This is a genomic window from Octadecabacter dasysiphoniae (assembly GCF_021532615.1).
In the GTDB taxonomy this organism is placed as follows: Bacteria; Pseudomonadota; Alphaproteobacteria; order Rhodobacterales; family Rhodobacteraceae; genus Octadecabacter; species Octadecabacter dasysiphoniae.
The window spans coordinates 57,672-264,518 of sequence record NZ_JAKGAQ010000005.1 but is presented as its reverse complement, the minus strand read 5'-3'; the positions used below and the strand labels follow the sequence as shown (position 1 = coordinate 264,518).

Sequence of the window (206,847 nt, the reverse complement as noted above, 5' to 3'; positions counted from 1 at the left end):
GCACCGGAGGACTGGCCATTCGGATCGTCTCTGAATGCCCCGACGATCAGATCATCGAGCCCGTCGCCATTCACATCTCCGGCCCCACTGACAGAGATACCAGAGACCCCCCCGTCATCCTGAGCCACACCATTGATCACAAAGCCACCAAGGCCGTCCTTGATGTCGGACAGCTCAACGGCTGTCCCGTCACTTTTACCAAAGACGACAAAACTCGCACTGGAGGCCTCGCCATTCGGATCGTCTCCACGCGCCCCAACGATCAGATCATCGAGCCCGTCGCCATTCACATCCCCCGCTCCGCTCACCGACAATCCGGCCCCGGCACTCTCTGCCACACCATTGATCACAAAGCCGCCAAGGCCACTCTCGATGTCGGACAGCTCCACGACAGCCCCGTCACTCTTGCCGAAGACCACAAAGCTGGCGCCGGAGAGACTGCCATTCGGATCATCGAGAGGCGCCCCGACGATCAGATCGTCCAAGCCGTCGCCATTCACGTCCCCGGCCCCGCTCACCGACCGGCCGGAATAGTCACTCTCCGCCACACCGTTGATCACAAAGCCGCCAAGGCCGTCCTCGATGTCGGACAGCTGCACGGCTGTTCTATCGCTCTTGCCGAAGACCACAAAACTCGCGCCGGAGTCGTTGCCATTCGGACCATCTCTGAATGCCCCAACGATCAGATCGTCCAAGCCGTCGCCATTCACATCCCCGGCCCCGCTCACCGAGTAGCCGGACCTGTCATCCTCCGACACACCATTGATGACAAAGCCGCCAAGGCCGTTCTCGATGTCGGACAAGTCCACGATCGTTCCGTCACCCTTGCCGAAGACCACAAAACTCGCGCCGGAGTCGTCGCCATTCGTATCGTCACCCGGTGCCCCGACGATCAAATCGTCGAAGCCGTCGCCATTGACATCACCAGCCCCGCTCACTGAAGTGCCCGAGACGTCACCCTCCGCCACACCATTGATCACAAAGCCGCTGGGATCCGTGCTGCTCTCCAACGCAGCGAGTTCGATCGCTTCCGCCACGCCCGTGATCGTGATGGTCACCGTCTCTTCCGTGCCATCCGTCGTTCTGACCGTGAAGCTGTCGGTCACCGTCTCACCCGCGCCTAATGCCTGAATCGCCGCTCGGGTGTTGTCAGCCGTGTACGTCCACACCCCGTCCGCATCGATGTCAAAGCTGCCGTAGGTCCCCGCCGTGCCACTCTGCGCCACAAAGCTCGCCTCACCGGCGTCGACATCCGTCACGCTCAGCACGCCCGTCGCCGTGAGGGTCACGGCTTCATCCTCGGTCACGTCACCCGTCGTGTCGCCCGCAATCACCGCCACATCATCGACCCCGGTGATCGTCACGGTCACGGTCTCAGTCGTGCCATCCAGCGTTGTGACCGTAAAGCTGTCACTTACTGTCTGGCCGTCACCAAGGCTCTGGACCTCCGTCAAAGCGTTGTCTGCCGTGTACGTCCACGCCCCGTCCGCATCGATGTCAAAGTTGCCGTAGCTGCCAACCGTGCCGCTCTGCGCCTCAAAGCGCGACTCGTCCGCGTTCGGGTCCGTCACATCCAGCTGACCAGCGGCGGTGAGCACATCATCCTCGGTCACCGCACCCGTCGTCTCGCCCGTGATCTCCGCTGGGAAATTCTCTAAAGCGTCCAAGCCACCTGTCAAAGCCGCAAGCCCTAGTCCCGTGAACACCGTCAGTCCGGTCGGAACTCCCTCGGCGACCCCAACCCCAACCGCCGCTTGCGCAATCGCCTCCGCGACATCCGCAGGCACCAGAACCGAACCATCCGCCATCACTTGAACGGATTCGGCACCTACCTGCACCTGCGCGCCGTTCTCCAGCGTAATCCGCACCGAACCATCGGCCTGAACATCGACCGATACGACACCATCAATCTCACTCAGTGCTGTCTGCGCCGCAGCCTGTGACGCAAAGGCTGGCAGCACCAAGACCAACCCCGCCAGCGACGCCGGTTTGCCAAAGGTCGCGACGTGACGGCGCACCGCCTCTGACAGAAGCTGACGCCCACGCGCGCGCGGTGTTTCACCTAGCGCATTGTCAAAATTGACGTCTTTCATACCGGTCACCCCTGCGTTCAAATATCATGAGATCAGCCAGCCATGCGGCGCACGAACAGCTGTCACGGCGCACATGCCCGTGATCGAACGCCACAAAACGCAGGTCAGCGGCACGATTGAAATATCGATCCACAGCTTTGGCCAACATCGGCAAACATTTGGCCGAAAAGGACATTGTTGCACCGTGTAGAGTTCGGCTGATTTGTGGAACAAAGCCAAACAGGCGCACGGACACTCCGTGTGGAGCGCCCCTAGTTTCCTAGACGCCCGCCTCGTTCATTTCATAGTTAACCAGCGACAGGGTTCAGTCGAACACGTCCTGTCTAGCGGCGTCATGTGTCAGATATATACGCCACCTGATCGGCGGTCCCTCCGTAGATTGACCGCCTCGCAATGCCGCGTGTCCTTAGAAATTGAAATCATTGACGTCCAGCGTTGCGATATCGATCCCTAGCAACGTGATTGTGTTACCAAGCCCGTCCGCGATGATCCCGTCTGCGTCGACCTGGCTCAGGTGATTGGTTTCCAGATCCGTGAAATCAAGGATCGCAGCGACAGCTGACAGATCGATAACTTCGCCAGATTGCGACACGTTGAAATCCGCGATGGTGTCATCGCCAAAACCGTCTTGGAACACGAAAATGTCGCCACCCGATCCGCCAAACAGGCTATCGTTGCCAAGTCCGCCATCAAGGGTATCTGCGCCGCTTTGGCCTGACAGGCGATCATCGCCGTTCAAACCCGTCAACGTATCATCGCCGCCACTGCCCCACATGTTGTTGCGCGCATTGTCGCCCGTCAGAACATCGCCAAAATCCGATCCCTTAAGGTCTTCAATCGCGAGATAGGTATCACCCGCCGCAAAACCGGTGTTGCCAGACGCATCCAACAGGTTCGCCGTCACACCTGTGGTGGCGTCGCTGTATTCCGCGCGGTCACGGCCCGTGTTGCCGTTCAGAATATCTGCGCCGTCGCCGCCCAACAGCACGTCACTGCTGTAACCGCCGATCAGCTCATCATCGCCATCACCACCAAACAGGCGGTCATTTCCGGTTTGGCCGTTCAGGCGGTCTTCGCCGTCGTTACCCCAAATGGAATCCTTGCCAATGTTTCCCCAGATCGCGTTATCCGCGTCATCGCCCGTCAAAAGATCGTCAAACTCGGACCCTTTGATCTGTTCGATATTGGTGAATGTGTCGCCCGCTGCGATGTCGGTGTTCTGGCTGACGTCCGCAAAGTTCACAGTCAAACCAACTGTCGCATCCGAATAATCAGCGCGGTCATTACCAGTCCCGCCATCCATTACATCCGCACCGGCGCCGCCAAACAGAATGTCGCTGCTGGAACCACCGGACAACGTATCATTCCCGATCCCGCCATAAAGCACATCGTTTCCGCTGCCGCCCGAAATCGTGTCCGTGCCATCAGCACCCTCGATCGTGTCGCGGCCTTTACCGCCCTCAAGATCGTTGGCCACATCGTTGCCGGTAATCGTGTCGTCGCCGTCACCACCAATGGCGTTTTCGATCACCACATCATAGGCAATCGCCACATCATCAACGCTATCAAAGCTCGAAAACGTCGCTTCAACCAGGCTCAGCGTGACAGCATTGGTTTTGGCCGATGCATCAAACGTGTCCACGCCGCCCGCGTCCCAAATGGTATCGATCGTCGTGTTGCGTTTGCCGGTGTAGGTGTCATTGCCCGCAGCGGTGCTCATGTTTGCGCCCCAGCGTTCCTGGATCGCCAGCATATCGAACAATTGCAGCCCGTCGCTGTCTTGGCCGTTGTCTGGATTGTTGGTGTAGGACAGCACCGTGTATTTGTTGCTGTCATATTCCGCCGGAAGCGTCACATCACCGCTGAACGGGTGTTTGCCTGTCAACGCGTGCATGATTTCGTGCAGGATCAGATTGTCCTGCCCCGACGCAAGCGAGATGGCGTTGTCATAGACAACAAAGTTGTCAAAATCGGTCATCGAAACAGCACCGGACCCAGAAATAGAAATGCTGTAACCGTAGCCACCAACACCCGCAGTGTTGCCCGGCAACGATACTTTGCCGACGTTCATTGTGGGGTCGGAACTGCCTGTGATTTCCTGAAAATCGACATTGGCGATGGTTTCGACGTACGCCAGCAGTTCTTCAAACCGCTGTTCTTCAGCCGCCGTGAAATTGGTCCAATCGGAAAACGTGCGCGACGCACCCGTCATATCCGCAGGCTGCGACGTGCCCGCATATTGAAATTCGAAAACATACGCACTGTCTACCGTACTGTCACCATTGAGCGGGTCAGGAACGGTGTAGGATTGGCCCCCCGACGTTGTAATTGTCAGGTCATCAATAATGGCGGCCATAGCGTCGTTTTTCGAAATCATGTCGTGGAGCTCCTGTTTGTCGCGCAGTTCATAGTTAACGAATGTGGTCATATTTCGGCCCGTTTATGATCAGGTCCTTTTCCACGCGAGATTATGGGATCGGGTATAACGCCGACAGGCACCATGGGAATAGTGTTCGTTTATATAGGCGCTTCACCGCGAGGCCCGTCAGACGCCCTGCTGCCCCATTCTCGTCCGAAATGACCCTTTGTGCGCCGCATTCCTGCTGAAGTCCGGCCATTAACCCTGTGCACAATCATCCCCAGAACGACGTATTGGTAACGGAGAGAAAACAATGCATTTTACAAACAACACAGCGACCATCGTGTCCGAAGTCCGCACATTCGTTATGGGCGAACGCAAAAACTGCGTATCTGACCGCGAATGGAAATTCCGCCTAAAGGGTTACGGCTATGATCTGCGCAACACAGAACGCGGCACAGTGCTGACGTCTTTTCCCAAAGGCATCGAAATCTGCACGCTGGACGCCTAATCCGACTTAGGGTGATCCGCAGGCGTTTGCACGAACAACACTGATTGCAGCCATCGGCACGCGATCAGGTCCGATAACGCCCCCTGTCGACACCCATTGCGACCGTTCCGGCACCGTGCAGTCGACCGACAGCACACCGTAAAAGTCGCCGGACTTGCCGCCGCCGTATACAAACACCAGGACACCACCGAAGGTGTCCGGCCCGATCACGCGGCCAGACCAGTCCTGTGTGTACACACCGCCGAGCTCTTCGGTGAAAAACGGATCCAATTCTTGTGCATCTGCCATGACCGCAGCCGTGCAAAACATCGCCGCGACAAGATGCCTGTGCATCCGCACTAGCCCCGCGTGCGCCGGATCGCGTCCTGCCACCCGCTATAACGGCGCGCTTGCGTGTCGCTGTCCATTTTCGGGGTGAATTGACGTTCCAGCGCCCATGTGGCCGCGAACTCGGCCTGCGTCGGATAGACCCCTGCACGCATCCCGGCAAGCCATGCCGCACCCAATGCCGTAGTTTCCAAAACTTTCGGGCGATCCACAGGTGCGCCAATGATGTCGGCCAGAAACTGCATCGCCCAATCAGACGCGGACATGCCGCCGTCAACGCGCAACGTGCCCTCCTCGGCACCCGACCAATCGGCATGCATCGCCTCAAGCAGATCGCGGGTCTGGAACCCGACGCTTTCCAAAGCTGCGCGCGCAAATTCCGCAGGTCCTGCATTGCGCGTCAGCCCGAAAATCGCACCCCGCGCCTCTGCATCCCAATAGGGCGCGCCAAGGCCGGTGAACGCAGGCACCAGATACAATTCAACCGACGGATCAGCCTTTTCGGCCAGCGGATGGGTATCCTGCGCCTTGGCGATAATCCCAAGCCCGTCGCGCAGCCATTGCACCACGGCCCCCGCGATAAAGATTGATCCCTCAAGCGCGTAGGTCGGTTTGCCGTCCAGCTGATAGGCAATCGTGCCCAGCAGCCGGTTCTGTGATGTCACCAGTTCATCGCCCGTGTTCAGCAGCGCAAAACAGCCCGTGCCATAGGTCGATTTCAACATCCCCGGTTCAAAACACGCCTGCCCGATGGTCGCGGCCTGCTGATCGCCCGCCACCCCAAGGATCGGCAATTCAGGGCCAAACATATCTGTGGTGCCAAAGTCGGCGGCGCAATCCAGAACCTGCGGCAACATCGACATCGGAATGCCAAAGCGTTCACAAATCGTCGCGTCCCACGCACCTTCGCGGATGTTATACAGCATCGTGCGCGCTGCATTCGTGGCGTCCGTCACGTGGCCCTTGCCGCCCGTCATCCGCCAGATCAGAAAACTGTCGACCGTGCCAAACGCAAGCTTACCCGCCTCCGCCATTTCTTGCGCGCCGTCCACGGTTTGCAAAATATACCTGACCTTGGTGGCAGAAAAATACGGGTCTGCCAAAAGCCCCGTGCGCTGTGTGATCTCGGCCTCGAACCCTTCCGCCTTCAATTCTTCGCAAAACGCGGCAGTGCGGCGGTCCTGCCAGACGATGGCATTGTGTATCGGCTTGCCTGTCTCGCGGTTCCAGATAATCGTGGTTTCACGCTGGTTGGTGATGCCAATCGCCGCGATATCATCGGCCTTGGCCACCACATCTTTGACAACCGCAACAACGCTGTCCCAAATTTCCTCAACGTCGTGTTCGACCCAGCCCGATTGCGGATAAATCTGGGTGAATTCCTTCTGGGCAACGTGGGCCACAGCCATTTTATCATCAAACAGAATTGCGCGGCTGGATGTGGTGCCTTGATCAATCGCGAGGATATGGGTCATTCTTGGTCTTCCTCTTGTGTCCCCCGAAAACCGGTGGCGACGACAAATTTCTCAGAACTGTCAGACCGCGAACTGGGCGGCTTAACATACTGAACCTTCTTGAAATTCTTCTTCAACATGCGTTGCAAATCAGCCTCGGCACCGCCTGCCAGAACCTTGGCGACAAACGTTCCGCCTTCTTCAAGCACATCAAACGCGAAATAGGCCGCCGCTTCGCACAACGCCATGATGCGGTTGTGATCCGTCTGTTTGTGCCCCGATGCAGACGCGGCCATGTCCGACATCACGACGTCGGCTTGTCCGCCCAACCAGTCCTTCACCTTCAGGTCTGCGTCGTCCTCCATAAAGTCGAGGACATGCAGCTCTGATCCGGGGATCGGTTCCATCTCTTGCAAATCGATGCCCAGGATCGTGCCAATCGCCTTGCCCTTGCGTTCACCCAGCGCGTTCACCTTCGGAACGGCCACCTGAATCCAGCCACCGGGTGCTGCACCAAGATCGACGATGCGTTTGCCCGGCGTGAGGAAATCGAACTTCTCGTTCAGCTCAAGGATTTTATAGGCCGCGCGCCCGCGATACCCGTCTGCCTTGGCCCGCACCACGTACGGATCATTCAGCTGACGTTGCAACCACATGGTTGAACCAATTTTCCGGCCCCGCGCAGATTTGACCTTAACCGTCAAATCACGCTGGCCACGACCACTGGAGTTTTTACCAGCGCGGGATGTGGGCTTTTTTACCATGCCAATCGATTACCTGTCGCATCAACGGTAGTAAAGCGCCCACCGCCCTAACGGTAATACAGGGATTGCCCGTTGTGGAAAATCTGGACCTTCTCGGGCGCGGCGGCCATGCGCACAGTATTGCCGCGCAGATCCGCGTGAATACCTGGCAATTTGCCGATGACCGCATCGTTGTTCCCGACCTTGGCGAAATACAGCAACGTCACTTCGCCCAAGGCTTCGGTGAAATTCACCTTGCCCTCAAACGCGTAATCATCGCCCGTGGTTTCGATCATGTCTTCGGGCCGGATACCGACATTCACCGTAAGGCCCTTATCCGCTGTCTGCGTCGGCACAGCAGATGTAACCAGACCGCCCCCATCAAGTTTGATGGTGGTTTGCGACCCCGTTTCAACGATTTCACCGCTGAACAGGTTCATGGCCGGTGATCCGATAAACTGCGCCACAAATTCGTTTTCAGGACGTTCATACAATTCCAGCGGCGTGCCGACCTGCGCGATGCCTTTGTTGGCCAGCACGACGATACGCGACGCCAGTGTCATGGCTTCAACCTGATCGTGGGTCACGTAGATCATCGTTGAATCCGGCATGGATTCTTTCAGCTGGGCAATCTCGATCCGTGTAGCAACGCGCAACGCCGCATCAAGGTTGGAAAGCGGTTCGTCGAACAAATACACCTTCGGGTCACGCACAATCGAACGGCCAATCGCCACACGCTGGCGTTGCCCACCCGACAGCGCCTTGGGAAGGCGATCCAGGTAGTCATCAAGCTGCAAAATCTTGGCGGCACGATCCACGGCCTCTTTGATTTCAGCGGCGGGCTTTTTGGCCAGCTTCATCGCAAAGCTCATGTTGTCGCGCACGGTCATGTGCGGATAAAGCGCGTAGGATTGAAACACCATGGCAATGCCGCGTTGCGCGGGCGGCACATCATTGACGACCTGCCCGTCAATCTGAAGCTCCCCTCCGGTGATCTTTTCCAGCCCCGCAATCATGCGCAGCAACGTGGATTTGCCACAGCCCGACGGGCCGACAAAAACAATCAGCTCCCCGGTTTTGATGTCGAGGTCGATGTTTTTCAACACATCAACCGACCCGCCATAAGTCTTTGCAACGTCCGTGAGTTTGAGATCAGCCATGTCGTGTCCCTCCCGATTATCTATGAAGTGGTCCGCGAGGCGATGAACACCTCCCACGGGCCCAAGCTTAGTGTGTCGCCCGCCGGTACACCGACCCCGCCGACAGATGCGCCAAGTGCTGTCCAATCTCCCTTTGGCAGCGCAAGGCTTGCGTTTTCATCACCCAGATTAAAGGCACAGAAAATCGCCTGACCGTCGTGGGTGCGCGTGAAATGCACGACGTCGCCTGTGGCTTTGACCCCGTCATGATCGCCCTTCGCAAGGGCCGGATTATCACGGCGCAACGCAATGGCGCGGCGGTAATGGTGGATCAGCGCATCTTCGTCGCCTTCTTGCACCGCAACGCTCATCTGGGTGTGTTCATGGCTGACCGGCAGCCATGGTTTTTCCGCACTGGAAAACCCGCCATTGGCGTTGGATGCTTCCCAAACCATAGGCGTGCGGCATCCATCACGGCCCTTAAATTCGGGCCAGAATTCAATGCCGTAGGGGTCTTGTAGATCATCAAAGGCCACGTCCGCTTCGTGCAGGCCCAGCTCTTCGCCCTGATAAATACAGGCCGATCCGCGCAGACACATCATCAGTGTCGTCATCGCCCGCAGCCCCGCAATCGGGGTTTCCCAACGGGTCGCGTGGCGTTTCACGTCGTGGTTTGAAAATGCCCAACAGGCCCAACCGTCTGCCGCGTGTTTATCGACCTCGCCCATAACGCGCGCGATTTCTGAGGCACTTGGCCGTTCGCTCGTCAGGAATTCGAAGGCATAACACATCTGCATCAAATCATTACCGGCAGTGTATTGGCCCAAAATCTCAAGCCCGCGCTGCGCATCGCCGACCTCACCAACTGCGGCGGCGTTGTAGGGTTCCATCACCGCGCGCAGCTTGCGTAAAAATTCAAGGTTTTCCGGCTGGTTCTTCGAATACTCGTGGATCTGGTGATTATACGGGTTCACGGACGGCGCGATTGTCGAATTGCGCTGGTCTTTCGGCAGTGGTGGATTGTTGCGCAACTGCTTGTCGTGCATGTAAAAATTGATCGTATCCAGACGGAACCCGTCCACACCACGATCCAGCCAGAACCCGGCCACATCCAACAACGCATCCTGCACCGCAGGTTCCCAGAAATTCAAATCCGGCTGTGATGTCAGGAAGTTATGCAGGTAGTATTGCTCCCGCTCCCCGCTCCAACGCCAGGCGGACCCGCCAAAGATCGACAACCAGTTGTTGGGCGGCGTGCCGTCGTCTTTGGCATCGGCCCAGACGTACCAATCCGCCTTGTCATTGGTGCGATCAACGCGGCTTTGTTTGAACCACGGGTGCATGTCGGATGTATGTGACAACACCAGATCGATCATGATCTTCACGCCGTGCTGATGTGCCGTGGCCACCACCGCATCAAAATCGCCCAAGGTGCCAAACATCGGATCAACATCTTTATAATTGCTGATGTCGTAGCCAAAATCCTTCATCGGGGATGTAAAGAATGGCGAAATCCAGATCGCATCCACGCCAAGGCTTGCGATGTAGGGAATGCGCTGCACAATCCCGGCAAGATCACCAACACCGTCGCCATCGCTGTCTTGATAGCTGCGCGGGTAAATCTGATAGATCACGGCACCGCGCCACCAGTCCTTGTCCTTTTCCAGACGCGCATCACCGGTCAATTGTTCCATCTTACTCATCGTGACGTATTCCTATTTAACTGAGCCGGCCAAAAGACCGCGCACCAGATATTTCTGCATTGCAAAGAAGACCAAAAGCGGCACCGCGATCGACACAAAGGCCGACGTCGCCAGAATTTCCCAATCGCCCCCACGTGTGCCGAGCAATTCAACAATCTGCTTGGTCATCACCGTGGTGTTGCCGGAACTGTCGATCAGGAACACAAGCGCAACCAACAGGTCGTTCCACGTCCACAAGAACTGGAAGATCGCAAAAGATGCGAGCGCGGGGAACGACAATGGCAGGATGATCTTGGTGAAAATCTGGAACTCTGTCGCGCCGTCCACACGGGCGTTTTCGATGATGTCGCGCGGCAGACCAACCATGTAGTTGCGCAGCAGATAAATCGCCAACGGCAGGCCGAACCCAGTATGGGCCAACCAGACACCAAAGTACCCCTTGCCCGCGATCTTATCGCCTTCGGACATGCCGAACAGATCACCAAACCAATTTGTGCCAGTCAATCGACTGCCCTCATCCACCGGTCCCATGACACTTGTGAGCAGCTCCATCGCGCCCACATGCAACGATAACAACGGGATCAGCGCCAGTTGCAACGGCACAACCAGCAGGCCAACCACAGTCGCCACCAACAACGCACGCCCCGGAAATTCCATCCACGCCAAAGCATAGGCAGCAAAAGCCGCAATCAGGATCGGGATAATCGTCGCAGGAATAACCACCGTCAGCGTGTTAAAGAACGCCTTACTCATGCCTTCTGAATTCTGCTCGTCCAGCAAAACCTGATGATAATTGTCCAAGGTAAATTCGGGCGGCACGGTCGCGTTTATGAACAATCGCTGGGCGCGCCCTGAAATCTGGTCGTCGTCGCCCTGCCACACATAACGTCCGTCTGCGTTCAGGGTCATGGTTTCACCATCGCCCAGATCGGCCGTATCACCGGGCCCATAGGCATCCAGCGCACGCGAAGACGTGCCCCAGCTGTCGATACCCACTTCTGACAACTCTTCGGTTTCAAACACCGACCCTTCGACAATAAACACCCCTGCCGATGTCTCAATCCGGTTGTCGTCAGGGTCCAACACGCGCAACTGCACGGTCTGTTCTGCGGGGAACATCGCGGACCACCAGCCAGATGCGGTGATTTGTTCGGACGTGCGGAACGACGACACAAACAACCCCAGCGTCGGGAACAACCAAAGCAACGTCAACGCAATCACTGAGATATTCAAAAGCCAGACAACCGTCGGCTTGTTTCCAGCCATACTATCCATGGTATTCTCCTGTCCAGTCGAGGGCCATCAGCGCATCTCCTTACGGGCGTTGTAGACGTTCCAGACCAGGATCGGCGTCACCAGCAACATGATGATCATCGCGCTGGCGGACCCCATGCCCCAATCAAGGGCGCGGAACAGTTTGTCGTACATGTAATTGGCCAGAACCTGTGTTTCCCACTGCCCGTTTGTCATCGCAAACACGATGTCGAACACCTTAAGCGTGGCAATCGTGATCGTCGTCCAGACCACCACAATCGTGCCCATAATCTGCGGGATCTTGATGCGGAAAAAGATCTGGAACGGGTTTGCCCCATCAATGATCGCCGCCTCAATTGTTTCTTCGGGTATACCGCGCAACGCGGCCGACAGGATCACCATGGCGAAACCGGTCTGGATCCAGATCAGCACGGCCATCAGGAAAAACGAATTCCAGAACGGGATCGTCAGCCATTGCTGCGGCTCTGCCCCGCCTGACAGCAGGTACAGATGGTTCAGGATACCGATCTGCGCCACGTCTTCGGGGCGGGCCTCATAGACCAGTTTGAAAATCACCGCCGCACCCACGAACGAAATCGCCATGGGCATGAAGATGATCGATTTTGAAACATTGCCCCAAGACAAGCGGTCCGTCAGCTGTGCCGCCAACAGGCCAAATGCCGTCGCGGACGCAGGCACCACCGTCAACCACAACACGTTGTTGCGCATGGCCTCCCAGAATTTGGGTTCGGCGAACATCTTGCCGTAGTTTTCAAAGCCCACAAAATCGCCGCGTGTCGGGCCGGATGTGCCATCCTGAAAGCTGAGGATCAGCGTCGCGACCACGGGATAGGCCAGATACAGCCCCAGCGCGACAATCGCTGGCCCAAGGAAAATCCAAGGGCGGATCATATTGGCACGGTTGATATTGCGCCCCGCATTGGGGCCTTTCGCGGGATACAGAACCTTATCAAGAAAGACGTTTGCGCCGTAGAAATAACCGACACAGCCCCCCACACCGATAATGATCGTAATCAGACCAAGCACTGCTGGATGCATAATTCCGTCCCCCAAATTTGGCTTAAATTCGACTAAAAGTCAGGTATGGCGGCCCCACGTCTTCGAAGGGCCGCCAAAGTTCGCAAGTGGATTACTTCAAGGCAGTCCAGCTGTCCTGAATGGCTGTGGTTGCGTCTTCGGCGGATGCACCACCGACGAAATCAACCATGCCTGTCCAGAACGTGCCCGCACCGATCGCGCCGGGCATCAGGTCAGATGCGTCGAAACGGAAGGTTGTGGCGTTCTGCAGGATTTCGCCCTGACCGCGCAGCGTGTCGTCCATGTATGTCGCAAGGTTCACACCGGTGTGCGGTGTCAGGAACCCTGTCTGCGCCATCATGATCTCGTGTGCGATTGGCGTCTGAAGGAACTTCATGAATTCCATCGTTGCGTCGTTCGCATCCGTAACAGCCATCAACGTACCACCGCCCAAAACAGGATTGCCGAGGTCTTTGCCAGCAAAGGATGGGAAGTAGAAGAAGTCAGCATCTGTGCCAAGCTCTGTGCCTTCTGGGAAGAACGCTGGCGCAAACGATGCCTGACGGTGCATGTAGCACTGCGCAGGGCTCGAGAACATACCACCGGGGCTGTCGCGGAAATCAGTCGTACCGACAGCACCTGCACCACCGGCAACCATGTCGTCATTCTTGGCGAACATGCCGAATGTTTCGAACGCTTCGATCACCTCAGGAGAGTTGAACGGCAGCTCGTTTGTGACCCACGCATCATATGTCTCGGGTGACTGCGTGCGCAGCATGATATCTTCGACCCAGTCCGTGCCGACCCAGCCTGTTGCCGCGCCAGACCCCATACCGATGCACCACGGTGTTTCGCCGTCTGCGATGATCTGCTCGGACAATGCGATCAGGTCTTCCATTGTTTCTGGCACATCGTAACCAGCATCCTCGAAGTTCTCAGGCACATACCAAACAAGCGATTTGACGTTCACGTTGAAGAAGAAGCCGTAGAATTCGTCATTGCCGTCTGCGTTGGCATATGTGCCCAGATCAACCCAGGATGAACCCGCTGCATAGTTGTCGCCAACCCATGCTGCCGCGTCGTCACCCAGTGGTGTCAAAAGACCTTGGGAGGCGAGGTTCGCCGCCAGACCGGGCTGTGGGAACACCGCAATGTTGGGTGGTGAACCTGCTTCGGCGTCAATCACGATCTGCTGCTCAAAGCCGTCAGATCCTGTGTATGTCGCATCCGCGCCTGTGGCTTCTTCGAAATAGGCCAGCATGGATGTGAAAATTTCTGCTTCAGGGCTCAACCATGGGCCGAACACTGTTACGGTCTGACCGCTCAGGTCAGGGGCGCCAGCCGCATAGGCGTCATACGAATCCCAGCTGAACTCGCCCTCGCCCGGTGCGAATGGCAGGTGGCCGTCAGCCTGCGCCATGCCAGCGCTCAACGCGGCTGCAGCAACACCAATATATAGTGATTTCTTCATTTTAGTCCTCCCAGACGGGACGAATCTACGCCCCCAAGTTTGCAGTTCTTTACCTCGCGCTCCTCTACCAAAGCGCTTTGGATAACTGCACAATGCTGTAAACCCCGACCAGAGTCAATGCACACCCTTGCCCCACGAAATGCTGCACCTGCACAGTAAAATAAAAGCTTTTGGCTTGATTTCTGCCAGCCAACGCGCCAATTATCTCCAAACACAAAATCCAAAGCGGTTTGAAAGTCGAAATGAACCTGAAAGAACTCTCTCGGATATTGGGCCTGTCCCAAACGACCGTCAGCCGCGCGCTGAACGGCTATCCAGAGGTGAACGAAGCCACCCGCGAAAAGGTTCTCGCGGCTGCCGCAAAACATCATTACAGCCCCAACACCCGTGCAAAGGGCCTCGCGACGGGGCGTGCAAATGCCATCGGCCACGTGATCCCGACAGCCAACCGGCACGAAATGGTGAATCCGATCTTTGGTGATTTCATCGCTGGTGCGGGCGAAGTGTATTCACAGCAAGACTTTGAAATGGTGCTGTCAATTGTCGAAGACAGCAAAGAAGAACAGGTCTACCAGAACTACAAGACCCGCGGCACAGTAGACGGCGTGGTATTGCACGGCCCCAAAATGAACGACACGCGCATCGCCATGTTGCAAGACATCGGCCTGCCCTTTGTCGTGCACGGCCGCGCATCCGGCATCACCGCCGATTACAGCTGGCTGGACGTCAACAACACCAGCGCCTTTCACCGCGCAACAGAATTCCTGACCGATCTGGGTCATCGCCGCATCGGGTTGATCAATGGCCTCGAAACCATGGATTTCGCCCACCGACGCCGCCGCGGCTACGAGGCAGGGTTGGCGGCCATCGGCATCCCCATTGATCCATCCCTGATGCGGCAGGACGAAATGACCGAAAGTTTCGGATATACATCGGCGGGCGACATGCTCGATATGGCCAACCCGCCCACGGCATTTCTTGTGTCCTCGATTATCTCTGCGCTCGGTGTGCGGCGCGCCTTGCAGGATCGCGGGCTGCAAATGGGGCGCGATGTGTCCATCGTCACCCATGATGACACGCTCAGCTATCTGGCCAACGGCGCGGATGTGCCCATTTTCACCGCCACCCGGTCCTCGGTGCGCGATGCGGGCCTTATCGTGTCACAAATGCTGATCGCGCAGATCAACGGCGACACGACAGGCCATCAACACAAACTCCTCGAAGCAGAATTGATGGTCGGGCGCTCCACCGGCCCTGCCCCCGCTTCTGCCAAAATGGCCTGACCTAAGGACGACCATGAATTTCACCCGCTCAGACTTTCCCGACGGTTTCTTGTTCGGGACCGCAACATCTGCCTATCAGATCGAAGGCCACAGCTTTGGCGGCGCAGGATCGACCCATTGGGACACCTTCGCCGCAACCCCGGGCAACGTGGTGCGCGCCGAACACGGCCAAATCGCCTGTGATCACTACCACCGCTGGGAAGAAGACCTCGACCTGATCAAAAACGCAGGCTTTGACGCCTACCGCTTTTCCACATCTTGGGCGCGGGTCATGCCCGATGGCGTCACCCCCAACCCCGAAGGCCTCGATTTTTATGACCGGCTGACAGACGGCATGTTGGACCGTGGCCTGAAACCCTGCGCGACGTTGTACCACTGGGAAATGCCGTCCGCCTTGGCAGATCGTGGCGGCTGGACAAACCCGGACGTCGCAAAATGGTTCGGCGATTTCACCCATTGCATCATGGACCGCATCGGTGACCGGATGCATTCCGTCGCCCCGATCAATGAACCATGGTGCGTCGGCTGGCTGTCCCATTTCCTTGGTGCCCACGCGCCCGGACTGCGCGACATCCGCGCAACGGCCCGCGCCATGCACCATATCCTTCTGGCCCACGGCACCGCCATCCAGACCATGCGCGCCCTTGGCATGTCCAACTTGGGCGGTGTCTTTAACTTCGAATGGTCCATGCCCGCCGATGACAGCACAGCCGCAAAAGCCGCCGCAGATTTATATGACGGCTATTACAACCGCTTCTTTATCGATGGCGTGTTCAAAGGCCGCTACCCTGATGCCGTGCTGGATGGGTTTGGGCAGCACCTCCCCTCCGGTTGGGAAAATGACTTCGCCACAATTCAATCACCGCTCGATTGGGTCGGCCTGAACTATTACACCCGCAAACTCATGGCCCCGACAAGCGGCGCATGGCCCGCCCACGCAGAAGCCGAAGGCCCGCTGCCCAAAACCCAAATGGGTTGGGAAATCTACCCGGACGGGTTGTACGAATTCCTCATGCGGACGAAAAACGAATACACAGGTGATTTGACGCTGTTTATCACCGAAAATGGAATGGCAAACGCAGACGTCTTGGCCAACGGCGCGGTCGATGACCCTGAACGCATCGCTTTTCTGAACGCGCATTTTGAGGCCGTCCGCCGCGCCATCGCCGACGGTGCCCCCGTTGACGGCTTTTTCGTTTGGTCCCTGATGGACAATTACGAATGGGCGCTGGGGTATGAAAAACGCTTTGGGTTGGTCCACGTCGATTTCGATACCTTGCAGCGCACACCCAAAGCCTCGTATCACGCGCTCAAATCCGCATTGACCCCGCGTCCATGAACAGAAAGAAATCCATGACCCATCCCGCAAACACGCTGTCCCTCGTTGCTGATATTGGCGGAACCAACACGCGCTGTGCTTTGGCGGATGGAACAACGGTCCTGCCCGACACGGTGCGCCGATATGCCAACACCGACTATTCAGGCCTAGAGGCCGTTTTGCGTCAGTACCTCAGCGATGAAGGCGATGTGGATCCGGCGGCTGCGTGCATTGCAGTGGCAGGCCCTGTGCGCGACGGGCGCGCCACCATGACCAATCTGGATTGGGCCATTGATTGTGACACGCTGGCACGCGCCACCAACGCCGAAACCGTCGCGATTTTGAATGATTTACAGGCTCAGGGCCACGCGCTGAGCTCACTCGAATCCACCTCCCTGCGGACAATCATCTCCGGTCCAACCGACGCCCCCGCAGCGGACGCCGTGCGCCTGGTGGTTGGTGTCGGCACGGGATTTAACGCAGCCCCTGTGTTTGAAACAGCCTCCGGTGAATTCGTCCCCCCCTCCGAAAGCGGGCACGCAAACCTTCCGATCCGGACAGAACAGGAGCTGCGACTTTGTAAATTCGTCTCAACGGCGCACGGATTTCCCGCGGTCGAAGACGTCTTGTCAGGCCGTGGCCTTGAAAGGGTCTATGCGTTTTTGGGTCAGGAAGCAGGTGATCCTAGGGCCGTTGCCGCCAAAGACATCATGGCCGCCTGCGCCAAAGGGGATGATCCCCGCGCATCCGAGGCAGCCGCCTTGTTTAGCCATATCCTCGGAACGGTTTGCGGTAATCTTTCGCTCATTCAGCTGCCCTTCGGGGGGGTCTACCTTGTGGGGGGCGTCGCACGGGCACTGGCACCGTACCTCACCCAATTCGGGTTTGCTGACGCGTTTCGCGACAAAGGGCGTTTTGCCGGATTTATGGCCAATTTTTCAGTTTCCGTTGTCGAAGATGACTACGCGGCCCTGATCGGATCTGCCTCACACATCGAAGCCCTTAAATCCAACTAGTGAAGCTGGCTATGGACGGTCTTCGTTAACTCGTTGAGCGAAAAAGGCTTGGGGAGGAAGACGGAATTCGGAATGCTTTTCTGGTCTTCCCCGAAAGCTTCTTCCGCATAGCCTGACACGAACACAACCTTCGTTTCGGGACGGGTTTGGAGCGCTTCCCGCACCCATGTCGGCCCGTCCTTGCCCGGCATAATGACGTCGGTCAGAAACAAATCCACCTCAAGATCCGGATCGGCCAACATCGCCAATGCGGCTTCTGCACAATCCGCTTCCAGCACTGTGAACCCCCGCAATCTCAGGGCGCGGGACGCGAATGCACGAACCGGCGCTTCGTCTTCCACCAAAAGAACAACCCCGTCACCCGAAACCGGAACAACTGGATCAATCACTTCCTTCACGTCCGAAATTTCAATCGGTGCATCATGGCTCGGGATTAGAATGCTAAAGGTCGTACCGACCCCGATCGTTGAATCGACAAAGATATATCCGCCCGTCTGCTTGATAATTCCGTAGGCCGTCGAAAGGCCCAAACCGGTGCCCTCGCCAGTTTTTTTCGACGTCCAGAAAGGTTCAAAAATCTTGCCGCGTTTGTCTTCGGGGATACCTGTGCCCGTGTCATGAACCCGCAAAACGACGTAGCTTCCCGGTGGTACTGTGACGCGGTCGCGCATCAAACCCTCTGACAGAACCGTATTCTCCGTTTCAATCCGGATACTGCCGCCATCGGGCATCGCATCACGGGCATTCACGACCAAATTCATCAAAACCTGCTCAAGCTGGCGTTTGTCTGCGCGAATGGGGCTTAGTCCGGGGTCATGATCCAGCGTCAGCGTGACCCTTTCACCCACCAAACGATTAAGAAGATGGGTGCTGTCTGACAACGTATTGCGCAAATCCAACACTTCGGGCTGGAGGTTTTGCTTACGCGAATAGGCCAACAATTGCCCGACAAGCGCTGCCGCTCTGTTCGCATTCTGATGGATCTGGACAAGATCGGCATAATCGCCGTCACCTTGATCATGGCGCAGCAATAACAGATCGCAGTGGCCCGATATGGCGGTCAGAAGATTGTTGAAATCATGCGCAACACCGCCAGCCAATTGCCCGATCGCCTGCATTTTCTGGCTTTGAACAAACTGGCGTTGAAGGTTCCTGAATTCGGTTACATCATTCAAAACCGCAATGACATGTGGGGTTGCCGCGTCACCAGCGGGGTTAAGTGACACTTGCAAGAATGTCTCTTTCGCCTCACTGACGGATTCCAGAAATTGCGGGGTCGAAACACCCTTGCCTTCAACAGTCTCAGCCAACCAATCCGCCAAAGGACGTCCCAACCCCTTAAGAAGGTCGCTGATCCGCGTCCCTTGCTCAATCTTATGGTCAAGCAACGTGCGCGCCTCATGGTTTGAGGCCAAAATCTCACCCGTCACCGCCACTTTCAGCAATGGCACCGGAAGTTCCTCAATCGCGTCCCAATCCGTGGCCGTCACCGTCCCTTCCGCGAGGCTATCCCCCGGCAGCAAATAGATTTCGCGCCGCCCACCATGGCTCGGTACTTCTGCGACGAGGCTATCGACCTCACCAGACTCGCAAAGCACTTTATGGACCTGCCCCGATACAATCGGCAGTTCTGCAAATACGCCGCTCAGGTTTTTCGCCCGCCCCCCGAGGAGCCGGCGAAACGCCTCATTCATATAAAGTACAGTTCCCGTCGGACCCGCAGTCAACATCGGCAGGCTTAGCGCATCAGCCGCGCGCGCACCGCCACCCCGATCAGACAAATCCTCAAGCCGCCAAAGATAGGTCACGTCGTCAACGGCATTCACAGACAGGCGAACATGGCCCTTGCGTGTGACGATATCTTCACGCGCACTGCCAAGGGCCTGTGCCTTGCTTTGAAGGCGGTACAAGACCGCGCCGGGGTTGGCGAACAGCTCAGTGAATGCCCGCCCGAGGGATTCAACGCCTCTGTCACGAAACCGATCACTCGCCGCTTCGTTCCGGAATTCGATCCGGCCCTCATAATCCGCCAGAAAACACGGAGAGGCATCATTATCGACTAAAGAAATAAGGGCCTGCGTCGCGAAATTCTGTTTGCGGACCTGCGCGATCTTATATAGCGCGGCAACCAGCGCAAACACCACTAAAGCCGTTCCAAACGCCAAGGCGGACAATTTCAACGTCTGATCGGCAAGAAAAAAGGACCCCAAAATGGCACCGCCACCCGGTATTGCCACCACTGCCAAAGGCAAAGATCGCCGAGATCGACCGTGCGGCGCCATAGACGGTCGAGGATCCCCGCCCAATGTTATCTGGTCGATCTGGTCTGTCACGCCCGCCTCTTTCGCTTTTGATTCGCTGGCGACAGTGAACTTCATAAACCTTAACCGGCGCTTAAATTCGCCTGTTTACACTAAGGAAGACCACCCAAAACGCAACCTCAGGTTGCTGTTAACGGCGTTTCATCACGCAAAGGTAAAAACCATCGCCGCGTGCATGCGGCATTGTCAGGTGTGATGACACCAGATCAAAGGATGAACTACGTTCTATAAACAATTGAACTCGTTCGTTGTTTTCGACCTCAAACACAGAACATGTCGCGTAGGCCAACGTGCCGCCAGCCCGCACAAGATCAACCGCAGACCCCAACACGTCATCCTGCATCGTGGTTAATTCGATCAGCCGTTCAGGCGTTAACGCCCATTTGGCAGCGGGCGTGCGCCGCCATGTGCCGCTCCCCGAACAGGGCGCATCACACAGGACCAAATCAAACGGGTCGCAGGACGCCAGCTGATCGGTCGTGACAGTGGCAATTTCAACACCTGCGCGCTCGGCCCGCGGCGCAAGGTCAACCATACGTCCTGGGTCGATATCATGGGCCGTCACGTCTGCCCCAAACGCGGCCATGGCAAGGGCCTTGCCACCACCCCCGGCGCAAAGGTCCAACACGCGCAGTCCGGCAGTCACTTTCAATGCTTCAATCGCCGCTTGCGACGACGTGTCCTGCAATTCAACAAGCCCGCCCGCATAGGCACGCGATTGCGCAACCCTTCGTTCGTTTTCAATAACATGCAAGGCAGAGCTCACGTTGGCGACAGGCTCTGTCTTGATGCCGTCTTCGGCCAAAATCTCAGCAGCCTTTTCACGCGTCACCTTGCGCAGATTGACACGCAGGAACACCCCCGCACGCGATTGAAGCGCCGTCAAAGCGGCATCCGCGTCCTCACCCAAAGACCCGTCAAAATGCGGCAACAACCATTCCGGTACATCAAGGCGTACGTCGCGCGGGGCATCTTCAATTGCGCGGCCAATTTCATCGGCGTCGCGGGGGCGTGGCGCGTGGCCTTCGCCATTGAACATGGCATCCTGCGACCCATCCGCCTGCGTCGCACCCAGCATGATCCCGCGCCCGGTGGCCGCACCACCACGCCACGCAAACGACGCGCGGCACCGCAAGGCGGAAAACACATGATCACGGATCGCGGCGCGATCCTTAGAACCCGCAAACCGATGCCCACGCCCCCAGCCTGTTAACGCTTTTTCAGGGCTGGCCCCGTCAAGGATCACATCCAGAATTTCAATCGCCGCAGCAATGCGCGCGCCCGGCGTCACCCTACATCACCCTGTAATTCGGGCTTTCGCGGGTGATCTGCACGTCGTGTACATGGCTTTCTTTCAGGCCCGCGCCAGTGATCTTAACGAATTTACAATTCTTGCGCATTTGCGCGACCGTGGCGCACCCCGTATATCCCATGGCCGCGCGCAAACCGCCAACCATCTGGTGCACAACTGCCGCCGCCGACCCCTTATAGGCAACCTGCCCTTCGATGCCTTCGGGCACCAATTTGTCAGACGCTGCATCTTTCTGGAAATAACGGTCGGCAGACCCGCTGGCCATCGCCCCCAGCGATCCCATACCACGGTAGCTTTTGAAGCTACGGCCTTGATACAAAATGACTTCTCCGGGGGATTCATCCGTACCCGCGATCATCGATCCGACCATGGCGCAAGACGCGCCCGCTGCAATCGCCTTCGCAAAATCACCGGAAAACTTGATGCCACCATCCGCAATCACAGGCACATCGCCAGCCGCGTCGGCACAATCTGCAATCGCTGTCAGCTGGGGCACACCAACGCCAGCAACCATGCGCGTGGTGCAAATGGAACCGGGGCCAATCCCGACCTTTACAGCATCCGCGCCCGCGCCAATCAGCGCTTTCGTGGCCTCGCCCGTGGCAACATTGCCCGCAATAATCTGGACGTCGCTGGACAGCTTTTTCGCACGCGCAACCGCTGCAATCACACCCTCCGAATGGCCATGCGCCGTATCGATCACAACGATATCAACGCCCGCATCAATCAGCGCCTCTGTGCGCTCAAACCCTGCATCGCCCACGGACGTGGCGGCGGCCACACGCAACCGGCCAAGATCATCCTTGCACGCAGTCGGGTTCAAAACGGCCTGTTCGGTGTCCTTCAACGTCAAAAGACCCGTCAAAACGCCCTTCCCGTCTGTCACCAGCAGCTTTTCGATGCGGCGCGATTTCATCAGCGAAATCGCCTCGTCGCGGTCCGCAGGTTCGCGCAACACCGCAAGGTCTTCCATGGTCATCATGGTCGATACCGGTTGGTCCTCGGATGTGGCAAAGCGCATGTCGCGATTGGTCACGATGCCCATAACACGGCCCGCGTCATCCACCACCGGAAATCCGGTAAAGTTGTATCGTTCAATCAATGCCTTTGCGTCGGCCAATGTCTGATCTGGCCGCAGGGTCACAGGGTTATAGACAATTCCGCTTTCAAACCGCTTCACGCGGCGCACTTCGCGGGCTTGTTCTTCAACGCTCAGGTTTTTGTGGATCACGCCCATGCCACCGGCCTGCGCCATGGCAATCGCCATGCGCGCCTCTGTGACCGTGTCCATGGCAGAACTGAGCAACGGGATGTTCAGATCAATCAACCGCGTCACCTTGGTGCGCGTATCGGCTGTGCTGGGCAGGACGCTGGACGCACCCGGAACCAGTAGAACATCATCAAATGTGAGGGCCTCGCGAATCTCCATGTGCATCTCCTGAAGCATGGTCTCGTTTGGCATGGTCCTTTCGCATGGATACGGCGTGGGGGAAAGGCTGAATTGGGCAAATCAAACCCGCCTCATGACGCACATGAACATTAAGAGGACGGAATGCGGATGTATCGCCCCCGCAGGGCAGGTATCATCGCGTGACATAACAAGGCTTTGCGCATGACAACCGATCCCCTCGTCGTTTTCACTCCCTCCGGCAAACGCGGACATTTTCCCACCGGCACACCCATCCTGACTGCCGCGCGCCAGCTTGGCGTTGATCTGGATTCTGTCTGCGGCGGGCGCGGCATTTGTTCCAAATGTCAGATCACCCCCGGCTATGGCGAGTTTTCCAAACACGGCGTCACCGCCAAAGACGGCGCGCTGTCAGACTGGAACTCGGTTGAACAACGTTACAAAGACAAACGCGGGTTGATCGACGGGCGCCGTCTTGGCTGTCAGGCCACCGTGCAGGGCGACATCGTCATCGATGTGCCCCCCGAATCCCAAGTCCACCGCCAGGTTGTCCGCAAAGCCGCAAGTGCGCGCGAAATGATCATGGACCCCGCCGTGCGCCCCTACTACGTCGAAGTGGCCGAACCGGACATGCACACGCCCACTGGCGATCTGGAACGACTGGCCCAAGCCCTCAAGGATCAATGGGGCATCGAAGAGGTCGAGGCCGGTATTTCCGTCCTGCGCCGCCTGCAACCGATGCTGCGCAAAGGCAAATGGACAGCCACCGTGGTTCTCCACAAAGGCCACCAGGACAAAGCCCACCGCATCCTCGGCATCGCGCCGGGCTATTTTGACCGCCCGCTCTATGGCCTTGCGATTGATCTTGGCTCAACCACCATCGCCGCCCACCTGACGGATCTGCGCACCGGCGAAGTCGCGGCCTCCTCTGGCATCATGAACCCACAAATCCGCTTCGGCGAAGATTTGATGAGCCGCGTCTCCTATTCCATGATGAACCCCGGCGGCGACGTGGAAATGACAACCGCCGTGCGCACGGCCCTTAACGCGCTGATCGGCACGCTCAAGGCTGAATCCGGCGTCAAACCACAACAGATCATGGAGGCCGTGTTCGTGTGCAATCCCGTGATGCACCACCTGCTGCTCGGGATCGATCCGGTCGAACTCGGCCAAGCGCCCTTTGCGCTCGCCACCTCCGGTTCTCTGTCGCTGCACGCCGCAGACATCGAACTGGACACCATCAACGAAGCCGCGCGCATTTTCATCCTACCTTGCATCGCGGGCCACGTGGGCGCAGATGCGGCGGCCGTCGCCCTGTCAGAAGCACCGAACGAACAAGACGAACTTACCCTTGTGGTGGACGTGGGCACCAACGCTGAAATTCTGCTGGGCAACAAAACCCAAGTGCTGGCCTGTTCGTCCCCCACAGGCCCCGCCTTTGAAGGCGCGCAAATTTCAAGCGGCCAGCGCGCCGCCCCCGGTGCCATCGAACGCATCGAAATTGATCCCGTCACCAAAGAACCGCGCTTTCAGGTCATCGGGATGGGCCTGTGGTCGAATGAGCCCGGGTTTGAGGCTGCGATTGCCGCCACCGGCGTCACGGGCATCTGCGGGTCCGGCATCATCGAAGCAGTCGCAGAAATGCGCATGGCTGGATTGCTCGATTCCAAGGGGCTGATCGGATCGCCCGAACAAACCGGAACACCGCGCTGCATCCTCGAAGGGCGCACGCATTCTTATGTCATCTATGACGGCACCGCCGATGGCGGCCCGCTGATCACTGTGACCCAAACGGACATCCGTGCGATCCAACTGGCGAAATCCGCCCTTTATGCAGGCGCGCGATTGTTGATGGACGAAATGGGCACCGATACCGTGGACCGTGTGGTTCTGGCGGGGGCGTTCGGCGCGCATATCTCACCCAAACACGCGATGGTTTTGGGCATGATACCTGACGTGCCGCTTGATAAGGTAACATCGGCTGGCAACGCGGCTGGTACGGGCGCACGCATGGCGCTGTGCAGCGTCGCCGCGCGCACATCCATCGAAAAGACCGTGCGCGACATCACGAAGGTCGAAACCGCGATTGAACCGAAATTTCAGGAACACTTCGTCAATGCCAACGCGATCCCCCATGCCACCGATCCGTTCACGATTTTGCGCAGCAACACGCCGCTGCCCGACGCGCTGTTTAACACCCAAGGCAGTGATGATGGCGGTGGTCGGCGCAGACGTCGCCGCGCCTGACCGCCCAGACGTTTAGCCATACCAGAACCATACCGGACCCATACCCGACCCATACGCGGATTTTGCGCCATTTTGGATCGGCTAACCGATTGACGCCGCGCCCCCTCGCGCGTATTTCAATGCCATCGCGGGTATGGTGAAAAGGTATCACGAAAGCTTCCCAAGCTTCAGTTACGAGTTCGATTCTCGTTACCCGCTCCACCTCATTTTGATCGCCGGAGTATTCACATGACCAACATCACACGCATCGATTCCGGCCCTCGTATGTCTCAGGCCGTCATCGTCAACGGCATCGCCCACCTCGCCGGACAAGTCGGCGCAGAAGGCGGCACCGTCACTGAACAAACACAGGCCATTCTGGATCAGATCGACGTGCTTTTGGCCAAAGCCGGCACCGACAAGACCAAGCTGATCACAGCCCAAATCTGGTGCGCCAACATGGCCACGGATTTCGCTGATATGAACGCCGTATGGGACGCATGGGTTGCCCCCGGTTGCGCGCCCGCCCGCTGGACTGGTGAAGCCGTCTTGGCCACCCCCGGCTTCAAGGTTGAAATCATCGTCACCGCCGCGCTGTGACCCCCTACATCACACCCCTCGGGCCGGATCACTTGCGCGCCGCAGGCATTCCGGCACCGTGGGCATTCGGCCACCGCGACCGCGTGCGGTTCGGCGAACTCGACGCGCTGAACCACGTCAACAACGTCGTCTATCTGCGCTGGTATGAAACCCTGCGCGTGATCTACATGGAAGACTACGGTGTCTATGAAACTGCAGGGCCAGACCCGAAATTTGTCGTGAAAACAATAGGTTTGGACTATAACGCCGAAGTGCAGCGCGGCGCAGATTACATCAACGTCGCGCGCACGGTGGCCATGCGTAACACTAGTTTTTCGATGGAATACGCGACGTTCGTGAACGGTCAGATCACGACCACAGGCACCGCTGTTGTCGTGTTGTTGAACCAAGACAACACCAAACGGCCCCTGCCCGACGCCATGCGCAATCTGTTCATCAACCGCGACGGCGCTGTACAGGTCTAGACACCGTGACTGCGTAAAAAGTCCACCAATCCGGACGTCGATCCATCCTTGCCGGACGCATCGGCGCCTTCGATGATCGGCTGCAACGCCGTGGCCAATTCCTTGCCCAATTCCACGCCCCACTGGTCATAAGAATTGAGGCCAAGAACAACGCCTTCGACAAAAACGCGATGTTCATACAGTGCGATAATCTGGCCCAGCATATGCGGGTCCAATTTCGGATAGGCAATCGTGACAGACGGGCGGTTTCCGGGGAAAACACGGTGCTTTGCCTGACGCTCAAGCTCGGCACCGTCGAATTTATCCGCAACCTTGCCCCGCGCCTCATCCAGATCACGCCCCTTCATCAAGGCCTCTGATTGGGCCAGACAATTGGCCACCAAAAGCTGATGTTGGTGATGGAGATCATCATCATGGCCACGCGCCGCGACCAGAAATTCGCACGGGATGACCCGTGTGCCTTGGTGGATAAGCTGATAAAACGCATGCTGCCCGTTCGTGCCCGGCTCCCCCCAAACAACGGGGCCGGAATTCACGGCCAAATCTTCGCCGTCCATGCTCACGCCCTTGCCGTTGCTCTCCATCTCAAGCTGTTGAAGATAGGCCGGTAAGCGACTGAGATTGTTGTCATAAGGCAGCACAGCCCGCGTCGCGTGGCCACAAATCTGATTGTGCCAAATACCAACCAAAGCCAGTAACGCCGGAAGGTTCTCATGCCACGCAGCGGCCTGAAAATGGCGGTCCATATCCTGCGCGCCGCGCAAAAACGCCCGAAACGCATCCGGCCCGATGGCGATCATCATCGACAGGCCAATCGGCCCCCACATGGAATAACGCCCCCCGACCCAGTCTTCAAAACCGAATACGCGATCAGGCGCGATGCCGAAATCTGCGGTGCCCTGTTCGGACGTTGAAAGGGCTGCAAACTGCGCTGCCGGATCAGCCACACTTTGGCCCATCCACGCTTTTGCAGTGCGTGCGTTTGTCATCGTTTCAATGGTGGTAAATGTCTTGGATGCAACAATCACCAACGTCGTTTCGGGATCACACCCGCGCAAAACGCCCGCAATATCGGCGGGGTCTACGTTGGACACAAAGTGGCAGCGCGGCCCGTCATGATAGGGCGCAAGCGCCAGAACACCCATTGCAGGGCCAAGGTCAGATCCGCCGATCCCGATGTTCACAACATCCGTAATCTTGCCACCCTGCCCCTGAAACGCACCAGAGCGCACCGCAGCCGCGAAATCATCCATGCGCTCCAGCGTCGCTAAGACGTCAGGCATAACATCCACACCGTCCACAATAACCGGATCACCATCAAGATTGCGCAACGCCGTGTGCAGCACCGCGCGCCCTTCGGTTTCGTTTATCTTTTGCCCCGCAAACATAGCATCGCGTTTGGCGCCAACCCCGGCCTGATCCAACAAAGCAAACAAGGCTTTACGCCCCTCGCTGTCGATGTTCGTCTTCGCATAGTCAAACTGCAAATCACCAAGATTGGCCGAAAAGTCAGCCGCACGATCGGCATCGACCATGGTTTCAAACCGGCGGTCTTTTACTGTTTCATAGTGCGCGCGCAGATCATTCCACATGGCTTATTTCTCCGCCCAATGAACAATTGAACCGGCCAGCACGGCGGCAATGGGTGCGTCTTTGGGCGACAAGGATTTCGCCCGTTCTAACGCTTCGCGCTTTTGCGAACCGGTGATCACGATATGACGCGACATCGCGCCCTTCAACGCCGTGGCCGACAATGACAATCGCGGTTCCAACCCGTCCGGCGGCTGTACGGCGACAAGCGGGTACGGTGTGGTCAATGCGGTTTCAAGCTCATCCGAATTCGGGAAAATGCTGGCTGTGTGCATGTCCGCGCCCATGCCCAAAAGCATGACAGAGATCGGCAAATGCGGTTCAACCAGCTTTGACAGCTGCGCCACGTCCGCACCGGGAACGTCGGCAGACGGCAGGTAGGACACGTAATTTGCGGCCGATGCGGCATCAACCAAAAGACGTTCTTTCACCAACCGCGTGTTTGATCTGTCGTGGTCTTGCGGCACCAGCCTCTCGTCTGTCAACATGACGTGAACGCGCGCCCAATCAATACGTTTGGCACCACACAGAACATCAAATATCGGACCAGGCGTTGTGCCACCAGGCACGGCAAAGGACACGTGGTCATGGCCCAACAAATGCTGTTCCAACTCACCCGCAAGGGTGTTGCCGAGGTCCATCATCATCATTTCGACGTCAGGATATTCGATCAGTTCCATGGGCGTTACTCCTTAATTTCACGCCAGCGGCGCTCTTCTCTGTGCATCAAAGCCATGGCGTCCTCGGGTCCGCCTGACCCTTGATCGTATAGCTTTGGCACGTCGTTCCGCGCCTTCCAGCCTTCGATGATCGGGTCGGTCCAGGCCCAAGCGGCCTCAACCTCGTCGCCGCGCATGAACAACGTCTGATTGCCACGGATCACGTCCATAATCAGGCGTTCATAGGCGTCCGTATCATCCGCGTCAGGGCCAAGCGCTTCGGCAAAGGTCATATCCAGCGGCACATCAATCAGGCGCATCCCACCGGGCCCCGGTTCCTTGATTGTTACCTGCAACTGCATCCCCTCATTGGGTTGCAACTGGATCGCCAGAATATTGCGGTGCCGCTTTTCATCACCGGGAAAGATCGAATGCCCGATGTCCTTGAACACCACCGCGATCTCGGAGGTGCGCGCCTTCAGCTTCTTGCCCGTGCGCAGATAGAACGGCACACCGGCCCACCGCCAATTGGCGATTTCACAGCGCAGTGCGATAAAGCTTTCGGTGAACGATTTGGGGTTCTCGGCATCCTCACGGTAGCTCGGTTCATCCCCGTTCACATCATATTGACCGCGCACGATGTGGTGCGGATCAATGGGTTGTAACGCACGGATAACTTTCAACTTTTCGTCGCGCACGGCATCCGCATCAAACTGCGATGGGGCCTCCATTGCGATCAGGCACAATAGCTGCATCAGGTGATTTTGCACCATGTCCCGCATCGCGCCTGATTTGTCGTAATAGGCCCCGCGCCCACCGACACCGACCGTTTCAGCAACCGTGATCTGGATGTGATCAACGTAGTGATTGTTCCACAGCGGTTCAAATAGCATATTGCCAAACCGCACGGCCATCAGGTTTTGGACCGTTTCTTTGCCCAAGTAGTGGTCAATCCGGTAAATCTGCGTTTCGTCGAAATGCTCGGCCAGCGTATCGTTCAATTCCTGCGCTGACACGAGGTCCCGCCCGAACGGTTTTTCAACGACGACGCGGCTGTCATTGTCCGCAATCTTGAAGGTGTGCAGACGTTCGGCCAGATCGCCGAACAGGCTTGGCGCGACTGAGAAATAAAAGGCATTCACGACCTTAAAGCGGATCAGCTCATGCAGTTCTTTCCAACCCGCTTCGCCCTTTGCGTCGACGCGCAGATAATGAAGTTGCGCGATAAAATCATTCAGACGGCCCGTTTCGGATTTCTCGGCCCCGCCAAATTCGGAGATCGCATCGCGGATCATCTGGCGGTAGCCATCGCTGTCTATGTCTGACCGCGCGGCACCGATAATCCGCGATCCGGCGGGCATTTGCCCTGACAGAAACCTGCGGAACAATCCGGGAAGGATTTTGCGGCGGGCCAGATCACCCGTGCCCCCAAAAATCACCAGATCAAACTCTTCGACTGGAATCACGCGCGAGACCATATGGACCTCCGAAAAAATGAGTTAGCGCTAACGCCGCCTACTTAGCCCTCCCAGATGGGCAAGTCTAGCGCGAAGCCCACCACGTCGACGGTTTCATCCGATCCGGTTTGTGGCGCACGGCCCACCATTGCGCCAACTTGCGAAACCGCGACGTCGCGATGCGATACCACAAAGTGCCTTTGCTGTGATGGTTGAACGGGCACACCCGCATGCAAATCGCGCAATCCGTCTTTATTTTGGCCCAATACCCAAAGCATGCCTCGCAGTTGGCGGACCATTTTTTAACGCCCTTCAGGGTCGACGGGCTGTCTGATCCGACCTTTGGGCCATCTTTCGGCAAGGCCTTTGGTGGGCAGGCATCAGCGCAAATTGTGCAATCTTGGCAATAGGTTGTCAGGCCAAGCTTGTGTATCACATCAATATCCAGCGGCATATCCGTGAAGATTTTCGAAAATCGCACACGCGGGCCAAATTCGGGCGTTAGAACCATCTGGTTGCGCCCGTATTCACCCAAACCCGCCTTGATCGCATAGGGAATGACCAAAGCCGTGTCGTTCATCGATGCAATCGCTTGAAACCCGAGGTTTCGGATATATGCGGCCAGTTGCATCACAATCGCCGCTTCGTGCGAATATTCCCGCCCCGCGGCCGCCCCCGCCAGCGCCGAAGGGTACGTATCCACCAGTGTTTTATCCATCTCATGGCCCATCACGATCACATGGGTCAGCCCGTCCGGCAGATCGTTTGGCACGGGTTTCATTGCCTTGGTGTCGGGGCGGTGGGTGTAATGCCAGCGCGGATCAATATGCGTAATTCCACACAGATCTGCCCCGAAAAACCGCGCCAAGCGTTTGATTTCCTGCGATTCCTTGGCAGCAGTGCCAAGGTCCGCTTTCATCGGCGCGACGGGCGTGTCGTTTTCTATCGCGCCCTGAAACCCCTCGCGCAGGCCTTTGTCTGCGCCGCGGTTTGAAATGATGTCGCTGACCAGCCACGCCGCATTGCGCAGGGCAAAATCGCGTTGGCTGAACCCCTCACCCCGCCTTGGGGCCGCTTCCATGCGGTAGCTGGCAAAAAATCCATCCGTGTGGGGTGATTTGACCGTGTCATCCCACATCGCGCGGGTGAACATATCGTTCATCTGGTCAAAACGGGCGAAGTCATCCGTGATCTCAAACCCTGCCGCGGCATCACTGTCGCACAGATGATCGCGGGTCGTGTTGGCAGGCCATGTCATCGGGTCAACTTACGCTTCAAGCTCGGCATCCCAGTACAGAAAATCCAGCCAACTATCGTGCAAATAGTTCGGCGGGAATTTGCGCCCCATATTCATCAACTGCCCGACGGCAGGTTGGCGCGGCGGTTTTCGCAAAGACATGCCCGACTGCCGCAATGATTTGGACCCTTTGTAAAGGTTGCATCGTGAACAGGCCGCGACGACATTTTCCCACGACGTGATCCCGCCCGCAGCGCGGGGCACCACATGGTCAAACGTCAAATCGCCTGTCGTGCCACAATACTGGCAGGTGAATTCATCGCGCAAAAACAGGTTGAACCGCGTGAACGCAACCTTCTTTTGTGGCTTCACGTAATCCTTCAGCACAACAACGGACGGTATCCGAATTTCCATCGACGGGGATCGCGCAACCTCGTCGTATTCGGCAATTATATCAACACGTTCCAACCATGCCGCTTTGACAGCATCCTGCCAGGGCCACAGCGACAATGGGTAATAAGACAGCGGGCGATAATCCGCGTTCAGCACCAACGCAGGGTGTTGTTTTAGCCCGCCGGGTTGGCGCACAAAATCAGTTCGAAATTCCGCTTCGGACGTTTTGTCGGTTAACACAATCGTTTCCACCCTGCTTGCCGCATCATGGCATCAGAGCGAGAGCCCCGCTCCTGCCGTCCAACTGACTATATCTGGCATCCCAAACCTGACAACCCCCAGATGTAGTTCGCCTCTGACGGCAAGTTTGGGCGTAGAACATGACGTCGGCATGACGATCGCGGCAGCATTCAGGGGCGGCTTTGGCCGTTAGCCAAGCCCCAACCGTTCGCGCATAAACGCCAGCGCGACTGACAATCCGTCTTGCGCGATGCCGTGGCCTGTTCCGTTCTGGATATGGGCATAAACCTCTTTCCAGCCGGCTTCTTGCAACGCTTCAGCGGCTTCGGGCAACGATTGCACCGGCACGACGTCATCTTGATCACCATGGATCAACAGAACGGGCGGCTTGCACACAGCGTCGTCTTTCAGATCCTCGGGGCGCAACAAACGCCCGGAAAATGCAACCAAACCCGCCACGGCATCTTCGCGGCGTGGCAAAACGTGCAGCGCAATCATCGTGCCTTGGCTGAACCCCAGAACCATCACCTGTTCGGGCAGCAAATCCTCGTCCACCATGATCCCGTCGAGATAGGCGTTCAGATCATCCACAGCGCGCGCCATGCCTTCCATGGATTCTTCTTCGCTGGACCCGTCGATCCAAGGGATCGGGAACCACTGAAAGCCCATGGGCGAACCGGCGCAATCTTCGGGCGCGTCGGGCGCGAAAAACGTGGTGTCCGGCAAATGTTCCGCCAACGGATCGGCCAACCCCATAAGGTCAGCACCATTCGCGCCATACCCATGCAGGAACACAACCGCAGACCGCATTTCGCCCGATAGCGCATCGCGCCGCTGTGAATTCAAAGCTCTCGTCATGTTATCCCGTCCCTGTTCTTTGCCACGCGGTAGTACGCCCACAAAAGCCGTGCTGCAACCGACCGCCAAGGCGCCCAATCCTGTGCCATCACCCGAAACGCCTTTTCCTTGGGGCGTTCGGGTAAATCGTACAAAATGCGCGCTGCTTCTTGTAGGGCCAGATCGCCGGGCGCAAAAACATCCGCGCGCCCAAGCGAAAACATCGCGTAAACCTCGGCCGTCCACGGGCCGATACCGGGCACTGCGACAAGTGTCTTGATAACCTGATCGGTGGGTGTGTCGCGCAAAGCGTCAAAATCAATGCCCGCGCTGGCCAGTTCATGGGTATAGCGCGCCTTTTGGCGACTTAGCCCCAACGCGCGCAACTCATCCTGTGTGACCGCAAGACAGGCCTGCGGTGTTACCAATCCCGCGTCTTTCAGGCGTCCGTTAATGGCCGTCGCACTGGCAATGCTGACTTGTTGCCCGACGATGGCCGACAGAAGTTCCGCGAACCCGTCAGGCTTGCGGCGCAAAGGCAATGGCCCCGTCTGCACATAGGCGGCCTTCATGTGCGGGCATATTTCAGACAAGGCGGCCATGCCTTCGTGCACGTCCGAATCTGTGTGAATAATCCGGCCCGTCATTGGGACGCCACCCACAACAAAGCCTCTTGCACCGATGTGACGTGCACGGTGTCGGGCAATTTCGGGCGATCCAGCAGCAACACTGGCAGACCCAACGCGCGCGCGGCGTCCAGTTTCGCCCGCCCGCCCTTGCCGCCTGCATTCTTCACCACCAAATGCGTCACACCGAGCGCTTTGAACAGCGCCTCCTCGCTGGATTGCCTGAACGGAGGCCGCCCGATCACAAACTCCCCGCCCTCAAACGGGAAGGGTTCTGTCGGCGGGTCAATCATACGCGCCAGCACCCGCCGCCCCTCAAGGTTGGCGTAGTCCGGCAAGGTCTGACGCCCCGTCGCCAAAAACACGGTCGCGGTATCCGGGATATGACGCGCCGTGTCTTGTGGTGTGGCGATTGATGTCCAATTGTCCCCTGTTTCAGCCTCCCACTTTGGCCGAACGACGAGCGCGTAAGGCAGGCCAAGGTCCGCACAGACCCGCGCACTGCGGTTGGTAATATGGTGGGCGAACGGATGGGTGGCATCCAGAACGGCGGTGATTTTGTTTTCTGCCAAATAGGTTCGAAAACCATCTTCGCCGCCGAACCCACCAATGCGCGTCGGCACGGGCAGCGGTTCAGGATGGCGCGTCGCCCCCGCCAGCGACGCAACAACCTTAACTGAGGTATCCGTCAGCCCCCACGCAATTCGGCGCGCTTCGCCAGTTCCAGCCAGCAACAAAACGGTCATGATTTCGCCTGCGCGATGATCGTCCCTGCCCGATCAATCATAACGATATCGATCATCGGGGCCGCTGCGCCAAATTGTATTTGCGCTTGGGCCAAAGCCTCCTGGGCGATGCGTTTGGCCAACGGCGGGCCTGCAATCTCGAACGCCTCAAGTGCTGTGTTGGCTTGTGCAATCCGTGGATCACCCGCCCAAGACGCCAACCCCTCAAAATCGACCTGAGACCGCCCAGAATGCAAATCGACGGCACCCTGTGCCAGTTTGGTCAGCTTGCCAATGCCGCCCCCGATGGTCAGCCGTTCAACAGGATGACGCCGCATGTATTTGATCATGCCACCAACGAAATCACCCATATCCAGCATGGCGTGATCCGGCAATCGATAAAGCCCCTGCACCACCTTTTCAGACGTATTGCCCGTGCAGCCCGCCACATGTGTCAGCCCATCGGCGCGCGCAACATCAATCCCACGATGGATAGACGCGATCCATGCAGCACAACTGAACGGGCGCACGATCCCGGTTGTGCCCAGAATGCTTAACCCGCCCTCAATCCCCAACCGCGGATTCCAGGTCTTTTGCGCGATCTCTGCGCCGTTTTCGATGCTTACCGTGATCTGGATGTCGGGGCTTTGGCCAAACTCACCCGCCATTTCAGCCACAACTTCGTCCATCATCGCACGCGGGACCGGATTGATCGCAGGTTCCCCCACACCAATCGGAAGGCCGGCCTTTGTCACACGGCCCACGCCGTCGCCCGCCTTGAACACCACCCCGCCTGTTGAAACCGCAACACGCACCATCACAGTGACACCGTGGGTCACATCCGGATCATCGCCCGCGTCTTTCACGATACCGGCCTCAGCCCAGCCGTCACTGGACCGCGCTTTTACAACGTCAAACTCCGGTGTTTCGCCTTTGGGCAAGGTGATTGACACAGATGCAGGCGTCGCCCCCCACAGCCCGCACAGCGCAGCCTTAGTGGCGGCGGTCGCACAGGCGCCTGTGGTCCAGCCACGGCGCAATTCCCCGGATGGTTTGCGTGTCATTGCCGCGACCTTAACCGCGACCCGCAATGACGCCAATCCACAAATCTTAGTCGTTTGACACCTTTCGCGCCCGCGCATCCTTGGGCATAATGGGGGTATGGATACGCGACTCCCAAATCAGCCCTCGGGGCAACACTGGCCGGTCCTTCAATCCGGTTGGGTCTGGCTGTGCGGCGCTGGCCCCGGTGATCCGGGCCTGTTGACGCTGCACGCCCTGAATGCCCTTCGCCAAGCGGACGTCGTGATTTATGACGCGCTGGTCCAAGAAGCTATCCTTGAATGGGCGCCGCAGGCCGACCACATTTATGCAGGCAAACGCGGTGGTAAACCATCCGCCAAGCAGCGCGACATTTCCTTGCGTCTGGTTGATTTGGCCCGCACGGGTAAGAAAGTCCTGCGTCTTAAGGGCGGTGATCCGTTCGTGTTCGGACGTGGCGGCGAAGAGGCACAGACCCTTGTGCAGCACGGCATCCCGATCCGGATTATTCCGGGCATTTCGGCAGGCATCGGCGGCCTCGCCTATGCAGGTATCCCCGTCACCCACCGCGATGTGAACCAGTCTGTTACGTTCGTGACGGGCCATGATCAATCCGGCAATGCCACGCAAAGCCTTGATTGGGCGGCCATCGCCAAAGGATCCCAAGTTATCGTTATATATATGGGCATGAAACACATCGCCCAGATCACCGCATCCCTATTGGCGGCAGGTCGATCGCGCGCTGAGCCCGTTGCCGTTGTGACAACTGCGACGACCGAACATCAAAAAGTGCTGGAAACAACGCTCGGCACGATTGAAGCGGATATCGCACAGGCTGGTCTTGAACCGCCCGCGATCATCTGTGTCGGTCAGGCTGTGCGGATGCGCGATGTATTGAACTGGCAAGCACAGGCCGAGGGAATCGCACCGGTGAACCTTGATCCGTTGGGCCGCGGTCGCCCTGCCGAATCTGCGTAAATGTCGGGCCTGATCCTTGCGGCCCCATCGTCGGGTGCAGGCAAAACGACCATTACCTTGGGACTGCTACGCGCGCTGAAGAACGCGGGCCATAACGTCCGGTCCGCCAAATCTGGCCCCGACTACATTGATCCACAATTTCACGCCGCCGCCACAGGCCGCCCCTGTTTCAACCTTGATGCATGGGCGATGACGCCTGCGCGGATCCGCGAACTAGCCAGCGGCAAAGGCGATCTGATCATCGAAGGCGCGATGGGACTTTTTGACGGTGCACCGCCGGACGGAAATGGATCGTCGGCTGATCTGGGCCGCATTCTGGGTGTGCCGGTTGTGCTGATCGTTGACGCCAAAGCCATGTCTCAGTCTATTGCCGCGCTTGTTTCTGGGTTCGCGAACCATGATCCAAACGTGCGCATTGTAGGCGTTATCCTGAACCGTGTCGGATCTGATCGTCATACTGCAATGCTTAAGGCGGCGTTGGTCCCGTCGGGCATTCCCGTTCTGGGGGCCATTCCCCGCACCGATGCTTTGTCGCGTCCGTCGCGCCACCTTGGCCTCGTGCAAGCGGGGGAAATGCCAGACCTTGACGATTTCTTAAACACCGCCGCGGAGCTGATCACGAAATCTGTTGATCTGGATGCACTTCGGAATCTGATTGGCGCAGATAACGACGTCGGACAGCATACGTCGGCACCGAGTGATGCGCCCCAAAAGCCGCAGCGCATTGCCATCGCCCGTGATGCTGCCTTTTCGTTCACCTATGCCCATGACCTTGCAGCGTGGGCGCGTTCTGGCGCGACGATCCTGCCATTTTCCCCGCTAGCCAATGATCCGGTGCCCGAGGCGGACCGCGTTATCCTACCCGGTGGCTATCCCGAACTTTACGCCGCGCAACTCGCGTCAAATCAAACCTTCATGCAAAGCCTGAAAAAGATCTCGCAAACGTCTGATATATATGGGGAATGCGGGGGATACATGACGTTAGGCGAAACCCTGATAGACGCTGACGGCACCGCCCATAAAATGGCTGGTCTGTTAGGTTTGACGACCAGTTTTCAGACGCGAAAGCTCCACCTCGGGTATCGCAGGCTTCAAACCTGTACAGGGGCGAAAACATTTGCGGGTCACGAATTCCACTACGCGACAACGCTGGACGCACAAGGCCAACCGTTGTTTGACGTGCAAGACGCAGAAGGCCGCGATCTGGGGCAAACAGGGTTGGTAGAGGGCCGCGTATCTGGATCATTCGCCCACATCATTGATGAGGCCCCTTTTCCCCCCATTGCCAAGGGACGCGTGCAGGCGTAGCCAATCTTCATGACCGATACAACAGCCCCCCTCACAGATGATCGCCGCGCCAAACGTAATGTCGCGGTTCTTGTCATCGCCCAAGCCATTCTCGGCGCGCAAATGCCGATGGTTTTCGTCGTTGGTGGGTTGGCGGGTAAACAGCTCGCGACGAATATCTGTTTTGCGACATTGCCGATCACGATGATTATCCTTGGGTCGGTGACGACAGCGTCTTGGCTGTCGCCCTTGATGCAATCACGTGGCAGGCGGTTGGGGTTTTACATTGGGGCGATTGGGGGTGCCATTGGCGCCGCAATTGCGGCCTATGGTCTTTACATCGGATCGTTCGCTGTTTTGCTGCTGGGGTCTTATTTTACGGGCATTTATATGTCCGCCCAAGGATTCTACCGATTTGCGGCAACGGATACGGCATCCGACAGTTTCAAACCCAAGGCGATTTCTTATGTCATGGCGGGCGGTTTGTTTTCCGCGATCATCGGCCCGCAGATCAATAATCTGGTCGATGGTAGTTTTGTCGTCCCCTTCCTTGGCACCTATTTGGCGATCATCGTTTTAAACCTTGTGGGGATGTTCCTGTTCCTCGCGCTTGATCTGCCAAAGGGCACGCGGTCCGAACCAAAGTTGGACAATCCGCCCGTTTCGCGCAGCCGCGGCGAACTGCTGAAAGACCCCAACATTATCGTCGCGATGATTGTGGGGCTTGTGTCCTATTCGCTGATGAACCTTGTCATGACGTCAACGCCGCTGGCCGTTGTCGGCTGTGGCTATGCTCTTGAAAATGCAAATAATATCGTGTCCGCACACGTGCTGGCGATGTTCGCACCGTCGTTCTTTACGGGTCATTTGATTGTTCGTTTCGGGGTCAAGGCCATTATGGCCACTGGTCTTGCCATCCTGACAATCGCAGGCATCGCAGCGCTGTCTGGTGTCAGCCTTGCGCAGGCAGATCAACCATCGTTGTTTAGCTTTTATGCCGCCCTGATCTTCCTTGGTCTCGGTTGGAATTTCGGTTTTATCGGCGCGACGACGCTGCTGACATCATCGCACGCACCGCACGAACGCGGCGTGGTTCAGGGCCTCAATGATATGATCGTGTTCGGGTCGGTTATGGTGGCGTCCCTCGCATCGGGCGGGTTGATGAACTGTTCTGGCGGATCCCCGATTGAAGGATGGACAGCGGTGAACTTTGCTATGGCGCCGTTCTTGTTACTGGCCTTTGGCGCATTGGTCTGGTTGTCACTACGTCCAAAAACAGCTGCCCCAGTTTAATAACGATCCCGGACCGTGCGCCAAAACAGGCTGAACCGACGCACAATCGGGCTTTCATCAAGCCGCCCGTTTGCCACGCTCATCGGATCACGGGCCGCTGTTTGCAACGTCCGCTGTGCGCGCCACCCCACCCGCAAAACAGATGCAACAGGCGCATCAATGCGGCCCATATCTGAACGCGCGGCGTTAAGATCACGCAACGCGCCGAGGGCTTGCAGACGCACCGCTTCTGGTGTGCCGCCCAGCAACGGGATGCGTCCGCGTGCTTCAAGTTCGGGAATGGCGCGGAACCAATTCGCCACGCCGATCCCGACGCCGTAGCGTTTGACGTTTCGTTCCAGCCCGTCGTTACCATACTGGTCATCAGGTCGGGTGCGACCAACAGCGCCAAGCCGCGTTGCCGTCCACAACAAATCTCCTGATGTTGCGTTCATATACTCTTCGAAGTGGGTTAAATCCTCGAACGCGTCTTTGTAGATATCCCAGCGCCGCGCAGCCACCAGACCACCCAGCAGACGGGCCCCTTCAGGGTCAAGAACCTCGGACAGGGCGGTCGTCACTTCGTGTTTGCGCACGGTCCCTCCCGCGCTGATTTCGTCAAGCGCATCACGCCACCACTGAAGCCGCATTTCCGCGATCATCGGTTCTTCGGTCACCCAAGGCGCGCGCGCAACTTCGACGTTAAAGGCATAGATCGGGAACAAAATGCGCCGCATCTCAACCGGGCAGGACATAACGGCCAAAAACCGGTCTGGATCCCCCTGTTGTACGATTCTAGCGCAGGCTTCAAAGCTCATGATTTGGGTCCGTCGTTGGCCCCGTCGCGCACCAGTTTCCAGCGGATCGCATCCACAAGTGCATCGAAGCTCGCGTCAACGATGTTGGCACTCACACCAACAGTGGACCATGTACGGCCCTGCCCGTCTTCGCTGTCGATGATAACCCGTGTGACAGCCTCGGTGCCGCCATTCGTGATGCGGACTTTAAAATCGGTCAGGCGGATATCATCGACGATATCGCTATACCGCCCGAGGTCTTTCATCAGCGCCTTTGATAGCGCGTTAACAGGACCGCGATCACAGCCATCCGGCCCAAGGCTTTCGGACACTGACAACATCTTTTCACCGTCGACCTTCACGACAACCATCGCTTCGGACAGCGACACCATGTTGTTGTATTTATTGCGCCGTCTTTCGATTGTGACGCGATAGCGCTTTACCTCGAAAAACTCAGGCATAACGCCGAGTTCGCTGCGCGCGAGAACCTCAAAAGAGGCCTGTGCGGTGTCATAGGAATATCCCACGGCCTCACGGTCTTTGACGCGATCAAGGATGCGTTGCAGGGCGGGATCGCCTTTGGGCACATCGATCCCCATGCCTGACAGGCGTTCGCGCAGGTTGGACTGCCCCGCCTGATTGGACATCGGGATAATGCGGGTGTTTCCAACCAAAGCTGGGTCAATGTGTTCGTAGGTTGTCGGGTCTTTGGCGATGGCGCTGGCGTGCAGCCCCGCCTTATGGGCAAACGCCGATGCGCCAACGTAGGCCGCCTGTTTGTGCGGAACACGGTTCAGGATTTCATCCAGCATCCGTGACGCTTTGCGCAATCCGCGCAGCGCATCATGCGTGACGCCGGTTTCAAACTGGCTGGCATAAGGTTCCTTCAGCAGCAGCGTCGGGATCAGCGTCGTCAGATTGGCATTGCCACAGCGTTCCCCCAACCCGTTCAACGTGCCCTGAATTTGGCGCGCGCCTGCTGCGACAGCGACAAGCGAATTGGCGACCGCGTTTTCGGTGTCATTGTGGGTGTGAATGCCCACATGATCGCCCGGAACGCCCGCATCGATTAACGCCTTGGTCGCTTTGCGAACGTCATGAGGCAACGCGCCGCCGTTGGTGTCACACAAGACAACCCAGCGCGCACCAGCGTCATAGGCCGCCTTGGCAGCTTGGATGGTATACTCGGGGTTTGCAGCGTAGCCATCAAAGAAATGTTCCGCGTCAAACAACGCCTCGCGCCCCTGTGAGACGATATGTCTTACGGACGCAGAAATGTTTTCGACGTTTTCATCCAACGAAATACCAAGCGCTGTTCTGACGTGGAAATCATGGGTCTTGCCCACCAGACACACCGCTGGCGTATTGGCATTCATCACCGCCGCCAGCACGTCGTCATTTTCAGCGGATCGGCCTGACCGCTTGGTCATGCCAAAGGCCGTCATCGTGGCGCGGGTTTTTGGCGGAGCATCAAAGAAATCGCTGTCCGTCGGGTTCGCCCCCGGCCAGCCGCCTTCGATGTAATCCACACCAAGCTGGTCCAGCACGGCAGCGACGGCATGTTTCTCATCCGTAGAAAACTGAACACCTTGGGTTTGTTGGCCGTCACGCAGTGTCGTGTCGTAGAGGTAGAGGCGTTCTTTGGTCATGATACGCGCCCCTTTTGGCCAGCTTTGCTGGCCAGCGCCCGGACTTCCCCCATGGGGAGGGCGCTTCGCACCCACCCCGAGGTCCAAGCGCGGTCCTGTATTGGGGGAATTCTCATAGCAGGGCCTCCAGTTTGGCGGGATCGAAATCTGCAGTAGGTTCGGCGTTTGGGCCGGCGGCACCAACCGACAATTTTAAACCACATGCTTCAATTTTTCGCTTCAGCTCATCAGCAGCCGCATAGTCCGCCTCGTCTCGAAGATACTGCCATTTCGATAGCAGCGGAGCGATCGCATCTGCAGTATACGGAAGGTCAGCGATGCTCGACATTTGAATTCCATGTCGGAACCAATCAACATCTTCAGCATCTGGGAAGCCCAGTAATTGCATGGCCGCTTTTAGATCAGATGGCTCAAGCGACATCATTGCGGACAATGCGCCATGCGTATTTAGGTCGTTAACAAGTGAAACAACTACAGCCTTTGGAACCTGTTTCGAAGCGGTCACACCATCGGTTGCACGGAACCATTGCGTCAGGCGAATTTTCGCCTCAACCCGCTTCTTCTCCGTCCAATCCATCGGCTTGCGGTAATGTGTCGACAACATCACGAACCGGATCACTTCGCCCGGTACACCTTGGTCAAGCAAATCGCGCACCGTAAAGAAATTGCCCAAACTCTTGGACATCTTCTTACCCTCGACCTGCAACATCTCGTTGTGCATCCAGACATTCGCAAACCCGTGGCCCGCGCAGGTGCTTTGGGCGATCTCGTTTTCATGGTGCGGGAATTGCAGATCATTTCCGCCGCCGTGGATGTCGAACGCGCCGCCCAATAGATCCAGCGCCATGGCGGAACATTCGATATGCCAGCCTGGGCGGCCACGGCCCCACGGGCTATCCCACCCCGGTTGGTCGTCGCTGCTGGGTTTCCACAACACGAAATCCATCGGGTCTTCTTTGTAGGGCGCAACTTCGACCCGCGCACCAGCGATCATATCATCCACAGACCGCCCCGACAGCGCGCCGTATTCGGTGTAGGATCGCACACGAAACAACGCGTGCCCTTCGGCAGCGTAGGCATGCCCCTTGGCAATCAGATCTTCGATCATGGCAATCATCTGCGCGATGTATTGCGTCGCACGCGGCATTTGCGTCGGTTCCATCGCGCCCACGGCGGCCATATCCTCAAGATACCATGCAATCGTTTCGTCCGACCGCTGGGCAATCAAATCCTCAAGCGTGCCATCCGCCCCAGCCTCTTGGCGGGCCAATGCCGTCGCGTTGATCTTGTCGTCCACGTCGGTGAAATTGCGCACATAGGTCACGTGATCCGCACCGTAGGTGTGGCGCAGCAGGCGAAACAACGTATCAAACACGATCACTGGGCGCGCGTTGCCAAGGTGGGCGCGGTCATAAACCGTCGGCCCACAGACATACATGCGCACGTTGTCGGGATCGATCGGTTCAAAATCCACCTTTTTGCGGACCTTGGTGTTATACAGCTTGATCGCCATGGCATGACCTCTCACGGGGTTGTGCCCGCGGGGGTAGCAAGTTCAGCGAAGGTTAGAAACGTGAAAAAGCAGCCCGCGGAAAATTCAGCAGGAAATAATAATGCAGCAAAGGGTGCAGATGCTTTTCATGGGCCCCCAATAGCGCGGGCTGCGGCGCAAATCAACCATTCTGCGCGTGCTTGTCAAACCACCCCGTGCGGCCGCATAATCTTTGTATGTCGCGTGATCTTGTGAACCAGCTGTGTAAGTCCCTGCCTGCCGCAGAGCGGAGCGACCCTTGGGGCGGCCATGACACATGGAAAATCGCCGGCAAAATGTTCGCCAACATCGGGTCCATGGGCCATGGCATATCTCTCAAGACCGCATCTGTTGAACAGGCCCACCATCTACAAGACATGTTCGGCTGGCCCAAAGCCCCCTACATGCACCGCAGCTGGGTGCAGGTCCCGTTTGAGACGGACGCGGCAGAGCTTCGGTTTCGCATCGAAACGTCCTACGCGATTATCCGCGCGGCCCTGCCCGCCAAAACCCGCAAGACCTTGCCAGATTTCACACCGACCGATCAGTCGTAACTGATGACTTCAATCTCGACGCCGTTTTCTTCTTTGAAATAAAACCGCCGGCCCGGTTCGTAATCTGCGTGGCTGTGGGTTTCGTACCCTTTCGCCTTTACCGCCGTTTCGACAGCGTCCAGATCATCGACCACAACACCGATATGGTTCAATCCCGCCTTTTCGCGGTAACTGGTATGCGCCGCCTCAAGGGGTACACCGTCCGGCCCCGTATACAGCGCGACATAAAATCCTTCCCCGCCAACATGGACAGAACGACCATTCCCCGTCGCGTCACCAGACCAACGCACCTGCCAGTCGAATAGATCGGCCAACACAGCCGCAGTCGCGTCGGGGTCCGTCACGGTGACGTTAACATGTTCAAGATAGGCCATTTGTTTCTCCTTGTGGCGTTGATCCCCTGTTGTATAATTTCTCAAGTGCACTTTAGATCAAGGACTATTTTCATGTCAGGCCTGACCATCGGTGATCTTTCCACCAGAACCGGCCTCGCGGTGTCCGCAATCCGGTTCTATGAAACCCACGGAATCGTCCATCCGGTGCGCAATGCAGGTGGCCATCGCCGCTACGACAAAGCCGATCTGCGGCGGCTGTCGTTTGCCATGATCGCGCAACGCTTGGGGTTTTCACTGGCCGACATCGCAGCCCACATGGCCCATCTGCCAACACACAAGGCGCCCAGCAAAACGGATTGGAGCAAGATTTCAAAGACCATGCGTATCGATATCACCGAACGGATCACACAATTGGAAAAGTTACGCGACCGTTTGGACGGCTGCATCGGGTGTGGGTGCCTCAGCCTCGCGTCCTGTGCGTTGTATAATCCATCCGACACCCTCGGCGCGTTGGGCGCAGGTCCGCGCACTCTTTTGACGGATTGACACGGGGCAATCGCGCAGGTCACGTAGCCTCATGAAATTGTCCCATCGCATCACCCACCTCACCCCCTCCGGCTCCGACGGGTGGGAAGTGTTTTACCGCGCCCGCGCCATGAAGGCCGCTGGTGAAAATGTCCTTGAACTCACCATCGGTGAACACGACATCCGCACCCACGCGAGCATTTTGGCCGCCATGAACGAGAGCGCAAAGGGTGGTCACACCGGATACGCATCTGTTCCCGGAACACCAGAACTGCGCAAAGCCGTAGCAGATCGCATCCAATCCAGAACAGGCGTTGCCACCGTGCCCGAAAACATCCTGATCACACCGGGCGGACAGGCCGCTTTGTTTGCCGCACACAATGCCGTCTGCGACGAAGGCGATACCGCGCTTTATATTGATCCCTATTACGCCACCTACCCCGGCACCATTCGCGGGGTCGGCGCGATCCCCAAAGCGATCCCCGCCTTTCCTGAAAACGGCTTCCAACCGCGCGCCGATGACATCGCGCGCCACGCACAGGGTGCCACCAGCCTGCTGATCAACACCCCGAACAATCCCACGGGCGCGGTCTATTCCAAGGCGACACTCTCAGCGATTGCCGACACCTGCAAAACCCATGATCTTTGGCTGATCAGCGACGAAGTCTATGACACGCAGCTGTGGGACGGCACGCACATCAGCCCGCGCGCGTTGCCCGATATGGCCAACCGCACGTTGGTCATCGGATCCATGTCTAAAAGCCACGCGATGACGGGCAGCCGCGTCGGCTGGGTCTGCGGGCCACAGGACGCCATCGAACATCTTGTCAATCTGGCGACGCATACAACCTACGGCGTGCCCGGATATATACAGGACGCCGCTCATTTTGCGCTGGGCCAAGGCACCCCGCTGGAAGACGAAATCGCCGCCCCCTTTGCACGCCGCCGCCAAATCACAGAGGCATTGCTGGCGACCCAAAACATTGTAAAGGCCAGCCCGACCCAAGGCGCGATGTATGCAATGCTGGATATCCGCGCCACAGGTCTAAGCGGGCTGGACTTCGCCAACGACCTGCTCGATGCCCATGGCATCGCAACCATGCCCGGCGAAAGCTTCGGTCAGGCCGCAGCGGGTCACATCCGCGTTGCGATGACGATTGCAGATGAAGATTACGCCGCTGCCCTTAAAACACTGCTAGGCTTCGCTAACGACAAAGCAGCATAAGCCCGATCCACCCTCCCGTTTCTTTGGTTCTTAAATATTCTGGGGGGTTCGGGGGGCTAGCCCCCCGATGGATCGGATTGGCGCAGCCAATTCGACTTGAAAGGAAACCAGAGATGACAACATTCAGAGAGATGCACAAACCCGGCAACCCCTTCATTCTTGCCAACGCATGGGACGCAGGGTCTGCCAAAATCCTCAAGGCGCTGGGCGCACAAGCCATCGCGACATCCTCTGCGGCACACGCCTTCACATTGGGTCGCCCTGACGGTTTGGGCGTGTCCCGCGATGAGGCTCTGTCCCATGCCATTGATCTGATCGCCGCCACGGGCCTACCCGTCCAAGGAGATTTCGAAAACGGCTGGGGCGATGATCCGGACACGGTTGCAGAAACGGTCACGCTGGCAGGCAAAGCCGGTCTTGCAGGTATTTGTATCGAAGACATCAAACTGCCCAGCCCCGAAGCCTATGATAGAATGTTTGCGATCGAACGCATCAAGGCCGCCGTCGCAGCGGCCCGTGCCCTGCCGCATGATTTTGTCCTGACTGCACGTGCCGATGGGATCATGACTGGCGCGTATGACATCGACGAAGCCATCGCACGCCTCCAAGGGTTTGAGGCCGTGGGCGCGGATTGCCTGTATGCGCCTCTCCCCAAATCCACCGCGGATGTCGCACGCATTTGTGCCTCCGTCACAGCGCCTGTGAACGTCCTCGTGGCGGGCCCGATTTATGCTGCTGAAACGATGGAAAGCTTTGCACGCATGGGCGCTGCGCGCTTGTCGCTTGGCTCAGCGCTTGCGCGGGCGACACACCGCACGTTGCATGATGCCGCCACGCAGATGTTTGCAGCGGGCAGTTTTGCAAACCTCGGGCATTCCATTTCCGGGGATACGATTGACGCGTTGTTGGACTGACCATCCCGAACACGCGGCAGGCCATTGGCGATCAAATCGCATCCACCAAAGAAAATGGCGCGGCAGGCAATTGCCCACCGCGCCACGATCTCGTTTTAGTGGTTCTTAGAAGTCGAACGATACACGCACCGCGGCGGTTGTTGCGTCAACGTCCAAGCCGCCAACATCGTCAAACTCGTGCTGAAGAATTTCACCACCAATGCGCACACGGTCATTGTAGCTATAGTCTAAACCAAGACCATAGACCGCGCCTGTGTCAGTCACGTCCAGACCATCCACATCGACCTCGGCGACGCCAGCTGTGATGTAGGGCATGAACGCACCTGCGTCATAACCCGCACGCAATTTTGCGCGTGCGACGGAAGAAATGGAGTTCGCGCCGTCTTCGACGTCAAAGCCCGAAAATTCCAATTCACCACCCAGTATGAATGATCCAAAATCATAGTCGTAACCGCCGTGGATACCGTAGGTTGCGCCGTCGGCGTCAAATGCAGCCGTTGTGTCGGACACATCCGCATAGCCAAGCGATCCACCTGCATAAAAGCCGGTCCAATCGCTACCTGTGTCAATTATGACAGGTGCCGCCATTGGCGCGGGTGCAGGTGTGATAATGGGTTCGTCGATATTACCGGCAAGTGCAGGACCAGCAGCCAAAGCCAAGGTCAAAAGTGCAGGTGTTGCAAGAAATGTGCGTTTCATTGTCTCCGTCCTTTTTTAATCGTCATTGCCACATGAGAATGCGTTATCTGTTCTGCCCCTCACGTTGCGCCTACAAACGACGCACTGCCCTAACGGTTCCATCTTTATTGAACGAAAACCGCAGTTTGAGCCATTTCCTGCCATCTGATGAGATTGCCTACGCTAAACTCCGCGCAAGGCATCCTTTTCACACAAGCGTGAGTGATCCAGTGCGACGGAAAGAAAACAACACTTTTTCGCGCCGAAACGCCCAAAAACGACCACAGGTCGCAAATGAAATAGAACATCTGGCCCGAATTGATCGAAGATTTGATCATGGAGCCTATTTTTTGAGCATCAAGACCCATCCCGTTCGTGTTCGCCTGACCATTGGCGCACGTCGCGGCCGCGCGGCCAGAGGGCGCCCTATCGATTTGTTTTGAAGTCCCAAATTTCAAATCGAAAGGCACTATTATGAACGACGAATCCCCAATCAAACGCGCTGGCCGATCTGGCGGGCGCAGCGCACGTCATGCGGCCCGCGCAGCCGCCCTGCCCGATAACATGCGCCCGGTGCGCGCTGGCATGACTGGCGGGCGCTACAAACCTCTTAGTGACGCAGAGGTTCAAAAAATTCATCAGGCCGCCCTTACGGCCCTCGAAACGATCGGGTTGGCGGACGCACCTCCAAGCGGGGTTGAGATTTTGACAGGCGCAGGTGCGATTATGGGGGACGATGGCCGCATCCGGTTCCCACGCGCCTTGGTGGAAGACATGCTGGCGGTGTCCTGCAAAGATCTGACCTTGTGCGGACGTAATCCGGCCCACGACCTCGATCTATCGGGCCAGCGGGTGCACTACGGAACAGCGGGCGCTGCGGTAAATATGGTGGACGTTTCCGGCAACAGTTACCGCGACAGCACCCTACAAGATTTGCACGACGCCGCGCGCATTACGGACGTTCTTGACAACGTCCATTTCCTGCAACGCCCGATGGTTGCACGCGATATCCTTGATAACCTCGAAATGGATATAAACACGCTGTATGCGTGCTGTTCGGGCACAACCAAACATGTCGGCACGTCAATTTCCGATCCGTCCCACGTGGGCGACTGCCTTGAATTTCTGTACGCGGCCGCAGGTGGCGAAGCCAAGTTTCGCGCACGCCCCTTCGTGTCCATGTCCAATTGTTTTGTGGTTCCGCCGATGAAATTCGCCACGGAAAGCTGCGAAGCCATGGAAACGGCGATCAAGGGCGGCATGCCGGTTTTGTTGCTATCTGCGGGGATGTCCGGTGCCACCGCGCCATCCACCATCGCGGGTGCGATCGTTCAGGCCGTGGCGGAATGTCTGGCAGGTGTGGTCTATGTCAACGCCATGGCCCCGGGGCATCCGGCGATCTTTGGCACTTGGCCGTTTGATCTGGACCTTCGTACAGGATCGATGACCGTCGGTTCTGGGGAACAATCGCTTTTGTCGGCGGGCTGTGCGCAAATGCATGCGTTCTACGGCGTCCCGGGCGGCGCAACAGGCGGTGCGTGCGATTCAAAAATGCCGGACATGCAGGCCGGTTGGGAACAGATGGGCACCAATGTTCTGGCCGGTGTCGCGGGGTGCAACATGGTCTATGAAGCGGCAGGAATGCACGCGTCCCTCCTCGGATTTTGCCTTGAAAGCTTGATCCTTGGGGATGATTTGATCGGCCAGGCGCTGCGCTGCGTGCGCGGCATCGAAGTAGATGATGAAACGCTTGCTCTCGATCAGATGCGCGAGGTCTGCATGGGCACGCCCGACATTCCTGCGGTTGGCCATTACCTCGGCACCGATCAAACCTTATCGCGGATGCAAAGTGACCGAATTTACCCCAATCTTGGCAACCGGATGAGCCCGAAAGAATGGGTCGAAAAAGACCGCCCCAATCTGGTAGAAAACGCAATCGCCCGCAAAGAGGCAATCTTGGCCACGCGGTCAGCTGCGCGGTTTGATCCCGAATTGGACACCAAGCTGCGCGCGCAGTTCAATATCCATCTGCCTGCCTAAATCGCCTGTTCGGTTGTCGCGTCGGATGTGACAGGTCACACTCTCGCAAACGACGTGACACGGGAATCGATTATGCCAAACAGCGCCCCGCCGCGGGTTTTTGCAATTGGACTGCCGCACAGCGGTGGTGCCGCGGTGGCCGCCCTGTTTGAAGGCAACGGATACGCATGGGCGCACCACAAGGGCGGAAAGCTCGCGCAAAGCATGGCCTACGCGCGCGCGAGCGGAACAGCGCCGCTGTCGCAATGGCTCAAGTTCGTCGGGTTTTCAGGGCTTCACCGCACCAACAAACGCCACCTGCCGCCGCTTGTCATTCAGGACCATCTTGAATTCCTGCTCACGCGGTTTCCTGACGCCTATTTCATTCGGACCCAACGCGATCCCGCCGATTGGATTGCCGCACGGTTCTGGGCAGAAGATGGTGATCACCGTATCGCGGCCGCATGGCACGCAGGTGTATCAGAGGCAGCATTACCCGCCCATTGGATCGACGAAGACGCCGCACATCAAGCCGCCTGTGCTAGGTTGTTCGGGCAAAATCCGCGATATATCGACTTTAACGTCACCTCAGAACCGATTGAAAAACTGATTGATTTCTTATCTGCTGATTTCACCTTAACGAATTCCGCCCCGACACCGGACATGACGGTAAGCGCGGAACAGATAGACGGCGTTGTCAACTTCCTCGGCGCGCAGCCTGCTGCATCATCCCCGCCGCCTGCCGATATGACATTCGCACACGAAGTGGCCGCGTTTGCAGCCGCCAAGACCGGCCACTCCGGCAAAAGAAAAGGGCTGAGCGGTACGGCCGTCACATGGGAACGGGACCGAACGATCACCGATCGTTTCGCCAATCCTGTCGCGTTGCATCAAGCGGCGGCCGATATGCCGTTTCACCTGACCCCCGACAGCAACGGGTTTGAACGCGCACAAGGCACATTGAACGAATTAATGCGCTACGGCGCGCAACCGCCCCTGCATATCGATATGATGGATGCGCGATTTATCGGAACGCCAACGCGGCGCAATCCACCGCACCGCACAGTCGCGTACAACCGTCGTAAAGGTGCCAAAAATCTGACGCTTTGGCCCTTGCCCGGCTACCATACGCTCGCCCCGACAGGCCAAGCAGGCGGCTTTGCACATGACACAATACCGTTCGAAGATAAGGAAGATCGCTGTGTCTGGCTCGGCAATATGACCGGACGCATGTCAGATGTCCTGACACCCGAGGGCCGCCCCCTGCGCGGCGTTTACAACATTCGAGATCAGGCAGAAACCTTGCGCGATGACAGCCCGGATTGGGCCGGCGTCGTGGCGGATTTACTGTGTGTGCCCCGCTACAACATCGTCAAAACCTACCGCGACCACCCTGATTTCGAAGTCGGTTTGGTTCTTCGGGGAAGATGGAAAAGACTTGCACAGACACCCGCCTTCGCGGACCTATGTCACCCCAAACGCCCGCGGACCTGGTTTCATCAGTTCCGGTATATCTTAAGCCTCGCGGGGAATGACACAGGATCGAATTTCCTATCAGCTGCATCATCCAACGCATTGATCCTAAAAGAAGAAGACGGATGGGAGCTGTTTTACACCGACGCATTCAAGCCTTGGGTTCACTACGTGCCACTTATCGAGGGCGCGCAAGATGTCGAAGAAAAACTCGCATGGGCACGCGCGCATCCCGACAAATGCAAAGCCATGGTCACTGCGGCAAAGGCCCTTTTTGATGCCTTTGCAAACCCGAACAACCGCGACGCGATATTGCGCCAAATTACGTCCAAACTGAACGCCGATTTAGGATGAGGGGCGCGATATAGTCCCGCCCCCAATCGCGGCTTTGACACCCGTTGTGCCGGGGGCGCTGGTTGGTAACCCCTTGGCGACGCGCACCGCAAGAAAAGCAAATGCCTGCGCTTCTAACATGTCGCCGTCAAATCCTGCGTCTTCAATCGGGGCGATCGGCACGTCGCAGCATTGTGCAATCATCCGCATCAACGTCGGGTTTCGCCGCCCCCCGCCTGTGACATAGACACTGGCAGGCGGCGTCGGGCACGCACGCACCGCTTGGCCCACTGACGCGGCACATGCCATCGTCAGCGTTGCAACGGCATCTGCATTGGACAAATCCGCGACAGCATCCGACAGAGCGGAAAACGCGTCTCGGTCCAGTGATTTGGGGGGCATGCGAAAGAAATACGGATGTTGGAGAAACGCATCGATGATCCCTTGATCGACGTCGCCCTTGGCTGCCAAAGTACCGTCCATATCATAGGCCTGCCCCAATCGTGCCTGCATCAAATCATTGATCGGTGCATTGGCGGGGCCTGTATCAAAGGCCAGCAGCGCACGGTCGCTTTCGGGGTGCGGCAAACTAGGGTCGATCCACGTCAGGTTCCCGACGCCGCCAAGGTTCAATATGGCGATGGGTGCATCTGCTTTCATTTTCTTGGCCAAAGCGAAGTGGTAAAACGGCGCCAGCGGCGCGCCCTCTCCGCCCATTTGAACGTCTGCTGAACGAAAATCCCACACAACGGGTTTACCCAGAACTTCCGCCAAGACAGCCCCGTCACCGGCCTGATGGGTTCGGGGTTCTCCCAGAAGGCCTTGGGGATCGTGGGCCAAGGTTTGGCCGTGAAACCCGATCAGGTCCGCCTGCGGGAATTGGGACAAAACCTGCGCATGAACGGTTTCGATCAATTCGCTCACCTCGCCCAGATCACCGTCGTGCCACTGGCCCAAAGCGGCGCGCAACACGCCTCGTTGATCGTCGGTATAGGGCAAAAAAGCGACGTCACCGAAGCGCGAAATGGTATGGCCGTCTGTGACGATTTCAGCCGCATCGACGCCATCCAGCGATGTGCCCGACATGGCCCCGACCACCCGCACTTCTTGATCTTTTAACATGCTCTTTCCCTCTGCCTGATCGCGCCATATAGAGTGGTCAAACGCTAGCAGGAACGCACCATGACCTACCATCCAAAATCCGACTTTATTCGTGTGATGATCGAACGCGGCTTTCTAGCCGATTGCACGGACTATCAGGGCTTGGACGAGGCTTTTGCCGCGGGGATTGTTCCCGCCTATATCGGTTTCGATGCGACGGCGAAATCGCTGCATGTGGGGTCCCTGATCCAGATCATGATGTTGCGGTGGTTGCAAAAGACAGGCCACCAGCCGATCACCCTGATGGGGGGCGGCACAACAAAGGTCGGCGACCCGAGCTTTCGCGCAGACGAACGCCCGCTTTTGACGCCCGACATGATCGACAGCAATATCGCGGGCATCAAGCAGGTGTTTTCGAAATACCTGTCTTATGAGGGCGAAACCCCTGCGTTGATGCTGAACAATGCCGAATGGCTGGACGGGTTAAACTACCTCGATTTCTTGCGCGACATCGGTAAGCACTTTTCGGTCAACCGGATGTTGTCCTTTGAATCCGTGAAATCACGACTGGATCGCGAACAAAGCCTGAGCTTTCTTGAGTTCAACTACATGATCCTGCAAGCCTATGATTTCCTTGAGCTTAACCGCCGTTACGGCTGTTTGCTGCAAATGGGTGGTAGTGACCAATGGGGCAATATCGTCAACGGTATCGACCTGACGCGCCGCGTGTTGGATCACGAAATTTACGGCCTGACCTCTCCGTTGTTGACCACCAGCGATGGCAAGAAGATGGGCAAATCCCTGTCCGGTGCGATCTGGCTGAACGACGAAATGCTCAGCTCTTATGAGTTCTGGCAATTCTGGCGCAACACCACGGACGCGGATGTCGGCCGTTTCCTAAAGCTTTACACTGAACTTCCGGTCGAAGAATGTGACCGCCTTGGCGCGCTTGAGGGTGTGGCGATCAACGACGCGAAAATTATCCTCGCCAACGAAGTGACGGCCCTGTGCCACGGTCGCGACGCGGCAGAGGCGGCGGCGGCGACAGCCAAAGAAGTGTTCGAAAAAGGCGGTGTCGGGGATGACCTGCCGACGCTCACACTGGATGCAGCAGACGTTGGCGATGGGATTTCCATCGTGCAGTTGATCGTGAAATCGGGATTGGCCGGGTCGGGCAAGGAAGCAAAGCGGCTGATTTCCGAAGGCGGCGCGAAGATGAATGATGAACACTTGGGTGACGCGGGCCTTATGATCAATGCGGATGACCTAGCCAGCCCGATCAAGCTCAGCGCGGGCAAGAAACGTCATGCTCTCGTCGTTCTAGGTTAACAGCGCCAGCACGCCCCCACCGATCAACGCCAAGACCGATGCTACAAAAGCCGCCGCAAACGGCGTAGGTTTTGGCGCGGGGATGTCCGGCAAGTGCCTCAATCGCTTATTCATCCCTGCATTAACCATGTCTTAGATAAACATGTGGTTAATGCAGCCATGTCTGTGCCGCTTCAACAATCGCCCGCATTTGCCCGCGCCCTGACCGCGTTCGGCGCCGACGTGTCCTGCGACGCACCTGTCGTTCTAAACCGACACATCTGGCCATTGGGCCGTATCGGGTTCACGTCGCGTGGGCCACACGACACGTCAGACCTGCGGGCATTGCGCCGCGACGGCTTGCGCATCTTCAACGCAGAACATGACGCACCGACGCCCTATAAATCCGCCGGATTTCGCCAGATCATCACACCTGCCCACATTGCTGAGTGGGAGTTATGCGCAACGACGGATGAACGCCGTGCCGCCCTGCATCCCAAATGGCGCAATCAACTGCGGCGCGCCGAGGCTGCCAAACTACGTCTACGGGACGTCAATTGGGACGGCATGGACCACCCCTTGTTCCAACATGCAGATACAACCGCGCGGTCCAGACGGTTTCGCCCATTGCCGACCGCCCTGATAGCCACATTTGCGCAACTCAACCCCGAAGATGCGTTAATCTTTGAATCCTACGACAAGGGGCACCTGATCGCTGCTATTCTTGTACTGCGCCACGGCGAAACCGCCACCTTACAAACAGCCTGGACCAGCCCGAACGGGCGGCGCGCCCATGCCCATAATTTACTGCTGTTCCATGCGGCGGACAGGCTTACCCATCTTGGCCACAAGACATTCGATCTTGGTCTTGTCGAAACGGACAATGCCCCGACCCTCGCGCGGTTCAAATTGCGCACCGGTGCGGCCTTGCGCAAACTTGGTGGCACTTGGATCGCCATTCCCGGCCTGTGACCACTTGGCCCTGTGGCCCCTATCGCGTAAGCAAGGCGTACAGCACAGGCACGGACCAACATGAGCGACACAATTCTTTCCCGCTGCGAGGCCAAGGGCCTTCGCCTTACCGATCAACGCCGCACAATTGCAGGCGTTCTTGAGGCGTCCGACGACCATCCCGACGTCGAAGTGCTGTATAACCGCGCCTCTGCCGCGGACCCGCGTATCTCGCTGGCGACCGTGTACCGCACCGTAAAGCTGTTCGAAGAAGCCGGCATTCTGGAGAAACATGATTTTGGCGACGGGCGCGCGCGCTATGAAACCGCGGACCGCGACCATCACGACCACCTGATTGATGTTCAATCGGGAGAAGTGATCGAATTTATCGATGCCGAGATCGAAGCGCTGCAAGAACGTATCGCGGACAAGTTAGGGTATGAGCTAAAGGGCCATCGGCTTGAGCTTTACGGCGTGCCCAAAAAGGAAAACCCTGATGGCTAACCACCGCCCGGTACAGGCCGCATTGATTGACGCGGACAATGTACGCACCAAACCCGCATTGCGCTGCGCTTATGGGGGTTGGCGTCCCTTGGGTGGCGTTGGTCCGATGATCCGCCCCACGAAAACAGCGGTGCGTTGATTTGGAAAACTTGCGCGGTGCGGCCTTTATGACGTTTTCGATGCTCGCCTTCGCGATCGAAGACGTGTTGATCAAAACCCTTGGTGCGCGCATCCCACCCGGTGAAATTATCGCCGTGATCGGCGCCGGTGCTGCTCTGTCGTTTGCCGTGTGGTTCATCGCCAAGGGCCAGCCGGTTTTCGTTCCCGCCCACAAAAGCCCCCAAGTCTGGCGACGTGGGTTTTTTGAGGTCATGGGCACAATGTTGTTTATCACAGCCCTGATGCGGTTGGACGTGACGATGCTGTCGGCGATCATTCAGGCCACCCCTCTCGTGGTGGCCCTGGGCGGCGTCATTTTCCTTGGGCAAACTGTGGGATGGCGGCGTTGGGCCGCCATTCTGGTCGGGTTTGTCGGAGTTTTGCTGATCATCCGACCAGGTGTTGAAGGTTTTTCAGTGGCGGTCCTGATTGGTGTTGGCGGGATGCTGGGCCTTGCGGGGCGTGATCTGTCGACACGTGCAATCACGGTTCCGATTTCGGGTGCGCATTTATCGCTGCATGCCTTTTTGCTGCTGGTCCCCGCGGGCCTTGTTCTGTGCTGGTTCAATGGTGAATCCCTGATCGTACCGAACGCACGTGACAGTGCCGTGTTGGTGGGCTGCGTGATCGTCGCGCTGCTGGCCTATCTGAGTATTGTCGCCGCAACGCGGGCTGGTGATGCCGCGTTCATTTCCATGTTCCGCTACACACGAATGGTCTTTGCATTGATCCTTGGCATGACCGTTCTCGGCGAACGCCCTGACGCAATGACCCTGATCGGCGTGACCATCGTTATCGGCGCAGGTGTCTTTACCCTTCTACGCGAAGCCCGCACCCGCCCCACTTCCCAAGCCACGCCCGACCCGTTATAGGGTGCCATAATATCGAACTGTTTGCGCTAACAAAGCCGAAGGAAAATTCCATGAGCACGATTATCGACATCCACGCCCGCGAAATCCTCGACAGCCGGGGCAACCCCACGGTCGAAGTCGACGTCACATTGGAAGACGGCACATTGGGCCGCGCGGCTGTGCCATCAGGCGCATCAACAGGTGTGCACGAAGCAGTTGAAAAGCGCGACGGCGACAAAGCGCGCTACAAAGGCAAAGGCGTGTTGCAAGCGGTTGAGGCCGTGAACGGCGAAATCGCCGAAACACTGCTTGGCTTTGATGCGACAGAACAGGTTGCCATCGACATGGCGATGATCGAGCTCGACGGGACCGAAAACAAAGGCCGCTTGGGCGCGAACGCAATTCTGGGCGTGTCACTGGCCGTGGCTAAGGCCGCCGCAGATTTCACCGCACAGCCCCTGTTCCGCTACATCGGCGGCACATCCGCCCGCGTCCTGCCCGTCCCAATGATGAACATCATCAACGGCGGTGAGCACGCAGATAACCCCATCGACATTCAAGAATTCATGATCATGCCCGTCAGCGCGACGTCGATCCGCGAAGCCGTGCGCATGGGATCCGAAGTGTTCCACACCCTGAAGGGTGAGTTGACGGCCGCTGGCCTTTCTACCGGAATCGGTGACGAAGGTGGCTTTGCCCCCAACATCAACTCCACCCGCGACGCGCTTGATTTCATTCTGAAATCTATCGAAAAGGCAGGTTACACACCGGGCGAGGACATCTATCTCGCTCTCGATTGTGCGGCGACGGAATACTACAAAGACGGCAAGTACGAGATGAAAGGCGAAGGTAAATCGCTGACGTCGCAAGAAAACGTCGACTACCTCGCTGCACTGGTTGCCGATTACCCGATTATTTCAATCGAAGACGGTATGAGCGAGGATGATTGGGATGGTTGGAACGCCCTGACGGCACGCCTCGGTGACAAGATCCAACTGGTCGGCGATGATTTGTTCGTCACCAACCCTAAGCGTTTGCAAATGGGGATCGATCAGAAATCCGCGAACTCCATGTTGGTGAAGGTCAACCAGATCGGTACGCTTACCGAAACACTGACAGCCGTTGATATGGCGCACCGTGCACGGTTCACCAACGTCATGTCGCACCGGTCCGGCGAAACAGAAGACGCGACAATTGCGGACCTCGCTGTCGCAACAAACTGCGGCCAGATCAAAACAGGGTCACTGGCGCGCTCCGACAGGCTCGCAAAATATAACCAGTTGATCCGCATCGAAGAAATGCTGGAAGAAACAGCCGTTTACGCGGGTCGTTCGATCCTGCGCTAAGCCTTTCAAGTCCATGTTAAGGCCCCTGCCTGTGCGGGGGCCTTTTCTATTGGAACCGCTGCGGGCTGTACGGCGCAATGAGGTCTGCAAGGTCACCCTGCCCCATGATTTGCGCAGCAATCGCCTCACCGGTGATCGCCGCAAGCGTCGCACCGGAATGCATAACGGCCACATGCAACCCGTCCGGCCCAACGGCCCCGATCACCGGCAATCCGTCTTTTGGGACGGGGCGATACGCCAGCGCAACTTGGTCCCACTCAAGATCATCGCCCGCAATGATCGGGTTCAGCCATCCCATCACCCGTTCGCCGATATCACCCGCCGCTTCCGTAACCGTTGACGCATCATCCGCCTGATGGTTTGCAACCGCTGACGCAAGAAATCGCCCGTCTGACAATTGGCGCACTTCGCCGTGGGGTGTGACCATGATCGATGTGATGCGCGCACGACTTGGTTTTGTGGTCACCAAAGCACCGGGGCGGATTAACATCGGCAAGGCGACGCCAACCGACGACAAAATATCAGGCGCACCATTTCCAGCAGCGATGACAACGCGGTCGGCCGTTATCGGCCCCATTGTTGTTTCCACACCTGTCACCACACCGCCATGGGTTGTGACACATCGCACAGCCACACCGCGCACAAAACGCGCGCCCGATGCCTGCAACAATACGTGCGCCAGCCCTGCCACATCCGCACAGCTTTCCGACGTAAAATGCAACACATCGTCCGGCAACCCTTTGATATCGGGGTCAAAATCTTTGACCTGCGCGCGTGTTAGATGCTCAACCGGATAGGCAAGCATTTCAAGGCTGCGCTGCATCTGTTGCAATTCGGTGCCCTGCGCTTCCCACCACAGGGCACCGCACTTACTGATCGGAAGGCCCGCAACCGCGTTGGTCAGCCGATCATACGCCGCGATACTCGCCACGCGCAGGTGATGATGTGCTGTATCTGCGTAAAAGCTGGCATTGATCCAGCCAAACGACGTGTCAGACGCCGCCGGAGTTCCGGCATCAACGACCGTGACGTCAGCCCCTGCCTTGGACAGTTGGAACGCAATCGCTGCCCCGATCACGCCCGACCCCACAACAATAACCTTCATGACGCCCCCTTGGCCTTCCCAAGACAGCAGCCTAACGTGACCACATGACAGCACAAGACATCATCGACACGCTTGGCCTTTCAACCCATCCTGAGGGCGGGTTTTACCGCCAGACCTGGGTGGATCAAGACGCGGAAGGCCGACCTTGCGGCACATGTATCTATTTCCTGCTAAAGAAAGGCGAAGCAAGCCATTGGCACCGCGTCGATGCCGTTGAAATCTGGCACTATTACGCGGGCGCACCGCTGATCTTGGGGCTATCAGAACACGACGCTGGCCCAAAACAAGACATCACATTGGGTCCGAATCTGGCAGCAGGTCAGCGCCCGCAGGCCATCGTGCCCAAAGACTGGTGGCAGGCCGCGCGCACGACCGGGGATTGGACGTTGGTAGGATGCACCGTCAGCCCCGGATTTTCATTCGACGGGTTTGAACTGGCAGCACCAAGCTTCGTTATCCCCTAAAACGAAAAAAGGGGGAACCGAAGTCCCCCCTAAGTCTCGCATCTCAAGCTCATTCTAGTGTACCGCCCGGTATTCTGCCTGCGGCCTGAGCTGCGCCGGAAAGGACCTCGGCCCCCTCGGGTCTCGTGAACGGGGCGGCGCAATCATGCACCGCCCCGTGATCTCTTAGCTACAACCGGATGTCCCGCCGCAGGTGTTGCATTTCATGCAGGTGCCGTTGCGCACCAAGGTAAAGTTGCCGCATTCGCCGCAGGCTTCGCCTTCGTAGCCTTGCATCTTCGCCTTATCGCGGGCCGACAGGCTGTTGACCGTGCCGCTGGAGACTGCTGTCGCTTGCGCCATTCCGCCACCCGCTGCCACTGCGGGCACCAAGGTTTCCAAGGCAGTTGCTGCATCTGTGCCGCCACCAAAGGCCACCGCACCAGCACCACCCTGAAGCACGACCAGATCATTCGGCAGACGCTTGCGCAGGTACCCGGTTGAGCTGATTTGTTTCAGCACATCCAAAGATTTTGACGCTGCTGTCTCGGACATTTCCTGAATGTTGGATACGCCTTCTTCTTCGCCGCGACCAAGGCTGTCAAACGATGCGCCTTCCGGCTTTACGTGCGCCAGATCGGTGCGATCGAGGTAAGATACAGCCAATTCGCGGAAGATATAATCAAGGATCGACGTTGCATTCTTGATGCTGTCGTTGCCCTGAACCATGCCGGCAGGTTCGAATTTGGTGAAGGTAAACGCATCGACGAATTCTTCCAGCGGCACGCCGTATTGCAGACCAACAGACACCGCGATGGCGAAGTTGTTCATCATGGCGCGGAAGCCGGCACCCTCTTTGTGCATGTCGATGAAGATTTCGCCAAGGTTGCCGTCTTCATATTCGCCCGTGCGCAGATAAACCTTGTGGCCACCAACGTTGGCTTTCTGAGTGTAGCCTTTGCGACGCTGAGGCATCTTTTCGCGGTGCGATTTGATGATTTCCTTAACGACGACCTTTTCGATGATCTTTTCGGCGATGACTTGCGCCTTTTCGGTGATGTTGCCGTTTTCAAGAATGTCGGCTGCTTCCTCGTCGTCCTCGATCAGCGCGGCGGCCAATGGCTGGGACAATTTGGACCCATCGCGATACAGCGCGTTGGCTTTGACACCGAGGGACCAAGACAGCTCGTATGCTTTCTGGCAGTCCTCGATTGTGGCGTCGTTGGCCATGTTGATCGTCTTGGAAATTGCACCGGAGATGAACGATTGTGCTGCGGCCATCATATAGATGTGGCTGTTGACGGACAGGTAACGCTTGCCCTTTTTGCCGCATGGGTTGGCGCAATCGAAGACGCTGTAGTGTTCTTCTTTCAGGTGCGGCGCACCTTCCAGCGTCATCGTTCCACAGACGTGGTCGTTGGCAAGGTCTGTGTCTTCCTTTGAAAAGCCCAATGATTTCAACAAATCAAACGTCGGATCGTTCAGCTTGTCGGCTGGAATGCCAAGAACGTCTTTGCAGAAATCCTCGCCCAGCGTCCACTGGTTGAACACGAAACGGATGTCGAAGGCCGAGGGAAGCGCGGCTTCGATCTTGTCGATTTCCGCTTGGCCAAAGCCGTGACCGACCAGCGCAGTGTGGTTGATACCCGGTGCGTTGCCCAAAGTACCGTGACCGACCGCATAGGCCTGAATTTCTTCGGCTTGGGACGTGGAATAACCCAGTTTCGCCAAAGCGGCAGGCACCGACTGGTTGATGATCTTGAAATAACCACCGCCAGCAAGCTTCTTGAACTTCACGAGGGCAAAGTCAGGCTCGATCCCTGTGGTGTCGCAATCCATGACCAGACCAATGGTGCCCGTTGGGGCAATCACAGTAGACTGTGCGTTGCGATAACCGTGCTTTTCACCCAATTTCAGCGCTTCGTCCCATGTGGACATCGCGATGTCGATCAGGCGTGCGTCGGGGCAGTTGGCGTGATCCAGCGGAACAGGCTTAACGTCCAGCTTTTCGTAACCGTCGGATGCGCCGTAGGCTGCGTTGCGGTGATTGCGGATCACCTTGAGCATGTGATCCTTGTTCTTCTTGTAACCCGCAAAGGCGCCAAGCTCACCCGCGATTTCCGCAGAGGTCGCATAGGCAACGCCTGTCATGATCGCGGTTAACGCACCTGCCATGGAACGGCCTTCGTCGCTGTCATAGCCGTAGCCCATGTTCATCAACAGACCGCCAATGTTGGCATAGCCAAGACCCAACGTGCGGAAGTCGTAGGAACGCTGTGCGATTTCTTTGGACGGGAATTGTGCCATCATAACAGACACTTCCAACGTCAAAGTCCACAGACGGGAGGCGTGCATGTAGTCTTCGACCTGGAATTCACCGTCTTTGTAGAACGTCAGCAAGTTCATGGACGCAAGGTTACAGGCCGTGTCGTCAAGGAACATGTATTCGGAACACGGGTTGGATCCGCGGATCGCGCCGTCTTCTGGGCATGTGTGCCATGCGTTTACTGTGTCGTGGTACTGGATGCCCGGATCGGCACAGGCCCATGCCGCGTGACCAACCTGTTCCCAGAGATCGCGCGCTTTGATAACTTTGTGGACTTCACCGTTCTTACGGTTGATCAGCTTCCAATTTGCGTCTTCTTCGACGGCCTTCAAGAAGGCGTCCGTGACACGGATGGAGTTGTTGGAGTTCTGGCCGGACACAGAGTTATACGCCTCAGAATCCCAATCGGTGTCGTATGTCGGGAATTCGATGGCTGTGTGGCCCTGCTTTGCGTAATCCAGAACGCGTTTTACGTAAGTTTCCGGAATGGCGACCTTTTTGGCCTCGCGCACGGCGTCTTTCAGCTGCGGGTTCACCTTGGGGTCATAGGCGTCGGCCTCTGCGCCGTCCCAACCCTTGATCGCCGCAAAGATCAGGTTCAGTTTTTCTTCGTGCATCTTGGAACCGGCTACGATGGACGCAACTTTCTGCTCCTCAAGAACCTTCCAGTTGATGAATTCTTCGATATCGGGGTGGTCCGCATCCACGATCACCATTTTGGCGGCGCGGCGTGTCGTGCCACCGGATTTGATCGCACCAGCAGCGCGATCACCGATTTTCAGGAACCCCATAAGGCCGGAAGATTTACCACCGCCAGACAGCGATTCACCGGCAGCACGCAGAGAAGAGAAGTTCGTGCCCGTACCGGACCCATATTTGAACAAACGCGCCTCGCGGACCCAAAGGTCCATGATGCCGCCTTCGTTCACCAGATCGTCAGCGACGGACTGAATGAAACAGGCGTGTGGCTGTGGGTGCTCATAAGACGACTTGGACGCTGTCAGCTTGCCCGTTTTGTAATCGACATAGTGGTGGCCCTGTGCGGGGCCGTCGATGCCGTAGGCCCAGTGCAGACCTGTGTTGAACCACTGAGGCGAGTTCGGCGCAGCGCGCTGTGTCGCCAACATGTAGCGCATCTCGTCAAAGTATGTGCGCGCATCTTCTTCGGAAGTGAAATAACCACCCTTCCAACCCCAGTATGTCCATGCACCGGCAAGACGGTCGAACACCTGCTTGGCGGATGTCTCTCCGGACATGTCTGCACCTTCAGCGGGAACGGAGCGCCACAGGAATTCCGGGATACCCTTTTCTTCGACTTTCACTGTGGCCGAAGGCACGCCAGCTTTGCGGAAATATTTTTGCGCGATGACGTCAGACGCAACCTGGGACCAGCTTTCGGGGATCTGACAATCTTCGAGCTTGAAGACGATCGTGCCGTCAGGGTTCCTAATCTCGGACGTTGCTGCCTTAAATGGCACCTCTGCGTATGCGTCCTGTCCGGATTTAGTGAAGTTACGTTCAATCTTCATCGTGCTCTCGCCTCTGTCAAAGTGGGGATCGTCGTTGCGATCACCCGTGTCCCTCATTCCGATCCATGGATCGAAAAACCTATCGCGCGGATCAAACGTCAAACGCGGAAAACATAGCGCAATGCCCCCCGATATTGAGGGGGCGCACTCAAGCCTAGGGTGCTGTGCAGCATCTAGTGTCTCGAAACCTGTCCCGCGCTGTTTGCAACACTATATGTTGTGTCGTCTCATCCAGCTCGCACAACATCACTCATCTACACCTAGGGGGTCAACGAAAACTTTACCCTAAATATAGATTAAAGAGTCTTGACCGTTTGTTAACCAAGGGTGCGCCAAAACCACCCCCGATTCTCCCTCAGGCTTGTACACAAAGGTATCCTGTGGGGCGGCGCCAAATCGAAGCGGGAAAAATCGTTTATTTGCCAGAAGACTAGCCCGCAAAGTTCATCAATCACATGAGTTATCCACAGGGCGTGACGCGGTTGTTCACACCCTCGTCAGGTGGGTTGCGCGCCCTACCTAGTGTGTCACTCTGAACACGCACAAAAATCAGGAGCCGCAATGCGCGCCATCGTTCTGACTCTCGGACTCGCGCTTGCGGGATGTAGTGAATTTCCCACATCTCGTGGTGCGCCGGGCATCGGTGAGGTCCAAGGAAGTGCCGCACAGGCCTATTTTACAGGCTATCCAGCGCGTTTGTTCTTTGTCGCAGAGGAATTGTGCAACGGTCCCGGCCAATCCGTCGTCAAACCGAGCCGAAATCAGGTGCGCTGCGAATCTCTTCCTGACCCAGAATCAGCTGCAGCCATAATTTTGCAGTACGGGGGCACAGTCGAAGCCCTGCCCAAACTTGTCATCGCGTTTTCTGGCCGCAACACCGCCGACGGGTATTTGATGACTGTCGACAATTACATCCGCGTCCCGCAGCGGGACGGCGGTGCACAACAGGTGAGGTTCGTTGATCAGCAAGTGACAGACAGTCTGGCTGAACTTCTTGCGACCGCCGGCGGGCGGCCTCTCTGACATCCGAATGAGTGAGAGGTTGGGTTTTTGTAGAAATGGTCGGGGCGAGAAGATTCGAACTTCCGACCCCCTGTACCCAAAACAGGTGCGCTACCAGGCTGCGCCACGCCCCGAACCGAGGCCTCATCTAATCGCAGAACCGCGCGTTGAAAAGGCCTAAATCGTCAAATCGTCGAAATGCACCGACCTTTTAGGGGCAAGGCCAAACACTTGTGTCACCAAAGGCTGCATGTTGCATCTCATCGCCCGCCTCAAGCCCAAGCCGCGCGGCCAGACCACCATTGATCTCAAGAACATATTGGATGTCGGTGCCGCCAAAAATCGGCGTCTCGTCCAGGGGTACGGCCATAGGATGGATTTTCTGGACAATACCCGTGTCGTCCACGAACACCATATCAAGCGGGATCAACGTGTTGCGCATCCAGAAACTGACCCGCTGGGGGCGATCATAGACAAACAGCATACCTTCCATGGTGGCCATCTGTTCAACAAACATCAGCCCCTGTCCGCGCTCGGCATTGTCATCGGCCACGACTACAGTGAATTGTGCGGTGCCAAAGTCCCCACGCACCGACACTGTATCAAGCGAACATTCAGCGCTTGCGGTGGTCGCCGCAGCAACCACCAACGCAAAAACAAGACCTAGTCGCGCGCGACCGCACTTTCCCATGGCAAAACCTCAGCCGCCATAAGCCCGCGTTTACCTTCGATGGCCCGCAGCGCAATGGCTTCACCAGGAAGCAAATCAGCCAGCCCCGCCAGACGCAAGACTTCGACGTGCACAAAGATGTCAGTGGAATCACCAAACACATTGGCAAAGCCGAACCCCTTGGCCTTGTCGAACCATTTGACCCGCGCGGGTTCAATCGGTGCCGCCGCGATGTCTTCGGGATCAAATTCCGCGAAATCCGCCAGCCCTGTTGGTGACGGATGTTCGCTGTGGTGGATATTCAAAACCTCAGATGCCTGAAGCCCTCGGTCCGTTTCAACGACCATGATTTCAATGCCCGTACCATCCGCAACCGAGCTTTGCCCGAAATTGCGCAGTACATTTGCATGCAGCAAAATATCCGGCCCACCATCTGTAGCGACAATGAAGCCGAACCCTTTGCCTGGATCAAACCACTTTACGTGGCCATCCATGACGTATCCGTCCGTTTCTGTATCTTGCATTTTTTTGTCCTCGCCCCCGCGTCCCCAAAGCCACGAGAGGCATATCCCATCCAAGGCGAATTTGGACTGGTATGCGGTCGAATACAAGCGTTCCCAAGCGTCCGTTTTCACGAAGCGTGAAAAATTATGGGTTCAAACGGTCAATTTTCCATGGCTCTGTTCGCCCAGACCGCGACCAACGGAACCTATCGTGCAACCTGAAGTCGCCATCGGCCCAAAACTCGATTTCAACGGGAGAGATTCGGAAACCGCCCCAGAATGGTGGCCGGTCCGGGTTCGTGCCCTTGGCGGCCGTAATTTTGGCAACCTCCGCCACGAGTGCTCCGCGCGATGTCAGCGGTTGGGATTGCCGCGATGCCCACGCGCCCAGTCGGCTCTTGAGGCTGCGAGACTTGAAATAGTCGTCTGCCGCCTGACCGTCTTCGCGCTCGACCGTTCCACGGACTCGGATTTGGCGGCGCAGGGATTTCCAGTGCATCACGAACGCGACCTTTCCTGATGCGGCCAATTCCTGCCCCTTCTGGCTGTCGTAGTTTGTGTAAAAAACGAAAGCATCATCTTCGATGTCTTTCAGCAAAACCATGCGCGCATTCGGCAGCCCGTCCCTGTCGACAGTAGATAGTGCGATCGCATTTGGATCATTGGGCTCTGACTTTTCGGCCTCGGCCAACCATGTCTTTGCCAAAGCAAAGGGATCGTCGCCTGCAAATTTTCCGGTTCGGTCTGCCATGTGTTCGTCCTTTGCCTAATCGTGTGTTGTCCCATAGGTGACCCGCCCCGCGTCAGGGTCAAGGGGCGCATGACACGCCTGCCGCTTGAAGCGTCCGCGCCTATCGCCTAAACCAATCCTATAACAAGCCCGCCAACGCGCGAGGCGGGACATGAGGGAATGATATGTCATCCAATTTGATGCAGGGAAAACGCGGCCTGATTATGGGTCTCGCCAATGATAAATCTATCGCATGGGGAATCGCCAAGGCCTTGGGCGAAGCAGGCGCCGAGCTTGCGTTTTCGTATCAGGGCGACGCGCTGAAAAAGCGGGTCGCACCGCTTGCAGCCTCACTGGGGTCGGACATTGTACTGCCATGTGACGTCAGCGATGAGGCGTCGATTGATGCCTTGTTTGATGGCTTGAAAGAACGCTGGGACAACATTGACTTCGTCGTCCATGCCATTGGGTTTTCGGACAAATCCGAATTGCGGGGTCGTTACGTCGACACATCGCGCGACAACTTTACAATGACGATGGATATTTCGGTTTATTCGTTCACATCGGTCATGCAGCGCGCCGAAAAAATGATGAACGCGGGCGGATCCGCCATTACGCTTACCTACTACGGCGCAGAACGCATCATGCCGCATTATAATGTAATGGGCGTTGCCAAAGCCGCACTTGAGGCATCGGTACGCTACATGGCCGAAGACCTCGGCAAAGACGGCATTCGTGTAAATGCAATTTCTGCGGGTCCGATCAAGACCCTTGCGGCATCTGGCATCGGTGATTTCCGCTACATCCTGAAATGGAACGAATATAACTCCCCCCTGCGCAAAAACGTCACCATCGATGAAGTTGGCGGGTCTGCATTGTATCTGTTGTCAGACCTAAGTGCGGGCGTGACGGGCGAAACCCATCACGTTGATGCGGGCTACCACGTCGTTGGCATGAAGGCCGTTGATGCGCCCGACATGTCCCCCAACAAGGATTAATCCATGATCGAGTCGACCCACATTCTTGCGTTTAACCTCACGCTTATTGCATCGATGTTGGTTCCCGGTCCGGCGTTGCTGTATGCGCTGCGCCAATCCATCGCGGGTGGGTTTGCCATGGGTGCTGCGACAGGATTTGGGCTGGCGACAATGGCGACCTCCTGGACTTTGGCGGCCCTTTTGGGGCTTGAGGCCCTGTTCGTTGCGTTTCCTTATGCATTCGTCGCGCTGAAGGTCATCGGCGCGCTCTATCTGATGTGGATCGCGTTTGGGCTTTGGAGAAACGCCAGCGCGCCCATGTCCACGGAAACATCCCAACACCGACGCGCGTTTGTTGGGGGTTTGCTGATCAATCTTGCGAACCCGAAATCTGTTTTGTTCTCCGCGTCGGTTGTGGTCGTGATTTTCCCGCCCGGCCTGACGGCGGCTGACATCGGACTGATACTTGCCAATAACTTCGCAATTGAGGCTGGCGGATATCTGTGTTTCGCAGCCCTCCTCGCGACACCACCCGCGCGATCGGGTTACCTAAAATTAAAGCCCGTGTTTGAACGTGTCGCCGCGATGGTGCTCGGTTTGCTCGGCCTGCGTCTGCTGTTCAGCCGCTAAAATCCAAGAAGGATCCAACCATGACCGACCGCTTGCCCCACGAAAAAGGCTTCCACATCTCGTGGGATCAGATCCATCGCGATAGCCGTGCATTGGCGTGGCGGTTGGATGGCAAGGGGCCTGATGATGGCGCGTGGCGCGCGGTTGTTGCGATCACACGTGGCGGTATGGCGCCCGCGATGATCGTGTCACGCGAACTGGATGTGCGCACCGTCGATACAATTTCGGTGGTGTCCTATCATTCAGGTGGCGGGGCCGCGGACCAGCGCCGAGAGGCCAAGGTGTTGAAGTCCCCGGACGCCGACATGATGGGCGACGGAACGGGTATTCTGGTCATTGACGATCTGGTCGACAGTGGCAAGACTCTCGAACTGGTGCGCAAGTTGTACCCGAACGCCCATTTCGCGACCGTTTATGCCAAACCCGAAGGCGAACCGCAGGTCGACACCTTCATTACAGGTGTGTCGCAGGACACCTGGATTTTCTTTCCATGGGATATGGCGCTGCAATACGTCGAACCTTACCGCGGCAAGGACTGACATTTCAGTTCCCCGAACCTGGCCCTCCGGGGGGAGTTTAATTGCCTAGATGAAAAAGAACCGCCCCTTCATCTAGGCCAGCAAACTCCCGCCGGAGGCTTCAATCCCAAGAGACATCCATGACCCTAGCCCGCACAGCCACCACGTTTTCGCCCCCCGTCATGGAGGCGCGCCGCTGGCTGGAGGGTGTTGATTTCACAGACCGCCCGTTGATCAATGTCAGCCAAGCCGCCCCCGTGGATCCGCCCCCGCTGGCAATGCGCGAAGCCATGGCAAAGATGATCGTCGATGTGGACGACACCCATCTGTATGGCCCTGTGCTGGGGTTGCCCGAACTGCGCGCGCAGGTCGCAGCGCAATGGTCAAACAGCTACGGCGGAACAATAACGCCCGAAAACGTCGCAATCACATCAGGTTGTAACCAAGCCTTTACCGCCGCGATTTCAACCCTTTGCACAGACGGTGATGAGGTCATTCTGCCGGTGCCCTATTACTTTAATCACCGCATGTGGTTGGACATGGCCGGCGTGAAAACGATCCCCCTGAATCCAGCTAACAGCCTGATCCCGAACGCGGCAGACGCCGCTGATCTGATCACCGACAAGACGCGTGCGATTGTTCTGGTCACACCGAACAACCCCGGCGGTGTGGAATACCCGGCTGAAACCGTTTTGGCCTTCGCGGCCCTCGCGCGATCCAAAGGGATTGCACTGATCATTGATGAAACCTACCGCGATTTTGACAGCCGCACAGGCGCGCCGCACCCTTTGTTCCAAGATCCGGACTGGGATGACACGCTGATCCAGCTCTATTCGTTCTCAAAGGCTTATCGGCTTACGGGCCACCGCGTCGGCGCGATGGTCGCAAGCGTCGCGCGCCTGTCCGAAGTCGAAAAGTTTCTCGATACCGTCACGATTTGCCCCAATCAGCTTGGCCAGCATGCAGCCCTTTGGGGAATGAAACATTTAGGCGATTGGCTCGCTGGCGAGCGGCTGGAGATTTTGGACAGGCGCGCCGCAATTCAGGAACAATTCCCCCGACTTGGCGCAACGGGTTGGGAATTGCAGGGGTGCGGTGCCTATTTCGCCTATATGAAGCACCCGTTTGATATGGCGTCTGATGCACTGGCCCGCGATCTGGTGCAAAAAGTTGGAGTATTGACGCTTCCGGGGACGATGTTCATGCCGGACGGTCAGGGCAAACAGCATCTTCGGGTGGCCTTTGCAAATGTAGATCGGGCCGGGATCACGGCATTGTTTGACCGTCTTGTGGCCTACACCGCGCCCTGAACCACCACATCCGCTTGCACGCCGCCCGCGACCTGCCTAGACAGGTGAAAATGCGAAAATAGGGACGCTGTTACGATGGCCAAAGGCAAGACAAAAAACTTCTTTGTTTGGATCATTATGGGTCTGCTTTTCGTGGGCCTTTTGGGCTTTGGTGCGGGTGGGCTGACGGGCACCGTGCGTTCTGTCGGAACGGTGGGCGAAAAACCGCTTTCGACCCAAGCCTATTTCGAAGAACTCCAAACGCTTATCCGCATCCGCAGCGCACAAGAAGGCCGCCAGTTGTCCTTCCCCGAAGCGGATGCACTGGGCATCCCGATCCGCGCGCTTCAATCCGCGGTGGGCCAACGTGCGTTGGACAACGAAGCCGCCGTTCTGGGCCTGTCTGTTGGCGATGGTGTTGTCAGCGAACAAGTTTTGGCCACGCCCGCCTTTCGCGGTCTGGATGGGTCGTTTGATCGTGAAACCTATCGGCAGGCCTTATCATCAAGCGGGTTGAGCGTGCGGGACTATGAAACCAGCCTGCGCGAAGGTGCGGCGCGCGCACTTGTTCAGGGCGCGGTGTTCACAGGCATTCCCGATCCTGCAACCTACGGCGAAACTGTCGCGAAATTCACCCGCGAAGGGCGCACATTCACATGGGCTCCGCTGACTGCCGCTGATGTTGAAATCATCCTGCCCGAACCATCCGAAGAAGACTTGCAGACCCACTACGATGCGAACCCTGCGATCTACACCAGCCTTGAAACACGCGCGCTACAATATGTCTGGCTGACGCCTGATATGATCCAGGATGATATGCCTGTGGATGAAGTCGCGCTCCGCGAAGAATATGAGGCGCGGATCGAAGAATACGTACAGGCTGAACGCCGCTTGATCGAACGCTTGGTCTTTTCCGATGAAGCGGCCGCACAGGCTGCGATTGAGGCGATTGAGACAGGCGAAACATCCTTCCCCGAACTGGTGGAGGATCGCGGTTTGACGCTTGAAGATGTGGATGGCGGTGACGTCACTGAGGCCCAAATGGGCGACGCTGGCCCCGCAATCTTTGCGCTTGAAACCGGCGGCGTGACAGGCCCTTTTCAAAGCGACCTTGGCCCTGCGCTGTACCGTGTGAATGCCGTTCTGGCTGCGCGCAACACAACATTCGAACAAGCGGCACCAGAACTGCGCGAAGATCAGGCCGCACAGCGCGCGATCCGCCTGATCGAAGATCAGATCGACCCGATCACGAACTTGCTGGCGGGTGGTGCTCTGCTCGAAAACGTGGCGGAGCAGACGGATATGGTGTTGGGCGAAATGGACTGGACGGCCGATATCACCGACGGCATTGCCGCCTATGCTGCCTTCCGTGATGTTGTGGCAAATCAGGACGTGGCAGATTTCCCCGAACTCCAAAGCCTTGACGACGGCGGGCTGTTTGCCGTTCAAATCCTCGAAGTCCGCGCCCCTGCTCTGATCCCGATGGATGATGTGCGCGACGACGTGATTGCCGGTTGGGAAGCACAAGAAACCGCCGCTGCCGTCATGGCCGAAGCCGAGGCAAAACAGGCGCGTCTGAACGAAGGCGTGCAAGACTTCGGGTTTATCGGACTGGATGCTGTGCAGGAAAACGGCCTGACGCGGCGCGGTTTTGTGAACGGCGCGCCGACCAATTTCCTGACCGAAGTGTTCGACATGGACATCGGGGATGTCCGCGTGTTGCCCAACGATGGCGATGCCATCATCGTGCGTTTGGATGACATCACCGGCGCTGACCCCGAGGACGATGTGTTCGCAACCGAAATGGATGCCATTGCCCAATCCGCCGCCGAAGGCATCGCGCAAGACATCTATGAGCTTTACACCCGCACCGTGCAGTTGCGCACGGAGGTGAACATCAACGACGCGGCCATCAATGCCGTGCACGCCAATTTCCGGTAGATCATGACGCCCGATTTCGAAACCTTCCGCACGGCTTATGACGCAGGCGAAAACCAGATCGTCTACACACGACTGACGGCTGATCTGGACACGCCCGTGTCCCTCATGCTCAAGCTGACGGGCGCTGGCAAACATGCGTTTCTGTTGGAATCCGTCACCGGTGGCGAAATTCGCGGGCGGTATTCGATCGTCGGCATGAAACCCGATCTGATCTGGGAATGTCACGGCACGACAAGCCGCATCAACCGCTCTGCGCGCTTTGATGAAGACGCGTTTGAAGACCAATCCGGTGATCCGTTAACCAACCTGCGCGCGCTGATCGCCGAAAGCAAAATTGACCTACCCGTCGATCTTCCGGCCGCAAGCGCGGGCCTGTTCGGCTATCTTGGCTATGACATGATCCGCCTTGTCGAACATTTGCCAAACATCAACCCCGACCCGATCGGCCTGCCCGACGCTGTCATGTTGCGCCCCTCAGTCGTGGCGGTTCTGGACGGCGTGAAGGGAGAGGTTATTTTGGTCGCCCCAGCCTACGCGACATCGGGCCTGTCTGCGAAAGCGGCCTACGCCCAAGCGGCCGAACGTGTGATGGACGCACAACGAACCCTAGAATTGCCTGTTCCAATGGCTGAACGCACCTTGGGTGATGCGGACACGCCCGCCAATCCGGTCAGCAACTTTACAAAATCAGGCTACAAGGAAGCGGTTGAAAAGGCCAAGGACTACATCCGTGCCGGTGACATCTTTCAATGTGTGCCATCACAACGCTGGACACAGACGTTTGCGGAACCGCCCTTTGCGCTGTATCGCAGCCTGCGGCGCACAAACCCGTCACCGTTCATGTTCTATTTCAACTACGGGGATTATCAGGTCATCGGCGCGTCGCCCGAAATCTTGGTCCGTGTGTTCGGATCCGAGGTGACGATCCGCCCCATCGCTGGCACCCGCCCCCGTGGCGCGACGGTCGAAGAAGACAATGCATTCGAGGCTGATTTGATGGCCGACAAGAAAGAACTGGCAGAACACCTGATGCTGCTGGATCTGGGGCGCAACGACACGGGCAAAGTGTCAAAGATCGGCACCGTGCGCCCGACAGAGCAATTCGTTGTCGAACGCTATAGCCATGTGATGCACATCGTGTCCAACGTGGTCGGTGAACTGGCGGAGGGCGAAGATGCGTTATCGGCTTTCTTCGCTGGAATGCCCGCGGGAACCGTATCAGGTGCGCCAAAAGTGCGCGCCATGGAAATCATCGATGAATTGGAACCGGAAAAGCGCGGATTGTACGGCGGTGGCTGCGGTTACTTTTCGGCGAACGGCGATATGGACATGTGCATCGCCCTGCGCACGGCGGTTCTCAAGGGGGATCAGCTGTATGTGCAGGCAGGCGGCGGCGTTGTGTATGACAGCGACCCCGAAGCCGAATACATGGAAACCGTCCACAAATCCGGCGCAATCAGGCGCGCGGCAGCTGATGCGGCCATGTTCCGGACAGGCAATTCATAAAGGCTGTTACTCAGGCGTCAGTTCTAGGGTTTCCAGGACAAACCCCACACGATCCGCGACAGAAACCTGCGGCAGTATGCATGGTTCATATCCCAGATCATCCAGCGCGGCGACCAGTCGGTCGTATTCATCACAGGCTTTGGCAAACCCGTGCTTGCGGTCCTCGTCTTGCTCAAAAATTTCGTGCCAAGGCGGTGCTATGAAAACGGTCTTTGCATAGTGGCGATGCGGGCCCAGCGTGGTGCAGTGGGATGCGCCGCTGGCTGATTGAAGCGCCACGGCAGCATCAACCAAACCCCGATCAAAAAACACCTGCCCTGTCATTCCTTCGGCTTTTTTCAGGTCGGCATGCGCCATTTCAACCGCAGCACGCGCAAAGGCATTCATATCGACCCACGGCAATGTGTGGTCCGCGCCACTGCGCGCGTTCGATATAATCCGCCGCCCGGGTTCCTTGATGGTGCTAAAACCCGCCTTCGCCAACGCTGCAAGCAACGTCGATTTACCACCGCCAGAACATCCCGTGATCAATGTGAACCGATCAGACACGTGGGCACCACCTTTGCATCAAACCTAAAAGAACACTGCGATTACTCGGCCAACAAAACCGCGCTTACGGGAACAACGGCGATCTGATCTTCCTGGTTCGCGGTTCCCCATAAGATCAGCGCGGAAATTGTATCCGGGCGCACACGGCCAATCAGCACAACACCACTTTCTTGGCGCGCACGAAACGCAGCCTGATCAACAAAACGGCGCACGACGCGGGCATCCTGATTGTCGATATCCAGATCACGAAACACCACTGCGGATGGAACCCCTGCTTGCTGTGCGGCGCGCCCGGCCATGTTCAGCCCTTGGCTGGCCGTAATAAAACCCCGCCCCTGATAAGCGAGAATATCCATCGCCTGTTCTGTCACGGCGCGGTCGGCCTGCAAACCACCTGCCCCAATGTCCAAGACCGCGATGGTTTCCGGCAAATTACTAAAGACGCTTTCGAATGTAACCTCAACATCAGACGGCAACGCGCCTTCTGGCACTTTAGCCATCACCACCACCTCAAAACCGTCCGCACGATAAGACGCCATCAGATCAGCGGCATTCGGCAATGCCGGATCAAGCGCGATAGACACTGGGAATGGCAGACCCGCCAAGGCCGCTGCGGCGGCAGACATTGACCCATCATCAATCAAAACAACTGACATCAGCGGCTTGGACCCGAAATCATCCGCATCTGCGGCGTAGTTTTGCAGTGCATTCGCGGCAGGTTGTGCCACGTCATCGCTGGCCTCATCGGTGCCGGGGCGGCGGATTGTTACGCCCGTATCACGTTCAGTCAGCAGTGTGTTCGCACCGCCCAATTGCAAACGCGGTTCTGTCGATGGGACAACGGCCGCCGCGATATCAGCAGTATTCAAGGCCAAATCTTCGGGCGGATCAGCGGGCGCATCAATCGCGGGTGCTTCGTCTTGCACAGTGTCCTGCGCCACCGCTTCGCCGATTGGGTCTGCGTTGGTGTCAATAGATGCATCCGCCCCTAAATCCACGACAAAGAAATCGTCCGTCGGTTCAGGCGTCGTTTGTTCGCCGACCTGTGGTTCATCGTCAACCACCGAAACTTCGGTGTCCGGTACGATCACGATTGTCGGTTGTGCTGGTGTTGTCGAAACCGTCAGATCAGCCTCGTTTTCGGGCGTTTGGGGGGCCAGGGCCTGCGGGTTTGGCAAAACGGGGGCGACGGGTTCAGACACCACATTGGCAGACTGGGGCGCCGGCGGGGCCTCCATCGCGCCTTCAACGCTGGTCACTTCGGGTTCATCAAGCGGATCTGTGTCCGCACGCGGGGCTTGCGCGTCTGCGGTAACCGCAACGGGGGCGGTCGGCTCTGCTTCGACAGCTTCGCCCATTGGCAATGCAGGCGCTTGGGGTTCTTGGATGCTCAGGCTACCTACGGGTGTTGATGGGCCACTGTCTGCAACATCCTCAACCGTTTCAACCGGGTCCACCATCGGCGCTTGCACCAAAGGGGCCTCTGGCGGGGTGACGCCTGCGGGCTGTTCGCTTACCACAGACACCACGCCTAACCCCAGCACGGACACCAATCCGCCCGTTAGCATTCCACCGATCAATCCACGCATACTGCTGCTGCCTTCTTCTCTCATTGTTCCCGCGACCTCTCATGGGTCGATTTGGGACCATTGCGGGCCTTGACGCACCCCCGCGCTCCGGCCCATGTATGACCCTAGTATATATGCGGCACGCCCCTGCGCGGTAGCCCCAAATTAACCTGACTGTATGGCGGCAAAACTATGCTTCTCTTGATCGATAATTACGACAGCTTCACCTACAATCTGGTGCATTACTTTGGTGAGCTTGGCGCAGATGTTGTCGTAAAACGCAACGACGCGATTGATGTACAAGAGGCAATGGGCATGGGGGCATCCGGCATCGTGCTGTCGCCCGGCCCCTGTGATCCGTCGGCCGCTGGGATTTGTCTTGCGCTGACGCAGGCCGCTGCGGAAACGAAAACACCGCTGATGGGCGTCTGCCTTGGCCACCAAACCATAGGTGAGGCGTTTGGCGGCAAAGTCGTGCGCTGCCATGAAATCGTGCACGGGAAAATGGGCACAATGCACCATACGGGCAAATCCCTGTTCGCGGGCCTGCCCTCCCCGTTTGAGGCGACGCGCTATCATTCCCTGACGGTAGAGCGCGCATCCCTACCCGACTGCCTTGAAATCACAGCAGAGCTGGAAGACGGCACGATCATGGGCCTCCAGCACCGTGAATTGCCCATGCACGGCGTGCAGTTCCACCCCGAAAGCATCAAATCAGAACACGGGCATGCAATGCTCGACAATTTCCTCAAGACACTAAAGGTCCCCGCATGAGCGACGCGCTAAAACCCCTTATCCATGCCGCCGCCGAAGGCCCGCTGACCCGCGATCAAGCCCAAGCAGCCTTTGAAATCCTGTTCAAAGGCGATGCGACCCCGTCCCAAATGGGCGGTCTGTTGATGGCCATGCGTACGCGCGGCGAAGTGGTGGATGAATATGCCGCCGCCGCCGCCGTCATGCGCGCCCATTGTTTGCCTGTTAACGCCCCCGCTAGTGCGATGGACATTGTCGGCACGGGGGGCGACGGCAAAGGCACGCTGAACATTTCCACCGCAACGGCGTTTGTCGTCGCGGGCGCGGGCGTCCCTGTGGCCAAGCACGGCAACCGCAATCTGTCGTCACTGTCTGGTGCCGCAGATGCGCTCTCTCAGATGGGCATTGACGTCATGGTCGGCCCTGACGTAGTCGAACGCGGCATCGCTGAGGCTGGCATCGGCTTTATGATGGCCCCCATGCATCATCCGGCGATCAAACACGTGATGCCCACACGCGGTGAACTTGGCACCCGCACGATTTTCAACATTCTTGGCCCACTGACCAACCCGGCAGGCGTCAAACGCCAACTCACAGGCGCATTTTCGCGCGATCTGATCCTGCCAATGGCGCAAACGTTGCAACAACTTGGGTCCGAGGCCGCATGGCTTGTCCACGGCAGCGACGGCACCGATGAGCTTACGATTACGGGCGTATCTTGGGTCGCCGCGATGTCTGGTGACATGATCACACAGCGCGAAGTCCACCCCGAAGACGCGGGCCTGCCCGTCCACCCGTTTGAGGACATCTTGGGCGGATCGCCAGCCGACAACGCCAAAGCCTTTCGCGCCCTTCTGGACGGTGAACACTCCGCCTACCGTGACGCCGTTTTGCTGAACTCCGCCGCTGCATTGCTCGTGGCGGGCAAGGTCGAAGGCCTCAAGGCCGGCGCGCGCATGGCCGCTGACAGCATCGACAGCGGTGCCGCCAAAACCGCCGTGGAAACGCTCGCCAAAATCACCCAAGGCGCGTGAACTCTTCCGGTGATCCCGATTGGGCGGCACAATTTACGTTCACCAAACGGTTCTGGCTGGGCTGCGCAATTCTGTTTATGTCCGCTGTCTTTGCAACGGTGACCGTAATCTCGGCAGGCGACGCACGACGCCTCGCCAGACATAATATCGAAATTCCCGCCACCGTACTGGATCACCGCTTTATTGCGCAAAACTCCGCGCGCGATGGCAAAGGCACCCATTTCATAACCTACTCGTTTACATGGAACAATCAGACGATCGCCAACGAACGCGCCGTGCCCCAAAACTTCCATAACAGCCATCCGGTCGGTCATTCTTGGATGATCCGCATCCACCCTGACGCGCCACGTATTCACGATCTTTATGATGGCCAAACCCGCACAACCGCCTGGGGGCATCTGGCGATCAGTCTCCTCATGGGGCTTTTCGGGCTGTTCTTCGGCCTATCAAACGGCAACCTTGCGGCCCTGCGCGCGCGCATGCGTTCAACCGCACCCTAAACCCTCTTTGGTTTCTAAATATTCCGGGGGAGGCCAAAGGCCGGGGGCAGCGCCCCGTCTTTCTTGCAAAATTCGCAGAATTTTGCGCCCCGCCCGCGGCACGCGCAATTGTCTTCCCCCCGACACAGGACTAAGTTCACCACATGGATATTTTAGACAAGATCAAAGCCTATAAGCTCGACCACATCGCGGCCTGCAAATCTGCGCGGCCCTTCTCTGAAGTTGAGGCCGACGCCCGCACTGCATCGCCGACGCGCGGCTTTGCCGAACGCCTGACCGAAGCCAGCCGCGAAGGCTATGGCCTGATCGCTGAAATCAAAAAGGCCAGCCCCTCCAAAGGTCTGATCCGCGAAGACTTCAATCCCCCCGAACTGGCCCAGGCCTACGCCGCAGGTGGCGCAACCTGCCTCAGCGTTCTGACCGATGCCCCATCATTTCAGGGGGCCGATGAATTCCTGACAGCCGCGCGCGACGCCGTTGATCTGCCCGCACTGCGCAAAGATTTCATGTATGACACTTACCAAGTCGCAGAAGCCCGCGCGCTCGGCGCCGATGCCATCCTGATCATCCTTGCCTCTGTCGAAGACACACAGGCCGCCGAACTCGAAGCCGCGGCAACCGAATGGGGCATGGATGTCCTGCTCGAAGTCCACAACGCCGAAGAACTTGAACGCGCATGTCTGTTGAAATCCCCTCTTATGGGCATCAACAACCGCAACCTTAAGACGTTTGACACAACGCTCGACACGACGCGCACCTTGTCGCGCATGGTGCCGCCGGACCGTTTGATTGTCTGTGAAAGCGGGTTGAACACGTCCGATGACCTCGCGGATATGGCACAATACGGCGCGCGCACGTTCCTGATCGGCGAAAGCCTGATGCGTCAGGATGATGTGGCGGCAGCAACACGCCAATTGCTCTCCAATCCAATGACCATGGGCGGCATGTGATGGGCGACGGCCTTAGCCATTTTGATGACGCAGGTCAGGCGCACATGGTGGATGTGTCCGACAAGGCCGTCACAGCGCGCATTGCCACAGCAGCCGCCTGGATCAAGATGACGCCCGACACACTGGCCCATGTCACCGCTGGCACCGCCAAAAAGGGTGATGTCCTCGGGATTGGACGGATTGCGGGCATCCAAGGGGCTAAAAAGACGTCAGATTTGATACCCCTGTGCCATCCCTTGCCCATTACAAAGGTCGCCGTGGATCTTGTGCCTGATACCGCCCTGCCGGGCGTGCGCATTGAAGCCACGGTCAAAACCACAGGTCAAACAGGTGTTGAGATGGAAGCGTTGACCGCCGCCAGCACCGCCGCGCTCACTGTTTACGACATGCTCAAGGCGGTTCAAAAAGACATGGAAATCGGCGGTCTGCGCGTGACGCTGAAAGATGGCGGTAAATCGGGCCGTTTCGAGGGATGATTTCCGTCGAACAGGCCCAAGCCATGTGTCTGGACTTGGTCAAGACCGGACCAACAGAAATCGTTGCGCTGCAAGACGCGTTAGGGCGGACCCTTGCCAAACCTGTCGCCGCCAAACGCGACCAGCCGCCATTCTCCGCCTCTGCCATGGATGGCTATGCCGTTGGTGATGTGGCCCATAACGATCGATTGATCGTTGTCGGGGAATCCGCGGCAGGACACGGCTGGGACGGTGAATTGCAAGCCGGACAAGCTGTGCGTATTTTCACCGGCGCCCCCGTACCACGCGGCGCAACGCGGGTGGTTATTCAGGAAAACGTCACCCGCCAAGCTGATCATATCACGCTGACAGAGCCCCTATCAGACAACATCAATATACGCCCGCAAGGCGCTGATTTCAAATCAGACTTCACTTTGAATGTGGTGCCAGAATTGACACCCGCACACCTTGCCTTAGTCGCCGCAATGAACCAGCCTCGCGTCACGGTTACGTGCCGTCCCAAGGTTGCGCTGATTTCAAACGGCGACGAATTGATGATGCTCGGCGACGATCCAAAGCCAGAACAGATCATCGCATCCAACGTCTTTGCATTGCAGGCAATGGTGCGCATAGCCGGCGGCGACGTGAACGTCCTGCCCATCGCGCCAGACACTCCAGAGGCCCTTGACCAGACCCTGCAAGATGCGGCCGATTGGGGTGCAGATATCATCGTAACCATCGGCGGCGCGTCTGTCGGGGATCATGATTTGGTCGCCCCAGCCTTGGATCGCTTTGGCGTGACGCGCAGTTTCCATAAAATCGCCATGCGCCCCGGTAAGCCTTTGATGGCGGGGGCCAAAGGTGACACCGCATTTCTTGGCCTGCCCGGAAATCCGGTGTCCGCTGTCGTATGCGGGCACTTGTTCTTGCTGCCAATGGTGCGGCGCGCCTTGGGGCAAACGGACGTCTTGCCGCCTAGCCTGATAGCCCGCTTGACCACGCCCTTGCCCGCTGGCGGACCACGCGCCCACTACATGCGCGCAAAGTTTGATGAAGACGCACAGGGCCGCGTCGTCACCGCCTTTGACAAGCAAGATAGCTCCATGCTGACCGTTCTGGCAGATGCAAACTGCCTGCTGTTGCGCCCGATTGGCGACAGCGCCAAACAGGCAGGTGATCGCGTTACCATCTATCCCGTTTAGGCTATGTTCCCCATTTACCCCTCGGAACATATTGACACAAAACAAGAACACATCTAGAACATCCCTAACGAAAACCGTTGAGGGAGAGGGCTCATGCTCACCAAGAAGCAACTTGATCTGCTGGAATTCATTCACAAACGGGTGCAGCGCGACGGTGTGCCGCCCAGCTTTGATGAAATGAAAGAAGCCCTTGATCTGCGGTCAAAATCCGGCATCCACCGCCTGATCACAGCGCTTGAAGAACGCGGATTCATCCGCCGTCTTGCGCACCGTGCCCGTGCTTTGGAAATCGTGAAATTGCCTGACGCGTTGGAAGCCAAACTTGGCGGCGCCCCTGCCGCATCAGGGTTTAGCCCGCGCGTGATTGACGGGGATCGCCCTGACAGCCGCCCGCCCGCCGCACAAGACCTGTCCACCAGCGGTGCAATTGAGCTGCCCGTCATGGGCCGTATTGCTGCCGGTGTACCCATCGCCGCCATTTCCGAAGTCAGCCACAATGTTACCGTTCCGGCCTCAATGGTTGGTCAGGGCGATCACTACGCGCTCGAGGTGAAAGGCGATTCCATGATCGACGCGGGCATCAATGACGGTGACGTCGTGATCATCCGTGAAAGCCAGACAGCGGACAATGGTGATATCGTCGTGGCCTTGGTCGAAGACGCCGAAGCCACGCTGAAACGCTATCGCCGCAATGGCAGCGCCATCGCACTTGAGGCTGCAAACCCAGCCTATGAAACACGTCTGTTTCGCGATGATCAGGTCAAGGTACAGGGCCGTTTGGTCGGGCTGATCCGGTCTTATTGAATAGTGGTGGCGTTTGCGATTAGGGTCGCAAACGCCCCTTCCCGTCTGCGCACCGCTTCTGTGTTCCACAAACGGTCCCCCGTTCGGTCACGCACACTTTCAAATATCAGCGTTCCGTCTTCAATCCGCCCAGCCAGCGCGCCTGTGGTGCGCAACCGGTTGATATCGTAGACATCGCAGCCTGACAGCGCCCGCATCTCTTGATTGGTGATCACAATATCCGCGCCGCCGCAGCCTGCAAACCCCGCCAGCGCCGTAGCCCCGCGCACATTTGCGATCACGGCACCACCCGCTTCGGCCCAAACGACACGCCCGTTTTCAACCAATCCAGCCCGATGGTATGCAACGTCTTGGGGCACAGGCGCGCCATCATTTTCAAGCCATGTTCCGGCGGCAAAGGATTCCCCGCGCTCTTTTGAAACGTCGCGGCCTGTTTCGGTCAAAAGCCCGATCAACGACCCGGAGTCAGCCACCAACACCGCAGGACGATCGGCCACTTGCCACAATGCAAATCCCGCAATCAAAGGCACAAGGCCAACCCAACGCACGCCGCCGCGCCACACAACGGCAAAAACACCGCCGAGCGCGATAAGCCCCAGCACTTCGGGACCCGGTGTCACAACGTGCCGTAACGCGCCGTCCATATCGGCCACAAAATGGGCAACGGCCAAAATCCAGCGCAGGCCGAGGTCCATGGCCCAAAGGCCCAACATCTGCGCGCCAAGGGGCGCAAGCACCGCCGCCAGAACCGCAGCCGGCATCACAAGGGTTCCCATCAAAGGCACCGAAAGCAAATTCGCGATCAACCCGAACTGGGACACCTGATTGAAATGAAAAGCGGCAAAGGGCGCAGTCGCGAGCCCCGCGACAAGGGATGACATGAACACGGCCCCGACAGGGCGAAGCCAGCGAGGCACCCAAGCAACATCCGCCCCCCGCATCGCCCCAAACACCGCCACAAGGGCCGTTGTTGCGGCGAATGACATCTGGAAACCGGGGCCAAACAACGCCTCAGGGCGCAAAGTCAGAACGATAAGGGCGGCAATAGCGACCGCGCGCAATGTCAAAGCACGACGATCAAACAACACGGCCACCAGCATCACCGCAACCATCACAAAAGCGCGTTCGGTCGAAATTGATCCCCCCGACAGTGCAAGATATCCGGCAGCAACGCACAGCGCCCCGATGGCCGCAATTTTCTTGACGGGCCAGCGCAACGCCGCATAGGGCCACAACGCCAAGCCATATCGAAACGCCGCAAAAACAAAGGCTGCCAAGATGCCCATGTGCATGCCAGAAATCGCCAAAAGATGCGCAAGATTGGACGCACGAAGCGCATCAAGGCTGTCACGTCCCATCGCGGATCTGTCGCCCGTCATAATGGCGGCGGCAAAGGCACCGGATTCACCCGGCAGACGCGATTGCACCCCCGAACTGATCGCAACACGCTGGCGATACACCCACAACCCAGCAGCCCCATCCGCAGCGACAGCCCCCAACACAACCGGATTGCGCGTATACCCGACGGCCCCCAACCCTTCGAACCATGCCATGCGCTGAAAATCAAAACCACCCGGTTCAACGGGACCGGAGGGGGGTGACAAATGCCCTGTCATCAACACAACCTGCCCCGGTTCCGGTGTGATGTAGCCCTGATCGCCATGAAGCGACACGCGCACCGTTGCCGGCGTGCGTTGCCCTTCCATTCGGGCCAGTACCACGCGATCGAGCGTCAGGCGCACTGCGTCAGACTGCGACCGATCAATTTCGATAATCCGTCCTTCGATTGGTCCGTAATACCGAAATCCAAGCACAGGTTCGGCCACCATGTTCGCGCGCACACCAGCCAATCCGAACCCGACCAACACCAGTGATATGGCGACGATCCAGATGCGGATGACATCAGGAAGCCACCTCTGTGCACCAATCCCCAATAGGCCGACACACAAAAGCACCGCGCACAGATCCAAATTCGGTTCTTGATCCAGCGCAAAGTAGATCGAGATGCCAACAGCCAGCAGGACGGGCGCCCAGCCGAACAAATGCCCGCGTTGGGCTGTTACTTGCGCCCAAAGGCCCTGCACTTGCGATCCCGCTCCGCTGTTAGTATTCCCCGCCCAAAGCCGCACACATTCGCATGGCCCGACGCGGGTAATCTTAACGAATTGGTGGTTAGCAAAAGGTTAATTTCCCATGTCCAACACTCCCGTCGTCACCCGTTTCGCCCCATCGCCCACTGGCGCCTTGCACATCGGCAGCGCACGTACTGCGTTGTTTAACTGGCTTTATGCCCGCGCCAACGGCGGCACGTTCCTGTTGCGCATTGAGGACACGGATAAAGCGCGATCTTCGGATGAAAACACACAAGCCATTCTTGACGGGTTAACGTGGCTGGGCCTTGAGTGGGACGGCGCGCCGATTTCACAAGCCGCCAACGCAGATCGTCACGCCGACGTGGCCCATCAAATGCTGGCCGATGGCACTGCCTACAAATGCTTTTCGACCCAGGACGAGATTGAGGCGTTTCGCGAAGACGCGCGTGCCAACAAAACCTCGACGCTGTTCCGCTCACCTTGGCGCGACGTGGCTGAGGCGGATCAGCCTGATTTGCCGTTCGTTGTGCGTGTGAAGGCGCCGCGCGACGGGTCCACGACCCTTACTGACCGCGTACAAGGTGATGTGACGTGGCAGAACGATCAGCTCGATGATATGATCCTACTGCGCAGTGATGGCACACCTGTTTATATGCTCGCGGTGGTGGTGGATGATCACGATATGGGCGTGACCCATGTGGTGCGCGGCGACGATCACCTTGCCAACGCGTTTCGCCAGAACATGATTTATGACGCCATGGGATGGGACAAACCTATCCTCGCCCATATTCCGCTGATTTTCGGCCCCGACGGCAAGAAACTGTCAAAACGTCACGGCGCGACCGGCGCTGCGGAATATCAGGCGATGGGATACCCTGCGGCGGGCATGCGGAATTATCTGACCCGTTTGGGCTGGTCGCACGGCGATGATGAATTTTTCACCGACGCACAGGCGCTTGAATGGTTTGATCTGGACGGGATCGGCAAAAGCCCGGCCCGCTTTGACACCAAAAAACTCGAAAACATTTGCGGCCAACACATTGCCATCACCGATGATGCGGCGCTGCGGCATGAAATTGCGGCATTTCTGACGGCAACCGGTGCGCCTGCCTTAACGTCACACCAAAGTGACGGTTTGTTGGCGGCCATGCCAAGCTTGAAAGAACGTTCAAAGACCTTTCCTGAACTCCTTGAAAAGGCTTACTTTGTTCTCACCTCCCGTCCGATCACGCCGGATGAAAAATCAGTCAAGATGCTGGACGATGTACACAAAAGTATACTGTCAGAATTGACGCCGCAGCTGCAAACTGTTAGCTGGTCGCGAGAAGATCTGGAAGGGATCGTGGGCGCCCTCGCGACAGCCCATGACACCAAACTCGGCAAACTTGCAGGACCGCTTCGGGCGGCTTTGGCGGGGCGCTCGGTGTCTCCATCCGTCTTTGATATGATGCTGGTGCTTGGCCGCGATGAAACAATCGCGCGGATCAACGACGCCGCTGCCTGAACATCGGGCTAAATGCGGGCTGAAACACTTTGGTTACTTTTGACAGGTAACCGACGTCAGACCGGAAAACCGACAACGCGGCGCAGCACTCGCGCACGCGGACCTAGAAAGGGAACGATATGGCTGACACGAAAACTGCGACGCTGACGATTGATGGCAAGAGCTACGAATTGCCGATGCATTCGCCCACCGCGGGACCGGACGTGATCGATATTCGCAAACTCTATGGTCAGGCTGGCGTGTTCACCTACGACCCGGGTTTCACATCCACGGCCGCATGCGATAGCACAATTACGTTTATTGACGGCGACAAGGGTGAACTGCTGCACCGTGGCTATCCGATTGATCAATTGGCGGGCAAATCCCACTATCTTGAGGTCTGTTTTGCCCTTTTGTACGGCGAACTCCCCTCAGCTGAGGAGCTTGAAAAGTTCGAAAACCTCGTGACGAACCACACGATGATTCACGAACAGATGCACAATTTCTTCCGTGGTTTCCGCCGCGATGCGCACCCGATGGCAACAATGGTCGGTGTTGTTGGTGCGATGTCCGCATTTTACCACGATTCAACAGACATCACCGATGCGCACCAGCGCGAAGTGGCGTCGATCCGCCTGATCGCCAAGATGCCGACGATTGCGGCGATGGCGTATAAATATTCCATCGGCCAGCCCTTTGTATACCCACGCAACGATCTGGACTACGCGTCAAACTTCCTAAACATGTGTTTCTCTGTGCCCGCGCAAGATTACCACGTGAACCCGATCCTCGCGCGCGCGATGGACCGTATTTTCACGCTGCATGCGGATCATGAACAAAACGCATCCACATCGACTGTGCGTCTTGCGTCGTCTTCCGGTGCGAACCCGTTTGCCTGTATTGCCGCTGGTATCGCATGTCTTTGGGGCCCTGCCCACGGCGGCGCCAACCAAGCCTGCCTTGAGATGCTGAAAGAAATCGGCAACGTTGATCGCATTCCTGAATTCATCGCCCGTGCGAAAGACAAGAACGACGATTACCGCCTGATGGGTTTTGGCCACCGCGTTTACAAAAACTTCGACCCGCGCGCGACAGTGATGAAACAATCTGCGGATGAGGTTCTTGAACTGCTCGGCGTAGACGACAATCCATTGTTGCAGGTCGCGATGGAGCTTGAGAAACAAGCGCTCGCCGATCCGTATTTCGCTGAGAAAAAGCTGTTCCCGAACGTTGATTTCTATTCCGGCATCATTCTTGAGGCCATGGGATTCCCCACATCCATGTTCACACCGATCTTTGCAATGGCGCGCACCGTGGGCTGGATTTCCCAATGGAAAGAACAGCTTGACGATCCGCAGCTTAAAATTGGTCGGCCACGTCAGCTCTACCAAGGCCCGACATCACGTGACTACGTCAACATCGAAAATCGCTAATTTCGGCTAGACGACACAGAAAAAGGCTTCCAAGATTGATCTTGGGAGCCTTTTTTTAATGCTAAAAACCCAACGCCTGATCCTGCGCGGCCCACGCGCCGATGACCTTGACGATATGTTCGCGCTGTTTTCAGATCCGCGCGTTATGCGGTATTGGTCTACCCCCGTGCACAAAAACCGCGATGTCACCGCCGACATGCTGAAATGGCGGATCAAGAATTGGCCCGACTGGCCCCATTATTTTCAGATCGAACATGAGGGCCGCGTCGTGGGCAGCGCCGGAAATCATCGCAGCACCGAAATAGGGTTCATGCTGTCGCCAGACCACTGGCGCAAGGGCATCATCACAGAGGCGATGAGTGCGATCATTCCACACCTTTGGGACACGACGGATCACGACGAACTGACCGCAGATGCGGACCCCTTGAACGCCGCATCAATCGGTCTTTTGACGTCGCTCGGGTTCGTGGAGACACACCGCGCCAAAAAGACATTTTTCATCAATGGTGTCTGGTCTGACAGCGTTTATTTCTCCCTGCCCAGACCCCTTCAAGTACCCGCAAAATAAAGGCTTTCGGCATACAATTGCATGCGAAAAACCGTTCAAAATGCCGCAGGTGTCGCACCCTAAAAACCCGCCCAAAACCCCCTATTTGTGAATCAACACAGCAAAGGGTCGAAACCAATGAAACAGACATCCGATTTCAACACAAACGAAGCAGAATTCGCGCCAGTGCACCACGTGCCCGCCGATTGGCGCGACCGTTTGGCATTTCGTGTGGTCAAATTGATGCGCACCGTTCCGGACATGTTTTTTGCAAAGCGATATGGCCACCGCGCCGTGGTATTGGAAACCGTCGCCGCTGTGCCAGGAATGGTGGGCGGGCTGTTGCAGCACCTTAAGGCGATCCGCCACATCCGCGACGATCAAGGCTGGATCAAAGAACTGATTGAAGAAGCGGACAATGAACGCATGCACCTCATGACGTTCATCCACATCGCCCAACCCAGCCGGTTTGAACGGTTCTTGATCATGGCCGTGCAGCTTATCTTTTATAACTTCTACTTCTTCTTGTACCTTCTTGCACCGCGCGTCGCGCACCGTCTGGTCGGCTATCTTGAGGAAGAAGCGGTGACCTCCTACACACAATACCTCGCCGAGATCGACGCAGGTAAAATCGAAAATATCGAAGCGCCCGACATCGCCAAAGAATATTGGAACTTGCCCGATGACGCCCGTTTGCGCGATGTTGTGCTTGTCATTCGCGCCGACGAAGCGGCCCACCGCGACACCAATCACACGTTCGCAAATGCCATCGTTGAGCGCTCCGCACCCTAGGTTTCCAAAGCAGAAACAAATTGTTTCTCAATTGCTAAAGACAACCCCGAGCCAAATAGATACAGTTTGTTAAGTATTTGTTTTGTCTCGGGGGAGATTACCATGGAAATTATCTTAGCATTATTGTTCAGCCTCGGCTTGGGCTCATTTTTTAACAGCGACACCGATCAACTGCCGGACGACGCTGAAGAACCTATTGATCCAGACGAACCCGTTGATCCGGTAGATCCCGTTGACCCTATTGATCCGGTGGACCCAGTTGATCCGGTGGACCCAGTTGATCCTGTAGACCCCGTTGATCCAGTTGACCCGATTGACCCAGTCGATCCGGTGGATCCAGTTGATCCGGTTGACCCGACAGACCCAACCATGGGTACAGACGGCGATGACACCGTTGTCCTTGGCAACGGCGCAGACACCTATGATGGCGGCGCGGGCAATGACAGCATCGATGGTGGCGCGGGCTTTGATGTCTTGTCAGGTGGCGATGGCCGTGACGAGATCGAAGGCGGCCTCGGCAAAGATGAGATTTACGGCGGCGACGGTTATGACACCCTGTCAGGTGGCGGCTGGAACGACACGATCTATGGCGGTGACGGCTTTGACGACATCGACGGCGGATCAAGCAACGACATCCTGAACGGCAACAACGGCAAAGACCTGATCGAAGGTGGCACCGGAAATGACGTTCTGAATGGCGGGTCTTGGGTTGACGGATTGTTTGGCGGCGAAGGCAATGACACCTTGCGCGGCGGTAACAGCAATGACCTCGTGAGCGGCGACGCAGGCAACGACCTTGCGCGCGGTGGCGACGGCAGTGACATCGTCCTTGGTGGCGCTGGTGCTGACTCTGTCTTTGGTGGTGACGGCAACGACATCATTGCTGGCTCTGCACTGTTCAACCGTGAACTTGACGTCGAAGATTACGTGGCTCTGCGTGCCGACGATCTGCCAAACGACGAAGACGGCGATCCGTTCTTTGCCGATTGGGGCCTGTCCGGTGAAGATACCGACACCGACGGCGACCTATTGTCTGGTGGCAACGGCGACGACACGATCTTTATTGGCAACAACGACGTCGCACGTGGCGGCGATGGCGACGACGAGTTTGTTGTTGGCGACTGGATCGAAGATGGTTCCGCCTCTGAAATCACAGACTTTGACAGTTCCGAAGACGTGATCCTTGTGGCTCTCACAGCTGAAAACGCTGACGCAGAGGTCACAACATCCGTGACCGATGAAGGCATCGGTCAGATCTTCATCGATGGTGTTTTGGTGTCGTCCGTGCGCGGTGATTTTGACAATAATGACGGCTTCGACGCTGACGTTATCACAGCCACCTACGACCCCTTGGACGCACCTGCCACCGATCCGGTAGACCCTGCGCCAGTTGACCCGGCCCCGGCGGATCCTGCTCCGGTTGATCCGGCACCAGCCGATCCGATTCCGGTCACAGGATAAAACCCCAACGCCTCGCCCAACAGGCGAGGCGTTGATACCAGATGAAAAACGCCACCTGTTTTCGAACAGGTGGCGTTTTGCGTTAGATCTAAGCGGCTTGCACCAAAGACGAAGGTTTAGCGGCCTTCGTACTTCGCGGGGCGCTTTTCCAGAAACGCGAGAACACCTTCTTGGAAATCGCGGGTCTTGCCGCATTCCCCCTGAAGCCGCGCCTCAGTGGCAAGCTGTTGGTCCAGCGTGGCTTCAAATGACCCACGCATCGCCGTTTTCACCCGTTGATAGGCCGCTGTTGGACCGCCAGCCAGATGCAGCGCACGTGCCGCGACATGGGTGTCGAATGTCTTGATCGGCACGGCTTCGTAGATCATGCCCCAATCCGCTGCTTGGCGTCCTGTAATCTTATCGCCAAACAGGGCCGCGCCCATGGCCTTGGCTGCTCCCATCTGACGGGGCAGAAAATACGTGCCCCCCGCATCCGGGATCAAACCGATCCGCGTAAACGCTTGGATGAAGTACGCTTCTTCAGCGGCGATCACAACGTCCGCCGCAAGCGCAAGGTTCGCCCCTGCCCCGGCAGCCGCACCATGCACGGCCGAAATCGTCGGGATCTTACAATCAGATATCGCCTTGAGCATCGGCACGTATTCGTCGCGCAACGTGCGTTCCAGATCGAGGTTCGTTGCGTTGCCGCTGTCGCCCAAATCCTGACCGGAACAAAACGCATCCCCTGCACCGCCGATCACCAAAACCCGCGCGTCCCGTTCTGCAGCCTTCACAGCATGGGTGATTTCTGCACGCATTTGTACGTTCAATGCGTTCTTCAGATTGGGTCGGTTCAGCGTGAGCGTCGCCACATCGTTGGCAATTTCAAATCGGATGGCGGAATAGTCCATGGGGCGTCCTTTGCAATGCGTTGGAGTCAACTTACTAAACAAACCAGTTTAGAAAAGCCCAAACGCCGCGTCAGTCGAATTAGCCGCGCATAATCTTATCAAGCCGCTCCTGTTCGTCCTCGCTCAGATCGTCGGGTGCGGGCGCGCCGGACCGTCCGCGGATGGTGACAAACGCAACGCCGCCCGCAAGAATCAACATGATTGGCGCAGCAAGCCACAACAGGATGTTGGCGCCTTCCACCTTGGGGTTCAGCAGGATGTAGTCACCGTAGCGGTCCACCAGATATTGCAGCGCCTGTTCATCCGTATCGCCCGCCACAAGCCGTTCGCGCAGCAGCAAACGCAGATCGCGGCTGATGGCGGCATTGGATTCATCGATGGATTCATTGCGGCACACAGGGCAGCGCAGCCCGTCTGACAAATCACGCGCACGCGCCTCAAGTGCGGGATCGTCCAACACTTCGTCAGGCTGCACCGCCGCCAATGGGGCCGCAAGCAAACACAGGGTCAGCGCAAGCCATCTCATTCTGCAGGCACCCCTTTGGGGTCTGTCTTGGCCTTGGCCGCACCCGCCGCAACACGCAATCGCCGATCCGTGAGCGATATCAACCCGCCCAACGCCATCAAAATTGACCCGCCCCAAATCCAATTTGCAAACGGTTTGATATAGGTGCGCACGGCCCATCCGCCGCCATCTTGTGGGTCCCCGATCACGACGTAGACGTCACGTAGAACGCCGTTACGAATACCTGCTTCTGTCGTGGGCATTTGGGCCACCGGGTACACGCGCTTTTCGGGATACAAATGGCCAACAGGACGGCCATTGCGAAACACCGCCATATCACCGCGTTCGCCAAAATAATTGGGCCCTTCGACCGTGTCCACAGCTGTCAATTCGACCTCGTGGATACCCACCTGCCAGCGATCGCCGATTTGCGCGATGCGAATGTCCTCGGCCTCCCAGGCGGTCAGGGCGGCCACCGCAAACACGGTGATGCCCATGCCGGAATGCGCCGTGAACTTGCCCCAATCCGCACGCGGCAGACGGGTCAGGCGTTTCAACCGCCCCGAAACCGCCCCGCGTACGGTGCGCAGCCAGATGTCCATACATGCGCCACCAACGACCCAAACACCCAACACCACACCAATCGGCCCCATGGCCGTGCGCCCCGTTTGCAACGCAAACGCCAGTGCACCGCAGGCCAGCGCAAAGATCGCGACAGGCACCATAGGCTTTGCCGCCTTGGCAAGAGTTCCGCGTTTCCACGCAAGCACCGCACCCACAGGTAGGATGATCGAAAGCGCGACAAAGAAGGGTGTGAACGCAGCATTAAAGAACGGCGCGCCAACGGACACCTGTTCGGGGCGATCAAACAAACCGATCGTATAAAACGGGTTGTCGATCAGCCCGCCGGTAAAGGTCCATTTCGCGTTTGTTGACCCAAGTTCGATCACCAGCGGCCAAATTGTCCCGACGAACACAACGAAACAAGACACGGCAAGCAAGACATTGTTCGTCACCAAAGCCGTTTCACGCGACACGGTGCTGAAAACTCCCTTAGCCTCCATCGTCTTGGCGCGGATCGCGAATAACAACAGACCACCCCCGACAAAAAACGCTAGAATCGCAAGGATAAACACCCCGCGTTCAGGATCGTTCGCAAAGGCGTGTACGGACGTCAGAACGCCAGACCGCACGATAAATGTCCCCAGCAGTGAAAAGCCGAACGCGAGGATCGCCAACAAAATTGTCCACGCCTTCAGGCTTTCGCGTTTTTCGACAACGATGGCGGAATGCAGTAATGCCGCCGCCAGTAGCCACGGCATAAAACTGGCGTTTTCGACGGGGTCCCAGAACCAGAAGCCACCCCAGCCAAGTTCATAGTACGCCCACCATGATCCCAGAGCGATGCCGACAGTCAAAAACAGCCACGCGGCCAATGTCCATGGCCGCACCCAGCGCCCCCAGGCCGCATCCACGCGCCCTTCCAGCAAGGCGGCAATCGCAAACGAAAACGACATCGAAAGGCCGACATATCCAAGGTACAAAAACGGCGGGTGAAACGCCAAACCGGGGTCTTGCAGCAGCGGGTTCAGATCGCGCCCATCAAAGGGCGGAAAATCCAGGCGCTCAAACGGGTTCGATGTCAGCAGAATGAACGCATAGAACGCAACGCAAACAGACGCCTGAACGCCCAAAACGCGTGCCCGCAATGATGTGGGCAGGTTGCCGCCAAACCAGCTCGCGCAAGCGCCAAACAACACGAGGATCAGCAGCCACAACAGCATAGATCCCTCGTGATTGCCCCAAACGCCAGTCACCTTATAAAGCATCGGTTTGTCACTGTGGCTGTTGGCCACAACAATATTGAGAGAGAAATCAGACACCACAAACGCATAGGTCAACGCCGCAAAGCTGAAGCCCACAAGCAGCAGTTGCACCACCGCGGCAGGGTCACCGACGGCCATCCAACCACGCCAGCCCTTATGTGCGCCGACCAGCGGAATGACCATCTGCGCGACCCCGAACAGGGCCGCCAGAATCAACGTAAAATGTCCAAGCTCTGTAATCATGACCATAGTTATAAACCGCCGCGCCCGACCCGCCAGCAAAACCGGACAGGGCAAGGTGGGCGAAACGTCACGTCTGCGTCAGGTCTTGGTTTGATACCACGCAGCTAAGGCCGGATTATCGGCGGGTGCTTTGGCGATGTCAGGTGCCTCGGGCGTGTTCGCGCGCAGCGCTTCAAGGGCGCGGGTATTATCGATGACTGCCGGAACACGGGCCATTGTTTCAGCGATTGAGCGTTGAAAATCCTGACTATGTGCTTGATGTCGCGCCCCGAAATAGAAACTGACAATCGCCCCCATCAGCCACCACAGCGGATCGGGTACCAAGGATATGCCCTGCATTCGGGTCGAAAACCAAACAGGATCAACCATCGCAACGATGAACAACCCGATGGTGCCAAACGCCAGCAGCGGGCGCGGCAAACGGTTCAGCCCGTCCATCAGACGATCAAACCAACCACGTCGCGGCACCATAAATTCCGCCGCGAATTGCTGCATCGCTTGTTGTTTGATCAACGCATCCCGCGCCGACGCCCCTTCCGCATTTTCGCGAAACACTTGGGCGGTCTCGACAATCACATTGCGCCCGTCCCCGAAGATGGAGCTGAATATCCGTTCAATCAAACCCATGCCGACACCCGCGCGCGATGTTGTGCATCGCTCAGATGGTACTTGGGCGAAATGAATTCTTCTGCCCGCGTGATCCAGCCGCCCTTGCCGCCATCAAGACGGCGCGCATATTTTCGGCTGGCCGGGCGCGCATCCCCCAAAGCGTAGTAATAATTGCGCCGTGCAATGCCGTAGGCATCCACAAAATGTGCAGGCGCGGCCGCCAATGCCTGCTGCGTCGCGGCAATAGTCTGCGGGCCAATACCACCATCTACTGCGACCTCAATGCGCATGTCGTGCAACAAGCGTTGCAGGATTTTCACCGCATTCGCACCGGAATTGACGTACATATCAAACACCGACGGATGCAAATCTGCTGGCAAATCCTTGATCCGTGGTCGATCAAAATAGTGATCAACAAAGATTTCAACAGCAAGGTCACGGCTCAGGACGCGCACGTCCTGTTCATCCACCTGTCCGTCACCATCCAGATCAAGGCCAAGACGGCGCATGGTGTGGATCGTCACACCGTGGTTTGTCGCCCCGCCGGGATCGTCCGCATCGTTGACGTAGCCACCCTCTCGGGCGACGATCTCATCTGCAATCTTGTAGACATCGTGCATCGTGGCACCCCCATGCTTTGCGGCATCAGGGTGCTTTGAATTGGTTAACCGGTGGTGGTGGCACCGTCCGTTGCGCTGGTTTCAGGCTCACAGAAATTCTGCTGCTCGTGCATGTTCTCCACTTCGGCGGGCATGTAAGTTTCGTCGTGTTTGGCTAGAATTTCAACAGCTTCAAAGGTTCCGTTGATGTAACGCCCTTGCCCAACCATGCCTTGTCCTTCTTCGAACAAGTCCGGCAAAATGCCCGTATAGGTCACCGGCACCGCGACAAAACAATCCGTGACGACAAAGGACACCTGCGTCCCCGCGCCGCGCACGATGGACCCGTCTTGCACCATACCACCAATGCGGAACAGCTCGGTCTCTGGCGGAGTTTCCGCCAAAACCTCAGACGGTGAGCGGAAATAATTGATCCCGTCGCGCAAGGCAAACCCGATGATCGCCGTCGACAGCGCCAACGCGACAAAGGCGACGACAATCACCTGAATACGGCGGGTTTTCTTGAGCGATTTCATCTGCGCACCTTTACGGGAACAACGGGGCCATCATCAGCCCCTCCGTCTCAGGCAGACCTAACATCAGATTGGCATTCTGCAAGGCTTGCCCGCTTGAACCCTTCGTGAGGTTATCAAGCGCGGCAATCACAATAGCGCGGCCCGCACGCCGATCCGCGACAACCCCGACATGACAAAAGTTCGATCCGCGAATATGGCGAATACTGGGGTGCTCTCCGAATGGTAAAACTTCAATAAACGGTTCGCCCTCGTACGCTTTTTCCAAAACGTTATGAATGGCTTGCGCGTCGCCCTTAACGTAGTTTGTCGCTAGAATTCCGCGGTTTGCCGGGATCAGGTGCGGCGTGAACTGAACCTCGACGGGCCGCCCCGCCAACAGCGAAAACTCCTGATCGAACTCACCCAGATGGCGGTGCGTTCCACCCACCGCATAGGCATGCGCGCCTTCTGACAATTCCGCGTGCAACAGGTTTTCCTTCAAGGACCGCCCGGCGCCAGACACCGCACAGGCCAAATCCATGATGATGTCGTCCAGATCAATCACACCTGCGGAAATCAGCGGGCGCAGCGCAAATTGCCCCGTCGCAGCATTGCACCCCGTACCCGCCACCAGACGCGCCGCCGTAATGTCATCGCGGTAGAATTCGGTCAGGCCATAAACCGCCTCTTTCTGAATCTCGACCGCGCCGTGAGGGTTCCCGTACCATTTTTCATAGGCCGCCGGGTCACGCAGCCTGAAATCGGCGCTCAAATCCACAATCTTCAACGATTTCGGCAGTTTAGAGATCACTTCTTGGCTGGTTTTATGTGGCAACGCACAAAATGCCAGATCAATTCCGCTGAAATCAACATCAGCGATTGTCGTGAGCACGGGCAGGTCTAAATGGCGCAGATGCGGGAACACTTGGGCCATGGATTGCCCCGCTTTTGAATTGCCGGACAAGGCGGCGATTTCAATCGATGGATGGCTGGCGATCAGCCGGACAAGTTCGGCACCCGTGTATCCGGATGCACCAAGGATGGCGATTTTATAAGTCATTTCAAAGTCTTTCGTGGATCACAATGTAAGGTCTAGGCCGCTTCAAATGTGATTTGTCGTCGCAAAAATTGGGTCGCCCGGCTGCTGACCTGCTTGGGATCACCCGACGTCAGGAATTTAGATGTGCCCTCGCCTGCCATTTCAGGCCGACGGGTCAAATAGTCGGCAAGGCTTTCGGCAACCAGGTTCGCCTGTGAAAAGACTTTCACATCCGCGCCCAAAGCATCCTGAAACTGCTCTTGCATAAGGGGGTAATGGGTGCACCCCAACACGGCAGCATCTGGCTGTGGCATTTTACGTTTCAACGCGTCCACATGGCTGCGCACCATGGCTTCTGCCAAAATCATATCGCCTTCTTCAATCGCATCAACAACGCCGCCACAGGCCTGCCCTTCGACATCCACGCCAATCGCGCGAAATGCCAATTCCCGTTGAAACGCGCGGCTGGACACGGTCGCAGGCGTTGCAAACAACGCCACATGTTTCACGCCGACCTCACGCGGGGGGGAATTGTCGCCCCAGCTGCGTTCGGTCAGCGCTTCGATCAAGGGAACGAACACACCAAGCACGCGCTTGTCTTGCGGCACCCAGCCTTCTTGCATCCGGCGCAGGGCCGCCGCAGACGCCGTGTTGCACGCCAAAATCACCAGATCACAACCGGCATCAAACAATGCCTGCGTGGCTGCGGTGGTCAATTTGTAAATATCATCCGCCGTCCGCACCCCGTAAGGCGCATTCGCGCTGTCGGCGTAATACACGAAAGGGACATCCGGCAGGCGTTCCTGTACGGCGTCCAAAACGGTCAAACCGCCCAAACCGCTATCAAAAATCCCGACTGCCATGCCCTAGTCCTTACGTTTGGTCTTTGGTTTATACTGCGCCTCAAACTCACGCCCCAGCTTATCGGCGGGCAGTGGCTTTGGCGACAGCTCATACGTCGCTTTGCGCAGGAAATCCATGCAGGTTTTCGGGTTCGGCGTATACAGCGCCAATTGATCGACGGGAATTGGTTTACCAATCACAACCCGCACGTCCGTCCCCACGCGGGCGCGAAACTCCCGCACCAATAATCCCATGCGCAATGTCGTGTGCAGGTGGCTCGCCAATTGGAACAAACGACTGTTCGCCCCTTCAAAGAAAATCGGCACCACGGTCGCACCGCTTTTTGCAACCATCTTGGCCGTAAAATTGCGCCATTGCGGGTCCATGGGCCGTGAAAATGGCCGTGCAGATGTGCTAACGGTGCCGCCGGGAAACACGCCCATCGCGCCGCCCGCCTTCAAATAGTCCAGCGCAGTTTTGCGTGTCTCAAGGTTCAGACGCGCCGCGTCCTTGGTATCATCAAACGATATCGGCAGGATGACCCGTTCCAGATCAGGGGATTTGCGAAACACCGAATTGGCCAGAATTCTGAAATCACCCGCCCGGCGTTGTGACAGGATACGGCCCATCATCAGGCCATCAAGAATACCGTAGGGATGATTGGACACCACGATAAGCGGCCCATCGCGCGGGATATCGTCCAGCGATCCACCAATAACATTCAAATTCAGCTTGTAACGGTCTGTAATCACGCGCCAAAAATCAGCGCCCTCGGCGATTTCGGCATCATAGCCACGCGCCTTTCGGATCAGTTTCAACCGCCCCGTCGCATTTTCCATCACGCGGATCACCGCCCGCCCGCCCTTTGTGGCAGCCGAACTGGCATAAGAAATGTCGCGGGCAATCTGGTTCTTGCTCATGGCGTCCGTCTGCGTGGCCTTTACGTTGAGTTAAGCTGTCTGGCCCTCAATGGCCAGCGGATGTCATGAATTTGCAAAACCCTATTGCGCCGCCACCTGCCCTTGCGGCTGTCGAAGAACCGCCAACAGTTCTTCGCGCCGCTTTGCCGCCCGCGCCGCGTTTTCGATTTTCACCGGACCAAATCCGCGAATATCAAGCGGCAGGCGCGCAAGTGCGACAGCCGCATCCAACGTGTCAGGGCGCACAAGCCTGCGGACCTCTTTCATGTCGCGTTCGTATTCCGCAATCAGCGCACGTTCCATGCGGCGTTCTTCTGTGTTCGCAAACACGTCCCACCGCGTCCCGCGCAGGCGTTTCAGACCGGCCAACAAAGGGAACAGTCGAGCAGCCACACGCGGCATGGCGATTTTTTGGGGCCGCCCATCGGGGCCAACACGGCTAAGCAGTGGCGGCGCAAGGTGATGGGTCAGCTGTAAATCCCCGTCAAACGTCGCTTCGGCCTGCTTACGGGTGTCGATCAACAGCCGCGCGACCTCGTATTCATCCTTATACGACAACAGCTTATGGTAACCCTGCGCCACGCCAGCGCGCACATCACCGTCAAACATCGCAACAAAATCAGTGTATCGCTTGGCGTAATCCGCATTCTGGTATCGGGTCAGATGCTGTGCGCGAAACGCAATTCTTTCATCCGTAGATTTTGGTTTGGGTTGCACGTTTGGCGACAAGATTTTGTCGGCCTCATCAGGATGCAACACGGCCCAACGCCCGTATTCAAAGGCTTGCAGGTTGCGTGCCACCGCCGTTCCGTTCAATTCAATCGCGCGACGGATCGCGTCACCTGACACAGGCACAGCCCCCTGCTGCCACGCGGCCCCGAACACCATCATGTTCGAATAGATCGCATCGCCCATCAGCACCGCCGCCAATTGCGATGCATCAAACATCGACAATCCGTCCTTGATCCGCGCCGATAGTGACAAAGATAAACGATCGCTCGGCAGTTTGAAATCTATGTTGCGGGTAAATTCACCCGTCATAATTTCATGGGCATTCACCACAGCGCGCGTGCGTCCTTGCGCCATAAGGCCAAGCGTTTTCGCCCCCGCCGACACAACCAAATCCCCACCGATCAAGGTATCGCATTCCCCCGTGGCAACACGAATCGCGCTGATGTCGCTGGGTTTTTCGGCCAAACGGCAATGAATGTGAACCGCGCCGCCCTTTTGGGCAAGTCCGGCCATTTCCATCATGCTGGCTGCTTTGCCGTCCACGTGGGCCGCCATGGCCAGCACCGCACCGATGGTCACAACACCCGTGCCGCCAACGCCTGTAATGACGACATTATGCGTGCCATTGATCGTGGGCAGCACCGGTTCGGGCATTTCAGGCAAATCAATCGCCGCCTGTGCGGTCTTCTTCAGTTTGGCCCCCTGCACGGTCACAAACGACGGGCAGAACCCTGACACACACGAAAAATCCTTGTTGCAGGACGATTGATCAATCGCGCGTTTGCGGCCCAGTTCGGTCTCAACGGGAACGATGGACACGCAATTGGATTGCACCCCGCAATCGCCGCAGCCTTCACAGACGTCCGTATTGATGAACACGCGCTTATCCGGGTCCGCAAATGCGCCCCGCTTGCGCCGCCTGCGCTTTTCAGCGGCACAGGTTTGCACATACACAAGAACAGACACGCCCTTGGTCTTGTGCAGGGTTTGCTGAACCTGTTCCAATTTGTCGCGAGTGGAAATCGCAACGGCGGCGGGTACGCGGGTCAGGTCGGCGCCCTCGGACGGATCATGGACCAGATGAACCGTCTTCACCCCCATCGCCAGCACTTCGCGGCAAATCTGATCGTGCGTTAACCCACCATCATTACCCTGCCCGCCGGTCATCGCCACGGCATCATTGTACAGCACCTTATAGGTGACATTGGTGTCCGCCATCAGCGCGAACCGGATCGCCTGAACGCCGCTGTGGTTATATGTCCCGTCGCCCATATTCTGAAACACATGATCGGTCGTTGAAAACGGGGCTTCGCCCACCCAGTTCGCACCCTCACCGCCCATTTGCGTCGACCCCAACGTGTCGCGATCCATCCACTGCACCAGGTAATGACATCCGATACCCGCATAGGCGCGGCTGCCTTCGGGCACTTTGGTGGATGAATTATGCGGACACCCGGAACAGAAATACGGCGTGCGCGTCACAAGATCGGCTGCATTATCCGCGCGCGTGACCTCATTGATCTGCGCTATTCCTGCGCGAAGCCCGTCAGACACACAGTCTTCTTCGCTCAGAACCATCCCCAGTTTTTCGGCGATTAGTACAGGATCAAGCGCAAATCGTGTCGGGAACAGTTCTTCGCGCCGCCCGTCTTTGGTGACGTCGCCCTTGTGCCAACCATATACGCGGCGGCCACGGCGATCATCAAACAATGCCTCTTTGATCTGGACCTCGATCAGCTTGCGCTTTTCCTCAACGACAACAATCAAATCAAGGTTTTGCGCCCATTCGTTAAAGCTTGTGACATCCAGCGGCCAGACCTGCGCGACCTTATAGGTGCTGATCCCTAGCCGCGCGGCTTCGTCTTCATCAATGCCAAGAAGCGACAGCGCATGGACCAGATCGAGCCAATTCTTACCAGCTGCCACAAAACCGATTTTTGCACCCGTCGCGGGCCATACAACCTTGTCGATGCGGTTGGCCCGCGCAAAGGCTTCGGCGGCAAGGCGCTTGTGATCGATCGTGCGTGCCTCTTGCGCGACGGGCGTATCGATCAGGCGAATGTTCAGCCCACCGTCGGGCATATCAAAATCCGGCTCCACAAACGACACGCGGTGCGGATCACCGTCCACAACGGACGTGACCTCGATCGTGTCCTTCATTGTTTTCAACCCGACCCAGCAGCCCGAAAACCGCGACAGCGCATAGGCGTAAAGCCCAAGATCAAGGACTTCTTGCACACCCGCTGGCGACACCATCGGCATATAGGCATCGACCATGGCCCAGTCCGATTGATGCAACGTGGTTGAACTTTCGCCGGTGTGATCATCCCCCATCGCCATGATGACACCACCATGGGGGGACGTACCCGCCATGTTCGCATGACGCATCACATCGCCGCTGCGATCCACCCCCGGCCCCTTGCCGTACCACAGACCGAACACGCCATCATGCGTGCCCTCTCCGCGCAGTTCTGCCTGCTGGGTGCCCCACAGCGCGGTGGCGGCCAAATCTTCGTTCAATCCGGGTTGGAATTTCACCTCGGCTTCTGCCAGCGGCTTAGCGGCCCGTTCCATCTGCATATCAACCGCGCCCAAGGGCGATCCGCGATACCCGGTCACGTATCCGGCGGTGTTCAACCCCGCAGCGCGGTCCCGTGCCTTTTGCATCAGCATCAGCCGCACCAGCGCCTGCGTGCCATTCAGCAAGACCTGATCCTTCTCAAGATCGTAACGATCGCTCAGCGAAATATCATGACGGGTCATATGCGCCTCCCAGCAGCTGACGCCCTATCTTAGGTCATAAAACCTGACCTACCAAACACTTTTGACGCTGACATGCCCGTTGTGAACAGCCATAAGGGGCGGGTAATATGTGCAACAGTGCGAGCGGTAACAGATGCAGCAAGGATATCCGATGGACTGGGACAAGCTACGAATCTTTCACGCTGTGGCCGATGCAGGGTCGCTGACGCATGCGGGTGACACATTGCACCTGTCCCAATCGGCTGTTTCCCGCCAAATTCGCGCGCTTGAGGATTCGCTGTCCACTGTCCTGTTTCACCGCCATGCGCGCGGGCTGATCCTAACCGAACAGGGCGAATTGTTGTTTGATGCCACCAAATCCATGTCCCGCCGTCTGGATGCTGCCAGCGCGCGGATCAAAGACAGCGCTGAAGAAGTGTTTGGTGAACTCAAGGTCACAACCACAACAGGGTTCGGCACCCTCTGGCTCGCACCGCGCCTGCCCGCCCTTTATGACAAATACCCCGACCTCAACATCGATCTGATGCTCGAAGAACGTGTGCTTGATCTGCCCATGCGCGAAGCTGACGTTGCCATACGCATGAAAGAACCGTCACAGGCTGATTTGATCCGCAAGAAACTGATGTCGGTGCGCATGCGGCTCTATGCGTCCCAGTCATACCTCGACAAAGCGGGCGCCATGGAAAAAATCGAAGACATCGGCAAGCACCGGCTGATCTGCCAAAGCCCCAGCGCCTTTCAGGTGTCGGCGGGCGCAACGCTGGTGCAACACTTGCTGAGCTACGACAAACCCAGCCTTTTGCACGTTAACAACTACTTTGGCGTGCTTCAGGCCGTTCTATCCAACCTCGGCGTCGGGGTTTTGCCCGATTACGTCGTCGAGGACAGCCCCTCCCTCGTGCGGGTCCTGCCTGACATCGAAAGCGGCGAAGTCCCTGTTTTCCTTGCCTACCCAGAAGAATTGCGCCAGTCGAAACGGATGATGGCCTTTCGGGATTTTGTTCAAGATGAAATTATTGCCCACCGCAAAAGCATCCGCGACGCAGCAGGCGATTTGATCTAAAATACCCGCATAAGTCGTGACCCATGCGCCACACGCATAACGGGTTTGCACCACATATTGTGGTTAGGTCTTGATCGACTCACCAGCGCAACTTATTTCATCTGTATGAGACGGATACGTCCGTTTTATACCTCCCTGTTGGACTTTGCCGGGCCTTGTGCCCGGCTTTTCTTTGTCTGAAGGTTGCCGAACGTCTGATGTGCGGACAAAAGACTGACGACTTCTTTGTGCCCCATTGGAGTAGTAAAGTGTCAATCGCGCTGTTTCTGAGCTGAGGTAACTTTGCTTAGCCACCAGAGAAGTGGCGGCCATTTGGATTTCAAGCCAACATTCAGGATTTTAACGGGGAAACACATGAAAGAAGCATCGCCTCGCAGTGATTTAGAGTTAGCTGAGGCTTACAATCTAGGGCTCACTGATCTCAATGGAAAACGGGACGGCCTTATTTCGCGTATGTCTTCTGGGCATGATCGTCGCTTGGGTAAAATGGGACCGGTATGCTGGGCGATACTTCCTGCCAGTGTGTTGACCCATCGTGCATCCGGAACCCGCGCACCAGCCTTTGACGAACTCAATAACCATGAGCGCCACGGGCTGCGCTACATCGCAATCGCTATTGAGCATGGAAGAGGAAGCATTTCGATTTCGATGGCGACTGAATCCAATGGCTATCAACCCCTCTACTACGAACAGGCCTTAATAATAACCGATGCTATCCATGAAGATCGGTTATTTCGCGCCAAAGATGGCAGTATTGCAGTGACCAAACGCAAACGTCTTGGCGGGGATGTTCTTAGCCACGCAGTCGACATTCTGGACGTTTGTAAAGAAACTGGGGTCGAGCCGATACCAACGTCACCAGATGCGCCGCGGAAAGCCTCGCCAACGCCCAAGGGTGCGCCTGACCCTGCCACCTCTTGACCTTGGCTGTGTTGCAAACCTCATGATGAGGGTTCCTCAAATGGTAAGCAGTGATGCGTGACGTGTGCTGTTCTTTGGCATAGACTTCGAGCGTGGCGCAGTGACACCAGTTTGCACACTACGAAATGCTGATCTTGGAAGGTGCTCTATGAAAGCCAAGTGTCTCATGCTTGATGTGGATGGGGTGCTCGTTTTTGGGCGCCCAAGCGACGGTCAGCATTGGATGGTCGGGCTTGAGAAAGATCTGGGAATAATTCCGCGTAAAATATCAAGATGCTTCTTTAAAGCGGAATGGAACAGTGTCTTGGAAGGCCGTATGAGCCTCATCCCGGCACTTCAAAAAGCGCTATGCGAACTGGGGTCAGACATAAGCGCCGAAGAATTTGTAAGCTATTGGTTTAAGATGAGTTCGCGTATCGTTGCGCCCGTGTTGTCTGATGTGCGCAAGGCCCGCAAGCAAGGCATCCCAGTATATCTTGCGACCAATCAATGCCATGAAAGAGCAGACCATTTACTGAACACGGTCGGTTTGTGCAAAGAGATTGATGGCATCGTTCATTCGGCCATGGCTGGTTATCAAAAACCCAATGCTGGTTTCTATTCATATGGGGAACGAAAGACTGGTTATTGCTCAGAAGAATTGATCATAGTCGACGATAATCTCGAAAATGTAGAGGCCGCGATGGCGGTAGGCTGGCAAGCTGTTCACTGGGCCGATGGCGATAACCTGTCTTCCATATTGCAACGCAGCATTGGGTAGGTCTGGGCAAGTAGACAGACATTCGCGGCGTCGCAACATCAGCACTTTTTTCTGCCACCCTCCTCTTATTTCCATTCACACCCCGAAATGGGTCGATCCCGCCTCACCTCCCCCGTTGCCCCCACCCGCGCCTTGTCATAAACGTCCCTCAACGCAACGACGGGGGACCACCATGCAAGAGCCAGCCATCACCACAGACCTGATCGCAGCCCACGGTCTGTCCCCTGACGAATATGACCGGATCCTCGATATCATTGGTCGCGAACCGACGTTCACCGAACTTGGCATCTTTTCAGCGATGTGGAACGAACATTGCTCCTACAAATCCTCCAAGAAATGGCTGCGCACATTGCCCACCGAAGGCCCACAGGTCATCTGCGGCCCCGGTGAAAACGCCGGCATCGTCGACATTGGCGACGGCCAGTGCGTTGTTTTCAAAATGGAAAGCCACAATCACCCGTCCTACATCGAACCCTACCAAGGTGCTGCCACAGGCGTCGGCGGCATCCTGCGCGATGTCTTCACCATGGGGGCGCGCCCGATTGCGGCGATGAACTCGCTGTCGTTTGGCGAACCAGCGCACCACAAAACCCGCCAGCTTGTGCACGGAGTTGTTGAAGGCGTGGGCGGTTACGGAAATTGCTTTGGCGTGCCCACTGTGGGGGGCGAGGTCCGCTTTCACCCTGCTTATAACGGCAACTGCTTGGTTAACGCGTTTGCCGCTGGCCTCGCGGACACAGACAAGATTTTCTACTCAGCGGCGTCCGGAATCGGCATGCCCGTCGTCTACCTTGGCGCCAAAACCGGCCGCGACGGCGTGGGCGGTGCCACAATGGCATCCGCCGAATTCGATGACACGATTGAGGACAAACGCCCGACCGTTCAGGTCGGTGACCCCTTCACCGAAAAACGCCTGATGGAAGCGACGCTGGAACTCATGGCCACCGGTGCTGTGATCTCGATCCAAGACATGGGCGCGGCCGGCCTCACCTGCTCTGCCGTTGAAATGGGCGACAAAGGCGGCCTCGGGGTGAAACTCAACCTCGAAGACGTGCCCCAACGCGAAACCAACATGACAGCCTACGAAATGATGCTGTCGGAATCCCAAGAACGCATGTTGATGGTCCTCAAGCCAGAACTCGAGGCAGAGGCCCGCGCCGTCTTCACCAAATGGGATCTCGATTTTGCCATCGTCGGTGAAACCATCGCAGAAGACCGCTTTTTGGTACTGCACAACGGTAAGGTAAAGGCAGATCTACCGCTCGCCACACTGTCCACCTCCGCCCCAGAATATGACCGCCCTTGGGTGGAAACCCCTGCCGCCGAACCCCTCGCGGATGTCCCGAACATTGATCCCATCGACGGTCTGCGCACGCTTCTGGCATCTCCGAACTACGCAGGCAAACAATGGGTCTATGAACAATACGACAGCCAAGTGATGGCCGACACCGTGCGTGCCCCCGGCCTTGGTGCTGGCATTGTGCGCGTCCACGGCACGGGCAAAGCACTGGCGTTCACATCCGATGTCACCCCCCGTTACGTCAAAGCGAACCCCGAAATGGGCGGTGCACAAGCCGTGGCAGAGGCCTACCGCAACCTGACATCCGTGGGCGCAACCCCTCTGGCGACAACCGACAACATGAACTTCGGCAACCCAGAAAAGCCTGAAATAATGGGCCAATTCGTAGGCGCTATCAAAGGCATCGGCGCGGCCTGTATCGCGCTCGACATGCCCATCGTGTCCGGCAACGTGTCGCTGTACAACGAAACTGACGGCACCGGCATCCTGCCCACACCGACAATCGGTGCTGTTGGCTTGCTCAAAAACGCCGATGACATGATCATAGGAACCGCCCGCGACGGGCATGTCCTCCTGATGGTCGGCGCATCCGGCACCCACCTCGGCCAATCCGCCCTTCTGGCAGAGGTCTTCAACCGCGAAGACGGCGATGCACCAAACGTCGATCTTGCGTCCGAAAAAATGCACGGCGATTTCATCCGCACCAACGCGCAATGGATCGACGCTTGTAGCGATCTGTCAGACGGCGGCCTCGCGCTTGCGGCCTTCGAAATGGCGGAAACCGCGCAAACGGGCGTCACATTGGACGCAAGCGATACCGCGACATTGTTTGGCGAAGACCAGGCCCGCTATCTGATCGCCTGCAACTTCGACAAAGCCGAAGCCTTGATGACCGCGGCGGGCAAAGCAGGCGTGCAGATCCATTCGGTCGGTAAATTCGGCGGCGACGCCATCACAATGGGCGCCTCCTCTGCGTCTCTTGCCGATCTGTCCGCTCTCTATCGCGCCACCTTTGCCGACACGTTCGCCTGACCCCTGGGCTTCATCTAGGCCAAAAACTCTCCCCGAAGGGCCGATCAGCCGCAGGTAATCCCCTTGCGGCAGGCACGCTCGGGTCCTACATTTGACGAAACCACACAGGACTTCGACATGCCAATCTCTGCCCCTGAAATCGAAACTCTCCTGCGCGAGGCGTTTCCGGACGCGCAAATCAACGTGCAAGGCGATGACGGCGCGCATTTCGCAGCCGAAGTGATCGACGCCTCTTTCAAAGGCAAAAACCGCGTGCAACAACAACGTGCGGTCTACGCCGCACTTAAGGGCAAAATGGATGGCAGCAACGGGGATCTGCACGCGCTGGCACTGACAACAAAAGCCCCGGATTAATGCTGGAATGGCTCGTCATAGGGGGCATGGTCCTTGTCTTCGGCATTCTCGCCGATGACTGGTACGCCAAACGCCATCGCAAACCGCTGAGCCACATGAAACCCGACCCAAAAACCCTAAAGGGCTTCACGGGCATGGAAGAACTCGACATCACCCGCGCCAATCAAAAAATCGCGCGAGAAAAGGAAACAAAATGACCGCCGAAACACAGATCAAAGAACTCATCACGAACAATGACGTTGTCATGTTTATGAAGGGCACCAAATCCATGCCACAGTGTGGGTTTTCGTCCCGTGTGGCTGGTGTGCTGAATTTCATGGGCGTTGAATTTGCCGATGTGAACGTGCTGGCCGACGAAGACATCCGCCAAGGCATCAAAGACTTTTCCGACTGGCCCACGATCCCGCAGCTCTACGTCAAAGGCGAATTTGTCGGCGGCTGTGATATCATCACAGAAATGACCCTGTCAGGCGAACTCGACACATTGTTCAGCGAAAATGGCGTCACCTTCGACAAAGACGCCGCAGACAAAATCCGCGAAGCCAACGGGTAACCGCGCCCCCGAAACAAAAACGGCCGCGCTCAGAAATGGGCGCGGCCGTTTTCGTAATCTAAGGCAGGTCTAGGCCGAACGGCCTTCGACCTCTTCTGCCAACGCCTCAGCACGGGCCGCGATTTCTGCCATTGTATCAATAACTTCACTCGGCATCACCGGCACTTCTACGCGTTCAACACCGCCGCCACTTTGGGCCGCCTCAAGCTGCGCTTGCAGGTGCGCCGCGCGCCCTTCGGCCTCCCGGACTTTATCCTCAAGACCAGCGGTGCGATCCGCCAACAGTAACCCCGCCATCAACAACATGCGGCTTTCGGGCATCCGTCCAATTTGCGTGCTCAACGATGACGCCTCAACGTCCAGCATCGCCGCGGCCGTCATCAAGAACTGTTCTTCGCCTTCTTGGCAGGCCACATCAAAATTGCGGCCCCCGATTTTGATCTCAACCTGTGGCATCTGCGGCCTCCCGTTCAATGATCGGCGTCAGTTCTTGCAAAATCGCGTCCATTTCAGCGGCATCCGCAGCCCGTGTTGCACGCAGCGCTTCAAGCTCGGCCAGCATGGCTTTGTTGACCAGATGCGGCTCGCTCACGCCTTCGCTCAGCGCTTCGCGCAGCTGGCCATTGATGTCCCGTAGCTCTGCGTTCACCTGACGCAGGCGTTGCAATTCGCGATCCATCCGCGCAGATCTTGCCCGCCCGGCGTCCACGTTGCTTTCCAGTTCCGCCAGTTTGCCGTCCTGGCGTTCTTTCAACAACTTCACCCGTTCTTCAAGCTGGGCATTGGCAGTCTTTTCCTCATCCAACTGCGCATTCAGTTCGGCAACCTGCGCCGAAACCGCCTCCGCATCGATTTGGGGGGGCGCTTCAGTCACCGGTGCGGGCGCTGAAAGACCATCCAGACCATTTCTGATCCGCTCTAGCGCGGCTGTAATCCGCGTTTCAAGTTGGGGAAGTTCGCTCATCCGCCTGTCCTTTCCGGTCCGGCCTGTGCGCCAAATCCGCTGCTGCTTGAGGCGCCTCATTTCGAATCGCGCCTTCGTGGTTAAAGCCTATGCCATCGCCTCCAAGGCGGCAAACGCTGAAAATTCAACCTAATCAGCACCCTACGGCACAGCCTTCATCCAAACCACCTATCCAGCTTGATCTTGGGCGGGGCGGTGTTATGACCCTCCTAACGCCAAACATCGCAGCCCAAAGGACCGCATTCATGGACATCCAAGCCCTCCGCAAAGCCCACCCCGAGCATTGGATGCGCGCCGCCGCGATCCGCACCCTAACGCTGGACGCCGTTGCGGCTGCCAATTCAGGCCACTCCGGTATGCCAATGGGCATGGCCGATGTTGCGACCGTGCTGTTTCAGAACCACCTGCGCTTTGATCCCAAAGCGCCCCACTGGGCTGACCGCGACCGTTTCATTCTGTCCGCAGGCCACGGCTCTATGCTGCTGTATGCGCTGCTCCACCTCACAGGTTACAAACAGGCCACGCTGCAACAGCTCAAGGATTTCCGCCAACTGGGTGCACGCACCGCGGGCCACCCCGAATACGGCCACATGGAAGGGATTGAAACGACGACCGGTCCGCTCGGTCAGGGCATCGCCAATTCCGTCGGCTTCGCCATCGCCGAAGAAATCCTGCGCGCGCGTCACGGCAAAAACGTCATCAACCACCACACCTATGTCATCGCCGGCGACGGCTGCTTGATGGAGGGTGTCTCCCAAGAGGCGATTGGCCTTGCCGGTATGCAACAGCTCGGCCATCTGATCTGTTTCTTTGACAACAACAACATCACCATCGACGGCACGGTCGACATGGCCGACATCACCAACCAATCTGCGCGCTTTGTCGCCTCCGGCTGGCACGTGATCGATATTGACGGCCACGATCCTGTGGCCATTGACGATGCGATCAAAGCCGCCAAGGCCGATCCGCGTCCGTCCATGATCAACTGCAAAACCCACATCGCACTGGGCCACGCGGCACAGGACACCTCCAAAGGGCACGGCGCGTTGACAGACGCAGACCAGCTTAAGGCCGCGAAAGAGGCTTACGGCTGGTCCGGCGGCCCGTTCGAAATCCCCGCAGATGTGAAATCCCAGTGGGAAGCCATGGGCACCCGCGGCGCAGCCGCCCACGCCGAATGGCAGGCCCGTTTCGACAAGCTGTCCAAATCCAAGCAGGACGAATTCAACCGCGCCTTCGCGCTGGACGCACCCAAGAAACTGTCGGCAGCCATCAAGTCGTTCAAAAAGGACGCATCCGAGGCCGGCAAAAAGGTCGCGACGCGCTCCTCCTCTGAGGCGGTGCTGGGCGTGATCAACCCGATCATGCAAGAAACCGTTGGCGGCTCTGCCGACCTCACAGGGTCCAACAACACCAAATCGCCTGATCAGGGTGTGTTCAACCCCGACAACCGCGCGGGTCGCTACATCCACTACGGTGTGCGCGAACATGGTATGGCAGCCGCGATGAACGGCATGGTCTTGCACGGCGGCATCCGCCCCTACGGCGGCACGTTCATGTGCTTCACCGATTACGCCCGCGGTGCCATGCGCCTGTCTGCATTGATGGAAATCCCCACAGTCTACGTTATGACACACGACAGCATCGGCCTTGGCGAAGACGGGCCAACACACCAGCCTGTTGAACACCTCGCCATGTTGCGCGCGACACCCAACACACACGTCTTCCGCCCCGCTGACTCAGTGGAAGTGGCCGAAGCCTGGGAACTCGCCCTGACGGAAAAGAAAACGCCGTCCGTGCTGTGTCTGTCCCGTCAGGGGCTGCCACTCGTGCGCACCGATCACAAAACCAAGAACATGTCGGCACAAGGCGCCTACGTGCTGGCCGACGCCGAAAATGGCAAACGTCAGGCGATCCTAATGGCCACGGGGTCAGAGGTTTCCGTCGCCATGGCCGCCCGCGACATTCTTGAGGCTGAGGGCATCGGCACGCGCGTTGTGTCCATGCCGTGCTGGGAACTGTTCGAAGCGCAGGAAGAAAACATTCGCAAACGTGTTCTTCCCGGCGGTCCCGTACGTGTCGCAATCGAGGCAGGCGTACGCACAGGTTGGGACAAATGGTTGATGGGCGAACGTGGCCGCGAACAAAAATCGGGCTTTATCGGCATGCCCGGTTTTGGCGCCTCGGCCCCTGCCCCGGAACTGTTCGAACATTTTGGCATCACCGCAGAGGCAACGGCCCAAAAAGTGCGCGATCTAATCGCCTGAATGCAATCCAAAATCTGAAACACGGGCCACAACACAGCGTTGTGGCCCGCTGTCGTTCTGTTAGGCTTTGCCAAGTATTTGAGGAATTTGCCATGATCCGTTTGACCGCCCTGTTTGCTGCCGCGTCCCTTGCCCTTGCGGGGTGTGATGCGCCAAGCGGTCAAACCTTCACGCAGCCCAGTCCTTCGGGATTGTCAAACGCCCCGCGTCAGGAAAATGTCGGCTTCAGCGTCGCCCCCGCAAATGCACCAAGCGGCCCGACGGTCGATGCCTTCGCGGCCCGTTACCTTGACACGCTTCAAGCGCGTTCCTTTTCAGGACGGCGCGAATACTGCGGTTATTTCTTTGTCGATACCGCTGGCCGCCTACAGGCCACACCGCCCCGTGCGGGCAATTTTGCAAGCTGCCTGATGCCTGAACCACGCGTGGGCCAAGGCATCATCGCCAGCTATCACACCCACGGATCCTTTGCCGCTGCCTATGACAACGAAGTGCCCTCGGTCGTCGATCTGGAATCAGATTTCGATTACGGGATAGATGGATACGTCTCAACGCCGGGCGGGCGCGTTTGGCTGGTGGATTTCCAGACATTTTCCACCCGTCAGGTTTGCGGTCTGGGCTGTATCCGGTCCGATCCTCAATTCCGCCCCCAGAACGAAGGCAACATTCGCCAATCCTATACCTACACGGCGCTTCAACAGCGCTCGCGTGGGTTCGGGTCCTAATGCGCCTTTGATCCAATCATCGGCGCGATGACTTTTGTGATCAGCGGGATCAGCATCAAACCGACAGCCAAACCAATGATCCCGTCCGCAAAGGCCGTGACGGCCCATTTGCCAAACCCGCTGTCACCAGCAATGCTGTAGGCCAGCGATTTGATCCATTCGTAGGGTCCATTGTCGAGGCCCAGATCATGCAAACCATGCACAAGGATCGATCCCCCGACCCAAAGCATCGCGGCCGTGCCCACCACGGACAGCACAGTCAACAAATGCGGCATGCCTTTGACCAGCCCGGTGCCAATTCCGCGGCCAAGGCCCGTGCGCCCGTTCAACGCCATCCACGCGCCCACGTCATCCATCTTCACGATCAATGCGACGGTTCCGTAGACAGCAATGGTGATCGCAATCGCAACGGCGGCCAATGTGGCCCCTTGCAACCAAAGCCCGGCATCGGGAAATTCAGCAACAATCCCGTTCAGTGAAATCGTCATGATCTCGGCGGACAGGATGAAATCCGTCTTGATCGCGCCTTTGACGCGGGTTTCTTCAAGGTGTGCCGCGTCGCCAACATCCATGTCTTTGTCGACGTGGGCGTCACCGTGGGGCGCCAACACATGGTAAATCTTTTCCGCCCCCTCGAAACACAGATAAAGCCCGCCCAGCATCAACAGCGGGATCAGCAAGAATGGCGCAAACACGTTCAGCAGCATCGCGACGGGCAGCAAAATCACCAATTTGCTAAAGAACGACGCACGCGCGATCTTCCAGATGATCGGCAGTTCGCGTTTGGGGCTTAACCCAGTGACATATTTGGGCGTCACAGCGGCATCATCGATGATCACACCAGCGGCCTTGGTGCCCGCTTTTGCCGCCATGCTTGCCACATCATCCAGACTGGTCGCCGCCACCCGCGTTAGTGCTGCAACATCGTCCAACAGGGCAATCAAACCGCTCATCTCAAATACCTTTTATATGTCGTTACCGATTCTCTTCGCATAAGGGTGTAACGCCGTCCTGTCCGCGCGCCAGTCTTTATGCGCCCAGTGTTGGCGCAAACCGTTAGCGCAAACGCGCAAATGCCGCCGGAAGTTAACGCTAACACACTGAAATAAGTCAGATTTTCCTTGGTATGCCGCTGTGCGCCGCCTACACCATGACCAACGCCAATGCGAATGGAGAGACCCGGAAAATGACTGTCACGGTAGGTATCAACGGATTTGGCCGCATTGGTCGCTGCACCCTGTCCCACATCGCAGAAGCCGCGCGCAACGACATTCAGGTCGTCAAAATCAACGCAACCGGCCCCGTTGAAACCAACGCACACTTGCTGCGCTACGACTCTGTGCATGGCCGCTTTCCGGGAACCATTACGGTCGAAAACGGCAAGCTCGACCTCGGGCGCGGCCCGATTGACATGATGTCTACCTATGACCCGACCGAGCTGGATTGGGACGGCTGCGATGTTGTTCTTGAATGCACGGGCAAATTCAACGACGGCCACAAATCCGCGATCCACCTAGACCGCGGCGCAGGCAAAGTCCTGATTTCTGCGCCCGCCAGCAATGTTGATAAAACCATCGTGTACGGCGTGAACCACCGCGACCTCACGGCAGACCACCGCATGGTGTCCAACGGGTCATGCACGACAAATTGCCTCGCGCCGCTGGTCAAAGTCCTCAATGACGAAATCGGCATTGATCGCGGGATCATGACGACAATTCACAGCTACACAGGCGATCAACCCACGCTGGATCGTCGCCACGATGATCTGTACCGCGCCCGTGCCGCCGCCATGGCGATGATCCCAACATCCACAGGTGCCGCCAAGGCGCTGTCCCTCGTGCTGCCGGAGATGGAAGGCAAACTTGACGGCACCGCCCTGCGCGTTCCCACACCAAACGTGTCTGCCGTCGATCTCACATTCGAGGCCGCACAGGACGTCACCGTCGCCGATGTAAACGACGCCGTCGCAAAGGCCTGTGCGGGCCATATGGGCATGGTCATGTCCTATGATCCCGAACCCAAGGTCAGCATCGATTTCAATCACACCCCACAATCGTCCATCTTTGCCCCCGATCAAACCAAGGTCATCGGCGGACGCACGGTGCGGGTTCTGGCATGGTATGACAACGAATGGGGATTTTCGGTGCGCATGGCCGATGTCGCAGCCCACATGGGTCGTTTAAACTAAACGCGGCGTAGTCCGGCGCGATGGCTTGGATGGGGCGGGCATTTTGTCTGGCGTTGGTGCCAGTCACGCATGTCATGCTGGCGGATCATCCCCAACGGCCTCGCCATGCCAACCAGAACACCGTGCGCAAACATCCACATGGATTGCATCGGTGTCCACCGCACCCGCCCGCGCAGGTTGCAGGTCTGCGCGCCCGGTGTCACGCGCGCTCAATTGCGATCAGCTTTGTCATGGCACGCCCCTACCCCAGATCAACCGCGCGACAAGGTCGGCGATGTCACGGTCTTTGCAAACCGGTCCCCAGCCGCTAGACCTGCGGCATGACGACAAAAATCGCCTTTATCCTCGCGCTTTTGATAGCCGGCTTTTTCGCCCTTGATCACTACGTGCTGCACCTCAATGCGTTCGTGTTTCTTGCCAAAAAGCTGGTTGACCTGATGAACTATATGGCGATCTGGCGCTAGCGCTTGCGCGGGTGGGTTGACCTTCCGCGAAATTTGGGGATGTTAGCGCCAACAGTGGCGGCACTCCGCAGCCACCCCCGCTTACCACATTATGGAGGCTCACTTGACCGTAAAAGTAGCAATCAACGGCTTTGGCCGTATCGGACGCAACGTGTTGCGCGCCATCATCGAATCCGGCCGCACAGACATCGAAGTCGTCGCGATCAACGACCTTGGCCCTGTTGAAACCAACGCGCACCTGCTGCAATACGATTCAGTCCATGGCCGTTTCCCGCAACAGGTTACAACGACAGAAGACACCATCGATGTGGGCCGTGGCCCGATCAAGGTCAGCGCCATCCGCAACCCCGCCGATCTGCCGTGGGGCCACATTGATATCGTGCTGGAATGCACAGGTATCTTTACCTCTAAAGAGGCATGTCAGGCCCACCTTGAAAACGGATCGTCCCGCGTTCTGATTTCTGCACCGGGTAAAAATGCCGACAAGACAATCGTTTACGGTGTGAACGATAGCACGTTGACGGCAGATGATATCGTCGTGTCGAACGCGTCTTGCACGACAAACTGCCTCGCGCCTGTGGCCAAGGTTCTTAATGATGCGATCGGCATCAAACGCGGCTTTATGACGACAGTGCACAGCTACACGGGTGATCAGCCGACGCTGGACACAATGCATTCCGACCTCTACCGCGCCCGCGCTGCGGCCATGTCGATGATCCCGACATCCACGGGTGCCGCCAAGGCCGTGGGCCTCGTGCTGCCAGAACTCAACGGCATTCTTGATGGTGTCGCGATCCGGGTTCCAACGCCCAACGTGTCCTGCGTAGACCTGACGTTTGAAACCAACCGCGACACAACGGTCGAAGAAATCAACGAACTGATGCATGCCGCCGCCGCGTCCGGCCCGCTGAAGGGTGTTTTGGGCGTTACGGATGCGAAACTGGTGTCCATGGACTTCAACCATGATCCCCATTCTTCCATCTTCGCAACAGACCAAACCAAGGTGATGGACGGCAATCTGTGCCGCATTCTTACGTGGTATGACAACGAATGGGGCTTCTCCAACCGCATGGGCGACACCGCTGTTGCGATGGGCAAGCTTCTGTAAACCAAAAATAATCCAGTAATCAAGGGGCTGCCCGTTCGGGTGGCCCTTTTTTTGTGCGCACTGCAAAACGACCTATGCAGAAAACGCAATCCCGATAGCGCAAACATAGGTCTACCGCTGCAGCGCAGCATAGCTAGATGTTGATCAACACCAACGCATTATCCATGGAAAGGATACGCAATGACTTTGATGACAAACCTCCGCGACCGCCTTGCCAAACGTGCAGCCTACAACCGCACACGCTACGAGATCGCAAATCTGCCAACAGAACTGGCTATTGTTGATCTGGGCTTATTCCCGTCCGACGCAGACGCCATCGCGACACGCGCGGTCTACGGTTAAGGGACTGGGCGCACAGACCTCACGGGGTCGTGAACAGCTGTGAAACCCCTTCTGTGATCAATCAGGTCATGGTGCGTCCAAACAAAAGGACGCACCATGCCCAAACCCAAAAAACGCACCCGCCAGAAAACCTCGGTGCCGGTTCCCCAACCACTCACGCGGCGCGATATTCTTCAACGCGGGGCCATCTATGGCGCGGGCGCTGTCGTTGTGGCCGCAGGCGGCACAGCCTTCGCGTTTGACTTTCGCAAGACCATGGCTGAAGCCGACCTGACAAAGATCGGCCAAGGCACACCCACCATCGTTCAAATCCACGACCCGAGTTGTCAGTTGTGCCAAGCGTTGCAACGCGAAACCCGCACCGCACTGGCCAACTGCAATGAGGGATACACCTATTTGGTGGCCAACATTACAACTGCCGCCGGTGCCGCGTTTCAGCGGAGCATTGGCCAGCCCCACGTCACGCTCGCCCTACTTGATGGGGACGGCACGCCGCTGCACTTCATCAATGGGGTCACGCCTGCAGAAACGCTCAAGGCGCAGTTTCAAACACATTTTGGCTGATGTGGCGGCTGCCCACATGGGCCAGTGGCATCGCGTCAGCTGCTTACTTTTCTAACTTGCTGCGCAGGGCTGCGTGCACGGCGGGGGGGACAAATTTGCTCACGTCGCCGTCCAGCCGTGCAATTTCTTTGACAAGCTTGCTCGCGATCGCCTGATGCTGGGCTTCGGCCATCAAGAACACAGTTTCAACCGTGTCGTCCAACTGCCGGTTCATGCCAACCATCTGATATTCATATTCAAAATCGGCTACGGCGCGCAAACCACGAATGATAATGCTCGCTCCGACATCCTTGGCACAGCTGATCAACAGATTCTCGAACGGATGTGCGACAATCTCGCAACCGGTTTGCGCGGACAACGCGGCACATTCCGCCTCAATCATCGCAACCCGTTCTTCAAGATCAAACAACGGCCCCTTATCGCGGTTGATCGCAACCCCGATCACCAGTTTGTCCACCAACGAACAGGCCCGCCGGATGATGTCCAAATGCCCTAATGTGACGGGATCAAACGTTCCCGGATACAGCCCTACGCGCATGGCGACCTCTTTGATATTGCGATGTTAAGACACCCGATTGCACAGCAATTGGCAAGCGGGTTAGTGGCCCATCACCATACCTTCAAGCGCATCACGCTCCATCGCCAGTTCAGACAAGCGCGCCTTCACCGCATCTCCGATCGAAATCAGCCCGACCAACATGCCGTCCTCGATCACGGGCATGTGGCGAAACCGCCCTTCCGTCATCTTGGCCAAAACCGCATCAGACGTATCAGACGGCCCGCAGGTGACCAATTTGCGCGTCATCATATCCGCAACGCTTTTGCCCATGCAGGCCGCGCCATTCCGGCCCAACTCACGCACAATATCGCGCTCTGACAAAATGCCAGCGGCGGTTTTTCCATCGTCATCACTGATCACAATCGTACCGATCCGCTTGTCTGACATGATTGCAGCGGCATCCGACACCGACGCATCAGACGTTAGCGTCAAAACACCATCCAGGGCTTTAGATTTGAGGATTTGGGATACGATCATGATAATCTCCTGAGCTTTTCACCACCAGCCTAGCCCCCAGCCCCCCCATTGTTCAAGCGACCTGACGTTCAAGGCGCGCAATCTCGGCCTTCAAACCCGCGCTCAACGCCTCTGAAAATCGGGTCAAACGCTCTGACGTGCGGTCACTGGCGTGGCGCACGAGATAAAAAGACCGCGTCAAAGACACCTCATCAATCAGCACCCGTTTCAACTCAGGTGCGAAGGGCAATGCGAAATCATGGACGATCCCAACGCCCGCCCCCGCACGCAGCGCCATCGCCTGTACCGCCACCGAATTTGACGCCAGCTGAACCCCGCCAGCGCCCAATTCGCCAAGGTAATCCAGTTCCTTATCGAAAATCATATCGGGGATATATCCGACAACGCGACGCCCCCGCAGGTCATCGCGCGTCGTGATATCCGCGCCCTTCGGTGCGGCCAGATGCAATCGATAATCGCTCACTTTCTGCACGATCAGGCGGCCTGCTTGGGGCGGGGATACCGTCAACGCCATGTCGGCCTCTCGTTTGGACAGGTTCACAACCCGCGGCAATGCAAGGATCTGAATTTCAAGGCCCGGATTATCCGCACCAATCGCCGCACAAACCTGCGGCAGCAGATAATTGGCGGCCCCATCTGGCGCACCAATGCGGATTTGCCCGCTCAGCCCGATTTGATCGCCGCGCGCCTCTTCAACCGCCAAGCCAAGCGATGCTTCGGCCTCGGCGGCATGATCGCGCATCCGCACGCCCAGATCTGTCAACGCATAGCCCTGCGGGGATTTCACGAACAGCGCGGCACCCACCTGTCGTTCAAGCCGCGCAATCCGCCGCCCGACGGTTGCCGCATCCATGCGCAACGTCGGCGCGGCGCGGCTTAAACTTTCAACGCGCGCCACGGCCAAAAACACCCGCATGTCGTCCCACTGCATGTCATACCTATAAATTTGCAAAATGAATTTGCCATATCAGCGCTTTTCCAGACGAAAACGCAAGACTATGATGGCCAAAATCTCAGGAGGCTTCCATGACCACAGAACTCACCCACTACATCAACGGCGCGCACGTCAAAGGCACATCAGGGCGTTTCGCCGATGTCTTCAATCCCGCGACGGGCGAAGTGCAGGCCAAGGTGCCGCTCGCCTCTGTGGCCGAACTTGACGCAGCCGTCGACATCGCCGCCAAAGCCCAGCCCGCGTGGGCCGCAACAAACCCGCAACGCCGCGCCCGTGTGTTGATGGCATTTGTCGGATTGCTGAACCGCGATATGGACAAACTGGCAGAGGCGCTGAGCCGCGAACACGGCAAAACCCTGCCAGACGCCAAAGGCGACGTGCAGCGCGGGCTTGAAGTGGTGGAATACTGCATCGGCGCGCCCGAACTGCTGAAAGGTGAATACACAGACGGCGCAGGCCCCGGAATCGACATCTATTCCATGCGCCAAGCCCTTGGTGTCACAGCAGGAATCACGCCGTTCAATTTTCCAGCGATGATCCCCATGTGGATGTTCGCGCCCGCCATCGCCTGTGGCAACGCCTTCATCCTGAAGCCGTCTGAGCGTGATCCATCCGTGCCGTTGATGCTGGCCGAACTGCTTGAGGAAGCAGGCCTTCCTGCGGGTATCATTCAGGTCATCAACGGAGACAAAGAAAGCGTCGATGCAATTATCGACAACGACACAATCCAATCTATCGGCTTTGTCGGGTCCACCCCCATCGCCGAATATATCTACGGTCGCGGCTGCGCATCCGGCAAACGGGTCCAGTGTTTTGGCGGCGCGAAAAACCACATGATCATCATGCCCGACGCCGACATGGCGCAAGCCGCAGATGCATTGGTTGGCGCAGGTTACGGCGCGGCTGGCGAACGCTGCATGGCGATTTCCGTGGCTGTGCCCGTTGGCGATGAAACCGCTGATAAGCTGATCGAAGAACTGATCCCACGCATCGAAAAACTGCGCGTGGGCCCCTACACGGCGGGAAATGATGTGGATTACGGCCCCGTCGTGACATCCGCAGCCAAGGCCAACATCGAACGCTTGGTCCAAACTGGCATTGATCAGGGCGCGAAGCTGGTCGTGGATGGGCGCGACTTCGGCCTTCAGGGCTATGAAGACGGCTTTTTCGTCGGCCCGCACCTGTTTGACAACGTCACGCCCGACATGGACATCTATAAGCACGAAATATTCGGCCCTGTGTTGTCCACCGTGCGCGCCGCGTCCTACGAAGAGGCGATCGGCCTCGCCATGGATCATGAAATGGGCAACGGCACTGCGATCTTTACCCGCGACGGTGACGCAGCCCGCGATTTCGCCTCCCGTATCAACGTCGGCATGGTCGGGATCAACGTGCCGATCCCTGTTCCGCTGGCCTATCATACCTTCGGCGGCTGGAAGAAATCCGTGTTTGGTGACCTGAACCAACACGGCCCTGACGCGTTCAAATTCTACACCCGCACCAAGACGGTAACGGCCCGCTGGCCATCCGGTATCAAAGAAGGTGGCGAATTCAACTTCAAGGCAATGGATTGACGAACACGCACATTTGGTGCCCCATCGCAAAACGAACTGCGGTGGGGCGCATCAAATGCCAGTAACGTACAAAATTTTCCATGACCCGATTTTGGTGTTTATTCGCTATTTCGGGCACGTGACCCTACCTGATATCGCGCAGGCGCTAAAACAGTTCTCCAAAGAAGGCGCGAATTACCAAGGCCAACCCCACTTTTTCGATTTCAGCCGCGTCACCAGCTATGACGTCGATTACAATGAATTTTTCAAACTGATCGGCCACCTCGCGGATGCATACCCACAATCAACGGGCGAACATCTGTTTGTGTTCTTCGCCCCCGACGGCCCGCCCGCAGATCTTTCCGCAATTTTACGCGTGCCCTATGCGCAATCCCCGACACTGCTTGTCCGCATCGCCCGCACCCCCGAACAGGCCTTCGATATTCTGGGCAATGAACGCCCCGAAGTGTTGGCACAGCTCAACATTGATGCCTGATCTGTCCCTAAATCAAAAAAAACTGCGCCCGCCTGAAACTTAATTTACACAACCGCCGTAACTATGATTGATCCGCCGAAAAAGGCGGGCATGTATTTGAAAGGACGACCCAATGACAACTCGCCGTAACTTCCTGCGTCTTAGCGCTTCCGCCGCCCTCGCCCTGCCTGTTCTGGCAACCACCGCACGCGCCCAAACGACGCACATTGTGACGATCAAAGACATGGCGTTCAGTCCTGCGGATCTGACAATCTCGGCTGGTGATACGATCACATGGGTTAACGAAGACCGCATGCGCCACAGCGCACAAGACCTGAACGGTGGGTTCGACACGGGCCTTCTGGGCAACGGCGACAGCGCCAGCCTGACATTTAACGGCGCCGGGTCCTTTGACTACCGCTGCGGGCCACACCGCAACATGCGTGGCTCAATCACCATCACCTAAGCAAAATAACGCGAAGGTGAGCGTGCAAGCATTGATCAAACGCGCCATCCGTGTGAAATCGAAGTCAAACACACGGATGGAGCATATCATGCAGACCAAACGCACATTCATTCTCGGCGCGGCCGCAACCTTGGCCGCCCCCACCATTTTACGTGCACAGCAGGATGCGCCGGATCGCAATGCATCTTCTTTTGTGACGCAGTCCTGGCAGGATCACTTCGAAACGCTCGGCTCTGGCGCGATCCTCGCTGATATCACGTCACGCGCCCTGCACTACTGGGCCTCCGATGGCACCTACCGTTTGTATCCCTCCTCGGTTCCGATGACCGAAGAACTGACGCGCCGCGGCTATTCGCGCATCGTGCGCAAACGTGTCGGCCCATCCTGGACCCCGACCAGCAGCATGCGCGAACGCGACCCCGATCTGCCGATTTCTATCGAAGGCGGTGCACCGGGCAATCCCCTTGGCACACATGCCATGTACCTCGATTGGCCCTACTACCTGATCCACGGCACACACGACACGCGCAAAATCGGCCGCCAAAGCTCCTCGGGGTGCATTGGTCTTTACAACGAACACATCACAGAATTGTTCTCGGTCGTCGAAGTTGGCACGCAGGTTCGCCTGCTCTGATCTAGACGCCGCTGACGCAATACGGCACACTTCGGGGTATGACGGAACCTGCCCTTATGACCGGATTGCGCTGATGGATTTTGCCCTGACGGATGAACAATCCGCGATCTTTGATATGGCCCATGCGTTCGGCATCGAACATATCGCGCCCTTCGCCCAAAGTTGGGACAAAGCGGGCGAAATCCCCCGTGATCTGTGGCCCAAACTCGCCGAACTCGGCTTTGGCGGTTTGAATGTCTCTGACGCGTCGGGCGGCACAGAACTCAGCCGCCTCGACACCACGCTGATCTTCGAAGCCCTGTCCGCATCCTGCGCATCCGTCGCCGCCTTCCTGTCGATCCACAACATGTGCGCCACCATGATCGACACCTATGGATCAGACGATCTAAAGGCCCGCATCCTGCCCGGCGCCGTGTCGATGGACCGTATCATGTCGTACTGCCTGACCGAACCAAACAGCGGGTCAGACGCCGCCGCACTCAGCACAAAAGCCACCCAAACTGACACCGGATATGCCCTTAGCGGTACAAAGGCGTTCATCTCGGGCGGCGGGTATTCAGACGCCTATATTGTCATGGCCCGCACTGGCGATGCAGGGGCCAAAGGCATATCCGCATTCGTGATTGAAGACGGCGCAGACGGCCTGACCTTTGGCGGGCTCGAGGATAAAATGGGCTGGCGCAACCAACCCACACGCGCCGTCCAGTTGGACAAATGCAACATTTCCGCTGACAATCTGCTGGGTGAAACCGGCAAAGGCTTCAAATATGCAATGAAAGCACTGGATGGAGGGCGATTGAACATCTCTGCGTGTTCCATCGGGGCTGCGCAATCCGCCCTGACAAAGACGCTCGATTATATGCACGAACGCCACGCATTCGGCCAATCACTTGATCAGTTTCAAGCCCTGCAATTCCGCCTCGCAGATATGGAAATCGAACTGCAATCCGCCCGCACGTTCCTGCGCCAAGCAGCCTGGAAATTCGACACAGGCGCGCCCGACGCAACGGCCTTTTGCGCCATGGCCAAGAAGCTGTGCACAGAAACCGGATCACGCGTCGCAGACCAATGTTTGCAACTACACGGCGGCTACGGCTACCTCGCCGATTACGGGTTGGAAAAGATCGTGCGCGATTTGCGCGTGCACCAAATCCTCGAAGGGACCAACGAAATCATGCGGCTCATCACGGCACGGCACCTCATCACATGACAGACATCCTGATCCGGCGCGACGGCCACGCAGGCCGCATCACCCTCAACCGCGAAGACGCGCTGAACGCCCTCACCCACGAGATGTGCCTCGCACTCGAAACGGCCCTCGACGGTTGGAAAAACGACCCCGAAATTGCCCTGCTGATCATCGACGGCGCGGGCGACAAAGCCTTCTGCGCGGGCGGCGATATTCAGGAAATGTACGACACAGGAAAACAGCGCGATTTCACCTACGGGGATCGCTTTTGGCGCGACGAATACCGCCTTAATGCCAAGCTGTTCAACTTCCCCAAACCTGTGGTCACATTCCTGCACGGCTTCACCATGGGCGGCGGCGTCGGCGTGGGGTGCCACGGATCGCACCGCATCGTGTGCGAAACCAGCCAGATCGCCATGCCAGAGGTGTCCATCGGCCTCGTGCCCGATGTCGGCGGTTCCCTCATTCTGGCGCGCGCACCCGGTCGGATTGGCGAATTCCTCGGCCTGACTGGCGATCGCATGGATGCGGGCGATGCGATTTTCGCAGGCTTCGCCGATTACTACATTCCCCGCGCCCACTGGCCCGCGCTCATCTTTAACCTGTGCAACACGGGCGATTGGGACGCCGTTGATGCCCTCGCGCAGACGCCACCGGACAGCCGCCTTGCCGCATGGCAGCCCGATATTGACGCGGTGTTCGGTGGCCAATCCTTGGGTGACATCTGGCGCGCGATTCCGGGCGATCCGCCCGACGCATTGGCCCACGCGCAAAAACTGATGAACCGCCATTCCCCCCTGTCCCTCAGCGCGACGGTGGGTCTGATCCACAAAGTGCGCATGTCCGACACCATCGAAGCCGCCCTTGATCAGGAATTCCGCTTTACCTCGCGCGCAATGGAACACGGCGATTTCGTCGAAGGCATCCGCGCCGCGATAATTGATCGTGACCGCACCCCAAGATGGCGCCACGCCACATGGCAGGATGTATCCGGCGCTGACGTTCTGCGCATGACCTACCCAACCGATCCACCGCTAGATTTAACCGGAGAAACGCCATGAATATCGCCTTTATCGGTCTTGGAAATATGGGCGCGCCCATGGCCCGCTGCCTGATTGCCGCCGGTCATAACGTGACCGGATTTGACCCCGTAGCAACGCCCGACGGTATCAATTGCGCGCCTGTCGCTGCTGGCGCGGTACAGGGCGCAGACGTCGTCATCACGATGCTGCCCAACGGCCATATCCTCAGCGTGGTGTGCGATGAAATTCATGGATCAATGACTGCCGGCGCAGTGCATCTGGATTGTTCCACCGTTGACGTTCAAAGCGCGAAGAACGCCGCACAAGCAGCTGATGCAAAAGGGTTAATGGCTGTTGACGCCCCTGTATCGGGTGGAATTGGCGGGGCAACCAACGGCACCCTGACATTCATGGCGGGCGGCACCTCCGAAGCTTTCGCGCGCGTCGCGCCGCTGTTTGACATCATGGGTCAAAAGGCCGTGCACTGCGGTGCATCCGGCGCCGGACAGGCGGCAAAAATCTGCAACAACATGATCCTTGGCGCCACCATGATCGCCACCTGCGAAGCCTTCGCACTGGCTGACAAACTCGGCCTTGATCGCCAGTCCATGTTTGACGTCGTCAGCACATCGTCGGGCCAAAGCTGGTCGATGAACACCTATTGCCCCGCACCCGGCGTCGGCCCCCAAAGCCCGTCGGACAATTCCTACATCCCGGGGTTTTCAGCTGAATTGATGCTCAAGGATCTGCGCCTGTCCCAACAGGCCGCGGAAGCGACAGGCGCATCGACCCCCATGGGCGCACGCGCCACCCAGGTCTACGCCGATTTTGTCGAACTCCACGGCATGGGCGGCATGGATTTCTCTGCCATGCTCCCCCATTTGGCGGGCGACTTTAACGATTGATCACTGTCCGACGGTGATCTTCCATAAGAAGAAAAAGATCACCGGCACCGCCGTGAGCGCCGCAATGATCAAGGCAGGATAGCCAAAGATCACAACGGCTGTGACCAGCACCAAAACACCGGTCCAAACGACCGCCAAAATCTTGGCTTCCAACGTGTCACACCACACATCGTAACGGGCATTCCAATCGTCAATCTTGGCCGACAAGTTCGACTTGGCGGTTTCGTTTGTGTTCGTGCTGGCGGTGGTCATCTGGCGTCTCTCCTGTGATCTAACACAGGACATGGGGTCGACATGCCGCAAAGGAATGCGACATTCTGCCCGAAACGCTCAGATTTGAACGAACGCCTTATTCCGCGGCGACAGTCTTTGGCTGCAACATCGGTTTCAGGTAGTGGCCGGTGTACGATCCTTCTACGTCGGCGATCTGTTCGGGCGTGCCCACACCGACCACAACACCACCTTTATCGCCACCCTCGGGCCCGATATCGATCACATGGTCGGCAGTTTTCACAACATCAAGATTGTGTTCAATCACGATCACGGTGTTGCCGCTGTCCACCAGCTCGTGCAGCACCTCTAGCAATTTTCGAACATCTTCAAAGTGCAAACCGGTGGTTGGTTCGTCCAAAATATACAATGTGCGACCTGTGGACCGTTTAGCGAGCTCTTTGGAAAGCTTCACGCGCTGCGCCTCACCGCCTGATAATGTCGTCGCTTGCTGGCCCACTTTGATATAGCCAAGGCCGACCCGCATCAGCGCATCCATCTTGTCACGAATGCTCGGCACCGCCTTAAAGAACCCCTGCGCCTCTTCGACATTCATGTCCAGAACGTCCGCAATCGACTTACCCTTGAATTTGATCTCAAGCGTTTCGCGGTTATAGCGCGCGCTCTTACAGGTTTCACATTCCACGTAGACATCGGGCAAAAAGTGCATCTCGATCTTAATGACACCATCGCCCTGACAGGCCTCGCATCGCCCGCCTTTGACGTTGAAACTGAACCGGCCGGGTTTGTATCCGCGCGCTTTCGCCTCTGGCAGTCCGGCAAACCAATCGCGGATCGGCGTGAACGCACCCGTGTAGGTCGCAGGATTGGATCGCGGCGTGCGGCCAATCGGGCGTTGGTCAATGTCGATGACCTTATCAAGATGCTCAAGCCCTTTGATGGTTTCGCAAGGCGCAGGCGTTTGGCGCGCGCCGTTCAGGTTCATGCTGGCAGTTTTGAACAACGTCTCAATCGTCAGGGTCGATTTACCGCCCCCCGACACGCCCGTCACACAGACAAATTTCCCAAGCGGGAAATCAACAGTGATCCCCTGCAAATTGTTGCCTGTCGCCTTCTTGACGGTCACCTTTTTCTTGTTGCCCTTGCGCCGTTTGGCCGGCACCGCAATCTCACGACGCCCCGCAAGGTAGTCCCCCGTGATGCTGTCGGGGTTCGCGATAATTTCGGCCGGGGTGCCCTTGGCCACCACTTGCCCGCCGTGCACACCCGCACCCGGCCCGATGTCGAACACATAATCCGCCTCGCGCACGGCTTCTTCGTCGTGTTCAACCACAATCACTGTATTGCCCTGATCACGCAGGTTTTTCAGCGTGGTCAACAGACGGTCATTGTCGCGCTGGTGCAAACCGATCGATGGTTCATCCAGCACGTACAAAACACCCTGAAGCCCCGACCCGATCTGCGATGCCAAACGAATACGCTGGGATTCCCCCCCCGACAACGTGCCCGAATTGCGCGACAACGTCAGATATTCAAGGCCAACATTGTTCAGAAACCCAAGGCGTTCACGAATTTCTTTCAGGATCGCTGTGGCGATTTCGTTCTTCTGCTTGGTCAGCGCGTCGGGCACGGATTGGCACCACTCAAACGCCTCTTTGATCGACATCTGCACGATTTCACCCACGTGCAACAACGCGCCCGGCTTGCCGATTTTAACGGCCAACGCCTCTTCCCGCAGGCGGAACCCGCCGCACGTGCCGCAAGATCTGTTGTTTTGATAGCGTTCGAATTCTTCGCGGATCCAGTTTGAATCCGTCTCCCGGTAGCGCCGTTCCATATTCGGGATCACGCCCTCAAACGCGCGCGACACAGTGTAAACACGCCCGCCTTCATCATACCGGAACTTGATTTCTTCATCGCCAGAGCCGTGCAAAAACACCTGCTGCACAAACGCGGGTAGGTCTTTCCAACGGGTATTCTTGTTGAATTCGTAGTGCTTGGCGATGGCCTCAATCGTCTGGAGGAAATACGGCGATTTCCCCTTTCGCCACGGCGCAAGCGCGCCATCGTAAATCTTCAGCGTTTTGTCGGGCACAACCAGCGCTTCGTCGAAAAACAGCTCAACCCCCAGACCGTCACAGCTTGGGCAGGCCCCGAACGGCGCGTTGAACGAAAACAGGCGCGGTTCGATCTCGGGGATGGTAAAACCGGATTCAGGGCAGCTGAAATTCTCGCTAAATGTGAACCGCTCGGGTTCGCCCTCTTTGGGTGCGGTTTCCAGAATCGTAATACCGTCCGCCAAATCCAGCGCCGTGCGAAAACTGTCCGCCAATCGTGTTTCCAGCCCTTCGCGCACCACAATCCGGTCCACGACCACGTCGATGTCATGGCGAAATTTCTTATCCAGCGTCGGCGGCTCATCCAGCTCATAGAACTCACCATCGACCTTGACGCGGGTAAAGCCCTGCTTGCGCAGCTCAAGGAATTCCTTGCGATATTCGCCTTTGCGGTCCCGAACGATGGGCGCCAGAAGGAAACCGCGCGTCCCTTCTTCCATGTCCATCACACGATCGACCATGTCTTGCACTTGCTGGGCTTCAATCGGCAGGCCCGTCGTCGGGGAATAGGGTGTGCCGACGCGCGCAAACAGCAGGCGCATATAATCGTAAATTTCTGTGACCGTGCCCACGGTAGACCGCGGGTTTTTGCTGGTGGTCTTTTGTTCAATCGAAATCGCAGGGGACAGACCTGAAATATGGTCCACGTCCGGCTTGCCCATCATATCAAGAAACTGGCGCGCATAGGCGCTTAGCGATTCCACATAGCGCCGCTGGCCTTCCGCATAGATCGTATCAAACGCGAGGGATGACTTACCCGACCCAGAAAGCCCCGTAATAACAACAAGTTGGTCGCGCGGAATGTCGACATCGATGTTCTTGAGATTGTGTTCACGCGCACCGCGCACTTCGATGTTCTTCAGCTCAGCCATGACAGCCCCCTATATTACCCACCACCACATAGGGAAGATGCGGGCGGTGACCAGCCCCTATCTAGAACATTGCGCGAACATAGGAAAGATTTAACGCATCTCTGCTGACATTCTTGCAGCGCGGTAGGCAAGCCCCGCAAAAATGACACCCGCCACGCAAATCGCGATGCTGACACCGGTGATCCCCCACAGGCTGGCGGCGACCAGCGCATAAAGGGGCGTGCCGCTGAACGTGCCGATATTGCCAAGCTGCGCCATGGCCCCATTCGCGCGCGCCTGATCCTGCGGTGTGTGGTTGAATTCTGGAACGGCGGCGAAATTGGCCCCTGCCGTCACGCCTGTTGCAAACATCGCGCACAAGGCCACGGCGATGGACCCGGTCACACCCATCATAGCAAATAACACGCCAGCCACCGCGAACCCGCCGATCGACAGTTTTGACGCTGGAATGTGGCGCGCAATAAACCCGCTTACGAAGGTGCCAGACAGATTGGCCAGCGGCAGCACAGCGGTCAGCCACACCGCGCCCAAGGCGTTTGGTAAAAACGCCACCAGCGCGATAAAGATCGCTGTATAAATCCCGTGCCCCAACCCCGGCGCGAAATATCGCGGGTTGGCGTAAATCGCGCGGTGCACCGCCATAACATCGGGCATAGTGCCCCCCGCTGCCATCACGCGGGGCAACAGCGCCCACAACACCGGAAAAATCGCCACCAACAAGATCCCGTGACCAACATAAACCGCACGCACACCGCCCCATGCCTCAAGGCTTGGAACAACCAGCGCCAACAGCGCGTAACCCACCCCGAAAAACGTCCCCCAAAGCCCCATGACAACGGGTTTGTCGCTTGGCTTGGACAAAGCAACCATCATCGTCGGCAGGGCCACAACCAGCAGCAAATGCCCGAAGCCTTCAAAAATGCGCGTGGCCATAAACGCGGCGAACGGCATCTCAATCCCTTGAAACAGCGACAAAAATCCAGACGCCGCCACCGCCAGCAACACGGCACGGCGCGCGCCGATCTTGGCCACGAAAAACCCGGCCAACGCGCCGCCCAATATCCCGACAACAGACACGCCCGACACGGCCAACGGCACGGGCATTCCGGGGTAAACGTCGCTCAGCGCGTCAATCGTCAGCGTCAGTTTTGCAAACTGCGCGGCCGCCAAAAGGCCGGTCGTCCAAAGCAGGGCAATCAAGGGCCAATGGGTGCGCGGATCAGTCATGCGACGTGGCTACGCCTGACCGGGTTCAGGGGCAATGAAAAAGGGCGCTGAATGAACAGCGCCCCATGTGGATTTAGTGGCACGTCGCCCCGGGTGCGAACGCCCTTGGCGTTTAGATATGGATCACGCGGTCATAGGCATCCAGCACGCTTTCATGCATCATTTCTGACAGCGTCGGATGCGGGAACACGGTTTCCATTAGGTCTTCTTCGGTGGTCTCAAGCTTGCGCCCGATCACATAGCCCTGAATCATCTCGGTCACTTCCGCGCCAATCATATGCGCACCAAGCAATTCACCGGTTTTCTCGTCAAAAATCGTTTTGACAAGGCCCTCGGGCTCCCCCAGTGCAATCGCCTTACCGTTGCCAATGAACGGGAACCGACCAACCTTGATCTTATAGCCCAGCTCTTTCGCCTTGGCTTCGGTAAAGCCGACAGACGCAACCTGCGGGTGGCAATAGGTACAACCGGCAATCGTTTCAGGCTTCACCGGATGCGCGGTTTTTCCGGCGATCAGATCAGCCACCATGACACCTTCGTGCGATGCCTTATGGGCCAACCACGGCGCGCCTGCGATGTCACCAATGGCATAAACGCCATCAACACCCGTGCGGCAGTATTCGTCAGTCACAACATGGGTGCGGTCAATCTTCACGCCCGCCTCTTCCAGCCCCAGACCTTCGAAATTGCCGACGATACCGACCGCGGAAATCACCGTGTCAAACTCGTGCTGTTCAATCTTGCCGCCTGTCTCGATATGGGCCGTGACTTTGCCCTTACCGCGATCCAGCTGCTTGACCATGGATTTCTCCATGATCTTCATGCCCTGCTTCTTGAACGCCTTTTTGGCAAAGGCAGAAATCTCGGCATCCTCAACGGGCAGCACGCGGTCCATGACTTCGACAACTGTCGTGTCAGCACCCAAAGTGTTGTAAAAACTCGCGAATTCGATGCCAATCGCGCCTGATCCGATGACCAGCAGCTTCTTGGGCATGCGCGGCGGGTCCAGCGCGTCCTTGTACATCCAGACCAGATCGCCGTCAGGTTCAAGGCCCGGCAGGTTGCGTGCGCGTGCACCCGTGGCAACAATGATATTCTTCCCCATCACGTCCTCGGTGCCTTTGTCGGTCTTGACCGTAACTTTGCCCTTACCCGAAATCGTCGCCTCGCCCATGATGACCGTGCATTTGTTCTTTTTCAGCAGGCCACCGATGCCGCCCGACAATTGCTTTGCGACGCCGCGCGATCGTTTCACAACCGCCGGAAGATCATAGTCGATCCCTGTCGCCGACAGACCGAAATCCTTAGCGCGGTGCATCAGGTGGAACACTTCGGCAGACCGCAACATCGCTTTGGTCGGGATACAGCCCCAGTTCAGACAAATACCGCCCAGATGTTCGCGTTCAATCACACAGACAGACAGGCCAAGCTGCGCACCACGAATAGCAGCCACATAGCCACCAGGGCCTGCGCCAATCACGATCATATCAAAGTTTTGAGCCACGAAATCTTCTCCTCATCCGAATTTAGTTTAGCATTAAACTATATTTTCAATCGGGGCCAGTGACGTCGCGGCAATCCGGCTATGCAGTGTGGTCGCAGGTCAAACAGCCGCCTTTTCGTCCACCGCCTTAAGGGCAAGCGCATATCCACCCGCCTCCATCCACGCAGCCTCGGCGGCGGTGGTTGTTCGCCCAAGTGCTTTGTTGCGATAGGGAAAACGTCCAAACTGGCGCACAACGTCGCGGTGCGCACAGGCATGGCGCAAATTATCCGCCCCGCTGTCAGGCAGGCGTTTGCACATCAATCGCACGCATCGGTCCTGATCGATCAGGTTTTCCGAATGCATCAAGGGCAAATAAAAGAACTGGCGCTCGGGTTCGGGGATCCGCAAATCCCAGTCCCTTTCAATCGCGGTTTTTGCCGCTGAACGCGCGCTGGAATCCATGGCGAAGGCCTCTGCCTCACCGCGAAACATATTGCGCGTCAGCTGGTCGGTCAGAATGACATATCCAAGAATGCCCACCGCAGATGTCAGCCACAAACCGCAAGCGCCGTTTTGTGCCTCGCGCAGGGTGGGTTCAAATTTCTCACGAATTTCGGCGTCCAATTCCGCGCCGCCCGCGTACCATCCCTTGGGCCCAATTTCATCGACCCAATAGGAAATAACCTGCTCCGGCGTGATCATCTGGTGCCTCCCAACACATTCGACTCACTACATAAATCAGCGTTGCAGAAACAAAATCGTCTGGCAAGCATTACGGCGTCGGATTGTCCTGCGCGGCCTGTTCTTCCAGCTCTGTCTCGATGTAGATTTCCTGCGCCATGTCCATCGCGATGGGCGATGCGTTCGCCATCACCGGCGCATAGGGCGTCATTTCATCAATGTCCCAATCGCTAGGGCGCTGCCAGACCCGCAAGCCCCCGTAGGCCGCCATCAGCAACATCAACACTGCAACCACCACCCAGAAGGCGGATTCGCCGAACACACCCATGACCCAACCAATCAGGATCGGCCCGAAAATCGCACCAACCCCGTTGATAAAGATGAACCCGGCAGAGGCCGCCGGCATGTCCTCGTGTTCAAGAAAATCGTTCGCATAAGCGATGTACAGGGCGTACAGCGGGTTGGACGTGCCGCCCACCAAGGCCGCACCGACCAGCAACATCACAAACGACCCGCCAAACAGCGCCGACACAACCGCCCCCGCCCCGCCAAGCGCCGCGACACAGATGATCAAAATGCGCCGGTCCATGCGGTCCGACAGCCAGCCGATCGGATACTGCGCCGCCAAAGCCGCGATATAAATCACCGACACCAACAATGAAATCTGTCCCACGCTCAGCCCTGCTTGGGTGCCGTAAACAGCCGTCATGCCGAACTGCGCGGCAAACACGCCACCCAACAAGAACATGCCGACAGACGCAAAAGGCGAAATACTGACAAGATTGCGAATGCTCATCGGGCGGGTCGATTCAAATGAAGGCGTCGGCGACACCGACAACAAAATCGGCGCAAACGCGAGCGACACAAGAACCGACGGGATAATGAACAACACATATCCGCCCACGTCACCGACGTTCAAAATACCCTGCGCCACCACGATGCCCGACATTTGTGCCAACATATAAACCGACAACGACTGGCCACGGTTTTCATTGGTCGCAGAATTGTTCAGCCAGCTTTCCGCTGTCACGTAGACACCCGAAAAACAAAACCCGATCACGATGCGCCCCAGCGTCCACGCCCAGACATCAACCAGCACCGGATACAGGATAAGAACCGCCGAAATAGTCGATCCGAGGGCGGCAAACACCCGCACATGGCCCACACGTCGGATCATATCCGGTGCCAACCGCGACCCGCCAAGGAATCCAAGGAAATAGGCCGACATCACGATCGACATCTGGAATGTCGAGAATTCCTCAATGCCGCCGCGCACCCCCAACAAGGTGCCCTGCAATCCATTGCCAACCATCAACATGAACATGCCAAGAAACAATGCCCAAGACCCGATCAAAACCTTCAACATGTCGCGATTCCTTATGTGGCGCAGACAACTCCCGTCAGAACCGCTTTGATCCTAACGCGAACCGTGGTCGCCCCTAAATGCGACACAGGCGCGACGCAATCTGACAATCGCGCCGCGCCCCGTCTTTTAGCCCGGCAATGCCTTCCAAAAGGTGACCTTGTCGCTGCCCACATCCCAAAACGCGGGGATCGTGCCCGCGTGGGTGTAACCAAGGCTGTGATAAAACGCCCGCGCCGGGGCCTGTTCGGGGTCGCTGGCCGTATCTACAACCAGCACCCGCGCACCGCTTTCGCCCAATTTCTGTTCAAGGGTGGCAACCAGTTTTCGCCCGAATCCGTGGCGATGGGCCTCGGGTGCGACGGCCAGTGCGCGCATGTTCCACGTACCATTGCTCATGTCCTCGGGGGCTGCAAAACAAAACCCGCGCGGGGTTTCACCGTCAAGCGCCGTCAGCCAAACGGCATCGCTTAGCCCGTCCAGAACGGGTGTCACCATTCCTGTCAGCATCTCGCCGGGGAACAAGGTGGTATCGGCGATGTCGCAAAGGGCGGGAATGTCGCTGTGTTGTGTCAGTCGTATTGTCATATTCTATCTTTCGGAATTGCGCAGGTCCGGGACCCGCAACGCTATCGCCCCGCCCTAAAACCAAAGGCGGGTATCGGCTGGATAATCTGCCGTAATCCGAAACAAGAACAGTTTAACATCTTTAGCGCACAGGCGCGACATCAATCCTTTGGCAACAGGATCGAACTGTCGCCATAGCTGAAAAATCTGTAGTCGTGGGCAATCGCATGGGCGTAAATCTCGCGGATACGCTGCGTCCCCATCAGCGCGCTCACCAACATCATCAGGGTTGATTTGGGCAGATGGAAATTGGTCATCAACCCGTCCGCAACCTGGAATTCAAACCCTGGCGTGATGAAGATATCCGTATCCCCCTCCCACGGCTCCAGAGTGCCAGACCGCGCCGCACTTTCGATCAGACGCAGCGCCGTTGTTCCAACAGGAATAACACGTCCGCCCGCCGCCTTGGTCGCCATGATATCTGCCGCAGCCTGCGCGCTGACCTGCCCCCATTCGGAATGCATGACGTGATCGGCCACATCATCCACCTTCACCGGCAGAAAGGTGCCCGCCCCCACATGCAACGTCACATGGCTGAACTTGACGCCCATCGCCGCCAGATCATCGAGCAACCATTGTTCAAAATGAAGCGATGCAGTGGGCGCGGCAACGGCCCCCGTATTGGCTGCCCATACCGTTTGGTAATCTTCTTTGTCTTGCGCATCTGCCGCCCGTTTGGCCGCAATATAGGGTGGCAATGGCATCGCACCCGCCGCGTTCAAGGCCGCATCAAAATCATCGCCCGTGAGGTTGAATTCTAGGTACCCCATACCGTCATAGCGATGCACCAGAACCGCCGACAGGTCTTGCGAAAACACGATCTGTTCGCCGTCACGCACCTTGCGCAGCGGTTTGATCAACGCCGCCCATGTTCCGTCCGCTTGGGGTTCCAGCAACGTCACTTCGATCTTGGCCGCCCCGCTGCCATCGCTGGATGCACGGTGGCGTTCCCCGAACAGGCGCGCGGGAATAACCTTGGTATCGTTTAGCACCAGATGATCCTCGGCCCGCAACACCGACACCAGATCACTGACGCCGAGGTCGCGCGTACTGTCCCCCTGCGCCACCAGCAATTTCGCCGATGTGCGGGGCCGCGCGGGCCGCACGGCAATCAACGCATCCGGCAGATCAAAATCAAACTCGCTCAACTTCATTATTCAGGTCCTATTGGCCAACCGTGGGGGGCGTACGGCGGAAAATGTCGCGAAACATACCCGGCGTCAGCGCGCTCAGCGGATTGACCAGAACCTGCGGGTTGTCAACGGGCCCACGCAGGTTGAAATTGAATCCGATCAGCCCCTCACCCGGGCGCGTCAGCACGGACCCGATCCCGTTCAGCAAATAAAACGGAGAGATCACACCCTGAAAATCCATAGACCGCGACGCGCTCGCGTAGATCCCGTCCATAGAAATCCCCAAGCCCGGGCCTGTCGCGCTCGATTGGGTCAGGATCACCTGATTTGGCGTCAACCGGAACTGCGCCTCAACGTCTTGGAACAACAAGCCCTGCCCGCTCATCTGGCTCAGCAATCCAACGACCGAAATAGCGTCCAGCAGGGACGCCAGCGCAGGTGCGTCGCGCACCCGCAACCCACTGCCAATCAGCGTGCCGTCATAACTGCCCTCAGCGCCCTCAGGGATCAAGGTCAGCCGCATGTCACCGTCATAGGCATTGCGCAACAGCCCCGTGGCGCGCAGCAATCCACCCGCGTCGTTGCTGACAATGCGCACCGCGGACCGCCCGTCAATCGGCACCAAAGTTCCGCGCACCGGGGCCACGCCATTCACATCGCCCACAAACTGCCCCTGCAATCCGCTGGGGGATGTGAACGTGCCACGAAAATCCGAAATCTCGATCCGGTCAGTGACCTGCAACCGATCCAGCGCGATGTCCATCGGGCCGCTGTCCTCGCCACCAACCCCAAAATTTGCCTCCCGAAGGTCAAGAACTCCACCCGCGATCTGAACCTCGACAGGTTGCCCCTGACCACGCCCCAGCAAAACAACCGGCGCATCAAGCCACCCGCCTAGCCGCACCCGTTCAAACGCCGCGCGCTGCAACCCGCCCCCTGGCGTCAGGCTGATGACCCCCGTGGTTTGCAGGTTCGGCGCACTCAGCGACAGCTGATCAATGCGCGGCGTCTGGCCAAGCTGCCCGACAACCGTCAACGCCCCCGCCACTTCCCGCGCCTTGGACCACCCCACACCGGGCAGCGATAACGCGATCCCGCGCAAATCCGAATTCAACCGAAACCCCGGCGCCGCCGGATCGCTCATATCAATGGCGATCTGTGCGCCCGCCTCGCCCGTAATCATGTCGGGGGGCAAATTGATGTTGAACGTATCCAGCAACGCCGAGCTGATCGTCACATCCGCATCAACCCGCGCCGTCCCTTCGGACCCCGCCCCAAGGGCGCGCGCAAACGTCACTTGTCCGCCCACATCGCCCAACCGGACAGGCCCCTGCACCACGAGGCTGTCACGATCCGCGCTCAGTCTTAGGGTCGATGCTGTCAGGGTCTGATTGGGCACCAAGGCCTCGGACCGCACGTTCCTTAGATCTGCTTCAACGCTCCAAGTGCGCTGGTCCGGCGTCACACCCCGCCCCAGCGGCGTTTCCACCACCGCCGTAATGCGCGCCTGTCCTTGGGCAAACGACACGGGCAAATCCGAATTGCGCAAAACGCCAAACGGCTCAAGGTTAAGAACCGACATCGCCGCCGTGACCCGCCCCTGCATGTCCAGATCAACACGCGCAGGCGCATTCGCAATTCCGACCCGCGGGATAACAAACGTACTGCCCGCCAAATCGATCCGCCCGCCCTCGGGGGCTGTCACATGGCCCTGATCCAGCGACAACGCCATGCGGCGATCCACCAAAGACACCGTGCCGCGCCCGTTTTCGATTGGCGGCAACGTCGGCATGAACCGCACATTTGCATTCATAAATTCAAGCGTCGTGGCAAAGGTCGGCGTGTCATTGGCGCGGGTGCGAAACGCGATTTGGGCATTGCGCAAGGTTCCGTCATTCACGTTACGATCCAACCAGTCGCGCGTCACCACAGCCACATTTTGCGGCCACAGCGCCACCACTTGTTCAGCCCGAATGTCGCGCGCTTGCCCATCCAACGCCACAGACCAGCCTTGTGTCGCCGCACGCACTTGGCCCGACATCTGGATCGGCGTGCCGTCCGTCACCACCGCTGCCTGCCCGATGTCGAGCGTAAACGGATCAAGGCGCAGGCGAAATTCCACACTGCCATCCGACAATTCAACCGGATCGGCATACACACCTTCGGGCGCCACGGTCAGGTCTGAAAACTGCACCTGCCCCAAAAACGCCGCAGGCCATCCGTTTGAATATTCGCGCAAATAGGTCTGCGCCGTGCCCGAAACCTTGCCCCAGTCGCTGTCGATCTCAAGCAGATCAAACACCAGTTTTTCGGCCAGCGGATCATAAGATAAATACGTGCGCGCCGATTGAAACGGGATTGGCGTCGTCGCGGCCGTGGGGCGCAATTCCCCTTCCCCGATTTGCAACGTCGCAGAGGCGGACGACAGACTGCCCGTGTCATCCAAAACCCCGCGCACCGCCCCCGAAATCGGCGCATCCAACACGCCAAGCCAGGACAACAGCGGCGATTGGCTAGCGATGTCAGCAGCGGCGGCATCCGTGATGTTCAACCCGATCTCGGCCTCGCGGGTGCCACGTGGGCTGCGATACGTCATCTCGGCGGTGGTCACAAAAGACCGTCCCGACAACAGCGCCACATCGGCGCGCAGTTCAAGCCCACCATCGCGCAGATCAAGGCCGATCTGACCATCATCCATCACCCAAGACCGCCCCGCGCGCGCATCGACGTAATTGATGATCAAACCATCCGCGCGCACCTGTTCCAGCGCCTCAAGCGCGCCTTCCTCAAACACGGCATCGATCTGATCCAGCAGTTCCACAAACCCTGCCGCCGCCCCAACCGCATCCGCGCCCTGATCAAACGCCAGTGCAACCGTGCCATCACGGGCGCGGCTCAGGGACAATTGCGCGCCGTGCAACTGGATGTCTTGTGCCAGAACCCGCCCCTGCAACACACCGCGCGGCGATATCAGGCCCTCGATACTGGGAACCCGCGCCAGAACGGCCCCGTCTGCATCGCGCAACACCGCATTTTCCAAAACCAGTCGCGGGTGCAGATCATTCCCGACGGTGATTTTCATCGTCCCGAACCCAAGCGCACCCCCGCCCAGCACCTCGGCTGCGCGGGCCTCAACATCGCGCACGATCCAGCTGGGCGCCGTCACCTCGCGCCCGATTAGCAACACAGCGGCGATGGCCGCCATCACCACCGGCGCGCCCACGACCAACCCGATGGCACGCACCCACCACCATGCTTTCACATGCTTTGGCACGCGCCGCGCCCGCGATTTTTCGCCCGCGTGCTGCTTGCTTTTGCTTTTGATGTCGCTGCTCTCGCTCATTGGGGTTTATATTCGCTGCTCGCGCCCTAGAACGCAAAGGGAATGAAACGAAAAGGACCACGACATGACCGAACTGACCCAAGGCTGCCCCGCCCCCGATGTGACCCTGCCACGCGACGGCGGCGAAATGGTAACGCTGGCCGACATCAAAGGCCCAGTTGTGCTGTATTTCTACCCCAAAGACGACACGCCGGGCTGCACCAAAGAAGCCATCGGGTTCACAGAACAGCTGACAGGGTTTGCGACGTCCGGCGCGACGATCCTCGGCATTTCCAAAGACACCGTCGCCAAACACGAAAAATTCATCGCCAAACACGACCTTAAAATCGCGCTGCTGTCGGACGCGGACGGTGATGTGTGCGAACGCTTTGGCACATGGGTCGAAAAACAGATGTACGGAAAGACCTACATGGGCATCGAACGCGCCACATTCCTGATCGCGGATGGCAAGATCGCGCGCATCTGGCGCAAAGTCAAAGTGCCCGGCCATGTCGACGCGGTGCTAGACGCGGTCAAAGCCCTCTGATAAAAATATCGATATTTTCTGGACGACGCCGAAAACGCACTATTTCGTAGCCCAGATCATTGAACATAAAAAGGAGACGACAATGCAATCTCGACGCACCTTCCTTGCCACCACAGGGACAGCCGTAACACTGCTGCCGTTCACATTCGGCGCGGCCACGGCGGATGGCCATGCGGCGGCCAACACGTTTGATATGCCCAACGGCGGGCAGCTCAAGGTCATGCCGGTGTCCCATGCGTCCTTCTTGATGGACACCGGTGATGTCTTGATCGCCGTTGATCCGATTGGCGATCCCGCACAATACAACGCCGATGCAACGCCCGGCCTTGTGATTGTCACGCATTTCCATGGGGACCACTTTGATCTTCAGACCCTCATCGCGCTCACGCAGGATGCAGACACCCAGTTGGTCGTCAATGCCGCCCTGATCGGGATGCTACCAGAAGACCTCGCGGCGCGCGCAATCCCGTTGGCCAATGATGAAGACACCACAAGCGCTGGTGTCGCAATCACTGCCATCCCAGCCTACAACGTCACCGAAGGTCGGTTGGAGTTTCACCCCAAGGGGCGCGACAACGGATATGTCCTCGATATCGACGGCTTCCGCGTCTACATTTCCGGCGACACCGAAGACACGCCCGAAATGCGTGCTCTCGAAAACATCGACCTTGCGTTTGTGTGCATGAACCTGCCCTTCACCATGGACGCAGAGGCCGCGGCGTCTGCCGTGTCCGAATTCGCACCGACCTACGTTTATCCCTACCACTACCGTGGCCGCGACGACGGCACGCAAGACCCTGCAGAATTCGCAAGCATGCTGTCTGACGGGATCGAAGCAAAGATGGGCGACTGGTACGGCTAACGCCGACTGACATAGCGGGCCGGACGATGATCCGTTCGGCCCGTTTTCACCCGCGCGTTAGATCACCGACAGTGTCGCGCATTTGGCAATATGATTGATCCGCAACGACGTGCTGCCTTGCACCATTGCGCTGAACACACCGTGCCCATGGCGCCCGGAGACGATCAAATCGGCCCCGACCTTATCGGCATATTGAACAATCACATCACCGGGTTCCCCGCTTTTGACATGGGTCTGCGCGATGGTTTGGCCATGCTCAGTGGCGATGGCCTTACCTGCGGCAAGCATCTTGGCGTTGCCTTCCTTGATTTCGGCCGCTGAAGGCATGGTTGTCACGGTGTGATATCCCGCCACCGCCCCCATCGCGAACGCCACCGTGCGGGGCTGCGGTGTGTGCACCAGATGTAATTCGGATTCGTATTTCTGTGCCAGATCACAGGCCAGCCGCAACGCGCGGTCCGACATCTGCGATCCATCAAAGCCGACTACTATTTTGCTGAACATTTTGTGCCCTCCTTATTTGGCGACTTAACACTAGGCTTATTGCGCCCCGCGCGCCTTGATGTGCATCAACAAAAAGCCCGACAGGTCATGTTGCGCCCAAGATCACCAACCGCTAGGACTAGCGGCATGAAACATGTACCCAAAGACACCACCGACGATGCGCTTATTCAGGAATACCTGAACAAGGGCGGCAAAGTTTCCAAAGGCAAGACCAAACCGCTGGACCCGGCCTTGGGATTGTCCAAGAACGTCTGGAACCAGACGCTCACCAAAGAAGAAAAAGCCGCCCGCGATAAGCCAACCGGCAAAAAGTAAACGTGCGCGTTAACGAATTGGCATAAATGGCTCCTTAGCCATACCAAACCCATACGCGACCCATACCGTTTCCATATCGCGCTTTTGGCGTTAACGGTGCATCATGAAAACACTCGCTCAGATGGCAGACCACGTTCTGCGCACCCCCGATGGCCGCACCAAAACCGCCATCAGCCGTGAATATGCAGCCACGTGGCAGGCCGCCCGCGCCGCAGGTGAAACGCCTGAAATCGGCAGTGCATCCCCACCCGATATGCCCGCCCGTCCTGATGCGCCAGCGCTGCTCGACCCGCGCGATGTGCCCCGCCGCAAACCCGGCACCCCCGAAGGCCGCATCGCGATTTTACATGCCGTCGCACATATCGAACTGAACGCAGTTGATCTGCACTGGGATCTGATCGCGCGGTTCACTGATACCGAATTTCCCATCGGGTTTTACGACGATTGGGTCAAAGCGGCTGATGAAGAATCCAAACATTTCAACCTGTTGTGCGACTGTCTTGAAGCGCACGGATCACACTATGGCGCACTGCCGGCCCATGCAGGCATGTGGCGCGCCGCACAGGATACGGCAGATGATCTGATGGGCCGCCTCGCCGTTGTCCCCATGGTGCTTGAGGCCCGCGGCCTTGATGTGACGCCGGGCATGATCAAGATTTTCCAGCAGGCCAAAGACCGCCAGACCATCGACGCGCTCAACGTGATCTACGCCGAAGAAGTCCATCACGTCGCCTACGGATCAAAATGGTTCCACTACCTGTGCGGGCGCGATGCGCTAGATCCGACGTCCACATTTCACACGCTCGTGCGCAAGTATTTCCACGCCAAACTGCGTCCGCCCTTCAACGAAGAAAAACGCGCAGAGGCCGGCATCCCGCCCGACTTCTACTGGCCGCTCTCCGAAGACACGTGACGTTAACCATTATCGCGTATCTTACCCTTACGTTATCGGCGGTTTGATGCCCAAAAAGACTCATATCATTCTGAATCAACACGAATTTGGGCAAATACCTTGCCAGAGATTCCTCCACCCGTTAACGAGGTCCGGACGCTGAATGCTGGGGGGCTGGCGTCACGGTATTGGGATGGGATCAGGACAGAAACGTGAAAGCACGGCTGATACATAAACTGCACGTCGCCCTCGAAAAGCGTTTCCCCGAGAAACGGTTGTTCCTGCGCAGCGACACAGAAACGAGGTTCATCCGCCTCAAACCTGAAACACAGTTAATTGCGTGGGCTGGATCAGCCCTTGTCGTGTCCTGGACGATCATCGCGACTGCGGTGCTGTTGATGGACAGCATTGGTGCTGGCAACTTCCGCGCCCAGGCACAGCGCGATCAAGCCACCTACGAAGACCGCCTCAACGCCTTGTCCGTCGAACGCGACGTGCGCGCAAACGAGGCCGTCGCAGCACAACAACGGTTTTCCTCAGCGCTGGAACAAATCTCTCTGATGCAGTCAGAACTGCTGCGCTCAGAGGATCGCCGCCGCGAGCTTGAGACAGGCCTGGAGGTCGTTCAAACAACCCTGCGCCGCACAATGGGCGAACGTCGCGACGCCGAAGAACAGGTCGCAGTGCTTGAGGCCGCGATCAACGGTGACGGCGACATTCCAACAGGATTTGCCCAAGGCGGCGACGCCTCCGGCACGGTTGATTTGTTGGCCACAGCCCTTGCCGACACCGCCGCAGAACGTGACAAAATCGCGAATGATGCAGAATTCGCCCTCAGCCACGCCGCTGACATGGAACTTGAACTGCGCCTGCTGCAAGAACGCAACGACCAGATTTTCCGTCAATTGGAAGAGGCGTTTACCGTCTCAGTCGCCCCTCTCGACAATATGTTTCGCGCGGCGGGGATGAACCCGGATGACGTTCTTGAACAGGTTCGTCGTGGTTATTCCGGCACCGGTGGTCCGCTGACCCCGCTGCAATTTTCGACCCGTGGCGGCACCGAAGACCCTGACGCCGCCCGTGCAAACGGCATCCTCGGGTCTATGGATCGTCTGAACCTGTACCGCATCGCCGCAGAACGTATTCCGTTCGATATGCCCGTGCGCTCCGGCTTTCGCTTTACCTCAGGGTTCGGCATGCGCTGGGGCCGGATGCACAACGGCACCGATTTTGCCGCCGCAATCGGCACCCCGATCTACGCCCCGGCGGACGGTGTGGTAACCTTTGCGGGCTGGTCGTCAGGATATGGCCGTCTGGTCAAGGTACAGCATGCCTTCGGCATTGAGACACGATATGCGCACCAAAACCGAATTCGCGTCGAAGTTGGACAAAGACTCTCGCGCGGGGACCGTATTGGTGATATTGGTAATTCCGGACGGTCAACCGGCCCCCACCTTCACTATGAAATCCGTGTGGGCGGTCGCCCAGTAAACCCCATGATATATATAAGAGCTGGACAAGATGTTTTCTAAAAGCAAAATCAATGAGCCTGGCACACCTGCCACCCCATCCACACCGGATACGGCTGCGAAACCTGCCACGTCCCCTGCCCCCTCGGCGAGCGATTTCAAATCCTCCGCCCCGAAGGCAAAGCCGCCAGCGTCCCAGCTGTCAACGGACCTGCACATCACGGGTAACCTGAAGACATCCGGCGACATCCAGATTGAAGGCACCGTAGATGGCGACATCCGCGCGCACCTTTTGACAGTTGGCGAAGGCGCCACAGTCAACGGCGAATGCATGGCAGACGATGTTGTTGTGAATGGCCGTATCGTCGGCACAGTGCGCGGCCTTAAGGTGCGCCTGACATCAACAGCACGCGTTGAAGGCGATATCATCCACAAGACAATCGCGATTGAATCCGGCGCCCACTTTGAAGGGTCCGTTCAACGTCAGGACGATCCGCTGAACACAGGCACCCCAAAGGGCACGCCAAAGGCAGCTGCCAAAGAATAATCGCGTCTAAAGCGTGATGATAAAGGGGCCGCGCATCTGCGCTGGCCCTTTTTTCATGGGGTATCGTCCAGCGGATGATACAGCGTGCGGCGATAAACATGCCACGTCGTATGGCCCAGCAGCGGCAACACCACCATCAACCCCAAGAACCACGGGATCAGCGCCGCAAACGTCAGTACCGCAATCGTCCCTGCCCACACCAGCATGACCCACAAATTCGCACGCACCGCCGCAAGGCTCAGCAGCATGGCGGTCATGAAATCGATTTCCTTATCAAGTACCAGTGGCAGGCTCACGACAGTCAGTGAGAACATCAAAAACGCCAGCGCCCCGCCGACGATCATTTCTACCGCAATCATTGTCAGGCCATTGGGTGTCAGGAACATCTCCCACGAGGTCGAGATGTTGGTGAAGGTCGTCAGCCCCATAAACACCGCAAAAATCATATGCGCCAGGAACGTCCAAACGAGGAAATAGAACACAATCACCGCCCCGATCCACGGGACTTGTCGAGTGCGTTCCTGCCAAACGACACCCAGCACATTGCGCCACAACAAGGGTTCGTCGGCCTCCAGACAGCGCGACACTTCGTAAAGGCCCACAGCCGCAAACGGCGCGGCCAATGGGAACCCCAGCGACACCACCAGCGTCCAGCTCACATGGCCCGCGCCGATCCAGATCAGAAAAAATCCGCTCAGGACGTAGACCGCGGAAAAGAACAGCCCGAATTGCGGAGCGGCGCGAAAATCTCTCCACCCTGCTTTCAGGCAAACCCATAGTTCCGGCAACGTCAGTTTGCCGATGATGGGTTTGGGCGATGCCGCCAGCGTCTGTGTGTCCGTCATCTGATCACCTCTGCCGCTATACTTTCCACAGCGGCGTTCTGGGTCAAGCGATGCGTTAGTCTTCGGCGTTGGCATCCGCGCGGCTTTTGCCGCTGACATCCATCGCCAAGGTCGCGCCCATAAAGGCGTCAAGATCACCGTCTAGCACACCCTTGGTGTCTGATGTCTCATGGGCTGTGCGCAGGTCTTTGACCATCTGATAGGGCTGCAAGACATACGACCGGATCTGGTTGCCCCAGCCCGCATCGCCCGCGTTTTCATGGACTTCGTTGACCAGCGCTGACCGCTTATCAAGTTCAATCTGGTACAGTCGCGATTTCAAGGCCTTCATGGCGATGTCGCGGTTCTGGTGTTGGGATTTCTCCGATGACGTCACCACGATACCCGTCGGCGCGTGGGTAATGCGCACGGCGGAATCCGTCGTGTTCACGTGCTGGCCACCTGCGCCGGATGACCGGTAGGTATCGATACGAATGTCAGACGGATTGACCTCAATCTCGATGTTGTCGTCCACCACCGGATAGACCTTTACAGACGTAAACGACGTGTGCCGCTTGGCTGCGCTATCAAACGGGGAAATGCGCACAAGGCGGTGCACACCGCTTTCGGACTTCAACCAACCATAGGCGTTATGACCTGAAATCTTGTAGCTCGCCGATTTGATGCCAACCTCTTCGCCCGCACTTTCAGCCTGCAATTCAACCTTGTAACCTTTGCGTTCGGCCCAGCGGATATACATGCGCGCCAGCATCGCGGCCCAGTCACAGGCCTCTGTGCCGCCCGCGCCCGAATTGATTTCAAGGAAGGTGTCATTGGCATCGGCCTCACCATTCAGCAACGCCTCAAGCTCTTTGGCGGCCGCTTTGACCTTCAGGGCCCTCAGCGCCTCTTCGGCTTCTGTGACGATCTCATCGTCTTCTTCCATCTCACCCATCTCGATCATTTCTTGTTGATCGGACAGTTCTTGTTTGATGGTGTTATAGCTTTCTATCGCATCAACCAAAGACTGGCGGTCGCGCATCAGCTTTTGCGCGGCGTCAGGATCATCCCACAGGTTCGGGTCTTCAACGCGCGCGTTGAATTCTTCCAAACGATGCGACGCTGTTTCATGATCCATCCGCTGCGCCAACAGGGTCAGACTTTTGTCGATGTCACCGACGATGGTTTGGATTTCTGCGCGCATGTTCGTCTTCTTCGTATCTGGAGTTCATCGTGGTCTACCCGATTACCCCGTCAATACAAGCCACCCGTGGACAAGGACCCGAACGATGCATTGGAATTGATCGTCGCCGTTTCACCCGTTGACGTGGTCACGCTGACGGCAGCCGCAGGCGCGACCTCCTCAAACAGTGGCAAATCGGCGGCCATTGCAAAACCACCGTCGAAGGTGATGCCGAAAATCGGCTCTTCCCCGGTGCGGAAACATTCGCGGACGATGTTGTCACCAGATGCGCCATCCGGCAGGCGTGCGCCTGTGAAACGATCAATGTTGATGAACATGCATTCTTCGGGCGCGTCAAACGAACCGCCACCATATTTGTTGATCGCCGTGCGCATAAAGCTGTTGAACACCGGACCACACAAACCACCACCAGACGCCCCGCGCCCAAGGCTGCGCGGCGTATCATACCCGATATAACACCCCGCCACGATGTTTGAACTAAAGCCGACAAACCAGACGTCTTTGGCATCGTTCGTCGTGCCCGTCTTGCCCGCAATCGGGACCGCCAAATTGACAGAGCTGCGCGCAGTGCCGCGTTGCACAACGCCCTGCATCATCGATGTCAGCTGATAGGCTGTCACAGCGTTCATCACCCGTTCGCGGTCTGATGCGATGCGCGGCGCGCGCCCTTGTTCAAGATTGGCATCGCTACATTCCGCACAGACCCGTTGGTCATGGCGATAGATCGTGTTGCCATAGCGGTCCTGCACACGGTCCACGAGGGTGGGTTCCACCCGCTCCCCTCCGTTGGCAAACATCGCGTAGGCCGCGACCAGTTTATAAAGCTGCGTTTCCTCAGAGCCGAGAGAGGCGGACAAAAACGCGTTCATCCGGTCATACACGCCGAACCGTTCGGCGTATTCCGCGATGGTGCGCATTCCGACTTCTTGCGCCAAACGCACGGTCATCACGTTGCGTGACTGTTCAATCCCGGTGCGCAACGGCGTGGGGCCATAAAAGCGGTCAGACGCGTTTTGCGGGCGCCAGATTTCACCCCCCGCAACAACCTCAATCGGGGCGTCAACGATGATGGTCGCGGGTGTATAACCGGAATCGAGGGCCGCCGCGAACACGAACGGTTTGAACGCCGATCCGGGCTGGCGTTCGGAATAGGCACGGTTAAGTTCGGACACCGCGATTTCGTAGCCAAAACCACCCTGCATCGCCAAAACGCGGCCTGTGTTGACGTCCATCGCCATGAATGCGCCCTGCACTTCGGGCACTTGGCGCAGGGTCCAACGGATGAAATCGCCCGCACCATTGTCGCCTGTCATCATGCGGCGCACATGCACAATATCACCGGGCGCAAAATTATCGGCAAAGCTGCCGCGCATCCATTCGATGTCACGCCGTGGAATGATCGGCTCCTCGTCGCCCTCTTGCCAGCCTTCGATGCCCATACGCATCTGGTTTTCACCAACCTCAAGCACGACAGCAGGATACCACGGGTTTTCCAGCGTGATTGTCCGGATCACAGGGGCAATACGCAGATTGGCGCGCCACACCGTTTCATCATCCAGCATATCGGCAGGCAACGACAGGCCCGTGCCCCGCCAGCGCCCGGCACTGCGATCATAGCTTTCAAGCTGGCGTTGCAGCGCATCACGCGCGGCGGCCTGCAATTCTTCGTCCACCGTCGCGCGGATCGACAGCCCGGCAGAATCCATTTCGTAATCCGGAAACAGCGCTTCAACCTCATTCACGATGGCTGCTGTGAAATAATCACGCTCAGGGCGTTCGCTGTTGTAGCTCGGAAAATCACCGTTTTGCACAGTGCGCAAAGGATCGGCCAACGCAACGGCCAACTCATCGCTGCTGATGTAGCCGTTCTCGTACATTTCCTCGAGGATGAAATCACGACGCACAAGCGCGGCCTCGCGTTGGCGCACGGGGTGGTAGCTGTAGGGCGCCTTTGGGTGCACGGCGAGGAACGCAGCCTCAGCCGGGGACAGTTCGGACAGCGATTTATTAAAATAGGAACGCGCCGCAGCGGTCACACCAAAGGACCGCACGCCCAGATCAATTTCGTTCAGGTAAAGTTCAAGAATACCCTCTTTGCCCAACGTCGCTTCGATGCGCGGCGCAAGGATCAATTCCTGAATTTTGCGTTCAACACGGCGCGACCCATCCAGAAGAAAGTTCTTGGCGACCTGCTGAGTGATCGTTGACGCACCGCGCAGGGTTTCACCGCGTGACGCAACGGCCTCGTACATGGCGGCACCGATGCCACGCAGATCATACCCGTCATGGCTGTAGAAATTCTTGTCCTCAGCGGAAATAAACGCCTGTTTCACAATATCGGGAATCTCGGCGGCGGGGGTGAACAGACGGCGTTCTTCGGCGAATTCGTCAATCACCTGTCCTTCGCCGGAATAGACACGGCTGATCGTTTTGGGCTGATAGTTCGCCAAGGTTTCATAGGTCGGCAAGTTCTTGCCATACATATAGAAAATCGCACCCAGCGTCAGGGCAGCCATGCCCGCACCAAGGGTGAGCATCGAAAAGATGCCCCCGAAAAACGACATAATGAAACGCAAAACCATTCTGCAATCAGCCCCTAAATCCGATGCCCTGCTTATAGGTGGCTTGCACCCAGAGGTCAAAACAACTCGGGGCGATTTCGGCCAAGAACTGCCGGTCTTTGCCGACCCCCCAAGCGCCCACTTGCGCAGCCCGCCCCAAGGGCGCACATCACGCATATGACAGCCCTCTCAACTCCCGCCGATATTTTACCCACCTATGACCGCGAGGCCCGTGATTTTCAGGCCAAACGCAATCGGTCATTGTTTGAAAAACCCTGTCTGGACAGAATGATAGGGATGACGCCGCGCAATGTACCCACCCGGCGGCTTCTTGATCTGGGGTGCGGTCCGGGCGCGCCCATCGCGACCTATCTGTCAGAACGCGGGATGGCGGTCACCGGCATCGACGGTGCTGCAACATGGTTGATCTGTTTGCACAAACCCTGCCCCACGCCCGCGCCATTCACGCAGATATGAGAACCCTTGATCTGGGCGAACGGTTTGACGCCATTCTTGCCTGGAACAGCTTTTTCCATCTGGGTCAGGACGACCAACGCGCAATGTTTCCGATATTTGCCGCCCACGCGGCCCCGAAGGCGGCGCTTATGTTCACCTCTGGCACCTCGGACGGAGAGGCATGGGGCCACGCTGTGAGCGAACAGGTCTACCACGCGAGCCTTGATCCAGAAGAATACCGCGCACTGCTGATCGCCAACGGATTCAAAGTCCTTAGCTTTCGCCCCGATGACCCAGACTGCCAAGGCCACTCCATCTGGTTGGCGCGCTTTATTGCCTGATCAGCGGCGCCAGCGCGGCTTCCTCAATGGCCCAACGCCCCACGGCCAGCGTAACGGCGGCAACAATCGGGGCACGTCCTTGTGGTGTCGTTAGGCGTGCGCGATCGTCTGCATTGCTCAAAAATCCGACCTCAAGAAGAACGGACGGGAAATCTGCCGCATTCAGAACAGCCAGTTCCGCCTGTCTACGTGGCCGAGAATTGAGAACGACCCCGGTATCGCCCATGGCCGTCACAAGATGTTCAGCAAACCGTTCACCAGCCGCCGCAGTTTCAAGCCGCACCAGATCTTGAAGGACAGTCGCAACCTCATCGCCCTGCCCTGACAGATCGACGCCCGCCAACAGATCACCGCTTTCGTGGCGTTCGGCCATCCGCAAAGACGCATCCTCTGATGCCTCTTGTGTCAGCGTGTACACAGACGCGCCTGTCGCCTGAAATCCGCGCAATGCGTCCGCATGAAGGGAAATAAACAAATCCGCCCGCGCGCCGCGCGCCAGCGTAAGGCGTTCTTGTAGCGGCACGAACGTATCCGCAGTGCGGGTCACGGCAGGCTGCACGCCCTCAATCCGGCCCAACGCCGCGGCCAGTTCCAGCGCCAGCGCCAGTGTAATGTCCGCCTCCAATACATCTTGATAGGTCGCGCCGGGGTCAATGCCGCCATGGCCCGGATCAATCACAATCACCACGGGGCCAGTGTCATCTGATTGTTGTGGATCAACAGGATCGGCGGCCATCAAGAACGCCCAATCAGGATCATTGGGCGCCCCGGCGCGCGCGGCAAAGTCTGCGTCGTTGCTGGGGCGCAAGACGACTTCGACGATTGCGGTTCCATCAGCCTCGCTGACTTGCATGCCCGCAAATTGGACCTCTAGCGGTTCTGTGAGGTCTACAATCATCCGGCTCCAACCGGGTCTGAGAGGGCCAAATCGCACAGCGTCTACGCGGTCACTCTTGTCAAAGCTTTCGGCATCCAACCCGCGAAAATCGACTTCGCGAAAATCCATGACCAACCGTTTGGGGTCATCCAGCGTGAACACGCGGTAGGGCACGGCTTGCGACAAAAACAGCGTCAATTCAGTGGCGCGGCGCACGTCCTCCACCACGGATTCTTCGGTGTCCAATCGTGCCAGCCCGGAAAATTCCTGCGCGGCCAAGGGCATCGCGACAACACAGGAAAAAACCGCACCTGCCAAACGCGCCCACATCGTCATTGATCTGCCCTAACATCATCCATGAACGTGGCGAGCCGCGTCAAACCCTCACGCATGTCCTGCGTGGATCGCGCATAAGACAGGCGCACCCATGCGTGCCCCTCAACAGGATCGAAATCCAGCCCCGGTGTGATCGCAACGCCCGCCTTTTCAAGCACTTGATTGCAAAAATTCAAACTGTTGTCCGTGTAATCGGACACATCAACATAAACGTAAAACGCCCCGTCAGGTGGTGCGAATTTATCCAGACCCATCGCCGGAAGCGCATCCATCATCAGGTCGCGGTTGGCACGATAGGCATCAACGCGCCCGTCCAATTCTGCGCCCTCCTCCATCGCGTGCAACGCCAACCGCTGGGACGCATGGGACGGACAAATGAACATGTTTTGCGCAAGGCGTTCGATCCGGCGCACATGATCGCGCGGCACAACCATCCAACCAACACGCCAACCTGTCATCGAAAAATACTTGGAAAACGAATTGATTACGTAGACCTCGTCGGTGACCTCAAGCGCGCTCACGGCGCGGTCTTCATAAGACAGTCCGTGATAAATTTCATCACTGATAAAGGGCGCATCGGCGTCTTCGCAGGCAGTTGCCAGCTCCGCGAGTTCATCACGCCCCAACATCGTGCCTGTCGGGTTTGCGGGCGACGCGACAATCAAACCATCCAGCCCATGCGCCGCGACATCCCCCGCCACGGGCTGCATGCGCGCGGCCATCGTGGTAGGCATATCAACGGGGCGCATATCAAGCGCCTTTAATATCTGGCGATAAGACGGATAACACGGCGCGCCCAGCCCAACACGGGCCCCCGTATCAAAGAGCGCCGAAAACGCGAGCAAGAACGCACCGGACGCGCCTGCCGTAATCACCACCCGTTCGGGATCAATTTCCACATTGTACCAATCACAGTAATGACGCGCGATACGGGCACGCAGTTCGGGCAGACCAAGACCCACGGTATATCCCAGCGGATCATCTGCCATATCGGCGGACAACCGCTGCACCGCCGCACGTGGCGCACCTTGGCCCGGCTGACCGACTTCCATGTGGATAATATGACGCCCGGCGCTTTCGGCGGCGCGCGCGGCCTCCATCACGTCCATCACAATAAAAGGATCGACTTCGCCACGCCTTGAGTTTCGCATCACAACCGCCCTACCTTGCTTTGAACCCTATCTGCCCTGTCACGCCGGAGCCCGTCAATGCGCCTGTCTGTTATGTCCCTGATCCTGAGCATGTCTTTGATGCTGCTCACCGCCGCAAGCCCGGCCCGCGCCGTGAACCTGATCCGTGACGCAGATATCGAACACAGCCTTGATCAACTGGCCGCGCCGATCCTGCGCGCCGCAGGATTGAACCCCAGCAACGTGCGCATTCTGATCGTGAATGACAGCGGCTTGAACGCGTTTGTAATCAATGGCCGTGCGATCTTTGTGCATTCGGGGCTGCTGCAACGCCTGACATCTGCCGAACAATTGCAATCCGTCATCGCCCATGAGGCCGCGCATATCGCCAACGGCCATATCTCGCGGCGGCTCACGAACCTGCGGGGCACAAACACGGCGGCCGGATTTGGCCTCGCGCTGGCGCTGGCCGTTGCACTGGCGGGGAATAATGCAGAGGCTGCGGGTGCCGTTGCAGTGGGGTCAGTCGGATCCGCCCAACGCCAGTTCTTTTCACACACCCGCGCTGAGGAATCCGCTGCCGATCAATCCGCCGTGCGCTTTATGCTGCGCGCAGGCGTAAACCCCCGCGGTGCCCTTGAAGTTCTCGACATGTTTCGCGGCCAAGAGGCATTGTCAGTGTCGCGCCAAGATCCCTATGCCCGCACCCACCCGCTGACATCAGATCGCATTCGCGCCATGCGCGGGCTGGTTGCCGCTAACCCCAGCACCGCTGACACGAACCTGAACTCGGAATACTGGTTTGCCCGTGCCCAGGGAAAGCTGAGCGCGTTTGTGCAAAACCCCGGCTGGACGTTGCGCCGCGTGCGCGGGGATGACAGCCAATTGGCCACAATGCGCCGCGCTGTCGCCTATCACCGACGAGCAGATGCAAACCGCGCCATCCAAACCATGCAATCCCTTATCGCAAGCGCGCCAAACGATGCCTATTGGTATGAACTTTATGGTCAAATCCTGCTCGAATCCCGTCAGGCTGGCCCCGCCGTGCAGGCCTACCAGAATGCAGTATCGCTGAACGGAAACGAACCGCTGATCCTTGGCGGTTACGGGCGCGCCCTGCTTGCGCTCGATACGGCCGACGGCAATGCCCGTGCCGTGCGCGCACTGGAACGCGCCCGTGCGCTTGATGGCCAATCCTCGGCGATCCTGCGCGATCTTGGTCAGGCCTACGCCAAAACCGGCCAACCGGGCCTTGCATCACTGGCAACCGCTGAACGATATGCCCTGCAAGGGCGTATTAATGACGCAGTTGTGCACGCCACCCGCGCGTCAGATCGCCTGCCACGCGGGTCGGCCCCTTGGCAGCGCGCGCAAGACGTGCTTTCTGCTGCCCAGTAACTTTGCCGGAGTTTTACAAATGCGCCTGACATCGACCATCGCCGCCCTTTTGTTGACCACAACAGGTTTGTTTGCCCAAGACATGACAGATGCGGAACGCGCCGATTTTCGCGCCGAGGTCCGCGCCTATCTGCTGGAAAACCCCGAAGTCCTGATGGAAGCCATCGGCGTGTTGGAAAACCGCCAGGCCGAAGCCGAAGCCACCCGCGATGAACGCCTTGCGTCGATGAATGCCGCCGCCTTGTTGGACGACGGATTTTCATATGAGGGCGGTAATCCTGACGGCGACATCACGATTGTTGAGTTCATCGACTACCGTTGCGGGTTTTGCCGCCGCGCCCACCCCGAAGTCGCCGAACTGGTTAGCTCTGATGGCAATATCCGCGTTATCACCAAAGAATTCCCGATCCTCGGAGAGCAATCAGTTCTGGCATCGCAATTTGCCGTGGCCACTAAAATCGTCGAAGGTGATGAGGCCTACAAACAGGTGTCCGATGCCCTGATCGCTCTGCGCTCTGATGTAACACCTGCCAGCCTCGGCTCATTGGCCTCTGCCTTTGATCTGGACGTCGATGCGATCTTTGCCGAAATGGAAAGCCCTGCTGTACAACAGGTTCTGGCCAACAACCGCGCGCTTGGGGATCGTATGCAGATCACAGGCACACCGACATTTGTGTTTGGTGATCAAATGGTGCGTGGCTACGTCGATCTTGCCCAAATGCGCGCCATCGTCGCACAGGAACGCGACGACAGCTGACCCCTGATCATTTTCTTTGGTTCATAAATATTCTGGGGGGTACGGGGGGCGAGCCCCCCGCTGGTCGGATTGGCAAAGCCAATTCGATCCCTATTCGGCCGCTTCAACCGCCGCCGCAGCGTCAAGCTCAGCCGCCTTCGCCTCGACCTGCTCCACGATATGTTCGACCATTTGATCATTGCTCAGCTTGTGGGATTGTGCCCCGGCCAGATAAACCATCCCTGCCCCGTTGCCACCGCCAGTGAACCCGACATCTGTCATCAATGCCTCGCCTGGCCCGTTCACGACGCAGCCGATAATGCTTAGGGACATGGGCGTTTTGATATGTTCCAACCGCTTTTCCAATGTCTCAACGGTTTTGATCACATCAAATCCCTGACGTGCACACGACGGGCAGGAAATGATGTTTACGCCACGATGCCGCAGACCGAGGGACTTGAGGATTTCATACCCAACTTTAACCTCTTCTACCGGATCAGCGGACAGCGACACACGGATCGTATCACCGATCCCGGCCCAGAGCAGGGACCCAAGCCCGATAGAGGATTTGATCGTACCGGACGTCAGCCCGCCCGCTTCGGTGATGCCAAGATGGATCGGCGCGTCCGTGGCATCAGCCAGTTGTTGATAGGCCGCCGCGGCCATGAACACATCGGACGCCTTACAGCTGATCTTGAAGTTGTGAAAATCATTATCTTGGAGGATTTTGATGTGGTCGAGGCCACTTTCCACCATCGCGTCGGGGCAAGGTTCGCCGTATTTTTCCAAAAGATGCTTTTCCAAAGACCCCGCGTTGACCCCGATACGGATCGAACAATTATTGTCCGTGGCGGCTTTGATCACTTCGCGCACACGCTCTGGGCTGCCGATATTGCCCGGATTGATACGCAGGCAAGCCGCACCTGCTTCTGCCGCTTCAATCCCGCGTTTGTAGTGAAAATGAATGTCCGCCACGATCGGAACAGGGCTGCGCGCGCAGATGTCTTTCATCGCCGCACTGCTGTCCGTATCGGGCACCGACACCCGCACAATATCGACGCCCGCATCTGCGCAGCGCTGGATTTGCGCCAGCGTGCCTTCGATGTCCGGCGTCAGCGTGTTGGTCATCGTTTGAACCGTAATCGGCGCACCACCCCCGACAGGCACGTCACCAACCATAATCTGGCGGCTTTCGCGGCGGTAAATATTGCGCCACGGGCGAATGTGATTGAGGGTCATGCGAAAGCACCTGTCAGGTTAGCGTTACACCTAACCTAGTCGCCCACGCGGATGCGGGCAACGGGCCGCGACATCATGTTTAAGGATTTATTGGTCAGACGGTGCAGGTGTCAGGCCCTGCACTTCGGCGACGCGCACGACCTCTGCGAGATCGCTGTCGGCGGTCAGATCGGCAACCGCGTATTCTGTCGTCAGATTATCGACGGTCAGCGCCAAATTGGACGTCACCTGCCCACTTGGGCCAACGGGGCCGTAATGTGCACCGTTTACCGCGAAATACACCGCACCGGATTCGCCGATCCGCAGCGTTGCAGGTTCTTCTGTTTGGGGCACATCAAACGTGTCACCCGCCGTCATAACCGTTTCGTACAAAACCGTACCATCGGCCGCGCGCACGCGAACCCAGGCATCCCGCACCGCCACAAGCTGAACGCCGGGCAGCGGGTTTTCTGTGACCTGAATGCTCGGTGCGACACCGGCAATCGTTGTGTCATCGCCAACGAGACCGGGGCGTTCACCAGCTGTGGGCCCCAAAGCCCCGCCATTGCGCGGATCAAGGTTGGCAATAGGGCCATCGCGGGGCACCAAAACGGGCGCATCCAGCGCTTGTGGGCGATAAAGGCGATCAAGTGCTTCTGTCGACGGGGCTTCAAAACCGGCCACAACATCAACGCCCACGTCTTGCACAGGCAAACCGCCCCCTGCCAGCGGATCAATATCCGCTACAACAGTCGGCGTGTTTTCAACAGGCGCAAGCTGCACCTTTTGCACTTCTTGCAGCACGGTATAGCCACCGTAGCCAAGGCCGCCAATCAGCGCGATCAACACAGCAAAAGAGCCAACCGCACGTGGTTCAACACCAGAGAACATGGCGTCCCCTGCCGGAATAAACGGCGTGTTCGGCGTAGCAAAAATATCTTTTTCAAAGGGCGCCGGAACAGGCTTAAGCGGTTTGGCACCGGACGCCTGTTCGGACATTCCATGGGCCGTCGCAAAGCCGGATTCGGTACAGAATGTATCAAACGCCCAATCCGGATCCATATTCAGATAGCGCGCATAAGAACGTACATACCCAGCAATAAAGCCCGGTGTGTCAAACGCTGTCGGATCAGCATTTTCGATGGCAGCGATGTAGGCAGCTTTGATTTTCAGTTCGCGCTGAACGTCCAGCAGGCTCTTGCCCATGGTCGCCCGTTCGCCGCGCATCAGATCACCAAGGCGCAATTCGAACGCATCAAAGCCTGCCGTTTCAACGACCTGCTCTTCCTTTGCGCGTCTGAACCCTCTGCGGATCATCCGATACCCTTACTTCTGCCCCGTGGGGAACGATGCACGATTCGTGCTTTGCGCGTTCCTTACCGTCTTATTAGCATAAGGAAAATCATTTTGCACACGCAGAGAAATCAGCCCGCAAGCTCGGCACGATTCAGCGCACAATGGGACCACAATGCATCAAGGGCCTTGACGAGCGCATCCATTTCGCGTGGGCCATGCACCGGGCTGGGCGTAAACCGCAACCGTTCCGTACCGCGTGGCACCGTCGGAAAATTGATCGGCTGGACGTAAATGCCATGATCTTGCAGCAGCATATCCGACAGTTTTTGCGTGTGCACAGGATCGCCCACAATCAGCGGGACGATGTGGCTGCCATGGTCAATGATCGGCAATCCAAGACCGCGCAAACGGGTTTTCAAAATCTTGGCTTGGGTCTGCTGCTGGTCGCGCAACGCCTGATCCGTCTTAAGGTGCGCGACGGATGCCGCGGCCCCTGCCGCGACCGTCGGCGGGATCGATGTCGTAAAGATGAACCCCGGCGCATAAGACCTTACCGCATCACACATTTTCGCGCTCGCGGCGATATAACCACCCATAACACCAAATGCCTTCGCCAATGTGCCGTTGATGATATCGATCCGCCCCATCAGCCCCTGCGCTTCGGCAATACCGCCACCGCGTGGGCCGTACATGCCAACCGCGTGCACTTCGTCACAATAGGTCAGCGCGCCGAACTCGTCTGCGATATCGCACAGCTCTTTCAGCGGACCAAAATCGCCGTCCATGGAATAGACGGATTCAAACGCAATCAGCTTGGGCGCGGCCGGATCATCGGCGGCCAGTTTTGCACGCAAATCATCCAGATCGTTGTGAGCAAAGATTCGTTTTTCGCCCCCGTTGCGGCGAATGCCTTCGATCATCGACGCGTGATTCAAACTGTCGGAATAGATAATCAGCCCGGGAAACAGGCGCGGCAGTGTTGATAACGTCGCGTCATTGGCGATGTAGGCAGAGGTGAACAGCAGTGCTTCTTCTTTGCCATGCAGATCGGCCAACTCGGCCTCAAGGCGTTTATGATAAACAGTCGTGCCGGAAATGTTGCGCGTGCCACCTGATCCAGCACCCGTGGCGTCCAGCGCCTCGTGCATGGCATCCAGAACGACAGGATGTTGCCCCATCCCCAGATAGTCATTGCCACACCACACCGTGATGTTCTTTTGCTCGCCCTCGGGCGTGGTCCAGACCGCGTGCGGGAACTGGCCGTTCTTGCGTTCGATATCAATAAACGTCCGGTAACGGCCTTCTTCATGAAGGCGCGCTAATGCGGTGTCGAGTTTTGCGTCAAAATCCAAGTTATCGTTCCCGTGTCAGCATCCACCATGCAACCGGTGGGTCGTGTCTGCAGCCTGATATAGACCTCATTCGGATCGGGCAACACTTGGAGATGTTCTAAAACCAAACTGTTACCCCGTGTCGCAGGTCTAGCCACCTGCCCGCGCGCGCACCTTGATCTGTATCAAAGCAGCCGTTGACGTCGCCGCCTTCTGTGCAACTATGCTGGCAAATTCATTGCCGGAGAAACGCCATGTCCCTCGACCAAGTTCTCGCCAAAATTGACAGCGACCTTGATGATGCCCTTGATCGTCTGATGGGGCTGCTGCGCCTGCAATCCGTATCCACCGATCCGGCCTATAAAGACGAGGTCAACAAAGCCGCGGATTGGCTGGTTGATGATCTGAAATCGCTGGGCGTTGATGCATCCAAACGCGACACGCCCATGCACCCGATGGTGGTGGGGCATGTGGGGAACACGGGCCCGCATCTTTTGTTTTATGGCCACTACGATGTGCAACCTGTTGATCCTATTGATCTTTGGGATCACGACCCATTCGATCCCTTTATCGAGGACCGCAACGGAACGCGCGTCATCCGTGGGCGTGGCACGTCTGATGACAAAGGCCAGTTGATGACCTTCATGGAGGCGTGTCGCGCGTGGATCGCCATCCACGGCGAGCTTCCCTGCCGCATCACGTTCTTGTTTGAGGGCGAAGAAGAAACAGGCTCCCCTTCCCTCGTGCCCTTCATGGAGGCCAACGCGGATGAGCTAAAGGCAGACCTCGCGCTGATCTGTGACACAGGTATGGTCGCGCAGGGTGTGCCATCCATCGCGTCGCAATTGCGCGGGATGCTCAAGGATGAAATGACGATCCACGGCCCAGCGATGGATTTGCATTCCGGCCATTACGGCGGCCCCGCAATCAACCCACTTAAGGAAATCAGCCGCATCATCGCGTCGTTCCACGATGACGATGGCCGCGTCACAATCCCCGGCTTTTACGATGACGTGATCGAGATCGGCGATAACCTTAAGGCGCAGTGGGAAACCTGTGGCTTTGACGAAGCTGACTATATGGAAAACGCGGGCCTGACGACGCCAGCTGGCGAACGCGGATATTCCATCCTGGAACAGCAATGGTCGCGCCCGACGCTGGAAATCAACGGACTGTGGGGCGGCTATCAGGGGGCCGGATCAAAAACTGTGATCCCCGCGGACGCTCACGCAAAAATCACCTGCCGCCTTGTGGGTGATATGAACCCCGATGACATCCGCGACAAGCTGCGCGCCCACGTCGAGGCCCAATTGCGCCCCGACACCCGCGTCACATGGGACAACGACCTCGAAGGTGCGCCTGCCAGTGTCATGAACACAGACCGCCCCGAATTCGAACAAGCACGCCAAGCATTGAGCCGCGAATGGGACCGCGAAGCGGTGTTCGTTGGCATGGGTGGATCGATCCCCATCGCAGGGCACTTCAAAACCGTGCTGGACATGGACGCGATGCTGATCGGGTTCGCGTCCGAGGACGATCGCATCCATTCGCCCAACGAAAAATACGACGTTGAGGCGTTTCACAAAGGCATGCGGTCTTGGGCGCGGGTTCTGGCCGCTCTCACATGAACCTGATGCGCCAGCTTTGGATTGTGATTGGCGCTGTCGTTGCTGCGTTCGTGGTGTCTTGGGTGATTTATATGCCCGATGCGGATCAACGCGGCGCGTGGCGGGCCCAGACCGGCGGCGCAATCATCACATTGGGGCCGTTGCAGGCCAAACTGTATTCAGAAACGTCCGTGTCTTGCGTCCATGAATTGTCCTTTCCCGCGCATCTGAAACTGGTCGAATTTGCCGAAGGCGCGACCGTCACTCTCCAAGGTGATATCCTGATGCTGCGTGTCGACGGATCGCTTGATCCAACACCATTTGTGCGGATCGATGCCCTGCCCGAAACCTGCGGCCCTGCGAACCCAAACGCGACACCCCAACAGGTGTTTGACGCGCTTTGGGCCGCGATGGACGAACACTACGCCTTCTTTGATCTGCATGGCGTAGATTGGGACGCGCGTCGTGCCCTGCGCCCGGCGGACGGTGCGACACTTGCTGATAATGCGCTGTTCGTAGTGCTGTCAGAAACCCTCAGCGGGCTGGATGACGGCCATGTTCAGCTTGGCGCATCTTTTGACTACTTTTCACCTGCACTCGCGCCTGATTGGTTCCCGGACACTGTGACCTTTGATCGCGGCGACCTGCGCCAAGCGGCCCGCGACACCATCGGCACAGACCTCACCCTCGTTGATCAGACCGCAATTGAATATACCCTGCTTCCCGACGGTATCGGCTACGTCATGATCCGCGAGATGGATTTGATCACACCGCTGGGCGCGCGCGAAGAACCCACAATCGCGCTTGCGTTTCAACAGGTCGCTGACGCGCTGCAAGACGCCACAGCCATCGTCATCGATGTCCGCTACAATCCCGGCGGGTCCGACAGCGTCGCATTCGGTATTGCCAGCCATTTCACAGATCAACCCGTTGATGTTTTGACAAAAACCACCCGCGACGGTGACGCACAAACAGCGCCTTTCACCGCCACGCTATGGCCCTTTGATGATACCCCGCTGACCCAACCTGTCATTCTACTGACAAGCAAACTCACAGGATCCGCGGCAGAGATTTTCACCCTCGCGATGGGCGCGCTGCCACAGGTCGTCACTATGGGCGAACCCACATCAGGCGGGCTTTCAGATATCCTCGGGTTTACCTTGCCCAACGGCTGGTCCCTTGGCTTGTCGCACCAGACATACCGCAGCATGGACGGCGCTTTGTTCGAAGCGGTCGGCATTCCGCCAGACGTGCCCTTTGATATAGAAGCCGCACCGCTGCAACTGGGCGAAGACCCCCTGTTGCGGGCCGCATTCGCCCGTGCGCGCGGGCAATAGCCCGCCCGATTATGACCCCAAATGGGCCAAACTTTGGGCCGGCAGGTGTGCGAACGTCACGCAAAGGAGATCCGAATGACAACCGATTTCACAGACCGTCTAAAGACCCCGCCCGCACCGGACATGCCCACGCTGGATGGCAGGGCTGACGCTGACAAATCTGCACGGCGCAGGGTTTGGCGCAATCTGACCCTTGGCGTGATCTGGATGGCCCCCGTCGGGTATTTCCTGACCCACGGACAAGACCTGAGCGAACAGCTTTCATCCGTGCAAAGCGTCGCACCCTACATCAAACCTGCGTCTATCGTTCTGGCGCTGGTCTGTGTGGCCAGCGTCCTGATGATGGCAATCAAATTGCGCAGCGCCGTGTTTCGGGGCAAATCCATCCCACTTGCGATCGGCATGGCGATTGGGTTCATGGCCGGATGCGGACCCACAGTGATCATGGAACAATTGGCACTATAAAGTTTGGGGGGGGATAAGTGGCGCGGTTGACGGGACTCGAACCCGCGACCCCCGGCGTGACAGGCCGGTACTCTAACCAACTGAGCTACAACCGCGCACTTTTTGCTCTTATCCTCGAACCGAGCAGTTTCATCCTGAAACCAAAGGGACAGCGGTGGCGCGGTTGACGGGACTCGAACCCGCGACCCCCGGCGTGACAGGCCGGTACTCTAACCAACTGAGCTACAACCGCCCACTGTCCGTTGACTTGCATCAACGTAACGCGCTTCTAGGCAGGGCTGGCGACCCCGTCAAGCCACAAGCCGCACCGATTTACAGCTTTTCGCACCACCGCTGTTTTCACGCCAACCACTAGATGCTGTGCCCGCACGCCAAAGCCACCCCAAGCCCGTCGGATTTACCAAAAAAACCTTTGATTTCATGAAGGAATCGCAGCAACCCTCATTAGGCTTACGATTGCCACCCTGGGGAGGGTCACATGACACATCTATCACGCCGCCATGCCTTGGCGGCTGGCCTTGGCTTTGGGGCGGCAGCCTTTGGTGGCACTGGCGCATCTGCGCGACCTCTTATTGCGCTGCCCGATGACCTTGTGAATTCGGACGCAGCGACGATCACGGCGATCTCAACGCCCTCAGCGGTGGTGGCCATGACGTTCGATGACGGCCCCCACCCCACTCATACGCCCCGTCTGCTGGACATGCTGCGCGAACGCGGCATTCGCGCGACGTTCTATCTGATCGGCAACCGTGTGGTGCAATACCCCGCCATTGCGCGCCGCATCGCAGAGGAAGGCCACGAAATTGGCAATCACAGCTGGTCGCACCCCTTTCTGGACCGCATGGGCGACGGCGCCGTCATCCGCGAAATTGACCAGACCACGAATGCGATCTTTCAGATCACGGGCCGCCCGCCCGTTACGTTCCGCCCGCCTTACGGCGCATTCAGCCGTCGCCAACGCACGTGGCTGCACGGCAACCGCACCCTGCCGACGATTCTGTGGTCGGTGGACCCACAAGACTGGCGACGACCAGGATCAAACGTTGTGGCGCGGCGCATCCTGCAAAACACACGGCAAGGCGGCATCATTCTGAGCCACGACATCCACCGCGGTACAATTGATGCGATGCCCCAAACATTAGACGGGCTGACAGGGCGCGGGCTGACGTTTGTAACAGTCAGCCAGATTCTGGGCTGGCCGTTGTGGCAATCGCGCAATTTCCGCCGTGTGGTGCAAACGGGTTAAGCACCACTACCTTTCGGGCAACGGAATAAACTCATCCGTATCGCCAACCGGCAATTGGAACCGCCCGTGTGCCCAATCGCCCGCGCGCCATGCTTCTTTCGCGGCATCAATCTTGTCACGGCTGGAGGCCACAAAGTTCCACCAGATATGGCGCGGCCCGTTCAGCGTGGCACCCCCCAACAACATAATCCGTGCACCCGCATCGCCCGCCTTTAACGACAAACGATCACCGGGGCGAAAGACCATCATGCGCCCCGCATCAAACGTTTGTCCGCCCACCGTGACGGACCCATCCAACACATAAACCCCGCGATCCTCGTGGTTGTCCGGCAGCGGGATAGACGCCCCCACTTCAAGCGACGCATCCAGATAAAACATCTCTGACGGGGTTTGGACGGGGGCGGTTTCGCCGTAGGCTGACCCAAGGATCAGGCGCACCTGCTTTCCCTCTCCCTCAAGCAGCGGCAAGTCAGCCGCCGCGGCGTGGGTAAATGCGGCCGGATCATCCTCTCGATCCTCAGGCAAGGCAATCCAGCTTTGAATGCCGAACAAGGACCGCGTCTTTTCACGGCCCGGTCCGTCCATCCGTTCTGAATGGGTGATTCCATGGCCCGCCGTCATCAAATTGACGTCGCCAGGTTCGATCCAGCTGTCCGTGCCCAGACTGTCGCGGTGATGAATTGCGCCCTTATGCAAATACGTCACCGTCGCCAGCCCGATATGGGGGTGCGGGCGCACGTCGATTCCCTGCCCGCTCAGAAATTCAGCGGGACCCATTTGATCAAAGAAAATAAATGGTCCGACCATCTGGCGCTTTGGCGCCGGCAACGCGCGGCGCACCTCAAACCCACCCAAATCGCGCGAACGTGGGACAATTACGGTTTCAATTGCATCCACTGCGTCACCGATCGGCACGTCGGGGTCTAAAATGGGGTTCCAAGACATCTGGGGCTCCTTTCAAGGGTTAGAAAGGGAATAGCATAATGCGTTTACGCACCATACTCGCGCTCACGAGCAGACAGCGTGCATTTGTGCAGGAAGTAAAACGAAATAGCATGCACGAGCGTAAGCACCATAAATGCTGGGGTTAGTTCATCTCATAAGGGGAATGGTGGGTTGTGAGAGGCTCGAACTCCCGACATCTTCGGTGTAAACGAAGCGCTCTACCAACTGAGCTAACAACCCGTTGCCAGCGATTTAGGACAACCGCAGCGGCGTTGCAACCCTCATGTGAGCAATTCTTGCACACCATCCTTCAAATGATAAACGCAGCCCTGTCCGCCGTGGACTGACGGGTTGGCCAGCGCGTCAGGCCCGATCACAGCGTTGCGAATGACGCGGCTGGTAATTCCATGCGTTATCAACACTGTAGGGCCATTTATGCTGGCCAGAAAGTCGCGCACGCGCACATCAACCGCCGCCAAACCTTCGCCGTTCGGGGCCATTTCATATTGCGACATATAAGGGTCGTCACTGGTTGGCATCGGCAATTCTGCACGATACCGCCCTGCCCAATCGCCAACGCCAATCTCGCGCAGGCGAATATCTGTGTGGATCGCTTCTGCCATCGGGCATGCGATGCCAGCCGTTTGAACAGCGCGCCCAGACGGGCTGCACCAAAACGCAAATCCCGCCAGATCAAGCCCGCGCAGAATTTCGCCTTGCCGCGCGGCATCCATTTCGCCCTTCGCCGTAAGCGGTGAATTCAGCCACCCTTGCATGCGGTCCGTCGCGTTCCATTCGGTTTGGCCATGGCGCAGGATGTACAGTTCGGGATGGGTCATAACGGGCGCTCGCATTCATAAGGGTCGGTGGGCGTGTTCCATACGTCCATACAAAAAGGCCGCCCCGGAAGGAACGGCCTTTTCGTTTCTATTGAAGAACCAGAGGTATCAGTGCTGATACTTCTTGATCTCGCCCGACTTCAGGCGGCTTGCATAAGAATGCAGTTCTTTCTTCACGACCTTCATCAGGAAATAGAGGGCGGTGATATTCACCACAGCCATCGCAAAGATTGCCGCATCCGAGAAGTCGATCACAGGGCCAAGGCTGGCCGCCGCACCGATTACGATGAAGATACAGAAGATGATCTTGAAGACCAGTTCTGTCGTCTTGCCTTCGCCGAACAGATACGTCCACGCTTTCAGGCCGTAGTAGGACCATGAAATCATCGTCGAGAACGCGAACAGGACGACCGCAATCGCGAGGACAAACGGGAACCAGCTGATTGCAGATCCGAACGCGGCGGATGTCAAAGCAACACCACCGTTGTCATTCACAGTTGCGATGGCAGTACCTGCTTCGTTCAGCACGTAGTTGCCTGTGTCCGCATCAATGATCAGCTGCTGAGAGATGATGATGACAAGCGCTGTCATCGTACAAATCACCACAGTATCGATCAGCGGTTCAAGCAGCGACACGAACCCTTCGGTGATCGGTTCTTTGGTTTTCACCGCAGAGTGTGCAATCGCCGCAGAACCAACGCCAGCCTCGTTCGAAAACGCCGCCCGCTTGAAACCTTGGATCAACGCACCGACGAAACCACCAGCAACACCAAGACCTGTAAAGGCACCGGCCCAGATTTGGCCAAACGCCCAACCGATCATGTTGTAGTTTACGATCAACACAACGATCGCTGCGCCCACATAAAGAATGCCCATGAACGGCACTACTTTTTCGGTCACTTTAGCGATGGATTTGATACCGCCAACGATAACCGCGAACACCACAGCCGCAAAGATAACGCCCGTGATCCAGCCGGGGAAGTCGCCGGTGATCTGCGTAATCTGTGCGTGCGCCTGATTGGCCTGGAACATGTTTCCGCCGCCCAAAGCACCCAGAATACAAAAGATCGAGAACAACACCGCGAGGATTTTACCACCTGGCAAGCCAAGTTCGTCAAACCCCTTGGAGATGTAATACATCGGACCACCAGACACCGTTCCGTCCGGATATTCGTTGCGGTATTTCACACCCAACGTACATTCGGTGAACTTGGACGCCATCCCAAGAAGACCCGCAAGGATCATCCAGAACGTCGCACCAGGACCACCGATACCAACGGCAACAGCAACACCCGCGATGTTACCAAGACCAACAGTGCCCGAAAGCGCCGTTGCGAGGGCCTGAAAGTGGCTGACCTCACCCGCATCGTTGGGGTCGGAATAATCGCCCTTCACAAGGCCGATCGCGTGACCAAAAAAGCGGAACTGCACGAAGGCAAAATAGATGGTGAATACGGATGCACCGATCACCAACCACATGACGATCCATGGGAACGCAGTACCGGGGATAGGCGCAAAGATCGCATTCACGAACCAACCGGTTGAGCTGGCAAAGATTTCATTAACACGCGCATCGAGGCTTGCGGCCTCTTGCGCGGCGGCCTGCCCTGTCATGGCGACAAGCGCGCCGAGGGCCAGAAGACATCGTTGAATAGTCTGCATTTTCAAAATCCTTATGCGACGACTGTGACAGGAACGCGGGCGTTCATCACAAGGTTTGCAGTTGAGCTGCCGAACAGGCGCGATGTGATCCCGCCCGCGCTGGTCCGCGCAACGACGATCTGGTCGGCACCTTCTTTGTGGGCAATATTATCGATTGTGTCTGCAACGTCGCCGTGGCGCACGATGGCACGAGCAGACAACCCTGCGTCGGTCAAGGATTTGACCGCTGGGTTAACGACACGTTCCATCGCGATGGCGATTTCTTCTTCACGTCGCTTATGGCGCTCTGCGTTTTCTTCCGCTGTCTGGAATGAAAACGGCGACCATTCGATCACGTAGACCACGATCAATTCGCAACTGTCGGTTTTTGATGCCAGATTTTTGGCAAAGTCCAACGCTTTGCCTCCCGTACTCGCCCCATCAAGGCCGATGACTAATTTCATGGAAGTGTTCCTTCTCTGTTGAAATGTGATGCCCTTGTCCCAAAGAGCATAACAGCTAGAGGGCGACACTTTGCCACGCATTGCAACGTTAACGGTCCCCCACGCTGGTAATATCACAGATTTTCAAGAGGACGTTCGACTGAGTCTGACTGAAATGGCAGACGATAAAACTAAAGAAGTATAAATTTGCGGTGAATTTAGTCGCCCAAGCACATTTCTTAAGGAACTTTACAAAACCGATATTGACGGCATTGATCTGCCTAAAACGCGGCGCCTCGCGGCGTTCGCCTGATAATTCAGCGCAAAAAAATTAAACAATCATTGATCGCAGGCCACATGCAGGCCCGACAATACTGGCCTGATGTTCACCCCAACAGGATGCAAGGTGGTGGGTGATAAGAGATTTGAACTCCTGACATCTTCGATGTGAACGAAGCGCTCTACCACTGAGCTAATCACCCGCTGGCGGTGTCTTAGATTTACTCGGCCGCCTGTGCAAGCGGGTCAGGCTTCGGGCCTTTTTCACCCGTCGGGATGCGCATTTTCAGCGTTAGAACTTTGGCGTTTGGCAGATCTTTGACGCGTTTGATCATCAGCTTACCCATGGGAGGGGCAGTAATTTCTTCGCCCTCCGACAGCGTCCGCGCAAGAACAGACAACATCGCCTCAACCACTGGTTTGACGTCTTTTTTCTTCATGCCGGTCTCTGTCACAACGCGGTCGATCAGCTCTGGCTTTTTGATCGGCAAACCGGACACAATCGGCGTCACAGTTTCAACAATCGTGGCTTTTGGTGCCGAGGTTGCAACGGCCTTGGCCGCGGCTGTCTTTGTCGTCGTTTTCGCCTTGGCAGGCTTGGCTTTGGTCGTCGCGGTCGTTGTGCTGCGGGTGGCCATTGTGATCTCCGGTCTGGGCACTTGATTGTGCTTGTTTGGGAAACAATACAGCGTTCAGCCCGTCATTCCCATGGGAAAAGGGAAGAAAATCAAACCCTGTGTCCCACCTCTGGCCGTCAGGTGTAAACAGAGCGTAAAAGACGACGCACAAAAAAGGCGCCGCAGGTTTCCCCGCAGCGCCCAATTTCAACGTTGCCAGCCACCTTAGTGTGCTGTGGCACCTGCCCCACTGTCGCGGGCGCGCAACGCGGCCTCGGCTGCGGCGGCATCTTCTGCCTCTTGGTCCCATTCAACCGCTTCGGGTGCGGATGTTAGGGCATGCGCCAACACTTCGGACACGTGCGTCACAGGGATAATCTCAAGCCCCTGCTTCACGTTGTCAGGAATATCGGCCAGGTCTTTTACGTTCTCTTCGGGGATCAGCACGGTCTTGATGCCTCCTCGCAGTGCGGCCAGCAGTTTTTCCTTCAAACCGCCAATCGGCATTGCATTCCCGCGCAGGGACACTTCGCCTGTCATCGCAATGTCTTTGCGAACAGGGATTTTTGTCAAAACAGACACGATCGACGTCACCATCGCCAGACCCGCGCTTGGCCCATCTTTCGGCGTTGCGCCATCGGGCACGTGCACGTGGATGTCCAGCTTGTCGAATTCCGGCGGTTTCACCCCGATCTTTGGTGAAATGGACCGCACGTACGACGACGCCGCATCAATGCTTTCCTTCATCACATCACCCAGCTTACCGGTTGTCTTCATACGGCCTTTGCCGGGAAGACGCAGTGCTTCGATGTTAAGAAGTTCACCACCAACTGACGTATAGGCCAATCCGGTGACAACGCCGATCTGATCCTTCTCTTCTGCCAGACCAAAGCGATGCTTTTTTACGCCAAGGTAGTCATCGATGTTGTCTTCATTCACGACAACGCTTTCGACTTCCTTTTTCACCAGCTTGGTCACGGCTTTGCGCGCCACCTTAGCGATCTCACGCTCAAGGTTCCGCACGCCGGCCTCACGGGTGTAATAGCGGATCATCGACGTCAGCGCGGAATCCTCAAGTGTGAATTCCTTGGCTTTAAGGCCATGGTTTTTCATCACTTTTTCAAGCAGGTGCTGCTTTGCGATCTCGCGCTTTTCATCCTCGGTGTAGCCAGACAGCGGGATAATCTCCATCCGGTCCAGCAATGGGCCCGGCATATTGTAGGAGTTTGACGTTGTCAGGAACATCACATTGGACAAGTCATATTCGACCTCAAGGTAGTGATCCACGAATGTGCTGTTCTGCTCGGGGTCCAAGACCTCAAGCATCGCGGACGCGGGATCTCCGCGGAAATCCTGCCCCATCTTGTCGATTTCATCGAGCAAAATCAGCGGGTTCGTGGTTTTCGCCTTCTTCAACGCCTGAATGATCTTACCGGGCATGGACCCGATATAGGTACGGCGGTGACCGCGAATTTCGCTCTCGTCACGCACGCCGCCCAGCGAAATGCGGATAAATTCGCGCCCCGTGGCCTTCGCCACAGATTTACCAAGTGACGTTTTACCCACACCGGGAGGGCCGACAAGGCACATGATTGGCCCCTTCAGCTTCTGGCTGCGCTGCTGCACGGCCAGATATTCAACGATGCGTTCCTTAACCTTATCAAGACCATAGTGGTCATTGTCCAAAATCGCCTCGGCCTTGCCGAGGTCCTTTTTCACACGGGATTTCTTGCCCCATGGAATGGACAAAATCCAATCCAGATAGTTGCGCACAACGGTGGCTTCCGCAGACATGGGCGACATGTTCTTGAGCTTCTTGAGCTCGCCGTCGACCTTTTCCTGCGCTTCCTTAGACAGCTTGGTGTTGGCGATCTTGCCCTCAAGCTCAGCCACTTCGCCTTCGCCCTCTTCGCCGTCGCCGAGTTCCTTCTGAATGGCCTTCATCTGCTCATTCAAATAGTACTCGCGCTGGGTGCGCTCCATCTGGGTCTTCACGCGGGTTTTGATCTTCTTTTCGACCTGAAGCACGGACATTTCGCCCTGCATCAGACCGTAAACCTTTTCAAGGCGTTCAGATACGGACAGCGTTTCCAACAGATCCTGACGCTGGTTCACCTCAATCCCGAGGTGCCCTGCAACAAGGTCAGCCAGCTTTGCAGGCTCGCTTGCCTCGCCCACGGCAGACAGCGCTTCTTCGGGGATATTCTTTTTCACCTTTGCATAACGCGCAAATTCTTTGGCGACAGAGCGCGTCAGCGCCTCAATCGTGGTCATATCGCCGGGCATTTCCGTCAGATATTCTGCGGAGGCTTCAAAGAAATTTTCGTTCTCGTGAAATCCGGTGATGCGCACACGTGCGATGCCTTCGACCAGCACCTTTACGGTGCCATCAGGCAGTTTCAGCAACTGTAACACATTGGCCAAAACGCCCGCTTTGTAGATGCCGCTTTCGTCGGGGTCATCGACGCCGGGGTCAATCTGGCTGGACAGCAAAATCTGTTTGTCATCGGCCATCACTTCTTCCAGCGCGGACACGGATTTTTCGCGGCCCACAAACAGCGGCACAATCATATGGGGGAACACCACAATATCACGCAACGGCAATACGGGGTAGCTCGCGCTCAACGGCTCTCGGATCGAATCTGACATGCTCTTTTTCCTTTATTGGCAAAAATGCCGGTCCCTCTTTGAGGCAACCAAACATTTTCCGGTCATGGCTTAGTAATGTGGGGGTCTTTCGCCCCGTTTCAACCAATAACCACCTCAGTTGTTGGCATGGTGCCTGTCACACGCAGCACCCGCAAGGCAGCAATCTGTCAAATTTGGGGATAAAACGAAAAATCGTGTCAATTCGGCGTTTTTAGACGCCAAATCATGCGATTTCGCCTCACTGCGGTGTTAACAGCGCGACCTCGGTGACAAAGGCAATGCCCCAATCGCCCACAATCTCAACTTCTGAGATCATAACAATTTGATCATCAAAATAAGGAATGAACGTCACAGCGCCCCCTCCCTGCTCGCCCATATCCACGGTCGCGGTGAGTTGCAGCAGATCGCGTGGCCCGCACGGCGTGCCAGAAACCGCATCCGCGATCCAGTCTGCTTCAACAGTGTCGAGGATATCATCAACACCGTCCACATCGTAAACGGGGCAGATATCAAACATAAAGGCACTATCGGACTCCAACGTCACATCCGGGATCGCAGCCCCCTCAACCACGGACGCGGACGCAAACTGCCCCGCGGAGGAGATAACGACCTGGCCAACCGTGTTTTCTGTTGTCGAAAAAATGACCGATTCAATGGACGTCGCACCACGTGTTGACCACTGCCCTGCAATAGCATTCTGAACTACATCAACATTCCAGACCTGACACAGACTATCCGCCTGCGCGCCCGTGGCTGTGAACAAAGGGGCGGTGAACAATACAGTCGCGACAACGTATTTCATAACGGATCAATATCCCCCTGTGCGCGGCCCTCGTGGAAATCGGCCTCCCACGCGGCAAATGTACCGGCACTGATCGCATCGCGCATCCCCTGCATGATGTCCTGAAAATACGTTAAGTTGTGCCATGTCAGCAGCATCCCCGAAATCATTTCCTGGCTGCGGAACACATGATGCAGATACGCACGCGAATAGTTTGAACAGGCCGGACAGGCACAGTTTTCATCGAGAGGGCGCGGATCATCCGCATGGCGTGCGTTCTTGATGTTCACGACGCCGTTGCGCGTAAACACCTGCCCCGTGCGGCCAGACCGCGACGGCAGCACGCAGTCCATCATATCAATGCCGCGTTTGACAGCACCGACAATATCATCTGGCTTGCCCACACCCATCAAATAGCGCGGTTTATCTACGGGCAGCTGATCGGGCGCAAAATCAAGACAGTCAAACATCGCCTCCTGCCCTTCGCCCACGGCGAGGCCGCCGACTGCGTAGCCATCAAAACCGATATCCTGCAACGCATCCGCAGACCGCTTGCGCAAATCTTCCTCAAGCCCGCCCTGTTGAATGCCAAACAGCGCATGACCGGGGCGATCCCCGAATGCGTCGCGCGACCGCTTGGCCCACCGCATCGACATATCCATGCTGTCCTCAAGCCGCTTGCGATCCGCAGGCAGTGCAGGGCATTCATCAAAACACATTACAATGTCCGACCCGAGGAGTTTTTGAATCTCCATAGACCGTTCCGGCGTCAGGTTACGCTTGGACCCGTCATAATGGGACTGAAACACAACGCCCTCTTCGGTCAGCTTGCGCATGCCAGACAGGCTCATCACTTGAAACCCGCCACTATCCGTCAAAATCGGGCGTTCCCAATTCATGAATTTGTGCAGCCCTCCAAGGGCCGCAATCCGCTCAGCCGTGGGGCGCAGCATCAAATGATAGGTGTTGCCCAACAAGATATCCGCACCCGTCGCGCGCACGCTTTCGGGCATCATCGCCTTAACGGTCGCAGCCGTTCCGACAGGCATAAACGCAGGCGTGCGAATGTCGCCGCGCGGGGTCTTCATCACGCCGGTCCGCGCCGCGCCGTCAGTTTTGTTCAACACAAATGAAAACGTCTTTGTCATGTTCGTCCCTTACGTTTCCACGCTTCTAAGCCCATGATGGGTGAAATGAAAAGGGGCGGCTGAATGACCAACGACACCAATATCGCAATGGGCTGGGAAGAATGGCTCGGCTTGCCCGACCTTGGCCTGCCCACGATCCGTGCCAAAGTTGACACAGGCGCACGCACGTCTGCGCTGCATGCGTTTGATATCGAAACCTTCGGGCCAGCGACAAAACCCAAAGTGCGCTTTGCGATCCATCCGATCCCAGGCCGCGATGATCTGGTGATTCCGTGTTCTGCAACTGTGGTTGATCGCCGTGAGGTCACGTCTTCAAACGGCGAAACTGAAATGCGCTATGTCATCGAAACCATGCTGGATGCAGGTGACGGGCACCAGTGGCCGATCGAAGTCACCCTGACGGACCGTGGCGGCATGGCATCGCGCATGCTATTGGGCCGCCAAGGCCTGCGCGAAGACGTGATTGTGCAGCCGACAGACAAATTCCTGCGCCCCGTGCGAAGCTATGATGTGTATTCGGCCAAGCGCATTAAATCCGTCACCCCAAACCGCGCCCTGCGTGTCGCCGTGCTGTCGCGCGAACCCAACAGCTATTCCACCAAACGCCTTGTGCTTGAAGGCGAAGAACGCGGCCACACTGTTGAGGTCATCGACACCACCCGCTGCTACATGGCCATCAACGCGCTGGCCCCCGAGATCCATTATGATGGCAAACGCCTGCCCCGCTACGATGTGGTGATTCCTCGCATCGGCGCCTCCATTACGTCTTACGGCACAGCGGTGTTGCGCCAATTTGAAACACTGGGCACCTACTGCGTGAACGGCAGCGATGGCATCACAGCCAGCCGTGACAAGTTGCACGCACACCAAGTGCTGGCAGGTCACAAAATTGGTATGCCGACCACCGCGTTTGCCGCGTCACCAAAAGACACAGGAAACCTGATCGGCCTTGTCGGCACCGCGCCATTGATCGTCAAGCTGTTGGAATCCACACAAGGCAAAGGCGTCGTGTTGGCCGAAACCAAAAAGGCCGCTGAATCCGTGATTGACGCGTTTCGCGGGCTCAAAGCGAACTTTCTGGTGCAGGATTTCGTCAAAGAAGCCAGCGGCGTGGACATCCGCTGTTTCGTGGTCGCTGGCAAAGTGGTCGCCTCAATGAAACGCACATCGGCGGGCGATGATTTCAGATCGAACCTTCACCGTGGCGGCACGGCCGAGGCCGTCAAACTGACCGCGGAAGAACGCCGCACAGCCGTGAAATCCGCCAAAGCGTTTAACCTCGCGCTTGCGGGCGTGGATCTATTGCGCTCAAACGACGGGCCAAAAATCCTCGAAGTGAACTCCTCGCCCGGGTTTGAAGGCATTGAAAACGCGAGCAAAAAGAACCTCGCGGGGCAGCTCTATGATCATATCGAACAACAGGTTCGCCCCGCACCCCTCAAGTCGAAGCGCAAAAAAGCCACCTGACTTTTGCGCTAATTCTGACGGGTCGTTGGAAATTTTATGGGGGACCGACTGCTTTGCCGCAGGTCGATCCCTTTACGCGCACGGACCTAATCCCTATATGTTTGGTCAGGAATTACAGGACAAGAACAATGACCGACACCGCGACCCCGATGGAAGGCACACCGCTGATCCAGCCGTCCACAACGGATCACCCCCTTTATGACAACGTCATTGAGGCCTGCCGCACTGTCTATGATCCCGAAATTCCCGTTAACATTCAGGATCTTGGGCTGATCTACACCGTAGACATCAATGACGAAAACGAAGTGAAGGTTCTGATGTCCCTCACCGCGCCGGGTTGTCCTGTTGCGGGTGAAATGCCGGGTTGGGTTGCAGAAGCCATTGAACCCCTCGCCGGGATCAAATCCGTCGATGTCGAACTCGTCTGGGAACCCCAATGGGGCATGGACATGATGTCTGACGAAGCCCGCCTCGAACTCGGGTTCATGTAATCTTAATCCATTGAGGAGGTCCGCTAAATGTTTGGAATTCCAGGAAAACAAGCCGTTTCAATTACGGACAAGGCCGCCACACAGATCGCCAAGTTGATGGCCAAGGACGACACACAAGGCCTGCGCATTGGCGTGAAAAAAGGTGGCTGTGCGGGCATGGAATACACCATGGAATACGTGGCCGACGTCGATCCGATGGATGAAGTTGTCGAACAGGACGGCGCGCGGGTGATGATCGCCCCGATGGCGCAAATGTTCCTGTTCGGAACTGAAATTGACTATGAAACCAGCCTGTTAGAATCCGGCTTCAAGTTTCGGAACCCGAACGTTACCGACGCTTGCGGTTGCGGCGAGTCAATTAAATTCGACGAAAGCCTCGTCCCCAACGCCTAAGGCATTCACATGAGCATCACCGCAGAAGAGATTGAATTCGCTAAAGAACTCTTCTCGGGTGTGGGTCCGCTGACAACCCGCAAGATGATGGGCGGTCTATGCCTGTATTCTGAAGGCACTATTTTTGCGATTGTACACTCCGACTTCGGTGTGATGATCAAGGGTGCTGGTGACTTTCAAAACGAACTCAATGACTTAGGCCTGACGCGCTGGACGTACCAGCGCGACGGCAAAGACAAACCAACCTCCATGCCCTACTGGAAACTGCCCGACAGCGCGCTTGATGACCCCGATGAGGCCTGCGCCCTCGCGCGTCGTGCCCTCGCCCATCTTTAGGTGTCAGGATTTGGCCTTAAGGTGCACATAGGTTTCATCAAAACGTTTTTGCAAATGATCCGCCGCGCGGATCACCTCATCTGACCCGACAGGCGCAACGTTGGTGTCAGCATTTGGATTGTAGAACAACGGGATAGACATTCTTTCGGCGTCGCCACCAACAACACGGTGCGGCGTGGCAACGACGCGGCCTTGCGTCCACATCTCAAGCATCTCACCGAAGTTAATTACAAATTCGCCAACCGGTGCGGACACGGGAATCCACCCACCGCCCCTTTTGCGCACTTCTAGGCCTGGCGTTCCATCCATCGCCAGTAACGTCAGGCAGCCGTAATCCGTATGGGTCGCAATCCCGAAATCATTCGGGCCAGCCCAAGCCGGGCGTTCGGGATAATAATTCCCGCGCAACAACGCCATAGGTTCATCAAAATGCGCGCGGAAATATTCTCGGTCTTCGCCGATTGCGCCTGCAATTGCGGCCAACAGATCAGATGAAAACGCCAACGCGCGCGCATAGTAATTTTCAATCACAACCCGAAAATTTGGCGGAACATCAGGCCATTGGTTGGGGGCATAGGCGGGCAAATCTGATCCCGGCACCTCAAACCCGCAATCAAACACTTGTTTATAATCGGGGTTGGCATCCGGATCGACCTGCTCGGCTCCTGCAGCGCCCCAGCCCCGGTTCGATCCCGTGCGCGCCATGTTTACGCTGTCCTTTTCAGACACAGGACGGGCAAAGAACGCACCATAGGTCGCAAAGACCTCGGCAATATCGGCTTTTGGAATGGGCGTGTTGTGAAGGGTCAGGAACCCGACATCACGCGCAGCATCACGCACCTGTTGGAGGACGTCCGCGTCACCTGCCAACAAAACCTCTGCATCAATTCTTGGGATCATCCGCCGCCCTTTCCCTTCATTCGCCCACTTGCTACATCACATGAAACATAATGGGGAGATCGAGATGTACAAAATGATCGTCGGCAATTGGAAAATGAACGGCACCAGCGCCGATCTTGAAGAGTTTTTCGACTTCGCGAATGACTGGCTGAACCCGATGTTTGATCTGATGATCTGTCCGCCTGCCACGCTCATTGGTCGTATGACCGGCACAAGCGTCATGATTGGCGCGCAGGATTGCCATGCCGACGTAAAGGGTGCGCACACAGGCGATATTTCCGCCGAAATGCTGGCGGATGCGGGCGCAACCCATGTGATCGTCGGCCATTCTGAACGCCGCACGGATCACGCTGAAACCAACGCCATGGTTGCAGCCAAAACCAACGCCGCTTGGAACGCCGAAATGAAGGTGATCCTATGTATCGGCGAAACCGAGGCCCAGTACCGCGCAGGGGAAACTTTGGATGTCTTGCGCACGCAAATGGCAGAATCCATTCCTGACGGCGCGATGAAAACCAACATTACAATCGCATACGAACCGGTCTGGGCCATTGGAACGGGGCTGACCCCGACGCTTCAGGAAATCGCAGATGTGCATGCGTTCATTCGCGAAACCCTTGTGGCCCGCTTTGGGGATGCGGGCGCTGCGATGCCTTTGCTATATGGAGGGTCTGTTAAAGCCAGCAACGCACGCGATATCTTCGTTTTGCCGAACGTGAACGGCGGGCTTGTGGGTGGCGCGTCTCTCAGAAAGGCTGATTTCACGCCCATCTGCTCAGCGCTTGAGCAGGCCTAAACGCCGCTTCTTTGGTTCTTAAATATCCAATCCACCTGCGAAAAAGGCGGCCACCGTGACAGGGGCCGCCTTTTTCATTTCAGCCTTGATCACCTTTAATTCGTTATGATCTCAGGCCCCATGTAGGCCGTTGGCAACGCTGTGGACAGCCATGGGATATAGGTCACCATGATCAAGAATACGAACAACACCGCAAGGAATGGCAGCGCCGCCTTAACGACCCGCATCATCGACATGTTCGCCACGCCCGATGTCACAAACAGGTTGAGCCCGACAGGCGGCGTGATCATCCCGATTTCCATGTTCACCACCATGATGATGCCAAGGTGAATCGGATCAATGCCCAGCTGAATTGCGATCGGGAACACCAAGGGCGCGACGATGACGATCAGGCCGGACGGTTCCATAAACTGACCACCAATTAACAAGATGATGTTGACGATAATCAGGAATGTGATTGGCCCCAGACCAGCAGCAAGCATCACTTCGGTGATATGCTGCGGGATTTGCTCGTCTGTCAGGACATGCTTCAGGATTAAGGCATTGGCGATGATGAACATCAACATGATCGTCAGCTTGCCCGCCTCTAGCAGGGTGGCCTTTGTGTCGCGGTGAAAGAACGCCGGGATCGCAAAGATCACGTTTTCCACGTTGGCGCGGATCAGGTTTTTGCCCCCCACCATCAGGGATTCGCCGAAACCACCGCCCGACAGGGCAAGGCGTTGCGCCCCGCGCACTAGCGAAAAGGTAAACACCGCAGGCGGCAGCAACAGGATAAACACAGCGCCGATCACCTGAATGATCGCAAACAGCGCCCCGACATCGGATGCGATGACCCCGCGGATCGCATAAGCCGCAGGCAAGACACCAAAGATCAGGACCGCCCCGGCAGCAAGTTTCATGCCCCATCCGTCCGGCACCGCCTTTGACATCATCAAGGCCAGCAAGAAGGCCACGACAAAGAAAACTCCGGCCGCCGCGAATGCGATCCACATAGGTTGCCCCAACATGAAACAGCCGATGGCGTACAAGATGAATGTGACCAGCGTAAACCCCCAGACGCGAAGTCCCAGCAGGCCCAGATCAGCCTCGGCCTCAGGCAGCCAGCTGCGCCCTTTCAGCGGTCCCATGTCGCGGTAAATAAAGATCGACACGATAAACGCATAGATTGATGCAATGGCTGCTGCTTCTGTGGGGGTGAACACACCGCCGTAGATGCCACCAAGGATCACGACCATCAGGAACAAACCCCATGATGCATCGAGGATGGAAGAGAAAATCTGCTCCCAGCCCAGCCATTCGCCCTTTGGCAGGTTCTTGATGCGCGCGATCACGTAGATCGTAATCATCAACATCACACCCGCCAGAAGGCCCGGAATAACACCCGCAAGGAACATCCGCCCCACGGACACGTCAGTGGCTGACGCATAAACAACCATCACGATAGATGGCGGGATCAGGATGCCCAAGGTGCCCGCATTACAGATCACGCCGGCGGCGAAATCTTTGGTGTAGCCGGATTTCACCATGCCCGCGATCACGATAGATCCAACGGCCACAACCGTCGCGGGGGATGATCCCGAAAGGGCCGCAAATAACATACAGGCCAAAACACCCGCGATGGCCAGACCACCACGCACATGGCCGATCACTGCGATTGCGAAATCAATGATCCGGCGTGCAACGCCGCCCGTGGACATGAACGATGACGCCAGAATGAAGAACGGGATCGCCAGCAGCGTGTAGTGCCCATACATCGCCTGATAAAGAGACTGCGCAACACTCGCGAGAGAGCTGTCAGACAGCACCAACAAGAACAATGTAGACGACAAGCCAAGCGCGACCGCGATAGGCACACCGATGGCCAGCAAGGCGATAACCATGCCGAAAAGAATTGCAACATCCATGACTTAGGGCTCCTTGGACAGGGTTTCGCCTGCCTCTTTGACATCATCTTCGGCTTCGTGGCTGACGATAATCGTATCGATTTCTCCGCGCAGAATGCGCACCAGAACCTGCACCAGTCGATAGACCATCAAGGCCATCGCGAAGGGTAAGATTGCGTAAGGAACAACGCGCGGCATTTTCTCGTATTCTTCGCCCATGTTGAACGTATTCTCGAGGAAGGCCTGCCCGAACGGGATCGGCAGTTGTTCCATCTCGTACCAGCCCTGACCGCGGGTGTTTTCAAACCCTGTCGGGAACCAGCGCCCCGATGTGGTGTTCATTTCAGCAAATGGTGCCCAGTAATCCCACGCACCTTTCAGCAGCAGCAATGCATAAAAGATGCAGATCAGCGTGGCGAGGATGCCCATCCGCTTGCGCGCGGGTTTGCCCACGAAATTCAGCACTGCATCCACGCCAAGGTGGCTGACCACCTTGAACCCATACGAAATGCCAAACAAAACCAGCCATGCAAACAGGACGAGCGTCAGCTCAAGCCCCCAGATCAGCTGGCTGTTAAACCCATAGCGCATCACGACGTTAATGAACGTCACCAAGGTCATCATCCCCAGCAAAATCGCGATTACGCTTTCTTCGATGTTGTGAACGATCGCGCCAATGCGACCTTTTGGTGTGTACCCACCTGACATGGACCGTGCCCCCTATCCGCTGCGTAGGATCGGCCACATTGCGGTGGCCGATCCCAATGTTGAAAACCGAAACCCTTAAAGGGCGTCGTTGATCGCCTGTGCGGCGTCGATGTTTTCCTGGCCTACGTCTTCGACGAATTGGGCCCAGACCGGCATCATCGTTTCGACCCATGCTGTGCGTTGCTCATCTGTCAGCTCAAGGATAGTGCCACCCGCATCGATGATGGACTGCTTGGCAGCCTCGTTCACGGCGAACGCTTCTGCGTTACGTGTGTTGGTCACTTCATCAAGGATCGTTGTGAACTGGTCACGCACCTCAGGCTCAAGGCTGTCGAGGAAATCAACAGACGTCACGACAAGGTAGTCGATGATGCCGTGGTTGGTTTCTGTCACGCCGTCCTGAACTTCAAAGAACTTCTGGCCCCAGATGTTGGACCATGTGTTTTCCTGACCGTCGACAACGCCAGTTTGAAGCGCGCCGTAAACTTCGGAAAACGCCATTGGCTGCGGGGATGCGCCCATGGCTTCCATCTGTGCGACCAGAACGTCAGATGCCTGAACGCGGAACTTGAGGCCATCCGCATCGGTTGGCAGCGCGAGCGGCACGTTCGCCGACATCTGCTTCATACCGTTGTGCCAGTAGCCAAGGCCCTGAAGACCACGACGCTGCATGCTGTCCAGCATGGCCTGGCCTGTGTCGGACGCCTGAAACGCATCAACCGCTTCGATGTTTGTGAACATGAACGGCAGATCGAAAATCCGGAACTGGCGGGTGAAGGCCTCGAACTTGGACAGCGATGGCGCGGCCAGCTGAACGTCGCCCTGAAGCATCGCTTCGAGAACCTGGTCATCATTGTACAAAGATGACTGCGGGAACACTTCCATGCACATCACGCCGTTCATTTCAGCGTTTACACGTTCTTGCAGCAATGTCGCAGCGATGCCTTTTGGGTGGCGGTCTGTGTTGGTGACGTGGCTGAACTTCACGACGATCTCGCCGTCATCACAGCCCTCGTGGCCGTCGGCCATTGCAGCACCAGCAGACAGTGTCAGCGCAGCAATAGACGCCGCATTCATGAGAAATTTCATGGGTTTTCCTCCCTCGGAATTGGAATCGGCCCATCCCTCCCGGATGAACCACCCCCTTATCAAAGGCGAAAGTCCGCGCAGGTGAAAGCGTGGTTTAGCCGATACAATCAATGGTTTGTTTTCAATGGTTTTTTTGACGATCTGGGGTCAGCACGCCTGCGGATCGCGCGGAATATCACACGTCTGTTACCGCCAACTGTGCGGATTTCCACACAGTACTAACCACGATAGTCTTCTGGCCTGATCCCATGGCGGGCCAGTTTGTCATAGAATGTTTTGCGGGGCAGCTTGAGGGCTTCTGCCGCTTCGCCGGATCGTCCCTGCGTTCGTTGCAAGGCCCCGATCAGCAATGATCTTTCAACCTGCGCAAGCTGTTCGGTCAGGCCCAGCCCGACGTCCGGCGCGTTGGTCAGGGCGTCTTCGCCCATCCCCATGGCAAACCGCATCGCGGTGTTCATCAAGGCACGCGCATTGCCGGGCCAGTCTTGCGCCATGAGGCCCGCGATAACATCAGCTGTGACATCCGGTTCGGGCAAGTTCGCCTGTTCACAGGCCTGCGCGACGTAATGGGCAAACAATACGGGGATATCTTCGGGGCGTTCGCGCAAGGCGGGCACATGAACGCGCATCAAATCAAGGCGGTAAAACAGATCGGTGTTAAAGCGTCCTTGGGCGACCTCATCTTCAATGTCGCGCGACGTGCCGGACAAAACCCGCACCGTGCTGCCCGCCTCTAGCGTATCAAGAAGCGCGAACTGAACCGTCGGCGCAAGGGCTGTGACCTCATCCAGATACAATGTGCCCGATTTGGCATCCGACAGCGCCGCCGTTAGATCCTCAGCTGACAGTTGCACCGCGGGACGTTTGATGAACGGTCGGCTGGCCGCCCCTGACAACAAATGGATGACTTCCGCGATTTTAGGGGTTCCCGTCCCCGGTTCTCCGGTGATCAGGACTTCTGCGTTTGCCCGCGCAACCGCCCGCACCCGCGCGCGCAACGCATCCGATGCCGCCGACACCCCGCGCAACATGCGTGCCGCTGCATCCCCGCGATCCAGCTCTAACTTCAACCGGCGGTTTTCCATCACCAAAGATCGCGCCCGAAGCGCCTTTTCCACCACGGCCAGCAAATCCTTTGCGCCGCAAGGTTTTTCCAAGAACGCAAAGGCGCCTTCTGACATGGCTTTGACAGCCATAGGGATATCGCCTTCCCCGGTCAGCAAAATAACGGGTAGGTCAGGATCGATCTTGCGGACATGATCCAGCAGATAAAACCCGTCACGCCCCGGCATCCGCAGATCCGTGATGATGACGCCGTCAAAACCGGGATCGATATGATCCTTGGCTTCGATGAACGATCCTGCACGCACGGCCAGCAGATCGGCCAGCTCAATCGTTTGGCCCAAGGCCTCGCGCACGTCGCGTTCATCATCAACGATCAGGACAGATTTGGTCACGCGGCGGCCTCGCGCGCTGTGGCTGCATCCAGCGTCACCGTAAACACAGCACCCCCAAGCGGGTGATTGCGCCCACGGATCATCCCGCCAAAGCTTTGCACCAAACCGTATGAGATCGACAAACCCAGCCCCATCCCGTCCTGCCCTGTTCCGTCGGATGTGACTTGCTTGGTGGAATAGAACGGATCAAAAATGCGGTCCGGTTCATCCAAACCCGGGCCTGTGTCCCGCACCGAAAGCTCAACACGACCATCAACGCGCTTTGCGTCAATTTCGATCCGTTGGGCAAAATTCTGACCTTCCATAGCGTCCATCGCATTCGTCACAAGATTCAGCACGACCTGTTGAAGACGCACTTCCCCTCCGCGCACGGTTATGGCGCTGGCGGGTTCATCCCAGACAATTTCGACATCGCTGGCCTTGGCGCGTGCTTGCGTGATTTCCAAAACTGCATTGATCGCGCCGCCCAAATCCACGTCTGTCATGCCTTCGCTTTCCTGTTTGGCGAAGGCACGCAGGTTGCGAATGATGCGCCCCATGCGCCGCGCCAGTTCAGCAATGCGGCCTAGATTTTGCGCCGCGATGTCTGTCTTGCCTCTTTCAAGAAAGGCCTCGGCGTTTTCGGCGTAGCTGCGGATCGCCATCAGAGGCTGGTTCAATTCATGACTGATGCCCGCGGACATTTGCCCCAGCGCGGACAGCTTTCCTGCTTGGACAAGATCGCTTTGCGCTTTTGTCAGCTCTGCGGTTCGGGCCTCAACGGCGGCCTCAAGGCGGATATTGGCCTCAGCCAAGGTGCGGCGGCGCTCTGTGGCCAGAAACAGCATGGCACCAAAGGCAAGGCAGATCGCAGCGGCAGCACCGGCCTGAAGACGCGCCAAGGTTTGCGCAGGTGCGACGTCCAATAAGGCTTCTCCGGTCATCTGGATCACGGGCAGCGGCAAGGACAGATGCAACGCCTCGCGCGGGACATAACGCTGCCCTTCAATAGACCAAACAGACCGCCCGCGCCGATCGGTGATCGTGTGCGTCATGAACGGGCGCAGCACATCCGCGGCATAATCAACGGTGGCATTTCGCGGGGGTTGCGCCTGTTCGCGCGCCATAAACAACAGTTCAGATCGGTTCGAAATAAAGGCCACGCCCAATTCGTCCGTGAAGAAAACCGTTGGTCGCGCACCCCGCCAGACCGCTTCGACGGCGTCCACATTTACCACGACAATCACAGCGCCCATAACAGGGCCATCGTCGGAAAACACAGGGGCCGCGAACAGAAATGTACGTTGACCGTAGCGATCATGCACAAGGTGATAGAGTCCCATAGCACCGTCATTAGCGCGTTCAAAATAGGGTGCACCGGCGTGTGTCTCGGCGCCCTCACCGGACGCAGACGCCAGTTCGCGCCCCGCGGCCGACACCACCAAAATATCAAGGCTTCCGGTTTTATCTGCCGTTTCGCGCAAAAGGCCCGCAATGCCCGCATCGTTGCCGCCCAGTGTGTCCCCCACAACAGGATGATCCGCCAACAACACCGCCAATTCACGGTAGCGGCCCAATTCCCCCGTAAGGCGGTCAGAGGCCAGCGCCAGATCGGACCGGCCCCGTTGTTCCAGCTGATCAAGTGCCGACATATAGCCGACCCAGCCCACCCCCAAAGACAGCACAGCCACCGCGACCAAAAAGGCCGCAACCGCCAAGACCCGAAGTTTGAGCGCGTTCAACATGCAGGCAACTTACGAACCCGCCCTTGCAAAGACCAGACACCATTGCCATCACAGACCCTATGAAACACCTGTCCCAATCGCCTACCGATCCTGCATTCGTGCAAGACCCCTATCCATTTTATGACCGCGCCCGCGCCGTGGGTGATTTGTTTTATTGGGACGACTACGGGGCGGTTTGTTCCGTGTCCCACGCCGCCGTTGCAGCCTGTTTAAAAGACAAACGATTGGGCCGCGAGGTTCCGCCAGAATTTGCGCCCGCTATTCCCGACCACCTGAAACCGTTTTACGCGGTGGAGGCCCATTCCATGCTGGAACTGAACCCGCCACGCCACACGCGGCTGCGCGGTTTGGTTCTGCGCGCGTTCACATCGCGCCGCATTGCCGCCCTTGAACCGGAAATCGACACACTGTGCCACGGGCTGATCGATAGGTTTCCGCAGGGCGAATTTGATCTTCTCACGGCCTATGCCCGCATCGTGCCCGTTGTTATCATTGCGCGGCTTTTGGGTGTGCCGGAAGAGCGCTGTGATGATCTTTTGGCGTGGTCCAACGCGATGGTTGCGATGTATGTCACAGGCCGCAGCCGCGCCGTTGAGGATCGCGCGATTGCCGCGACACAGGCTTTCGTGACCTTCATGCGCGCCCACATTGAAACACGGCGCACAGCCCCCGCCGATGATCTGATCACCCAGTTGATTGCCGCAGAAGAAGACGGTGAAAGGCTAAGCACGGACGAAATGATCACAACCTGCATCCTTCTGTTGAATGCGGGCCATGAAGCCACGGTGCACACCCTTGGCAATACAGTCAAAACACTACTGGAACGCGACATCCGACACGCGGACGAAAAGATCGTAGAGGAGGCTCTTCGCTTTGATCCGCCGCTGCATATGTTTGATCGCCACGTGATCGAGGATTGCGAACTGTTCGGCCACCCCTTCAAGCGCGGTGACACAGTTAAATGCCTGCTCGGTGCGGCCAATCGCGACCCTGCGCCCTACCCTGATCCTCATACCTTTGACCCCGCCCGAAAAGGCCCGGTGAACGTGGCGTTCGGCGGTGGTATCCATTTCTGTGTCGGCGCACCGCTGGCGCGGCTTGAACTTCGCGTGGCGTTGCAGGTTCTGTTCACGCGTTGCCCGACCCTTAAAATGGCCCAAGCACCCACATATGGTGACACCTACCATTTTCACGGGCTGGAAACCCTGCGCGTCCACACTTGACGGCGCGCGCAAGGCCTTGCACAAATACGACATGGGGTTCACCGCGAACACCCCGTGAGGCTTCGGCCAGACGTTCGCATGTTCCTATCCTACCGGAGACATGCACATGGCTGCCCCAAACGAAATCACCTGTAAACAATTGATGCGTCTGATCGGCCTGCCCGATTGCCCTGTGATCGTCGACATATCCATCGATCCCGACTTTGCCAAAGATCCGTTCCTGATCCCCGGATCATTCCGCCATCCGCACACAGACCTTGAAGGATTGATCGCACGCCTGAACGGGCGGGCCTGTGTGATCACCTGCCAACAGGGCATCAAACTCAGCCAAGGTTTGACGTCGCGGCTGCGCGGGCGCGGGATTGCTGCTGAATACCTCACGGGCGGGATGTATGGGTGGCGCGACACGCCGAACACCCCGCGCATTCCGTTCGCGGCGCTGCCTGACACCAACCTTTGGGTCACACGCCACCGCCCCAAGATTGATCGCATCGCCTGCCCATGGCTGATCCGCCGGTTTGTGGATGCCGATGCTGAATTTCTGTTCGTAAGCCCCGAACAGGCCGCTGGCGTCGCGGACTGTTACGGTGCGACACCTTTTGATATCCCCGACGTTGCGTTCAGCCATCACGGCGATCTTTGTACATTTGATGCCATGTTGGATGCGTTTGATCTGCGTACTGTCGCTTTGGATCGCATGGCGCAGATTGTTCGTGCGGCGGATACAGGAACAACCGACATCCCACAGGCCGCCGGATTGCTGGCATTATCTGTGGGGCTATCGCGCATGCACCGCGATGATCACACGCAACTGGACGCCGCCCTGCCGATGTATGACGCCCTGTACCGATGGGCCCGCGACGGCGTGGATGAAACCCACGCCAGCTTTGGAGGTACGCCATGACGACCGCCGACATGATCCGTGTTTTTGGGCGTATCGGGTGTTTGTCTTTTGGTGGGCCAGCCGCACAAATCGCGCTGATGCAAAAAGAACTGGTCGAAGACCGCCCACTGTTGTCGCAGCCTGATTTCCTCAAGGCGCTGTCGTTTTGCATGATGTTGCCCGGCCCCGAAGCCATGCAACTGGCAACCTACGCGGGCTGGAAATTAAACGGCATTCGCGGCGGGCTGATCGCGGGCGGGTTGTTCGTGCTGCCCGGCGCGATCCTGATTGCCGCGCTGGCCTTCGCCTATGCATCTTTGGGCGCACTGCCGATTGTTCAGGCCGCATTCCTTGGCATCAAGGCCACCGTGATCATCATTGTGGTGCAGGCGATCCTGCGCCTGTTGGGCAAAGCATTGGGGCGCACGGATCACCGCATCATTGCTATTGCTGCGTTCTTGTCCCTGTTTTTGTTCAACCTGCCGTTCCCCATCGTGATTGGTGCTGCTGCGATTTGGGGCGCGATAACGTGCGCAGATCACACACACCTGAAAACTGAACTGCCGTGGCGCCAATCCGTTGCCCCCGTCGCTGTTGGCGCGGTTCTCTGGGCCTTGCCCTTGTTGGCCGCTTGGGCCCTTGGTGCGACATTCCTTTTGGCGCTTGGATTGTTTTTCTCAAAACTTGCGGTGGTGACGTTTGGCGGCGCTTACGCGGTTCTGGCCTATATGACACAAGCCGTCGTGACCGATTATGGCTGGCTGTCTACCGCCCAGATGATCGACGCGCTCGGCTTGGCCGAAACCACCCCCGGTCCGCTGATCTTGGTGACGCAGTTCAGCGGCATACTGGCCGGACTTGCCCAAGGTGGCTGGATATTAGGCGTTTTGGCGGGGTTGATGACACTGTGGGTCACGTTTGTGCCCTGTTTTATTTGGATTTTCGCGGGCGCCCCGATGATCGACTGGCTGGATGGTTATCCCCGCATCCGTGCGGGATTGGCCGCCATCACGGCCGCGGTTGTCGGTGTTATCGCCAATCTATCAGTGTGGTTCGCCCTGCATGTGATGTTTGATGAGGTCACAACACCCGACGGACCCATCGCGATCATTACCCCAGTATGGTCCAGCTTTAACGCCACCGCTGCGGCGCTGACGGCACTGGCCGCGGCCCTGCTGATCTGGCGAAAACTACCGCTGACGCTTACCCTTGGCGTCATAGCGCTGGCCGGTATCGGCCTTTGGGGCGTCACATAGCCAATCGGCCCCTTTAATCTGCCCCCGAATCTCGTATGCTGTGGTTAGCCGCTTCTAGGGAGCCCTCAGCCATGTCCAATTCCAATCAGACCATTGATTATGGCAACCTGATGCACAAAGCGATGCGAGGGCTGATCTATGAGGTTTTGACAGACATCGCAGCCAATGGCCTGCCCGGTGCGCACCACTTCTTTGTGACCTTCGACACGTTACACCCGGACGTGGAATTGGCCGATTGGCTGTCTGACCGCTATCCCGGTGAAATGACGATTGTTGTGCAACATCAATACGAAAACCTGACCGTCACTGACCAAGGTTTTGGTATCACGTTGTCCTTTGGTGACAGCCCCGAACCACTGTATGTGCCCTATGACGCGATCAAAACCTTTGTCGATCCATCCGTAGAATTCGGCCTGCGGTTTGAAACCAACGACGATGATGATGACGAAGAAGGTGACGCACCAGAAGCCCCGATGGATGTCATGGCAGAACCGGAAGACGCGCCCAAGAAAGACGCAGATGTCGTCAGCCTGGACCAGTTCCGCAAATAATTTCAGATCACTTGTGCCGTTGCAGGCGAGGCCTTGCGGCGCTAAACGGCATGCAACCGTATACCGCTAGGATATTGACATGAGCACACGCACAGAAACCGACAGCTTTGGCCCACTTGAGGTCCCCACCGATCGTTATTGGGGTGCACAAACCCAGCGTTCGTTGATGAATTTCCCCATTGGATGGGAAAAACAGCCTGTTGCAATCGTGCGCGCACTCGGCGTGATCAAACAGGCCTGTGCGATGGCCAACAAAGCGTCCGGCAAACTGGACGCGAAACTGGCAGACGCGATGATAGAAGCGGCGGGCGAAGTTATCGACGGCAAGCTTGACGATCACTTCCCGCTTGTCGTTTGGCAAACCGGGTCTGGCACGCAATCCAACATGAATTCCAACGAAGTGATTTCAAACCGCGCGATTGAAATCCTCGGTGGTGAAATTGGATCTAAATCGCCTGTCCACCCAAATGATCACTGCAACATGGGTCAGTCATCTAACGACACCTTCCCCACGGCCATGCACATCGCCGCTGCGATGACAGCGCGTGATGTAATGCTGCCGGGGTTGGAAAAATTTGCCGCCGAACTCGAAGCCAAAGCAGAGACGTTCAAGGACATCATCAAGATCGGCCGCACCCATACCCAAGACGCGACACCGCTGACCTTGGGGCAGGAATTTTCCGGCTACGCCATGCAAATCCGCAACGGGATCGAACGCATCAAGATGGCACTGCCCGGTATCTATGAACTCGCCCAAGGTGGTACCGCCGTGGGCACCGGATTGAACACCGCCAAGGGTTGGGACACGACGGTTGCCGCACATATGGCCGACATCACGGGCCTGCCGTTTGTCACTGCACCCAACAAATTCGAAGCACTCGCCGCGCATGACGCGATGGTCTTCATGTCTGGCGCGATCAAAACGACGGCCATGGCATGCTATAAAATCGCAAACGACATGCGGTTCCTCGGGTCCGGCCCCCGTTCCGGCCTTGGTGAATTGATCCTGCCGGAAAACGAACCGGGCAGTTCCATCATGCCCGGCAAAGTGAACCCGACCCAAGCCGAAGCCATGACGCAGGTTTGCGCCCACATCATGGGCAATGATGCGGCGATTGGATTTGCAGGTTCACAAGGGCATTTTGAATTGAACGTTTATAACCCCATGATGGCCTATAACCTGCTGCAATCCATGCAGCTTTTGGGCGATGTCACCGACAGCTTTACCGATCGGATGCTGAAAGGCACCGAAGCCAACGAGGCACGCATCGACAAACTGATGAAGGAATCCCTGATGCTGGTGACAGCACTGGCCCCTGAAATCGGGTACGACAACGCCACGAAGGTCGCCAAGACGGCGCATAAAAACGGCACCACCTTGCGCGAAGAAGCGGTCGCTCTGGGGTTTGTCGACGAAGAAACATTCGACCGTGTCGTGCGCCCAGAAGACATGATCGGCCCAAAATGAGCGATATCGTCAACCTCAACAAAGTGCGTAAAGATCGGGAACGCACCGCCAAAAAGGCCGAGGCAGACGTGAACGCGGCCAAGCACGGCCGCACAAAAGCCGAGCGTCTGGCCGAAGCGGCGCGGGATGCACAGACACGCGCGCGTCTTGATCAGCTCAAGTTCGAGGACGAATGACCACCCGCCCGGTCAAACATTCCCTAACACTGCGCGGGCATCGCACGTCCGTATCACTAGAGCCGGAATTCTGGGAAGCGTTTCGCCAAATTGCTGACGCGCGCGGTGCAACGTTGAACGGATTGGCCATTGAAATAGACGAGGCACGCGGCGACGTCGGCCTCGCCTCGGCAATCCGTGTATTTGTTCTGAAGACGCTTCAGTCGTCGTAAAGCGCGGCGCGAACCCGGTTCAACATATCTGTATCTTCGCGTTCCACATCCGTTAGATGCTGACGATCGAGCTCATTTTCCAGCAACCGCGCGTAACGGCTGTGATCGTCCGACACGACAGCCTGCGCCACGGGCGCCGCCATCGCAGGGATGTCTTGGTTGGCTTGGAAAACGCGTCGCGCCGCGTCAATCAACGTCGATGCCGTTGGCAGAAGAAATCTATCTAGCTTCGCAAATGTCATATCACTGACCCCGTTGAAGCCCCCATAGATAATTTAGTGTAAATCCGCGTGTCAGGAAATAGGGCAAAGGCGCCACATTTCGGTGACGCAAGCAGCACTGATTCGATATTTTGCCTTAAAAACAACGATTAAGATCAATTTAACCATGCCCAACTTTGGTCTAAATTAGTTTACGTGCGCGGAAAGTCTGTTTCGCGCGGCGCGACAGTTCATCCTTCGTTAACCGATTGATCTTCAATCTTTCAACGATACGGCGATTCTACCCTTGGCGCTCTGACACATTCAGCCAGATGCCATTTTTTGCGCGAACCGTCAGATGCGCGACGGGTATTGGCACTTGGTCCGTCACATCAAAACGGAACCGACGCAGCAGCATCGCCAAAAGCAACACGCCTTCCACCATCGCAAACCCCGCCCCCGTGCAAACACGCGGGCCACTGGAAAACGGGATGTAGGCATCACGCTGGCATTGCTTACCGTTCTCGGTGCCCCATCGCGTCGGGTCAAATCCGTCAGGGTTGTCCCACAGCCGTTCGTGGCGATGCAGGTGCCACGGGCTCAGCACGATCTGGCTGCCCTTTGGCGCACGGCGTTTACGCATCGTTTCAGGGCACGTCGTTTCACGCACCATCATTGGCACGGGCGGATACAGCCGCAGACCTTCGCGAAACACATCACGGGTCAGGCGCAGTTTGGAAACGGAGGCAAAATCAGCGGTAAGTGCTTCGGCCTCCTGTGCCAGTTTATCCTGCCATTCGGGATGCATCGCGAGCAAATACAATGTCCATGCCAGCGCGGATGCTGACGTTTCATGCCCCGCCAAGAAAAAGATCGCCACTTGATCGACCATTTCCTCCGTCGTGAATGTCTGGCCTGTCTGCGGGTCTGGCGTTGTCATGATCTTGGTCGCCAGATCGTCGGGCGCCGTACCGGCATCAATATCAAACATCCGCGCCTCGGTGAGGTCGGTAATCAAACGGCGGATATCGGCAGCCGTGTCTTTCGTCGCACGGCTGAAAAACCGTGGCATCCAGCGCGGGCCGGGAATGAAGGCGCGCAGGTTCAGGATCGGTTGGGTGCGTTGGTGATCGCGGAATTTTTCAAATACGGCCGTTGCGGTTTCATCCTCAATCGGGATCGAAAATAACGTCCGAAAAATCACATCAGCGGCGGCATGGGACGTTTCAGGTTCAATGTCCTGCACGCCAAGATTGGCGGCCATACGCGCAACCGCGGCCTCCCCCGCGCTGTACATCGCACCGTATGCGTCCCGAAGACGACCCCCCTCAAACGCGGGATCAATAATGCGGCGCTGTCGTTTCCATGTCTCGCCGTTGGTCAGGAACACCGAATTTCCAAGCAAGGGACGCAGACCAGCACCAATGCGGTCCGATTTGGGGAAATCATCGGGGCGATCTTTGAGAACCCGTTTCACCAATTCAGGGTCATTGGCGAGGTAGCTGCGAAAGAACGGCGTTTTGAACTCTGCCATCCACGCGCGATACAGCTTTGCGGGTTGGGCCGACAAAATGTCTTCCCGAAACAGTTTCATATAGCGCCACAGCGAAACGCGTTCGGGCCGCGATGGGGGCTTAGGCGGGTTCATGGGACATACTGGTAAACTTGGACGCGGCTACGTCAATGCGCGACTTTGACGGTGCACGGTCCGCAAACCTGTCCCGCAGCGTCACAGGCCCCGCCGTGATGCGGAAGTAATCATAATCCCCCACACGATCAAAGGCGCAAAGGTATTGGAAATGCAGGCGAAAGAATTTCCAACGCAGTTCTTTCCAGCGTTCCGGTGACAGGGTTTGGGTGAACGCCGCAGATATCACCAACGGCCATTTTTGCCCTGCTGGCGCAACACCGGACACCGCCACCGGATCACACAGTGCAAAGGCACAGCCATCACCGGGTGCCGTCACATCAATCCATGCAAGTTCATCGCGGGCCGACAGATAATGAAGATCAGCGCGCAAACGGTCCGCTTTCGGCAGGAAGCTGACCATCGGGACAACCTGACCAAGGCTGAGAAACCCCAACGCAGGACCATCTTTGGGAACGCCCCCATCGCGGATCAAATCAGCCAAAATCGACACAGCCAAATGCGCGCCCGACGAATGGCCGACCACCAGAACCTCATCCACGTCTTGGGCCAGTGCGGCCCCAATAGCGGCGCGAAATTCAGCCATCCGCTGTTCAAGCTCGGGCGGGTTCGCGCCCTTCCAATGGGCGGAATAGGCATAGTCATGCATCAGGTAATAGGCGAAAAACTTACCGTCTTTCTTTTTGAACCACCGCAAGACAATCGACACGATCCATAGGCCAAGCGCCCATTGTGCAATAAGACGCCCCCACTCAAGGATCGAAAAATCAAGATCGGACGTATCGCCACTGCCCAGAACGGACAGAATCGCGCCCGCACCCGATGTTAGGCTGAAGCCCAAAAGCTTCGCAGCAAATACGCCCAAACCGACCGCCAGCAAAAGCTGCAAAATCAACATTCCAACGGGATACAGCGCCGCAATCACTGGCCCTTTGCGCAGCCACATTAAACGGCGCAATGCACCGCTTGTGATGTAAGTCCATGCGGTGCGGACAAGCTGCAAATAGGTTGCCGGAATAGACGAAGACATCGATCCGCGCACGATGTCAGACCATACCAGAACCTCAACTTCTGCATCCGTGGATTGGCTATCCATGCGGGCTTCTACGCGCCAGCCGTAGTTTTCACCTGACTTGGGTGCGATGCCGATGTCGTAGCCGGAAATTTCAGATTGTGCAGCGGATTCAGTGCGGTACAGCTCTCGATATCGGCGCGGATGAATAGGATCATAGCCCGGAATATAGAAAACCTTGCGCCGTTTTACTTGGGTGTGTTCTGCCTGATCCATTGCCCGCTGCCCTTAGATTGCAAGCACTATAGCCGCAAATTTCGGCAACAATAAGGACGCTTTAACCAAAGACCGCCAAGAACGGCACGGCCTCAAGCATCCAGTAGGCGAACACCGTCAGAAACCCTGTTGCCATGGCCAATCCAACGACGACCAGCAACACACCGGATGTCTTTTCGATGACGCCCATATTGCGTTTCATCCAAGCCATCGGGCGTTTCATCTGCGGGAAAAACGCGGCGACCAACAAGAACGGCACACCAAGACCAATGGCGTAGGTGCCTAGCAATGCAGCGCCCTTGCCCACATCCCCCGCCCCGGTCGCAAGGCTCAGGATCGCCGATAAAATCGGGCCAAGGCACGGCGTCCATCCAAATGCGAACGCAAGGCCCAGAAAATAAGCGCCAAACGCCGATCCGCCTTGATCACCCGTATCGACACGCATCTCTCGATCCAGAAAACCAAGCCGGAACAGGCCCAAAAAATGCAGACCAAAGATGATCACGACAACGCCCGCACCCATTTGCAGATAGGTTTGATATCCCAACAACGTCCGCCCAAGGGCAGATGCCCCGGCACCCAGGATCAAGAACACCGTCGAAAGCCCCAAGACAAAGAACAATGCGGCCACCACCGCACGCCCGCGCGCGGCTTTATCGTCTTCCATTTCCGTGACGCTGACACCGCCCATATAGGCCAGATAAGGTGGCACAATCGGCAGGACACAGGGGCTCAGGAAGGACAGAATACCCGCCGAAAACGCGATCAAGAACGCGGGGAGCAGGCTGGCAGCGAGGAAGGTTTCGGTCTCAAACATGATCCCTCTTATCGCGGGCACGGGGCGGCGTCACGCGGCGCTTGGTCACATCACCGTTGAAAAGTATTTCAACGTGGTGGACATTTGCCCGACCGAGCGGCACGACTAAGCCATGGACGTTGTAGATACCCGCGGCATGATGTGCCCCTTACCTGTTTTGCGTGCGGCCAAAGTGCTGCGTGGTGTGGATATAGGTACGGTCATCACCGTCTGGGCCGACGATCCGATCGCCATCATCGATATCCCGCATTTTTGCGTTGAAGCAGGGCATCGCCTCGTGTCGCAATCCGACGATGGCAGTTATCAAATCTACATTATTGAACGCGGATAGAAAAAGCCGCCCAAGTTTCCCAAGGCGGCTTTATTTCAATGACTTCCGGTGTGTTCTTCAAGTAGCGCGTTAGCGCCCGCCCAAAGACCACCATCCGCGTTTCTTCGGCTTGTCCTCTGCCGCTTCGGGTGCGGCTTTGGATTCAGGTGCCGGTGCGGGCTCTGCTTCTGCCTTTGGCTTGGACGTGGTCTTACGAACACGCTTTGGCTTTTCGACGGGGGCCTCCGGTATCGCGTCTACGGGTGCCGCATCCGCAACCACCTCTGCAATCGCAACTTCGCTCGCGTCCGCTGGTGCATCAGCCACGACGGGCTTTTTGCGGCTGCGCGTGCGCTTTGGCTTTTCAGCGGGGGCCTCTTCAGCCTTTGGTGCATCCTCTGGCGTCGCCTCAACCACAGGTTCATCCGCCTTCTTGCGACGGCTGCGCGTGCGTTTCGGCTTTTCGGCGGGTGCATCCTCTACAACAGGCGCGGCCTCCTCTGCCACGGCCTCTACGGGCGCATCATCGGATTTCTTACGACGGCTGCGCGTCCGCTTTGGCTTCGGTGCGTCTTCGGTTGCCTCAATCGGCGTTCCGTCAGCTGCTTCGGCTTGCGCATCCGTTTTGGTGTCACCTTGTGGATCGCTTTGCGCTTCTGATTGCGCGTCGGCGGATGCCTCTGCGCCATTTTCTGTGTTGTTTTCGGCGTTCTCACCACCACCACCGCCACCGCGACGACGGCGACGACGACGACGGCGCTTTTTGGTTGGCGCGTCGCCCTCCTGATGGTCTTGCTCGGGGGCAGTTGAAATTGACTGCTCCTCTGCTTCTTCCACGGTTTCGACGACATCCGCCATAACGGCCGTGTCAGACGAAATCACTGCAGGAGCAACAACCTCGGCCACGATCCGGCTGGCGGTCTTGAATTTCTCAATCGTGAAGTCAGGCGACACCATGTGCGGGTCTCCCTCCACGCGCACGGACAACCCGTAGCGTGTTTCGATCTGGGCCACGTGTTCACGTTTCTGGTTCATCAGATAGTTGGCGATGACCGTCGGCACCTTGACCAAAACTTCTTTGGAACGGCCGCGCACGCCTTCTTCTTCAAGCTGGCGCAGGATGCCCAAGGCAACTGTATCATCTGAACGCAACAGACCTGTGCCATGACAATGGGAACAAGGCTGTGTCGTTGATTCCAACATGCCGGGGCGCAGACGCTGGCGCGACATTTCCATCAGGCCAAAGCCGGAAATGCGGCCCACCTGAATGCGCGCACGGTCCGTCTTCAGCTTGTCCTTCATCATCTTTTCGACAGCCGAGTTATTGCGGCGTTCGTCCATGTCGATGAAATCGATCACAATCAGGCCTGCAAGGTCACGCAGACGCAACTGGCGCGCCACTTCCGCGGCGGCCTCAAGGTTGGTTTTGGTCGCGGTCTGTTCGATTGACCCTTCTTTGGTCGCACGACCAGAGTTCACATCCACGGCGACAAGCGCCTCGGTCGTGTCGATCACGATGTAACCACCAGATGGCAGTTGAACCGTCGGATTGAACATGCCCGACAGGTAGCTTTCCACCTGATGGCGCGCAAACAGCGGCATCTGTTCTTGGTAGTTTTTCACATTCTTGGCGTGGGACGGCATGATCATCTTCATGAAGTCCTTGGCGGTCCGGTAGCCGCCTTCGCCTTCAACAATCACTTCGTCGATCTCTTTTGAATAGAGATCGCGGATCGAGCGTTTGATCAGATTGCCTTCTTCGTAGATCTGCGCCGGGGCGCTGGATTTCAGCGTCAGTTCGCGGATCTGTTCCCACAGGCGCTGCAGGTATTCATAATCACGCTTGATTTCGGTCTTGGTGCGCTGGCTGCCAGCGGTGCGGATGATAAGGCCCGCGCCCTCCGGTACGGACATTTCATTCGCAATCGCCTTGAGCTTTTTGCGGTCCGCCGCATTCGTGATCTTGCGTGAAATACCACCACCGCGCGCGGTGTTGGGCATCAGCACACAATATCGGCCAGCAAGCGACAGATACGTCGTCAGGGCAGCGCCTTTGTTGCCACGTTCTTCTTTGACCACTTGGATCAACAGAATCTGGCGAACTTTGATCACTTCCTGAATTTTGTACCGCTTCGGGCGCGGCTTGCGCACGGGGCGCACATCTTCTGCGTCGTCTTCATCGGCGACGCTTTCGATGTTTTCGTCCTTGGCCGTCGCATCAGGGCCAGCCGTATCGTCATCTTCGTCCGCAGCTTCGGAGTCTTCCGTGGGTTCTTCCACCGGAGTCTCGGCCACGGTTTCCATCGGGGACAGCCCCTCGTCGGGTGTGGCATCAAGATCAATCGTTTCCATGCCCGCAATATCGCTTGAGGTTTCTTCCTCGGGCGTTTCAGCGGGTTCGGCTGTTACGACTGCATCTTCAACTTCGATCTCGGCCGCTTTGGGCTTACGGCGGCGGCGTGTGCGCTTGGGCTTTTCGGCCTCTGCCTCTGCTTCGGCCTTTTGGCTTTCGGCGTAGGCTTTTTCCTCGGCCATCAGCGCTTCGCGGTCTGCGACCGGAATCTGATAATAATCCGGGTGGATTTCGTTGAACGCCAAGAACCCATGGCGGTTGCCGCCATAGTCAATAAACGCCGCCTGAAGCGACGGTTCGACCCGTGTTACTTTTGCGAGATAGATATTGCCAGCAAGCTGGCGGCGGGATTGGGTTTCAAAATCGAATTCCTCGACCTTGTTTCCGTCAACCACCACAACGCGGGTTTCTTCCGCGTGGGTGGCATCGATAAGCATTTTCTTAGCCATAGATTCCTGTTGCATGACAATAGGTTAACACCCCCAGAAGGAGGTGCATCCGATTGATCATGTCCAATTAAGGCGATTGCGTCGACAGCGGATGCGCGGGCCTTTTGGCCCCCTGCTCTCTCGCTCTTTAATGTCGCGCGGTTCATCGCGTTGGTCTCCGACTGCTCACAAAGAAGCAGCCCGTTCAAGGCCCCGGAAATCTTGTGTTCAAAACCACCGAGGGCTGTTCATCTGGTCATCCGTAGAAAACCACATTCTTTCGGTCCGTTAGTGGGGTGGCACAAGGTTTCCGGGCCACGATCCAGCACTGACGACAAAACTCACCGGGATTTTGCGCATAGCGTCATGGCAACCGCCCGTCCCACATACATAGGGGAGGATGGGGGGACATTACAATGATGAACTGTCACCCCCTGCCCTTCGCTGCCCTCTTTTCGCTCAGGGCAGCGTCATTCTATCTCCAAGATCAGCGGGCGATGATCAGATACCACCGGATTGGCCGGCGCATCAAACGACGTCACACGCACGGACGGCGTGACCAGCATGTAGTTGGCGTGACGCACAGGTTTGGGATACAGCGTCGTCCGCGTGTCCATTTCACCAACCAAATCTTGCAAACCCCAACGGGCGAAAATCTCAAAACATTCGCTTGTCGGCAAGATGTTGAAATCACCGCTCAGGATCACGTCGTCTTCCGGTTTTGTGATTTTTGACAACAGCAAAATGGCCTGTCTTGCTTGTGCGGCGCGTGCGGTGGTGTCGTGTTTGCCATCCGGATCGCGCAGCCCATGAAAATGCGCGACGGTCAACGGCCGTTTGCGACCCTCAGGATGCAAACGAACACTTTGAAACGCACGCGGCACAGGTTCCGCGCCCCAGCCATCCTTGCGAAAGGCACCATGGACGAACCCGTCACTGCGCGCGTCAACGACGTGGTTTTCACCAATCCATTGCGCCAACCCGTGTTCTGAACGGTAGGTCTTTCCTGTCGTGTCCTTCAACGGCCCCTCAACCGCACATAAAAACGTGCCAGCGTGGTTCGGTATGCGCGCGCTGATGTCCTCGAACAAATCGGCGCGTTGGTTCAGGGTCCGGTTAGGGTCGCTATAGGCAAGCCATGGCGGGCTTGGCTCTGCCGGGCGAATAACCTCTTGCAGGGACAAGACATCGGCCCGCACATTTCCGGCCCAAGACCCTAGGGCGGGCCAGATTTGACCGCCCCACGCATTGAGGCTCGCAATTCGCATAGTGCCAATTTACCCCAGATAGTCAGACCTTTGCAGCCCGTACTTGGCCATTTTTTCGTTCAGCGTACGGCGCGGCAGGCACAATTCTTCCATGACATTCACGATGCTGCCCTTATGGCGGCGCATGGTGTTGTCGATCAGCATACGTTCAAACGCTTCCACGAATTCCTTAAGCGGCTTGCCCTCGGTTGTGATGGCGGGCTGGCTTTCGTCGTCCTCTGTCATCAGCAGGCTGGCGATGGTGCCAGTGCCACGGCGGTTTTGCAGCACCGCACGTTCCGCCACATTATAAAGCTGGCGCACATTGCCGGGCCACGGGGCCTGCAACAATTGCGCGGCTTCCTGTGCGCTGACTTCGGGGGCATCACAGCCGTATTCGTCCGCAAACCCTTCGCCCAAACGGGTGAACAGCGTCAGGATGTCTTCGCCACGTGACCGCAGCGGTGGAACCGTAATGCGCAACGCCGCAAGGCGGTAAAACAGATCATTGCGCAGGACGCTTTCACAGGTTTTGCCTTCATCCTGAAGGTTACAGATCGCGACGATGCGCGTTTCAGCCGGCGTGCCCTGCTCATTGATGGCCGTCAAAAGCCGTGCTTGATTGGTCTCGGACAAGGCTTCGACATCTTCAAGAACCAGCGTCCCGTTGCGCGCCTCTTCCATCGCAGGAATTGGGTCGTCCTGCCCTGCTGGGCCAAACAGCCGCTTGGCAAGGGCTTCGTCTTCGTACGCAGCACATGAAATCAGCACGAACTTCTTGCTCGCCCGTGCACCAACGGCGTGTAGCGCATGCGCGACCAGCGTCTTGCCCGTGCCCGTCTCACCCTCGATCAAAACATGGCCATCGGCCTGCCCAAGATCGAGGATATCTTCCTTCAGACGCTCCATCACTGGTGACGCCCCGATGAGCTTTTTCATCAATGCCCCACCGTCGGACAATTCACGGCGCAATTCGCGGTTATCAAGCGTCAGACGCCGCGCAACGGTCGCTTTCTTGGCCAATTCCGTCATGCGGTCTGGGTTGAACGGTTTTTCAAGGAAATCAAACGCACCGATGCGCATCGCCTCAACGGCCATGGGCACATCGCCGTGGCCTGTGATCATGATGACAGGCAGTGAGCTGTCGACGCCTTTGATCTTCTTAAGAAATTGCATCCCGTCCATACCGGGCATCTTGATATCGCTGACCACAATGCCGGGATAGTCCGTCCCGACCCCTTTTAGCGCCTCTTCGGCACTTGCAAAGGTTTCGGTGTCATATCCCGACAACGCAAGCCACTGTGAAATGGATTGGCGCATGTCTTGTTCATCATCAACGATCGCGATTTTCATGGCTTGGGCCATAGCGTATTACTCCGCTGCTTCTTTATCTGGGCCTAAAATAGGCAGTTCAACCTCAAATACAGCCCCACCCTTAATTGCATTACGCGCGGTGAGCCGTCCCCCAAAGTCGTTTACGATGCCAGAGGAGATAGCAAGACCCAGCCCTGTGCCATCCCCGGGTGCTTTGGTGGTGTAAAAGGGTTCAAACAGCTCATCGAGGTCTTCGATGCCTGTGCCGTTGTCGCGCACCGACAGCCGCGCCACATCACCTTGGGCAAGCAGAATATCAATGCTGGGATCGGGCGATATTTTTGTGGCATCCAGCGCATTGCGCAGCAGGTTTACGATCACCTGTTCAAGACGCATTCGATCCGCGTAAATCATCACAGGTTCATCCGGCAACGTCTGCGTAATCGCGACCTGTCTTTGGCGCAATTGGGGTTCCATCATCGACAAGGAAGATTGCAGCGCGGCCTTAACATCAACGGGTTCAAGCGTCCCCGACCCTTTGCGCGCATAAGATTTCAACTGCTTGGTAATCGCGCCCATCCGGTCAATCAGGCTGTCGATACGGGCCACCGCGACGACGGCCTCATCGGGGCGTTCGCGACCGATCAAAAGACGCGCACCGGCCAGATAGGTTTTCATCGCCGCAAGCGGTTGATTTAGCTCATGGGACACGGCCGCTGACATCTCGCCCAAAGCGGCAAGCTTGGACGTTTGCGCCACAGTCTGCTCGGCCACTTCGAGGTCCTTTTCGACCTTTTCACGCTCGGCGATTTCCTGCTGTAGGCGGCGGTTGAGTTGGCGCAACTCCGCCGATTCAAGCTGAAACATGCGCGCGGCAAGATTTGAGCGCCGCGACAGGAACCAAAACAAGCCCGCCAGCAAAATCGCGAATCCCATGATTTCAAGCGCAAGGATCGCGTTGACCCGTTCGCGCACCGATTGGAATGTTGTGAAACTGACAACGCGCCAGCCTTGAAACGGCACGCGGACCTCTTGGCGCATCACGCCGTCCCCGCGCAGGTAGGCATCGATCGGTAAGGCGGACCAGTCCGGCGTTCCGCGCAAGGCCCGTTCGATGGCGGTTTGGGGCTCAAGCAATGTCAGTGCTTCTTCTTCGGCTTTGCCCCGCCAGCGCGGCTCGGTCGCCAAAATCGCACGGCCCGAACTGTCCAGCACCATAACCGCATCGGAAATACCGGCCCAGGATCTTTCCAGCTTGGCCAGATCCACGCCCACGGACACGACTCCAATGGAATGGCCGCTGTCCTCCATGCGGCGAGAATAAGTAAAATTGAACCCGCCCTCGTCACGTTCATCCACCGTGAACGTTGTGATGTTTGATCGTAGCGCTTCGATAAACGATGGTTGGCTGCGTTGATTTTCGCCCAGACGTTCGCGGTTGGTCGCCGCAACGATCCGCCCATCCGTATCCATCAACACCAACGACGCTGCGCCAATTTCATCCACAAAGGACAACAACCGCGCGGTAGATTGTGTAAAATCGCCCGAATTCAACGCCCCGATCAAGGCAGGGTCACGCGCCAGCAATTGCGGTACGATAGAATTACGCTGTAACTCGCTCAAAAGGTTGGCAGAATACAGTGCCAACCGAACATCAGCCCCGCCACGCGTGCGTTCCGTAAAGCGTTCTGTCAAAAGGGAATTTGACACGTAGACGACAACGCAGGCTAAACCCACCAACGCCGCAACCAACAGGCGCGTCACCCAAACCGGAGACAACCGGCGCAATTTCACAAAATTCCCCAGCGCATAATGCAATCTTAACTAAAAGTGCCGGAACCGTCCATCAAATGGGTCAGGCAGAGGCAAGTTGCGCCATCAAACCGGCGAAAAGACGCTGACCGTCGGTATTGCCATGCGCCTCTTCGAACGCGCGTTCGGGGTGGGGCATCATACCGAGGACACGGCGGTTTTCTGACAGAATACCCGCAATATCGCCGCGCGACCCATTTGGATTGTCCGAGTAGGTAAACGCGACGCGATCCTCCCCCTTCAGGGCGGCAATCGTGGCATCATCAGCAAAGTAATTGCCATCGTGATGCGCAATCGGCACGCCGATTTCGGCGCCTGCGTTGTAGCCTTCGGTGTAGGCTGAATTTGACGTCTCGATCTTCAATCCGACCGTGCGGCAGATGTATTTCAGCCCCGCGTTGCGCAACAACGCACCAGGCAAAAGCCCTGTTTCAGTCAGGATTTGAAAGCCATTACAAACACCTAAGACATACCCGCCGGCATTCGCATGATCCACGACAGCGTTACAAATCGGCGAATTGGCGGCAATCGCACCGCAGCGCAGATAATCGCCAAACGAAAACCCACCCGGTATTGCGACAAGATCAACACCCTTGGGCAAGGCTGCGTCTTTGTGCCAAACCACGGTAACGTCCGCGCCGGATTTCTCTAGCGCGACAGCCATATCCCGATCACAGTTTGATCCGGGAAACTGGATAACCGCGGCCTTCACAGCACTTCGATCCGGTAGCTTTCGATCACTGTGTTCGCCAGCAGCTTTTCGCACATCTCACCCACTTGGGCTTCTGTTGCACCGTCGGCCAGATCAAGTTCGATCACCTTGCCTTGGCGCACGCCATCTACACCGTCAAATCCCAGCGCACCTAGCGCGTGCTTTACGGCGGCCCCTTGGGGGTCCAAGACACCGTCTTTCAACATGACATGTACGCGGGCTTTCATCGGCAGCGATCCTTCTTTTAGTTAATCAATGTCGGCTTGGTAATATTCGTGGCATTCTTGGGCATGACGCCAAGGCGCGTCGCGACCTCGGTGTAGGCGTCGGCCAAATCGCCCAGATCGCGTCGGAACACGTCTTTGTCGAGCTTGCGACCCGTTTCGATGTCCCACAAACGGCAGCTGTCAGGGCTAATTTCGTCGGCTACGATCAAACGCATGAAATCATTGTCCCAAACGCGGCCAATCTCGATCTTGAAATCCACCAACTTGATCCCGACGCCGTGCATCACACCGGCCATAAAATCATTCACCCGCAGCGCAAGCGCGACGATATCGTCGAGGTCCTGCTGCGTCGCCCAACCGAATGCGATGATGTATTCTTCGGGCACCAATGGGTCCCCAAGTGCATCGTCTTTATAGGAAAATTCAACAATCGGGCGGGGCAGCGGTGTGCCCTCTTCCATACCCAAACGCTTGGCCATGGACCCTGCTGCAAAATTGCGCACGATGACCTCAAGCGGGATGATTTCGACCTGACGGATCAGCTGTTCGCGCATGTTCAGGCGGCGAATGAAATGCGTCGGCACGCCAATACGCTGCAATCCGTTCATGAAAAATTCCGACAGGCGGTTGTTCAACACGCCCTTGCCGTCAATCGTTGCTTTTTTTTCAGCGTTGAACGCGGTGGCATCATCTTTGAAATACTGGACAAGCGTTCCGGGCTCGGGGCCCTCGTACAAAATCTTTGCCTTGCCTTCATAGACCAGTTTACGACGTGCCATTCTATCCCTCGCTCGGGCCTGTCTCTTTGGGGTCAAAGAGGGCAGAACAGGCCTCTAACTCGCCTCATAAGCCAAGCCCCCCTTGCGGGCAAGCGCTCTGGTGGGCATATCTAGGACGAACAGCTTAGGGAGCCCAATATGTCCGGTTTTGATGATCGCGAAAACGCATTCGAAAACAAATTCGCCCATGACGCAGAAATGCAATTCAAGGCAGACGCACGCCGCAATAAACTTGTCGGTCTGTGGGCCGCTGAATTGCTCGGCAAATCTGGCGATGACGCCGCTGCCTACGCAAAAGAGGTCATAAAGTCGGATTTTGAAGAAGCAGGTGACGAAGACGTCTATCGCAAATTGTCCGGCGATCTGGGCGATAAAGCGGATGAAGCCACAATTCGCGCCAAAATGACAGAATATATGGCCATCGCCAAAGCCCAGCTGATGGACGAAGCCTAACCCCTACCGCGCGGCATTTGACGAAAATGCCGCACAGTTTGATTGATCTCGTTAAAGGCCAAGGCGCATATTTGCCTTGGCCTTTACCTTTACACAACATCTGGCGCGCTAAGTGGGGGGTGGTGGTTACGTTGTGTGGGACGGACTTATGAAAACGCAAATTGGGGTCGCTCCTTTGGCGGAGTGGCGCACATTTTTTCGCAAAGGGCGTTTGCTCCAACTGGTGCCGCTTGTGGCGCTCGGTGTTTTTGGCACGCTCTTTATCCGTCATATCGCAGCTTTGGATGGCGTTGCAGTTGTTGCTGCGTTGACCGCACTTGCCCCGTGGCAATGGATGTGCGCTCTCGTTTTCACCGCGCTGAGCTTTCGGACCATTGGCGAATATGACGTTCTGATGCACCGTGTCTTGAACACCGGCCAACCTGTGCATGCGGCGCGCGCGGCGGGCGTCAAGGCGATTGCACTGTCACAAACACTTGGCTTCGGCGCGATCACCAGCGCGCTTGTCCGCTGGCGCTGCCTGCCGGACCTACCCCCGGCACACATCCTGAAACTTTCCGCCGCCGTAAGCCTGTCTTTCCTCGCCGCGCTGGCGGCAATTACGGCGCTGGTTGTCCCGCTGTCTGGGCTGATGCCCCGCTCTGGAGGACATGTCGCAATTGGTATTGCGGCCATAGCGGCCCTCGCCCTTCTGGCGCGCCTCGCGCAGCGATCGGGTTGGATTCCGATTGGCCTAGGGCGCAGAACGATCATCGCCCTGATTGTGGCCACTGCTGCCGACACCCTGTTTGCCGCCCTTGCTTTGTGGGTCTTGTGGCCTGAACCTGTGTCCTTTCACGTTCTGTTCGCCGCATATCTCATCGCGCTTGGGGCCGGTTTGGTCTCAAACGCCCCTGGCGGCGTCGGCGCGTTCGATTTGTCGCTGCTCGCACTTCTTGGCGCCACACAAAACGCCGATGCCATGGCGGCCATTCTTGCCTTTCGCATCATTTATTATGCACTGCCCGCGGGTATCGCTATTCTGGGCTTGCTCCACAGCCGCGTGCCACTTCCGGTGGATCAACCACACCACCCCGAAGCCACCCTGTTGCGCCAGCATGCCACCCGTTTTGTCCACGTAAAGGGGACGCTACTGACGTTGCCATGTTGGGGCGGCGATGCGGTTTTGGGGGATTTGCCACGCGGCATGCAGGTTGCGGACCTACGCCGCAGCACGGACCCCAAGACGCTATATAAATGCAGCGCAAGACAGGCCAGCCAAGCGCGCGCCGCCGGATGGTCTGTCATGCGCTGCGCCCAAGATGCATGGATTTCCCCAAAGACATGGTCATCCACTGGCCCTGCCCGGCGTCAATTGCGCCGCGCCCTTTGCGCGTTTGAACGCAGCGGGTTTTCCGTGCGCGAAGTCTCTACCTCCGACGGCCTCTGCGCGGTGGCTCAGGATTGGGCCAAATCACACGGCGGCGAACGCGGCCATTCAATGGGCCGCTATTGCCCAGATTATGTGCGCCATCAACGCGTCTTCGCGGCGTTTGACGGCGACACACCCGTTGCTTTTGTCAGCTTCCATATTGGCCCCGTCTGGACCCTCGATCTGATGCGCCACGTCTCAGATATTCCCAAAGGCACCATGCATGCCCTTGTCTGTGCCGGGATCAAAGCTGCGCAAAATTCAGATATTTGCTATCTGTCGTTGGCCAGTGTCGCGGCACCTGACCCACATGCGCCCTTCGCACGCACCATGACGGAATACGCGGCAGGCCTGCGGCGTTTCAAATCCGCATTCGCCCCAATCTGGGAACCACGCTATATCTGCTCCAGTGGCCGTCTCGGTCTTCTGCTTGCCATGACAACGCTTGCAATTCGCATCAGATGGCCTGCCCCACTGGCCAATCCCAATCCTGCTCAGCGACATCATGAGGATTTTTCATTTGCGCACCGCCCCCGCCCGTGCGAACCGCTGACCTCCCCCATCGGAGAAACGCCCCATGACCAACGCCCTTTCAGAACTGCTCGCCACGCGTGACTGGCTTTTGGCCGACGGTGCGACGGGAACAACTTTGTTCAACATGGGTCTGCAATCCGGCGATGCCCCCGAATTCTGGAACTTCGAACATCGCGATCGTATCACGGCCCTATATCAGGGCGCTGTTGATGCGGGGTCCGACCTGTTTTTGACGAATACGTTTGGCGGAAACGCATCGCGGCTGAAATTGCACGGCGGCGAAGGCCAGGTCCATGAAATCAACAAAGCGGCTGCAGAAATCGCCCGCGAAGTTGTCGACAAATCCGGTCGCAAAGTGGTTGTTGCGGGGTCCGTCGGGCCGACAGGCGACATCATGGTGCCAATGGGGTCACTGACCCACGAAAGCGCGGTCGAAATGTTCCATGAACAGGCCGAAGGGCTAAAAGCGGGCGGTGCGGACGTATTGTGGTGCGAAACCATTTCCGCCGCCGAAGAATTCAAAGCCGCCGCCGAAGCCTTTGCATTGGCCGGCATGCCATGGTGCGGCACGATGAGTTTTGACACAGCCGGGCGTACCATGATGGGTTTGACCAGCGCTGAAATGGTGAAAATGGTCAACAAATTGCCAAACCCGCCGCTGGCCTTCGGGGCCAACTGCGGCGTGGGCGCGTCCGATCTGTTGCGCACGGTTCTCGGGTTCGGCGCGGCTGGCCCAGATCAGCCCATGATCGCCAAGGGCAACGCTGGCATCCCGAAATACGTCGACGGCCACATCCACTATGATGGCACGCCAGACCTAATGGCAGATTACGCCTGTCTGGCCCGCGACAGTGGTGCCACGATCATTGGCGGTTGCTGTGGCACAACGCCTGACCACCTGCGCGCCATGCGCGAAGCCCTTGAAACCCGACCCAAAGGGGATGCGCCGACGCTTGAAAACATTGCCGCCGCCCTTGGCGGATTTTCCTCAGAATCTGATGGAACGGACGGCACAGGCCCGACACGCGCGCCCCGTCGCGGACGCAGACGCGTTTAAAACAGGCACAGCTGGTCCCCCTTGCGCGGCGGTACTTTGAACAGATCACGGCGCAACGGCACGCGCAGCCCGTCCAACCCCAATCGTGTGCGTGCAATTGTCAGGCGTTGTTTCATTTGCTGTGCCCAGATGCCCTGACCCGTCATGCGGGTGCCGAACTTTGCCTCATACAACGCGCCGCCATGCAGCTCACGAATCCGGCCTAAAATGCGCTTGGCGCGGTCCGGAAAATGGATATTGACCCATTCTTCAAACAGCGGGGCCACCTCAGACGGAAGGCGCAGCATGATCGATGTTGCGGCTGTCGCACCCGCATCCGCCGCCGACGTCAAAATCGCCTCAAGCTCATGATCGGTCAGGGCTGGGATCAGCGGTGATGCGGACACCGTCACCGGAATGCCCGCCTGTGCCAGCCGTTCAATAACCTGAAGGCGGCGTTTTGGGGATGGGACCCGCGGTTCCATCAAACGCGATATTTTCGGGTCCAGCGTCGTGACAGATACACCGACCCGCACAAGGTTATCTGCCGCCAGATCGCGCAAGATATCGATGTCTCGTTCAATCAACGATCCTTTGGTCACGATGCTGACAGGGTGGTGGAAATCGCGCAAAACTTCTAAAATCTCGCGCATAATTCCGTAGGTTTTTTCTATGGGCTGATAGGGATCCGTATAGGTCCCGATCGCCAGCACATCCGCGCGATACCCTTTTTTGCGCAACTCGGCCTCAAGCACCTTGGGTGCTGTGGGCCGCGCGATCAGGCGGCTTTCAAAATCCTGCCCTGGCGACATTCCCAGCCACGCATGGCCAGGACGCGCAAAACAATAAATGCAGCCATGTTCACACCCGCGATACGGATTGACCGATCTATCAAACGGAACATCGGGCGATGTGTTGCGCGAAATCACGGATCGCGGGACTTCTTCGGCCACCTGTGTGCGCAACACGCCCACATCAGGCGCATCCCATCCATCATCCACAGCGACCCGCGCATAGGGTTCAAACCGACCAACGGCGTTGGATACCGCTGCGCGCCCTTTCGCCGTTATGTTTCGTGAATCACCTAGTTCTGTCATGTGAACAATGCAGAACACTTGAAGCCCCTTCACGATAATCCCGCAAAGTATTCATTTGCATGCGGGTCGCAGGACAGGCACTCAATGTCGCATATGTTCCAGACCGGAAATCACTTTTGCGACCAAATCAGGTAAACAAGATCAAAGGGTTCCCCCATGTCAGACCAAGAAGACGACATCATCCTGAGCGAGCTGAACGACGACGACCTTGTCGCCCAGATGTTTGACGACCTGTATGACGGGTTAAAAGAAGAAATCGAAGAATCCGTAAATATCCTGCTGGAACGCGGTTGGGCCCCTTACGATATTTTGACCAAAGCCTTGGTTGGCGGCATGACAATCGTTGGTCACGACTTCCGCGATGGTATCTTGTTCGTGCCAGAGGTCTTGCTGGCCGCCAACGCAATGAAGGGCGGGATGTTCATCCTAAAACCATTGCTTGCGGAAACAGGCGCACCGCGCGTTGGTAAAATGGTCATTGGCACCGTTAAGGGTGACATCCACGACATCGGCAAAAACCTTGTGTCGATGATGATGGAAGGCGCCGGATTTGAAGTTGTCGATCTTGGCATCAACAACGCGGTTGAATCCTACCTTGAGGCCATCGCGTCCGAAGAACCCGACATCCTTGGCATGTCCGCCCTGCTGACCACAACGATGCCCTACATGAAGGTCGTGATCGACACGATGGTCGAACAAGGCATCCGCGACGATTATGTGGTTCTTGTTGGTGGCGCGCCCCTGAACGAAGAATTCGGCAAAGCCATTGGCGCCGATGCATATTGCCGTGACGCGGCCGTGGCCGTTGAAACCGCCAAGACGTTTATGGCGCGCAAACACAATCAAGGCGCGACCGCCTAAAACCGCTGATACTTTGACAAAGCGCGCGCGGTGGTCCCCACTGTGCGCGTTTTGCTTTGAAAGGACCGTTGTATGCTAACCCTATACGCCGCCAAAAACACAGTCGCCGTCGCACCCCACATCGCGCTTGAGGAAACGGGCCTGTCCTATCAGATCTCGTGGGTTAGTTTTGCGGACAACGATCAACGCAAACCGGAATATCTGGCGCTGAACCCCAAAGGGCGCGTACCCGCATTGGTCACGGCGGACGGCATCATCACCGAGGCCCCTGCCATTCTGGATTACATCGCTGAGATTTCCGGTGACTTGATGCCAACAGACGCATACGCGCGCGCAAAGGTCCGTGAACTTGTCAGCTACCTTGCCTCAACCATGCACCCAAACCACGCCCATGGGTTGCGCGGGGAACGCTGGTCCGATGATCCCGCCGCACATGCCTCAATGAAGGCCAAAGTGCCTGAAACCATGGCCGCCAGCAGCGCCTATGTCGAATCTTGCCTGCCAGACAACGGCTGGTTGGTCGGCACCTATTCGATCGCCGACATCCACCTCTACAACGTCTGTCGCTGGCTCAAGGGTGACGGTGTGGACATCACCGATTACCCCAAACTGGCTGCGCATTTTGATGCAATGCACGCGCGGCCCGCTGTCGTCCGTGTTGAAGGCGCACATGGATGATGTAACCCTCACCACCGACGGCCTCGCGCCAAAGGGGGATGGTCGTATCCTTCTATTGGCTTGCGGTGCGCTTGCCCGCGAAATCCTTGACCTGATCAAAATCAATCACTGGTCACATATGGATCTGCACTGTCTTCCCGCAATCCTGCACGTTCATCCTGACAAGATTCCCGATGCCGTTGAACAGGCTGTCCTGAAACATCGCGCCACCTACGACGAAATCTTCGTGGTTTATGCGGATTGCGGCACCGGCGGATTGTTGGCCAATAAATGCGAAACCCTTGGCGTTCAGATGGTCGAAGGCCCGCATTGTTATTCGTTCTTTGAGGGCAATGCGGAATTCGCCAAAAAGGACGAGGTCTTTTCCTTCTTCCTTACCGATTTTCTTGTGCGCCAATTCGATGCTTTTGTGGTCAAACCCCTCGGGCTTGATCGCCACCCCGAACTGCGCGACATGTATTTCGGCAATTACAAATCACTGGTCTACCAAGCCCAGACCGACGATCCCGAGCTTACGAAGCTGGCCCGACAACACGCTGATCGTCTCGGCCTTGCGTTTGAACGCCGCCTCACGGGCTACGGCGATCTGGCACCCACCCTTGGAACCTTGAAATAGGTGGGTCGGAGGGCGGGCGCATTTGCGACAGCAAACAGTGCGCCCCGGCCCTATGCCGTCACTGTCTGAATACGCTCAATCATCGCGCGCAGCCCGTTTGATCTTTGCGCTGATAAATGGTCGTTCAGTCCAAGGCGTTCAAACGCTGCACGTGCATCCACCGCGCCAACTTCATCCACGGGCAATCCGTTATAAAGTGCGCGCAAAATCGCAATCAACCCGCTGACAATCATCGCATCGCTCGCGCCTTTGAAGGTGAAAACGCCATCCTCGACGCTTGGCACCAGCCAAACTTGCGACGCGCAGCCATCCACTTTCATCGCGGGCACTTTGAACGCGTCGTCCAGCGGTTCCATCTCGCGGCCCATATCGATCACATGAGCATAGCGATCTTCCCAGTCGTCCAGAAATTCGAAGGTTTCGGCGATGTCTTCAAAGGCTTGCGCGGCCATGGGGTTCTCCTTGTCTGCTCAGCTCATCTAGGGCCGCGCCACCCTTTCGTCCAGTGCCTGCTTTTCATGGCCCCGACTTTGGGCTAGCAAGATGCAAGACATTCGACACAAGGGGACATCATGCTGCGCACCACACTTCTTAGCACCGCGGTGCTTCTGACCCTTTCCGGCTGCGCGCGCATCTCTGAAAGCCGCCTGAACCCGTTCAACTGGTTCGGCAACAGCACCGAAGTTGCGCAAAGCGACCCCGCCGAACGCCGCCCGCTTGTGCCTGCAAGCAGAACAACCCAAATTGTCGACACCCGCCCGATGGTTCAGAGCATTACCGCCCTGTCCGTTGATCGCACCCCGAGCGGTGCAATCGTGCGCGCCACTGGCACTGCCCCGACGCAGGGTTATTTCAATGCCGAACTTGTCGAAACCGGCACTTCCAACGGTGTCTTGGTGTTGGAATTTCGCGCACAGGCACCGACCGGATTTCAGGCCCAAGGCACACCGCGGTCGCGTGAAATCAATGCGGGTTACGTGATCGACGCTGCAACGCTTGCCGATATCCGCACCGTGCGCGTTCAAGCCGCAACAAATGCACGAACATCGGGCCGCTAATCGCCCTCAGATGTCGAAGGTGATGACCTTTTCACCTTTCACAGCCAAACCAATCTGACCGTCACACAGGCGCAACGCATCAGCGCCAAACACCTCTTTGCGCCAACCGCGTAAGGCCGCAACATCGCGCAGCCCCCCCGCCATGGCATCAAGATCAGCACTGGTGGCGATCAGCTTTTGTGCCACACCGCTTTGGTCGGCCTTGGCTTTGACCAATACGCGCAACATATCCGCCAACGCAGGATTCACTTGCAACTTTTCGCGGCGGGTATCGATCTTGGGTGCGTCTTCCGGTTTTACGGCAAGCCCCACTTTGACCGCGTTCAAAATCCCGTCGGCAATATCACCGCGCCGCGCTTCGCGCAGCAACAGGCGGGATCGGCCAAGGTCTTTTTCGGATGCGGGCTTGGTCGATGCCAACTCAACCAACGCATCGTCCTTGAACACGCGATTGCGGGGGATATTGCGGGCTTGGGCATGAGTTTCACGAAACCGCGCCAATTCTCGCACGATTGACATAAATTTTGACGAATTGGTCCGCGTTTTCACTCGTTTCCACGCGTTGTCCGGATCAGCCTGATAGGTAGCGGGATCATTTAGAATCCCCATTTCCTCGGCCACCCATTTTTTGCGGCCTGACTTGCCCAATTCTTCAGACAGATATTCATAAATCACGCGCAGGTGGGTCACGTCGGCTAGCGCATAGGTTTTTTGTGCATCCGTCAAAGGGCGGCGCGACCAATCCGTAAACCGCGACGATTTATCAACAGTGTCTTTGGCAATCTTGCGCACAAGGGTTTCGTATCCGGCCTGTTCACCAAAGCCGCAAACCATCGCTGCCACTTGGGTATCAAACAAGGGCGATGGAATAATCCCTTGATCCACAAAGAAAATTTCAAGATCTTGGCGCGCAGCGTGGAACACTTTGACCACGCCCGCGTCTTCGAACAGATCATAAAGCGGCGCAAGATCAAGACCATCAGCCAATGGATCAACCAGAACCGCATCATCGTTTCCGTCGCCCATATAGGCCAGCTGGATCAAACACAGTTTTGAATAATACGTCCGTTCTCGCAGGAATTCTGTATCAACCGTAACGTAGGGATATTTTGCAGCCTCTTGGCAAAATGCGGACAGATCTGCGGTGGTCGTGATGGTCTTCATACGGGCCATTTCTATGTCATCTTACGGGAAATCCCGATTGCGGTTCACCGTATGCGATGGTCGTGGCGAATTAAACCCCGTGTTCACGCCAAGATCACAGGTGTCCTGTCGCCAGCCGCGTAGCGCCGCAAAA

198 protein-coding genes and 6 tRNA genes (1 of these 204 cut by a window edge) are annotated in these 206,847 nt (G+C 57.4%); 99 read left to right on the top strand and 105 right to left on the bottom strand.

Annotation, left to right across the window (positions count from 1 at the left end):
• Together L0664_RS17585 and L0664_RS17580 are read right to left on the bottom strand one after the other, a co-directional pair.
• Positions 1 to 2,093, bottom strand: a 2,093-nt coding sequence (locus tag L0664_RS17585) for a VCBS domain-containing protein (RefSeq protein WP_235227204.1), incomplete at its 3' end; no start/stop codon positions are given.
• A gap of 406 nt (positions 2,094 to 2,499) precedes the next feature.
• The gene (locus tag L0664_RS17580) at positions 2,500 to 4,521 is read right to left on the bottom strand and encodes a M10 family metallopeptidase C-terminal domain-containing protein (protein ID WP_235227203.1); all 2,022 of its coding nucleotides are present in this window, start codon (positions 4,519 to 4,521) and stop codon (positions 2,500 to 2,502) included.
• Positions 4,522 to 4,765: 244 nt separating this feature from the next.
• Between L0664_RS17580 and L0664_RS17575 the strand changes: the two genes are divergently transcribed.
• On the top strand, positions 4,766 to 4,963 hold the full coding sequence (locus tag L0664_RS17575; protein WP_235227202.1) for a hypothetical protein: 198 nt from the start codon (positions 4,766 to 4,768) through the stop codon (positions 4,961 to 4,963).
• A gap of 6 nt (positions 4,964 to 4,969) precedes the next feature.
• Here L0664_RS17575 and L0664_RS17570 read toward each other — a convergent pair whose 3' ends face one another.
• The 8 genes from L0664_RS17570 to L0664_RS17535 form a co-directional block, all read right to left on the bottom strand.
• Positions 4,970 to 5,296, bottom strand: a complete 327-nt coding sequence (locus tag L0664_RS17570) for a hypothetical protein (protein ID WP_235227201.1) — start codon at positions 5,294 to 5,296, stop codon at positions 4,970 to 4,972.
• Positions 5,297 to 5,301: 5 nt separating this feature from the next.
• On the bottom strand, positions 5,302 to 6,765 hold the full coding sequence (glpK, locus tag L0664_RS17565) for a glycerol kinase GlpK (protein WP_235227200.1): 1,464 nt from the start codon (positions 6,763 to 6,765) through the stop codon (positions 5,302 to 5,304).
• Positions 6,762 to 7,508: an RlmE family RNA methyltransferase gene (locus L0664_RS17560; RefSeq protein WP_235227199.1), complete on the bottom strand. Its 747-nt coding sequence runs from the start codon at positions 7,506 to 7,508 to the stop codon at positions 6,762 to 6,764. Before L0664_RS17560 ends, glpK begins: the two co-directional genes overlap by 4 nt.
• 47 nt (positions 7,509 to 7,555) lie before the next feature.
• A complete protein-coding gene (locus tag L0664_RS17555; RefSeq protein ID WP_235227198.1) occupies positions 7,556 to 8,647 on the bottom strand; it encodes an ABC transporter ATP-binding protein in 1,092 nt (363 codons plus the stop codon).
• A 20-nt stretch (positions 8,648 to 8,667) separates the two neighbouring features.
• Positions 8,668 to 10,329, bottom strand: a complete 1,662-nt coding sequence (locus tag L0664_RS17550; protein ID WP_235227197.1) for an alpha-amylase family glycosyl hydrolase — start codon at positions 10,327 to 10,329, stop codon at positions 8,668 to 8,670.
• 12 nt (positions 10,330 to 10,341) lie between these two features.
• Positions 10,342 to 11,604 (bottom strand): carbohydrate ABC transporter permease, encoded by a 1,263-nt coding sequence (locus L0664_RS17545; RefSeq protein ID WP_235227196.1) that lies wholly within the window; start codon positions 11,602 to 11,604, stop codon positions 10,342 to 10,344.
• 27 nt (positions 11,605 to 11,631) lie between these two features.
• The gene (locus L0664_RS17540; RefSeq protein WP_235227195.1) at positions 11,632 to 12,642 is read right to left on the bottom strand and encodes a carbohydrate ABC transporter permease; all 1,011 of its coding nucleotides are present in this window, start codon (positions 12,640 to 12,642) and stop codon (positions 11,632 to 11,634) included.
• A 91-nt stretch (positions 12,643 to 12,733) separates the two neighbouring features.
• Positions 12,734 to 14,092, bottom strand: a complete 1,359-nt coding sequence (locus L0664_RS17535; protein ID WP_235227194.1) for an ABC transporter substrate-binding protein — start codon at positions 14,090 to 14,092, stop codon at positions 12,734 to 12,736.
• A gap of 242 nt (positions 14,093 to 14,334) precedes the next feature.
• Here L0664_RS17535 and L0664_RS17530 point away from each other — a divergent pair, with 242 nt between their 5' ends.
• The 3 genes from L0664_RS17530 to L0664_RS17520 are packed head-to-tail and all read left to right on the top strand — an operon-like array spanning position 14,335 to position 17,709.
• Positions 14,335 to 15,375: a substrate-binding domain-containing protein gene (locus tag L0664_RS17530; protein ID WP_235227193.1), complete on the top strand. Its 1,041-nt coding sequence runs from the start codon at positions 14,335 to 14,337 to the stop codon at positions 15,373 to 15,375.
• A 13-nt stretch (positions 15,376 to 15,388) separates the two neighbouring features.
• The gene (locus L0664_RS17525; protein WP_235227192.1) at positions 15,389 to 16,714 is read left to right on the top strand and encodes a GH1 family beta-glucosidase; all 1,326 of its coding nucleotides are present in this window, start codon (positions 15,389 to 15,391) and stop codon (positions 16,712 to 16,714) included.
• 14 nt (positions 16,715 to 16,728) lie between these two features.
• Positions 16,729 to 17,709 carry a glucokinase gene (locus L0664_RS17520; RefSeq protein ID WP_235227191.1) on the top strand — a complete coding sequence of 327 codons (981 nt, stop codon included), beginning with the start codon at positions 16,729 to 16,731 and terminating at the stop codon, positions 17,707 to 17,709.
• Here the strand turns inward: L0664_RS17520 and L0664_RS17515 are convergent.
• From L0664_RS17515 to guaB, 3 genes are all read right to left on the bottom strand, one after another.
• Entirely contained in the window at positions 17,706 to 19,991 is a 2,286-nt protein-coding gene (locus L0664_RS17515; protein ID WP_418888041.1) for an ATP-binding protein, read from the bottom strand. The two genes, L0664_RS17520 and L0664_RS17515, sit on opposite strands and share 4 nt — an antisense overlap.
• Before the next feature lie 169 nt (positions 19,992 to 20,160).
• Positions 20,161 to 21,321, bottom strand: a complete 1,161-nt coding sequence (locus L0664_RS17510) for an RsmB/NOP family class I SAM-dependent RNA methyltransferase (RefSeq protein ID WP_235227189.1) — start codon at positions 21,319 to 21,321, stop codon at positions 20,161 to 20,163.
• Between the two features lies 1 nt (position 21,322).
• Complete coding sequence (gene guaB, locus L0664_RS17505) at positions 21,323 to 22,771, bottom strand: IMP dehydrogenase (protein WP_235227188.1); 1,449 nt, start codon at positions 22,769 to 22,771, stop codon at positions 21,323 to 21,325.
• A gap of 183 nt (positions 22,772 to 22,954) precedes the next feature.
• On the opposite strand from guaB, the gene L0664_RS17500 reads away from it, so the two are divergent.
• The 4 genes from L0664_RS17500 (at position 22,955) to L0664_RS17485 (ending at position 26,040) form a co-directional block, all read left to right on the top strand.
• Positions 22,955 to 24,997 (top strand): ASKHA domain-containing protein, encoded by a 2,043-nt coding sequence (locus tag L0664_RS17500; protein WP_235227187.1) that lies wholly within the window; start codon positions 22,955 to 22,957, stop codon positions 24,995 to 24,997.
• Between the two features lie 127 nt (positions 24,998 to 25,124).
• Positions 25,125 to 25,198: transfer RNA gene (locus L0664_RS17495), tRNA-Gly, on the top strand.
• Positions 25,199 to 25,225: 27 nt separating this feature from the next.
• Positions 25,226 to 25,576, top strand: a complete 351-nt coding sequence (locus L0664_RS17490; protein WP_235227186.1) for a RidA family protein — start codon at positions 25,226 to 25,228, stop codon at positions 25,574 to 25,576.
• The gene (locus L0664_RS17485) at positions 25,573 to 26,040 is read left to right on the top strand and encodes an acyl-CoA thioesterase (RefSeq protein WP_235227185.1); all 468 of its coding nucleotides are present in this window, start codon (positions 25,573 to 25,575) and stop codon (positions 26,038 to 26,040) included. The genes L0664_RS17490 and L0664_RS17485 overlap by 4 nt, the downstream gene beginning before the upstream one ends.
• Here L0664_RS17485 and pgi read toward each other — a convergent pair.
• The 9 genes from pgi to L0664_RS17440 form a co-directional block, all read right to left on the bottom strand.
• Positions 26,037 to 27,632: a glucose-6-phosphate isomerase gene (pgi, locus tag L0664_RS17480; RefSeq protein ID WP_235227184.1), complete on the bottom strand. Its 1,596-nt coding sequence runs from the start codon at positions 27,630 to 27,632 to the stop codon at positions 26,037 to 26,039. The genes L0664_RS17485 and pgi overlap by 4 nt on opposite strands.
• A 3-nt stretch (positions 27,633 to 27,635) precedes the next feature.
• A complete protein-coding gene (pgl, locus tag L0664_RS17475) occupies positions 27,636 to 28,310 on the bottom strand; it encodes a 6-phosphogluconolactonase (RefSeq protein ID WP_235227183.1) in 675 nt (224 codons plus the stop codon).
• A gap of 5 nt (positions 28,311 to 28,315) precedes the next feature.
• Positions 28,316 to 29,767: a glucose-6-phosphate dehydrogenase gene (gene zwf / locus L0664_RS17470; RefSeq protein WP_235227182.1), complete on the bottom strand. Its 1,452-nt coding sequence runs from the start codon at positions 29,765 to 29,767 to the stop codon at positions 28,316 to 28,318.
• 64 nt (positions 29,768 to 29,831) lie between these two features.
• Positions 29,832 to 31,004, bottom strand: coding sequence for a 4Fe-4S double cluster binding domain-containing protein (locus L0664_RS17465; protein ID WP_235227181.1), 1,173 nt, complete (start codon positions 31,002 to 31,004; stop codon positions 29,832 to 29,834).
• A 9-nt stretch (positions 31,005 to 31,013) separates the two neighbouring features.
• The gene (locus tag L0664_RS17460; RefSeq protein ID WP_235227180.1) at positions 31,014 to 31,616 is read right to left on the bottom strand and encodes an HNH endonuclease; all 603 of its coding nucleotides are present in this window, start codon (positions 31,614 to 31,616) and stop codon (positions 31,014 to 31,016) included.
• Between the two features lie 189 nt (positions 31,617 to 31,805).
• A complete protein-coding gene (locus tag L0664_RS17455; protein ID WP_235227179.1) occupies positions 31,806 to 32,474 on the bottom strand; it encodes an alpha/beta hydrolase in 669 nt (222 codons plus the stop codon).
• Positions 32,471 to 33,100: a DNA-3-methyladenine glycosylase family protein gene (locus tag L0664_RS17450; RefSeq protein ID WP_235227214.1), complete on the bottom strand. Its 630-nt coding sequence runs from the start codon at positions 33,098 to 33,100 to the stop codon at positions 32,471 to 32,473. The genes L0664_RS17455 and L0664_RS17450 overlap by 4 nt, the downstream gene beginning before the upstream one ends.
• A complete protein-coding gene (locus L0664_RS17445) occupies positions 33,097 to 33,825 on the bottom strand; it encodes a cobalt-precorrin-6A reductase (RefSeq protein ID WP_235227178.1) in 729 nt (242 codons plus the stop codon). The genes L0664_RS17450 and L0664_RS17445 overlap by 4 nt, the downstream gene beginning before the upstream one ends.
• Positions 33,822 to 34,868, bottom strand: a complete 1,047-nt coding sequence (locus L0664_RS17440; RefSeq protein ID WP_235227177.1) for a cobalt-precorrin-5B (C(1))-methyltransferase — start codon at positions 34,866 to 34,868, stop codon at positions 33,822 to 33,824. The genes L0664_RS17445 and L0664_RS17440 overlap by 4 nt, the downstream gene beginning before the upstream one ends.
• Positions 34,869 to 34,965: 97 nt before the next feature.
• Between L0664_RS17440 and cobA the strand changes: the two genes are divergently transcribed.
• The 3 genes from cobA to L0664_RS17425 are packed head-to-tail and all read left to right on the top strand — an operon-like array spanning position 34,966 to position 38,403.
• Positions 34,966 to 35,823 carry a uroporphyrinogen-III C-methyltransferase gene (gene cobA, locus L0664_RS17435; RefSeq protein ID WP_235227176.1) on the top strand — a complete coding sequence of 286 codons (858 nt, stop codon included), beginning with the start codon at positions 34,966 to 34,968 and terminating at the stop codon, positions 35,821 to 35,823.
• On the top strand, positions 35,824 to 37,131 hold the full coding sequence (locus tag L0664_RS17430) for a cobyrinate a,c-diamide synthase (protein ID WP_235227175.1): 1,308 nt from the start codon (positions 35,824 to 35,826) through the stop codon (positions 37,129 to 37,131).
• A gap of 9 nt (positions 37,132 to 37,140) precedes the next feature.
• Positions 37,141 to 38,403 (top strand): MFS transporter, encoded by a 1,263-nt coding sequence (locus L0664_RS17425; protein ID WP_235227174.1) that lies wholly within the window; start codon positions 37,141 to 37,143, stop codon positions 38,401 to 38,403.
• Here L0664_RS17425 and L0664_RS17420 read toward each other — a convergent pair.
• The 3 genes from L0664_RS17420 to cysS all read right to left on the bottom strand — a co-directional run bounded on the left by L0664_RS17420 (position 38,400) and on the right by cysS (position 42,341).
• Positions 38,400 to 39,200, bottom strand: a complete 801-nt coding sequence (locus tag L0664_RS17420; protein WP_235227173.1) for a squalene/phytoene synthase family protein — start codon at positions 39,198 to 39,200, stop codon at positions 38,400 to 38,402. The genes L0664_RS17425 and L0664_RS17420 overlap by 4 nt on opposite strands.
• Positions 39,197 to 40,828 carry a citramalate synthase gene (cimA, locus tag L0664_RS17415; RefSeq protein WP_235227172.1) on the bottom strand — a complete coding sequence of 544 codons (1,632 nt, stop codon included), beginning with the start codon at positions 40,826 to 40,828 and terminating at the stop codon, positions 39,197 to 39,199. Before cimA ends, L0664_RS17420 begins: the two co-directional genes overlap by 4 nt.
• 112 nt (positions 40,829 to 40,940) lie before the next feature.
• Positions 40,941 to 42,341 carry a cysteine--tRNA ligase gene (gene cysS, locus L0664_RS17410; RefSeq protein WP_235227171.1) on the bottom strand — a complete coding sequence of 467 codons (1,401 nt, stop codon included), beginning with the start codon at positions 42,339 to 42,341 and terminating at the stop codon, positions 40,941 to 40,943.
• A gap of 215 nt (positions 42,342 to 42,556) precedes the next feature.
• Between cysS and L0664_RS17405 the strand changes: the two genes are divergently transcribed.
• Positions 42,557 to 42,913, top strand: coding sequence for an MmcQ/YjbR family DNA-binding protein (locus L0664_RS17405; protein ID WP_235227170.1), 357 nt, complete (start codon positions 42,557 to 42,559; stop codon positions 42,911 to 42,913).
• Here the strand turns inward: L0664_RS17405 and L0664_RS17400 are convergent.
• Positions 42,904 to 43,287, bottom strand: a complete 384-nt coding sequence (locus L0664_RS17400; RefSeq protein WP_235227169.1) for a VOC family protein — start codon at positions 43,285 to 43,287, stop codon at positions 42,904 to 42,906. The genes L0664_RS17405 and L0664_RS17400 overlap by 10 nt on opposite strands.
• A 72-nt stretch (positions 43,288 to 43,359) precedes the next feature.
• Between L0664_RS17400 and soxR the strand changes: the two genes are divergently transcribed.
• The 3 genes from soxR to L0664_RS17385 all read left to right on the top strand — a co-directional run bounded on the left by soxR (position 43,360) and on the right by L0664_RS17385 (position 45,912).
• Entirely contained in the window at positions 43,360 to 43,794 is a 435-nt protein-coding gene (soxR, locus tag L0664_RS17395; RefSeq protein ID WP_235227168.1) for a redox-sensitive transcriptional activator SoxR, read from the top strand.
• A gap of 31 nt (positions 43,795 to 43,825) precedes the next feature.
• Positions 43,826 to 44,998 carry a pyridoxal phosphate-dependent aminotransferase gene (locus L0664_RS17390; protein WP_235227167.1) on the top strand — a complete coding sequence of 391 codons (1,173 nt, stop codon included), beginning with the start codon at positions 43,826 to 43,828 and terminating at the stop codon, positions 44,996 to 44,998.
• A 113-nt stretch (positions 44,999 to 45,111) separates the two neighbouring features.
• Positions 45,112 to 45,912: an isocitrate lyase/PEP mutase family protein gene (locus tag L0664_RS17385; protein WP_235227166.1), complete on the top strand. Its 801-nt coding sequence runs from the start codon at positions 45,112 to 45,114 to the stop codon at positions 45,910 to 45,912.
• A 105-nt stretch (positions 45,913 to 46,017) separates the two neighbouring features.
• Here the strand turns inward: L0664_RS17385 and L0664_RS17380 are convergent, their stop codons facing one another.
• The gene (locus L0664_RS17380) at positions 46,018 to 46,611 is read right to left on the bottom strand and encodes an outer membrane protein (RefSeq protein ID WP_235227165.1); all 594 of its coding nucleotides are present in this window, start codon (positions 46,609 to 46,611) and stop codon (positions 46,018 to 46,020) included.
• Positions 46,612 to 46,649: 38 nt separating this feature from the next.
• Here L0664_RS17380 and L0664_RS17375 point away from each other — a divergent pair, with 38 nt between their 5' ends.
• The 3 genes from L0664_RS17375 (at position 46,650) to L0664_RS17365 (ending at position 50,436) form a co-directional block, all read left to right on the top strand.
• Positions 46,650 to 47,033: a hypothetical protein gene (locus L0664_RS17375; protein WP_235227164.1), complete on the top strand. Its 384-nt coding sequence runs from the start codon at positions 46,650 to 46,652 to the stop codon at positions 47,031 to 47,033.
• A 31-nt stretch (positions 47,034 to 47,064) separates the two neighbouring features.
• Complete coding sequence (locus L0664_RS17370; protein WP_235227163.1) at positions 47,065 to 48,630, top strand: trimethylamine methyltransferase family protein; 1,566 nt, start codon at positions 47,065 to 47,067, stop codon at positions 48,628 to 48,630.
• 72 nt (positions 48,631 to 48,702) lie between these two features.
• The gene (locus L0664_RS17365; protein WP_235227162.1) at positions 48,703 to 50,436 is read left to right on the top strand and encodes a glycosyl transferase family 90; all 1,734 of its coding nucleotides are present in this window, start codon (positions 48,703 to 48,705) and stop codon (positions 50,434 to 50,436) included.
• On the opposite strand, the gene L0664_RS17360 is transcribed toward L0664_RS17365, so the two are convergent.
• Complete coding sequence (locus L0664_RS17360) at positions 50,428 to 51,537, bottom strand: anhydro-N-acetylmuramic acid kinase (RefSeq protein WP_235227161.1); 1,110 nt, start codon at positions 51,535 to 51,537, stop codon at positions 50,428 to 50,430. The two genes, L0664_RS17365 and L0664_RS17360, sit on opposite strands and share 9 nt — an antisense overlap.
• A gap of 60 nt (positions 51,538 to 51,597) precedes the next feature.
• On the opposite strand from L0664_RS17360, the gene tyrS reads away from it, so the two are divergent.
• The 6 genes from tyrS (at position 51,598) to eno (ending at position 56,635) form a co-directional block, all read left to right on the top strand.
• Positions 51,598 to 52,845, top strand: coding sequence for a tyrosine--tRNA ligase (gene tyrS, locus L0664_RS17355; protein ID WP_235227160.1), 1,248 nt, complete (start codon positions 51,598 to 51,600; stop codon positions 52,843 to 52,845).
• A 159-nt stretch (positions 52,846 to 53,004) separates the two neighbouring features.
• Positions 53,005 to 53,796 (top strand): GNAT family N-acetyltransferase, encoded by a 792-nt coding sequence (locus tag L0664_RS17350; protein WP_235227159.1) that lies wholly within the window; start codon positions 53,005 to 53,007, stop codon positions 53,794 to 53,796.
• Between the two features lie 60 nt (positions 53,797 to 53,856).
• Entirely contained in the window at positions 53,857 to 54,279 is a 423-nt protein-coding gene (locus L0664_RS17345) for a Fur family transcriptional regulator (protein WP_235227158.1), read from the top strand.
• Positions 54,272 to 54,418: a hypothetical protein gene (locus L0664_RS17340; protein WP_235227157.1), complete on the top strand. Its 147-nt coding sequence runs from the start codon at positions 54,272 to 54,274 to the stop codon at positions 54,416 to 54,418. Before L0664_RS17345 ends, L0664_RS17340 begins: the two co-directional genes overlap by 8 nt.
• 1 nt (position 54,419) lies before the next feature.
• Complete coding sequence (locus tag L0664_RS17335) at positions 54,420 to 55,310, top strand: DMT family transporter (RefSeq protein WP_235227156.1); 891 nt, start codon at positions 54,420 to 54,422, stop codon at positions 55,308 to 55,310.
• A gap of 50 nt (positions 55,311 to 55,360) precedes the next feature.
• Complete coding sequence (gene eno, locus L0664_RS17330) at positions 55,361 to 56,635, top strand: phosphopyruvate hydratase (RefSeq protein WP_235227155.1); 1,275 nt, start codon at positions 55,361 to 55,363, stop codon at positions 56,633 to 56,635.
• Between the two features lie 46 nt (positions 56,636 to 56,681).
• Here the strand turns inward: eno and L0664_RS17325 are convergent, their stop codons facing one another.
• Positions 56,682 to 57,740: an NAD(P)/FAD-dependent oxidoreductase gene (locus L0664_RS17325; RefSeq protein WP_235227154.1), complete on the bottom strand. Its 1,059-nt coding sequence runs from the start codon at positions 57,738 to 57,740 to the stop codon at positions 56,682 to 56,684.
• Between the two features lie 44 nt (positions 57,741 to 57,784).
• Between L0664_RS17325 and L0664_RS17320 the strand changes: the two genes are divergently transcribed.
• Positions 57,785 to 58,204 carry a cupin domain-containing protein gene (locus tag L0664_RS17320; protein ID WP_235227153.1) on the top strand — a complete coding sequence of 140 codons (420 nt, stop codon included), beginning with the start codon at positions 57,785 to 57,787 and terminating at the stop codon, positions 58,202 to 58,204.
• Between the two features lie 165 nt (positions 58,205 to 58,369).
• On the opposite strand, the gene L0664_RS17315 is transcribed toward L0664_RS17320, so the two are convergent.
• Positions 58,370 to 62,038, bottom strand: a complete 3,669-nt coding sequence (locus L0664_RS17315) for a vitamin B12-dependent ribonucleotide reductase (RefSeq protein ID WP_235227152.1) — start codon at positions 62,036 to 62,038, stop codon at positions 58,370 to 58,372.
• Positions 62,039 to 62,599: 561 nt separating this feature from the next.
• Here L0664_RS17315 and L0664_RS17310 point away from each other — a divergent pair.
• Positions 62,600 to 63,061: a hypothetical protein gene (locus tag L0664_RS17310; protein WP_235227151.1), complete on the top strand. Its 462-nt coding sequence runs from the start codon at positions 62,600 to 62,602 to the stop codon at positions 63,059 to 63,061.
• 36 nt (positions 63,062 to 63,097) lie between these two features.
• Here L0664_RS17310 and L0664_RS17305 read toward each other — a convergent pair.
• The 4 genes from L0664_RS17305 to pdxH form a co-directional block, all read right to left on the bottom strand.
• Positions 63,098 to 63,174: transfer RNA gene (locus L0664_RS17305), tRNA-Pro, on the bottom strand.
• Positions 63,175 to 63,251: 77 nt separating this feature from the next.
• Positions 63,252 to 63,731, bottom strand: coding sequence for a DUF192 domain-containing protein (locus tag L0664_RS17300; RefSeq protein ID WP_235227150.1), 480 nt, complete (start codon positions 63,729 to 63,731; stop codon positions 63,252 to 63,254).
• The gene (locus L0664_RS17295) at positions 63,704 to 64,234 is read right to left on the bottom strand and encodes a cold-shock protein (RefSeq protein ID WP_235227149.1); all 531 of its coding nucleotides are present in this window, start codon (positions 64,232 to 64,234) and stop codon (positions 63,704 to 63,706) included. The genes L0664_RS17300 and L0664_RS17295 overlap by 28 nt, the downstream gene beginning before the upstream one ends.
• A 124-nt stretch (positions 64,235 to 64,358) precedes the next feature.
• Complete coding sequence (gene pdxH, locus L0664_RS17290) at positions 64,359 to 64,964, bottom strand: pyridoxamine 5'-phosphate oxidase (RefSeq protein WP_235227148.1); 606 nt, start codon at positions 64,962 to 64,964, stop codon at positions 64,359 to 64,361.
• Between the two features lie 164 nt (positions 64,965 to 65,128).
• On the opposite strand from pdxH, the gene fabI reads away from it, so the two are divergent.
• The 6 genes from fabI to trpE all read left to right on the top strand — a co-directional run bounded on the left by fabI (position 65,129) and on the right by trpE (position 71,804).
• Complete coding sequence (gene fabI / locus L0664_RS17285; protein WP_235227147.1) at positions 65,129 to 65,941, top strand: enoyl-ACP reductase FabI; 813 nt, start codon at positions 65,129 to 65,131, stop codon at positions 65,939 to 65,941.
• Between the two features lie 3 nt (positions 65,942 to 65,944).
• Positions 65,945 to 66,550, top strand: a complete 606-nt coding sequence (locus L0664_RS17280; protein WP_235227146.1) for a LysE family translocator — start codon at positions 65,945 to 65,947, stop codon at positions 66,548 to 66,550.
• Positions 66,551 to 66,570: 20 nt separating this feature from the next.
• The gene (gene gpt, locus L0664_RS17275; protein WP_235227145.1) at positions 66,571 to 67,089 is read left to right on the top strand and encodes a xanthine phosphoribosyltransferase; all 519 of its coding nucleotides are present in this window, start codon (positions 66,571 to 66,573) and stop codon (positions 67,087 to 67,089) included.
• A gap of 119 nt (positions 67,090 to 67,208) precedes the next feature.
• Complete coding sequence (locus L0664_RS17270) at positions 67,209 to 68,378, top strand: aminotransferase (RefSeq protein WP_235227144.1); 1,170 nt, start codon at positions 67,209 to 67,211, stop codon at positions 68,376 to 68,378.
• A 75-nt stretch (positions 68,379 to 68,453) separates the two neighbouring features.
• Positions 68,454 to 70,298 carry a peptidylprolyl isomerase gene (locus L0664_RS17265; protein ID WP_268821741.1) on the top strand — a complete coding sequence of 615 codons (1,845 nt, stop codon included), beginning with the start codon at positions 68,454 to 68,456 and terminating at the stop codon, positions 70,296 to 70,298.
• Positions 70,299 to 70,301: 3 nt separating this feature from the next.
• On the top strand, positions 70,302 to 71,804 hold the full coding sequence (gene trpE / locus L0664_RS17260) for an anthranilate synthase component I (RefSeq protein WP_235227142.1): 1,503 nt from the start codon (positions 70,302 to 70,304) through the stop codon (positions 71,802 to 71,804).
• Positions 71,805 to 71,810: 6 nt separating this feature from the next.
• On the opposite strand, the gene L0664_RS17255 is transcribed toward trpE, so the two are convergent.
• Both L0664_RS17255 and L0664_RS17250 read right to left on the bottom strand, forming a co-directional pair.
• Positions 71,811 to 72,353, bottom strand: coding sequence for an AAA family ATPase (locus tag L0664_RS17255; RefSeq protein ID WP_235227141.1), 543 nt, complete (start codon positions 72,351 to 72,353; stop codon positions 71,811 to 71,813).
• A gap of 41 nt (positions 72,354 to 72,394) precedes the next feature.
• A complete protein-coding gene (locus tag L0664_RS17250; RefSeq protein ID WP_235227140.1) occupies positions 72,395 to 73,942 on the bottom strand; it encodes a divergent polysaccharide deacetylase family protein in 1,548 nt (515 codons plus the stop codon).
• 171 nt (positions 73,943 to 74,113) lie between these two features.
• Here L0664_RS17250 and L0664_RS17245 point away from each other — a divergent pair, with 171 nt between their 5' ends.
• From L0664_RS17245 to lexA, 7 genes are all read left to right on the top strand, one after another.
• Positions 74,114 to 74,695, top strand: a complete 582-nt coding sequence (locus L0664_RS17245; RefSeq protein WP_235227139.1) for an anthranilate synthase component II — start codon at positions 74,114 to 74,116, stop codon at positions 74,693 to 74,695.
• Positions 74,692 to 75,708: an anthranilate phosphoribosyltransferase gene (gene trpD / locus L0664_RS17240; protein WP_235227138.1), complete on the top strand. Its 1,017-nt coding sequence runs from the start codon at positions 74,692 to 74,694 to the stop codon at positions 75,706 to 75,708. The genes L0664_RS17245 and trpD overlap by 4 nt, the downstream gene beginning before the upstream one ends.
• Positions 75,705 to 76,208 carry a DUF3592 domain-containing protein gene (locus L0664_RS17235; RefSeq protein WP_235227137.1) on the top strand — a complete coding sequence of 168 codons (504 nt, stop codon included), beginning with the start codon at positions 75,705 to 75,707 and terminating at the stop codon, positions 76,206 to 76,208. Before trpD ends, L0664_RS17235 begins: the two co-directional genes overlap by 4 nt.
• Positions 76,209 to 76,351: 143 nt before the next feature.
• The gene (gene trpC / locus L0664_RS17230) at positions 76,352 to 77,158 is read left to right on the top strand and encodes an indole-3-glycerol phosphate synthase TrpC (RefSeq protein WP_235227136.1); all 807 of its coding nucleotides are present in this window, start codon (positions 76,352 to 76,354) and stop codon (positions 77,156 to 77,158) included.
• On the top strand, positions 77,158 to 77,634 hold the full coding sequence (gene moaC, locus L0664_RS17225; RefSeq protein ID WP_235227135.1) for a cyclic pyranopterin monophosphate synthase MoaC: 477 nt from the start codon (positions 77,158 to 77,160) through the stop codon (positions 77,632 to 77,634). Before trpC ends, moaC begins: the two co-directional genes overlap by 1 nt.
• A complete protein-coding gene (locus tag L0664_RS17220; RefSeq protein WP_235227134.1) occupies positions 77,631 to 78,815 on the top strand; it encodes a molybdopterin molybdotransferase MoeA in 1,185 nt (394 codons plus the stop codon). Before moaC ends, L0664_RS17220 begins: the two co-directional genes overlap by 4 nt.
• 93 nt (positions 78,816 to 78,908) lie before the next feature.
• Positions 78,909 to 79,619: a transcriptional repressor LexA gene (lexA, locus tag L0664_RS17215; protein ID WP_235227133.1), complete on the top strand. Its 711-nt coding sequence runs from the start codon at positions 78,909 to 78,911 to the stop codon at positions 79,617 to 79,619.
• Here lexA and L0664_RS17210 read toward each other — a convergent pair.
• Positions 79,613 to 81,703, bottom strand: coding sequence for a ComEC/Rec2 family competence protein (locus tag L0664_RS17210; protein WP_235227132.1), 2,091 nt, complete (start codon positions 81,701 to 81,703; stop codon positions 79,613 to 79,615). The genes lexA and L0664_RS17210 overlap by 7 nt on opposite strands.
• A gap of 109 nt (positions 81,704 to 81,812) precedes the next feature.
• Between L0664_RS17210 and gltX the strand changes: the two genes are divergently transcribed.
• The 5 genes from gltX (at position 81,813) to L0664_RS17185 (ending at position 87,428) form a co-directional block, all read left to right on the top strand.
• The gene (gltX, locus tag L0664_RS17205; protein ID WP_235227131.1) at positions 81,813 to 83,216 is read left to right on the top strand and encodes a glutamate--tRNA ligase; all 1,404 of its coding nucleotides are present in this window, start codon (positions 81,813 to 81,815) and stop codon (positions 83,214 to 83,216) included.
• Between the two features lie 119 nt (positions 83,217 to 83,335).
• Positions 83,336 to 84,628, top strand: coding sequence for a citrate synthase (gene gltA / locus L0664_RS17200; RefSeq protein ID WP_235227130.1), 1,293 nt, complete (start codon positions 83,336 to 83,338; stop codon positions 84,626 to 84,628).
• A gap of 58 nt (positions 84,629 to 84,686) precedes the next feature.
• On the top strand, positions 84,687 to 85,196 hold the full coding sequence (locus L0664_RS17195; RefSeq protein ID WP_235227129.1) for a GNAT family N-acetyltransferase: 510 nt from the start codon (positions 84,687 to 84,689) through the stop codon (positions 85,194 to 85,196).
• Between the two features lie 117 nt (positions 85,197 to 85,313).
• Positions 85,314 to 85,967, top strand: coding sequence for an alternative oxidase (locus tag L0664_RS17190; RefSeq protein ID WP_235227128.1), 654 nt, complete (start codon positions 85,314 to 85,316; stop codon positions 85,965 to 85,967).
• 102 nt (positions 85,968 to 86,069) lie between these two features.
• Positions 86,070 to 87,428, top strand: coding sequence for a calcium-binding protein (locus L0664_RS17185; protein WP_235227127.1), 1,359 nt, complete (start codon positions 86,070 to 86,072; stop codon positions 87,426 to 87,428).
• Between the two features lie 116 nt (positions 87,429 to 87,544).
• Here the strand turns inward: L0664_RS17185 and L0664_RS17180 are convergent, their stop codons facing one another.
• From L0664_RS17180 to L0664_RS17135, 10 genes are all read right to left on the bottom strand, one after another.
• Positions 87,545 to 88,321 carry an enoyl-CoA hydratase-related protein gene (locus L0664_RS17180; RefSeq protein ID WP_235227126.1) on the bottom strand — a complete coding sequence of 259 codons (777 nt, stop codon included), beginning with the start codon at positions 88,319 to 88,321 and terminating at the stop codon, positions 87,545 to 87,547.
• A gap of 79 nt (positions 88,322 to 88,400) precedes the next feature.
• Positions 88,401 to 88,847 carry a cytochrome c-type biogenesis protein gene (locus tag L0664_RS17175; RefSeq protein ID WP_235227125.1) on the bottom strand — a complete coding sequence of 149 codons (447 nt, stop codon included), beginning with the start codon at positions 88,845 to 88,847 and terminating at the stop codon, positions 88,401 to 88,403.
• Positions 88,844 to 90,895: a heme lyase CcmF/NrfE family subunit gene (locus L0664_RS17170; RefSeq protein ID WP_235227213.1), complete on the bottom strand. Its 2,052-nt coding sequence runs from the start codon at positions 90,893 to 90,895 to the stop codon at positions 88,844 to 88,846. The genes L0664_RS17175 and L0664_RS17170 overlap by 4 nt, the downstream gene beginning before the upstream one ends.
• A gap of 78 nt (positions 90,896 to 90,973) precedes the next feature.
• Positions 90,974 to 91,522: a holin family protein gene (locus L0664_RS17165; protein WP_235227124.1), complete on the bottom strand. Its 549-nt coding sequence runs from the start codon at positions 91,520 to 91,522 to the stop codon at positions 90,974 to 90,976.
• Positions 91,513 to 92,124, bottom strand: coding sequence for a holin-associated N-acetylmuramidase (locus L0664_RS17160; RefSeq protein WP_235227123.1), 612 nt, complete (start codon positions 92,122 to 92,124; stop codon positions 91,513 to 91,515). The genes L0664_RS17165 and L0664_RS17160 overlap by 10 nt, the downstream gene beginning before the upstream one ends.
• A gap of 44 nt (positions 92,125 to 92,168) precedes the next feature.
• The gene (gene ccmE, locus L0664_RS17155) at positions 92,169 to 92,639 is read right to left on the bottom strand and encodes a cytochrome c maturation protein CcmE (RefSeq protein WP_235227122.1); all 471 of its coding nucleotides are present in this window, start codon (positions 92,637 to 92,639) and stop codon (positions 92,169 to 92,171) included.
• Positions 92,640 to 92,649: 10 nt separating this feature from the next.
• Entirely contained in the window at positions 92,650 to 93,678 is a 1,029-nt protein-coding gene (argC, locus tag L0664_RS17150) for an N-acetyl-gamma-glutamyl-phosphate reductase (RefSeq protein ID WP_235227121.1), read from the bottom strand.
• Positions 93,679 to 93,710: 32 nt separating this feature from the next.
• Positions 93,711 to 94,520 carry a glutamate racemase gene (gene murI, locus L0664_RS17145; RefSeq protein ID WP_235227120.1) on the bottom strand — a complete coding sequence of 270 codons (810 nt, stop codon included), beginning with the start codon at positions 94,518 to 94,520 and terminating at the stop codon, positions 93,711 to 93,713.
• Positions 94,521 to 94,523: 3 nt separating this feature from the next.
• On the bottom strand, positions 94,524 to 95,420 hold the full coding sequence (locus L0664_RS17140) for a lysophospholipid acyltransferase family protein (RefSeq protein ID WP_235227119.1): 897 nt from the start codon (positions 95,418 to 95,420) through the stop codon (positions 94,524 to 94,526).
• Positions 95,421 to 95,501: 81 nt separating this feature from the next.
• Positions 95,502 to 98,915: an indolepyruvate ferredoxin oxidoreductase family protein gene (locus tag L0664_RS17135; protein ID WP_235227118.1), complete on the bottom strand. Its 3,414-nt coding sequence runs from the start codon at positions 98,913 to 98,915 to the stop codon at positions 95,502 to 95,504.
• A gap of 151 nt (positions 98,916 to 99,066) precedes the next feature.
• On the opposite strand from L0664_RS17135, the gene L0664_RS17130 reads away from it, so the two are divergent.
• The 7 genes from L0664_RS17130 (at position 99,067) to grxD (ending at position 104,898) form a co-directional block, all read left to right on the top strand.
• Entirely contained in the window at positions 99,067 to 99,978 is a 912-nt protein-coding gene (locus L0664_RS17130; RefSeq protein WP_235227117.1) for a LysR family transcriptional regulator, read from the top strand.
• Positions 99,979 to 100,332: 354 nt separating this feature from the next.
• The gene (locus tag L0664_RS17125) at positions 100,333 to 100,899 is read left to right on the top strand and encodes a hypothetical protein (RefSeq protein ID WP_235227116.1); all 567 of its coding nucleotides are present in this window, start codon (positions 100,333 to 100,335) and stop codon (positions 100,897 to 100,899) included.
• A 166-nt stretch (positions 100,900 to 101,065) separates the two neighbouring features.
• Positions 101,066 to 101,659 carry an HAD family hydrolase gene (locus L0664_RS17120; RefSeq protein WP_235227115.1) on the top strand — a complete coding sequence of 198 codons (594 nt, stop codon included), beginning with the start codon at positions 101,066 to 101,068 and terminating at the stop codon, positions 101,657 to 101,659.
• A gap of 172 nt (positions 101,660 to 101,831) precedes the next feature.
• On the top strand, positions 101,832 to 103,991 hold the full coding sequence (gene purL, locus L0664_RS17115) for a phosphoribosylformylglycinamidine synthase subunit PurL (RefSeq protein WP_235227114.1): 2,160 nt from the start codon (positions 101,832 to 101,834) through the stop codon (positions 103,989 to 103,991).
• 117 nt (positions 103,992 to 104,108) lie between these two features.
• Positions 104,109 to 104,345: a BolA/IbaG family iron-sulfur metabolism protein gene (locus tag L0664_RS17110; RefSeq protein WP_235227113.1), complete on the top strand. Its 237-nt coding sequence runs from the start codon at positions 104,109 to 104,111 to the stop codon at positions 104,343 to 104,345.
• On the top strand, positions 104,345 to 104,542 hold the full coding sequence (locus L0664_RS17105; RefSeq protein WP_235227112.1) for a hypothetical protein: 198 nt from the start codon (positions 104,345 to 104,347) through the stop codon (positions 104,540 to 104,542). The genes L0664_RS17110 and L0664_RS17105 overlap by 1 nt, the downstream gene beginning before the upstream one ends.
• Entirely contained in the window at positions 104,539 to 104,898 is a 360-nt protein-coding gene (grxD, locus tag L0664_RS17100; protein ID WP_235227111.1) for a Grx4 family monothiol glutaredoxin, read from the top strand. The genes L0664_RS17105 and grxD overlap by 4 nt, the downstream gene beginning before the upstream one ends.
• Before the next feature lie 69 nt (positions 104,899 to 104,967).
• Here grxD and L0664_RS17095 read toward each other — a convergent pair whose 3' ends face one another.
• Positions 104,968 to 105,354 carry a cell division protein ZapA gene (locus L0664_RS17095; RefSeq protein WP_235227110.1) on the bottom strand — a complete coding sequence of 129 codons (387 nt, stop codon included), beginning with the start codon at positions 105,352 to 105,354 and terminating at the stop codon, positions 104,968 to 104,970.
• Positions 105,341 to 105,862: a hypothetical protein gene (locus L0664_RS17090; RefSeq protein ID WP_235227109.1), complete on the bottom strand. Its 522-nt coding sequence runs from the start codon at positions 105,860 to 105,862 to the stop codon at positions 105,341 to 105,343. The genes L0664_RS17095 and L0664_RS17090 overlap by 14 nt, the downstream gene beginning before the upstream one ends.
• A 245-nt stretch (positions 105,863 to 106,107) precedes the next feature.
• Here L0664_RS17090 and tkt point away from each other — a divergent pair, with 245 nt between their 5' ends.
• Together tkt and L0664_RS17080 are read left to right on the top strand one after the other, a co-directional pair.
• Positions 106,108 to 108,129, top strand: a complete 2,022-nt coding sequence (gene tkt, locus L0664_RS17085) for a transketolase (protein WP_235227108.1) — start codon at positions 106,108 to 106,110, stop codon at positions 108,127 to 108,129.
• 92 nt (positions 108,130 to 108,221) lie between these two features.
• A complete protein-coding gene (locus L0664_RS17080) occupies positions 108,222 to 108,854 on the top strand; it encodes a DUF4329 domain-containing protein (RefSeq protein WP_235227107.1) in 633 nt (210 codons plus the stop codon).
• On the opposite strand, the gene L0664_RS17075 is transcribed toward L0664_RS17080, so the two are convergent.
• Positions 108,851 to 109,807: a DUF808 domain-containing protein gene (locus L0664_RS17075; protein WP_235227106.1), complete on the bottom strand. Its 957-nt coding sequence runs from the start codon at positions 109,805 to 109,807 to the stop codon at positions 108,851 to 108,853. The two genes, L0664_RS17080 and L0664_RS17075, sit on opposite strands and share 4 nt — an antisense overlap.
• A gap of 233 nt (positions 109,808 to 110,040) precedes the next feature.
• On the opposite strand from L0664_RS17075, the gene gap (L0664_RS17070) reads away from it, so the two are divergent.
• Positions 110,041 to 111,042 (top strand): type I glyceraldehyde-3-phosphate dehydrogenase, encoded by a 1,002-nt coding sequence (gene gap / locus L0664_RS17070; protein ID WP_235227105.1) that lies wholly within the window; start codon positions 110,041 to 110,043, stop codon positions 111,040 to 111,042.
• A 72-nt stretch (positions 111,043 to 111,114) separates the two neighbouring features.
• Here gap (L0664_RS17070) and L0664_RS17065 read toward each other — a convergent pair whose 3' ends face one another.
• A complete protein-coding gene (locus tag L0664_RS17065; protein ID WP_235227104.1) occupies positions 111,115 to 111,255 on the bottom strand; it encodes a hypothetical protein in 141 nt (46 codons plus the stop codon).
• Positions 111,256 to 111,362: 107 nt separating this feature from the next.
• On the opposite strand from L0664_RS17065, the gene L0664_RS17060 reads away from it, so the two are divergent.
• From L0664_RS17060 to L0664_RS17045, 4 genes are all read left to right on the top strand, one after another.
• Entirely contained in the window at positions 111,363 to 111,506 is a 144-nt protein-coding gene (locus L0664_RS17060; protein WP_235227103.1) for a hypothetical protein, read from the top strand.
• A gap of 103 nt (positions 111,507 to 111,609) precedes the next feature.
• A complete protein-coding gene (gap, locus tag L0664_RS17055; RefSeq protein WP_235227102.1) occupies positions 111,610 to 112,614 on the top strand; it encodes a type I glyceraldehyde-3-phosphate dehydrogenase in 1,005 nt (334 codons plus the stop codon).
• 180 nt (positions 112,615 to 112,794) lie between these two features.
• The gene (locus L0664_RS17050) at positions 112,795 to 112,956 is read left to right on the top strand and encodes a hypothetical protein (RefSeq protein ID WP_235227101.1); all 162 of its coding nucleotides are present in this window, start codon (positions 112,795 to 112,797) and stop codon (positions 112,954 to 112,956) included.
• A gap of 96 nt (positions 112,957 to 113,052) precedes the next feature.
• Positions 113,053 to 113,520: a hypothetical protein gene (locus L0664_RS17045; protein WP_235227100.1), complete on the top strand. Its 468-nt coding sequence runs from the start codon at positions 113,053 to 113,055 to the stop codon at positions 113,518 to 113,520.
• A gap of 43 nt (positions 113,521 to 113,563) precedes the next feature.
• Here the strand turns inward: L0664_RS17045 and coaD are convergent, their stop codons facing one another.
• Genes coaD through L0664_RS17030 form a run of 3 tightly spaced genes read right to left on the bottom strand, consistent with a single transcriptional unit; the run spans position 113,564 to position 115,487 of the window.
• A complete protein-coding gene (coaD, locus tag L0664_RS17040; RefSeq protein WP_235227099.1) occupies positions 113,564 to 114,058 on the bottom strand; it encodes a pantetheine-phosphate adenylyltransferase in 495 nt (164 codons plus the stop codon).
• A 60-nt stretch (positions 114,059 to 114,118) separates the two neighbouring features.
• The gene (locus L0664_RS17035; protein ID WP_235227098.1) at positions 114,119 to 114,556 is read right to left on the bottom strand and encodes a CBS domain-containing protein; all 438 of its coding nucleotides are present in this window, start codon (positions 114,554 to 114,556) and stop codon (positions 114,119 to 114,121) included.
• Positions 114,557 to 114,608: 52 nt separating this feature from the next.
• Positions 114,609 to 115,487, bottom strand: coding sequence for a LysR family transcriptional regulator (locus L0664_RS17030; RefSeq protein ID WP_235227097.1), 879 nt, complete (start codon positions 115,485 to 115,487; stop codon positions 114,609 to 114,611).
• A 95-nt stretch (positions 115,488 to 115,582) separates the two neighbouring features.
• On the opposite strand from L0664_RS17030, the gene L0664_RS17025 reads away from it, so the two are divergent.
• The 7 genes from L0664_RS17025 to mmsB all read left to right on the top strand — a co-directional run bounded on the left by L0664_RS17025 (position 115,583) and on the right by mmsB (position 121,755).
• Positions 115,583 to 117,085, top strand: a complete 1,503-nt coding sequence (locus tag L0664_RS17025) for a CoA-acylating methylmalonate-semialdehyde dehydrogenase (RefSeq protein WP_235227096.1) — start codon at positions 115,583 to 115,585, stop codon at positions 117,083 to 117,085.
• 55 nt (positions 117,086 to 117,140) lie between these two features.
• Positions 117,141 to 117,560 (top strand): hypothetical protein, encoded by a 420-nt coding sequence (locus L0664_RS17020; RefSeq protein WP_235227095.1) that lies wholly within the window; start codon positions 117,141 to 117,143, stop codon positions 117,558 to 117,560.
• A 112-nt stretch (positions 117,561 to 117,672) separates the two neighbouring features.
• Entirely contained in the window at positions 117,673 to 118,005 is a 333-nt protein-coding gene (locus L0664_RS17015; protein WP_235227094.1) for a cupredoxin domain-containing protein, read from the top strand.
• Between the two features lie 76 nt (positions 118,006 to 118,081).
• Complete coding sequence (locus tag L0664_RS17010; protein WP_235227212.1) at positions 118,082 to 118,639, top strand: L,D-transpeptidase; 558 nt, start codon at positions 118,082 to 118,084, stop codon at positions 118,637 to 118,639.
• Between the two features lie 73 nt (positions 118,640 to 118,712).
• Positions 118,713 to 119,849, top strand: coding sequence for an acyl-CoA dehydrogenase family protein (locus tag L0664_RS17005; protein ID WP_235227093.1), 1,137 nt, complete (start codon positions 118,713 to 118,715; stop codon positions 119,847 to 119,849).
• Positions 119,846 to 120,889, top strand: a complete 1,044-nt coding sequence (locus tag L0664_RS17000) for an enoyl-CoA hydratase/isomerase family protein (RefSeq protein WP_235227092.1) — start codon at positions 119,846 to 119,848, stop codon at positions 120,887 to 120,889. Before L0664_RS17005 ends, L0664_RS17000 begins: the two co-directional genes overlap by 4 nt.
• The gene (mmsB, locus tag L0664_RS16995) at positions 120,886 to 121,755 is read left to right on the top strand and encodes a 3-hydroxyisobutyrate dehydrogenase (protein ID WP_235227091.1); all 870 of its coding nucleotides are present in this window, start codon (positions 120,886 to 120,888) and stop codon (positions 121,753 to 121,755) included. Before L0664_RS17000 ends, mmsB begins: the two co-directional genes overlap by 4 nt.
• Here mmsB and L0664_RS16990 read toward each other — a convergent pair whose 3' ends face one another.
• The 9 genes from L0664_RS16990 to L0664_RS16950 all read right to left on the bottom strand — a co-directional run bounded on the left by L0664_RS16990 (position 121,756) and on the right by L0664_RS16950 (position 134,835).
• Complete coding sequence (locus tag L0664_RS16990; protein WP_235227090.1) at positions 121,756 to 122,007, bottom strand: hypothetical protein; 252 nt, start codon at positions 122,005 to 122,007, stop codon at positions 121,756 to 121,758.
• A gap of 97 nt (positions 122,008 to 122,104) precedes the next feature.
• Positions 122,105 to 124,975 carry an excinuclease ABC subunit UvrA gene (gene uvrA, locus L0664_RS16985; protein ID WP_235227089.1) on the bottom strand — a complete coding sequence of 957 codons (2,871 nt, stop codon included), beginning with the start codon at positions 124,973 to 124,975 and terminating at the stop codon, positions 122,105 to 122,107.
• A 90-nt stretch (positions 124,976 to 125,065) separates the two neighbouring features.
• Positions 125,066 to 126,202, bottom strand: a complete 1,137-nt coding sequence (locus L0664_RS16980; RefSeq protein ID WP_235227088.1) for an MFS transporter — start codon at positions 126,200 to 126,202, stop codon at positions 125,066 to 125,068.
• A gap of 112 nt (positions 126,203 to 126,314) precedes the next feature.
• A complete protein-coding gene (lpdA, locus tag L0664_RS16975) occupies positions 126,315 to 127,688 on the bottom strand; it encodes a dihydrolipoyl dehydrogenase (protein ID WP_235227211.1) in 1,374 nt (457 codons plus the stop codon).
• 117 nt (positions 127,689 to 127,805) lie between these two features.
• Positions 127,806 to 128,390, bottom strand: a complete 585-nt coding sequence (locus tag L0664_RS16970) for a DUF924 family protein (protein WP_235227087.1) — start codon at positions 128,388 to 128,390, stop codon at positions 127,806 to 127,808.
• A gap of 70 nt (positions 128,391 to 128,460) precedes the next feature.
• Positions 128,461 to 129,735 (bottom strand): MFS transporter, encoded by a 1,275-nt coding sequence (locus L0664_RS16965; RefSeq protein WP_235227086.1) that lies wholly within the window; start codon positions 129,733 to 129,735, stop codon positions 128,461 to 128,463.
• A gap of 126 nt (positions 129,736 to 129,861) precedes the next feature.
• Complete coding sequence (locus L0664_RS16960) at positions 129,862 to 130,320, bottom strand: GNAT family N-acetyltransferase (protein WP_235227085.1); 459 nt, start codon at positions 130,318 to 130,320, stop codon at positions 129,862 to 129,864.
• Between the two features lie 140 nt (positions 130,321 to 130,460).
• A complete protein-coding gene (gene queA / locus L0664_RS16955; protein ID WP_235227084.1) occupies positions 130,461 to 131,513 on the bottom strand; it encodes a tRNA preQ1(34) S-adenosylmethionine ribosyltransferase-isomerase QueA in 1,053 nt (350 codons plus the stop codon).
• A gap of 10 nt (positions 131,514 to 131,523) precedes the next feature.
• Positions 131,524 to 134,835 (bottom strand): DUF3971 domain-containing protein, encoded by a 3,312-nt coding sequence (locus L0664_RS16950; protein WP_235227083.1) that lies wholly within the window; start codon positions 134,833 to 134,835, stop codon positions 131,524 to 131,526.
• 64 nt (positions 134,836 to 134,899) lie between these two features.
• On the opposite strand from L0664_RS16950, the gene L0664_RS16945 reads away from it, so the two are divergent.
• Positions 134,900 to 135,361, top strand: a complete 462-nt coding sequence (locus tag L0664_RS16945) for a peroxiredoxin (RefSeq protein WP_235227082.1) — start codon at positions 134,900 to 134,902, stop codon at positions 135,359 to 135,361.
• 82 nt (positions 135,362 to 135,443) lie between these two features.
• Complete coding sequence (locus L0664_RS16940) at positions 135,444 to 136,223, top strand: MBL fold metallo-hydrolase (RefSeq protein ID WP_235227081.1); 780 nt, start codon at positions 135,444 to 135,446, stop codon at positions 136,221 to 136,223.
• Between the two features lie 57 nt (positions 136,224 to 136,280).
• On the opposite strand, the gene L0664_RS16935 is transcribed toward L0664_RS16940, so the two are convergent.
• A complete protein-coding gene (locus L0664_RS16935; protein ID WP_235227080.1) occupies positions 136,281 to 136,727 on the bottom strand; it encodes a universal stress protein in 447 nt (148 codons plus the stop codon).
• A gap of 126 nt (positions 136,728 to 136,853) precedes the next feature.
• On the opposite strand from L0664_RS16935, the gene L0664_RS16930 reads away from it, so the two are divergent.
• The 4 genes from L0664_RS16930 to L0664_RS16915 all read left to right on the top strand — a co-directional run bounded on the left by L0664_RS16930 (position 136,854) and on the right by L0664_RS16915 (position 139,950).
• Positions 136,854 to 137,042, top strand: a complete 189-nt coding sequence (locus L0664_RS16930; RefSeq protein WP_235227079.1) for a hypothetical protein — start codon at positions 136,854 to 136,856, stop codon at positions 137,040 to 137,042.
• Positions 137,043 to 137,145: 103 nt separating this feature from the next.
• On the top strand, positions 137,146 to 137,955 hold the full coding sequence (locus L0664_RS16925) for a ferritin-like domain-containing protein (RefSeq protein ID WP_235227078.1): 810 nt from the start codon (positions 137,146 to 137,148) through the stop codon (positions 137,953 to 137,955).
• Positions 137,956 to 138,146: 191 nt separating this feature from the next.
• The gene (locus L0664_RS16920) at positions 138,147 to 139,466 is read left to right on the top strand and encodes a DUF5930 domain-containing protein (protein ID WP_235227077.1); all 1,320 of its coding nucleotides are present in this window, start codon (positions 138,147 to 138,149) and stop codon (positions 139,464 to 139,466) included.
• Positions 139,456 to 139,950 carry a bactofilin family protein gene (locus L0664_RS16915; RefSeq protein WP_235227076.1) on the top strand — a complete coding sequence of 165 codons (495 nt, stop codon included), beginning with the start codon at positions 139,456 to 139,458 and terminating at the stop codon, positions 139,948 to 139,950. The genes L0664_RS16920 and L0664_RS16915 overlap by 11 nt, the downstream gene beginning before the upstream one ends.
• 53 nt (positions 139,951 to 140,003) lie before the next feature.
• Here the strand turns inward: L0664_RS16915 and L0664_RS16910 are convergent, their stop codons facing one another.
• The 3 genes from L0664_RS16910 to L0664_RS16900 are packed head-to-tail and all read right to left on the bottom strand — an operon-like array spanning position 140,004 to position 144,560.
• Positions 140,004 to 140,795 (bottom strand): DUF2189 domain-containing protein, encoded by a 792-nt coding sequence (locus L0664_RS16910; RefSeq protein WP_235227075.1) that lies wholly within the window; start codon positions 140,793 to 140,795, stop codon positions 140,004 to 140,006.
• 55 nt (positions 140,796 to 140,850) lie between these two features.
• On the bottom strand, positions 140,851 to 141,978 hold the full coding sequence (gene prfB, locus L0664_RS16905; protein WP_235227074.1) for a peptide chain release factor 2: 1,128 nt from the start codon (positions 141,976 to 141,978) through the stop codon (positions 140,851 to 140,853).
• Positions 141,979 to 142,028: 50 nt separating this feature from the next.
• Entirely contained in the window at positions 142,029 to 144,560 is a 2,532-nt protein-coding gene (locus L0664_RS16900) for a penicillin-binding protein 1A (protein WP_336247114.1), read from the bottom strand.
• Positions 144,561 to 144,716: 156 nt separating this feature from the next.
• On the opposite strand from L0664_RS16900, the gene L0664_RS16895 reads away from it, so the two are divergent.
• Together L0664_RS16895 and L0664_RS16890 are read left to right on the top strand one after the other, a co-directional pair.
• Complete coding sequence (locus tag L0664_RS16895; protein WP_235227072.1) at positions 144,717 to 145,016, top strand: class I SAM-dependent methyltransferase; 300 nt, start codon at positions 144,717 to 144,719, stop codon at positions 145,014 to 145,016.
• Positions 145,013 to 145,336: a class I SAM-dependent methyltransferase gene (locus L0664_RS16890; protein WP_235227071.1), complete on the top strand. Its 324-nt coding sequence runs from the start codon at positions 145,013 to 145,015 to the stop codon at positions 145,334 to 145,336. Before L0664_RS16895 ends, L0664_RS16890 begins: the two co-directional genes overlap by 4 nt.
• On the opposite strand, the gene L0664_RS16885 is transcribed toward L0664_RS16890, so the two are convergent.
• Both L0664_RS16885 and L0664_RS16880 read right to left on the bottom strand, forming a co-directional pair.
• Positions 145,326 to 146,549 carry an N-acetylmuramoyl-L-alanine amidase gene (locus tag L0664_RS16885; RefSeq protein WP_235227070.1) on the bottom strand — a complete coding sequence of 408 codons (1,224 nt, stop codon included), beginning with the start codon at positions 146,547 to 146,549 and terminating at the stop codon, positions 145,326 to 145,328. The genes L0664_RS16890 and L0664_RS16885 overlap by 11 nt on opposite strands.
• Positions 146,546 to 147,700 (bottom strand): pyridoxal phosphate-dependent aminotransferase, encoded by a 1,155-nt coding sequence (locus tag L0664_RS16880; protein ID WP_235227069.1) that lies wholly within the window; start codon positions 147,698 to 147,700, stop codon positions 146,546 to 146,548. Before L0664_RS16880 ends, L0664_RS16885 begins: the two co-directional genes overlap by 4 nt.
• A gap of 57 nt (positions 147,701 to 147,757) precedes the next feature.
• Between L0664_RS16880 and L0664_RS16875 the strand changes: the two genes are divergently transcribed.
• Complete coding sequence (locus L0664_RS16875; protein WP_235227068.1) at positions 147,758 to 149,077, top strand: M48 family metalloprotease; 1,320 nt, start codon at positions 147,758 to 147,760, stop codon at positions 149,075 to 149,077.
• A gap of 19 nt (positions 149,078 to 149,096) precedes the next feature.
• Complete coding sequence (locus L0664_RS16870) at positions 149,097 to 149,834, top strand: DsbA family protein (protein WP_235227067.1); 738 nt, start codon at positions 149,097 to 149,099, stop codon at positions 149,832 to 149,834.
• Between the two features lie 90 nt (positions 149,835 to 149,924).
• Here the strand turns inward: L0664_RS16870 and ispG are convergent, their stop codons facing one another.
• The 3 genes from ispG to hemA form a co-directional block, all read right to left on the bottom strand.
• Positions 149,925 to 151,052 (bottom strand): flavodoxin-dependent (E)-4-hydroxy-3-methylbut-2-enyl-diphosphate synthase, encoded by a 1,128-nt coding sequence (gene ispG, locus L0664_RS16865; protein WP_235227066.1) that lies wholly within the window; start codon positions 151,050 to 151,052, stop codon positions 149,925 to 149,927.
• An 87-nt stretch (positions 151,053 to 151,139) separates the two neighbouring features.
• Complete coding sequence (locus L0664_RS16860; protein ID WP_235227065.1) at positions 151,140 to 152,348, bottom strand: helix-turn-helix domain-containing protein; 1,209 nt, start codon at positions 152,346 to 152,348, stop codon at positions 151,140 to 151,142.
• A gap of 107 nt (positions 152,349 to 152,455) precedes the next feature.
• The gene (gene hemA, locus L0664_RS16855) at positions 152,456 to 153,679 is read right to left on the bottom strand and encodes a 5-aminolevulinate synthase (protein WP_235227064.1); all 1,224 of its coding nucleotides are present in this window, start codon (positions 153,677 to 153,679) and stop codon (positions 152,456 to 152,458) included.
• Positions 153,680 to 153,912: 233 nt separating this feature from the next.
• On the opposite strand from hemA, the gene L0664_RS16850 reads away from it, so the two are divergent.
• The 3 genes from L0664_RS16850 to L0664_RS16840 all read left to right on the top strand — a co-directional run bounded on the left by L0664_RS16850 (position 153,913) and on the right by L0664_RS16840 (position 157,067).
• Positions 153,913 to 155,286: a dipeptidase gene (locus tag L0664_RS16850; protein ID WP_235227063.1), complete on the top strand. Its 1,374-nt coding sequence runs from the start codon at positions 153,913 to 153,915 to the stop codon at positions 155,284 to 155,286.
• Positions 155,283 to 156,602, top strand: coding sequence for a S41 family peptidase (locus L0664_RS16845; RefSeq protein ID WP_235227062.1), 1,320 nt, complete (start codon positions 155,283 to 155,285; stop codon positions 156,600 to 156,602). Before L0664_RS16850 ends, L0664_RS16845 begins: the two co-directional genes overlap by 4 nt.
• 75 nt (positions 156,603 to 156,677) lie before the next feature.
• Complete coding sequence (locus tag L0664_RS16840) at positions 156,678 to 157,067, top strand: hypothetical protein (protein ID WP_235227061.1); 390 nt, start codon at positions 156,678 to 156,680, stop codon at positions 157,065 to 157,067.
• Positions 157,068 to 157,085: 18 nt separating this feature from the next.
• Here L0664_RS16840 and L0664_RS16835 read toward each other — a convergent pair.
• Both L0664_RS16835 and L0664_RS16830 read right to left on the bottom strand, forming a co-directional pair.
• A tRNA-Asp gene (locus L0664_RS16835) sits at positions 157,086 to 157,162 on the bottom strand.
• A gap of 60 nt (positions 157,163 to 157,222) precedes the next feature.
• Positions 157,223 to 157,299, bottom strand: a tRNA-Asp gene (locus L0664_RS16830).
• A 246-nt stretch (positions 157,300 to 157,545) separates the two neighbouring features.
• On the opposite strand from L0664_RS16830, the gene L0664_RS16825 reads away from it, so the two are divergent.
• Positions 157,546 to 158,313, top strand: a complete 768-nt coding sequence (locus L0664_RS16825; RefSeq protein ID WP_235227060.1) for a polysaccharide deacetylase family protein — start codon at positions 157,546 to 157,548, stop codon at positions 158,311 to 158,313.
• A 6-nt stretch (positions 158,314 to 158,319) separates the two neighbouring features.
• On the opposite strand, the gene L0664_RS16820 is transcribed toward L0664_RS16825, so the two are convergent.
• From L0664_RS16820 to tgt, 10 genes are all read right to left on the bottom strand, one after another.
• A complete protein-coding gene (locus L0664_RS16820; RefSeq protein ID WP_235227059.1) occupies positions 158,320 to 159,258 on the bottom strand; it encodes a pirin family protein in 939 nt (312 codons plus the stop codon).
• Positions 159,259 to 159,422: 164 nt separating this feature from the next.
• Positions 159,423 to 159,498: transfer RNA gene (locus tag L0664_RS16815), tRNA-Val, on the bottom strand.
• Between the two features lie 41 nt (positions 159,499 to 159,539).
• Positions 159,540 to 160,097, bottom strand: coding sequence for a histidine phosphatase family protein (locus L0664_RS16810; protein ID WP_235227058.1), 558 nt, complete (start codon positions 160,095 to 160,097; stop codon positions 159,540 to 159,542).
• Between the two features lie 108 nt (positions 160,098 to 160,205).
• Positions 160,206 to 161,759, bottom strand: coding sequence for an alanine/glycine:cation symporter family protein (locus L0664_RS16805; protein WP_235227057.1), 1,554 nt, complete (start codon positions 161,757 to 161,759; stop codon positions 160,206 to 160,208).
• Between the two features lie 11 nt (positions 161,760 to 161,770).
• Entirely contained in the window at positions 161,771 to 162,202 is a 432-nt protein-coding gene (locus L0664_RS16800) for a universal stress protein (protein WP_235227056.1), read from the bottom strand.
• A 386-nt stretch (positions 162,203 to 162,588) separates the two neighbouring features.
• A tRNA-Val gene (locus L0664_RS16795) sits at positions 162,589 to 162,663 on the bottom strand.
• An 18-nt stretch (positions 162,664 to 162,681) separates the two neighbouring features.
• On the bottom strand, positions 162,682 to 163,098 hold the full coding sequence (locus tag L0664_RS16790; RefSeq protein WP_235227055.1) for an HU family DNA-binding protein: 417 nt from the start codon (positions 163,096 to 163,098) through the stop codon (positions 162,682 to 162,684).
• Positions 163,099 to 163,302: 204 nt separating this feature from the next.
• Complete coding sequence (lon, locus tag L0664_RS16785) at positions 163,303 to 165,714, bottom strand: endopeptidase La (protein ID WP_235227210.1); 2,412 nt, start codon at positions 165,712 to 165,714, stop codon at positions 163,303 to 163,305.
• 250 nt (positions 165,715 to 165,964) lie between these two features.
• On the bottom strand, positions 165,965 to 166,528 hold the full coding sequence (locus L0664_RS16780; protein ID WP_235227054.1) for a hypothetical protein: 564 nt from the start codon (positions 166,526 to 166,528) through the stop codon (positions 165,965 to 165,967).
• A complete protein-coding gene (gene tgt / locus L0664_RS16775) occupies positions 166,525 to 167,655 on the bottom strand; it encodes a tRNA guanosine(34) transglycosylase Tgt (protein ID WP_235227053.1) in 1,131 nt (376 codons plus the stop codon). Before tgt ends, L0664_RS16780 begins: the two co-directional genes overlap by 4 nt.
• 63 nt (positions 167,656 to 167,718) lie before the next feature.
• Between tgt and rimK the strand changes: the two genes are divergently transcribed.
• From rimK to L0664_RS16755, 4 genes are all read left to right on the top strand, one after another.
• Positions 167,719 to 169,122: a 30S ribosomal protein S6--L-glutamate ligase gene (gene rimK / locus L0664_RS16770; protein ID WP_235227052.1), complete on the top strand. Its 1,404-nt coding sequence runs from the start codon at positions 167,719 to 167,721 to the stop codon at positions 169,120 to 169,122.
• 128 nt (positions 169,123 to 169,250) lie between these two features.
• A complete protein-coding gene (locus L0664_RS16765) occupies positions 169,251 to 169,613 on the top strand; it encodes an SUF system Fe-S cluster assembly protein (RefSeq protein ID WP_235227051.1) in 363 nt (120 codons plus the stop codon).
• A 27-nt stretch (positions 169,614 to 169,640) separates the two neighbouring features.
• The gene (locus L0664_RS16760; RefSeq protein ID WP_235227050.1) at positions 169,641 to 170,006 is read left to right on the top strand and encodes a HesB/IscA family protein; all 366 of its coding nucleotides are present in this window, start codon (positions 169,641 to 169,643) and stop codon (positions 170,004 to 170,006) included.
• A gap of 9 nt (positions 170,007 to 170,015) precedes the next feature.
• Positions 170,016 to 170,342: a TfoX/Sxy family protein gene (locus L0664_RS16755; protein WP_235227049.1), complete on the top strand. Its 327-nt coding sequence runs from the start codon at positions 170,016 to 170,018 to the stop codon at positions 170,340 to 170,342.
• Between the two features lie 3 nt (positions 170,343 to 170,345).
• On the opposite strand, the gene L0664_RS16750 is transcribed toward L0664_RS16755, so the two are convergent.
• Positions 170,346 to 171,242, bottom strand: a complete 897-nt coding sequence (locus L0664_RS16750; RefSeq protein WP_235227048.1) for an isopenicillin N synthase family dioxygenase — start codon at positions 171,240 to 171,242, stop codon at positions 170,346 to 170,348.
• A gap of 64 nt (positions 171,243 to 171,306) precedes the next feature.
• On the opposite strand from L0664_RS16750, the gene tpiA reads away from it, so the two are divergent.
• On the top strand, positions 171,307 to 172,038 hold the full coding sequence (gene tpiA, locus L0664_RS16745) for a triose-phosphate isomerase (RefSeq protein ID WP_235227209.1): 732 nt from the start codon (positions 171,307 to 171,309) through the stop codon (positions 172,036 to 172,038).
• Between the two features lie 95 nt (positions 172,039 to 172,133).
• On the opposite strand, the gene L0664_RS16740 is transcribed toward tpiA, so the two are convergent.
• The 5 genes from L0664_RS16740 to L0664_RS16720 form a co-directional block, all read right to left on the bottom strand.
• Positions 172,134 to 173,945 (bottom strand): TRAP transporter large permease, encoded by a 1,812-nt coding sequence (locus tag L0664_RS16740; protein WP_235227047.1) that lies wholly within the window; start codon positions 173,943 to 173,945, stop codon positions 172,134 to 172,136.
• A 3-nt stretch (positions 173,946 to 173,948) separates the two neighbouring features.
• A complete protein-coding gene (locus L0664_RS16735; RefSeq protein ID WP_235227046.1) occupies positions 173,949 to 174,632 on the bottom strand; it encodes a TRAP transporter small permease in 684 nt (227 codons plus the stop codon).
• 75 nt (positions 174,633 to 174,707) lie between these two features.
• Complete coding sequence (locus tag L0664_RS16730; protein ID WP_235227045.1) at positions 174,708 to 175,721, bottom strand: DctP family TRAP transporter solute-binding subunit; 1,014 nt, start codon at positions 175,719 to 175,721, stop codon at positions 174,708 to 174,710.
• Positions 175,722 to 175,939: 218 nt separating this feature from the next.
• Positions 175,940 to 177,178 carry a sigma-54-dependent transcriptional regulator gene (locus L0664_RS16725; RefSeq protein WP_235227044.1) on the bottom strand — a complete coding sequence of 413 codons (1,239 nt, stop codon included), beginning with the start codon at positions 177,176 to 177,178 and terminating at the stop codon, positions 175,940 to 175,942.
• A complete protein-coding gene (locus L0664_RS16720) occupies positions 177,175 to 178,902 on the bottom strand; it encodes a sensor histidine kinase (protein ID WP_235227043.1) in 1,728 nt (575 codons plus the stop codon). The genes L0664_RS16725 and L0664_RS16720 overlap by 4 nt, the downstream gene beginning before the upstream one ends.
• A 59-nt stretch (positions 178,903 to 178,961) precedes the next feature.
• Here L0664_RS16720 and L0664_RS16715 point away from each other — a divergent pair, with 59 nt between their 5' ends.
• The 7 genes from L0664_RS16715 to L0664_RS16685 all read left to right on the top strand — a co-directional run bounded on the left by L0664_RS16715 (position 178,962) and on the right by L0664_RS16685 (position 184,671).
• Entirely contained in the window at positions 178,962 to 180,125 is a 1,164-nt protein-coding gene (locus tag L0664_RS16715) for a cytochrome P450 (protein WP_235227042.1), read from the top strand.
• A gap of 106 nt (positions 180,126 to 180,231) precedes the next feature.
• The gene (locus L0664_RS16710) at positions 180,232 to 181,029 is read left to right on the top strand and encodes a chromate resistance protein ChrB domain-containing protein (protein WP_235227041.1); all 798 of its coding nucleotides are present in this window, start codon (positions 180,232 to 180,234) and stop codon (positions 181,027 to 181,029) included.
• Positions 181,026 to 182,264, top strand: a complete 1,239-nt coding sequence (gene chrA, locus L0664_RS16705) for a chromate efflux transporter (RefSeq protein WP_235227040.1) — start codon at positions 181,026 to 181,028, stop codon at positions 182,262 to 182,264. The genes L0664_RS16710 and chrA overlap by 4 nt, the downstream gene beginning before the upstream one ends.
• Before the next feature lie 71 nt (positions 182,265 to 182,335).
• The gene (locus L0664_RS16700) at positions 182,336 to 182,815 is read left to right on the top strand and encodes an SspB family protein (RefSeq protein ID WP_235227039.1); all 480 of its coding nucleotides are present in this window, start codon (positions 182,336 to 182,338) and stop codon (positions 182,813 to 182,815) included.
• Between the two features lie 79 nt (positions 182,816 to 182,894).
• Positions 182,895 to 184,283 (top strand): class II fumarate hydratase, encoded by a 1,389-nt coding sequence (gene fumC / locus L0664_RS16695; RefSeq protein WP_235227038.1) that lies wholly within the window; start codon positions 182,895 to 182,897, stop codon positions 184,281 to 184,283.
• Positions 184,280 to 184,459 carry a DUF4169 family protein gene (locus L0664_RS16690; RefSeq protein WP_235227037.1) on the top strand — a complete coding sequence of 60 codons (180 nt, stop codon included), beginning with the start codon at positions 184,280 to 184,282 and terminating at the stop codon, positions 184,457 to 184,459. Before fumC ends, L0664_RS16690 begins: the two co-directional genes overlap by 4 nt.
• Entirely contained in the window at positions 184,456 to 184,671 is a 216-nt protein-coding gene (locus L0664_RS16685) for a ribbon-helix-helix domain-containing protein (protein ID WP_235227036.1), read from the top strand. Before L0664_RS16690 ends, L0664_RS16685 begins: the two co-directional genes overlap by 4 nt.
• Here the strand turns inward: L0664_RS16685 and L0664_RS16680 are convergent.
• From L0664_RS16680 to L0664_RS16665, 4 genes are all read right to left on the bottom strand, one after another.
• Positions 184,659 to 184,913, bottom strand: coding sequence for a hypothetical protein (locus tag L0664_RS16680; RefSeq protein ID WP_235227035.1), 255 nt, complete (start codon positions 184,911 to 184,913; stop codon positions 184,659 to 184,661). The two genes, L0664_RS16685 and L0664_RS16680, sit on opposite strands and share 13 nt — an antisense overlap.
• A gap of 259 nt (positions 184,914 to 185,172) precedes the next feature.
• On the bottom strand, positions 185,173 to 186,519 hold the full coding sequence (locus L0664_RS16675; protein ID WP_235227034.1) for a cytochrome P450: 1,347 nt from the start codon (positions 186,517 to 186,519) through the stop codon (positions 185,173 to 185,175).
• Positions 186,506 to 187,807, bottom strand: coding sequence for a hypothetical protein (locus L0664_RS16670; RefSeq protein WP_235227033.1), 1,302 nt, complete (start codon positions 187,805 to 187,807; stop codon positions 186,506 to 186,508). Before L0664_RS16670 ends, L0664_RS16675 begins: the two co-directional genes overlap by 14 nt.
• A 61-nt stretch (positions 187,808 to 187,868) precedes the next feature.
• The gene (locus L0664_RS16665; protein WP_235227032.1) at positions 187,869 to 188,624 is read right to left on the bottom strand and encodes a cytochrome c biogenesis CcdA family protein; all 756 of its coding nucleotides are present in this window, start codon (positions 188,622 to 188,624) and stop codon (positions 187,869 to 187,871) included.
• Between the two features lie 112 nt (positions 188,625 to 188,736).
• Here L0664_RS16665 and L0664_RS16660 point away from each other — a divergent pair, with 112 nt between their 5' ends.
• Positions 188,737 to 188,955 carry a sulfurtransferase TusA family protein gene (locus L0664_RS16660; RefSeq protein ID WP_235227031.1) on the top strand — a complete coding sequence of 73 codons (219 nt, stop codon included), beginning with the start codon at positions 188,737 to 188,739 and terminating at the stop codon, positions 188,953 to 188,955.
• A gap of 69 nt (positions 188,956 to 189,024) precedes the next feature.
• Here the strand turns inward: L0664_RS16660 and L0664_RS16655 are convergent, their stop codons facing one another.
• From L0664_RS16655 to purC, 7 genes are all read right to left on the bottom strand, one after another.
• On the bottom strand, positions 189,025 to 191,736 hold the full coding sequence (locus L0664_RS16655) for an Rne/Rng family ribonuclease (protein ID WP_235227030.1): 2,712 nt from the start codon (positions 191,734 to 191,736) through the stop codon (positions 189,025 to 189,027).
• A 449-nt stretch (positions 191,737 to 192,185) separates the two neighbouring features.
• Positions 192,186 to 192,983 carry an endonuclease/exonuclease/phosphatase family protein gene (locus L0664_RS16650; RefSeq protein WP_235227029.1) on the bottom strand — a complete coding sequence of 266 codons (798 nt, stop codon included), beginning with the start codon at positions 192,981 to 192,983 and terminating at the stop codon, positions 192,186 to 192,188.
• A 9-nt stretch (positions 192,984 to 192,992) separates the two neighbouring features.
• Entirely contained in the window at positions 192,993 to 194,327 is a 1,335-nt protein-coding gene (locus tag L0664_RS16645) for a sigma-54-dependent transcriptional regulator (protein ID WP_235227028.1), read from the bottom strand.
• Positions 194,328 to 194,333: 6 nt separating this feature from the next.
• Positions 194,334 to 196,070, bottom strand: coding sequence for an ATP-binding protein (locus L0664_RS16640; protein ID WP_235227027.1), 1,737 nt, complete (start codon positions 196,068 to 196,070; stop codon positions 194,334 to 194,336).
• Between the two features lie 61 nt (positions 196,071 to 196,131).
• Positions 196,132 to 196,800, bottom strand: a complete 669-nt coding sequence (gene purQ / locus L0664_RS16635; protein WP_235227208.1) for a phosphoribosylformylglycinamidine synthase subunit PurQ — start codon at positions 196,798 to 196,800, stop codon at positions 196,132 to 196,134.
• Positions 196,797 to 197,027, bottom strand: a complete 231-nt coding sequence (gene purS / locus L0664_RS16630) for a phosphoribosylformylglycinamidine synthase subunit PurS (protein WP_235227026.1) — start codon at positions 197,025 to 197,027, stop codon at positions 196,797 to 196,799. The genes purQ and purS overlap by 4 nt, the downstream gene beginning before the upstream one ends.
• A 17-nt stretch (positions 197,028 to 197,044) precedes the next feature.
• A complete protein-coding gene (gene purC, locus L0664_RS16625) occupies positions 197,045 to 197,806 on the bottom strand; it encodes a phosphoribosylaminoimidazolesuccinocarboxamide synthase (RefSeq protein WP_235227025.1) in 762 nt (253 codons plus the stop codon).
• A 138-nt stretch (positions 197,807 to 197,944) separates the two neighbouring features.
• On the opposite strand from purC, the gene L0664_RS16620 reads away from it, so the two are divergent.
• The 3 genes from L0664_RS16620 (at position 197,945) to bmt (ending at position 201,261) form a co-directional block, all read left to right on the top strand.
• Complete coding sequence (locus L0664_RS16620; RefSeq protein ID WP_235227024.1) at positions 197,945 to 198,259, top strand: DUF1476 domain-containing protein; 315 nt, start codon at positions 197,945 to 197,947, stop codon at positions 198,257 to 198,259.
• A 148-nt stretch (positions 198,260 to 198,407) separates the two neighbouring features.
• Complete coding sequence (locus L0664_RS16615) at positions 198,408 to 200,285, top strand: phosphatidylglycerol lysyltransferase domain-containing protein (RefSeq protein WP_235227023.1); 1,878 nt, start codon at positions 198,408 to 198,410, stop codon at positions 200,283 to 200,285.
• Complete coding sequence (gene bmt, locus L0664_RS16610; protein ID WP_235227022.1) at positions 200,248 to 201,261, top strand: betaine--homocysteine S-methyltransferase; 1,014 nt, start codon at positions 200,248 to 200,250, stop codon at positions 201,259 to 201,261. The genes L0664_RS16615 and bmt overlap by 38 nt, the downstream gene beginning before the upstream one ends.
• Here bmt and L0664_RS16605 read toward each other — a convergent pair.
• Positions 201,258 to 202,337, bottom strand: coding sequence for a PA0069 family radical SAM protein (locus L0664_RS16605; protein ID WP_235227021.1), 1,080 nt, complete (start codon positions 202,335 to 202,337; stop codon positions 201,258 to 201,260). The genes bmt and L0664_RS16605 overlap by 4 nt on opposite strands.
• A gap of 156 nt (positions 202,338 to 202,493) precedes the next feature.
• Here L0664_RS16605 and L0664_RS16600 point away from each other — a divergent pair, with 156 nt between their 5' ends.
• The 3 genes from L0664_RS16600 to L0664_RS16590 all read left to right on the top strand — a co-directional run bounded on the left by L0664_RS16600 (position 202,494) and on the right by L0664_RS16590 (position 204,492).
• On the top strand, positions 202,494 to 203,198 hold the full coding sequence (locus tag L0664_RS16600) for a corrinoid protein (RefSeq protein ID WP_235227020.1): 705 nt from the start codon (positions 202,494 to 202,496) through the stop codon (positions 203,196 to 203,198).
• A 72-nt stretch (positions 203,199 to 203,270) separates the two neighbouring features.
• Positions 203,271 to 203,876, top strand: a complete 606-nt coding sequence (locus tag L0664_RS16595) for a glutathione S-transferase family protein (RefSeq protein ID WP_235227019.1) — start codon at positions 203,271 to 203,273, stop codon at positions 203,874 to 203,876.
• Positions 203,869 to 204,492: a DUF1638 domain-containing protein gene (locus L0664_RS16590; RefSeq protein WP_235227018.1), complete on the top strand. Its 624-nt coding sequence runs from the start codon at positions 203,869 to 203,871 to the stop codon at positions 204,490 to 204,492. Before L0664_RS16595 ends, L0664_RS16590 begins: the two co-directional genes overlap by 8 nt.
• 50 nt (positions 204,493 to 204,542) lie before the next feature.
• Here the strand turns inward: L0664_RS16590 and L0664_RS16585 are convergent, their stop codons facing one another.
• On the bottom strand, positions 204,543 to 204,944 hold the full coding sequence (locus tag L0664_RS16585; RefSeq protein ID WP_235227017.1) for a SufE family protein: 402 nt from the start codon (positions 204,942 to 204,944) through the stop codon (positions 204,543 to 204,545).
• A gap of 120 nt (positions 204,945 to 205,064) precedes the next feature.
• On the opposite strand from L0664_RS16585, the gene L0664_RS16580 reads away from it, so the two are divergent.
• Positions 205,065 to 205,550: a hypothetical protein gene (locus tag L0664_RS16580; protein ID WP_235227016.1), complete on the top strand. Its 486-nt coding sequence runs from the start codon at positions 205,065 to 205,067 to the stop codon at positions 205,548 to 205,550.
• A gap of 6 nt (positions 205,551 to 205,556) precedes the next feature.
• Here the strand turns inward: L0664_RS16580 and rnd are convergent, their stop codons facing one another.
• Positions 205,557 to 206,714: a ribonuclease D gene (rnd, locus tag L0664_RS16575; protein WP_235227207.1), complete on the bottom strand. Its 1,158-nt coding sequence runs from the start codon at positions 206,712 to 206,714 to the stop codon at positions 205,557 to 205,559.
• A gap of 83 nt (positions 206,715 to 206,797) precedes the next feature.
• A protein-coding gene (gene purN / locus L0664_RS16570; protein ID WP_235227015.1) for a phosphoribosylglycinamide formyltransferase crosses the window boundary here: on the bottom strand, positions 206,798 to 206,847 show its final stretch. It continues 541 nt past the right edge of the window; the window shows 50 of its 591 coding nt (coding positions 542-591); its start codon lies off the right edge, out of view — the gene reads right to left on this strand; its stop codon occupies positions 206,798 to 206,800.

Excerpts from the sequence above, each read along its gene's own strand:
- L0664_RS17580 (WP_235227203.1), bottom strand. The coding sequence starts at position 4,521 with ATGACCACATTCGTTAACTATGAACTGCGCGACAAACAGGAGCTCCAC.
- L0664_RS17575 (WP_235227202.1), top strand. The coding sequence starts at position 4,766 with ATGCATTTTACAAACAACACAGCGACCATCGTGTCCGAAGTCCGCACA.
- L0664_RS17570 (WP_235227201.1), bottom strand. The coding sequence starts at position 5,296 with ATGCACAGGCATCTTGTCGCGGCGATGTTTTGCACGGCTGCGGTCATG.
- glpK (WP_235227200.1), bottom strand. The coding sequence starts at position 6,765 with ATGACCCATATCCTCGCGATTGATCAAGGCACCACATCCAGCCGCGCA.
- L0664_RS17560 (WP_235227199.1), bottom strand. The coding sequence starts at position 7,508 with ATGGTAAAAAAGCCCACATCCCGCGCTGGTAAAAACTCCAGTGGTCGT.
- L0664_RS17555 (WP_235227198.1), bottom strand. The coding sequence starts at position 8,647 with ATGGCTGATCTCAAACTCACGGACGTTGCAAAGACTTATGGCGGGTCG.
- L0664_RS17550 (WP_235227197.1), bottom strand. The coding sequence starts at position 10,329 with ATGAGTAAGATGGAACAATTGACCGGTGATGCGCGTCTGGAAAAGGAC.
- L0664_RS17545 (WP_235227196.1), bottom strand. The coding sequence starts at position 11,604 with ATGGATAGTATGGCTGGAAACAAGCCGACGGTTGTCTGGCTTTTGAAT.
- L0664_RS17540 (WP_235227195.1), bottom strand. The coding sequence starts at position 12,642 with ATGCATCCAGCAGTGCTTGGTCTGATTACGATCATTATCGGTGTGGGG.
- L0664_RS17535 (WP_235227194.1), bottom strand. The coding sequence starts at position 14,092 with ATGAAGAAATCACTATATATTGGTGTTGCTGCAGCCGCGTTGAGCGCT.
- L0664_RS17530 (WP_235227193.1), top strand. The coding sequence starts at position 14,335 with ATGAACCTGAAAGAACTCTCTCGGATATTGGGCCTGTCCCAAACGACC.
- L0664_RS17525 (WP_235227192.1), top strand. The coding sequence starts at position 15,389 with ATGAATTTCACCCGCTCAGACTTTCCCGACGGTTTCTTGTTCGGGACC.
- L0664_RS17520 (WP_235227191.1), top strand. The coding sequence starts at position 16,729 with ATGACCCATCCCGCAAACACGCTGTCCCTCGTTGCTGATATTGGCGGA.
- L0664_RS17515 (WP_418888041.1), bottom strand. The coding sequence starts at position 19,991 with ATGGCGCCGCACGGTCGATCTCGGCGATCTTTGCCTTTGGCAGTGGTG.
- guaB (WP_235227188.1), bottom strand. The coding sequence starts at position 22,771 with ATGGAGATTCGCGAGGCCCTCACATTTGATGATGTTCTACTGGTTCCG.
- L0664_RS17500 (WP_235227187.1), top strand. The coding sequence starts at position 22,955 with ATGACAACCGATCCCCTCGTCGTTTTCACTCCCTCCGGCAAACGCGGA.
- L0664_RS17490 (WP_235227186.1), top strand. The coding sequence starts at position 25,226 with ATGACCAACATCACACGCATCGATTCCGGCCCTCGTATGTCTCAGGCC.
- pgi (WP_235227184.1), bottom strand. The coding sequence starts at position 27,632 with ATGTGGAATGATCTGCGCGCGCACTATGAAACAGTAAAAGACCGCCGG.
- pgl (WP_235227183.1), bottom strand. The coding sequence starts at position 28,310 with ATGGAACTGATCGAATATCCTGACGTCGAAATGATGATGATGGACCTC.
- zwf (WP_235227182.1), bottom strand. The coding sequence starts at position 29,767 with ATGGTCTCGCGCGTGATTCCAGTCGAAGAGTTTGATCTGGTGATTTTT.
- L0664_RS17465 (WP_235227181.1), bottom strand. The coding sequence starts at position 31,004 with ATGACATGGCCTGCCAACACGACCCGCGATCATCTGTGCGACAGTGAT.
- L0664_RS17455 (WP_235227179.1), bottom strand. The coding sequence starts at position 32,474 with ATGACGAGAGCTTTGAATTCACAGCGGCGCGATGCGCTATCGGGCGAA.
- L0664_RS17450 (WP_235227214.1), bottom strand. The coding sequence starts at position 33,100 with ATGACGGGCCGGATTATTCACACAGATTCGGACGTGCACGAAGGCATG.
- L0664_RS17445 (WP_235227178.1), bottom strand. The coding sequence starts at position 33,825 with ATGACCGTTTTGTTGCTGGCTGGAACTGGCGAAGCGCGCCGAATTGCG.
- L0664_RS17440 (WP_235227177.1), bottom strand. The coding sequence starts at position 34,868 with ATGACACGCAAACCATCCGGGGAATTGCGCCGTGGCTGGACCACAGGC.
- cobA (WP_235227176.1), top strand. The coding sequence starts at position 34,966 with ATGGATACGCGACTCCCAAATCAGCCCTCGGGGCAACACTGGCCGGTC.
- L0664_RS17430 (WP_235227175.1), top strand. The coding sequence starts at position 35,824 with ATGTCGGGCCTGATCCTTGCGGCCCCATCGTCGGGTGCAGGCAAAACG.
- L0664_RS17425 (WP_235227174.1), top strand. The coding sequence starts at position 37,141 with ATGACCGATACAACAGCCCCCCTCACAGATGATCGCCGCGCCAAACGT.
- L0664_RS17420 (WP_235227173.1), bottom strand. The coding sequence starts at position 39,200 with ATGAGCTTTGAAGCCTGCGCTAGAATCGTACAACAGGGGGATCCAGAC.
- cimA (WP_235227172.1), bottom strand. The coding sequence starts at position 40,828 with ATGACCAAAGAACGCCTCTACCTCTACGACACGACACTGCGTGACGGC.
- cysS (WP_235227171.1), bottom strand. The coding sequence starts at position 42,341 with ATGGCGATCAAGCTGTATAACACCAAGGTCCGCAAAAAGGTGGATTTT.
- L0664_RS17405 (WP_235227170.1), top strand. The coding sequence starts at position 42,557 with ATGTCGCGTGATCTTGTGAACCAGCTGTGTAAGTCCCTGCCTGCCGCA.
- L0664_RS17400 (WP_235227169.1), bottom strand. The coding sequence starts at position 43,287 with ATGGCCTATCTTGAACATGTTAACGTCACCGTGACGGACCCCGACGCG.
- soxR (WP_235227168.1), top strand. The coding sequence starts at position 43,360 with ATGTCAGGCCTGACCATCGGTGATCTTTCCACCAGAACCGGCCTCGCG.
- L0664_RS17390 (WP_235227167.1), top strand. The coding sequence starts at position 43,826 with ATGAAATTGTCCCATCGCATCACCCACCTCACCCCCTCCGGCTCCGAC.
- L0664_RS17385 (WP_235227166.1), top strand. The coding sequence starts at position 45,112 with ATGACAACATTCAGAGAGATGCACAAACCCGGCAACCCCTTCATTCTT.
- L0664_RS17380 (WP_235227165.1), bottom strand. The coding sequence starts at position 46,611 with ATGAAACGCACATTTCTTGCAACACCTGCACTTTTGACCTTGGCTTTG.
- L0664_RS17375 (WP_235227164.1), top strand. The coding sequence starts at position 46,650 with ATGCGTTATCTGTTCTGCCCCTCACGTTGCGCCTACAAACGACGCACT.
- L0664_RS17370 (WP_235227163.1), top strand. The coding sequence starts at position 47,065 with ATGAACGACGAATCCCCAATCAAACGCGCTGGCCGATCTGGCGGGCGC.
- L0664_RS17365 (WP_235227162.1), top strand. The coding sequence starts at position 48,703 with ATGCCAAACAGCGCCCCGCCGCGGGTTTTTGCAATTGGACTGCCGCAC.
- L0664_RS17360 (WP_235227161.1), bottom strand. The coding sequence starts at position 51,537 with ATGTTAAAAGATCAAGAAGTGCGGGTGGTCGGGGCCATGTCGGGCACA.
- tyrS (WP_235227160.1), top strand. The coding sequence starts at position 51,598 with ATGACCTACCATCCAAAATCCGACTTTATTCGTGTGATGATCGAACGC.
- L0664_RS17350 (WP_235227159.1), top strand. The coding sequence starts at position 53,005 with ATGTCTGTGCCGCTTCAACAATCGCCCGCATTTGCCCGCGCCCTGACC.
- L0664_RS17345 (WP_235227158.1), top strand. The coding sequence starts at position 53,857 with ATGAGCGACACAATTCTTTCCCGCTGCGAGGCCAAGGGCCTTCGCCTT.
- L0664_RS17340 (WP_235227157.1), top strand. The coding sequence starts at position 54,272 with ATGGCTAACCACCGCCCGGTACAGGCCGCATTGATTGACGCGGACAAT.
- eno (WP_235227155.1), top strand. The coding sequence starts at position 55,361 with ATGAGCACGATTATCGACATCCACGCCCGCGAAATCCTCGACAGCCGG.
- L0664_RS17325 (WP_235227154.1), bottom strand. The coding sequence starts at position 57,740 with ATGAAGGTTATTGTTGTGGGGTCGGGCGTGATCGGGGCAGCGATTGCG.
- L0664_RS17320 (WP_235227153.1), top strand. The coding sequence starts at position 57,785 with ATGACAGCACAAGACATCATCGACACGCTTGGCCTTTCAACCCATCCT.
- L0664_RS17315 (WP_235227152.1), bottom strand. The coding sequence starts at position 62,038 with ATGAAGATTGAACGTAACTTCACTAAATCCGGACAGGACGCATACGCA.
- L0664_RS17310 (WP_235227151.1), top strand. The coding sequence starts at position 62,600 with ATGCGCGCCATCGTTCTGACTCTCGGACTCGCGCTTGCGGGATGTAGT.
- L0664_RS17300 (WP_235227150.1), bottom strand. The coding sequence starts at position 63,731 with ATGGGAAAGTGCGGTCGCGCGCGACTAGGTCTTGTTTTTGCGTTGGTG.
- L0664_RS17295 (WP_235227149.1), bottom strand. The coding sequence starts at position 64,234 with ATGCAAGATACAGAAACGGACGGATACGTCATGGATGGCCACGTAAAG.
- pdxH (WP_235227148.1), bottom strand. The coding sequence starts at position 64,964 with ATGGCAGACCGAACCGGAAAATTTGCAGGCGACGATCCCTTTGCTTTG.
- fabI (WP_235227147.1), top strand. The coding sequence starts at position 65,129 with ATGTCATCCAATTTGATGCAGGGAAAACGCGGCCTGATTATGGGTCTC.
- L0664_RS17280 (WP_235227146.1), top strand. The coding sequence starts at position 65,945 with ATGATCGAGTCGACCCACATTCTTGCGTTTAACCTCACGCTTATTGCA.
- gpt (WP_235227145.1), top strand. The coding sequence starts at position 66,571 with ATGACCGACCGCTTGCCCCACGAAAAAGGCTTCCACATCTCGTGGGAT.
- L0664_RS17270 (WP_235227144.1), top strand. The coding sequence starts at position 67,209 with ATGACCCTAGCCCGCACAGCCACCACGTTTTCGCCCCCCGTCATGGAG.
- L0664_RS17265 (WP_268821741.1), top strand. The coding sequence starts at position 68,454 with ATGGCCAAAGGCAAGACAAAAAACTTCTTTGTTTGGATCATTATGGGT.
- trpE (WP_235227142.1), top strand. The coding sequence starts at position 70,302 with ATGACGCCCGATTTCGAAACCTTCCGCACGGCTTATGACGCAGGCGAA.
- L0664_RS17250 (WP_235227140.1), bottom strand. The coding sequence starts at position 73,942 with ATGCGTGGATTGATCGGTGGAATGCTAACGGGCGGATTGGTGTCCGTG.
- L0664_RS17245 (WP_235227139.1), top strand. The coding sequence starts at position 74,114 with ATGCTTCTCTTGATCGATAATTACGACAGCTTCACCTACAATCTGGTG.
- trpD (WP_235227138.1), top strand. The coding sequence starts at position 74,692 with ATGAGCGACGCGCTAAAACCCCTTATCCATGCCGCCGCCGAAGGCCCG.
- trpC (WP_235227136.1), top strand. The coding sequence starts at position 76,352 with ATGGATATTTTAGACAAGATCAAAGCCTATAAGCTCGACCACATCGCG.
- moaC (WP_235227135.1), top strand. The coding sequence starts at position 77,158 with ATGGGCGACGGCCTTAGCCATTTTGATGACGCAGGTCAGGCGCACATG.
- L0664_RS17220 (WP_235227134.1), top strand. The coding sequence starts at position 77,631 with ATGATTTCCGTCGAACAGGCCCAAGCCATGTGTCTGGACTTGGTCAAG.
- lexA (WP_235227133.1), top strand. The coding sequence starts at position 78,909 with ATGCTCACCAAGAAGCAACTTGATCTGCTGGAATTCATTCACAAACGG.
- gltX (WP_235227131.1), top strand. The coding sequence starts at position 81,813 with ATGTCCAACACTCCCGTCGTCACCCGTTTCGCCCCATCGCCCACTGGC.
- gltA (WP_235227130.1), top strand. The coding sequence starts at position 83,336 with ATGGCTGACACGAAAACTGCGACGCTGACGATTGATGGCAAGAGCTAC.
- L0664_RS17195 (WP_235227129.1), top strand. The coding sequence starts at position 84,687 with ATGCTAAAAACCCAACGCCTGATCCTGCGCGGCCCACGCGCCGATGAC.
- L0664_RS17190 (WP_235227128.1), top strand. The coding sequence starts at position 85,314 with ATGAAACAGACATCCGATTTCAACACAAACGAAGCAGAATTCGCGCCA.
- L0664_RS17185 (WP_235227127.1), top strand. The coding sequence starts at position 86,070 with ATGGAAATTATCTTAGCATTATTGTTCAGCCTCGGCTTGGGCTCATTT.
- L0664_RS17180 (WP_235227126.1), bottom strand. The coding sequence starts at position 88,321 with ATGGACTATTCCGCCATCCGATTTGAAATTGCCAACGATGTGGCGACG.
- L0664_RS17175 (WP_235227125.1), bottom strand. The coding sequence starts at position 88,847 with ATGAGATGGCTTGCGCTGACCCTGTGTTTGCTTGCGGCCCCATTGGCG.
- L0664_RS17170 (WP_235227213.1), bottom strand. The coding sequence starts at position 90,895 with ATGATTACAGAGCTTGGACATTTTACGTTGATTCTGGCGGCCCTGTTC.
- L0664_RS17165 (WP_235227124.1), bottom strand. The coding sequence starts at position 91,522 with ATGGGTTTGATTGAACGGATATTCAGCTCCATCTTCGGGGACGGGCGC.
- L0664_RS17160 (WP_235227123.1), bottom strand. The coding sequence starts at position 92,124 with ATGCACGATGTCTACAAGATTGCAGATGAGATCGTCGCCCGAGAGGGT.
- ccmE (WP_235227122.1), bottom strand. The coding sequence starts at position 92,639 with ATGAAATCGCTCAAGAAAACCCGCCGTATTCAGGTGATTGTCGTCGCC.
- argC (WP_235227121.1), bottom strand. The coding sequence starts at position 93,678 with ATGACTTATAAAATCGCCATCCTTGGTGCATCCGGATACACGGGTGCC.
- murI (WP_235227120.1), bottom strand. The coding sequence starts at position 94,520 with ATGGCAGTCGGGATTTTTGATAGCGGTTTGGGCGGTTTGACCGTTTTG.
- L0664_RS17140 (WP_235227119.1), bottom strand. The coding sequence starts at position 95,420 with ATGAGCAAGAACCAGATTGCCCGCGACATTTCTTATGCCAGTTCGGCT.
- L0664_RS17135 (WP_235227118.1), bottom strand. The coding sequence starts at position 98,915 with ATGACCCGTCATGATATTTCGCTGAGCGATCGTTACGATCTTGAGAAG.
- L0664_RS17130 (WP_235227117.1), top strand. The coding sequence starts at position 99,067 with ATGGACTGGGACAAGCTACGAATCTTTCACGCTGTGGCCGATGCAGGG.
- L0664_RS17125 (WP_235227116.1), top strand. The coding sequence starts at position 100,333 with ATGAAAGAAGCATCGCCTCGCAGTGATTTAGAGTTAGCTGAGGCTTAC.
- L0664_RS17120 (WP_235227115.1), top strand. The coding sequence starts at position 101,066 with ATGCTTGATGTGGATGGGGTGCTCGTTTTTGGGCGCCCAAGCGACGGT.
- purL (WP_235227114.1), top strand. The coding sequence starts at position 101,832 with ATGCAAGAGCCAGCCATCACCACAGACCTGATCGCAGCCCACGGTCTG.
- L0664_RS17110 (WP_235227113.1), top strand. The coding sequence starts at position 104,109 with ATGCCAATCTCTGCCCCTGAAATCGAAACTCTCCTGCGCGAGGCGTTT.
- L0664_RS17105 (WP_235227112.1), top strand. The coding sequence starts at position 104,345 with ATGCTGGAATGGCTCGTCATAGGGGGCATGGTCCTTGTCTTCGGCATT.
- grxD (WP_235227111.1), top strand. The coding sequence starts at position 104,539 with ATGACCGCCGAAACACAGATCAAAGAACTCATCACGAACAATGACGTT.
- L0664_RS17095 (WP_235227110.1), bottom strand. The coding sequence starts at position 105,354 with ATGCCACAGGTTGAGATCAAAATCGGGGGCCGCAATTTTGATGTGGCC.
- L0664_RS17090 (WP_235227109.1), bottom strand. The coding sequence starts at position 105,862 with ATGAGCGAACTTCCCCAACTTGAAACGCGGATTACAGCCGCGCTAGAG.
- tkt (WP_235227108.1), top strand. The coding sequence starts at position 106,108 with ATGGACATCCAAGCCCTCCGCAAAGCCCACCCCGAGCATTGGATGCGC.
- L0664_RS17080 (WP_235227107.1), top strand. The coding sequence starts at position 108,222 with ATGATCCGTTTGACCGCCCTGTTTGCTGCCGCGTCCCTTGCCCTTGCG.
- L0664_RS17075 (WP_235227106.1), bottom strand. The coding sequence starts at position 109,807 with ATGAGCGGTTTGATTGCCCTGTTGGACGATGTTGCAGCACTAACGCGG.
- gap (WP_235227105.1), top strand. The coding sequence starts at position 110,041 with ATGACTGTCACGGTAGGTATCAACGGATTTGGCCGCATTGGTCGCTGC.
- L0664_RS17060 (WP_235227103.1), top strand. The coding sequence starts at position 111,363 with ATGACGACAAAAATCGCCTTTATCCTCGCGCTTTTGATAGCCGGCTTT.
- L0664_RS17050 (WP_235227101.1), top strand. The coding sequence starts at position 112,795 with ATGACTTTGATGACAAACCTCCGCGACCGCCTTGCCAAACGTGCAGCC.
- L0664_RS17045 (WP_235227100.1), top strand. The coding sequence starts at position 113,053 with ATGCCCAAACCCAAAAAACGCACCCGCCAGAAAACCTCGGTGCCGGTT.
- coaD (WP_235227099.1), bottom strand. The coding sequence starts at position 114,058 with ATGCGCGTAGGGCTGTATCCGGGAACGTTTGATCCCGTCACATTAGGG.
- L0664_RS17035 (WP_235227098.1), bottom strand. The coding sequence starts at position 114,556 with ATGATCGTATCCCAAATCCTCAAATCTAAAGCCCTGGATGGTGTTTTG.
- L0664_RS17030 (WP_235227097.1), bottom strand. The coding sequence starts at position 115,487 with ATGCAGTGGGACGACATGCGGGTGTTTTTGGCCGTGGCGCGCGTTGAA.
- L0664_RS17025 (WP_235227096.1), top strand. The coding sequence starts at position 115,583 with ATGACCACAGAACTCACCCACTACATCAACGGCGCGCACGTCAAAGGC.
- L0664_RS17020 (WP_235227095.1), top strand. The coding sequence starts at position 117,141 with ATGCCAGTAACGTACAAAATTTTCCATGACCCGATTTTGGTGTTTATT.
- L0664_RS17015 (WP_235227094.1), top strand. The coding sequence starts at position 117,673 with ATGACAACTCGCCGTAACTTCCTGCGTCTTAGCGCTTCCGCCGCCCTC.
- L0664_RS17010 (WP_235227212.1), top strand. The coding sequence starts at position 118,082 with ATGGAGCATATCATGCAGACCAAACGCACATTCATTCTCGGCGCGGCC.
- L0664_RS17005 (WP_235227093.1), top strand. The coding sequence starts at position 118,713 with ATGGATTTTGCCCTGACGGATGAACAATCCGCGATCTTTGATATGGCC.
- L0664_RS17000 (WP_235227092.1), top strand. The coding sequence starts at position 119,846 with ATGACAGACATCCTGATCCGGCGCGACGGCCACGCAGGCCGCATCACC.
- mmsB (WP_235227091.1), top strand. The coding sequence starts at position 120,886 with ATGAATATCGCCTTTATCGGTCTTGGAAATATGGGCGCGCCCATGGCC.
- L0664_RS16990 (WP_235227090.1), bottom strand. The coding sequence starts at position 122,007 with ATGACCACCGCCAGCACGAACACAAACGAAACCGCCAAGTCGAACTTG.
- uvrA (WP_235227089.1), bottom strand. The coding sequence starts at position 124,975 with ATGGCTGAGCTGAAGAACATCGAAGTGCGCGGTGCGCGTGAACACAAT.
- L0664_RS16980 (WP_235227088.1), bottom strand. The coding sequence starts at position 126,202 with ATGACTGATCCGCGCACCCATTGGCCCTTGATTGCCCTGCTTTGGACG.
- lpdA (WP_235227211.1), bottom strand. The coding sequence starts at position 127,688 with ATGATCGTGATTGGCGCAGGCCCTGGTGGCTATGTGGCTGCTATTCGT.
- L0664_RS16970 (WP_235227087.1), bottom strand. The coding sequence starts at position 128,390 with ATGATCACGCCGGAGCAGGTTATTTCCTATTGGGTCGATGAAATTGGG.
- L0664_RS16965 (WP_235227086.1), bottom strand. The coding sequence starts at position 129,735 with ATGTTGAAGGTTTTGATCGGGTCTTGGGCATTGTTTCTTGGCATGTTC.
- L0664_RS16960 (WP_235227085.1), bottom strand. The coding sequence starts at position 130,320 with ATGACAATACGACTGACACAACACAGCGACATTCCCGCCCTTTGCGAC.
- queA (WP_235227084.1), bottom strand. The coding sequence starts at position 131,513 with ATGAAGTTGAGCGAGTTTGATTTTGATCTGCCGGATGCGTTGATTGCC.
- L0664_RS16950 (WP_235227083.1), bottom strand. The coding sequence starts at position 134,835 with ATGAGCGAGAGCAGCGACATCAAAAGCAAAAGCAAGCAGCACGCGGGC.
- L0664_RS16945 (WP_235227082.1), top strand. The coding sequence starts at position 134,900 with ATGACCGAACTGACCCAAGGCTGCCCCGCCCCCGATGTGACCCTGCCA.
- L0664_RS16940 (WP_235227081.1), top strand. The coding sequence starts at position 135,444 with ATGCAATCTCGACGCACCTTCCTTGCCACCACAGGGACAGCCGTAACA.
- L0664_RS16935 (WP_235227080.1), bottom strand. The coding sequence starts at position 136,727 with ATGTTCAGCAAAATAGTAGTCGGCTTTGATGGATCGCAGATGTCGGAC.
- L0664_RS16930 (WP_235227079.1), top strand. The coding sequence starts at position 136,854 with ATGAAACATGTACCCAAAGACACCACCGACGATGCGCTTATTCAGGAA.
- L0664_RS16925 (WP_235227078.1), top strand. The coding sequence starts at position 137,146 with ATGAAAACACTCGCTCAGATGGCAGACCACGTTCTGCGCACCCCCGAT.
- L0664_RS16915 (WP_235227076.1), top strand. The coding sequence starts at position 139,456 with ATGTTTTCTAAAAGCAAAATCAATGAGCCTGGCACACCTGCCACCCCA.
- L0664_RS16910 (WP_235227075.1), bottom strand. The coding sequence starts at position 140,795 with ATGACGGACACACAGACGCTGGCGGCATCGCCCAAACCCATCATCGGC.
- prfB (WP_235227074.1), bottom strand. The coding sequence starts at position 141,978 with ATGCGCGCAGAAATCCAAACCATCGTCGGTGACATCGACAAAAGTCTG.
- L0664_RS16900 (WP_336247114.1), bottom strand. The coding sequence starts at position 144,560 with ATGGTTTTGCGTTTCATTATGTCGTTTTTCGGGGGCATCTTTTCGATG.
- L0664_RS16895 (WP_235227072.1), top strand. The coding sequence starts at position 144,717 with ATGACAGCCCTCTCAACTCCCGCCGATATTTTACCCACCTATGACCGC.
- L0664_RS16890 (WP_235227071.1), top strand. The coding sequence starts at position 145,013 with ATGAGAACCCTTGATCTGGGCGAACGGTTTGACGCCATTCTTGCCTGG.
- L0664_RS16885 (WP_235227070.1), bottom strand. The coding sequence starts at position 146,549 with ATGACGATGTGGGCGCGTTTGGCAGGTGCGGTTTTTTCCTGTGTTGTC.
- L0664_RS16880 (WP_235227069.1), bottom strand. The coding sequence starts at position 147,700 with ATGCGAAACTCAAGGCGTGGCGAAGTCGATCCTTTTATTGTGATGGAC.
- L0664_RS16875 (WP_235227068.1), top strand. The coding sequence starts at position 147,758 with ATGCGCCTGTCTGTTATGTCCCTGATCCTGAGCATGTCTTTGATGCTG.
- L0664_RS16870 (WP_235227067.1), top strand. The coding sequence starts at position 149,097 with ATGCGCCTGACATCGACCATCGCCGCCCTTTTGTTGACCACAACAGGT.
- ispG (WP_235227066.1), bottom strand. The coding sequence starts at position 151,052 with ATGACCCTCAATCACATTCGCCCGTGGCGCAATATTTACCGCCGCGAA.
- L0664_RS16860 (WP_235227065.1), bottom strand. The coding sequence starts at position 152,348 with ATGATCCGCAGAGGGTTCAGACGCGCAAAGGAAGAGCAGGTCGTTGAA.
- L0664_RS16850 (WP_235227063.1), top strand. The coding sequence starts at position 153,913 with ATGTCCCTCGACCAAGTTCTCGCCAAAATTGACAGCGACCTTGATGAT.
- L0664_RS16845 (WP_235227062.1), top strand. The coding sequence starts at position 155,283 with ATGAACCTGATGCGCCAGCTTTGGATTGTGATTGGCGCTGTCGTTGCT.
- L0664_RS16840 (WP_235227061.1), top strand. The coding sequence starts at position 156,678 with ATGACAACCGATTTCACAGACCGTCTAAAGACCCCGCCCGCACCGGAC.
- L0664_RS16825 (WP_235227060.1), top strand. The coding sequence starts at position 157,546 with ATGACACATCTATCACGCCGCCATGCCTTGGCGGCTGGCCTTGGCTTT.
- L0664_RS16820 (WP_235227059.1), bottom strand. The coding sequence starts at position 159,258 with ATGTCTTGGAACCCCATTTTAGACCCCGACGTGCCGATCGGTGACGCA.
- L0664_RS16810 (WP_235227058.1), bottom strand. The coding sequence starts at position 160,097 with ATGACCCATCCCGAACTGTACATCCTGCGCCATGGCCAAACCGAATGG.
- L0664_RS16805 (WP_235227057.1), bottom strand. The coding sequence starts at position 161,759 with ATGCAGACTATTCAACGATGTCTTCTGGCCCTCGGCGCGCTTGTCGCC.
- L0664_RS16800 (WP_235227056.1), bottom strand. The coding sequence starts at position 162,202 with ATGAAATTAGTCATCGGCCTTGATGGGGCGAGTACGGGAGGCAAAGCG.
- L0664_RS16790 (WP_235227055.1), bottom strand. The coding sequence starts at position 163,098 with ATGGCCACCCGCAGCACAACGACCGCGACGACCAAAGCCAAGCCTGCC.
- L0664_RS16780 (WP_235227054.1), bottom strand. The coding sequence starts at position 166,528 with ATGAAATACGTTGTCGCGACTGTATTGTTCACCGCCCCTTTGTTCACA.
- tgt (WP_235227053.1), bottom strand. The coding sequence starts at position 167,655 with ATGACAAAGACGTTTTCATTTGTGTTGAACAAAACTGACGGCGCGGCG.
- rimK (WP_235227052.1), top strand. The coding sequence starts at position 167,719 with ATGACCAACGACACCAATATCGCAATGGGCTGGGAAGAATGGCTCGGC.
- L0664_RS16765 (WP_235227051.1), top strand. The coding sequence starts at position 169,251 with ATGACCGACACCGCGACCCCGATGGAAGGCACACCGCTGATCCAGCCG.
- L0664_RS16760 (WP_235227050.1), top strand. The coding sequence starts at position 169,641 with ATGTTTGGAATTCCAGGAAAACAAGCCGTTTCAATTACGGACAAGGCC.
- L0664_RS16755 (WP_235227049.1), top strand. The coding sequence starts at position 170,016 with ATGAGCATCACCGCAGAAGAGATTGAATTCGCTAAAGAACTCTTCTCG.
- L0664_RS16750 (WP_235227048.1), bottom strand. The coding sequence starts at position 171,242 with ATGATCCCAAGAATTGATGCAGAGGTTTTGTTGGCAGGTGACGCGGAC.
- tpiA (WP_235227209.1), top strand. The coding sequence starts at position 171,307 with ATGTACAAAATGATCGTCGGCAATTGGAAAATGAACGGCACCAGCGCC.
- L0664_RS16740 (WP_235227047.1), bottom strand. The coding sequence starts at position 173,945 with ATGGATGTTGCAATTCTTTTCGGCATGGTTATCGCCTTGCTGGCCATC.
- L0664_RS16735 (WP_235227046.1), bottom strand. The coding sequence starts at position 174,632 with ATGTCAGGTGGGTACACACCAAAAGGTCGCATTGGCGCGATCGTTCAC.
- L0664_RS16730 (WP_235227045.1), bottom strand. The coding sequence starts at position 175,721 with ATGAAATTTCTCATGAATGCGGCGTCTATTGCTGCGCTGACACTGTCT.
- L0664_RS16720 (WP_235227043.1), bottom strand. The coding sequence starts at position 178,902 with ATGTTGAACGCGCTCAAACTTCGGGTCTTGGCGGTTGCGGCCTTTTTG.
- L0664_RS16715 (WP_235227042.1), top strand. The coding sequence starts at position 178,962 with ATGAAACACCTGTCCCAATCGCCTACCGATCCTGCATTCGTGCAAGAC.
- L0664_RS16710 (WP_235227041.1), top strand. The coding sequence starts at position 180,232 with ATGGCTGCCCCAAACGAAATCACCTGTAAACAATTGATGCGTCTGATC.
- chrA (WP_235227040.1), top strand. The coding sequence starts at position 181,026 with ATGACGACCGCCGACATGATCCGTGTTTTTGGGCGTATCGGGTGTTTG.
- L0664_RS16700 (WP_235227039.1), top strand. The coding sequence starts at position 182,336 with ATGTCCAATTCCAATCAGACCATTGATTATGGCAACCTGATGCACAAA.
- fumC (WP_235227038.1), top strand. The coding sequence starts at position 182,895 with ATGAGCACACGCACAGAAACCGACAGCTTTGGCCCACTTGAGGTCCCC.
- L0664_RS16690 (WP_235227037.1), top strand. The coding sequence starts at position 184,280 with ATGAGCGATATCGTCAACCTCAACAAAGTGCGTAAAGATCGGGAACGC.
- L0664_RS16685 (WP_235227036.1), top strand. The coding sequence starts at position 184,456 with ATGACCACCCGCCCGGTCAAACATTCCCTAACACTGCGCGGGCATCGC.
- L0664_RS16680 (WP_235227035.1), bottom strand. The coding sequence starts at position 184,913 with ATGACATTTGCGAAGCTAGATAGATTTCTTCTGCCAACGGCATCGACG.
- L0664_RS16675 (WP_235227034.1), bottom strand. The coding sequence starts at position 186,519 with ATGAACCCGCCTAAGCCCCCATCGCGGCCCGAACGCGTTTCGCTGTGG.
- L0664_RS16670 (WP_235227033.1), bottom strand. The coding sequence starts at position 187,807 with ATGGATCAGGCAGAACACACCCAAGTAAAACGGCGCAAGGTTTTCTAT.
- L0664_RS16665 (WP_235227032.1), bottom strand. The coding sequence starts at position 188,624 with ATGTTTGAGACCGAAACCTTCCTCGCTGCCAGCCTGCTCCCCGCGTTC.
- L0664_RS16660 (WP_235227031.1), top strand. The coding sequence starts at position 188,737 with ATGGACGTTGTAGATACCCGCGGCATGATGTGCCCCTTACCTGTTTTG.
- L0664_RS16655 (WP_235227030.1), bottom strand. The coding sequence starts at position 191,736 with ATGGCTAAGAAAATGCTTATCGATGCCACCCACGCGGAAGAAACCCGC.
- L0664_RS16650 (WP_235227029.1), bottom strand. The coding sequence starts at position 192,983 with ATGCGAATTGCGAGCCTCAATGCGTGGGGCGGTCAAATCTGGCCCGCC.
- L0664_RS16645 (WP_235227028.1), bottom strand. The coding sequence starts at position 194,327 with ATGGCCCAAGCCATGAAAATCGCGATCGTTGATGATGAACAAGACATG.
- purS (WP_235227026.1), bottom strand. The coding sequence starts at position 197,027 with ATGAAAGCCCGCGTACATGTCATGTTGAAAGACGGTGTCTTGGACCCC.
- purC (WP_235227025.1), bottom strand. The coding sequence starts at position 197,806 with ATGGCACGTCGTAAACTGGTCTATGAAGGCAAGGCAAAGATTTTGTAC.
- L0664_RS16620 (WP_235227024.1), top strand. The coding sequence starts at position 197,945 with ATGTCCGGTTTTGATGATCGCGAAAACGCATTCGAAAACAAATTCGCC.
- L0664_RS16615 (WP_235227023.1), top strand. The coding sequence starts at position 198,408 with ATGAAAACGCAAATTGGGGTCGCTCCTTTGGCGGAGTGGCGCACATTT.
- bmt (WP_235227022.1), top strand. The coding sequence starts at position 200,248 with ATGACCAACGCCCTTTCAGAACTGCTCGCCACGCGTGACTGGCTTTTG.
- L0664_RS16605 (WP_235227021.1), bottom strand. The coding sequence starts at position 202,337 with ATGACAGAACTAGGTGATTCACGAAACATAACGGCGAAAGGGCGCGCA.
- L0664_RS16600 (WP_235227020.1), top strand. The coding sequence starts at position 202,494 with ATGTCAGACCAAGAAGACGACATCATCCTGAGCGAGCTGAACGACGAC.
- L0664_RS16595 (WP_235227019.1), top strand. The coding sequence starts at position 203,271 with ATGCTAACCCTATACGCCGCCAAAAACACAGTCGCCGTCGCACCCCAC.
- L0664_RS16590 (WP_235227018.1), top strand. The coding sequence starts at position 203,869 with ATGGATGATGTAACCCTCACCACCGACGGCCTCGCGCCAAAGGGGGAT.
- L0664_RS16585 (WP_235227017.1), bottom strand. The coding sequence starts at position 204,944 with ATGGCCGCGCAAGCCTTTGAAGACATCGCCGAAACCTTCGAATTTCTG.
- L0664_RS16580 (WP_235227016.1), top strand. The coding sequence starts at position 205,065 with ATGCTGCGCACCACACTTCTTAGCACCGCGGTGCTTCTGACCCTTTCC.
- rnd (WP_235227207.1), bottom strand. The coding sequence starts at position 206,714 with ATGAAGACCATCACGACCACCGCAGATCTGTCCGCATTTTGCCAAGAG.